The sequence below is a fragment of the Bifidobacterium favimelis genome (assembly GCF_037963085.1).
Lineage (GTDB): Bacteria > Actinomycetota > Actinomycetes > Actinomycetales > Bifidobacteriaceae > Bombiscardovia > Bombiscardovia favimelis.
Genome location: NZ_JBANDZ010000001.1, coordinates 782,060 through 960,976 on the forward strand (window position 1 = coordinate 782,060; position 178,917 = coordinate 960,976).

A 178,917-nucleotide genomic window follows, 5' to 3' on the forward strand; every position below is an offset into this window, starting at 1 on the left:
CCATGACATCAACGACATGCACGACCTGGTGGAGGGGGACGTGCGTTTCAGCCAGCAGTTCGAGATGGGGGAGTGATCCGGCCATGCCTATGGTAGATATCGATTGGCTCAAGGAACATGTCGAGGTCCCTGCTGACCTGACTTACCCCCAGCTGGCCAAGGACCTGGTCAGGGTCGGGCTGGAAGAGGAGGAGATCCACCGTTCCACGGTCACCGGCCCCATAGTGGTCGGCTACGTGGTCGATGCCACCCCCGAACCCCAGAAGAACGGCAAGGTCATCAACTGGTGCCACGTCGACGTCGGAGAGCGGTACAACGCCCTTGACGACCAGGGCAGGAAGGTCCCACGAGGCATCATCTGCGGGGCCCCAAACATGGCGGCCGGCGAAAAGGTGGTCGTCACCCTGCCCGGGGCCGTCCTTCCCGGCGACTTCCGCATCGAGCCCAGGAAGACCTACGGCCATGTCTCTGACGGTATGTGCGCCTCGGAAAGGGAGTTGGGCCTGGGTGGAGACCACAACGGCATCATCCTCCTGCGCCGGTACGGGTTCACTCCTGAGGAGTACGAGGCCATCAAGCCCGGTGACGATGCCATCTCCCTTCTGCACATGGACAATCCCGTGCTGGAGATCAACATCACCCCGGACAGGGGCTACGCCTTCTCATACCGCGGGGTGGCCAGGGAGTTCCATCATTCCACGGGGGCCGCATACACCGACCCCGTTTCGGAACTCGACCGGCGTCTGCCCGGCACCGGTCCCGACCAGGGGCAGCCCCCCATCCAGGTCAAGGTGGAGGATGACAACCCCATCCACGGGATGGTCGGTTGTGACCGCTACTACCTACGTGCGCTGACCGACTTCGATCCCTCCTCGGCAACCCCCAACTGGATGAGGCGGAGGTTGACCAGGGCGGGTATGCGTTCCATCTCCCTGCCGGTCGATGTGACCAATTACGTCATGCTGGACCTGGGCCAGCCCCTGCACGCCTACGACCTGGACAAGCTGGCGGGCCCCATCGTGGTCCGCCGGGCCCGCCAGGGGGAGCACCTGACGACCCTGGACGGCAAGGACCGTGAGTTGGACAGGGAGGACCTCCTTATCACGGATTCCCCGGATGGCAGGGAGGGATCCCGCATACTCGGCCTGGCCGGGGTGATGGGTGGCCTTTATGGGGAGGTGACCGCCGAGACCAGGAACATCCTGATAGAGTCGGCCCACTTCGACCCGGTCACCATCGCCAGGTCGGCCCGCCGGCACAAGCTCCCCTCCGAGGCCTCAAAGCGTTTCGAGCGCGGTGTGGACCCGCAGATGCAGCCTGCGGCCGCCCTGATGGCGGCGGACCTCCTGTCCGAACATGGTCATGCGACCCCCGTCGGCGCCCCGCTCGACCATGACAGGACCAGGCCCATGACCCCGATCGCTTTCAGGGCGGGCGAGGTTGCCAGGTTGACCGACCTGGATCTCGACCGTGAAAGGATCGTCTCCATCCTCGAGGACATCGGCTGCCAGGTGTCGCCGGGTGAGGGTGACCTTATGACGGTCACGCCCCCCTCCTGGAGACCTGACCTGGGCGAGCCCTGTGACCTTGTCGAAGAGGTGGCCCGTCTGGTTGGTTATGACGAGATCCCCGTCAACATACCCGCCGCCCAGGTCAGCGGCAGGGTGGGTCTGACCGACCGTCAGACGCGCAGGAGGTGGGTGGCTGACACCCTGGCCGAATATGGGCTGACCGAGGTCCTTGACTACCCCTTCGTCGGGGAGCAGGACTTCAAGGCCTTCGGCTACGACCCTGACGATGTGGAGCCGGTCAGCGTGGAACTGGCCAACCCCATGGCGGCCGACCGTCCCTACCTGCGCAGGTCCCTCCTCCTGCCCCTGGCCAACACGGTCGAACGCAACATCCGCAGGGGCAACAGGGACGTGCGTCTCTACGAGATAGGCTACGTCTTCGAGCGTGACCCCAAGGCCCCGCCCGTTCCCGCCCTGCCCGGCGGGGTGAAGCCGGATGAGGACCAGCTCAGGCAGCTGGACGCAGGCCTGCCCGCGCAGAAGCTCCATGTGGCCGGCCTCCTGACCGGCCTGGCCCAGGATGACGGCTGGCTCAATGACAGCCGGCCCGTGGACTGGACCGATGCCGTGGAATCCGCCCGACGGGTCCTCGACAGGCTCTCCTGCGAGTATGAGCTGGATCAGCCAGACCCCCGGGAGGCCCCCGACCAGTGGCATCCAGGCCGTTTCGCCCGTCTTATCCTGACTGACGGGACCGTCGTCGGAAGTGTGGGTGAACTGCACCCCCATGTGAACGAGGCCCTGGACCTGCCTGCTCATTCAGCCGCCTTCGAGGTGGATCTGGATGCGGTCTTCGACCGTCTGGACTACACCCCCCTGCAGGCCAAGCCCATCTCCACCTTCCCGCCGGTCAGGCAGGACCTTGCCTTCACCGTTCCCGACACGGTCAGCGCGGGCCGTCTTGCTTCCGCCATCAGAGAAGCGGCTGGGTCTAACCTTGAGTCGATTCGTCTTTTCGACGTGTTCACCGGGGACCAGATAGGCGAGCATGCCAAGTCGCTGGCATTCGCGGTCACCTTCCGGGCTCCCGACAGGACCCTGACCTCGGAGGATGCCGAGGCCCTCCGCGAGGCCATCGTCGAAAGGACCTCCCGATTGGGTGCGCAACTGCGCGCCTGAACCCACACACAGGACAGGGGAAGCATGACCGATCATCACGATGAGGTTTCACAGGCCGGGCAGGGCGGCCGTACCGGCGGTGATGAACCCGCCTACGGGCAGAGGGTGGAGCCTGAGTACGGGGCCAGGGCCAGCCAGTATCCGGGATGGGACCCCTATGTGTTCGGGCGGCCGGACGATGACGGGGGAGCGAACCGTCAGAAGGGGGAGACGGCTTCCCAGGCGGGAAGACCAAACCCCTTCTTCAGCCCGGCACGGGGCGGTGATGCCCCGCAGGCAAACGGTCCAGGGCAGATCCGACAGGGTGGGGGACGTCCGGGTCCGGGGCCGTCACCTGCCGGTCAGGGAGGAGGCCCGGCCGGCAGCGGGCAGGGCTGGCAGCCGCCTCTGAACGAGGCCGACCTGGCCGACCCCTCGAAGAACCCCTTCTATGGGCACTACGATCCCTTCGCCTTCGTCTCCCTCTTCATGGCGATCATCATCCCGGTTCCGCTGATCCCTGCAGTGCTCGGGGCCATCTCCATCTATCGGATCCACGTCCTGCACATGAAGGGGACGGGGGTGGCGGTGGCGGCGGTGGTCATCAACGTCCTGTGGACCCTCTTCCTCCTGTGGATGGTGTTCACGGGCAACACCCCTGCCATGTTCGGGGACATGAACCTGCCGAACGTGGGGGGCGACGGGGTGTCGGCCTGAGGCACCCCGCCCTTTCTGCAGGCAGGGCCTGCGTGGATTTCCGGTCCGGCGGGGCAGGTGGAACCGACAGGCGTCCTGTATACATATACAATTGCTGTAATCAATATCGGCAAGCATCCGAGGGAAAGGGGTGGAGCCCGTGAGACCGGCCACCAAGATAGCCCGCCTGGATGCCATCCGTCAGGCGCTGCTGCAGACGAGGGTGGGTTCCCAGCAGCAGCTGTCGGAAATACTGCGCGATCAGGGGATCGAGGTGACGCAGGCCACGCTGAGCCGGGACCTGGATGACCTCCATGCCATCAAGATGCGTTACCCGGATGGCACCCTGGCCTATTGGATACCTGACTCCAGCGACCAGACGGTCCTTGAGGCCGCCACGGTGATCGGGGGGGAGGCCGGCGAAGAGAGCAAGACCGAGCAGTACCTGTCCAAAATCCTCTCAGGCCTGATAACCTCCGTGGTGACCACGGGCAACCTCCTTGTCATGCGGACCCCGGCAGGGGCGGCCCAGTATGCGGCAAGCGCCCTCGACAGACAGTCCCTTGACGGCGTTCTGGGGACTATCGCGGGTGACGACACCGTCCTGGTCATCACCTCCGATGCCTCAGTGGCCCAGGAGAGGGCCCACTGGCTTATCGGCATGACCTCTGGCGATGAGTGACACGCCCAGGGGGCGAGGGGTCGCACGGCGCCACGCGCCGGGGACCGTGACGGTTCCCGCTGTTCCTGCAGGGTGATCCGGAGGGTGTCCACCTTGTCTCCGGGGCCATTACAATGCAGACTGTAAAACGATTGATGCATGGGCGCCGCTCCGGGCCATGGCCGGGGGCGTTCCGCGCCGGCAGGGAGGGTTCGGATCGTCATGGGGCCGGCTGTTGTCTTGGAAGCCTGGTGGGCCAAGCACCATTTCCACTTGGCGGGTGAACCGGCAGGCGAGCGTTCCGGGCTGGAATTGCCCTCCCCTGCATCACGTGATCCCTCGGGGGCGGTGACCCCAAGACCCTTGTCCATGGCCGTCTTCGGAGACTCCATGGCTGTGGGCTGCGGTGTGGACGACCAGTCCCTGGGCCTGGTCCCCGACATCGCACGGGACCTGGCCGAGGCGGTGGGACGTCCGGTCCAGTGGGAGACCCATGGCCGTCTGGGGGCGACCATCCGCAGGGTGCGGTACCGGCTGCTGCCGGCCTTCGCCCGCCACGCCGACCTGGTGGTCCTGTGCGCCGGCTCCAATGACATCATGGCAGGCCGGACCCTGACCTCCTGGGAGGATGACCTCGCCGCCTCCGTAACCCTGGCCGGCGAAAAGGGCGACAGGGTGGTGGTCCTCAGTTCCGGCCAGCTCTACCGGAACCGCCGCCTGGGCCGCGCCCTGCGCTCACAGGTGGAGACCATGATCGACAGGCAGACCGAGGTCAGCAAAAGGGTCTGCCAAGAGGCCGGCGTCTGCTATATAGATGCCACCCATGACGATGTCGGCACCGACCGGGAGGACTTCTGGGGGTCGGACGGCTTCCATCCCAGTGAGATCGGCTATCGCAAGCTTGCCGCCTGTGTGGTGGGTAAAATGCCGAAGCGCCTCCTGGCCGATCTGGCTGCGCTCGACTGAACGGCAGGGCCAGCCTGGCCGGCTGTCGGCTGGGGCAGGGCGACCGGAGCCGGCCGGGTGTGGAGGTCGTCCGGCTCTGTCAGCGGGTGGACTCCCTGATGGTCAGCCTGCAGTCCACCTTCAGATGGGCCGGCCCTCCCTCCCTGCCGAGTTGACCGTCCTGGCCGCCCTCCGGGCCCTTGCCCTGACCGGCCCGTCCTATCCTCTCCAGGAGGGTGTCGACGGCCATCCGGGCGCACTGTTCGATATCCAGGGTGACGGTGCTCAGGGCCGGCACGGAGCATTCGCCCTCACCGATGCCATCGAAACCGATCACACTGACCTGGCCAGGCACTTCAACCCCCCTGTCGCGCAGTCCCCTGAGGACTCCGAGGGCAATCGTATCGTTCATGCAGACCACACCGTCGAAGCTAGGGCCACGGTCGATGACCTCCCTGATGGTCCGCCGGGCGAAGGGGGTCTCCCACTTCTCCAGCTCGATGAAGCAGTCCGGGTCGGGATCGATCCCCCTGTCGGCCATGGCCCTTTCGAAACCGGCCACGCGCTGCAGGGCGGAATCACAGGTCTGCCTTTGACCGGTCCGGGCCCTGAACCCCCTGCCCATGAATATGGGCCGGTTGCAGCCGTGCGCCAAGAGGTATGAGGTGGCCTGGTAGCTCCCCTCGAAACCGGGGGTGTAAACGCTGTCATAGATGGTGGACCTGGTGGAGGGGGAGAGGAGGACGGCGGGTTTCCCGTTGAGCTGGTCTCTGATCTGCCCCTCGGTCAGCTTGCTAGGGGCAAGAATCACCCCATCGCAGATGGAACTGGTGACCAGCTCGAGTATGGACGTCTCGCTCTTGCGCCGGTAGAGGGTCTGCTGGATGATCGTCTGCACGCCCCTGTCCAAGGCATACCGGGATATGGTGTCGGCCAGGTGGGAGGAGTAGGGCTTGTCGAGTTCCTGCAGGACCAGGCCGATGGCCCCGCTCCGTCCGGATTTGAGGCTTCTGGCGGTGATGTTGGGAGAGTAGTTCAGCCTGCGGGCCACCTCCTTGACCTTCCGTGCCGTGGTCGTGGAGACCACTGGTTTGTCGTGGAGGGCGTACGAGACCGTCGCCTGTGATACCCCGGCCGCCGCGGCTATGTCCCTCATTGTGACCATGATGCCTCTCAAACGCGGGGATGCGGATGCGGCCGTCCCGATGCCCGTGACCGGACTGGTCCCGCCCCTCCCCGCTGTCGGGGCGGATAGGACATATCTTAGCTTTCGCCGTTGTCCTGTCTGTTGATGTCCGGGAGACGCAGGGACAGAAGATTTGACACGTATCAAAAAACGGTGCAATAATACGAAGTGCATTCACTTATACGTTTCAGTAACCCTGTGGAACGCCGATTGAATCACGACATTGCCGTCTGAGAAGAGACATACAAAGAAGGAGTATGTGACATGGAAATCGGAGTGAAAAAGATGATGCGCGCCTGCCTCTCGCTGGTGGCGGCAGGCGGGTTGGTGGCCTCGATGGCCGCCTGTGGGAACCCCTCCGCCTCCGATGAGCTCACTCTGACCTTCTGGGGAGGCGACATCGACAAGACCGTCATGAACGACCGTCTGGCCCTGGCCGCCAAGAAGTACCCGGACATCAAGGTCAAGGCCCAGTACATCGCCAAGGATTACGACACCAAGATCCAGACAATGTTCTCGGGCGGGACGGCCCCCGACATCCTAGAGATGGCCGAGAACATCAACGCCTACTCCAGCAGGGGGCAGCTGGAGAACCTGACCCCCCACTTCAAGAAGGCAGGGGTCGACCCCGCCCAGCGTTTCGGGGAGGCCAATGCAAAGGCCTACTCATACAAGGGCAATCTCTATGGGGCCCCCGACCGATCCGCCCCCGGTGTGGTCTATTACAACAAGGACATGTTCGATGCCGCCGGTCTCAAGTACCCCAGCGCCGACTGGTCCTGGCAGGACTTCCACAATGCCGCCGTCAAGCTGACCAAGCGCAGCGGTGACAAGACCGATGTCTGGGGCTACTGCGAGGGCGACTGGTGGGCATGGTACATGACCTGGATGTATCAGAACGGGGGAGGGGTGGTCGATTCGGCGGGCAAGCCCATCGCCAACGACCCGGCCAACGTCGAGGCGCTAACCTTCTACCACGACCTCATGTGGAAGGACAAGGTGGCCCCCACCCCCCAGCAGATCACGGACACGGGGGCCGACCCCCTCTTCGCCAAGGGGAAGCTGGCCATGGAGGTCACGGGCTTCTGGAACATAGCCGCCCTCAAGGACGCCAAGTTCAATTGGGGGATAGCCCCCATGTGGCACGGCAAGAAGAAAGCCGTCCCCATGTTCTCCAACGCCCTGGCCGTGTCCTCCAAGAGCAAGCACAAGGAGGAGGCCATCAAGCTGGTCCTCTTCCTCTCCTCCAAGGAGGGGCAGAGGCCGATCGCCCAGCACGCCCTGGACGTCCCCGCCAATGTCGAGGCGGCCAAGGACGACTCCTTCGTCAAGGCTTCCTGGAACAAGAACGATCTGGACCTGACGGTCTTCTCCAAGTCGATCGACATGGTCTACGCACCCCCCCTGGTCCCCCAGTGGAACCAGATCACCCAGGCCTTTACGGACGGCATGGCACAGACCTGGAATGGCAAGCAGTCGGTGAAAGACGGGCTGGACAAGGTGCAGAAGACCCTTCAAGGGGCCTTGGGCTGATTCAGGTCTAAGGGTCCCGGTTCGAAGATCCGGCCTGCCCTCCCCAGGCAGGCCGGGGCGGGCGGGTCCGGTTTCGGACCCGTGGGTGATGTGAAGACAGGAGGATGGCATGAACAGGATTCGATGGCCCTGGCAGGGCATGAAACGCAGGACGAGGGAGGCGATGGCCTTCTACCTATGTGTGTCGCCCTGGATCATCGGCTTCGTGGTCTTCACGGCCATACCCATGATCTCATCGCTCTTCCTCTCCTTCACGGACTGGGATTCCTTCCAGTCACCCCACCTTGTGGGGCTGGCCAATTACGTGCGGGCCTTCACCAAGGACCCCCTCTTCTGGAAGGTCCTTGGTCACACCTTCTACTATGCGGCCGTCTCCGTCCCCGTATCCCTCCTCCTGGCCCTCTACCTGTCCAATCTCCTGGCCAACGATTTCCGCGGGAAGAAGGCCTTCAGGACCATCATCTACCTGCCCTCCCTGGTCCCCCTGGTGGCGGCGGGCCTGATTTTCAAGTGGTTGCTCAAGCCCGAGGACGGCCCGATCAACGCCCTGCTGAGCATCTTCGGCATCAAAGGGCCCGCCTGGCTCCTCGACGCCAATTGGGTGATTCCGGCCATCATCCTCCTCTCCCTCTGGCAGGTGGGAGGGGGGACCATCCTCCTGATTTCCGCCATCAACGGGGTGCCGCGTGAGCTCTATGAGGCGGCCGAGCTCGACGGGGCCGACCATTACAGGCAGTTCTGGAACATCACCTTCCCCATGGTCACCCCCATCCTCTTCTTCAATCTGGTGACCGGGATCATCGGGGCCTTCCAGGTCTTCGACCAGGTCTACATCCTGACGGGGGGCGGCCCTGACAACGCCAGCCAGATGATGGTCCCCTACATATACAACACGGCCTTCAAGAACTTCCAGATGGGGTATGCCTCGGCCCTGGCATGGATCCTCTTCGTCATCATCATGATCCTGTCCGGTCTGGTCCTCAAGTCTTCGAGCGCCTGGGTCTTCTACGAGTCGGAGGTCAGAAAGTGAACGTGAAAACGATGGGCAACTGGGCCATGGCCAGGCGCTACGCCATCCTGACCGTCGTCTCCGCCCTCCTTTGCGCCCCCTTGATCTTCGTGGTATCCATCGCCCTTTCATCCGATCAGACCACCAACGCCATGGATTTCACCTTCCTGCCCACCGAGTGGCATCTGGAGAACTTCGCCAGGGTCTTCAACTCGGGTCTGCCCATAGGAAGGTTCATCCTCAACTCCCTTGTCATCGTCATACCCGACTGCATCTTCATGACCCTCTCCAGTGCACTGGTCTCTTACGGGTTCGCCAGGCTGAGGGCGCCGGGCAAGAACCTCCTCTTCCTGATCGTCCTGTCCACGATGATGATCCCCGGCCAGGTGCTTATGATCCCCCAGTTCATCCTCTTCAGGACCCTGGGCTGGGTGAACACCCTCCTGCCGCTGATCGTACCCAACCTCTTCGCCAACGCCTACAACGTCTTCCTGATGAGGCAGTTCATCACCCGCATACCTACGGAGCTGGATGAGGCCGCCGAGATCGACGGCCTTGGCTACTTCGGCATCTTCCGCAGGATCATCCTCCCGATGATGACCCCCGTTCTGGCCGCAGTGGCCGTCTTCACCTTCTCGGCCAACTGGGGCAGCTTCTTCGGACCCCTCCTCTACATCAACGACGAGGAGAAAATGCCTCTGGCCCTGGGCCTCCAGGTGCTGTCGGCCACCGGAAGCGGGGCCCAGACCCCGCCCTGGAACATGATCATGGTGGGGTCCCTGATACTGATCATCCCGGTCCTCCTGGTCTACTACTTCTCACAGAAGTACCTCTATGAGAGCGGGATGATGGGCGGCAGCGCTGGCATCAAATAGGCGCTTGCGGGCAGGCATCCCGATGACATCACCAGGCAAGGGTCCGCAAGGAGGGCTTTGTGAACATGGCTGAAGCGACAAGAGAGAGGGAGGCGGCAGGCCAAAGCCCCTGCAGGGTCCCACTGGCGGAGCCGAAGTGGGCGGGCCCTGCCGGTCGCGAGAGCCGGGCCAGGCCCGTCTCCTGCAATGACGGCCTCCTCCTCATCGACGGGGAGCCCCGGGTCGTCCTATGTGCATCCCTCTTCCCCTTCCGCCTGGCCCGCAGCCAGTGGAGGGGGAGGATGGAAGCCGTGAAGTCCCTGGGGTATCAGGCCATCGACGTCTATCTGCCCTGGAACGTCTACGAGACCGCTCCAGGGCGTTGGGACTTCTCGGAGGAGAACGACATCGGCGCCTTCCTCGACCTGGCGGCGGAGATCGGGCTCTTCGTCCTGGCCCGGCCCGGCCCTTACATCTGTTCTGAGCATGATGGGGGAGGGCTGCCGTCCTGGGTGGCCGCCGATCCCGACCTGCACCTGCGGCAGGACGACCCCGCCTTCCTGGAGGCCGTCTCCTCCTGGTTCGACAGGGTGGGCCCCATTCTGGCCACCCGCCAGTATGGGCAGGGGGGCACCGTCCTGCTGGTTCAGGTGGATAATGAACTGGACTTCTTCCCCTGCGCCGACCCCGATGCCTACCTGGGCGCCCTGGCCTCCATGCTCCGGCGGAGGGGGGTGTCCGTCCCGATCGTCGCCTGTGCCGGCCAGGGGGACTTGGCCCGGGCTGTCGGCCGGGATGGGGACATCCTGCCTGCCGTCAATCTTTACCCGGATGACGGCTCCACCGACGTCGAGGCTCAGGTGGCATATTACAGGCGGGCTTTCGAAAGGATGCGGTCCCCGTTCATAGTCACGGAGACCAACAGGAAACATCGGACCCTGAAGCGGTTGATCGGCGGGGGCGTCCGTTTCGCCGGGCCCTACCTGCAAGTGTCCGGGTGGAACTTCGGCGGCAGGGCCTCGGTCTTGAACTGGGGTGATCCGGAGGCCTTCATGAGCCCCGATTATGACTTCGGCGGTGTCATAGACACCGTGGGCAGGGTCAGGCAGGACGGTGTCCAGGCCCGCCGCCTGACCTCCATCATCAGGGCGCTGGGATGGCGCCTGGCTGCTGGACAGGCCGTGGAAGGCCAGGACCCGGGTCATCCACCTGACGATCATTGTTCCCTGGAGGGGCTCCGTCTGGCGGGGGGCGGCCGCCTGGTCACGGCCAGCAACCTGGGGGACCGGCCACACAGTTTTCCCGGCATCCAGCCGGAAGGCCTTCCTGAAACCATCCTGCCCCCGGGGCAGACGCAGATGCTGGTGAGGGACCTCCCCCTCGCGGTCGGGACCGGACCCGGGCAGGTGGGGCCGGACGGACCGTCTGCCGGGGTCACCCTGGCAGCCTCCTCGGGGGAGCTCACCGGCCTGACTTATTCGCAGGGGTGCGTCAGACTGGAACTGTCCTCCTGCCCTGGAGACGAGACCCCCCTCTGGTGCGCGCTGAAATTCGGACCAGGAGGGGAGCTTTTCGACCCTGCCATAGGTGCGGCCGGGCGGAAGGCATCCAAAACCAAGGACGGAATCCTCACCGGGAGGGTCGGTCCCTACCTCACCCTGACCAAGGGGAAGGCGGGGTCGGCCAGCCGTGTCTTCCTCCTGGGCCCTTCCGCTCCATCTTCGCCTCTGGAGGGCGATGGCGGCGGACCGGACCTCTTGGGGGGGCGGAAACCTCTGCACACCCTGGTCGTCACCTTGAAGGAGGCGGAAGAAACCAGGGGGAGTCAGGAGGGGGATTGCTTGGTCGGGGGCCGGCAGGGACGGCCCCTGGAGGACTTCGACGTGCTGCCCTCCCATATGCCCTGGTCTCCTGAGGAGGCATGTGACCGGAATGAGGGCGGGGTGTGGGCCACCTGCGCGACCAACCCGGGTTCGGTGTGCTGCATCTCCACCTCCCCCTGCCCTTCCGAGGAGGTGGATGGGATCCTGGTGAAAGGGGCTGCCGATCTCGTCTCAGTGACCTGTGGGGACAGGCGGACGGCCTGGAAGGTCTGCAGGGGCGGGTACGACTGGTTCCCCCTGGATTCCGTCCACGGGGCGGAAGGCAGCGCCCGGGACACTGTCCAGACCCCTGCGGAGGACCCCGGAAAGGGGGAGGGGGCCACCCGCGTGACAGTTACCGCCAGGGTCTGGGGGAGGGCCAACTTTGAAGACGGCCGCCTGCCCGTATTGACGCTCGACTCCATCGGAGGGCCCGTCGGCGGGATGGCCGTGACCTCCCGCAGGGACTTCGACCGGGGCTGGCTGGTCACCGGGGTCGAGTGCCCTGCCAGGGCCGATGGGGTGCGTCCATGGGTGGGGTCGCTTCCACAGCCGAGATGTCCCTTCGGTTCCTGGTCCCTGCCGGTCTGGCCGCAGACGGTGACCTATGCCAAGATATTCCACGCCGGGTGGGGGCGGTCCCTGTCCGGCTCGGAGGGGCAGAAGGGACAGACGGCCCTTGTGGCGGCCCTGCACATCCAGGATGGCGGTTGCCGGGTCGAGGTCCGCGTGAACGGCAGGCCTGTGGGGACCATGACCCCCCTTCAGCCCTACCTGGGCCTGGGCGGCCTTCACGATGGGGACAGACTGGAAGCCGCCGTCCACCGGGAATGGGGGGAGGCCACCGGGCGGATGCAACTCCTCACCGGCCACGAACTCTCCGGATGGACCATGCGCTCCTGCAGCCTGGACAGGCTGGGCGCCTCGCTTCCATCTGCATCCTATGCGTCCGCCAAACCACCTCTGAAGGTGGAAACGGGAGTGGGGGCATGTCTCCTGGTCCCCTCCCGCCGCATGGTGCACGGCCCCGGAGCGGACGGGACCGTGGTCCGGTTACAGGGCCAGGGGCTCATGGCCACCGCCTTCACGGACCACCTCTGCCTGGGCCGCCTGGTCATGCCCGGGGTGGAGGGATTCAGCACGGGCGGCGGCCGTGGGGATTACCTGGTCGTCCCGGACGGGCAGGGGGACCTCAGGCTCTATCTGGAGGCCACCGGGCCGGCCGGGGGAAGCCTGGACGCCATCCTTGTAGGCGGTCCCGTCGACCGGTGAGTTACAGGGTTTCAGTGTCGAGGTTGTCTGACAAAATATAAAGGTTAACCGTCCCACCGATATTACATGCAGGGAGTTGCCTTTCATGGCCAAGGTCACTGATTTCAAGGAAGCGGGCTTTGACTCGCTCTTCGACGAGCTCAAGTGGCGCGGTCTCATCGCACAAAGCACGGATGAGACCGAGCTGGAGAAGACATTGGACGGTGAACCGGTCACTTATTACTGCGGCTTCGACCCCACCGCCCCCTCACTCCACGTGGGCAACCTGGTCCAGTTGATCAGCATGAGGCACCTTCAGGCGGCAGGTCACCACCCCCTGGCCCTTGTCGGGGGGGCGACCGGCCTGATAGGTGACCCCAGGCAGTCGGGGGAGAGGACCTTGAACCCCCGGAACGTGGTGGAGGAGTGGACAAGCCGTCTGGCTGCGCAGATCGGCCGCTTCCTGCCGGCACAGGGCGGCAATCCGGTGCGTTTCATCAATAATTACGAGTGGACCGGGTCCATGACGGCCATCGACTTCCTGCGTGACGTGGGCAAGAACTTCCGCATGGGGACCATGCTTTCCAAGGACATCGTGGCCCGCAGGCTGAACTCGGAGGAGGGGATCTCCTTTGCCGAGTTCAGCTACCAGGTGCTCCAGGGCAATGACTTCCTCGAGCTCTTCGACCGTTATGACTGCCGCCTACAACTTGGCGGCAACGATCAGTGGGGGAACCTCACCAGCGGTCTGGATCTGATCCGCAAGGTGCGCGGGGTGAACGTCAATGTGATGACCAGCCCCCTGATCACGGACTCCCAGGGCAAGAAGTTCGGCAAGTCGGAGGGCAACGCCGTCTGGCTGGACCCGGCCATGTTCAGCCCCTACCGCTTCTACCAGTTCTGGTTCAACCAGCCTGACGACCAGGTGATCAAGCTTCTGAAGACCTTCACCTTCCTTCCCAAGGCCGAGGTGGAGCGTCTGGAGGAAGAGGTGAAGACCGATCCCGGCGCCCGCGAGGCCCAGAAGGCTCTGGCTTGGGAGGTCACGAGCTACGTCCATGGCGAGAGGGCCGCACAGGGGGCCATCGATGCTTCGGGGTCCCTCTTCGGCAGGGGGGGCAACCTGGACGACCTGGACGAGGACGTGCTGGAAGGGGCCCTGGAGGGGTTGAAGATCGATGACGGACAGGGGGGCATGACCTTCGCCGCCGCCGCAGCAGGAGACAGGGTGGTCGAGGCCGGCGTGAAGGCCGGGCTCTTCAAATCCGTCTCCGAGGCACGAAAGACCGTGAATTCCGGCGGGGTCTACCTGAACAACACGAGGGTGGCCGACCAGGAAGCGGTCCTGGCTGACAAGGACTTCCTGCATGGGCGGTTCGCCCTGCTGCGCAGGGGGAAGAAGGCATTGGGCGTTTTGGAACGTCGCGCGTAAGACCTGTCAGGATTGAGACGGCGCACCCACTCGGGGTGCAACCATGAGAACAAGGACGAAGATGGCAGAAGAACATAATCACGCTCAGGGTGCCCACAAGGGCCCTCATTCGGGATACCGCGGCAGGGGCGGTTCCCAGGGGCGGTCAGGTGGCAGGGGCGGCTTCAAGGGGCATGGCTCCCGTGAAGGCGGTCATGAAGGCGGGTTCCGTCACAACGGAGGCGGTCCGCGCCGGTCAGGCGGCTTCCATCGGTCCTATGACGACCACCGGCAGGGCCAGGAGGGCGAAGGCCGTCAGGGCGGTTACCGGTCGGACCACCGGCAGGGCCAGGGTGACGGATACCGCCACGATGACCACCGAGGGGGATTCCGCGGCAATGGCGGCAATCGCGCAGGCTTCCACAAGGGTTACGGTGACCGTGACGGGAGGTCGCAGGACAACCAGGGGGGCCGTCGATACTCGCGCCAGGATGACCGCCGGGGTGGATTCAGAGGCCGGCCTTCCGAGGACCGCGGGGGTCGTTCGGACCGGCGGTTCGGAGGCCACGGCGGTTTCAGACGTGACTCAGGCTCCGGTCCCTGGCATTCCGACCATGGAGACCGTCGTGACCGCTATGACGATCACTTCAATGGGCGGGGCACAGGTGAGGACCGCGGGCCCCGCCGCCGTGACCATGAAGACGGTCGCAGCCGGTACCAGGGCGATGACCGTCGCAACGGCTACAACCATGACGGCGGGCGCGGCGGCTACGGCCGCGATGACCGCAGGGGGGGCTACGGCCATGACGGCCGGCGATCCGGCGGCAGCGGCGGGTACCGCCGTGACCGCAACGAGGGTGGCGATCGCAGGGACAGGAATCGTCCGCCCTTCCGTCAGCAGGGCCAGGGGAGGGATGACCGTCATGACGGGAACCGCCCCTTCGGGCGTGAAACCGGCCGTGACGGCTCAGAAGAGCGCAGGGGCGGTTGGCAGGACCGCCGTGGCGGCGGGGAAGGATACCGTGGCCATTCCGGTTATCGGCACGATGACCGCAACCATTCCTATGGGGGCCAGCGGGACCGCTCGCAGGGCCATGACAGGGGCAACTACCACCGCGACCACACCAACACCTACTACGACAAGGCCCGTCGCAATTCCGACGGGACCATCTCCTACCCTTCACAGAACCCGTACACGGACCGCAGGCCCGGTGAGCCCAAGATGCCCAAGGGGTTGGACTGGTCCATGCTCTCCAAGGACGAGAAGGAACGCCTAAGGGGGCTGAGCAAGGAGCACGCTGAGAACATAGGCCTGCATGTCCTGGCCGCCTACGCCCTGGAGGAGAGCGACCCGCCGGCCGCCCTCGAACACGCCAAGTGGGCCGCCCGCCAGGCTTCCCGCATCGATCTGGCACGGGAGACCCTGGCCCTGGTGGCCTATAGGCAGGGGGACTACAAACTGGCCCTCAAGGAGTTCCGCACAGCGTATCGGATGAACGGGTATACGGACTATCTCCCCTTCATCGCGGACTGTGAGCGGGGCCTGGGCAACCCCCGGAAGGCCATCGAGGAGGCCACCAGTGATGAGGCGCGTCAGCTGACCGGAGAGTCCAAGGTCGAGATGTTCCTCGTCTACGCCGGGGCCCTGGGTGACCTGGGCTTGTGGGACAAGGCCATCGAGACCGTCGACGCCCTGGTCCACGCCCGGGGTCTGAGCGGGGACTACAGGATGCGGGCCGTCCAAGCCGAACAGAACTTCCTGGAGGAGGCGGGGCGCGGTGAGGAATCCGCCGACCTGGAACCCCTCCTCGACAAGCTGGAGGCGGAGTACGCCGACCAGGACGACGAGGATGAGGAGCCCCAGGAGGTCATCATCGACTACGACCTGGAGCACCTCGACAATGCCATGTTGGATCAGCTGTCGATTCCCGTCGATGCCGATGCCGATGCCGATGCCGATGCCGGTGACGATGCCGGTGACGATGACGGTGACGGTGACGGTGAAACCGGCGAAGAGCACCCCGGCGATGCCGGGGTGGAGGACCCGCAGGGGGACTCTTCCGAATCACATGACGGGTCTGACGGGTCGGATGATTCAAATGGGTCGGATGATTCGGAGGGGTCGGATGGTTCAGATGGGTCGGATGGGAGCGAAACCTCCGAGGTGACTGAATCCACCCAGACAGAGCAGACGGTCGACGATGGTCCTGACAAGCTCCGGCAGACCTCAGAGGGGCGTATCCAAGAAGGGCCCTCCGCCACGGGGCAGACGGCTCAGGTGCCAGTGGGCGAGGAGCCGGCTGACGGCGGTGAAGAGGGCAGGGTGCCCGATGGGCAGTCCTCCGCCAAGGAGGGGCCTTCCGAGGAGGAGGACAGCCGGGCATGACCCACTTCCTCAAGGGTTGCGAGGTACCCCTGGCCAGGCAATATGGTCTGGCCCTCCTGGACCTGGACGGGGTCGTCTACCGGGGGGCCGAACCGGTAGAAAACGCCGCCCGGGGGATATCCCTGGCGGAAGGCCAGGGCATGACCATGTCGTACACCACCAACAACGCCTCCCGTTATCCCAGTGAGGTGGCTGACCAGCTGCGTGGGTTCGGCCTGGATGTGGATGAGACTTCCATCATCACCTCGGCAATCGTCGCCGCCCGAATGGTCAGGGAGCACCTGGGGGAGGGGGCAAGAATCCTGGTCATCGGATCCTCCCACCTGGGCGACCAGGTGGAGGCCAATGGGATGAAGGTTGTAAGGCGAGCGGACGAGAAGCCCGATGCCGTCCTCCAGGCCTGGTATCCCGGTCTGTCCTGGGCGGACCTGGCTCAGGCCGCCTACGCCATAGAGGGGGGTGCCCGCTATTTCGTCACCAACCGTGACATGACCCTCCCCAGGGAGGGCGGCATGGCCCCCGGCAACGGATCCATGCTCCTTCCGGTCATCAAGGCCACGGGGAAGAACCCTGAGGACTCGGCCGGCAAGCCCGAGTCCGCCATGTACGATGAGGCCCGGCAGATACTGTCCAAGGGGCCGGACTCCATAAGCCGATCCGACTGCCTGCCGGTCGGGGACCGTTTGGACACCGACATCGAGGCGGCCAACAGGGGAGGTTACGATTCCCTTTTGGTCCTGACGGGTGTGGACACCCTCGAGACGGCAGCCAGGGCCATTCCCGTCCAGAGACCCACCTACATAGCCAGGGACCTGCTTGGCCTGACCGAACGGCAGCCTGCCGTCAACCGTCAGACTGATGGATCCTGGGTCTGCGGGGGTTGTCGGGCCTTGGTGAGTGATGGCGGGATCCGGACCTGGCCCTGCGCTCGCGAAGACTGCGAGGGCGATGGCCTGGATCAGGCCAGGGCCGTCATCTGCGCAGCCTGGGATTACGCCGACCAGGGCGGGAATGTCGGTAAGTTGGATCTTTCAGGACTTGATACGGACCTCAAATAGGGGTCTGTAGCATATAAGCGGCCGACCTAGGGAGGGGTGAAGGCAGATGCCGATTGAGAACCCAGATGGGGGAAGCCGGCTCGACCAGGCGGCTGATGATGACAAGGCAAGCCGGGATACGGCTATAGAGTCCCTTGTGAACTCTTACCCCCAGTTGGCGGACTTGGATGGCATGGAACCAGGAGAGCAGGTGGAGCTGTTCAAGCAGATCCTTCAGGACCTCAACCAGGAGCTCGACCGGTTCAAGGCATGAGTGGCAAGATGACTCAGAACCCGGCATCCACCCAGGCCGGCCGTGGTTGGGACGGGTCCTCCCATGACCTGTACGGGGTTTCCCGCTCCATGGCTCCCGGGACCTTCCGCCGTCTGGACCAGGAGCTGGTGGCAAGGGGGCTGGCCGCTACCCGGTCCCGGGCCCAGGCCCTGATAAAAGGGGGTTCCGTCAGTCTCCGCGGTCGTGTTTGCACAAAACCGTCGGCCCAGGTCGGACCTGATGATTCCCTGGCCGTCAGCCGGGGTGAAGACTATGCCTCCCGTGGGGCCCTCAAGCTCCTTGGTGCCCTGGAGGCCTTCACCGGCAGTGGATTGCCGGGTCCGATGGGGAGGTCCTGTCTGGATATCGGCGCCTCGACCGGCGGTTTCACCGACGTGCTCCTTCGTCGGGGGGCCAGCAGGGTCATAGCCCTGGATGTGGGCCACGGACAGCTGATTGACCGCCTGGCTGAGGACCCGAGGGTGGTCGAGATGAGCGGGGTGAACATCCGCCAGGTCGGGCCGGAAGATCTGCCCTATCGGCCGGACTATGTCGTTTCTGATGTCTCCTTCATCTCCCTGACCTATGTGATTCCTGTCCTGCCGGCTCTGATTGCCGCCGAGACCGAATGCCTCCTCCTGGTGAAACCCCAGTTCGAGGTAGGCAGGGAGCACCTTGGCCATCATGGCATCGTCAAGGATGAGAGGGAGCGAAGGCAGGCCCTGGACCGGGTCTGCGACTGTGCCATGGAATCAGGTTTCACCGTCCGAGGGGTCGCCGTCTCGCCCATCAAGGGGGTCCATGGGAACGTGGAATACCTCCTGTGGCTGGGCTTTCACCGCGTCTGACAGCCTTCCCGGCGGAATGCCGCCCCGGGTCCTTCGGGACTTCATGGACCGGTCCAGGCCCCCGGTGGTTCAAGAAGGGGCTATATGCCGCCGCTTGCAGCCGCCCTTGACGAGGACGGCGGCGGAGTGCCGATCGGTGGTCAATTGGGTCCTGCAGATCAGTTCCGTGATCAGGCTGTTCTCCATCAGGGTCACCTGGTCAGCCATGAGGGTCAGTCCTTCCAGACGTTCAGCCAGGAGGTCGGCGCACTGAATCAGTTCGACCCGGCTGTTCTGATTCATCCATATCACGTCGTGCGGAGCCACCCGTTTGGGGTGGAGGGCCCGTATGCGGATTGAGGTCCCAATGATCCTGTCCGCCTTCACCACACCGTGGATGTCGACCTGACGCGAACCGATGCTGTGGATGTGCTCCATAAGGCCGATGAAAAGGATCTCCTCCAAGGCGGTCAAGGAATGCGTCCCCCTGATCAACCCCTTGAAGTGCAGGGTTTCAAGTTGAATGGAGCAGGCTCCGATGATCCGCCCGCTTCCGCTGATCCGTGACAGCCTGAGCGTGCCCCGGGCGGCGTACAGATCCCCTTTCAAGCGGAGAGCCACTCCTTCAAGATCGGAGCAGACCACCCTGCCTTCTATGTCGAGTACCGAGAAGCGCACGCCCGGCAGTATCCTGGCATCGCCGCGTATGACGATGCTCCCATATGTCCCAGGCTCAACGATTCCCCCGTTGACGAGAGTGAGATTCACCATTGTGTTGTACGGAACCTTTTGTTAGTCGTTATCCCTTGTTGCCATCCCTCGATTCCCTATCCAGCTGCTGCTGTTCGTCTGTCCATGACTCACCTGGTCCGACCTTCCCCCGCTGCACTGCGGTCGGTGGACCCCGGCTTTGACTTTCGCATCAGGTCCTCCGGAACCCTTTGTGCCATCGTATATCGCCCTGGGGAGGCTGGGGAGGGGGCCACGGTATATGTGGAAAAGTGGATTGGGTGCGGGATGTGGACCTTCGACTGGTCTCCCGGAGTCGGCATCGGTGGATGCTGAACGACACACCGGAGTGGACACAGACGGATGATGAGATATCATAGATGAGTTGTCAAAACGTGGAAAACGTTGAGATGATGCGCGCCAGTAGCCCAATGGATTAGAGCAGCTGACTACGGATCAGCAGGTTGCAGGTTCGAATCCTGTCTGGCGCACCACACGAAAGCCCTACAGCCACAAAGGCTGCGGGGCTTTTCTTTTACCCAGCCGAGAGCCATCGCCTCCGGAAATGTATACTAAATATATATCTTATTGCAATCGGGATCCCCCCCCCGGCAAAAGAAAAGCCCCGCCGAAGCGGGGCCTTGATAAGAGACCACTCAGTACACGTTGAACCCAACCACTTGTGGCGCCTCGGTTGTCCCAGTGACCGTACATTCGTAGGTAAGGCCTTTCGCTTTGGCTCCATACTGGTTGGTCACGTCAGCGGTCGCCTTGTAGAACCATGTGTTGTCATCCTTGGGTGTGAAGTCCTGTATGACGCCGAGGATGTCGTGGGTCTTGAACCCGTAGGGGTATTGTCGCTTGCCGTATTGCCTGCATGCGCCCAATGCGGCCGCAGGGCTCAGCTTCTGTTCCAATGCGGATTTCCTCGGATCGGCTGGTGTCGCGGACGACGGTTGGGGAGTGCTGGTGTCGTGCCTCAAGGAGATGATCGGTTTGGGGTCGTCGCTGATTGCGGTGACGGTCCAGTTGCTTTTTGCAAACACCATTTTCCCGTCGTCGGTTTTGATGACGTAATCGGTTGGCATCCACTCGTTGGCGGTCAGTTTCGCGGAAGCGTCGGACCATTTCTGCCCGACCAGTGTCTTCAGGTCGAATTCCTTTTTATTCGGATTCTGCGGCGCTGTTTTATTTGGACTATGAACCACCGTAGGAGTTGAGGAAGATACAGGACTCGAACTCGTCGAGGAGCTTCCCCCGCAGGCCGACAACCCCACCGACAAGGCCGCCACGGCGACCAGAGCAGCGATGCCCCTCTTCATGCTTCAATCTCCTTTGTTCCGTAGGTCATCTATGACTCGCGCCACTTTATCAGGAGGACATGTCAACCGTTGAAGTGTCTGTGGAAGTCAGAAATGACGGTGATGTCTCGGTCTCTTCTTGTAGTTCTGCGGCTATGGGCAAGAAGGGTGACGGTGATGGCCGGAAGCCTGTGGTCGCTTTCACCCTGATATACGTCTTCGTAGCCTATCCGGTCGCAGATATCGTCTGCCTGGTGCTGCTTGCTGCCTTCTCGCTTCAGGGCCTGGGCCGGGCAGACATGCTGGTGAGCCCTGTCATCGATGCCTGGCCGGATGGCGAAAACGCGGGGTATCTGACGGTGCCGCAGCTCTCCCGTCACTGCAGGCAGGTTCTTCCTCAGGGCGGCTTCTCCTGTGCGCCTTTGCGGCTGACATCCTCCGCGGTCCATCTCGAAGAGCAGGTGGGTCGAGTGGGCTTTTGGTCCGACGGCAACGAGTGCGTCGTCAACGGTTCGATCAAGGCCAATGGTGCCGGAGTGTGGTGGGTACGCAGGGAAGTCAGTCCTCTCATGCGGACTGCATGGATTGACCTGGGTGAAAGCAAGCCGCACATGGTGTGTTCGAGTCGGGCTTGTGCTGTCCTGACGGGTGTTTGGCAGACCCGGCAGAAGGGAACGTGGAGAGCCTTTCCATATAAGTCAGGAATGGCCCCTGCCGACATCGACGAGCGTCCCGGATTGGTTACTTTCTGTAGAGCGTATCAAATCTGTTCGCTGAGAGATTTTTCATTGGAATGGAATCCGACTGCCGGCGGTGCTGCGGTATCTGTCATCAATAGAACGAGCTTATCAAGTGGCATAGGGTGAGTGTCATCCAGCCACTTTCTCACTATGCCGAGTTTGCCGGCGGCGTAGAACTCGGTGAGGTAGTCGAGGTCCATGGGGGAGAGGCTGCGATCGGTGGCGGTTGAGGTCAGGTAGAGGCGGATGGTGTCTTTGGCGAAGTCGTTCATACGGGAGACGAAGGCGGGGTCGCCGTGGGGGCCCAGAAGTACCCTGAAGTATTTGGCGTCGGCCTGGGTGCGGATCAGGAACGCCTCGGTTTCGTCGCGGAGGGTTTCGAGCGGGGGCTGACCGGTGAAGTGGATATCGACGAAGCGCTCGCGTTCGTTCAGCAGGGATTCCTCTATCTGGCCGCGTAGGTCGTAGAGGTTCTGGTAATAGAGGTAGAAGGTGGCTCGGTTGTAGTTCGCCAGGTCGGTGACCTGCTTGATGGTGATTTTTTCGATGGGGCGCTGCTCGTAAAGTTGCCAGAAGGCATCTTCCAGACGTCGGCGGGTCCGTCCTGTGACTTCCGGTTGCTTGGTGACCATGCGGACCTCTTCCCTGTTCATGCTTTACTTGGCAGGCTCTTGGTCGTCTCATTTGTTCTGTGCAGCCATTATTGAAGGCTACGAGCCAGTTTTCCTGTTATCACCCGACAATCGTCCCGCCATTGCTGATTGATGGCACCGCTTTTCTTAAATAGCCTACATTCTGAGACGACATGCTGTCTAGAGATGAGGCGGCGAACGATAAAGACAAGAGGGGTGACCAATGGCCTATATAGATTTCGAATCAGTCACCAAGACCTATGGCAGCGGCGAAAGCCTCATAAAGGCTCTGGACCAAGCCTCCTTCTCGGTTGAACAGGGACAGATGGCCGTGGTTCTCGGAGCCTCCGGTGCGGGCAAGTCCACCGCTTTGAACATTTTGGGTGGTATGGACCGGGCCACTGATGGCAGGGTCTTGGTCAAGGGGAGGGACATCACGTCCGCCTCAGATAAGGAGCTGACCGACTATCGGAGAACCGGAACCGGCTTCGTCTTCCAGTACTACAACCTGGTGCCCAACCTGACGGCCTTGGAGAACGTAGAGTTGGCCAGCCAGGTATCCAGCCATGCCCTGGATCCGGCGCAGATCTTGAAGGATGTGGGTCTGGGGGAACGGCTGGACAACTTCCCCTCCCAACTCTCCGGCGGTGAGCAGCAGCGTGTGGCGATAGCTCGTGCCCTGGCGAAGAATCCCGACCTTCTTCTATGTGACGAGCCGACTGGTGCCTTGGACTACCAGACCGGCAAGCAGATTCTGAGTCTTCTGCAAGGGACCTGCCGGACCAGGGGCATCACGGTCTTGGTCATCACCCACAACTCTGCCATCGCGCCCATGGCCGATCGGCTGATTCGCTTCCGGTCAGGCCGTGTCACGGAAGTCGCCGACAACATGACCCCCCAGCCGGTCGAGGACATCGAGTGGTGACCATTCGGCCCCTGCGCAGGAACATCCTATGGACGTTTGAAAGAGCAGAACCCATGAATACAGCAACCACATCAGAGACAAACCGGCATGGCCCCGCCCTCGGCCCCAAGGCAGGCCGCAATACCCGGCGCAAGACTGCCATGTGGGCGGATGTTCGGCGGGCCATCGTTCATGGCTGGAAGCGTTTCCTATCCATCCTGGTCATCAGCGCCCTGGGTGTGACCATCTTCCTGGGGTTGACGGCTCTGGCCGAGGATGTGGCCAAGAGCGCCGACCAGTACTACCGACAGCAGGGACTGTATGATCTGTCGGTCACCGCAGCAGGCGGTCTCGATCAGAGGGACGTGGACCGGCTGGGCGAGGTCGAGGGCGTCGGTGCCATCACGGGTGGTCTGGAGCAGAATCTGGATGTGACGGTGGCGGGCAGCCGTAAGCACCTGACGGTCTCCGCCCTCAATCCGCATAGCATCAACCGACCTTATCGGCTTTCCGGTGTCATGCCGGAAAACAGCGGCCAGGTAGCGGTCAATGAGTCCTATCTCAAGGATTCGGGCAAGAAGCTGGGTGACGCCGTCCGGCTCTCGGATATCACGACCCAACCCGCCGCCGGCCAAGGTCCGATGCTGTTCAAGGACCAGACATACACCATCGTCGCCCAGGTCAGCGATGCCAAGAACATCTACAACCCCGACTTTGCCACGGGCTCAACCTCCACCCAGGCGGACTACAGCTTCTTCGTTCCCAAGTCCGCCGCCGTGAAGGAGGACATGTACAGCTCGGCATACCTGAGACTCGCGGCTGAGAGCGGCCTGTCCTCCTATGGGAAAGACTACCGGGACCATCTATCCCAAACCAGAAAAGCGATAGAACGTACCGATGGGCCGGAAGGCAGGAGCGGTACACAGACCACAAGGACCTCCTCTGAAACGGACCCCAAGTGGATCGTCAGCGACCGTTCGGTCCTGCAAAGCTACAACCAGATTGACACCCAGGTCAGTTTCCTCAAACTTTTCGGCATTACCTTCCCCCTCCTCTTCCTCCTGGTCGCCGTACTCATCAGTCTGACCTCCATGACCCGCATGGTCGAGGAGGACCGGCAGCTGATCGGCACCTACAAGGCCCTGGGATACAGGAAAAGGGAGATTCTTGTCAAATACCTGGCCTTCGCCGGAATCTCCGCTTTGGTGGGATCTCTCCTGGGATTGTTGCTGGGTTTTGTCGGAATCCCCAGCCTGGCGTTCCCATTGCTTAAACAGATGTACGTCATCCCCTCGTATTCCCTATCTGCCAATTGGCTCTTGGCGGCAGTGGGCATGGCCATATTCCTGGTCACCATCGAGGGAGCCGCCTGGGGCACCTGCTCCCGAGAACTCGGGGAAGGTCCAGCGGCCCTCATGCGCCCCCAGGCTCCCAAGGCCGGCGGCAGAATCCTCTTGCAACGAGTGGGATTCATCTGGAGTCACTTCTCTTTCCTCAACAAGGTGACAGCCCGCAACCTCTTCCGTTACAAGACCCGCGCCTTCATGAGCATCTTCGGAGTATTGGGTTGCTCGGCCCTGATGATGGTCTCATTCACCCTGAAAGACACCATGCTGAGTCTGCCCGAACGGCAATACGGCAGCACCTATACCTACGATGCCATGGCCATCACCAGCCCAGCCCTCGGCCAGAAGGCAACCCAAGAGCTTGCTGGCAATGGCGACGTGATCAAAGTCCAGCCCATCATGGTCACAACCATGACCTTGAGGGCTCAGGACAGCTCCAAGTCGGACTCTTCCACGAACGATGGCGGGGCCGACCTGACCCAAGTGAGCCTGCAACTGATCGTCATCCCCGACTGGCAGAGCCTGGACGGATATATCCGCTTGGAAGAAACGCGGAAAGGCAAGTCCCCTCTGACCCTCCCTGATTCGGGGGCCCTGCTGACCGTCAACGCGGCCAAGCTCCTGAACCTGCAGCCGGGCTCAACAGGCTGGGCGGAGGACGACCTCCACCAGGGGCACAGCGTCACCATCGCCGACATCACCAACAACTACGCAGGCAACAGCCTCTACATGACCCAATCCGCCTACGAATCAACCTTCGACACCCAGGGCTCCGGCGATGGTCGGGGTTCCGACGGGCAACCATTCAAGACCAACGCCTTCCTGCTCAAACTCAAGGGCGATGACCAGAAGAAGATCGCCACCGCCAAAGACCTTGAACAGGACGAGACCTTCCTCTCCGTTGTCAGCAACCAGAAACTCAAGGAAGACTTCGCCACCAACTACGCCACCATCAACGACGTGGTCGGACTGCTGATCATCATGGCCGCCCTCCTCGCCTTCGTGGTCCTGTTCACCCTCTCAACGACCAACATTTCCGAGCGGGAACGCGAACTGGCCACCATCAAGGTCCTGGGATTCCGACGCGGCGAAGTCCACTCCTACGTCAACAAGGAGACCCTCATTCTGACCCTGCTCGGCATCGCCCTGGGACTGCCGGTAGGTTGGGGCCTGACCTACCCCATGGTCGGTATGATGAAGATGCCCGGCATCCACCTTGAAGTGCAGACATCCCCACTCAGCTGGCTGATTGTGTCGGTACTGGCCCTGGTCTTCGCGCTAGCGGTCATGCTCATTACCAACCGCAGTCTCGATCAAATAGACATGGTCGAATCACTGAAAAGCACTGAATGATGCTGTTCTTGTATTGGACAAACCAAGCGGGGAGGGTAACCTCTCCGCTTTCGGGTTTTCGGCACCGGACGTGGAAAACGTTGAGATGATGCGCGCCAGTAGCCCAATGGAGGAGCAGCTGACGACGGATAAGCGGGTTTCAGGTTCGAATCCTGTCTGGCGCATCACGTGTAAGCCCCGCAGTTACAAAGGCTGTGGGGCTTTTCCATTACCACCCAAGGCACCGACGCCGCTGAAACGTACACTGGATATATATCTTATTGAAATTCGAATGCTCATCGCCGCCGGCAAAGTGAGTGCCTTTGCTCAATCGTCGGCATTGCAACGAAGACGACGGTTTGGATCCCCCCCCCCAATGCACGTTTCGGCGCACATACGGAAGATCCCCGCCGGAGCGGGGCGGGTGTGGTTTTCTGCTTGTGCGGGCACTTGAGGTCGAGCGTGGTCTCTCTGTGGGTCATGTTGCAGGCTGTTTCCTTGCGTATCCGGCCCCTGCCTTCCCCTCCTGGCCGGGGATGAGGCCTTTCCTGGCTTTTTGTCCGTATTGTTCGGGGTGGGGTGTCGGCGGTGAGGGTTGGGCTGAGCGGTTTTTAGCGGGGTGACCGGGAATGACGGCGGGTCCGTGCCGGCTGGAGCACTTCGCGGGTCGTTGCACGGTGGTGCAGACGGTTGATATCTGAAAGCTGGTGTGTGGGCTCCGGCAGGGTTCATTTAATGGTATGAGCTGCTTTTTTCTTCCGGTTCCTCACCGAGTGGTATAAGCCGGCAACTCCTGCTCCGGCGAGGAACAGGAGGATGGAGGACAAGGCGAAATAGCATATTTGTTTGAATAGAATGGAATCAGTCTCGAACATTATGATAGCGACGATTCCGATTCCGTTGAAGATGCTGATGGTGTAATAGATGAAGTCTTGTGCTCTCCCGGCCCAACGGTTTGCCGTCCACAGGCCAAGCACGAACGAGAAAGGGATGACCACGAATAGGTGGAGGGCACCGATGAAAGCCAGGAATCTAAGGTCGTCGTTGGGCGACTCGATGAGGATGAATGGCCAGGCTGTGACAAGGAAGTAGTAGCTGAAGAGGAGGACGCTGACGGCCCCGACCCTTTGCTTGTGCTTATGATTGATGGTGGCGTGGTCGTCCTTGTCTGGTCCCATGGTTTCCACAGTAGCGACCGCAGTATGGGAGACCGCGGGAATCGGGTGAGTCTGCACCATAGTCGCCGATCGGCATGAGACGGCCCCGCCGGAGCGGGGCTTGAGAAGTGTTATTCGAACAGGTCCCGCAGGCTGGACGTGGTCTTCCGGTAGACCTTCTTACAGGCGGCCTTCCCGGGGTTCCCGATCCACCCCATGCCTTTCCTGCCGTAACCGTGGGAAAGGGCCTTCCCCTCCTGCCGCTTCCACCTGCCCGCCGACCGGGCGCTGACGGAACGCCTCACACCCGGCGTGCGGATACCGAACTTCATCTTCGTCTGCCCGTTCATTTCATCCAGCGGAGTCTTCCGTCGCGTGCCGTCCGGCAGGTCAGTATCCTGCCGCTGCGGTCCGATTGCCCGGTGGCTCCGGCCGGGGAGCAGAAAGCACCTCCATGGACGGTCGGGAGTCCTGCATTTTGTTCTGGTGCCGCCGGTGCCGGGGCCTCCCGTCGGACTTCTTGCCGTGGGGCTTGTTGAGGTTGCTGGGCGGCCCTCTGCTGAGCTTCTTTTTCTTGGGCGGCTTTATCGGCTGCGGCTTTTTCCTGGGCCGCCTTGTCGGCTGCTGCCTTCTCTTCGGCCGCCTTGTCGGCCGCCGCTTTTTCCTCTGCGGCCTTCTTGTCTGCGGCTTTCTTCTCTGCGGCCTTCTTCTCCTCCTGCTCCTTGTCCCACTTGTCCGCCTTCTCCTTGGCGTCCTTCAGATCATCCTTGGTCTGGTCGAGCTCCTCCTTGAGATTCCTGACCTCTTCTTCGGACTGCGAGTACTTCGCAGACAGATTCTTGGAATCATGGGATTCGTCGTGATCGCTGCCCCCGCAAGAGGTGATGCAGACTCCTAGGATGAAAGCCAAGAGAGCTGCAATGACAGACTTCCACGGCACCTTGACAGTGTTTTTGGGACCTGTGGCCGGGGGATATGGGGACCCCTGTTGCGGCATTGTCTGTCTGGGCTGGCCCTGTACCGGAGGAATGGGCTGGGTGTGTTTCGCATCTTGTGAATGGAACCGGTTGTACCAGTGACCCGTCGGCTTGGTCGTGTTGGCAATGCTGGTTGGCTGGGTGTCTTTCCTGTCCTGTGAATGGAACCGGTTGTACCAGTGGCCCGTCGGCTTGGTCGTGTTGGCAATGCTGGTTGGCTGGGTGTCTTTCCTGTCCTGTGAATGGAACCGGTTGTACCAGTGGCCCGTCGGCTTGGTCATTCTCTTCCCCCCTCAAATTGTCAACTGCGACATTTGACAGATTACTAAATGATATGTCCATCTGGAAATTGAGCGGAGTGTGACCTAAGGCATCAGTGCCCAGCTGCCATAGGGCAGTTTCGCGATTTTACGCAAGAAAGATGATGGATCCCATCTGGATGGTAAGGCAGATTGGCCATGCCGCGGTCGATGAGGTCGATCCTGGCGTTCACGCAATAGAAGCCTGATCTTTCCCTGGTAGGGGTGGCCGACGGGGGTGTGATGTTCAAAACGTCTATGCGATAAGCCCCCGCAACGAGGAGAATCGCCTAGTCCAATGGGGGTCCTCAGTCGGGATCGAATTCAGGCCAGGTACCCTTGGTCAGCAGAAAGTCGCCGTAGGATCGGGTCTCTGCGGTGACGATGATTCCCTGGGTCTTCCGCCCCTCATCATAGAAGGCCATCCGCTCCAGGCCACCGCCGTCGATTGTGCGCCCTTCCGCCTTCTCGGCCGCTTCCATGACCGCCCGGGCGGCCTCCCTCAGAGGTTCGCCAGGCTTGTCGACCATGTAGCGGACGGGATGTTCCACGAACCTGTCCAGGGGCATGACCGACGTGATCACTTCAACGGCTTGGGCTGCGTCCAGTCCGTCCATCCGAAGGACGGGAACCCCCATGGAATAGGCGGGATAGTTGGCATCGACCACGGCAACACTGTCCCCATGACCCATCCTCGCCAGGAGGTAGAGGACCTCCGGACTGAGCCTTGGATCCATTCCCTTGAGCATCTGATGTCCCCTTTCATGGTCTGCCTGCCCTTGCGTCAACTCTGCCGGTCCCGTCGTGGACCTCTCAAACGGGGTGCTGGTCGGCGGATTGCGACGCCTTTCACCGCATTCCATAGTATCCCATCGGGTGAAGGTGCTGGCCGCAGGGCATCGGAAGACAAATCGATGCGGGCTTCGGGGCTCCCCGCGATTTTGGTCCGTGCGGGTCCTCGTCCGAATCGTGCGATGCGTATTTTCGCACCGTCGGAATTCATGGAGGTCACAGGCCTTTGACACTGTCTTAGGGTGCGTAGGGATTTCGGAGTCCGTATGGGGGAGTCGGTGGTTTGGACGGTAGGTCTGGCCGGCATGTCAGACCCTTCCGGCTTTTGCCTTAGATGCGGCAGAGATGAGCAGACACAGATGACTCGGTATTTCATCCATGTTCCATCCGTGGCTTCAGGGGAGCATGGAGAGGTGCTGTCAAGGCGAAGGACATGAAGGCAGGTCCGGCATGGTCCGATGACGGCGTCCGGTGTCAGCCGTACGGCTGAGCGCGCGTGGAAATCACGGGCGGGCGTCTGATGGTTCCTGACAGGAAGGACGACCCCCGTCTCCGCTCCGGACTCGCAGGTGATGATGGGCCTGGTTGTTGTCCAGGATTGGTAAGGTCATGTTGAGGGCAGGCGTGAGTGCCTGTGCCGAAAAGCCATGAGAGGCGGGAGCGGGGAATCGTGGACGATGAAGCTGGCAGGTTGACGGAATCCGGTGACCGGAGGAATCAAGCGGACAGGACAATTCATGCAGTGGATGGCATGGACTCCTTCGACGGGGACGGTCCCTCCGGTCAAGGTGACCGGGCGGACGGGCAGGAGGGCCTGATGTCAGACAGCGCCTACGGTCCCGATGGGCCGACCTACCACCGGGGGCCGGTCATACTCAGGGGCCCGATGATTCCAACGGATAATTCCAACACAAATATATTCGCCTCGGGTGGGGATACGGACTGGCTCCATATGGATCCATGGAGGGTCTTGCGGATCCAGGCCGAGTTCGTGGACGGGTTCGGCGCCCTGGCCGAGTTGGGGCCTGCCGCCGCGGTCTTCGGCTCCGCCAGGACCAAGCCTGACGATCCCGACTATCAGGCGGCCGTCAGGATGGGGGCCGGCCTGGCCCGGAAGGGGATGGCCGTCATAACAGGCGGCGGCCCCGGAATCATGGAGGCCGCCAACCGCGGAGCCGCCCAGGTCGGAGGCAAGTCAGTGGGTCTGGGCATAGAATTGCCCAAAGAGCAGGGAATCAACGAGTGGGTCAACCTGGGAATCACCTTCCGCTACTTCTTCGTGCGCAAGATGATGTTCGTCAAATACTCCTCCGGCGTCATCATCTGCCCCGGCGGCTTCGGGACCATGGATGAGATGTTCGAACTTCTCACCCTGGTCCAGACCCACAAGGTGGCGACCATGCCCGTCGTCCTCTTTGACAACGCCTATTGGGATGGCCTCTTCGAGTGGATTTCGACAACGGTCAGGGGGAGGGGGATGATATCGGACCTGGACCCCCAGCTCTTCATCCGTACCGATGATCCCGACGAGGCTGTGGCCGCCGTCACCAGGCAGACGGAGGGCCTGGGCGACTGACCGCCGCCCCTTCCCTCAGATCCTCGTGACCAGGGCCATTCCGCTCCCGACCGGCAGGAGGCAGGCCTGGGTCTGGGCATCATCAGCCAGCGAATCCAAGAGCGTCCTCAGGGTGACGCTCTTTTCGGAGCGGTCGGCAGGATCCATCAGACCTCCCGCCTTTTCGTCTCCACACAGGCAGAAGGCATCTGTGAAGACGAGCTGCCCTTTCGGCCTTAGCAGGCGGCCTGCATGGTCGTAAGCATCACGGTAGTTTTTGCTCTCTCCTGCGATGACGATCATGTCGTAATCGGCTGGATTCAATCGCGTGAAATAGGTACCGGCCTGGGTGTTGACCGCCCTCAGGCGCAGGCCGGTTGAATCATCCACGCTCTGGAAGGCCTTTTTGATCAGGGATGCTCCCCGTTGGGAGGAATCGACGGCGGTGAACTGGCCGTGGCCGTGCAGCCCGGCGATGAGGCGGAGGGCCTGGACGACGGAGCCGGTGCCCACGGAGATGATCGACTCCGCTCCAGCCCCGGCTGCAAGATACTCCAAAAAGGCCCCTTCGGCCACGGAGCACTGTCCGAAACCCTCCTCCAGGGCCTGCCGGCGGCTGGCGCTTATCTGGTCCGGCTCCTGGTTGAGCGGATTTTCTTCGGCGAATTCCCAGCCCTTGGCACGGTTGCTGTACGAGGTTCTATCCATGGTGTCCACTCTAATGAGGGGGCCGCACAAGGTCACGGGTGGTGGTGTGCCAGTGCACCACGCTGACAGGCGACCATCCCCGGGGTCGCACATCCCGGGGTCGAATATCCCAGGGTCGAATATCCCAGGGTCGCACAAGGTAGGGGGAGAGGCATCGGCCCGGGTCCGAGCAAATTCATGGTGGTGGGGCGGGGCTGTAATGGCTTCTTGCAGGCGCACGCACGTGTCGGCTGCAGGTCTGCCGGCCAGCCGGATCTCTTCACCGACCAGGCGGCGGTAGGGGCCGGACAGGATGCAGTGCGTGCGGGCGGTCCCTTTTGATTGGTTTCCGGATTATCCCGCCCCTCAGGCTCAACGGTGCCGGGATGGCGAGCACCTCTGTGGGGAGGGGGTCAACGGTTGACGGCTTCGACCAGTCTCCACATCTCCTCACCCACGTCGATTCCCCTGGGGCAGGGCCTGGTGCAGGCGCGTACGGACTGGCAGGCCAGGATGCCGTCGGCCTGGTCGATGGCATCCAGGCGTTCCTGCCTCGATCCGTCCCTGGAGTCATTGATGAATCTGGCCGCCGCTATCATGGCGGCGGGTCCGGCGAAGGCCTCCCCTCCGGCATATATGGGGCAACTGGCCTCGCACAGGCCGCAGGTTATGCAGTTGCTCAATGTCTCATAGGCTCGCAACTGGTCGGGGGTCTGCAGGTATTCCCCTTCGATGTCAGCCTCCGGCCCTGTTTCGTTCAGTGGCCCGTCCGGAGAGGACTCCACCTGTCCGGACGGGTCGGCGTCGCCCCCTCCGGAGACCTTGCGGCCGTCCTGGCCTGCATGGTTCAGGTATGGGGTGTACTGGCGGATCTGCCGGTACATGGTGTCGGTGTCGACTATCAGGTCTTTCAAAACGGTGAAACCGGGCAGGGGGGCTATTTCTATCAGAGCATGCCGCCCGGTTACGGCTGTTTCCTTGGTCGGATTCTTCTGACCCTGCGCGGAGTCCGCCAGGTGGTCGCCCCCCGTTTCCTCCGGGATCCTGGCCTGTCCGGTCCTGCGGAAACCGGATGAAGCGGTCGCCTCAGGCCCGCCGGTCTCATGTCTGACGCTGGCCGCAACGGTCGCCGTGCATAGGAGGGTGGCCTCACCGTTGACCAGGACTCCGTCCGAACCGCACATCCCGTGGCCGCAGGAATATCTGAAGGCCAGGGTCGGGTCCTGTGAGCGCTTGATGTCGAGGAGGCAGTCGAGAAGGGTTCGGCCTGGATCCGTTTTAAGGACATAGTCCTGAATCCAACGTCTTCCCCTCACCCTCCTTCGGGCCATGGCCGGGGAGGGAGTGGAAAAGGGATTCCGCCTCTGCCTGGCCGGGCGGTCCGGTTTCGGCGCGAAGCGGGTTATCCGTATGGTGATTCTGGTCGGGTCCGGCCTTTCCTCGTCGGCACCGACCAGGATCTCCCCGTTCCGGGTGGTCGTGTTCGGGTTGGCTGCAGGGGACGTGTCCCTCCCGTCAACCCCCATCGACTGTCTCATCGCCTTCCCGCACCTTCCTCATGAGCCGACCAAGGGTCGTTTCCCGGCCCTGTCATCTGATATCTTTCATCACCGGCTCGACCTCGGCCTTCAATACCCCCTGCCCTGAGGCGGCAGGTCGACGATGTGCACCGGCTGCCAGCGGACATCGCCTTGGGCGTCCACCATCGAGTGGGCCAGGAAGCGGCTGTCGTCGCGCCGGGGATGGTCCTTACGGTAGAGGGATCCACGAGACTCCTCCCTCTCCAGGCTGGAAGTGAGCACGGCCCGGGCCAGGGTCAGGAGGTTCTTGACCTCCATGATTGCGGTGAGCTCCTGGTTGAAGGCGGGTTCATCCCCGTGGCAGGCAAGTGTGCGGGACTCCCGGTCCAATTCATCGATTCGGTCCAGGGCCCGTTCGATGCTGGACCGGTCGCATCTGACAGCGACCCCGTCCTCCATGACATGTCCGACCCGGGCCATGAGGTCGTAGGCGTTGGCATCGGTCTGGCCTCCCTCTGCCTGCTCCCCGTCGGCGGGGTGGTCTGCCTCGTCACGGGTCCGGAGACCGCTGACAGGCCCTCCCTGGCTGTGCTCGTGGTCTTCGGTGCGGGCCACGGCATCCGAACCGGCTTCTTCCGCTGCCTCCTGGACTCCCTCGTGGTCCGGCAGACCGTGCAGAAGGTCGTGGATGCAGGATTCGCGACCGGCAAGAGTCTCTTCCAGGAGGCCGTCATGGACTTCTTGGCCCCGTTCCCCACCTCCGTCTATTCTCTTTGCGACCGCCTGTCCCGCCCTGCTTCCGAAAAGGCAGGCATCCAGGAGGGAGTTCCCGCCCAGCCGGTTGGCCCCATGCACGCCGACACAGGAACATTCACCGGCTGCGTACAGACCGTGAACGGCCATTCGCCCGCCATTCGCCCACCGGTAGACCTGGCCCTTGGTGGTGGCTGGTATTCCCCCCATGGTGTAGTGGGCCGTGGGTTTGACCGGGACCAGGTCATGGGCCGGGTCGAGGCCGGAGTACCTGACGATGGTTTCGTAGACTTGGGGGAGGAGGGTCTTCATCCTCTCTTCGCCGACGCCTGTCATGTCCAGCCAGACGCAGTCCCTTGGCCCGTCCGGTTCCTTGGGATCGGCCACCCCTCGGCCGGCGTCCACTTCGCTGGCTATCGACCTGCTGACGACGTCACGGGGTGCCAGGTCACGGTGTTCGGGCGCATATCGGGCCATGAACGCCTCGCCCTCACTGTTGCGCAGGATGCCGCCCTCCCCGCGGGCTGCTTCGGACAGGAGGATGCCCGTGTGCCCCAGGCCGGTGGGGTGGAACTGTATGAATTCGAGGTCTTCAAGCTGGAGGCCGGCCCTGAGGGCCAGGGCCATGCCATCGCCCGTCAGGTCCCAGGAGTTCGAGGTCGTATGGAAGAGGTGGCCCGCTCCTCCCGTGCACAGGATCACGTTGTCGGCGGCGATCGCATGGGCTCGTCCATCGTGCGTGTCCAGGACCACCAGGCCCTCGATTCCCCCTTCCTCTGCGTCTGACAGGACCAAATCGGTCACATACCATTCCTCGGCGAATTCGACCCCGTATCGCACGCACTGCTGCCAGAGGGCGTACAGGATCTGGTGGCCGATCCTGTCGGCCGCGTAGGCCGCCCGCTTGACGGGTTTTCCTCCGAACCGCGCGGTGTGTCCTCCGAATCTGCGCTGGGCTATATGGCCGTCCTTCCCCCTGGAGAAGGCGACACCGTCGTGTTCCAGTTCGATTACGGTTTGCGGCCCCTGGCTGGCCAGGATTCTGGCGGCATCCTGGTCGACCAGCCAGTCGCCCCCCTTGACCGTGTCATAGTAGTGCCAACGCCAGTCGTCTTCCTCCTCGTTGCCCAGGCTGGCGGCTATCCCGCCCTCGGCCGATCCGGTATGGGAACGAAGGGCCTGGAGTTTGGAGATGACCAGGATCCCTCCCTCGCTCCCCTTGGAATGCTCGGTCCCCAGTGTTTTCACGAGGGAGAGGGCGGCTGACAACCCGGCCGCACCGGCGCCGACGACGACCGCATCGTAATGGCATTTGACCTGTTCAGGACTCATATCCCAGATGTTCTCACAACCCTTTGATTCCGCGCCCCCGGTCTTCCCACGCGCGGTTCGGCCGGTGCCCTGCCGCCGGTGGAGGACCCTGCCTGCCTGTCCGCCCCTGCAGACGGGAGCGATTCGATATCTCAGCCCTACCAGCGGACCTGTCGGATTGGAAGCGGACAATACGGGTATGGAAAAGCAATCGTTCTTCCGCCAGGTCTATCGGGTGGTCAGACGGATTCCTGCCGGCAAGGTCGCGACTTATGGGCAGGTGGCGGCTTTGACGGGGCATCCGCACCATGCGCGATTCGTCGGATTCGCCCTCCACGACAATCCCCAGCCAGGTGTCATCCCCTGTCACCGGGTGGTATTCAGGGACGGTTCCCTGGCTCCCGGATTCGCGTTCGGTGGCCCTGGAAGGCAGCGGGAGCTGCTCGAGGCCGAAGGGGTGATTTTCCGCCCGCCGAGCGGGAGAGAGCCCGCCGGGGCGCCGGGGTGGGTGGTCGACCTCGAACGTTGCCTGTGGCAGGCGTGAGACCTCCCTCGGAGTCGGACACAAGGGGAGGCCTCGGTCAGACATCGTCCCGGCCTCCCATTCGCCCCAACCCACCATCTGCCACGCCCCTGGTCAGATTGGGTGGCATCATCCTGCCGCTCCTCCGACGGGGCCGCCGCCTCCTGGGCAGTGAGCGGGCCCGTGCAGAGCCGGAGGGGGAAGGTCGGCGGCACCCATCAGGAGGGTGGCCCTGCCCTCATGGATCAATCGGTTGCAACCAGCGTTGTCGGGCATGTCGATCCTTCCGGGCGCAGCATAGACCATCCTTCCCAGTTCAGCCGCCCAGGTGGCCGTGTTGATTGCTCCTGAACGACAGCGGGCCTGGGCCACGACGACTGTTCCGGCCAGGGCGGCGATGATCCTGTTCCGCAGGAGGAAACGGCGGGCTTCCGGCACGGTGCCGGGAGGCATCTCGCTGACCAGTGCTCCACCTCCTTCCCTGATGGCCTTGAAGAGCCGCCCATTGCAGCGCGGACCCATCCTGTCCAGCCCGCCGGCGAATACGGCCACCGTCCCTCCAGGGTTGTCCGTCTCCGGCCCGGCTCCCGACTCCAGGGCCCCCCAGTGGGCGCTGGCATCGGCCCCCATGGCTCCGCCGGATATGACGATGTGCCCCAGCCTGGCTGCTTTGAAACCCATGGAATGGGCCACGAACCGGCCATAATCGTTGCAATTGCGGGAGCCGACCACGGCAATGGGGTGCCTGTCCCGGTTCAGGGCGGCCGCCTCGCCGGACCCCCACAGGCAGAGGGGAGGGGCCCAATCGGATCGGACGGCCAGATCGTCGAGCTGGCCGGGCCAGCATCCGTCACCGGGGGCGACAATCCACCATCTGCCGTCTTCGGTCAACCTTCTGCGCGCTTCTTCCGGCTGGATCCTCTCCCAGACGGACAGGCGGGACAGCCATCCCTGTTTCGCCCGTGCGAAGCGGCCCAGGTCCCCAGGGTCCGTCCTCCGACCCCACCGGGCCGCCCCCTTGAGGAACATCGCATCCAAGCTGGCATCATCCCCTGCCCATCTCGTCATCCATCCACAGGGTCTGGGCGACTCCATCTCCAAGGCTGCCAGGAGGCATGCGGCGTTCGGTGCCCCCATCAGGCTGGCGTGCATGAGCGCGTCGGGCCCGTCCGAGCAGGAGGTCAGGATGGCCCTGGCCAGCCGGTCCCTTCCGGCAGCCCCTTCGAACGGGTGCATCTGTTCGGTCGGCCGATGGCCTTCCTGCGGGGTCCTGCTCATGACAACCGCGTCCTAAGGAGGATGCCGGCTTCGATGTCGTCCCTGTCGGGGCTGTCCCTTCCGTCGAGATCGGCCAGGGTCCATGCCAGCCGCATGGCCCTGTCCGCCCCCCTCAGACTCAGCAGTTGGCTTTCCAGCGCCCTGTTGACCTGGTCCGAGGTCTTCCTTGAGGTATTCACGCGCAGCCATTCGCCACTGGCCTGTGCATTGCAGGTCCAACCCTCCCTTCGGTACCTGCTCCGGGCCACCTGACGTGCCTTGACCACCTGGGCCTTGATTGTGGCACTCGAAGCCTGTCTTCTCAGACCTGAAGTTGGAAGGTTCGATACAGGAGGGACGGTCGTCTGGATGTCGATGCGGTCCAGAATTGGTCCGGACAGGCGTGCCCAGTACCTGCGGCGCTCCCGGGACGTGCAGGTGCAACGTTCGCCGGTGCCGTATCCGAACCCGCAGGGGCAGGGGTTGGCTGCCATGACCAACTGGAACCTGGCCGGGTAGATTGCGCTTCCCCTGGACCGTGACAGGAGGATTCTGTGGGTCTCCAATGGCTCCCGTAGGGTCTGGAGGACGCGGGGGGAGAATTCCGTGGCTTCGTCCATGAAGAGGACACCGCAGTGGGCCCTTGTGATTGCGCCGGGCATGGCCAGCCCCGACCCCCCGCCCACCATGGAAGCGGTCGAGGCCGTATGATGCGGGGCCACGAAGGGTGGCAGGTCGCTGACCCCGTATGCTTTCAAGGTCCCGCACAGCGAACGGATGGAGGCCACTTCGAGCCGCTCCTTCTCATCAAGGGGCGGGAGTATGCCCGGCAGGCGGGAGGCCAGCATGGTCTTGCCGGCACCAGGTGGGCCGACCATGATCATGTGGTGGCCGCCGGCGGCTGCCACTGTCATGGCCCGCTTGGCCTCCTCCTGGCCTACGACCTCGGACATGTCCCCCTGTCCTTCGTGGGTCATGTCCGGACCGGCGGCTTCATCGGCCTCCAGATCCGGGCCGAAGCCGCCCTGCCCGGGAAGGTGGTAGACGGCCCTGCCGCCCATCGCCTCCACCAGTTGACCCAGATGCCGGATTCCTGTGACCTCCAACCCTCCTACCAGCTTGGCCTCCGCAAGGTTGTGGAGGGGGACGAAGGCCCTTCTTATTCCGTGCGCCGCGGCGTGGGTGAGGATCGGCAGGAGCCCGTTGACGGGCAGGACGGTCCCGTCCAGGTTGAGCTCCCCCAGGGTAACGGCATCATCGAACCCGTCCAGCGGTACGGTGCCTCCGGCACCCAGCACACTGGCTGCTATCGCCAGGTCATGGGATGAACCGTGCTTGGGTTTGGAAGCGGGGGAGAGGTTGACCGTCACCCTGGTCTGTGGCCAGCGGAACCCGGCGGCCGAACAGGCCGACCTGACCCGTTCGCGGGATTCCGACAGGGAGGCATCGGGCAGTCCGATGATGGAGAAGAAGGGGAGACCGGGCGATATGAAGGCCTGGGCGTGTATCACAAAGGCCTTGAGCCCGATGAGCCCCACGGATTTCGCCGAACCCAGACGCATCAGAAGGCCCCTTTGATCTGTCGTATGAAGAGGGCCTCAGTCGGCCATCCCCGCCCGGGCGCCCGGCCGTCTGCCAGGGGGATTCGTCCTGACAGCCCTTCCCGGTCGGGGCGGCCAACCATGAGGGTCACCACATCGAAGCGGGTCCCCTTGTGGCGGCATCCCGGGTCAAGGTTGCAGGCGATCAGCCAGCGGACGGCCGTCCTTCTCAGCCTGGTCCGTTTGGCGGGTCCCACGGCCTCCTCGGGCGGACCGAAGGTCGTGCTCCGTCTTGTCTTCACCTCCACGAAGGCCAGAACCTGGTCCGGGTCCAGGGCGACCAGGTCCAATTCTCCGAACCGGCACTGCCAATTGCGGGCCATGATCCGCCACCCCTGTGACTGCAGCCAGAGTGCGACATAGGACTCTCCCAGCCGTCCCAGCCGTGCCCGGCCCACATGCCCGCCGGTCATGGCACGTGCGACCCCCTCCATGGATTCGAAGGGATCGGACTCTTGCGTCCGCGCGTCATTCAGCGGACCCGGTGCTTCCAGCGTTCCTGATGTGTTCATGTGACCAGTGCACCACACCGGCGGTTGACCCAGGAAGTTTGCGAGGCATGTGGTCGAATGCGGTCTCCATCCACAATCCCTCGGGGTGGGGGAGGCGATTCCTTGGGGTCGGGCGGACCTGCCCTGTACGGCCTGTCGCTCAGTCCCGGGGTACCAGGTCCGTCAACAGGCCCAGATCCAGTTCGAAGCTGACCCCCCTCTCCTGGTAGTGGGGCTGATTGCGGGTCGACTTCATGGCCGACCTGACGAATTCGCCGGCGATCCTGGCTGATTCATCCAGGCCAAGACCTGCGAAAAGTGCCCCGCTCAGGGCGGAGGCGAAGGCGTCACCGGTCCCGTGGATCATGAAGGGGAGACGGTCGTGAACCAGCTCCACCTTCCCTTCCACCCCTCCGTGGGCTGCGGAGGCAACATAATTCCGCAGCTTGCCGTCGCCTCTGTCGATTCCCTTCACCACCACATTCTTGGCCCCCATACTCAAAAGGCGGTCGAGACGACGGTCCACCTGGTCATCATCCAGGCACTGGCCTTCATAGGGAATGCCGGTCAGAAGGCTGACCTCGGTCAGGTTGGGCATGAGCACATCGGCCCCGTCGACCAACCTGGTCATGGCATGGCACATCTCTTCGGTGTAGGTGGGGTACATGGAGCCGCCGTCGCCCATGACCGGGTCCACCAGCCGCAGGGCCGACGGGTACTCCCGGTACATGCGTTCGATGATGCCCACCTGCTCGGCGCTGCCCAGGAAGCCGTTGTATATCCCGTCCAGCTCGACCCCCTCCTTGCGCCAGGCGTCGAGATAGGACGGAAGCATCTCGGTCGTGTCGTGGAAGGTGTAATCCTTGTACATGGTGTGGGCGCTGAAGAGGGCGGTCGGCACCGGGCAGACGTCGCATCCGGCCGCCGACAGGATGGGGATGGCTGCGGTCAGGGAGCATTTCCCATAGCCGCACATGTCGTGAACTGCCGCCACGCGCGGTATGTACCGCCTGTCCCGTTGGTAGAGGGGGAATGACTGGTTCTGCATCATGTACTCCTTGTGCCCCCTGTCGACTGGCTGGAACCCCGTCCTGCATGGGGGAGCCCAGGGCGGCGGCTGGTGCGGGTCCCGGGGCCGCAGGAGCCGATCCGCATTCGGCGGCCTGGACGTTCACCATTGTCCATGACTCTACAACCGGGTACATCCCTAAACCTTGCCCGGGCAATCATCCTTCAGGATGACAGGGGCCGTCCCGTCCCTGCGGCAGGTCGGATATTTCAATCGCAGGCATGATGTCAGGCCCTTCGGACTCCTGATAACTTGCTGAAAGGACGCGGGGAAGGACCCCGCTACGGACAGTGAGGTTGCACGATGGACATGCAGCGGATGGAGCCGGTCGGACGATCGGAAGTGGGCGAAGAGAAGATCTCACCGGTCGGTGGGCCGGGGACGGCCATCAGGGCCGAGGACCTGACAAAGGATTACGGAGAGGGCGAGAGCGTGGTCCATGCCCTCAGGGGGGTCGATGTGAGCTTCGACCAGGGGATGTTCACGGCGATCATGGGTCCCTCTGGATCAGGGAAGTCCACCCTCATGCACACCCTGGCCGGTCTGGATTCCGTCACCAGGGGGCACGTCTATCTGAACATGGTCAACGCCACCGGGCTGAGCGAGGGCAGGAAGAAATTCAGGGGCCAGCGGGGGGAGGTGGATCTGACCACCCTGAACGACAACCAGCTCACCCTCCTGAGAAGAAGGAACCTGGGCTTCATCTTCCAAAGCTTCAACCTCCTGCCTATGTTCACCGCCCGGCAGAACATAGAAACCCCCCTGACCCTTGACGGCGGCAGGCCGGACAGGGAGTGGATGGATCTTCTGGTCAGGACCCTGGGACTGGAAGGGAGGCTGGACCACAGACCAAGCGAGCTGTCAGGCGGCCAGCAGCAGAGGGTGGCCATCGCCAGGGCTTTGATCACCAAACCCTCCATCGTCTTCGCGGACGAGCCGACGGGAAACCTGGACTCCCTTTCCAGCGCGGAGGTTCTGGGATTCCTGCGACGCTCGGTCAGGGAGCTGGGACAGACGGTCATCATGGTCACCCATGACCCCCTGGCCGCTTCCTATGCGGACCGGGCCTTGGTCTTCAGCGATGGACGGGTGGTGGCGGACCAGGAGAAGCCAACGGTCGAAATCATGAACGACCTCATGGCCAAGGACTCCCAGACCCTGCTTGACCCGCCCCGGGTCCCCCTACAGGCAGACGGTGCCCCCCGTGTACGCCGAGAGGGAGATGTCCCTGATGATGGCGGGGCCCTCAGGCCGTCAGGCCCTTCGATGAGCGAACGCTGAGGGGGGAAGTCATGTGGTCGATCACCAGAAAGTTGATGAAGCGGGACTCGAGGATGATGGTCCCCGCGGGTATCGCGATAGCGATCAGCGCCTTTTTCATAGCCGCCACCTTCCTTTTCGGGAACATGATGGATGCCTCGGTGCGCAAGTTCGTCATGATGGATGCAGGTGCGGCGAACTACGCCATTCTCTCCGAATCGGAGGATGACCGCAACGTCGCGTCTCTCAAGCTGGACGAATTCCACGTTGACAAGTTGACCGGGATCAAGGGGGTCAAGGGGGTGCGGGTCAATTTCTCCGTTCCCCTTGTCCTGAACACGCGGGAGAGGACGGAGACCCATATGGCCTCGGTGGTCGGTGACGACCCGGATCTGATGCCGGTCAAGCTGGCCTCGGGTCAGTGGCCTGCCGATGAGGATCAGATCGTCCTGTCCAAGCCGGATGCCAAGAAACTCGGGGTCAAGATCGGGGATCAGGTCAAGGTCAATGTGGACTCCCAGGAGTTGGAGCTGGCCATGGCCCAGGATGATTCGCAGGAGGCGCCAGGGGGCGGAACCGGTGACGAATCTTCCGGTGGCTCACAAGAGCCTGTCAAAGCGGACCCGGCCGTGCTGGAGGCCCAGCGCAAACCGGTCATGATGCGACTGGTGGGGATCAGCACGGCCGACTATGGTCAGTTCGCCTATACGGGGGGGTCCGCCGTGGTCACCTGGAAGGGCGCCAACTCCCTTTATGAGCACTTCAAACTGGGTGACATGAAGGAACTGGAGGTGACCGGTCCCGTCTACGTCTCCCTGGACGACAAGGCCGCCCAGGACCGTGCGGTCACGGACCAGGTCAAGGCCCTGGCCCCGGCCGGCTACACCCTGATGGACCGCAAGGCCATGGAGGACCAAGCCCTTCACCAACAGTTGGGGAACGATGCCGACATACCCACAATCTTCCTGCTCACCTTCGGGATCCTGGCCATGTTCATCTCCGCCCTGGTCATAGCCAACACCTTCCAGGTCATGGTGGCCAGGCAGCGAAAGACCCTGGCCCTCCTGCGGACCATAGGGGCCCGCAAGGGCCAGATCAGGGCCTCCGTCATCACGCAATCCGGCATCCTCGGTCTGATAGCCTCCCTGGTGGGCACGGCCCTGGCCGTCGGCGTCGTGGGGGTCCTCTCCCTCTTCCACCTGAAGCTGTCCGACGTTGAGGTCCTCCTGGACATCACCCCGAGGGCGGTTCTCTTGCCGGTCGTCTTCGGGACCCTGGTCACCATCTTGGCCTCCCTGGGATCTGCCCGCACCGCCACCAGGGTTTCCCCCGTTGAGGCCCTGCGTCCCGTGGATACGGTGACCGAGAAGAGGACAGGTCGGACCCGTCTGGTCTTCAGTTTCCTCCTCATCCTCCTCGGTGGCCTGCTGGCCGCCTACGCGGTCTGGCAGTGCATCCTCTTCCAGCAGAATCCCGGCGGCAAGGACAACCCGTCGATGATGGCCCAAAACGGGGGATCGTCCAGCAGCATCGTCCTCGGCCTGGCGGTCCTGGGCGCCATGCTGATCTTCCTGGGAGTCCTGACCAGTGCCAGGAGTTGGATTCCCCGTCTTCTGGGTGGCCTGGGCCGACTGGTCTCCCTGAGCGGCCCCTCGGCCAAGATCGCCACGGCCAACATCTCCAGGAACAAGTCCCGGGTGGCCGCCACAGGCACGGCCCTCCTCATCGGGGTCACCTTGGTTTCCTGCATGGCGGTCGGCGCGACCAGCGCCAAGGACACCTTGGGGAACACCATCAATCAGCACTACGCGCTGGATGTCGAGATATCCGGCCCGGACATCGACGTGACCGAAGCCACCATGCGCAAGGTCTCGAAGGTCAAGGGGGTGAAGGCCGTGGAGAAGGCCTCTGTGAACTACGGGGCCATGATCAAGGACGGGAAGGCCCGCAAGGATTCCCGAGGTGAGATCTGCGTCTACTCGATAGATCCCCAGGCGGCCTCCCGTGTGCTCAATGTGGACCTGTCCAAGCAGCTGGGCGCAGCGGGCAGGATCATCCTACCCGCCGGTCTGCTGGCGGAGCGGGGCGACATCAAGGACGGTGCCCGGATCGACATCCGCTTTGAGAGGGGGGACCATGCCGGAGACGGGGATGCGCCCGGCAAGGCCGACAGGGGCGAAAGCAAGTCGGTCGACAGGTCCTTCATCGGCACCGCGGCCGGGTACAGCGGCCTGTCAGGCCTGGCAGACGACCTGTACGCCCTGGCCCCGGCATCGGGGATGGAGGGGATCGCCGCCGACAACCGCGAGCTGTGGGTCAGGTCCGACGGGAGCGTGGGGCCTGCCGACCTGGTGGCCGACATCCGTCAGGTCCTGGGGGAGAAGAAGCAGCTCGCCTACCATGGAGGCCTGGTGATGAAGGCCACCTATGACCAGGAGATCAACATCATGCTCCTGGTCATGATGGCCCTTCTCGCCGTGGCCGTCATCATCGCCCTGATCGGTGTGGCCAACACCCTCTCCCTGTCGGTCATCGAACGCACCAGGGAGTCCGCCACCCTCCGGGCCATAGGGATGACCAAGACCCAGATCCGTCGCTCCCTGGCCGTAGAGGCCGCACTGATCGCACTGGGAAGCAGTCTGGCAGGCCTGGTCCTGGGGACCCTGGCCGGATGGCTGGGCTCCTATGTGGTCTTCTGCGTAATCGGAAAAGTGTCCCTGTCGGTTCCCTGGTCCATCTATGTGCCGATCCTGCTCGTGGCCTTGGTGGCGGCGGTCCTGGCCAGCATCCTCCCCGCCAGGAGGGCCACACGGACCTCGCCCGTAGCAGCCCTGGCCGAGGAGTAGTAGTGGAGGGGGGAAGGGCCAACCACATGGTTTGCGGAAAAGGGATGGTCGGCAGATAAAAGCAGCCCGCCGGGGCGGATTCCACCCCGGCGGGCTGCTTTCGCAATGTGAAGGCCGTCGATTGGTTTCCATCGATGGCCAGGCCCGGTGGTCAGGCGAAGCGCTCGCGGATCTGGGCGGATGACCCGTAGGAGGCCTGCGCCCCGTAGCCTGTGGCCGCATAGGCGGACACATAGGAGGCCAGCTGGGCCGAGTCGACCAGGGTCAGACCGGAGGAAAGGCCGGCCAGGATGGTGCCCATGAAGGCATCCCCGCAGCCGGTGGTATCCAGGGCATCCACCTTGACCGCATGGATCCGGTGGACTTCACCGTCCTCCATGACCATGGAACCCTCACCGCCCAGCGTGACGATGGCCTTGTTGAAGCCATAGCCTCTCATGGTCCCGTAGATGGAGTCCCAGTCGGTGCCGATCCAGTCCCCGTCCTCCGGCTCGGCGATGCCCAGGAGCTGGGCCATCTCATGTTCGTTGAGGAGGATGATGTCGGAGTATTCAATCAGTTCGGCGGGCAGGGGGGACCGGAAGGGGGAGTCGTTGAGCAGGACGGTCATGCCGGCCTGACGGGCCATGCGGGCGGTGGCGGTGACGGTTTCGATCGGACTCTCCAGGCACAGGCCCAGGACGGAGGCGGAAGTCAGCGCCTGACGTGACTTCATGGCATAGTCGACGTCCACCTTCCCGTTGGAACCGGGGGAGTAGACGATGGTGTTTTCGCCCTCGTCATCCACGGTGATGACCGTGGTCCCGCTGGGGCCGGGAACGGTGAGCACCTGAGAGACGTCGACGCCGGCATCGGCCAGTTTGTCCAGGAGGAAGTCGGCGTTGGCATCGGATCCGACGGCTCCGAAGAGCTGGACCTTGGCCCCGATGCGTGCGGCCGCAGATGCCTGGTTGGCGGACTTCCCTCCGGGCAGGATCTGCAGGGGCCCGCCGTTGACGGTCTCGCCCGGGCCGGGCAGCCGGTGGGTGGTCACCGTGTAGTCGGCGTTCATGGACCCTATCACCGCAATGGATCCACCGATCCTGTCGAGGTCGGCGAGTACCTCTTCTGCGCTGCGCCTGGTGTCGTCCATCATCTTGTCTCCATTTCTATATGCACCTTGCCCTGTCTGCCTGGCGGCGGGCCGCCGCTTCACGTTCAACTCTCCGAGCAGGCCCTTGGCGCCTGCAATGACCGTCGCTTCCTGTCCGGCACCCGGACACCGGCCGATCTTGCGAGCCTCCTAGGGGTCGTTTCCGGTCCCTCCCGGCTGCCCCTTGCAGACCCTGCGCCCGTTCGGAAGGACGGGGGTCCCCGGCGGGGCCGTCACACCTGCGGCCGATCCGGGGGAGGGACCTACCGACTGCCTGCGGATGTACCTGGTCTCCAGTCGGAGCGATCGGGCCTCCTCCCCCTTCATCAGGCGGAGAAGGGTGGCCACGCTCACCGCGCCCATCCTGTCCACCTGTTGGGAGATGACCGAAATGGACGGCGTCAGGAGGCTGAAAATGGGCAGATCGTCGAAGGAGACCAGGGAGAGGTCCCTTCCGATGACCCACCCGGCCCCCTGGAAGGTCCCGAGGGCCTCGATCGCGTCCTGAGAGCGGCTGAAGACGACGGCTGTTGTCCCCCTCTCCTTCAGCACAGCGGCCAGGCGGGCGTTGCGGGCGGTGGAGCCTGGCTCCCAGCCCAGTCTAATGCCGGGGTCCTGTGTCTGGGGGTCTGACATGTCGGGGAACCGTGACAGTTCCCTCTCGAAGACCCGACGGCGTTCTCGCAGGGTGTCCGAATCCTCCAGGGAGCCAGTTATCAGCGTGACGCGTCGGTGTCCCTGGGCGTGCAGGTCCGCTATGGCAGACCGCAGCCCGGACCGGGGATCGGCGTCCACGACCGGCACCCGTCCCGTCTGTCCATCGGGGCCGGCGGATGGGGTCCTGTCGATGTAGACCACAGGAATCCCCTGCCTCAGCAGTCGGTCGACTGCAGGTGAGGGGGAGGGGGATGGGACCACGATTGCCCCGTCTATGTGTTGTCCCAGAAGGTTGCCTACCAGGGTCCGCTCCTGGTCAGGCCGGTCGTCGGCCGTGCAGATCAGCGTCTGAAGATCGTGCCTGAGCAGCTCGTGCTGGACTGAGTAAGCCAGGTCGGCGAAGTAAGAGTTTCGGATGTCGGGGATGAGTAGGCCGACCGCCTGGGAATGCAAGGAGTGCATGGAGCGAGCCCTGGAATCGGGAACGTATTGCAGTTCTTCGATGACCTGCCGGACCCTGTCCCTGGTCTCCTGCGAAATCCGGCCTGAATCGTTGAGCGCACGCGAGACCGTGGACACGGAGACGCCGGCCCGTCTCGCCACATCACGAATCGTCGCGTACGCCATCTCTGCCTTTCGGTGGTTGTCCGTCCGGTGCCGGTACCAGGGCCTCCGGTGATGACCCCAGGGCCCATCGTCCTGGTGTAAGGATTTCGCATACAGTTATACCAGTGCGGTAACGATACCGCAAATCAAGCCGTCGCTGCTGGCAAATCTGTGTTACCAGGGTTTACATCGGTGAATCCGGAACCTGCCGCCGCCGATGGCGCACCCGGCCGCCAGCTCAGACCAGGTCGTTCTCGTAGGCGAAGACAACCGCCTGAACCCTGTCCCGGGCGTTGATCTTCTGCAGGATGTGAGCCACGTGGGTTTTCACCGTCGGCAGACTGATGAAGAGGCGGTCCGCTATCTCCTGGTTGCTCAGCCCGTGGGCCACCTCCACCAGGACTTCACGCTCCCTGGCGGTCAGCTCCTCCAATTCGGGGTCCTGATAGGGTGCCTGTCCGGATGACCCGGTCTGTGGGGTTCCGGGGTAGGGTCCGGTCTGTGCGCCATCCGACGGACCGGCTGCGTCCCCCTCTTCCGCTGAAGGGGCCCGGAGGGGTACCGGCTGGGTCTGGGCCATATGCTCGATCAACCGTTTGGTGGCCGATGGGGCGATGATGGCGTTGCCCCGGTAGACCGTCCGGATTGACGCCAGCAGGGTCTCCGGCTCGGTGTCCTTGAGGAGGAAGCCCGATGCCCCGGCACGGATGGCGGCCATGACGTACTCGTCCAGGTCGAAGGTCGTCAGGATGATCACACGGGTCACAGGATCGGACTTGGAGTCCTCCGCAATCCGTCTGGTCGCCTCGAGTCCGTCCATCCCCGGCATGCGCACGTCCATGAGGACCACGTCGGGATGAAGGCTGTCGACCAGGCGGACCGCCTCTTCCCCGTCCGCAGCCTGACCGACCACATCGATGTCCGGTTGGGTGCCGATGACCAGGGCGAATCCGGCCCTCACCAACTCCTGATCGTCCGCGATGACGACAGTGATCACATGTCCGGACCGGTCCTCCATATGCGCCCTTTCGTTCGTACGGTTCTCAATACTACCGTCCACCACCGTCATGGACCGGGGTCTCGCGTGGAGGGGAGTGCACGTCATCGAGCCGGGACGGGAGGGGATGCTGCCCTCCGGGGGTCTGTGACGGGGCAGTCCCCACGTGCACCGGGTGCAGGGCCGGGCCCGTCTTCCCGCCTCCCTGCCCCCGGTCGCTGTCACCGGTCTCCCTCAATATGGTCAGGAGCTGTCTCATCCGGGTCAGGGCCTGACGACCCTCGCGCCCGATGACGTCGAAGGCCTTTTCCACGTCGCCGGGGTCCGGATCCTCACCCCTGGCCCTGGCCTTCCCGAGCATGGCAAGGCCCTGGTCGGACAGGAAGATGACGCGCTTCAAGGTGGATGCCACATCCTCTTGCATGTTGGCCCCTATCCTGCTGCGTTCCTCATTGGCGGCCACCAGGCCGGCCTCCCTGGCCGCCAGCCTCAGCGCCTCCTCCTTCTGCTCCTGCAGAAGGAGGCTGGAACCCTGGGAACGCTTCCAGAAGGAGGCCAGGATGGCGGCCAGGCAGATGGCCGCACAGGCCAGGGTGAATCCGAAGAGGCTGAAATAGGAGCCTTCGGGATTGTTCCGGGCCTGTGTCAGGGGGCCGTCACCCATCCCCATGAGAAAACCGATCAAAGGGCCTGTCCCGTGGAATTCCTCCCCGTACAGCCGCAATTGAAGGATGAAGACCTCTGCAAGCACCGCCAGGGGGACCCACAGGCGGTCGCGGTCATTCCCGTATGTCATGGCCGAATAAACCGAAACGACCACCAGGATGTCGCCCACAGGGATCCAGGGCAGGAAGAGGATCTCCAAGGCACAGATGACGGCGATGACGGCCGCACTGCCCCTTGGGTGGCTTCGTCGCCAGACGAGCGGAACGAGGATGCACAGGGTGGTGAACCAGACCAGACTCGAATCGCTGGGTGTGTACCTCTTGTCGGACAGGTAGATGTTCTCAAGAGGGGAGCTCGGCATGGCCAAAGGAAGGAGGAGGAAGGCCAGGACAGCATCGGCTACCACATAGTGTCGCTGGAACCAGGACGACATCCGTTCGATCAGGTTGGGTCTGTATCCGCCTTCAGGCACCTGCCCGATCCCGTCATTGCTCCCGGCTGGCCCATCCGCTCCATCCGCGGCGCCTCCTGTCTCCGTCCCCGCCTCCGCCTCCGTCCCGTCGGTCAGGATGACCCGTCGGCCCAAAGTCCTGTCGGGGCCTGCCTCGAAGGGGATGAAGGCCCCCACCCTGAACCCGCCACCTGCCTGAGGGCCGGACCAGGTGCGGCCGCCGACGGAAGAGACCCGTTCCCGCATCCCCACCAGCCCATAGCCGCGGTGGTCCTCCTCCAAATGGGCTGCCTGGCCCCTCCCGTCATCCTCCACGTCCAACCGCAAACCATCGACCTGCCACTGTTCGCGCACGATGACGTGCACGTGTGGCCCTGCGTGTTTGCGCACATTGCTCAGGGCCTCCTGGACCACCCGATAGGCCACGTTCATCCGTCCGTCCGTCAACTCATCCGGTTCGGGCGTGCCGGTGACGATCCTCTCGAACCGGCACCCGGGGCTGGCTTGACGGGCCTCGTTCAGGAGCTCCTCAAGGCTGTGGTAGCCGACCCCCTGATTCCGGGGCCCGGCCTTCATGCCTTCTCCGTCTCCGCCGGCCATCCTGCCCATCGAACTGAAGAGGCCGTTGAGCTCGCCCAGGGCCCGTCTGCCCTCGCGATCGATGGTCTGCATGGTCTGCAGGGCGACGGCCGGGTCTCCAGGTCCGGCATAGCGGCCGGCATCCGACTGGACGATGATGATGGAGAGCGTGTGCGCCACCACGTCATGCATGTCACGGGCCAGGCGGGCCCGCTCGGCGCTGGCGGCCAGTTCCTCCTTCTCCCGGTTGCGGTATTCAAGTGCCTCGTTGCGTTGCCGGATCAATTCGAAGGAGCGCCGCCTGGCATGGTTCCAGTACCCCAGGAAGATGGCGCAGGTGACCAGGATGAGGTAGAAGACACCGACCTGCATGCTCTCGAAGAGGACGCCACGGAGGCAGAAAGCCAGATGGCCCTTGAAGGGGGTCGACGCGCATTCCTCCAGCCTTGGCCTGGTTTGGTGGACGAAGACGGCGCTGATTCCGTAGGACGCAGCCGCCAGGACCGCCATGGCATAAGCCGTGAATATGTATGCGAACCTGTGCCGTTCACCATAGACCAGGACCGAATAGATGATGATCAGGGCCGCAATGTCGGCTGGGACCAGGACGGGTCCCAGGATCAGCTGGCAGATGCTGATGACGAGGAAGGACCATGCGGACAGGTCGGGCGAGCACCTTCTGAGAGCCAGGGGGGCGGCCAGGAGGATCTGCCAGATCGCGTAGCCGGCACTGCCGACATCGACGAAGAGGCCCTGCCCGCCCTCCTGCATGACTGACAGGCCGGAGTCCGCAGGACGGATCATGAGGATGACGACGAGCATGAAGACCGCACCCAGGGCATCGATGACGAATTCCCGCCTGCTGACGAAGGCATGCGTCCTGGTGAGGAAGTGTCTGAACCGGCCCATGCCTGCCAGCCTATCCCAAGGGCTTCCGGCGCTGTATAGGTCCTGGGGATGATACGTCCCGCCGTCGCTCCGGGTTGGACGGCCTTCTTGGGGACGATTTGAGAGTGCCTGCCGGTGACGGGGCATCTGTGGACCTGGGGGCCCGGCTATCCTGGGAACAGACGGGGTGCGGCCGGGAGGTCGTCGGAATCCGGAAGGGTCAAGGAGGGTGTTCATGATGGCTGATGTGAACAAGCCGACAATCGGTTTCATAGGGTATGGGAACATGGCCCAGGCCATGGCCCGGGGCCTGGTTTCCTCAGGTGCGGTGGAGGCCGGTCGGATCGTTGCAACGGCCGCCCACTATGACAGGCTGGAAGGAAATGCGGCCGACCTGGGCATCCGCCCCCTGCGGACGGCAGGCCAGGTGGCGCAGGCCTCCGACCTGGTCGTCATAGCCGTCAAGCCCAAGCAGGTGGCCCAGGTCTGCGCCCCCATCGCCGGCAGGCTGGCGGGTGACGACCGCTTTGTGGTATCCGTTGTCGGAGGGTGGGGCATGGCCGACTATGAGGGGGTCCTGAAAGCGGGGACCCACCTGGTCTGCGCCATCCCCAACACACCGATAGCCGTAGGCAGGGGGATCATGGTGGTCCAGGCCGGCAACAGCCTGACACCCGGCCAGGAGGACCTCTTCAGGGGCATCTTCGGCCGGGTCGCCCTCCTTGAAACCTTGGATGAAGACCAGACATCGGTGGCCACCACCATCGCCGGCTGCGCCCCCGCCTACACGGCCATGTACATGGAGGCCCTGGCCGATGCCGGGGTCAAGCACGGCCTGCCCAGGCAGACCGCCTACCGGCTGGCCGCCCGGATGGTGGAAGGGACCGGAGCCCTCTATCTGGCCACGGGGACCAACCCCGGTGCCATGAAGGATGCCGTCTGCTCCCCGGGCGGGACCACCATCAAGGGTGTGGCCGCCTTGGAAAAAGACGGGTTCCGGGGGGCCGTCATCGATGCCATAGACGTGGTCGAGGGGGAGTGACGCAGGGCCGCCGGCGGCACGCCTGGTCATAGCGGGCAATAGACTGGTGGCATGTCTCTTACCATAGGAATCGTCGGCTTGCCAAACGTGGGCAAGTCCACACTCTTCAATGCACTGACCCGCAACAACGTCCTGGCGGAGAACTATCCCTTCGCCACGATAGAACCCAACACGGGCATCGTCCCCCTGCCCGACGACCGTCTCCCGGTCCTGGCCAAGCTGGTGCACACGGACAGGATCGTCCCCGCGACGGTCACCTTCGTCGACATCGCCGGCATCGTCAAGGGGGCCTCGGAGGGGGAGGGGCTGGGCAACCAGTTCCTGGCCAACATCCGAGAGGCCGATGCCATCTGCGAGGTGGTCAGGGCCTTCAAGGACGATGACATCGTCCACGTCAACGGGAAGGTCGACCCTGCCGACGACATCGACACGATCAACACCGAGCTGATCCTGGCCGACATGCAGACCATCGAGAAGGCCCTGCCCAAGCTGGAGAAGGACCTGCGCGGGGGCAAGGTGGAGTCCTCCTATCTGGACGCGGTCAAGAAGGCCCAGGAGATCCTGGGCCAGGGGGAGACCATCGACCACGCGGCCCAGGACGGCAAGATCGACGCCGACGACCTCTATGACCTCCACCTGATGACGGCCAAGCCTTTCATATACGTCTTCAACCTGGATGACGGCGAGCTCCAGGACCAGGAGCTCAAGCGACGCCTTTCCGACTCGGTGGCCCCGGCCCGGTCCATCTTCCTGAACGCCGAGTTCGAGGCGGAACTGACCGACCTGGACGAGGCCGACGCCCGGGAGATGCTGACCGACGCAGGGCTCAAGGAGTCCGGCCTGGACCAGCTTGCCCGTGTCGGCTTCGACGTCCTGGGCCTGCAGACCTTCCTGACCGCCGGGGTGAAGGAGGTCCGGGCCTGGCAGATCCACAAGGGTTGGACCGCCCCCCAGGCCGCAGGCGTGATCCACACCGACTTCGAGAAGGGATTCGTCAAGGCCGAGGTGGTCTCCTATGACGATTTCGTGGCCGCCGACGGGTCCTACGCCAAGGTCCGCGAGGAGGGCAAGATGCGCCTCGAGGGCAAGGACTACGTCATGCAGGACGGGGACATCGTCGAGTTCAAGACCGGCATACCTTCGGCCTCCAAGAAGTGAACGCAGGTGCCGGCCGGGACCTCCCCGACCGGCAGGCACCTGCAAGGCCCGGAGGATGGGGCCGTTCTCGCCCGGACATCGGACCGCTGAACCTGGCGATCCTTGGGTATGATGTTTGCCAGAACGGGAGCGTGGGGAGATGGTGCGAGGGGAGGTGGCATGCCGAAACCAGCAGGAAGGGTCGTCCAGGCCCTCAGGAGCGGCCTCCGTGCCCTGCTGGCTCCCAGGAACAGGACCCTGCTGGTCGTTCTTTCGGCTGCCCTGTCCACCCTGCTGGTCATCGTTCTGGTCAATGTCCTGCCGACGGACCGTCCCGGGCCGACCCCGTCAACCCATGCAGCCGCAGAGTCGGTCCGCGGCGGATCTGCGGCCCCGACCCCTGCACACTCCACCCCTTCCGATGGGGCGAATTCGCACAGGGGGACGAAGGGGACCGGAAAGGGCAAGGACAAGGGTGACAGGACCCCGGCCAGGGGGAAGCGGGTGGATTGGCGTTCGCCCTCCCAGTCCGTGCCCTATCCTGATCCCCTGGCCCATCCGGACCTTGAACTGGATGTCAGCATCGGCGACCAGCGCGTCTATGTGAGGGCTGGCGGGAAGACCCTCTACACCATGTATGCGTCCACGGGGATGGACGGATCCACGCCCAGGGGAACCTTCGAAATCGAAGCCGAGCGCGGGGATTATTTCTTCAATTCGCAGGAAGGCATGGGGGCCCGATACTACACAAGCTTCAACAGGCACGGTGTCTTCCTCTTCCACACGGTCCCGACCGATTCCAGGGGGAACTACATCGATTCGGAGGCCGACCTCCTGGGGAGGAGGCCGAGCTCACACGGGTGCGTCCGCCTGACCATCCCCGACGCCAAATGGATCATGGACAAGATTCCGACCGGGACCAAGGTCGTCATATCCTGAAGGAAATGCGGGCTTCCCGACCTCAAGAAGTGACCAGGAGGTTCCCTTCCCGGGCGACCGTCGGCCCCAGGAAAACTGTCGGCGCGAGGAGGACTGCCAGCGTCAGGTGGATTGCAGTCCGTCCACTTGCGGATTCCCCTGCCGGGGCGGGACCCCCATGCATCCGGCTGGGGAGGGGGCGCCCTGATCTGATGGACGGGCTCGATCGGCACAGACATGCCGGTCTGGAATGAACATGCTCAGCACTCCACCACGTTGACGGCCAGGCCCCCCTGGGATGTCTCCTTGTACTTGTCCATCATGTCCAGGCCGGTCTGCTTCATGGTGGCAATGGCCTGATCCAGGGAGACGATGTGTTCGCCGTTGCCGAGGAGGGCTATCCGGGCCGCGTTGATGGCCGTGTTGGCGGCCATCGCGTTCCGTTCTATGCAGGGTATCTGCACCAACCCGCCGATGGGATCGCAGGTCAAGCCCAGATTGTGCTCCATGCCGATCTCGGCGGCGTTCTCGATCTGTCGTGGGCTTCCTCCGAGGGCGGCGCACAGGCCTCCTGCGGCCATGGAGCAGGCTGAGCCGATCTCACCCTGGCAGCCCACCTCGGCGCCGGATATGGAGGCGTTGGACTTGAAGAGGACCCCGATGGCACCGGCGATCAGGAGAAGACGGCCGATTCCGGCCTGGTCGGACCCGGGGACCAGGAGGCGGTAGTATTCGATGACCGCAGGGAGGACGCCGGCGGATCCATTGGTCGGAGCGGTGACGATACGCCCGCCGCCAGCGTTCTCCTCACTGACAGCCAGGGCGAAGAGGTCGGTCCATTCGCTCTCGGAGGCCCTTGCCAGCAGGTCGGCAGGGGGCACCCCACCCGATAGGGGGTCGTGATCGATGCCGTTCGAGAACCACTTGAAGATCGCAGGCGCCCTTCTCGCGACCTTGAGACCGCCGGGCAACATACCCTCCTGGCTCACACAGCCCCGCCTGATGCAGTCCTCCATCACCTGCAGGCTATGCGCGAGTGTGGTTCTGACCCTGTCGGCCCCGCTTATGGCCGCTTCATTCTCCATGACCACCTGGTCCATCGGCAGTCCGGTCTCGGCGCACAGGGCCAGAAGGCCATCCATGGTCGTATAGGGATACGGCACGAGGTCCCCCTCCCCGCCCGCCACCGAGGCTGGGTCTTCGGCGGGGGAGGGGGTAGGCGGTATGACCGGTGGCGCTGTCCTGTCTGCTTCAGAATGCGGGCCCGCCCCTACGGCCCCTCGTGCTGCCTGCCGGGTTTCGGCGCGGCCGGGGTCCGTGGGGCGGAAGCCGTCGTCGATGATCTGGTCGTCAGGTGATCCGGGCCGTATGAAACCTCCGCCGATGGAATACCAGACCTGGCGGGCCAGGACTCCCGAGGCCCCGTCCAGAAGGGTGAAGACCATCCCATTGGCATGGCCCGACAACCTCTCGTGCATGTGGAACTCCACGTCACGTGCATAGTCGAAGCCGACCGGCGTGGAGCCGGCGATCAGGATGCTGTGGCTGGATTCACACCGCTCCCGCATCCGCAGAAGGACATCCGGATCGATGGTGTCAGGACGGAATCCCTCCAGGCCGGCCATGGCAGCCCTGTCGCTGCCGTGACCCAATCCGGTCATGGCCAGGGAGCCGTACAGGTCCACATGGATCCGTCGGGCCCGTCCCAGCTCACCCTGCCCGAGCGTCGAGACGAAGGCATTGGCGGCGCGCATGGGGCCCACCGTATGCGAGGAGGATGGTCCGACCCCCACACTGAACATGTCCAGGATGCTGATCATCGTTTTCTCCTTGTCCTTCCCGTCTTTCACGCCCGCCCGCCGGGCATGGGCAGGGCCCGGCACCCGGCCAGGCCGCAGGGCGACCGGACTGAGGTGCCGGGCCCCGGCGCCGTTCTGCCCTAGCGCGTCTCGAAGGACACCTCTACCTTGTCGCCGTTCACAGTGTAGGAGCCCTGGTAGGCGATGTATAACGTCTGGTCCTCCTTTTTCCACTGGTCGTCGAATGACTTGTCCTCGTACTGGGCCTTCAACCTGCCGCCGGTCGTAAAGAACTGGGGGTCATCGAGGCTGAGCCTGCTGATTTCAGGGTACTGGTCCACCGACCAGGTCAGGTTGCGCATGTCGCTGAAGGTGAAGATGTCGTTCTTGCTGAAGCCGCAGGCCTTCTCATCCGGATCCTTGCTGGACACGCAGGCATCCACCTTTTTCTTGATTTCGTCGTTGATCGCATTCTCCAGTGTGTCCTTCGGGGTCACCTTCAGGGTGTTGGGGATGACCTGGTCACCGGATTTGGAGCCGGTCGTGATTGTGAGTTCATTCCCCTGGAGGAACTTCGATTCGGGCAGCGACACCGTATATGACCCGGGGTAGACCTTGAGTTTTACATCCCTGTATGAGGAACTGGAGGAATCATCGGTCTGGTTGTCGCCAAGGTTGACCGGGATGCCGTTCACATTCACGATCGGCACCATTTGGGGCACCCGGAAGTCGACCTCCTTGAGGAGGGGGGTGCTGACCTTCCAGTCGTTGAAGACGAGGAACCGTTTGCCGCTGGGTATCACCGTGACCGAATCCCGCATCTCCTTGCCGGACATCGTATAGGTGTAGGTGAAGACGGTAGATCCGTCCTTGCGTGTGTCGGTGGAGGTCACACGTTGGTTGCCGATCATGCTCTTGCCTTTTGCGGCCGCCTTGTCGGAGACGAGGTCCTGTTGGTTCTGCGGGACCTGGGGGTCTGACATCCGCGAGGCCTGGTCGTATTGGCTCGTGGCGATGGCGTTGATGTACTCGTCGGCCACCTTCTGGGGATTGAACACGGTGGAGTTGAGAATCGCATAGGCGATGCCCAGCACGATGCAGAGGACGATCAGGGCGAGGATCGTGAAGATGGCGGTCTTCTGCTTTCCGCTCAGCGGTTTCCTGGGCTTGGCCTGCCCGAAGGGGACATCACCGGGGAAGTCCGGCTGGCCGGTCACCTGAACCTGGCCGGTCATGGCCTGGAAGGTCTGGGTCCCATTCGCCGTGGCTGGGGGGAAGGCCGGAAGGGGCGCCGTCGACGGGATGGAGGAGGTCCACCCGTCACCGCTGCCACTGCCGGCATTGCCTCCCTGGGCCATCTGGCTGGTCTGGGCGGTGGTCGCCTCGCGGTCTTCCGCAGGCATATGTCCGTCAGGGTGCTCCCCGTCGGATGTCGGCAGGTCAGGTCCGGCCTGCCCGGCGACGTTTACCGGCATTTCTGCGGTCGGGGCCGGTCCGCCTGGCGCCTGTGTGCCTGCGAACGCGGGATTGGCCCCTGCAGGGAAGGCGGAGTCGGGTGTCTGGCCGCCAGTGGCTTGACCGTTGGGGTTCGTGCCGGTCGCTCCCTGGCCTGAACCTGCTGCCGGTGCATTCGTCTCCCTGCTGTAGGCGAGGACGACCTGCGGGGTGGGAGTGACGCATCCGTTGCGCAGGAAGGGCCACAGGGACTTCATCGAGTAGATAAGTCCGGGACCGAAGGTCCTGGGGACGACCTCGACCAGGAAGGCCCAGATCATGGGCATGATGAAGTACCAGTATGCCGGGTGGAAGCTGGCGCTGAAAGAGCCTGCGTTCTTTCCCAGCACGTTTGTCAGTATGCCGGAAACACCGATTTTGGAATCAACGGTGAGGAAAAGCGGAACGGCCAGGAGCCAGAAGATGCCGAAGGCCGTCGGCGCCTTCCAGGAGTGTTTCCAATCGCTGTATGCCGGATCGTACATCTGACGTGCGGTGGCCCGCAGGGCGACATAGAGAAGGGTGGCGACAAAGGCGACCAGGGCAATGAGGGACATTATGGTTATCGTCGCTCCATGCAGGGAGTTGAACAGCCACATGAGCGAGTCCTTGCCGGAGGCGGCCGATTCGAAGACCCCCAACGATGAATATATGAAGAAAAACACCGGCAGGACGGGAAGGATGATGGGCAGGAGGAGGAGCCCGCTGGGCGACTTGCCGGTGAAGCACAGCACGATGAAGAAGATGATGGAGAGGACGAGGCTGACGGCGGTGAAGGCCATGACGGTTTCTCCGACCATCCTGGCGGTTCCCCGTGCCCTATGGAGCCAGATCCATGCGGCCTTGAAGACGTTGCCTCCGTCAGGTGTGTACCTGGCCAGGGCATAACCGATCAGGGAGCCCGTCCCGGCCAGCAGGAAGCTGACCAGGGCGGTCTTGAAGGTTGCCCCGTTCAGTGTCGCTTCCGTGCTGGTTTTGAGCATGGCCATCCCGACGGTCGAGGTCGTGGATATGGGGAAGATCGCTGCCAGGATCAGGAAGACGATGCAGGATCCCAGGCCGACCAAGGCCGCACTGACCACGCCGGTCCACTTGAAATGGATCCGGCTGGAGCGGCCAAGCAGATAAGCGCCGAAGGCCGCACCGAGGATCAGGCCCAGACCCGCCAACCCTATCGGCAATTGGAGGCTGCCTTCCACGCCGGCCTGGATGGGAAGGTCGGGCAGGCCCAACTTCATGGTTGCTGACCCGGAAACGCCCGAAATCAGCATGAAGCAAAGGCTCTGGAAGAATCCAGGGCTGGCCATCTCGCCGTTGCCCTGGGCAAGGTCGGAAGGCATGCCCTTCAGGATAGAGTCCTTCAGACCTGCGGAGAGGGCGAAATTGGTGAAGATGAGGCTGATCGCCGCGCCTACCAGCGCGAAGGCCAATCCGAGACCCAGGGAGGCACCCAGGGCCTTCAGGGAGGTCTTCGAGGAGAATTCCGTCATATTGGGTCCCCGCAGACTACGGGCATTCATGCCGAATGGCGGCTGGCTGGGGGGAAGGGGCCGATCGCCCTGCGGCCCCGTCGACGGCGGGACCGCAGGGGCGGGGGCTGCGGCGGGAGGCTGTTGCACCGGAGGCTGTTGCACCGGAGGCTGTTGCACCGGAGGCTGTTGCACCGGAGGCTGCTGCTCCTGGGCGAACCGAGGACCCGATACCCCCGGCTGCTGTGGGTTGGTTTGCTGTTCTCCGGTGGGTTGTGCCGGGAAGGGGAGGGACTGCTTCTCTTGCTGCGCCTGCCCGTTAAGGTTCCCCTGGGCCTGAGCCTGCCCCGCCTGGGCGAAACCATCGTCCTGGGATTGGGCCTCGGCCTGGATGGGTGCCGTCTGCCCGGCTTCCTGCGGGGTCCAGGGTGATTGTGACTGTGAATATGCTCCGCCGGCCTGTGCCTGAGGTTCGCCGGCGGCCACCTGCCCCGGAGTGGGTGGCCGCACGGTCTGTCCTGCAGGGGGTCGGTTGTTTTCGTCTTGGTTGCTAGGCATCAGCGGGGGGGCGCATTGTGGACAGTTCGACGCCTGTCCATCGGACACATACGCTCCGCATTTGGGGCAGTTCATCCGTTTCCCTTCTGTCAAGGCCGTCTGTTGCCATGACCGACGCCGGTCTTGCCAACAGACGGGTCAATGAGCGAAAGAACCTACACCCCACTCTGAAAGTGGCACTTATTTCCCCGGTTCGGATTCCCCCTGCTCTTGTTACGGGTCCCAGGATACGCCTGGGTATGTCAACCTGCTACAGGCCCACCGTTTTCCGAGTCGAGGGTCAGTCTGTCGTCGTCGGCATCGTAGTCGAAGAGCTCGCCGTACCTGCCCCAGGTTATGGCCGTCTCGAACTGCTGCATCGCTTCCTTGTCGGAGTGGTGGGCGCGCAGGAGGTCCAGGATCAGATTCCCGTGGAGGGTCTTGTCGTCACTGTTCTTAAGGGCCCGGTCTATCACCCTGATCAGGGGGACATGCTCCATCAGCATGTCGGAGAACATCTCCTTGCTTTCCAGGATGTCGGCGTCGTGCCACTTGCGCCCCAGGTCCGTGAGGGTTACATGGCCGTTGTCCGCCTGGAAGATGCCCAGCATGAGGCCGGCGTCGATCAGGGGGAAGAGGTCGTCCACCTCGAAGGAGAGGCGGGCCGCCAGGTCGGCCATGTCCATGCCTTCCGGCTGCTCGACCAGGATGTCGGCCAGGCCGGCCAGACCGCCGGGTGTCGCATCGGGCAGGACCCTCTCGTCCATGTCCTCGTCGCGCACGGAGTTGTCGACGGCCTCCTTGTTGCGGACCTTGGTCTGCAACCGGCGGCGGAACTCGTCCGAGTTGCTCTGCCCGGTAAGGATGGAGTAGAGGTAGTCCACGCAGGACTGGAAGAGGTCGCCCTGCTTGTCACGCGGGCGGGGGATGTCGATGGAGATGTCGGCGACTATATGGCCGGGGTGGGAGCCCAGGACCACCACGCGGTCGGCCATCTGCACGGCCTCCTCTATGTTATGTGTGATGATCAGGACCGATTTGATGCTTCCCCTGTCTTCGGACCAGACGTTGAGCACTTCCTGCCGGAGGTTTTCCGCCGTCAGGACGTCAAGGGCGGAGAAGGGCTCGTCCATGAAGAGGGCGTCTGGCCTGAGCACCAGGGCCCTGGCGATGCCCACCCTCTGCTTCATCCCGCCTGAGAGTTCCTTGGGGTAGGCGGTCTCGAAGCCGTCCAGGCCGATGGCGTCGATGGCCTGGAGGGCCAACTTCTCACGTTCGGCCCTCTTCATCCCCCTGGCTTGGAGGCCCAGCTCCACGTTGTCCTTGACGGTCAGCCAGGGCATGAGGGCGAAGTTCTGGAAGACCAACGCCACCCCCGGGTTGGGGCCGGTCAGTTCCTTCCCCCTGTAGGTGACGCTTCCGCTGGAAGCGGGCACAAGACCAGCCAGGATTCGCAGCAGAGTCGACTTCCCGGCACCCGACCGGCCCAGGATGGCTACGATCTCCCCCTCATGCAGGGTCAGTGAGATGTCGTCCAGCACCTTCAGGTCGCTGCCCGAGTCGGACTCATACTGCTTGGAAACATGGTCGGCCGCGATGATGGTTGCCCGCCCGTCCTGCGGAGGAGCGGCCCCGGTCAGGGTCTGCCCCCCGGCCTGAGTGGTCTGGTCTGTTGCCTTCTCATACGTCGTCATGGGTTCATCCCTTTCGGATCGTTCCTGCTGGTGAAGCCTTGCGTGTTTGTGACCACCGATCAGGTGGTTCAGGTGAGGGTGTAGCGTCTTCCTGCCAGGTTCTGCATGGGCATCCAGAAGAGCCAGTTGACCAGGACCACGAAGATGCTCATCACGGTCACCCCCAGGATGATCCGTGGGGTGTCACCCCTTGCGGTCACCTCGGCTATGTATGCCCCCAGTCCCCTGGCGGTAAGGGTGTGATCCCCGTAACTGACCACCTCGGAGACGATGGAGGCGTTCCAGGCCCCGCCGGCCGCCGTGATGCCGCCTGTGCACCAGGAACCGAAGACGGCCGGCAGGATCAGGGTCTTCCACCTCTGCCATCTGGGCTGGCGCAGGCTGCGCGACATCTCCAAGAGGTCATCGGGTATGGCCGAGGCCCCGGCGATGACATTGAAGACGATGTACCACTGGGTGCCCAGTGCCATGAGGAGGATGCTCCCCCAATTGATGTCGACGTGCCAGGCGATGAAGATAAGCGTGACGAAGGGGAAGACGAAGTTGGCCGGGAAGCTGGAGAATATCTGCACGACCGGCTGCAGGATCCGGGAAAGTTTGGGATTCATCCCTATCAACGCCCCGATCGGCACCCAGACCAGGGTGCAGACGACCATGAGGAGGGTGACCCTGAGGAAGGTGTAGAAGCCCAGAAGGAAGGTCCGGCCCACCTCGGACATCCCCACCGTGCTGATGACCAGGTCGTAGATCTGCCAAACCCCCCATAGGCACACCAGGGCTATGCAGGCGTACCAGACCAGGTCGCCGGCCTTGCTCCTGCTGGTGGGCCGTCCCCAACGAGATCCCGTCTTCCCCAGGGGACGGGTGATCGTGTCCAGGAAGGAGGCCACCGGCCTGCCCACGTGGGCCAAGATGTCATTGATGCCGGACAGGCGTATGACGGTCAGCACAAGGCTCTTCCTGGGTTCGGTCGAGACGCTCTGTGAAACGCGGAACTTCTCCGACCAGGCGGTCAAGGGCTTCCACAGGAGGAAATCGATGAGGAGGACCACGATGACCATGGTCAGTATGGCCCATCCGATCTTGCCGATGTCGCGCTGGGAGGCGGCTTCCTCCACGTAGGAGCCGATGCCGGGCAGGGCCAGGGTCCTGTTGTTCACCGATATCATCTCGGAGGCTGTCAGGAAGAACCAGCCCCCGCCCACGCTCATCATGCAGTTCCAGAGGAGGGGGATCATGGAGCCGGGTACGTCTAGCTTCCAGAAGCGCTCCCACTTGCTCAGACGCAGGATTCGGGCCGCCTCGTCCAGTTCGGCGGGCTCGCTGGTCAGTGATGTGTAGAAGGAAAATGCCATGTTCCAGGCCTGGCTGGTGAAGATGGCGAATATGGCCGCCGCTTCGACCCCCAGTATGGAACCGGGGAAGAGGACCAGCCAGATGGAGATCGTCGCCGAAAGGAAGCCCAGGACCGGAACCGACTGAAGGATGTCGAGCAGGGGGATGAGGACGGTCCGCAGCCGCCTGGACCGCGCCGCCGCCAGCCCGTATATGAAGGTGAAGATGAGGGAGAAGAAGAGGGCGATGAACATCCTGAAAACCGACCGGAGGGCATAGTAAGGCAGGTTGGAGGGGTCCGTCGAAATGTGCGAGGGTATACCCGAAGGTCCGATCGGGGCGCTGAAACCGGGAAGTATGTATGCGATGGCACCGAAGAGGACCACGGAACCCACGGCCACTGCGCCCCCGGTCAGGAGCTTGGCCCCCCGGGACGCCTGGCTGCGGTCGTCAGTCCTGATCAGGCTACGCCCGCCTATGGTGAACAGACTCATGGGGCCGCCTCCTCGTCCGGAATATGAACCGCGTCGGCGCGCATCCATGGACGGCATGAGCCATGGCATGACCATGGCATTCGTCACCGTTCAAGCTTCGGCTTCGCACGGTATTTGGGCTGCATTAGTCCCCGCCTTGATCCGACGGGGACTGTTGACCTGCGCGGGGTGTCTCCACCACTTTGCGGCAGCAGTCCGTGTCCGTGCGGTAGCTTCGCCTACCGACCTGACCCAATTTAAGAGCCCTCCCAACCTCCTGTCAAGCTTCTCCGAACGGTTTCTGCGTCCGGGTTGCATACTGCTCTGAAACGCCCTCCCCGGGCCTGACGGCACCTGGACGGCCGGGCGTGTCGCAGACCTTCCGTCCGCAGGCCCAATCACCCCTCAGGTCTTCGCCTGGCACAAGAATGGTGGAAGACGGCCGACCGTGCCGGGCCGGTACCGGCGGCGGTCCTGTCGTATGAGAGTTTTCGTCAGCGAAGGAGTGCAGAACAGATGAAGGTAGTGGCCGTAACCTCGAACCCGGAACCCGGCAGCCTCACCAACGCGGCCGGCAACGCCATACTCGACGGGGCCGCCGAAAGCGGGGCCATGACCGAGTTGATCGATTTGGCGGCAGAGGGTTTCAACCCGGTCTACAGCCGGGAGGACCGACTCCACTACCTGGGCAGGGGACCCGTCCCGGACGACGTGATGGCCATGCAGGCCCGGATTCGTGATGCCGATGTCCTGGCCCTGGTCTTCCCCGTCTACTGGTACACGATGCCCGCCCTCATGAAGGGTTTCCTCGATCGCGTCATCTGCCGGGGCTTTGCATACGATCCTTCAGGGGTTCCCGGCGTCCTGGCCGGCAAGGTCGTCCGCGTGGTCATGCTGACGGGGGCGGGGGAGGACTGGTACCAGTCCAGCGGCATCGGCAGGGCCCTCGAGGACCAGATATGCAAGCAGACCTTCCTCAAGTACTGCGGGGTCAAGGAGGCAGGAATCGTCTACGTGGACAACCTCACCTCCGGCGACGACAGCCCGGAAGCGAGGGCGGCGGCCGACAGGCACCTGGTCCGCCTGGCCCTGATGGGGCGCGAACTGGCCTGGTCGGGCCAGGGGGGACGATGAAGGGCCGGCCCGCCGGCCCCTGCAACCCGTCGGAGGGGAGATTGCGCATAGGCTTCGTCTTCGATGACAGCCTGGACGTCAACGACGGCGTCCAGCAGTACATCGTCACCCTGGGTCGGGAATTGTCCCGGAGGGGCCACGAAGTGCACTATCTGGTGGGCGAGACCAGACGCCATCCGGTGCCCGGCATCCACCCCCTGGCGCACAACGTCATGGTGGCCTTCAACGGGAACAGGATGAGGATCCCCCTCCCGGCCGGCCGGGGGAAAATCCGGCGGGTTCTGTCGGAGAACCCCTTCGATGTCCTCCATGTCCAGGCGCCCTACAGTCCCTTTTTGGCGGGCCGCGTCCTGGAGTCGGCAGACCCCCGGACAGGGGTGGTGGCCACATACCATATAGCCTCCACCGGCCGCCTGCAGTATGAGGCAGGCCGCCTTCTGGGTGTGGTCAACCGACGAAGCCACCGCAGGGTGGACCGCGTCATCGCGGTCTCCCCCGCTGCCGCGGCCTATGCCAGGGGAACGGCCGGGGCCGATGCCCTGGTCATACCAAACCCTGTGGATACCGCCCGGTTCAGGAGGGCCCTGGCGTATTACGGTCCTGAGCCCGTGGCCCGTCTGCGCTCGGGAGGGCCGCATGTCGTCTTCCTGGGGCGGTTCGTCGAGCGCAAGGGCCCCCAGGCGCTTCTTCGCGCCCTGGCCTGGGGGCGGCACGAGGGGGTCTTCCCACCGGGGATGCATGTGACGATGGGAGGCAGGGGTCCCCTCCTGGATGAGTGCCGTCGGATGGCCGAAGGGATCGACATGCGCGTGGACTTCCCCGGATTCATATCAGAGGCCGACAAGCCTGAACTCCTGGCCAGCGCCGATGTGGCCGTCTTCCCCTCCACCGTAGGCGAGACCTTCGGTATCGTCCTCCTGGAAGCGATGGCCTGCGGGGCCCTGATATTGGCCGGTGACAACCCGGGATACAGGTACACCCTCGAGGGTGACGACGATTCGCTCTTCCCGATCAGCGGTCCTGACGCCACAGCCGACCTGGCAAAGAAAATCGCCAGGGCCCTGGACGACCCTGCCTGGGCAGGGCGCGTCCGCGCCCGCCAGGCCGGCCTCCTGTCACACTACGAAGTGGCAAGCGTGGCGGACCGGACAGAATCCGTCTACCGGAAGGCCATCCAGGACCGGGCGACCATGTAAGCTGGGCCCATGTCCTTCTTTGATATATTCGGCGGCATGTTCGATCCCGGCGAAGACCCGGCCTCCGAAAGGCGACGCGCGGATGACGACGACCCCGTGATCATCGACGTCGAAGCCGACGAAAGTGACCGGCCCGGCAAGGCGGCGGGCGGGCCCGGACGCGCTTCCGGCCCTTCGGGCCGCCGAGGGGGCTTCACCGGTCCGGGTCTGCCCCGACTGACCAGGACGTCCGCAGGATCGGGTGGTCCCTCCCGCTGGTCCAGGATCCTCGCGGTGGCGGTCGCCGTAATCCTGGTGGTCCTGGCCCTCCTCTTCGGGCTCAGCCGGTTCATAACCGACCTCATGTGGTATTCGCAGCTCCATGCGGCCAAGGTCGTCTGGGTCCAGTTGGGCGTCAAGGTGGGACTGTGGGTTGCCTATGCCATCGTGGTGACGGCCGTAACCCTCCTCTCGGCCTTCCTGGCCATCCGTGCCAGACCCGACAACCCGGACGGTTCCACCATCCGCATCAGGGGGGATGTCATAGAGGTGGGCAAGGGGGTCACCTCCCGCAGGGCCATCCGCATCGCGGCCGTGGTCTCCCTGGCTGTGGGGATCTTCTTCGGGTCCCAGTTCAACATCGACTGGAAGCAGGTGCTCCTCCTGTTCAACGCCCAGCGGTTCGGGGTGAGCGACCCCCAGTTCGGCATCGACAACGGTTTTTACATCTTCATCCTCCCCGGCCTCAAACTCATGGCCGGCGCCCTCCTTGTCATCGTATTGGCTGCGGCCGTCTTCAGCGTGATCACGCACTTCCTCATGGGGGGCATCCGCCTGACCATGCCGGTGGGAGGCCGAGGGATCGTCGAGATGACCAAGAGGGCGCGCAGGCAGGTGGCCATCTGGCTCATCCTCCTCATGTTCGTCTGGGCCTGCAACATCGGCCTGGGTGTCTTCGACCGGCTCACGTCCGACGGCGAGAAGGTCACGGGGGCCACTTACACCTCCGTCAACGCATCCATCCCAATGACCCTGGTGGTGGCCTGTCTGGTGGCGGTCCTGGGTCTGGTCCTTGGCTTCTGGATGCTGAGCTCGCCCAGTCTGGGCGGGGGGAGGGGGCCGGCAGACGGGGTGGCCTCCTCCTTCGGACAGTGGAGGGTCCCCGTCATATCCATCGCGGCCACCGTCGTGGTCTCCATCCTGCTGGCAGGGGTCTGGCCTGCCGTCGTCCAGCGGTTCAGGGTGACCCCGAACGCCCAGGAGATGGAGTCCAAGTTCATCCAGCGCAGCATCGACTCCACGCTTAAGGCCTATGGTCTGGACAAGGTCAAGACCCAGACCTACAACGCCACCACCGAGGTCCAGGAGGGGGCCCTGGCCAACGACGCGGCGACCACGGCACAGATAAGGCTGCTTGACCCTGAAGTGGTCTCGCCCACCTTCCGCCAGCTGCAGCAGTCCAAACAGTATTACTCCTTCCAGGACACCCTGGCCGTGGACAAGTACGACATCGACGGGGTCAGCCAGGACACGGTCATCGGGGCCAGGGAGCTCGATCTGGGGGGCAACAGCCTGGACAACCGCAACTGGGTCAACGACCATACCGTATTCACCCACGGCTACGGGGTGGTGGCGGCTTACGGGAACAAGGTGACGCCGGACGGCCAGCCCGAGTTCTTCGAGCAGGACATACCCGTGCATGGCAAACTGACGGACAGCCAGCATTATGAGCCCCGCATCTACTTCTCGCCCAATGCCCCCGAGTATTCGATCGTCGGGGCCCCCAAGGGTTCCCAATCATGGGAATTCGACTATCCCACCGGTTCCAACGGGACCACGACAACCTTCAAGGGAGACGGGGGCCCCTCAGTGGGCAACTTCCTCTCGCGGGTCCTTTATGCCATCCGCTTCAGGTCCGACCAGATACTCTTCTCGGAACGGGTGACCCCCCAGTCGCAGATCCTGTACAACCGCAGTCCCAAGGACAGGGTCTCCCTTGTGGCCCCCTACCTGACCCTGGACGGCCGTGTCTACCCCGCCGTTGTGGACGGGCGGGTCAAATGGATCGTCGACGGGTACACCACCTCGGATCAGTACCCATACTCGCAGAAGGTCGATTTGGGAGAGGTCACCCAGGACACCACCACCCAGACCTCCTCTTCGGTCAAGGGGCTCAATTCCCAGGACGCCAACTACATCCGCAACTCGGTCAAGGCCACGGTCGATGCCTACGATGGTTCCGTCGACCTATATGCCTGGGATGAGAACGATCCTGTCCTCAAGGCCTGGCAGAAGGTCTTCCCGGGCAACTACAAGCCCCTCTCCTCCATGTCGGGCGATCTGATGAGCCACATGCGTTACCCCGAGAGCCTCTTCAAGGTCCAGAGGGAGCTCCTCTGCCGGTACCATGTGGATTCGGCCAGCCAGTTCTTCTCCGGTGAGGACTTCTGGCAGACCCCCACCGACCCGGCGGGAACGGCCAAGGAGAAGAACGACAAGGTGAAGCAGCCCCCTTACTATCTGACCCTGCAGACGCCGGGGACCGACCACCCGGCCTTCTCCCTCACCTCCACCTTCGTCCCGGCAGGGGAGACCACCAAGCGCGACATACTCACAGGTTTCCTGTCCGTGGATTCCGATGCGGGCGGCACCAAGGGGAAGGTGGGCCCGGATTACGGGACCATCAGGCTCATGGAACTGCCCAAGAATTCCAACATGCCCGGCCCCGGGCAGGCACAGAACAAGTTGAACTCCGATGCCGCCGTCTCCACGGAATTGAACCTCCTGCAGTCCGGGTCGACAAGCGTGAAGCGGGGCAACCTGCTGACCCTCCCCATAGGAGGCGGCCTTGTCTACATCCAGCCCGTCTACGTCCAGTCCAGCGAGAACACCAGCTTCCCCCTCCTCAAGAGGGTCCTGGTGGCCTTCGGCGACAAGGTCAGTTCGGCGGCCACGCTGGATGCCGCCCTGAACAAGACCTTCAAGGGGGATTCCGGAGCCACGGCCGGTGATGCGGCCAACAGCCGCCCAGGCCAGGGGTCCGGCGGCGACAGTGAAGGGCATCAGCCGCCGCAGGCCCCGCAGGCCGCCTCCGACTCGCTCAGGCAGGCCCTGGACAAGGCCAACAAGGCCATGCAGGATTCGGATGCCGCCCTGAAGAAGGGAGACTTCTCGGCCTACGGCCAGGCTCAGGACCGTTTGAAGGAGGCCCTCAAGGAGGCGACCGGCAGGGCACGCGGGCAGTGACCCGTCCGCCCGCCGGACCCTCCTGACCCCAGAGCGAACAGGCGCCCCCTTCCCCCCGCCCGGTCTCTCCGGGCGGATAGAATCTCAAAGGTTTGACCGACCTCAGGAGGGGTGAGCATGGCATCTGATTTCTGGCTGATCGCCGGATTGGGCAATCCCGGCGCGAAATACCAGGGGACCAGACACAACATGGGGTTCATGTGCGCGGACCTCCTCGCGCAGCGCTGGTCGGTCACCTTCGGCAACCACAAGGGGTTGGCCGAACTCGGCAAGGGGGTCATGGACCTGGGCCCGCGCAGGGAGCGGTTCTTCCTGGCCAAACCCCTCACCTTCATGAACGATTCCGGGGCCGCCGTCTCCTCCATAGTCGCCTACTATCGGATCCAACCAGAGCGTGTCGTCGTCATCCATGACGACATGGACCTGGATTTCGGCCGGATCAAGGTCAAACGTGGCGGCTCCTCCGGCGGGCACAACGGAATCCGTTCCATCGACCGCAGCCTGGGGACCAACGATTATGCACGTGTCCGTCTGGGTGTGGGTCATTCCCGCCGGGGTGCCGACGCACACCGCCAGACCGTCGACTGGGTCCTTGGGGGCTTCGGCGGGGACCAACGGCGTCAACTGCCCGACTTCCTGGCCAGGGGAGGGGATGCTGTCGAATCGGTCATCCTGGAGGGGCTGGACCGGGCCCAGGAGCGCTTCAATGCCCGCTGAGGAGCAGGAAAACAAACAGAACGTGATCGATTCAAAGGCACAAGACCCGCTTGAGGGGTCCCTCCAAGGCCTCCTGGCTGACCTCCGCGCTGATGGCGCCTTTTCCGCCCTGGTTGACGGCCGGGTGCAGGTGGCCGATTCCGCGGTGGACCCCTCCCTGGCCATCCAGGCACCCAAGGGTGTCCGCCCGGCCCTGGCCGCGGCCCTGGCCGTATCCAGGCCGGTCGTCCTCGTCGTCCCCTCGGAGCATGACGCCCAGTCCATGCTCCAGTCCATCCGTTCCTGGTATCCGGGCGATCCCGACGACCTCGCCCTCTTGCAGTCCTGGGAGACCCTGCCCCATGAGCGTCTTTCGCCCAGGGCGGATACCGTGGCCGGCAGGATGGCCGTCTTCCGCCGTCTGGCCCATCCGCAGGCCGGCGATGACCTCTTCGGCCCCATCCGTCTCCTGGTCATGCCCATCCGATCCCTCCTCCAGCCGGTGGTCGAGGGGCTGCAGGACGTGGAACCACTGGTGTTCACACAGGGAGAGGACATGCCCCTGGACCAGGCCGTGGAACGCCTGGTCCGAAATGCATACACCAGGGTCGATCTGGTCATGGAGCGAGGTCAGTTCGCAGTCAGGGGCGGCATCCTGGATGCCTTCGTGCCCACGGCCCCCCACCCGGTCCGCATCGAATTCTTCGGCGATCAGGTAGACACCATCCGCCGGTTCAACGCCTCGGACCAGCGCACCTACGGGGACCCCCTGGACAGGGTCTGGGCCACCCCCTGCCGTGAGCTCCAGCTGACCCCCGAGGTCAGGCAGAGGGCCAAGGCCCTCATCGGCAGCATCCCCAATGCAGACGACATGCTGGAGTCGATAGCCCAAGCCATACCGGTCGAAGGCATGGAGTCCCTCATGCCGGCCCTGGTGCCCCACCTGGTCCCGGTCCAGACAATGTTGCCTGAGGAGGCCATAATCCTCCTGTCGGACCCGGAGCTGCTCAGACGCTCCGCCGAGGACCTGTCCAAGACGGCCAACGAGTTTCTGGCCGCCAGCTGGCACGTGGCCGCATCCGGTCAGGGCTCCGGGGCACCTATCAGTTTCGACCAGGCCAGTTTCCTCGACTACGACGAGGTCATATCATCCCTGGAGTTCAGTCGGCACGAGGTGTGGAAACTGACCGACCTGTCGGTGGACACCGAGACCGGCGGGACGCGGATCGATGCCAGGTCGCCCGAGGAGTACAGGGGTGACGAGACCAGGGCCGCCACCGGGATCGCGGGCCTTATCGGCAGCGGGCACAGGGTGGTCGTCACGGCCCCGGCCCAGGGGACCCTCAGCAGGTTGCACAGGGCGGTGGACACGACGGGGGTCACCGGGGTGGAGTACATCCGTTCCCTGGCGGCCGACGGCTTCGTCGATGACCAGGCCCGCCTGGCCATCCTGACGGAACGGGACCTGACAGGTCATTCCGGGGTGGTAGCCGGTCAGAAGTCCTCCCGTCGCCGTCGCAAGGCCATCGATCTGACCGAGCTCAAGCCGGGCGACTACGTGGTTCATGACCAGCACGGCATCGGCCGCTATCTGGGCATGAAGCAGCGCAGCGTCGGTGTGGGTCCCAGCCGGGGCAACAGGGAGTACCTGGTCATCGAGTACGCCCCCGGCAAACGGAACGCCCCGCCGGACAAGCTCTTCGTACCGGCCGACCAGCTGGACCAGGTCAGCAAGTACATCGGTGCGGAGGTTCCCAAACTCAACAAGTTGGGCGGGTCGGACTGGTCGGCGACCAAGGCCAAGGCCCGCAAGCACGTCCACGAGATAGCCGAGGACCTGGTCAAGCTCTATTCGGCCCGTCAGCGGACCAAGGGATTCGCATTCAGCCCCGACACCCCCTGGCAGAAGGAGTTGGAAGACGCCTTCCCATACCAGGAGACCCCCGACCAGCTCACCGCCATCGACGAGGTCAAGGCCGACATGGAACGGCCGGTCCCCATGGACCGTCTCATATGCGGGGACGTCGGTTTCGGCAAGACCGAGGTGGCCATCAGGGCAGCCTTCAAGGCCGTTCAGGACGGCAAGCAGGTGGCCGTTCTGGTCCCCACGACCCTCCTGGTCCAGCAGCACTACCAGACCTTCACCGAGCGGTTCGAGGGCTTCCCCGTCGACGTGGCCGCGATGAGCCGTTTCCAGACGGCCAAGGAGAACCAGGCCACCATGGAGGGCCTGGCAACGGGACGGGTCGACGTGGTCATAGGGACCCACAAGCTGCTCAACCCCAAAATCAAGTTCAAGGACCTGGGGCTGATGATCATCGACGAGGAACAGCGCTTCGGGGTCGAGGACAAGGAGACCCTCAAGGCCGTGAGGACCAACGTGGATGTCCTCAGCCTGTCCGCAACCCCCATCCCCAGGACCCTGGAGATGGCGGTCACCGGCATCAGGGAGATGTCCACCCTGGCCACTCCCCCCGAGGACCGTCTGCCCATTCTCACCTATGTGGGCGCCTACGAGGATTCCCAAGTGACGGCGGCCATCCGCCGGGAGCTCCTCAGGGGGGGACAGGTCTTTTACATCCACAACAGGGTGGAAGACATAGCCAGGGTTGCGGCCAGGGTCCAGGAACTCGTCCCCGAGGCCCGGGTGGGTGTGGCCCACGGGAAGATGGGGGAGAGGCAACTGGACAGGATAATCCAGGACTTCTGGCATCTGGATGTGGACGTCCTGGTCTGCACCACCATCGTCGAGACCGGTCTGGATATCCCGAACGCCAACACCCTCATCGTCGACCGGGCCGACCGGTTCGGGCTCTCCCAGCTCCACCAGCTGCGCGGCAGGGTGGGGAGGGGTCGTGAACGTGCCTATGCCTACTTCCTCTATGACCCCTCCAAGCCCATGACAGAGACGGCCCACGAGCGCCTGGCCACGATCGCGCAGAACACGGCACTGGGCTCCGGATACGACGTGGCCATGAAGGACCTGGAGCTGAGGGGGACCGGAAACCTTCTGGGCGACGAACAGTCGGGACACATCGAAGGGGTCGGGTTCGACCTCTACGTGCGCATGGTGTCCGAGGCGGTCGAAGAGTACAAGGAGCCCGAGCGCAAGGAGCCCGTCACCGTCAGCATCGACCTCCCCCTGGAGGCATCGATCCCGGTCGATTACATCGACTCGGACAACCTCAGGTTGGAAGCCTACAGGAAGCTGGCTGCGGCCCGGAACGAAGAGGATCTCAAGGACCTGTACGAGGAGTTGTCGGACAGGTATGGCAGGCCCCCGGCCGAATTCGACACCCTCTTCGGCGTGGCCAGGCTCCGCTTCAAGGCCAGGGCCCTTGGAATCGCCGAAATGGCGTCACAGGGCGGCAGGGTCAGGGTCAGCCCCCTGGATATGCCCGAATCGCTGCAGGCGAGGATCTCGCGCATCTATAAGGGGAGCCGCTACCGCCCGGTCACGCACACCCTCCTGGTCCCGGCCCCCTTTGCCGGGTCCCTGGGTCAGGAGGCCATGGACTCGGGCCAGGTGCTCCAGTGGGCCGACCAGCTGCTGGATGACCTTTCCTGGAACCATTGACGGTTCCGCCGGCATCTGCCGGCACCTTCGAGCCGCATGGGCCTGGGTCCGCCTCGGGAGGGGCCCGGCCGCTCCCACTTAGGTCCGGAGGGCGGTCCGGAGGCGGCGGTGGCGGACGCGGATGCCTGCGGACGGGTTTGCCCATCGTCCAACAAAAGAACTATCCTTAAAGAGTCAACCAACAACAGTCTTAAGGAGCGGTTGTGGCAGCAATTGAAAGCGTGTTTGCACGCGAGATTCTTGATTCCAGGGGCAATCCTACCGTTGAGGTGGTCCTGCAGACCGACGACGGCGCAGAAGGCCGCGGCCTGGTGCCCTCCGGCGCTTCGACCGGTGAGGCCGAGGCCTGGGAGCGTCGCGATGGCGACAAGAAGCGTTACCAGGGCAAGGGTGTCCTCGACGCGGTCAAGGCCGTGAACGAGACCATCGCCCCCAACGTCATCGGCATGGACGCCACCGATCAGCGCGCCCTTGACGAGACCATGATCGACCTGGACGGCACCCCCAACAAGGGCAAGCTGGGCGCAAACGCCATCCTGGGCGTCTCCCTGGCGGCCCTGTACGCCGCCGCCGAGTCCGCAGACCTGCCCCTGTACAGGTACCTTGGCGGCACCAACGGGCATATCCTGCCCGTGCCCAACATGAACATCATGAACGGCGGAGCCCATGCCGATTTCGCCACCGACATCCAGGAGTACATGATCTCCCCCTACGGGTTCGACTCCTACAGGGAGGCCCTGCGCGCAGGCGTCGAGGTCTACCACACCCTCAAGGGCATCCTGAAGAAGGACGGCCATGAGACCGGCCTGGGCGACGAAGGCGGCTTCGCCCCCAAGATGAAGTCCAATGAGGACTCCCTCAAGTACATCATGGATGCCATCAGCCAGGCCGGATACGAGCCCGGCAAGCAGATCGGCCTCTGCCTGGATGTGGCCTCCTCGGAGTTCTACAACAAGGAGACCGACAGGTATCACTTCGATGGCGAGGACCGTGATGCCGACTACATGCTGGACTACTACCAGCGTCTGGTCGAGAAGTACCCCCTGGTCTCCATCGAGGACCCCTTCGCCGAGGAGGATTGGGGCGCCTGGCAGAAGATCACCGCAGCCATGGGCGACCGCCTGCAGTTCGTGGGCGACGACCTCCTGGTGACCAACCCCAAGAGGCTGCAGAAGGGCATCGACCTCAAGGCCGCCAACTCCCTCCTGGTCAAGCTCAACCAGATCGGCACCGTCACCGAGACCCTGGACGCCATCGAGCTGGCCACCGCCAACGGGTTCACCTCCATGGTCTCCCACCGTTCCGGTGAGACCTCCGACACCACGATCGCCGATCTGGCCGTGGCCAAGAACACCCGTCAGATCAAGACCGGTGCCCCGGCCCGTGGCGAGCGCATCGCCAAGTACAACCGCCTCCTGGAGATCGAGGAGGAGCTGGGCTCCACGGCCGAGTACGCCGGTTACAGCGCCTTCAAGGCCTGCAAGAAGTACACGAAGTGAGCTTCCACTTCGATTAGACGGGTCGGACCGGGCCTGTGAACGCCCGGTCCGACCGGTCTTGCCCGTGGCTGCCGCAGGGTCGGCTGCCACGGGTATTTTTATGGGTATGAGCAAGCGCAAGACAGACAGACAGGGCGGCACCAGGGCCCCGCAGGATTCCAAGCGGGCCGGAGGCGGAAGCTCGGCCGGTCCCATATCCTTCTTTTTGGCGGTGATCATCATGGTGCTCGGCCTGATCCAACTGGCCGCCACCTTCCACAATTACGCCATCAATCTCTCGCAGCTCAACGCCTTGAAGAATCAGCAGGCGGCCCTCATCGCCCAGAAGCAAGACCTGGAGAACCAGATCCAGCGATGGGATGACAAGGCCTACGTCACGGCTCAGGCCCGCGAGCGCCTGGGGTTCGTCTTTCCGGGCGAGCAGGCCATCAGGGTCCTCCACGCGGACGCCCTGGCTTCTGAAAGCAAGGACCAGGATGAGGGGAAGGGGGCCGACGCCCCCCACCAGAACGCCCTGCCCTGGTACCAGGAGCTGGCGTACTCCTTCAAGAAGGCCGACCAGAAGCCTGCTCGAGAACCCGCACAATCAGAGGGAAAGGCCCCCAAGGAGGGCGGGAAGGGCGACCAGGCGCCCGGTACCCAACAGGAGGACCAGGCGAAAGGCGACCCCAGTGGTTCCAAGGCCGGGTGAGATCTGAACCGGCCGGAGGGCGGTTTTGAACAGTCAATGTCATACGGGAAACGCGAAAGGAATCGCTGCAGTGGAGGAAGCAGGCGTGACGGGTGAACCCATGGGGTCCGAAGGTCGTCAGGAGGCTGAGGCTCCAGGCCCTAAAGGGACCGATTCCACCGTTTGGGTGGAAGGGTTGGTGGAAGACCTGCTGGCCCACCCGGCGACCGACCGCCAGGTGGAGGTCGTGGAGGCACAACTGGACAGGTTCCCCAGGGGGATGGTGGCCGTGGGGGCGCGGTGCGTCTGCGGCAACCCCCTGGCCGTGGTCACCCGTCCCCGCCTGCCTGATGGCACGCCCTTCCCCACAACCTGCTATCTGACTTCGCCGGAGGCCGTGAAGGCCGTTTCCCGCCTGGAGGCCGACGGGTCCATGGCCCGCTACACCCTCCTGATCGGGCAGGACGCTCGGATTGCACAGGAGTATGCCCGGGCGCATGCCGTCTATCTGGCCTTCCGCCATGCCCTGGCCGACCGCCTGGGGGACGAGGAGGGGAGGATAGCCGGTGTGAGTGCGGGCGGCATGCCGATCCGGGTCAAGTGCCTGCACGCCTTGGTGGCCCAATCATTGGTCATGGGGGAGGGGGTCAACCCCATCGGCGATATGGCCTTGGACCGGATCCGGACCGATTTCGACCCCTCCGTCTGCCGGTGTGCGGACCCCTGGCCGGGCCTGGCCGGCAGACAGTCCCATGAGGGAGGGGCCAGGCTGGGATGATGAACCGGCCGGACCTGAGAGCCGTCGTCAGCTCAGGCGGATGTGACATGGTGGAAGGGATGCAGAGGATGAATCAGGTAACGGTGGCCGGGGTGGACTGCGGCACCAATTCCATAAGACTCCTGGTGGCACAGGTGGATGGGAGGAGCATGCGGCCTGTCACCCCACGCCTGATGAGGGTGATCAGGCTGGGTCAGGGTGTGGACTCCACCCACCGTTTCAGCGAGGAGGCCCTGGACAGGGCCTATCAGGCGGCCGGGGAATTCGCCCGGGTCCTTGAGGAGCACCCTGTGGACGGCATCCGCTTCGTGGCCACATCGGCCACAAGGGATGCAAGCAACCGCGAGGAATTCGAAGAGGGAATCGACAGGATACTGGGTGTCCGCCCGGAGGTCATCAGTGGCCGCGAAGAGGCGGCCCTGAGCTTCCTCGGGGCGGTCAGCGTCTTGGAATCGAGCGGACAGGCCCTGCCGCCCGCCCCCTATATGGTGGTGGACCTGGGCGGGGGTTCCACCGAGCTGGTCGTAGGGGGCGACGGCCGTCAGGCCCCGGTCGACCGGGCCCAGACCGCCTACTCCATGGACATCGGATCGGTCAGGATGACGGAGCGGCACCTCCTGAGCGACCCTCCGACCGGTCAGGAGGTGGACCGGGCCCTCAAGGATGTGGATGACCATATAGACCAGGCCTTCTCCCGCCTGCCCATCAGCCAGGTACGGACCCTCATCGGGGTCTCGGGCACGGTGACCACGATGAGCTCCCTGGCCATGGGGGCCACCGAATACAATCCTTCGGGCGCCGACGGCCATCTCATTGCCGTGGACAAGGTAAAGCAGGAGGACGACAGGGTCCTGCACATGACCCGGCAGGAACGCTCCCGTCTCAAACCCATACACCCGGGCAGGGTGGATGTGATAGGCGGGGGGGCGCTCATCTGGACCCGCCTCCTGGAGCGGTTGGACCAGTCCAACCCCCGGGTCCTGGAAGGGAACACATACATAGCCAGCAGTCATGGTCTTTTGGACGGGATAGTCCTGGACTATGGGCGCCGTCTTCTGGCTGCGGCGTGACGCGGGGGAGGGAAGGATCCGTCCTTGACAGGGCCCTTGCAGGGCCCTTCTGCCCCCTCCCCGTGTAATATGGGCTGTATGCCCATCGGCCCCGGTGGCGAAATGGCAGACGCACCGGACTTAAAATCCGCCGCCCTTACGGGCATGTGGGTTCGATTCCCACCCGGGGCACCGATGAAGGGTGGATGTTGCGGCATCGTGCCCCAACGGAGGGGATGATTTGAGTCCGTTGGCAGGACAGGCTAATCTGGTAGCCTGATGGAATTACATGAAGGAGAATCGTCTATGAGTGCCCAGTCCATGCCCGAGGTGAACGCCGAGTTCGGGGCCCTGCCTCAGATCGTCTTCGGCGAAGATCAGGCCCCCCAGGGCTTGCGCACCGTTGAGCTCGTCGAGGGAGATGGCCCTGTGGTGCGTAGGGGAGACACCGTGACCGTCAACTACCACGGTGTCGTGTGGGGGTCGGGCAAGGCCTTCGATTCCAGCTTCGAGCGTCATCAGCCAGCCAGCTTCGGCATCGGGGTGGGTCAGGTCATCAAGGGGTGGGATCAGAGCGTGCCCGGGCATAACGTGGGTTCGCGCCTTGTCGTCTCCATTCCCCCAGAGTACGGGTATGGCAGCCGGGGGGTTCCCCAGGCCGGCATCGGCGGAGGCGACACCCTGGTGTTCGTCATCGACATCATATCGACGCGCTGACCGTACAGCGCCCGTGGCGCCGGTGAGGGCCGGCGCTTTTCTATATCCCGCACAACGGCCAGTCCGGGGTGGGACAGCAATCGGCAATGAAGGAGGAACAATGGCTGAGGAAAAGACAATCCTGCTGACACAAGCCGCCTATGACAGGATGCAGGAAGAGCTCGACCACCGTCAGGGGGAGTATCGTGACGAGATCACGGAGCGCATCGCAGCGGCCCGCGCAGAAGGTGATCTGAGTGAGAACGGGGGCTATCAGGCCGCCCGTGAGGAGCAGGGGAAGAACGAGGGCAGGATCAACGAGCTGATTGTGAAACTGCGCAACGCCAAGATCCTCAAGGCCCCCCGGGCTGGCAAGGTGGGCAACGGATCCCTGGTCACATTGGACCTGGCAGGCAATGAAATGGTCTGCGTCCTGGGGTCGCGTGACATCGCAATCGCCACGGACTACGACGTGATCAGCCCCGAATCGCCCATCGGAGCTGCCATCATGGGGGCCAAGAACGGTGACACCGTCTCCTACAAGGCGCCCAACGGGAAGGACATCTCCGTGACCATCAAGGATGCCCGTCCCCTCAAGTAGAAGTCTCGCTCCTGTAGAAGCACCCGGAAGAATCGATCTGACGGCGGCTCCCAGCGTCGGAAGCCGCCGTTTCGCCCCTTCGGATATGCAGGAGAAGTGATGACTGCATCCTGCCGGGAGGCCCCTGTGCGGGGAACCGGTCCGGGGGAGGATCATGAAGCCCGATCCCTACATCGGGAGGCTGGGGGACTCGGAAGAGGCGGCAGGGGGGAGACCCCCCGCCTATCTCAGGTTGCAGACCACCAGGAAGATGGCGACCACATGGCAGGCGTAACCTGCCACGGTCCCGCAGTGGAATATCTCGTGGAAACCGAATACGGTTGGCCAGGGGTCAGGACGGCGCAGCCCATAGACGATTGCCCCTGCGATATAGCAGAGACCGCCGGCCACTATCAGCCAGACCACAGGGGGGCCGGCCACGGGTGAGGTCCAGAACAGGCCGAGGAATCCCACTCCGGACACGCCGAAGATGACATAGACCAGGGTGTAGAGCCATCGGGGGGCATCGATCCAGACCACATGGACCAGCATCGCCACCAGGGTGCAGGACCACATTCCTATCAGGATCACCCTCCTCCAGAAGGTGTCCAGGGCGAAGGAGATGGGTGTGTAGGTACCCGCTATGAGCAGGAAGATGTTGACGTGGTCGAAACGACGGAGCACATCGGTGACGTGGGGTGACCAGTCACCCAGATGATAGAAGGCCGAGTTGCCGAAGAGGGCCAGGGAGCAGGCCATGAAGACCGCACAGGCCCATTTGAGCTGACTGCCCGGACTCAGGCAGATCAGGACAATGCCCGCCGCCAGGGCCAGGGGGGCGGCCACGGCGTGAATCCAACCGCGTAGGAGGGGCTTGGGTCTGCCATGGACGTCCAGTCTGACCTTCCGCTCGATTTCGTCGGTGGTCAGGCCCTCTATCTTGGAGGCCTTGGCTTCGGCCTTGGCCATTATCCTCGCCGCCTTGACCCTGGCCTTGGCCCTGACCGCATCCGCCCTGGCGCTCAGGTGGGCCTCCCTGGCCAATTCGGCATCCCGACGCAGGTAGAGGAGCTCCTGCCGGCGTTGTGCACGTCTGGTCTCCAGGTCGGCATCAGGGTTGGAGGGGCCGTCGGCAGGCCTGTCGCCGTCTGTGCCATCCCCTGCCGGGTCGGTACCGGTCTCGCTCGTCATGGCTCTCCTTTGCCGGACCCTTGCGGTCCACGTGGTCCTTCTGCCTGACGGCCCCGAACGGACCATCCGTTGACCCAGCGTACTCTTCCCAGATTTCACCTCAACGGCGACCTGCCGCCGTCCGGGCTTTCCTGAGGCCGTCTCGCCTCCGGCGGAGCCAGTCCTGTGGCTCCGTCCTGTCGGTATGATGGTGGCTATGGCAGATTTTTCAGAGATACTGGCTTCCTGTGACGGACTTGACGAGGGGGACCGGGAGTGGCTCCACCACCTGGTGGCGGATTGGCAGGTCATCGCCGATCTGAGCTTCGCCGACCTCCTTCTCCTTCTGCGGACCAAGGGGGGTGGATATGTCGTGGCCGACCAGTGCCGGCCCTCGACCGTTATGTCCCTGCGCAACGATGACGTGGTCGGGCGGACCCTTCCCCAGGAGGAGGTGGGCGAGCTGGAACGTGCCATGGCCTCCAAGGCCGTCCTGAGGTCCAACAGGTTGAAGATCATCGGCAAGGCGACGGTCTGCGATGTCTACGCCCCCATCCGTCATCAGGGCAAGACCCTGGGTCTGGTCGTCAGGGAGACCAACATGGCAACCAGGGAGTCCAACGGCCGATACGAGAGCGAGAGCATCAACGCCGGCAAGGAACTCTTCGGGATGATCACCCGGGGGCAGTTCCCTTACTCGGATTCCGTGCTCAACCAACGTCACAACGCCAGGGTGGCCGACGGTTTCTTCATTCTGACGGCCGGGGGGATCGTCCGCTATGCCTCGCCCAACGCCATAAGCTGCTTCCGTCGCCTGGGTTCCGTCCAGACCATGTCCGGGCAGTATCTGAGCGAGATAGGCACCTCCCTTTTGAGGAAGAACGACCCGGTCCCAGACTCCCTTCCCCTGGTGCTGACAGGCAAGGCGGCGGTCGATTCGGAGCTCGACGCCAACGGCTCGGCCGTATCCATGCGTTCCCTCCCCCTGTACGGCAAGGACGGACGGACCGGTGCCATCGTCCTGTGCAGGGACGTGACAGAGCTCAGACGACGTGAGAAGGAACTGCAGACAAAGGACGCGACCATCCTCGAAATCCACCACAGGGTCAAGAACAACCTTCAGGCCGTCTCCGCCCTGCTCAGGCTCCAGGCCAGGAGGACCAAGTCCGAGGAGGTCCGCAAGGAGCTCGAGGAGGCCCAGCGCAGGGTGCAGACCATAGCCGTCGTCCACGAGGGACTCAGCCAGACGGCGGACGAGATAGTCGACTTCGACAAGGTGATATCCAACCTGATCAAGATGAGCGTGGATCTGGCCACGACCGGGGACCAGCACATAACCATCTCCTACGTGGGCAAGTTCGGCATGATGCCGGCCCAGGATGCCACCCCCCTCTCCCTGGTCCTGACGGAGCTGGTCAACAACGCCGTGGAACACGGCTTCGAGGGGCGCAGCCGGGGGCATATCACGATATCCGTGGGGCGCGGAGGCAACAATCTCAACGTCGTGGTGGAGGATGACGGCAACGGCTACCACACCGAGTCGGACGACGGCAAGGCCCGTTCATATGGTTCCGGCCTGGGGTCGCAGATCATCAACACCTTCGTCACCAATGACTTCGGCGGCACGGTCAAGTGGGAACCCCGGCGGGATGGGGGGACCAGGGTGGTCATCAACATCAAACTGCGCGTGGCGCAGGAATCCTGACCTCAGGTCCCGTCCGGCAGGGACTTGATCAGAAAAGGCGGATGGACACCGTGACAGGCACGGCATCCATCCGCCTTTGCAGACATCTCAAACGCGCTCGCTCAGGACGGGACCGCCGCCCTGGCTTCAGGACTGCATTTGCATGGCCTGGGAGCGACGGGCACGCATGGCACGGCGCTTCAGCGCCCTGCGCTCATCCTCGCTCATGCCACCCCAGACCCCGTAATCCTGATTGGTATCCAGGGCGCACTTCAGGCAGGCGTCAATGACCTTGCAGGTGCGGCAGACGGCCTTGGCCTCCTCGATCTGTTGGTAGGCGGCACCTGTGTTTCCTACCGGGAAGAAAAGCTCCGGATCCTTGTCACGACACGCTGCCTTTGCCCGCCAGTCGAAAGCACTGCTCATTTGCCATTCCTCCCAAGCCTCAGGTTGACCTAGCTTCTCAATCTTGCTGTTAACAGAAAAGCACGATTGAGAGGTTTTTTCAAGACCCTTTTCAGATTATCCGCTGGGAAAACACTGAACAATCTGGGCGTGTCCATTCTGGATCAAGATGCAACGGCCGGGGATCCCCGCCTGGGCCAACCGGGAAGAACGAAGGTGGGAGGCGGGTATTCCGGCTGCCAGGTCGGCGCCTCGTTCACCATAGGGGAACACGATTTTCGTTCCGTACCTTTCCGCCCTCCTGAGGGCGGCAGGGGAGTCCAGGGCGATGACGACGGTCACATCCTGCCGGTTGAGGGCCTCTTCCAGCTTGATTGCCGTCGCTTCTCGGTTCATCGGGTCGAGCAGGTCGTCACCGTTATCCACCAGCCATATCAGACCTGAGACCAGTGGAGGAGGTCCCGCAGGCACCTCCACCCCTGAAGCTTCACGGCCTTCCGGCGGTGGGCCATCATATCCAGGTCGGCCTGCCGGGCGGCTGCCCCACCTCCTGCCCTCCTGCAGGGGTTCCGCCTTCCCCCTGTCACCTTCGAGGTTCCAGATCCTGGTTGAATGGCCTCCAGCATGAAGTTCTGTCACCGCCAGAGGAAGGCGCGGCGTTCCGCCGGCTTCGGGGGACCGATGGGCCCCCTTCAGAGCCTTACCCACCAGGGCGATGAGAGTGCTCTTGCCCCGCCCCTGCCCCCCGATCAGGGCCATGTTTCCGCGAAGGGTCAGGTGGCAGGGGCGCAAACGGATTCCGTCATCCTGCAATCCCAGTGTGACGGCGGGGGCCTGGTCAGCAGGCAGGCGGGGGAGGTCGGTCCACCCGCTGCAGGAAGCCGCAGGATAAGCCTGGAGGGTGGGCAGTTTGGAGGGCAGGGGGGCGGAAAAGAGTTTGGCAGGCCTGGGCAGACCCTCGAATCTCATGGCTCGGTCTATTTGGCGGATGAGGCAGGCCGGGTCTGAAGACCTGGCGCATCGGAAGAGTATGGGCCCCTCGCCCCTGTCGCAGAAGCCGACCCCAGGAATGGAGGGGCTGAGGAGGGCCGCACAGTCTGACCCCAGCAATTCCCGCGATTGCAGGGGGTCCCTGACCCGAAGGCAGAGGTTCAGATTCATGTTGGCCTTCATCTGGCTGCCGATCTGTCCCATGGGCTGCTGTGTGCAGGCTATCAGGTTCATCCCGAGCGATCGTCCCTGGGAGGCCAGCTGGACCAGATGTTCAAGATATTCGGGAAGTTGCCTGCGAAGGGACTGGAATTCATCGATGATGACGAAGAGGCGGGGAGGCGGCTCGTCCAGCTCTGACGCATCGGCCACACCGCCCGCAGCCACCAGGCCCTCCCGCCGTTTCAGCTCCTCTTCGATCCCCCTCAGGGCCCTGACGGCATGGTCCAGGTCCAGGTCGTTTACGCATCCGACAGTATGGGGGAGATCGGCCAGCCTGTTGAAACCTGACCCTCCCTTGAAGTCGAGGAGGACGAAATTGAGTTTGAGGGGGGACAACCTGCAGGCCAATGACAGGCACCAGGTCTGCAGGAGGATGGATTTGCCCGAGCCGGTCGTACCTGCCACGAGGGCATGAGGGCCGTCGACCGGAAGATCGATGGCGAAGGTCCCGCCCCCGGGTAGGGAGCCTATGGGGACCCCGTAGGAATCCGCACATAGGACCCCCTTCGGGCACTTCGGCCGGGACCGAAGGTCCGACAGGGACCAATTGCGGACCACCTGCTGCCAGGTGGGTGCCTCGCCCAAGGTCCGTTTGCGGCGGGTCTGCCGGCCGGCTCCCCATTGTGAGGTGCCTTCGGAATCCTCCCAATGCAAGAGGAGCGTTTCCAGACTGACCGCGGGGGGTTGACTCCCGCCTTCATCCCGCACCTGCCCCAGGTCTTCGTCCCCTGCCAGACGGCCGGTGCCCCGCCCGACAGATCCCAGGCCACCTGGTGGGCGGGGAGGGCCGCCCACCCTGCCGGCAGTGTGCAAGGCCAGGGCGGTCGCGCTGAGCATGCCGGGAAGTATGAAGGCCAAAGCCGTCCATTCCCCCTGTCTGACGAGGAGGATGGCGACGATCAGCTGGGCCAGGGGTGAGCCCCACCGGCTGATCGCGAGGAGACCGTCGGAGAAAGACCCCCGGCCATCGCTCCGGCCGGGGGGCCGCACTCCTGAGGGGGACCGCCCTTTCCCCTTGCGGGACCTGCCGGGTCCACTGGCCTGCGGGGCATGTCCGCGTCTTGTCAACTGGAAGAAGGTCATGCAGGCATCGTGTCATGCCCAGGTCGGACGCGGCCGCCTCTTTTCCGGATGTGGTCGAATGTCGTCCCTACCTGCCGGACTGTCCGCCGACCACACCGGGCTCATGGCTGCCCTGGTCCAACTGCTGGAAGAGCTCGGTGTTCTTTGCGGCGTCAAGGAGGACGGAGGAGCCCACATTGCCCGGCCGGTAGTCCGGGTTGGACCAGTAGACGCTTCCCGTCACGCCCTGCCCGCCAGATGCCTTGCGGAAGGCCAGGGCCATCCTCATCACCGTCCAGGGGTTTGCGGATTCATCCACGAGGACCGATTTGAGGGCAGTGGAGATCAACTTCGTGGCCCTGGAGGGACTGAGCAAGACCGAGGGGGTGAAGGCCTTCTTGGTTATGGCTCCTATGACCTGGCGCTGGCGTTCTGCCCTGCCGAAGTCCCCCTTCGGGTCGGAATACCGCATTCGCGAGAAGGCCAGGGCAGTGCCCCCGTCGGCGTCATGGCACCCGGCTGTCCAGTTCATCCCGCTCCTGACATCGTTGACTGTCCGGTCATAGCAGAGGTTGACGCCGCCGATGGCGTCTACCACCTGTTCCAATCCGCCGAACCGGATCATGACGACGTGATCGATCTTGTGTCCTGTGATGGCCTCCACCTGTTCGGTGAGGGCGGGATAGCCGGCCAGGTTGGCGGCGGCGTTGATTTTCATGTCGCTACCCTTGACCTTGACCAGGGAGTCGCGAGGGATGGAAATCAGGGAGCTCGCGCCGTGCTTGGGCTGTGTCAGCACCAGTATGGTGTCCGTGCGGAAGCCGGGAGCGTCGCCGACGTTGCCGGTCCCAGGGGTTCCGTCACGTTGGTCGGAGCCCAGGATCAACCATGTGGAGGCCGAGGAGGCCGGTGCGCCCGTGAGCATGTTCTCATGGTTGAGTTGCCTGCCGACCCACGTCCACATCCAACCGGCCAGTATGACGGCCGCGGCCAGGAGGACGACGAGAAGACCAACGAGGAAATGCCTTAGGGGGTGGCGGGACCTGACCTTGGCGGCAGAGCCGCCTGGGGAGGAAAAGCGACCGGGGGAGGCGGCCCTTTCACGTGGCAGCCCGGACGAGGCCCGTGGCCTGCCCGCAACCATCTGCCTGGAGCTGACGGGCGCCGTCCTGGAGGAGCCGGATGACCTCCTGGGAGCATGTGCGGGCCGGGCCTCCTGTGATGCCTGGGATACCCGTGGGCCTGAGGGGTGGTTGACCCCGTGGTGCGAACGGGCAGAGGGGGAGAAGCTGGGAAGGTCGCCGGTGCCAGTGCGGGATGGAATCCGACCCGTCTGGGAACGAGGCCGGCCAGTGGGCACAAAACTCGGCGGTTCCTGCTGGTCATGTCCTGGGTTGGATCCCTGACTCATGCTTGACTCCTCACCTTGTTCGCTCTGGTCCAGAGTTATCACGGGCTGCTCTTTTGAGGGCCGATCCGGTGGAATCCTGCGCGGGAAAGGCACACATTCGCGGGGTGGATGCAGGGGCCACCGGACTTGACCTTCAATCCTTGGAGGGGACCGCGCACACCGTGGCAAACAGATAACGGTCGGCCATGCCTATGTATTGGCCGGTGACGGCGTCACGGATGGTGCCGTCCTCAGGATTGACGACACCATGGGTCACCGGGTCGATCAGCCGGTTGTCCGCCGTCGTCACCAGACCGGTCTTGGGGTCAGGGGCCGGCAGTTGCGTTCCATCCGATGAGGGCGACCCTTCCGCCGGGGTCGACTGCCCGGGTCCCTGCTGGGAGGTCCCCCCCTGATCGGGTTGGGCTCCATCCGTCTGGACCTTGAGGGGTCTTTGCTCCTTCAACGTCTGCCAGACGGCGCCGGCATCCTTGCTCCATATCACGTGGTTCCTGTTCCACGGGGCTTCTTCGACGGGCAGCGTACGGGAATAGATGTGGGTGGTGTCGATGTTTTTCAGGCTGTTGGCCAGTCCGAGCAGGGTCTGGAGATTGCCCAGGCCCTCGCTCATCTGCAAGGAGGAAAGGGTGGCCTTGGTCAGCTGGTAGAGCCGCGGGAAGTCCGTATACACGTTCATGGATCTTGTTTCGTTCACTATGGTCTTGACCAGGTACTGCTGCCTGGTGGTGCGCATGATGTCCGAACCGTCGGTGCCGACCCCGTGCCGCATCCGGGCGTATTCCGTGGCCTGGATGCCGTCGAGATGGCGCAGCCCCTTCTGCAGGTCCAGACCGGTGATGTCGTCATGTGTGTACTGCGGTATGCAGACATCCACCCCGCCCAGGGCATCTATGATCGACTTGAGCCCGTTGAAGTCGGCCACGACGAACTGGTCCATGTTCAAGCCGGTCAAGGTGTTCACCGCCTTGACGGCGCAGCCCGCAGCCGTGGCGATGTCCCCGCCGATGTTGTAGCCGGTGGCGAAGATCGAATTGAAGAGGACCTGCTGCCTGCTGGCGATGGTGGCACCTGCGCTGGTGGTGCAGGCAGGCGCGTTCACCACGGAATCCCTGGGTATCGAGACCATGTTGATGTAGGACCGGTCCGCCGCGATCTGCACGACGATGGCCGTGTCCGACTGATGGCTGCCGACGAAATCCTTGGGATCGCCGCCGATGGTGGAGTTTCCGGCACCCTCGCGGGTATCCTGACCGAGGACGAGGACGTTGAGGGTCTTGCCCTTGTATATGTCGTCCGGCGCCGTCGCAGCCTTGCGGTTCCCGCCGATATTGAGCGGGGCCACGGCATGCAGACTTCCCCCGATGTCACGTGCGAATGAGATGCCCAAGGTGAGCGTGAAGGCCAGGACTGCAGCGACCGCCATGATGAAGACGTTGCGCAGGTGGTGGCTGGTGGTGAAGCCCAGGCTGTGCTGTGGCATGTCGCCATCCGAACCCTTGATGTTCGGCAACCTGGTGTTCTTGCTATGGGCCGTCAATGGGCACGCCTTTCCTAGCTTGTCATCTCCGCCCGCCACCTTTTCTGCGGCGGGCCGCGCCTGGTCGAGCTCAAACCGGGAGCTCCGGACCATCTGATTGTAGACCGAAAGCGTGGGAATCTCCCCTTATGGCCTTGGGATGCTCCCGTTTCCCTCACGATTGCCGCATTCCAGGTTCCCGGCTGTGAAAAGTGGCCGTCCTTGCCATATTCACGGACCCGACCTGTTCTGCGGCACTTCAGGGTTGACAAAAGTCCACATGTGCGTATGTAATAAAAGTGTGCATAATCGCACTGGGGACTGGGGGGTCGTCATGGGGGAGTTCGTAAATACTCGGTTGAGGGTTGCCGATCAGACACTTGACAAGCCGGTCAGGGGCAGGGATGTGAGAATCGCCCCTCTCATCGACTGGCTAGAGGCCAATGCCGGGATGTCCTGGCGCAACGATGCCCTTTGCGCACAGACTGACCCGGAGGCCTTCTTCCCGGGAAAAGGCGGGTCCACACAGGAGGCGAAGAGGGTCTGCGCCGACTGTTCGGTACGCAAGCAATGCCTGGACTGGGCCGTCGAACATGATGAGCGGTTCGGCATCTGGGGCGGCATGAGCGAGCGCGAACGCCGCCGGTACAAGAAGTCCTTGAGGAAGGGCTGAAGACGGAGCGCACTTCTGGGCGTCCGACCGGTCCGGTTGGCGGGTCTTGCGTACACTGAAGCCATGAGTTCCGTCCTTGCGCAATCACGAGACGTTCCACAGGTCGTGGCATCGGCCCTGGCCGCCCGGGCGGGGTCTGCCGACCAAAAGGTGGACGCCCGGGTGGCGGCGGTTGTGACCGTCGAAGGTGATCTGTCATATCTTCCGGCCACCCTGCAATCGTTGATGAGCCAACGGACCCTCCCGTCCACAATCGTGGTGGGTGACTGCACAGGGGCCACCTCGGAGCCGCTCTATCTGGATTTCCCCGTTCGCGCGGACCCCTCGGACGGGACTTCAGGGTGGACGTCCGTCGGAGACCGGCGGGCTGGTGGAGGGCCTGGCAGGGTGCAGGTGCAGTTGGTCCGCGCAGCCGGTGCCGCCTCATTCGCCGACGCTGTGGGCAAAGCCCTGGGCTATGCCCATCTGCCTGCGGATGTTCGGGCCCTCTGGCTCCTGCATGACGACTCCCGTCCCCTGGGTGAGGGATGCCTTGAAACCCTCGTCGAAGCCTGGAGGAGCACGCCGACGGCCTCCATCCTCGGAACCAAGCAGTGCGCCTGGTCGGGTGAGGGCCTGCACGATGTGGGCCGTTACGCATGGCAGCACCAGACCGTCAGTCTGGTCGTCGACGGAGAACCGGATCAAGAGCAATACGACACCCGGCGGGATGTCTTTTCCGTCTCGACGGCCGGCGCCCTCGTCCCCTTGGACACATTGAAGTCCCTGGGTGGTCTGGGGACCTGGTCCGGCACCTTCGGCCTGTCCGATGACCTCTGCCGCCGGGTATGTCTGTCGGGGGGGAGGGTGGTGGTGGTCCCCGGGGCGGCAGTGGGCCATGCCAGGGCCCGCTTCGAGGGTAAACGAGGCAGGACCGGCCTGGCCCTTCCGGAGGGCAGGGAGTCCGATTCATCCATGCAGGTCATCGATGCGGCCGAACGCTACCTCTTCACTGATTTTCCCCTTCCCGTCTGGCCCCTGGTCTGGCTGTGGAGGTTCCTGGCCTCCTTCTGGTATTTCGCCAGGGATCTGGCCACCAAACGCCCCTACGCCGCCGTATGCCGCCTATGCTCCCCCTTCAGGTTCCTGGTGCAGCTGCCCTCTTATGTGACCATGCGCAGGAGGTTGAAGTCGGTCTCCCGGATGGGCATGGCCCGATTGGAGACCTTGAGTGCGAGCAGGCAGCAGCTGGCCCGTTGGAGGGACAGGAGCCAGGCCTTCGGCGACCAGGCCGATCACCCACTGCTCAGCCATCTGGCCCAAGGCCACCTGCATCGGCAGAGGACCGTCAGACTGGCCTGGGCCTCGGTCATGTCCCTGACGGTCCTTGCCTGCCTGCTCGTATCTGAATGGCCTGTCTGGAAGGCCGTCTTCTCCATGGGAGCCATCCACTCCGACTACCTCCTGTCCTCAGCGGCCTCCTTCGACCAGTTGGTCGGGGCGGCGACGACATCCTGGACCAATGGCGGCGGTTTGGGGGCACCGGCCGCGGCCACGCCCTTCCTTCTCGTGCTCGTGGTCTTCTCGATCCTGACCTGGGGGCATGTCTGCCAGGCCATGGCCCTCATGCTGGTCCTCTGTGTTCTGGCAAGCGCCCTTTCCTTCTGGGCCCTGGCCGGAGTCTTCACCAGGTCGAATCCCGTCAGGATGGCGACCGGCCTGTTGTGGGCCGGGCTGGCCTTCGGTACCGGTGCCGTCGGGAGGGGGGATCTGCCGATTCTGACCCTCATGGCTTTCATGCCGGCGGCGTTCGCCTTCGTCTTCAAAGCCGTGGGGCTCTATCAGACGGAAGCCCCGGCCCATCCCCATGCCTCAGTGCAGAATGCGGCTTTGGCGAGTCTGTGCTTCATGCCGGTGATCCTGGCTGAACCCCAGCTTCTCATCGTTCTGGTCGCGGTCTTCATTTTGTTCGTCTGCCTGGTACCCAGGCACAAGGCCATGCTGGTGCTGATCCCCATCCCCTCGGCCGTGGCCCTGGCCCCGACCCTGGTCAATACCGTCCGCCACTTCAGGGAGGGCCTGTGGCGGCAGGTCTTCGGAGACGTCATGATTCCTTCATCGTCCCTGTCCGGTCGCCCCCGTTCCGCCAGCCTGGCGGACATGGTCGCCCACCTGCTGGGTCTGGACATCTCAGGGGGCTGGCAGGCATGGTTGCAGAGTGGGGACTGGAAGGGAATGGCCTTCCTGGCGGCTCTCCTCGTCATGGTTCTCCTGGCCTTTCTCGCCCTTTTCATCCCCGGTGCCATGAGGGCTTCAAGGGTCATGTGGGCCATGGCCATCATGGGCGTGATCCTGGCCATGGCTTCCTCCTGTGTCGCCATCGGCCTGGATTGGGAGGGACCGGTTGCCGGTTCCACCCTGCCTGGCCTCCTCCTCGCCCTCATGTCTTTCCTCGTCTGCATCTGCCTGGTCGCCGGCAGTGCCGTCAAGCCCTTCACCCCCCTTGAAATACATCGGGGTTCCTCCCTGTCCGCCATGGCCGCCGAGGAGATGTCCCGCAGGGAGAGGAGGAGGGTCAGGAGGGCGGCCGCCCTGGTGATGGCCTCCCACCTGGCCCGTGCCCTGCTCACGGCCCTGCTTGTCATCCTCATCGTCGTCACGGCCGGAAATGGCCTCTTCAAGCCCAGGGGCCACAGTCTGCGGGCCGATGGCAACGGTCTGCCCATGGTGGCGGCCGATTATCTGGCAGACGATCCCGGCCACAGGGTGTTGGCCCTGTCGGCCTCGGCTGGCAACAGGGTCGGATTCACGACGATGAGAACGGCCCGGGGGGACCTGATCGATTCCTCACCGGCGGCCAGGGCCCAGTCGGCATCCGGGCGCAGGGACCCCGTGGAGGAGAGGATAGGGGCCGCAGCGGCCGAGCTCCTGTCAAGTGCGGATTCCTCTGCGATCTCCACGATCTCCTCCCTCGGTTACGGCGGCATCTTCGTCCCGGCCGACATCGCCGTCGAGGGGCATCAGCAGGTCAGGCCGTCCACCCCCAACGAGAATCTGGCCACCAACATCACGGCCAGTGAGGGGACCCAGGTGATCGTCAGCGGGAGGTCCGGGACCTACTTCAGCCTGACCGGTCAGGAGCCGGACCGCCAGAGGGTGGATCAGAGTGGGCAGGAAAGGGCGGAATCCTTGATATGGCGCAAGATATGGCTCTGGTCACTGGTCCTGGTGACCCTGGCCTTCTGCCTGGTGGCCGTGCCCAGGTGGCATGATCGGGAATGGGAGAGGCCATGATGAGCAAGAGGTCAGGATTCGGTTCCACGGGTGGGTGGCGGTCCTTTGCATGGGGCCTGTTGTCCATCGTCCTGGTGGTCGCCTTCGCCGGGGCCGCCGTCCTTTTGGGCCCCCCACCCGCCTGGGTGGATGGGGCCTCGGGTTCCACGGCGCGGACCAACATCGTCAGCCGTCGGGATGTCCTGGCCTTCTGCCCGGCCAGGATGTCCCTGTCGGAATCGGACAAGATAGGGGACGAGCAGTTCCGCGCATCCGAGGGTGACCTGAAATCCGCCGCCCGCTACACCGCCTTCGGTCCGGTCTTCGCCTCCAAGGTGGATCCTCTGTCCGGGGGTAACCCCCTCGTGCTGGGCGACCAGGACCCATTGGACGGCGAGCAGGTCATGGTCGCCGGGGGGGATGTGGATCAGGGGGCCACGATACAGACCACCAGCCTGCTCAAGGCCGAACCGGGGGCTGGGTCCGCCGCCTCCATCGCGTCATGGGCGACCAAGGGGGACATGACGGGCGTCCAGGCCCTTACCTGTCCGGGGGCGGCCATGACCTCCTCCTTCCTCCTGCCGGCCACGAAGCGGGGGTGGACCCAGAAGCTCATGGCCTACAATCCGTCCTCCAAGCCGACAGTGGTCACGGTCACCCTCTGGGGGAGCAAGGAGGCCGGGCGGATAGCCTCGGGAACCCACAGCTCGGTCACCCTTGAGCCAGGGGGGCAGTCCCAGCTTGATGTCGCGGCGGCGGCCCCTGGGCAGGATGCCGTCTTCATGGTGGTCTCCAGTTCCCAGGCACCCGTGGCGACCGCAGTCTGCGCACAGGCCATGGACGGTCTCAAACCGTTGGGGTCCGACTATGTGTCCACGGCGTCCGAGCCCTCGAAGCAGGCGGTCATACCGGGGCTGAGGGCGACCGACAAGACGACGCTGATCGTTTACGGGAACAAGGCGTCCACGGTCAAGGCCTACTGGTTGGGAGACGATGGACGGCAGGAGGCTGCCGAGGCCAAGATCATGTCGGGACAGGTCACCCTGCCCGATCTCGGACAGGCTCCCAAGGGGACCAGGGCCCTGCAGGTGGAATCGGACGATCCGGTCCGTGTCGCCGCCTGGGTCCGTCGGGATGGGGAAGGCGGCCAGGCCGACTTCTCCGTCATACAGGCCCAGCCCCTCCTCCCCGTCACGCAGGGCCCCTCATCGGTCATACCCCTGCCAGGGGCCGTCTCCTCGGAGCTGACCCTCGTCAATGCTGAAGGGGGGGAGGCCGGAGCCAGGCTGACGGCTTTTGACGACCAGGGGAAAAAGCTGGCGCAGAAGGACCTTGAGGTGAAAGAGGGAACGGCCCTGGCGGTCTCGATGGACGACCTGTCCGACGGGGCGGCCGCCATCACCCTGGGTGTGACCCGGGGCAGGCTGGCCTGGAACGCCCGTCTGGGTTCCCGGGACGTGGACAGGGCATCGGCTGCCGGCCTGGCACATATCGCCCCTGGAAGCCTCAGACCTTCGACCTTGGCCGTCCTGTCAGGGCCTGTGGAGGGCATGATCCGCTGAGACCCGACGGGTCCCGCCTCCGCGATGCGGGATCGTGAAGCGCGGGCTGCCTAGAAAGCGCAGGAGGGATCTATGTCCTCGGGGGCCCTGCCGTAAAGGTCGGAGAGCCGGAGGGCGAGTTCCTCGCGTATGGCGTAGGTGACCTCGTAGTTGTTCCTGCAGCGCTCCTGTATGGGCATGCGGTAGAGGATGATCCTGGCGGGAATTCCCCGGGAGGGGGGGAAGGAGCGTGAGAACATCCCGTCGGCCTCGTCCCAGGGGGTGGGTTCCGAGACGGGGACGTCCTCCACGGCGAACTGCACGGGGCCTACCAACTCAGGCCAGGCAAGGTAGAGCCTGCGAATCTGCCTGGCGAACAGGTCGTCGAACGATCCGCAGCGTGTCCGGTAGCGGGGCAGTCTGCTGCCGAAGGTGGGCCTGCGCATCCCCCTGCCGTGGGTGTCACGGTAAATCTTCTGCTGCCAAGGCGCTTGCTGGGAATCCATGGCATCAACCTTAGCCCCTGAGGGCGGGGAGGGGGAGTGGGTATGTGTGGCATGTCCCCCTCGCCCGGGCTCGCCCTCACCGGCATCGGCCGGCACCTCCTTCTCCCCGGTGGTCTGTATCATGGCCCCTGTCGTCAGGCCCGCCATGGGATCCTCAGGGATGCATGGCCGGCCGATCTGTCGGCCTTTCCGGTTGGAAGGCCGAAGAAGGGATGGGGCGGACATGGTTTCAAGGGCGGTCAGGGTTCCCTCATGGCAGGAATGCGATCTGGCGGGACTGTGCTCCCGGGCGGGGGCCTTCGCCTTCGACCTGGACAACACCCTGGCACGGTCAAAATCGCGGATGGGAGATGACATGGCCTCATCCCTGGCCGCCCTGGCCCGTCACCGACCCGTGGCCATCATCTCGGGGGGCCGTTTCGAGCAGATAAGGGACCAGGTACTGGCCGTGCTCCCACCGGAAACCCCCAAGATGAGGATCCATGTCATGCCCACCAGCGGGACCCGCTACTACAGGTGGGAGGATGGCGATTGGCGTCAGGTATACGCCCACGATCTCACCGCAGACGAAAGGCGGGCGGCCATGGCCAGCCTCGAACGCCGTGCCCGCGAGCAAGGTGATTGGGAGGAGAATGTCTGGGGTCCCCGAATCGAGGACCGGGGCAGCCAGATCACCTTCTCCGCTCTGGGCCAACAGGCTCCCGTCGAGGCCAAGGAGGCTTGGGACCCGGACAATGAACGCAAGGACAGGCTGGCCAGGGCCGTGGCCGCCGACCTGCCCGACCTGCAGGTCAGGTCAGGGGGGTCCACCAGCGTCGACATTTCGGCCAGGGGGATGGACAAGGCCTACGCCGTCAGATCGCTGGCGGGGATCCTCGGCCTGGCAACGGACGAGATCCTTTTCGTCGGCGACCGGATGGACCCGGACGGCAACGACTATCCGGCTGCCACGGCAGGCGCGTTGGCCCTGCGTGTGCGTGACCCCGACGATGCCCTCCTCCTGGTCAGGGAACTCAACCGCTGCCTGGGCGGGGTCTGAATCCCGGCAGGCACCGCTTTCGGACCGGTTCCCGACATCCGACCACATGGGCCGACCGATGCCGGCAGCGGCGGCGGGCCTGGTTGGATGGCCGCATGCGATGGATGAACCAGGATCACGGCGGCCCCGACGCTGACCGCCCAAGCAGCGGGCGCCCGCAAGGAGGCCGGCCTTCCCCGCCGTCTGAGCCGACGGTGCGGGGGGCGGACGGCGCCCTGTCCGGCCTGACGGGCTGTCTGTTCTCGCTGGGGCGCTCCCTGGTGGATGTCTTCCTGCCCAGGGGCTGTGCAGGCTGTGACAGGCCCGACCAGGTCCTCTGCCCTTCCTGTTCTCTTCTCTTCGCCCAGGCCAGGGCCATCCCCGCCCCTTACCTGGAATTGGGCACCGCCCATGTCTGCGCTGACTATGCGGGGCCGGTCAGGCGGACCCTGCTCTCTTGGAAGGACCACGGCGACATCGAGGTGAACCGCCCCCTGGCCGCCGCCATCTCCTCCCTGGCCCGGACCATCCTCCCCCTCATCCTGTCCGCCTATTCCTCCCTGCCTGCACGAGGGCGTCTCCTGGTGGTCCCGGCACCCTCCTCGCCCTCCTCTCTCAGGCGAAGGGGGCGGTCACACCTGGCCCCCCTGGCCGCAGCCCTGGCGGAGACGCTGACCGGGTCGGGCCTGCCGGCCGAACCTGCCCCCTGCCTGGCCCTGCGGGGGGTCAGGAAGAAGGCTGTCCAGGCAGGTGGCCGAGCAGCCAGATCCCACCGGCTGACAGGCCACGTGGAGTGCGTCGGCCGCCCCTGCCCGGAGGGTCGGGCTGTCATCCTCCTGGACGACATCATCACCACGGGGGCGACCCTTCGGCAGTGCGCCTCCGTCCTGAATGAAACAGGCGCGCACCCGCTCACCGCCCTTGCCCTGGCCGGGGCAGGACCTCCTCAGCGGGCATAGGCCACGGCCATCTCGTCCCACCGGGTAGTGCACCTGGGGGAGAGGAGACGCCTGGTCATGGACCACTCGGCGCCGGCATCGTCGTTCATCCTCCCCTTCCCGCGAATCCCCCCATATCCGATTCCCACGCGGAAGGGGCCGTAGCGACGGGCGGCCTGCTCAATGACCGAACCCAGGTCATGCTCGTCCCGGCTGGGTCCCAGCCCTTCCAGGGTCTGGAATCCGTCGGCGTCCAGCAGGTCCAGCAGGACCACCCCGGCCCGTATGTAACGGGCATGGGGATCGATCCTCCCCCTCAAGGCCTGGCAGGCGGCCCGGGCGATGACGATGGGGTCGTCGCTGGGATCCTCCAGGGTGACGGTGTGGTTGGAAGCCGTGTAATCCTGCGGGCTGTAGGGGCTGGTCGAGCAGAAGGCCCTCACCCTGGTGCAGAGGCCGTTCTGCCGGCGGAGCCTGCGGCAGGCCTTCTGGGCGTATATGCTCAGGGCCTGGGCCAGGGTCTCGTACCCCTCGATCGGGGTGGAGAACATGCGGGAGCACAGGATCTGATCGGTGCGCACCCCCTGCGAGGCATCCTCCTCGCGCTCTATGCAGGGCACCCCCCTCAACTCCAGGACCGTGCGCTGCAGGAGGACCGAGAAGCGTCTTCTGATCAGGGTCGGATCGGCCTCACGCAGGTCCAATGCGTTGACGATACCCATCCCCATCAGCTTCCGGGTCAGGCGGTGGCCCACCCCCCAAACCTCACCGACCGGGACCGAGACCAGGGCCTGGTCGCCATGGGTGGCCTGAACCTCCTCCCACAGGGTCACGCCCCCCTCGGCCGGGTGGTCTTTGGCCCAGTGGTTGGCCACCTTGGCCAGGGTCTTGGTGGGGGCCACACCCACGCTGACAGGTATCCCCGTGCAGCGCAGGACGGTCTGGCGCAGGTCCCTGCAGATGGCCATGGTGCCCTCGTCATCCCATAAGGTGTTCATGAAGCACTCGTCGATCGAGTAGACCTCCTGGTTGGGCAGGAACCGGCTCATGATCGCCATCATCCTGTGGGAGAGGCTGGCATAGAGCTCGTAGTTGGAGCTGCGGGCCACGACACCGTCATGTTCGGCCTGTCCCCGGATCTTGAACCAGGGTGTGCCGTTCTTGATGCCCAACCTCTTGGCCTCCCGGTTGCGGGCCACCACGCAGCCGTCGTTGTTGGACAGGACGACGACCGGCCGGCAGGCCAGGGAGGGGTCGAATACGGCCTCGCAGGAGGCGAAGAATGAGTTGGCATCAGCCAGGACCACCTGAGGGACCAGCCGCTGGTGGAGATCACGGGGGTCCACGTGCCCATCCCGGTCACCGTCATCCTCCGGGCTCGGGTCCCTGCCTGTCTGGTCAGTCATGGTGGCCCCACTCCGCACTGGGGTAGACGGAGCCGAAGGAGGCCTTCCCGGTGGGCTGCATGGTCCGCCCGGGTCCGCCTCTCGCTCCCGCCTGCCCATCCGATCGTGCAGGAGGGCGCTGGCCGGGATAGGTGACGTGGGGGAGGGGCCGTCCCCCCCTGCTGGGGGCGGTCTGGGGACGCTGCCAGTGGTAGTTGCCCGTGACCACCCCCCAGATGACCAGGTCTTCGCCATCACCGGGGGTGAAGTCGGGATAGGCGGGGTTCTCGGCGTGGAGTATGGCCTTTCCCCGTCGGCAGACCAGACGTTTGACCAGCATTTCGTCATCCAGGATGGCGACGACTATGTCCCCCTCGTGAGGTTCCAGGGACCGGTCCACCACCAGGAGGTCCCCGTCGAATATGCCGGCCCCCGTCATGGAATCGCCTGCGACGTGGATGATGAAGGTGGAGTCCGGGTGGACGATGACGTTCTCGTCGAAGCTGAAGTCCCCGTTGAAGTAGTCCTGGGCCACGGAGGGGAATCCCGCATGGACGGACTCCAGGGCCTGGGGGATGGGGCGCGGGTCCCGTCCCGCCTTCGTAAGGGCATCCGCAAGGCAGGTCCCTGCCCTGGCCAGGACCCCTGTCTTGTCTTCGACCTGTCCAATCATGTCATCACCTCGGGCCTAGTCGTATTCGAACATATGTTCGAATACATTATGGGTCCTGGATGGGACAGGGGGTGGACCGGAGGTTCCCGAGGGAGGGTCCGTCCGGGGTCTGCGGCTACCGCCGCCTCCGCCAGGCCGGGGAGTTCCCGTCCCCGTCCGTGGCCATGTCTTCGTCCTCTTCGATGTGGTACTTGGGAAGGGTGATTTCGAAGTCCACCCCCCTCGGGTCGTCAACCACCTGGACCTGTCCTCCGTGCAGCTGGGCCGCCCACCTGGCAATGGACAGTCCCAGGCCGGTCCCGCCGGACTCCGTGCCCGGGCCGGCCTTGCCCTTGACGAAGCGGCGGAAGATGTCGGAACGGGCCTCGGGGGGGATCTGGGACCCGAAATTGATTACGTTGGTCACCACGGTCCCCGCAGCCTCATCCTCATGGGCCTGGATCAGGACCCGGGTCCCGTCCTGCGAATGCTTGAGGGCGTTGGAGATGATGTTGGTGAAGAGCTGACGGAGCCTGTCCTGGTCACCCTCCATGGTCAGCCCCTCCTGCAGGTCCACCTGGATGTCATGGGCGTGTCCGGCATCGGCTATCTCCAGGGGCTCGAGGGTCTCGTCTATGAAGTCCGAAAAGTCGAATTCCTCGATCCGCAGGCTGGCGGCCCCGGCTTCCATCCGCGAGAGGTCCAGGAGGAAGGCGATCAGGTCCGACAGGCGGTGGGTCTGATCCAGGATGCTCTCCAGGTTGGCGGGGGTGGGGTCGGTGACGCCGTCGGCCATGTTCTCGACCATGGCCTGGAGGGCGGATACGGGGGTGCGCAACTCATGGCTGACGTTGGCCACCATGTCCCTCCTCATCTGGTCGGCATGCTGGAGTTCGCCCGCCATTTCATTGAAGGAGCGGGCCAGGAGACCCACCTCGTCGTGGCTGGTGCTGGATTCGTGGACGCGCACGGAGTAATCGCCCTCGGCCATGGCTTCGGCCGCGTCCCGCATCTGCCTGAGGGGGGCCGTCAAGCCGCGGGAGAAGAAGTATGTGATTCCCAGGGAGACGACCAGGGTCAGGGGCATGGCAATCCAGCCGCTCCAACCCATCTTGAGGAGGAACCAGGCCATGACGAAGGAGATGGCGGTCGATATCGTGATCAGGACGCTCAGCTCCACCTTGAGCGAGGCGAAGGCGGAGATGGGCCGTTCCCTGTCCACCTTCGCGCTCAACGATGCACCCGTATGGCCGTTCCTCTTGGCTGCCATTCATCCTCCCAAGGTCCCCTGCCGGCCCATGGCCCGGCTCTGACCGATATTTCAACCGACCAGGACGGCGCTCGCGGGCCCCGGCCGTGCGGCGAACCCCCGAGGGCTCACCGGCGCCGATTCACTCCGCATCCTCCTGGGGGGGCTCGAAGGCGTATCCGACCCCGTGGACGGTCCTGATCATCTGCGAACCCAGCTTGTGGCGGAGGGCCTTGACGTGTGAGTCCACGGTCCTGGTGCCGGAGGCGTCCACCCAATCCCAGACCTCTTCAAGGAGCTTCTCGCGGGTCAGGACGGACTTGGGCTTGCGGGCCAGGGTGGCCAAAAGATCGAACTCGGTGGGGGTGAGATGGACCTGGCTGCCGTTGAGGGTCACGATGCGTTGGGCCGGGTCGATGACCAGGCTGCCGAAGTCCAGGACCTTCTCGTTCTCGGAGTTCTTGGCGATGACCTTGGCCCGCTCCACCCGGCGCAGGAGGGCCTTGCAGCGGGCGATCAGCTCTCGCATGGAGAAGGGCTTGGTCATGTAGTCGTCGGCCCCGGCGCCCAGGCCGGTCACCTTGTCGGCCTCATCGTCACGGGCGGTCAGGATAAGGACCGGGACCGGGCGTTCGGCCACGATCCGCTTGGTGGCCTCCAGCCCGTCCATCACCGGCAGCATGATGTCCATGATGACCAGGTCGGGTTTGAGCTGGGCGGCCGCCTGCACGGCGCTGGCCCCGTCCGAGGCCACCCGGGCCGTCCACCCCTCTGCCGTGATGCGCTGGGCGATGGCGGTGGCCAGGGTGGGTTCATCCTCGACCACCAGGATGGTGCTCGGTGTGCTGTAATGGCTGCTGTTCTTGATCATGCCGTCCTCTGCCTTCGTTCCTTGGATGATGGGTCTTGCGTTCTGCCTTGTGTCATGGCCGTCCTGATCGATCCGGACGCCCCTTGTGGAATCCTATGAGACCAGGATAGTCACTGCGCACCCCCATGGGGGCGTACCGGCCGTGCACCGACCCTTCCGGCCGCCCTGCGCGGACCCCCGTCATCCTCTGAGCTCCCAATCTGCAAGTCCATACCGAATGTGATTATTATAAGGAATTTCATACATTCACTCTGGAGGGTACATGGGTTACAAGGTCGGTGATATGGTGGTCTATCCGCGTCATGGTGCTGCCAGGGTGGATGCCATCACCGAGCGGACCGTCAAGGGTGTCACCCGGCAGTATCTCGAACTGTCCGTCCTCTCCTCCGATGGCCTGGTCATCAACGTCCCTGTGGAGAATGCCAAGAAGGTCGGCATCAGGGACATCGTGGATGCCAAGGCGGTGGCCAAGGTCTTCGAGATCCTGCGCACGCCGGTCATCGAGGAGAAGGAGATGAACTGGTCGCGACGCTACAAGCTGAACGTCGAGAAGATCGCCACCGGTGAGGTCAACAAGATCGCCGAGGTGGTCCGCGACCTCTCCCAGCGTGACGTGGACGAGCACGGCCTGTCGGCGGGGGAGAAGCGGATGCTCCTGAAAGCGCGCAGCATTCTGACATCCGAGATCGCCCTGTCCGAGAAGCTGGACGAGGATGAGGCCCAGCGGCTCCTGGACGTCAACCTCGGCTACGCCGAACCTCAGCCGGGCGATGAGAAGCATCACACCAAGTCTCCGAAGGAGCCTGCCTCCCAGACCCTGGCCCGTGTGGCCGAAGAGGCCCGGGCGGCCAAGGCCAAGTCCAAGAAGTGACCCGTCCGCGACGGGTGAGGACGCCCGTCGCGGACGCCGGTGCCGCAGGCCCGGCTCAACAGTGGTCAGGGGTGCCATCATGTCTCAAGATTCTCATTGCGATCGTCATGGTCCAGACGTTTCGGCGATATGCGGTACGCCGGCGGGAGGGACCGGTTTCAGCACCGGACTGGGTTTCGACGCCCACAGGTTTTCCCCGCGTCAGGACCGTCCCCTCTGGCTGGCCTGCCTGGAGTGGGATGGGGAGGGGCCTGGCCTCGATGGCGACTCCGATGGTGACGTGGCCGCTCATGCCCTGGTGGATGCCGTCCTGTCGGCAGCGGACTTGGGCGACATCGGGTCCCTGTTCGGCGTCGGCCGTGATTCCCGGGGGGCCGGGATGCATGGAGGGGACATGCTGAGGGAGGTCTGCGGCCTGATATCGGCCAGGGGATTCAGGCTGGGCAAGGCCTCGGTCGTCCTGGTGGCCAGCCGCCCCCATCTGGATTCACGCCGTGAAGAGGCCCGGAAGGCCATGTCCCTGGCGGTCGGCGGCCCGGTCTCCCTGACGGCCACGACCACTGATGGAATGGGCTTCACCGGCCGGGGTGAGGGGGTGGCAGCCATCGCCTCCGCCCTCCTGGTCACAACCTGAAGGACCCCATCCGAATCAGGCCATCAACCCGGCGGCCACCTATGCCTTCAGCGCCTGCCACCCCTTGGCCAGGGCCCAGAAGAGGGTGGAAAGCGTGACGATGACGAAGCTGGGCGGGGCGGGGAACATGGCGGAGATGATCAGGCCCCCCCAGATGGATATCAGGCAGATCAACGTGGATACCGCCATGGACTTGACCGGTGTGGCCGCCAGGATGTTGGCCGTGGCCGCCGGGGTGATGACCAAAGCGAAGATCAGTAGGGTTCCCACCGCCGGAACCGCTATCGTGATGACCCCGGCCATGATGGCCATGAATATCAGGTTCATGGCGGTGATGGGGACCCCGCGCGCCTGGGCCACCTGCTCATCCAGGGAGCTGAAGAGGAGGGGGCGGTAGACCAGGCTGACGACCGCCAGGAGGACCAGGTCGAAGATGATGAAGCCGACCACCTGACCCTGCGTGATGGTCAGGATCGATCCGAAGAGGATGGCCTGCATCTGCTGTGAGGCCGAACTGGACATCCGTGCGAAGAAGAGGCCCAGCCCCGTGGCGAAGGCCAGGACGGTCCCCGTGGCTATCTCCCTCTGCGAGGCTTTCTTGCCCAAGGCTCCGATGACCAGTGCCCCACCCAGCGCGAACAATCCCAGACCCAATGAGACAGGCAGGCCCAGAAGGACGGCCCCGGTGGCTCCCGGCAGGCCGATGTGGGCAAGGGCATGGGCGGCGAAGGTGGAATGGCGGGCTATGGTGAAGTAACCCATGACACCAGCAGCCAGGGCTATGCAGACCCCGGCCAGCATGGCGTGGACCATGAAGGGGGCCGACAGGGTCTCCAGCCAGCGCGGGTCGAATCTCAGCATGTCAGTCATGGTTCCTCCTCCTTTTCACCGCTTCCTTCCCCCTGGACATGGCCTCACCGGCGCCGGCCGTACGCCTCCGCCGGCCGATTATGCCGTGCCTGTGTGGTCTGCCGGGTTCGTGGCCAGGGCTCTCCTTGGCCGCGATACCCTCTCCGGCCGCCTCGGGCCTCATGCCGAGCACCTGCCTGTGTGCCAGCTCGGTCGGTTGGAAGCGGTCACGTTCCAGACCCTCCCTCTCATCCGGACTGGGGGCCACGAACATCTCCCCCTGGGGAGTGGTGACGACCTCCACGCTGGTCCCGTACAGGTGGGTGAGAAGGTCGGTGTCGAGCATGACGTCCATGTCGGCGTAGTGGGGGTGGCCGTCCAGGAGGTAGACGGCCCCGGTGAGTATGGGCAGGAGCATGTTCAGGTCGTGGGCCACCACCTGGATCGACATGCCCAGGTCCCGGTTGAGCCGTCCCAGCAGGTGGACCGTGGCCTGCTGGCTGGCCAGGTCCAGGTTGGCGAGGGGTTCGTCCAGCATGAGCAGACGGGGGCCGGAGACCAGCGCCTGGGCTATGGCCACGCGCTGGCGCAGGCCGCCTGACAGGCGGGAAAGACGGGTGTCCGCCCTGTCTCCCATCCCGACGAAGGCCAAGGCGTCATGGGCGCGGGCCCGGTCGGTGCCGGTGGTCAGGTGGATGCCGAAACGGGTCCCGGTCAGGCCCAGCAGGACGGATTGCTCCGCTGTCAGGTTGGCATCGACATTGGCCGTGTATCCCTGGGGCACATAGCCGACCAGGCCGTTGGCCTGACCCGCCGGACGGCCCAGCACCCGCACCTCCCCCGAGGAGAGGGGGAGCAGGCCCAGCTCGGTCTTCATCATCGTGGTCTTGCCTGCCCCGTTGGTCCCCACGATTGCGGTCACCGTACCGGCCGGGATGGAGAAGGTGCCCTCCGACCAGACCAGGTGGCCCGAGCGTGAAACGGCGGCGTGGTCGAATTCTATGCAGGGCCCTGCCGGGTGTCCGTCTTCAGTTTCGCCTGTCATGGCACTTCCCCTTTTGATGTTGTCATCGGCCGGTTCCGACTCCCGCCTTCGGTGATGACCGTCCTCCTGAACCTGACGGCGAGGGGGGTGGATCCGGCATGTGCACTATTGATTATGATTCTCATTACGGACAAGCGACCTGCCGGTCGGCACCCCCTGCGGCTATCCTTGCCCTAAGTCTGACGCCGGATGGAAAACGGCGGGTGAGGAGCAGGTTTGACGGCATTGAAACTGGACGGCAGGGCCACATCCGAGGAGATCAAGTCCCGGCTCAAACAAAGGGTCGACGCACTCAGGTCGCGTGGGGTCCGAGTCGGACTCGGGACGATTCTGGTGGGGGAGGATCCCGGATCCCTGCGTTACGTGGCCGGCAAGCACCGGGACTGTGCCCAGGTGGGCATCGACTCCATCCGCATCGACCTTCCGGCCGACTGCGGGCGTGAGCGCATCCTCCAGGCCGTGGACGAACTCAACCACAACCCTGACTGCACGGGCTACATCGTCCAACTCCCCCTGCCGGAGGGGGTCGATCCCACAGGGATCATCAAGAGGATCGATCCAGCCAAGGACGCGGATGGGATGCACCCCTACAACCTGGGCCAGCTGGTCCTGCACGTGGATGGGGATCTGGACACGCCGTTGCCCTGCACCCCGCGGGGGATCATGACCCTTCTCGATGCCTACGGCATAGACCTGGAGGGGAAGAACGTCTGTGTGCTGGGGAGGGGGCTCACCGTGGGCCGGACCGTCGGCCTCCTCCTCTCCCGCAAGGGGGTGAACGCCACCGTGACCCTGTGCCACCGCGGCACCGTCGACCCCTCCAGGTACATGAGGCAGGCCGACGTGATCATAGCCGCCGTGGGCCAGGCCGGTTTCGTGAAAGCCGAAGACGTCAAACAGGGGGCGGTCCTGGTGGATGTCGGGGTGACCAGGGTCTGGGACGGCGGGCGCGGCGTCTGGCGGATCAGGGGGGACATCGACCCCGATGCCAGGCGGAAGGCCTCGGCTTACACCCCCAATCCCGGCGGGGTCGGGCCCATGACCAGGGCCATGCTCCTTGCCAATGTCGTGGATGCGGCCGAGCATCTGTCCGACACGCCCGGAGTCGGGCGGTGGAAATGACCTTGGCCCCGTTTATGATAGATAACGTCCGTGCCGTGAGGCGGGGAAGAAACATAACTGAATACGGAAAAACATCAACCCATCTATACAAGAAAACAACTCATTAATGGCAGAGAACAACAAGGAAGTCCAGAAGGTCGCGATCAACGATATCGGATCTGAAGAGGACTTCATCAAGGCAGTCGATTCCACGATCAAGAACTTCGAAGACGGCGATCTGGTCGAGGGGACGGTCGTCAAGATCGACCACGACGAAGTGCTGCTGGACATCGGCTACAAGACCGAGGGTGTCATCCCCTCCCGTGAACTTTCCATCAAGAAGGACGTCGATCCCGACGATGTCGTCCAGGTGGGCGACACGGTCGAGGCCCTTGTCGTCACCAAGGAGGACAAGGAAGGCCGTCTGATCCTGTCCAAGAAGCGCGCACAGTATGAGCGCGCATGGGGCGACATCGAGAAGATCAAGGAAGCCGACGGCGTCGTGGAAGGCACCGTCATCGAAGCGGTCAAGGGCGGCCTCATCGTCGATATCGGCCTGCGTGGCTTCCTGCCTGCCTCCCTGGTCGAAATGCGCCGGGTGCGCGACCTTTCCCCCTACATCGGCCAGAAGATCAAGGCCAAGATCCTGGAGCTGGACAAGAACCGCAACAATGTGGTCCTCTCCCGCCGCCAGTACCTGGAGGAGACCCAGTCCGAGGTCCGTGAGACCTTCCTGGCCCAGCTCAAGAAGGGTCAGATCCGTGAGGGCACGGTCAGCTCCATCGTCAACTTCGGCGCCTTCGTCGACCTGGGCGGTGTTGACGGCCTGATCCACGTCTCCGAGCTCTCCTGGAAGCACATCGACCACCCGAGCGAGGTCGTCAAGGTGGGCGACAAGGTCACCGTCGAGGTCCTGGACGTCGACATGGACCGCGAGCGCATCTCCCTCTCCCTCAAGGCCACCCAGGAAGATCCCTGGCAGCGCTTCGCCCGCACCCATGTGCCCGGGCAGATCGTCAAGGGCAAGGTCACCAAGATCGTGCAGTTCGGCGTCTTCGTCTCTGTCGAGGACGGCATCGAGGGCCTGGTCCACATCTCCGAGCTGGCCAACCGCCACGTGGAGAACCCCGAGACCGTGGTCAAGCAGGGCGAGGAGATCTTCGTCAAGGTCATCGACGTCGACCTGGACCGTCGCCGCATCTCCCTCTCCCTCAAGCAGGCCGACGATTCCGTCGACCCGGCCTCCGAGGACTTCGATCCGGCCATCTACGGCATGCCGGCCGAGTACGACGAGGAGGGCAACTACAAGTACCCCGAGGGCTTCGATCCGGAGACCAACGAGTGGATCGCCGGCTACGAGAAGCAGCGCGAGGAGTGGGAGTCCCAGTATGCGGCCGCCCACGACCTCTGGGAGCAGCACAAGGCCTTCGTGGCCAAGGAGCTGGAGAACGCCGAGGCCTCCGCCGCGGAAGACAACCAGTCCTCTGCCGCCGCCCCCGCCTCCAACGGTGGCGGTCACCATCAGTCCAACGGCGGTTCCTCCACCAACTACAGCTCGGAGTCCGACTCCGAGGGCACCCTGGCCTCCGACGACCAGCTGGCCGCCCTGCGTGAGCAGCTGCTCAAGGAGAAGCAGTGAGTCCCATCGACTGACTGCAGCCTCCTATGTCAGAAGCCCGGCCCGTCCGGGCTTCTGCCGTATCTGGGCAGGTTGTCCAAGGGGCCGAAAAGGAGACAGGATTCCATGTTGCGTGTGGGGTTGACCGGTGGCATCGCCGCCGGCAAGAGCACGGTGGCGGCCAGATTGGTCGCGGACGGGGCCCGGTTGATTGACTATGACCTCCTGGCCCACCAGGTTCTGGCCCCGGGTGGCCAGGCCGTCGAGGCCGTGGTCGGGCGGTTCGGCCGCCAGGTCCTGGCCGCCGACGGGTCTGTGGACCGTCCCCTCTTGGCCGCCCTGGTCTTCGGCGGTGCAAGGGCCAACAGGGCCAGGGCGGACCTGGATGCCATCGTTCACCCGGCCGTCTACCGGCAGGCGGCCCGGCTGGAGGAGGAGTGGTCGGACCGTCCCCTGGTGGTCGTCCACGACGTCCCCCTCCTGGCCCAGGTGGGGGGGCATATCCCCTTTTCCTTCGACCGTGTGCTCGATGTGGAGGCACCGGCGGATGTACGCATTGCGCGAATGGTGAACGCCAGGCATATGACCAGGGACCAGGCTGTTGGGCGTATACGGAGCCAGGCTTCCGAAGAGGACAGGAGGCGGCTGGCCGACATCGTCATCGACGGGTCGCTTCCAATCGAACAGATGTTCGATTCCGTTGATAGGATATATCGGGGCCTCGCGTCCGAGGCGGAAGAGACGGACCGTCATTGCGAGGCATGAGGGGAGTCGCATGGGATTCAACATCGAGCGCACCGACAAGCCGTTCGTGGTCAAGTCACCCTACAAGCCTTCGGGTGACCAGCCGCAGGCCATAGAGGAGTTGGCCAGCAGGATAGAGAACGGGGAGAACGACGTGGTCCTCATGGGGGCCACGGGCACTGGCAAGACGGCCACTACGGCCTGGCTGATCGAGCGCCTTCAGCGGCCCACCCTGATCCTTGAGCCCAACAAGACACTGGCCGCACAGCTCTGTGCGGAGTTCCGCGAGCTCATGCCCGACAACGCCGTCTCCTACTTCGTCTCCTACTACGACTACTACCAGCCCGAGGCCTACATACCCCAGACGGACACTTACATCGAGAAGGACTCGAACATCAATGACGACGTGGAGCGTCTCCGTCACGCGGCCACGGCCAACCTCCTGACCAGGAGGGACTGCGTGGTCGTGGCCACGGTCTCCTGCATCTATGGCCTGGGCACCCCGGAGGAGTATGCGGGCAGGATGCTCTTCCTGCACGAAGGGGACCGGATCAACAGGGACGACCTCCTGCGCAAGTTCGTCGACATGCAATACAAGCGCAACGACATAGCCTTCACCCGCGGCACCTTCAGGGTGAGGGGGGACACCGTCGAGATCATCCCCGTCTACGAGGAGCTGGCCGTCCGCATCGAGTTCTTCGGTGACGAGATCGACAGGATATCGACCCTCCACCCCCTCACCGGGGACGAGATAGCCCACGAGACATCGGTGCACATCTTCCCTGCCTCTCACTATGTGGCCGGACCCGAGAGGATGGAGAGGGCCCTGAAGACCATCAAGGAGGAGCTGGACTGGAGGGTCGGCCAGCTGCGCAAGGAGGGCAAGGAGCTGGAGGCCCAACGTCTGACCATGCGCACGACCTACGATTTGGAGATGCTGACGCAGATCGGTACCTGCTCGGGGGTGGAGAACTACTCCAGGCACTTCGACGGCCGTGAGCCGGGCACGCCCCCGCACACCCTGCTCGACTTCTTCCCGGACGACTTCCTCCTGGTCATCGACGAGTCCCATGTGACCGTCCCCCAGATCGGGGCCATGTACGAAGGGGATGCCAGCCGCAAGCGGACCCTGGTGGAGCATGGGTTCCGCCTGCCTTCCGCCATGGACAACCGCCCCCTAAAGTGGCCCGAGTTCCTGCAGCATGTGGGGCAGACCGTCTACCTGTCCGCCACCCCCGGCGACTACGAGCTGGGCCTGTCCGACGGGGTTGTGGAACAGGTCATCAGGCCCACCGGCCTGCTCGATCCCAAGGTCGAGGTGAGGCCGGTCAAGGGCCAGGTGGATGACCTCCTTGCCGAGATAAAGGACCGGGTGGCCAAGCATGAGAGGGTCCTGGTGACCACCCTGACCAAGAAGATGGCGGAGGACCTGACCGACTACCTCCTGGAGCGTGGCATCAAGGTGGAATACCTCCACTCGGACGTGGACACCCTGCGCAGGGTGGAGCTGCTCAGGGAGCTGCGCGAGGGCAAGATCGACGTGATCGTGGGCATCAACCTCCTGCGTGAGGGGCTGGACCTGCCCGAGGTCTCCCTGGTGGCCATATTGGATGCCGACAAGGAGGGCTTCCTGCGCTCCTACCGGTCCCTGATCCAGACGATAGGACGTGCTGCCAGGAACGTGTCCGGCACGGTGATCATGTATGCCGACCAGAAGACGGATGCCATGGAGAAGGCCATCAGCGAGACGGACAGGCGCCGGGCCAAGCAGATCGCCTACAACAAGGAGCATGGGATCGACCCCAAGCCCCTGATCAAGAAGATCAGCGACGTCAACGACATGCTGGCCAAGGAGGACGTGGACACCCAGACCCTCCTGGAGGGGGGCTACAGGAACGCCAACAAGGCCGGCAACTCCCACCTGGGCGTACCCACCTATGACAAAGAGGAGGCGGACAAGCGGCACAGGGAGATCCTGGAGGCCGGCCTGCCCGCCCAGGACCTGGCCGATCTGATCAGGCAGCTCAGCGACCAGATGCACACGGCCGCCGAGCAGCTCCAGTTCGAGCTGGCCGCCCGTCTGCGCGACGAGATCAAGGACCTGAAGAAGGAGCTGCGTCAGATGACCCAGGCCGGGAAGTGATGCGACCCGGCTGGGTCGGGATTCCGGGCCTGTTAAGGAAGAGGGGGGCTGCATGTTACGGCCGGCCGATGATTGCCGGCCGGCCAGGTGTCACGTAACGTGGAGACGATACAATCTGGCCTCATGCCGACTATCCCAACAGCTTTCGTGGTCTCCACCCTCCTTGTCCTGGTCGTCTTCTTCGTCGTCGACCTCTTCATCATCGGCAGGAAGCCGCACATCCCCTCCACGAGGGAGTGCCTGACCCACATAGCCTTCTTCGTCCTGGCGGCCCTGGTCTTCGGCGGGCTCCTGTGGATGGTCGCGGGGTCCAGGTCGGCGGTCGAGTTCTATTCGGGCTGGTTGACCGAGTACTCCCTCAGCATCGACAACCTCTTCGTCTTCGTCATCATCATGTCCAATTTCGCCGTCCCCCGCGACCTGCAGAAGTACGTACTGGGAGTCGGCATAGCGGTGGCCCTGGTCCTGCGTGGGGCCTTCATCCTGGCGGGCGTGGCCCTGATCACAAGGTTCACCTGGATATTCTTCATCTTCGGCTTCTTCCTCCTCTACACCGCCTACAACATGGTCACCGGAAAGGACAAGGACGGGGAATACCATGAGAACGGCCTTATCAAAGCGCTCCGGAAGGTCATGAACATCACGGACGAGTACGACGGGGACCATCTGCGGCTGACCAGGGGAGGGGTGCGCTATTTCACCCCCCTCCTCGTCGTCTTCCTGGCCATCGGGACCACCGACGTCATGTTCGCCTTCGACTCGATCCCCGCCATCTTCGGGTTGACCAAGGACCCCTTCATCGTCTTCACCTCCAACGTCTTCGCCCTGTTGGGCCTCCAGCAGCTCTACTTCCTGCTGGGCGACCTCTTGGACAAGCTGGTCTACCTGCCCATCGGCCTGTCGGTCGTCCTGGCCTTCATCGGGGTCAAACTGATCATGGAGGCCCTGCATGGCAACACCCTGCCCTTCATCAACCATGGGAGGGGTATTGCCGCCGTGCCCGACATCCCCACATGGGTCTCGCTGATCGTCATTGTGGTCTGCATCGGCGGGTCCGCCCTGGCCAGCATGGTCAAGTCCCGCAGGAGCGGGGCAGTCAGGTCAGCCTGAGACTGGCGGACCTTTGGGAAAATAACAATGTTAGCGTTAACATAAATCGCTGGCTTCCGTCGCGATTCCCATGTACAGTGAAACCGGTAACAAATGGAGGCACAACCTCCGACGCCAATAGTCAAGAATAGGCAGGCACACATGCGCAAAGCCAAGATTGTAGATACCATCGGGCCGGCTTCGGAGTCCCTGGAGAACATCACCAAGCTCGTCGAGGCGGGCATGGATGTGGCCAGGCTCAACCGTTCGCACGGCACCCCGGAGGATCACCTCAAGGTTTACAACAACGTCCGCGAAGCCAGCCGCAAGACCGGTCGCAACGTGGCGGCGCTGGTCGACCTCCAGGGTCCGAAGATCCGGTGCGGTTGGTTCAAGAAGAACGCCGACGGCGAAGACAAGATCCTCCTCAAGGAGGGCCAGGAGTTCATCATCACCACCGACGAGGTGGAGGGTGACGAGCACATCACTTCAACCACCTTCAAGGGTCTGCCCGGCGATTGCCACGTCGGCGACCCCGTCCTGATCGACGACGGCAAGGTCCGTCTCGAGGTCACCAAGGTCGAGGGCAACAACGTCTACACCAAGGTCCTCGTGGCCGGTCCGGTCTCCTCCCACAAGGGCATCAACCTGCCCGGCGTGGCCGTGAGCCTTCCCGCCCTGACCGAAAAGGACGAGGATGACCTGCGTTGGGCCATCCGCACCGGCGCCGACATCATCGCCATGTCCTTCGTCCGTTTCGCAACCGACATCGACCGCGCCCATGAGATCATGGACGAGGAAGGCCGTCGCATCCCGATCGTCGCCAAGATCGAGAAGCCCCAGGCCGTCGAGAACCTGGAGGAGATCGTCAAGGCCTTCGACGGGATCATGGTCGCCCGTGGCGACATGGCCGTCGAGATGCCCTTCGAGCAGGTCCCGCTGGTGACCAAGCGTTGCATCGAGCTGGCCCGTCAGTATGCCAAGCCGGTCATCGTGGCCACCGAGGTCCTGGCCTCCATGGTCCACTCGCCGATCCCCACCCGTGCAGAGGCCTCCGACTGCGCCAACGCGGTCCTCGACGGGGCTGACGCCACCATGACATCCAACGAGACCGCCGTGGGCGATTACCCCGACACCACGGTCACCACCATGGCCAAGATCTCCGACTATGCCACCGCGCACGGTTTCGACCGCATCCCCACCCTGCACAACTTCGACATGTCCAACTCGGGTGCCGTCTCCTCGGCGGCCGTGGACCTGGCCGACAAGATCAACGCCAAGGCCATCGTGGCCTTCACCCAGACTGGCAACACGGTCCACCGGATTTCGCGCGAGCGTCCGGCGGCCCCGATCTACGGTCTGACCAACAATGAGCACACCTTCCATTGGCTGGCCCTGAGCTGGGGCACCGAGGGCTTCCTCTGCTCCGAGGACTACCATGACTTCAACCGTGAGGACCTCATGAAGTTCGTGGACAAGACCCTCAAGGATGCAGGCAAGGTCGCCGACGGCGACCAGCTGGTCGTCCTGAGCAGCGCCCAGGGTGAGCACGAGCCGGGCAACACCGACTGCATCTACGTCCACATCGTGGGTGAGGCCGACTGAGCCAGGCCGGCTGGTCAGCAGCCCGGCATAAGCCCGTGAAGTGACTTCGGCCCCGGCGACCTATCGTGGTCGCCGGGGCCGAATCGTATCTTGGGCTGCCGGGCCCGGACTGTCAAAGGCGAAGGAGGGGTGCGCCGCCTGCATGGGGGAGGGAGGACCCACCGAGTCAGTGAAGGTCGGACAGGCCGATTTTTGCGCGGAGGATGGCTATGACGGTCTTGGCGTCGAGTATGGTGCCTGCGATCACCATGGCATAGGCCTCGTCGACCGTGAAGAGGCGGACGTCCTGGTGGGGGGTCTCGGGTGCCAGGCTGACCGGGGTGGAAGGGGTCAGGCCCTCGGCATAGAAGAGCGAGGTGTGCTGGTTGGAGAAGCTGGGCGTATTGATGAAGCGGGCGAACTGGTTGAAGGAGGCCGCCTCGTATCCCGCCTCGTCACGCAGGCGGCGGGCTGCCACATCGATGGGGGCCTCCTTGTCGTTTCGGGGGTGGCCGGCCGGCAGCTCGAGGGTCCAGCGGTGCGTGGGAAGACGGTACTGCTCCACAAGGGGGATCCTCTTGTCGTCGGTGATGGCCAGGACGGCGATGGTGTCGCCGTTCTTCTCATTGACGATGCTCCTGTCGAAGGTCTCGTCGTCGACCGACTGGTAGGTCACCTTGTCCACGCTGAAGTAGTGGCTGTCCATTATCTGCCTGCGGGATTTCTCCTCCACGGGCGATGGACGCCACGGATCGAAGCGGCGATAAATCTGGCTGGTCATCATGCTCTCCTTTGACATTTGGTCACTACTCCTCATTGTATGACCACAACACGGTTGCGCCGGGTTCGTCTGCGAAGTATGCTACATTCGCTGGAGTACGTAAAGCCCCCGTATCCCAATTGGCAGAGGAAACGGCCTCAAAATCCGTGCAGTGTGAGTTCGAGTCTCACCGGGGGCACGACAACACGAACCCCGCCTTACCATAATCTGTGCTTGTACGGGAGTATGGTCAAGGTGAGATAGAGGAAACGAGGTTGGAAAAGTGGCTTCAGACAGCAAGAACCGCAGCGATTCACCCGAAGGGCGCACCGTGGTCGTGGCGGAGGACGAGGCTTTGATTAGACTCGACACCGTGGAGGCCCTTGAAGATGCCGGTTACGATGTGGTCGGCCAGGCCGCCAGCGGCCAGGAGGCCGTGGACCTCACACGTGAATTGCGTCCTGATGTCGTTGTCATGGATGTGAAGATGCCGGGCAAGGACGGCATCACCGCAGCCAAGGAGATCGGTGAGGAGAATCTTGCCCCCGTGGTCATGCTCACCGCCTTCTCCCAGCAGAGCCTGGTCGAGAAGGCCGCGGACGCGGGTGCCATGGCCTACGTGGTCAAGCCCTTCGCCCCCGAAAAGCTCCTCCCTGCCCTTGAGGTCGCCATGTCGCGCTTCGATCAGATCAATTCCCTCAAAGAAGAGGTGACTGACATGAAGCAGCGCTTCGAGGCCCGCAAGCGGGTTGACAGGGCCAAGGGCCTGCTCATGGAGAACATGGGCCTGACCGAGTCCGAGGCCTTCCGTTGGATCCAGAAGACCTCCATGGATCGCCGCCTGACCATGCAGGAGGTCGCGGACGCTGTGATATCACAGGTCCAGGGCACGGACGACTGACCGGAAGAACCATGGAAGACCGGACCAGGACTGACTCACAGGAGGGCAAGCTTCTGGTCGTTGACGGCCATTCGCTTGCCTTCCGAGCCTACTTCGCACTGCCGGTGGAGAGTTTCACGACCTCCACCGGCCACCCCACCAATGCGGTGTGGGGTTTCGCCACCATGCTGGCCGATGTGATAGCAGCCGAGAAGCCTACCCACATGGGGGTGGCTTTCGACGTGAAGGGGGGCACCTTCCGGAACAAGATGCTTCCCCAGTACAAGGGGACCAGGGAGGCCGCCCCCGAAGACCTCCTCTCCCAGTTGCCCGTCATCCAGCGCATGCTCAAGGCCCTGGGCATCGTTTACATCGAAAAGCCCGGGTTCGAAGGTGACGATGTGATCGGGACCCTGGCGACCATGGGTGAGAAGCAGGGGTTCAAGACCCTGGTCCTGTCCGGCGACCGGGATGCCTTCCAGTTGATAGACGACGACATAACCGTCCTCTACCCTGGCCACCACTTCAAGGACCTCAAGCACATGACCCCTCAGGCTGTCATGGACAAGTACAAGGTCCGGCCCGATCAGTACCCCGACCTGGCCGCCATGCGGGGGGAGACGGCCGACAACATCCCCGGGGTTCCCGGGGTCGGTGACGGTTTCGCCGCCAAATGGATCAACCAGTATGGAGACCTGGAAGGGGTCCTCGGCCACGCCGACGAAATCGGCGGGAAGAAGGGCGAGGCCCTGCGCGACAACATGGAGCAGGTCAGGCTCAACCGCAAGGTCAATGCCCTGGTCAGGGACCTGGATCTGGGTGTGACCATGGACGACCTCAAGTTCGGCACCATCCACACGGATGAGGCGGAAGGCATTTTCAAGGAGCTCCAATTCGGTGAGAGGTCCCAGCGCAAGATCCTCAAAGGGTTCAGCACCGTGGTCGGGTTTGACCCGTCATCCGGATCAGGCAGGGGTGGCTCCCGGGCCGACAAAAAAGCCGATGGGGGTGCGCCTGACGCAGATCAGGATGAACGTGAGGTCTTCACCCAGCCCATCGAGGATAGGGTGGACGATGCCCGGTCACTGGAGGAGTGGGCCGGCAGCCATCTGCCGGATCCTGACGATTCGGCGCGTTCGACCCGTGAGATCAACGAACAGGCCGGCCGCCTGAGCGGGGACGTGGACACCCGGCACTCGGTGGGTGACGATGAAGCCCTGACTGCCCGGTCCCTTGATGACATCTGGGTCCTTTACGCCGATGGCACGGCCAGACAGGGGGACTACGCCCTGCGCGACCTGGCCCTCCTCTCACGGGACGGCCACGGCCTGGTCATTCAGGGCGACAGCCTCGACCCAGCCATGGTCAGATCGCTCCAGCACCTCATCGACACGAGGATGGGCACCTGCGTCATCCACGGGTACAAGGAACACATCCATCTCCTGGAGAACGCCGGACTCAGTCTTCCCCTGCCCGTTTTCGACACCAAGCTGGCAGGTTACCTGGTCCAGCCGGATTTCCATGCGGACGACCTGGAACACGCCGTGGCGCACTTCCTCGACATCCCCGTGCGCAAGGCACCTGTGGCTTCCCAGGGCAGGCTCCCCCTCGATGCCGAGTCGGCCTCCGACAGGGAGGAGGAGGGGTCGCAGATCCTCCGTCAGGCCAGGTATGTGATGATGCTGACCTCGAAATTGGAGGGGCTGATCCAGGAGAGACGGCAGTTCAGCCTTCTGAGGACCATAGAGCTCCCCACCTCATACGTCTTGGCAGGTATGGAGAGCGAGGGTGCCAAGGTGGACGACGCCCGCCTGAAGAACATGCACGACCAGTTCTCGGCTGAAGCCAGGCAGGCCCAGGAAATCGCCTGGGACAGGGCGGGGGAAAGGGTCAACCTTCAGAGCCCCAAGCAGTTGCAGAAGGTCCTCTTCGACGACATGGGCCTCCAACCGACGCACAAGACCAAGACCGGTTCCTACTCGACCAACGTCGCCGTGCTTCAGGACCTTTACATCAAGTCGGTCGACAACCCCAGGGCCAACGATTTCTTGGGCGCCCTCCTGCGGCACCGGGAGACCAACAAGCTCAAGCAGATCGTCCAGAGCCTGCGCGAGGCGGTCAACCCCAGGGACGGCCGCATCCACACCACCTACGAGCAGACCGTGGCCGCCACCGGCCGTCTGAGTTCCGTCGACCCCAACCTGCAGAACATCCCCAACAGAAACGCCACGGGGCGTGAGATCCGTTCCGCCTTCGTGCCGGGTGAGGGGTATGAGGCCCTGCTCAGTTCTGACTACTCCCAGGTGGAGTTGCGCATCATGGCCGACCTGTCTGGGGACCAGGCCCTGATCGATGCCTTCAAGTCCGGTGCGGACTTCCACAGGTATGTGGCCAGCCTGGTCTACGACATCCCCATGGACGATGTGACCTCCGACCAGCGCAGCCACGTCAAGGCCATGAGCTACGGGCTGGCCTATGGGCTGAGCACTTACGGCCTGGCCCAACAGCTGAAGATAAGCCCGGCGGCGGCTGACGTGCTCAAATCAAAGTACTTCGCCACCTTCGGCAAGGTCCATGACTATCTCGAATCCTTGGTTTCCGATGCCAGGGAGAAGGGATACACCGAGACCATGTTCGGCAGGCGGCGCTACTTCCCCGGACTGAGGTCCACCCGCCGTCAGGTTCGGGACGCGGCCGAAAGGGCGGCCCTGAACGCCCCCATCCAGGGGTCTGCGGCCGACATCATGAAGATTGCCATGATCAAGGCCCGCCATGCACTGGATCAGGCCGGCCTCAAGAGCCGGATAAGCCTGCAGATCCATGACGAACTCCTGGTGGAGATTGCACCTGGGGAGGCCGACCGGGCGACCAGGCTGGTCAAGGATTCGATGGAGCATGCGGTCTCGCTGGCCGTTCCTCTCGATGTTTCCACCGGCATCGGGGCCGATTGGCAGCTGGCTGCGCATTGAGCCGGGCTCTTTCATAATCACAGGGGGGGGCAGGCTGCGGGCCCAGGGTCCGCAGCCGCAAACGCATTGCGCCCAGTGGGCAGGAAGGTGGCGACGACGATGGATGCAGGCAGGGCCACATCAGTGTCCTTGATGAGGACGGTCCAGGTCCTTGAGGGCCTCTACCCATTGGATTATGCAGAGGAGTGGGACCATCCCGGGCTGATTGTGGGCGACCCGACCTGGCCGGTCAGCCATATATATTGCGCGGTCGACCCCCGTCCCGACATCGTGGGCGAGGCCATCGACCAGGGTGCCGACCTTCTGATCACCCACCACCCGCTCTTCTTCCGTCCCGTTCACGAGGTGTCGGGCCTGGGCTTCAGGGGGTCGGTAGTCAATGACCTCGTCCGGGCGCGGTGTGGTCTTTGGGTGGGGCACACCAATGCGGACAGCGCCGTAAGGGGGGTGGCCCAGGCGGCGGCCGACCGGTTCGGACTCCAGGGGAGCAGCCCCCTCGTCCCCCTGCCCATGAGTCCCCATGACCTCCATGCGGGGTCCGATGGGACGCAAACCGGACAGGTGGGCATGGGACGGGTGGGCACCCTGCCTGTCCCCATGCGGCTGGATGATTTCGCCCGCCTGGTGGCCCGGGTTCTGCCGCACACCGAGCTGGGCATACAGGTGGCCGGTCACCCGGGCGACATGATTTCAAAGGTGGCCGTCCTGCCGGGATCGGGCGATTCCATGTTCGACCAGGTCAGGGCGTGTGGAGCAGATGTCTATGTGACCAGTGACCTCAGACATCACCCAGCGACCGATGCCTATCAGCAGGCTCTCTACGAGGCCAAGATCGACGCTTCCTGGCAGCCGGATCAGGAGCAGGCCCGCCCCGCCCTCATCAACACCCCCCATTCGGCCATCGAGAGCCTTTGGTTCGATTACGCACGCACGGGCATCCCCGGCGCTGTGGAGGCCGCAACCGGGTTCCGGCCCACCATATCGGTGTCGAGGACCAGGACCGATCCCTGGGACTTCGTGATCAGGTGACGGTCAAGACGGCGGGAAAGGAGAAGAGGATGCCTGAACTGACTGAAGAGCACGAAGATAACGAAGAGGCCGGTGAAGCGGGTCTGCATGAACGGCTGAACATGCGACTTGCCCGCAACGACCGGGATCTCCCCGGGGCCATCGACATGGATAGGCCCGCCAGGTTGCTTTCCGATCGGCGGGTTTTCCGCGGGCCCATATTCGATGTGGAAGAGAGGCGTATAGGCCTCTCTCTCGCCGATGGCGGGGAGGAGGTCATCAGCAGGCAGCTGATCCGACATGCTCCGGTTGTGGTCATGCTGGTCCACGATGTGGCCAACGACAAGTACCTGCTGACCAGGGAGTACCGTGTCGGCCAGGAGGGTTACGTATACGGTCTGCCGGCCGGCATGATGGACGAGGGAGAGGCCCCTCTGGGAGCGGCCCTGCGTGAGTTGCGGGAGGAGACGGGCGTCGTCCCCGGCCCTTGGGGTGAGGGGAGGAGGGAAAACCCGATGACGACACCGGACCTGCAAGAGGCCGGGTCGGGGGAGGCCACCGACCCGGATCTGTGGGTGGATCAGGCCCCTGATGCGTACTCGTCGGAAGGCTTCCTGGATGAACTGGCTCACCTCATGGTCATTCACCTGTATCGCTGGCACAGCGAAGAGACCGATTTCGACCCGGGTGAGCATGTCCAGTCAGCCTGGGTCAGCTGGGAGGAACTGACCGGGGCAGGCATCCGATCCGCCAAAGCCATCATCGTCATCCAGCATGAGGCCATGCGCAGACTGGTCGGGAGGGATGTACAGGGTCGCGTATGACAGTATCCAAGTTATTCCCCTGCTTTCCACCAAGCGGCAGACGACGATGACCGAATTCCCCAGTGGCATGCCCACCATGCTGTCGATGAGACAGCTTTCAGACAGGACGATGGCCTCTTGCCTTTAAGGGCGATGCGGATAATCAGGGTGTCCTCACAGGGGTCAAAGGCCGATATTGGGATATACAAAAGCTCGCTGACATGTATAATGAAATAGTAGGATAAAACAATTCACAAGAGTCTCCTCCAGTTTCCTTGGGGTTCTGATTCGCGATACAAAGGCGTTTGCGTACCATGGGGCTACTGAGAAGACAGCTGAAATCGGCTTTATTGAGTTGGAAGTGGTTGGTCGTCGCCGTGGTGACGGTGATTATTCTTGCCCTGCAGTATAGGACGGCCTTCTTCATGCCATGGGTCTTGCCGCAGCCGAACCCCAACTTCTTCAATTACATGCTCCTTTTCAATTATTTCGGGAGTGGAACCAAGTTGTATTTGTTGATGATTCCGATTCTGGCCTCATTCGTGGGAGGTGATCTGTATTCCAGGGAAAGGGTGAGCGGCCGCCTGAACTCGCTTCTGATGCGTGTGCCCCAGAGGCCCACTCTGCGTATCTCCCTCCTGTCAAGTTTCATCATTGGGGGACTGGCCGGTATTTTCCCCCTCTTTGTCAGCATGGTGATCGCCATCATTCACCGTCCGCACATGTGGTTCGTCGAAGGAGTCCTGAACAGCTACAATTACCCTCTCATTGACGCTGACTCTTGGGTGTATGGCCTGTACAAGTTCAACCAGCTGCTCCTCCTGGCCTTCGCCTATGCGTACATCTATGTCATGGCCGGCCTGATGTCCGCCATGGCCACGGGCGTGACATTCTTCACCCGTATCCCCTATGTCGAGATTCTGGCCCCCTTCGCTTTCGCCTATATACCCTGGACCTTGGTGGGCCTTGCCAGGTGGCCGATTCAAGGTTTGAGTTATTTGAACTTCCTTGATTTCAGAGTTGCAACCCGGCCCCCGAACGAACTCGGCGCCGCTATGACCATCCCTATCCTGTTCCTGATCACCGCTTTGCTGTACGGGAAAAAGGTGCATTCCTATGTCATCTGAACTATCGATAAGGTGGATCAAGACGAACTTCGCCCAGCGAGCGGTCTTCATCGTTTTTCTCGTGCTGTCGATTGCTGGTTCCCTTGTACTTTTCATGACAGGAAGACCGAACTTGTCTGACTCCATAGACCGCTTCCTCGGCGCGCAGGACTTACCTGTCCTGATAGCTCCGGTCCTCTTATGCATGATCTGGTTCGGAGCTTCCCGGCTCAACCATATGGAGTGGATAAGGACCTCCGCACAGGTGGAGTTTCGTTCGAATCTGAAATGGATAGCCCAGTGCACCTTGTTCGTGACACTTTATTACTTTGCCATATGGTTATTGGCCTTCTTCTGCATACCTGGATATGAGTGGCGGGCGAACGTCGTTCAGCTGCCGTCAGTGACCGTGCTCCTGGTCGTTTCAGCGTTTTGCCAGCTTTTCGTCTTCGGTCTTGCCCTCTATCTTCTGGTTAATCTGGGCATTCCCTGGGGCTGGGCGGTTCCACTCATGTTGGTATTCATGACCATGATATGCAACTCCATAGAAACATGGGCGAGACCCTTCGTCGAGGCGGTGTTTTATTTTCTCAAGATCGTTGAGCCTTCCTTCGGAGCAATCATGGTTCAAAAGGTCATTCCTTGCGTCTCAGCGGCGGTGATTCTGGTTGCTGGCAATTGGTGGTTTTATTCGCGTCGTGATCGGCTGGTGTAAGAAGATGCACAAGGGCAACCGCTGGTTATTCTACCTTCGTGATCGCTGGCCATTTCGTCTGGCCATCCTGGTGGTCTATCTGCCCGTCATCGGGCGTTACCTGTTCATGGAAGATCCTCAAACCCGCTTTTTGGGGATGATGCCCACACCCATGGAGAGATCCGTCTCTCCCGTCCCCTTTGACATGGTTTCATTTACTTTCCTGACGGTCGGTCTTCTCGCCGCCCTTGGACAGCCCACCGCTTATCTCCTTGAAGATGATTGGATGGCTTACATACGTAAGCCGAGGGGATGGAATCGATATTTGCGGTATCTTGGTTTTACGGTCGGCTACTGTCTCCTGTTCTCGTTGCCCCAGCTGATCCTTCAGCTGCTTGTCAAGGGTAATGGACATCTGCGGGTGGTCATCGAGGGGTTTGCCTGTGCGACCTGGACCGTCTTCCTGCTCATGCTGGTAGTCTGTATGGCCGCACTTGCGGGAAATGCAGTCGTAGGCTACATGGTCTGCCTGATATTTGCCTTCCTGTATTCCAGTCTTGCTCCGGTTCAAAGCCTTCTCATGAGCCGTGCACCTCTGTCCCTGCCCGTGTGGGCCATTCTGTATGCAATCGTGACCGTGGGTCTGTTCTTCGTTGATTATCGTATGTTCAAGCGTTGTGAAATCCTATAGGAGGTTGACATGTATGTGCAAGTTAGCGGTGTGACCAAGACCATCAAGCACAAACAGGTGCTGGATGAGGCATCCATGTCCTGCGAGAAAGGGAAGGTGTACGGGTTGGTGGGCCCCAATGGCTCAGGCAAGACCATGATGCTCAGGACCATATGCGGGTTCATACACCCAGATGCCGGTACGGTTGAGGTCGGGGGGAAGCCGGTGGTATTCAACGAGAACCTTCCGGTGAGGATGGGGGCCATCATCGAGACGCCGGGGTTCATCGGAAACAAGAGCGCCATGTGGAACCTGGAGTACTTGGCAGGCTTGGACAAGGGCTGGGACCTCAAGGAGACTCTACGGCTTCTGGATATTTTCAACCTCTACAAAAAACGTGAGGACAAGGTCAAGTCGTATTCGCTTGGAATGAGACAGAAGCTGGCTGTGGTGCAGGCGTTGATGGAGCATCAGGAATTGGTGCTTCTGGACGAACCGACCAATGGTCTGGATAAAGCCTCGGTGGGGGTCTTCTTGGATGAGATCGACCGGCAGCGAGAATCGGGGACCACGGTCATCATCGCATCTCATCATGATGATGAAATAACCCAGGTGGCTGATGCCGTCTATACGATCGGAGAGGGCAGAATCGTCGATTGCGTCGAGAGGTCATCCACCGTCAAGGCGTCGAACGGGGAAGATGCTGAAGGGGTCGGAGACTCTGCGGATTAGGTTCTTGAAGGATCAGAGTCAGCGTGACAACAAAGCCGGTGTCGCTCGGCCGGAGGTGATCTGCGGGGCAGCCACTCAGATTGGATGCAAGAACCTCATCCTCTGAGGAAATACAACACTATTCCAATCGGTACAATACACAATCTCATTATCGCCGCTGTGACAATCGCGTCCGCAGAGATGGTTTGCTTATCTGACCCCGTCATCACCTTTGACAACCCGTCATCATCTGGACGGGCAAGTACTCCATCAAGGTGGCATATCGCGATGAAGGGCAACGGTCGGGCTAGCCGGATTTGAACCGGCGACATCCTGCACCCAAAGCAGGCGCGCTACCAAGCTGCGCTATAGCCCGGAGTCCAGGGACCTCCCTGGACACAGAAATTCAATATAGCACAGTGCCTCCACCGCAATCGGACCGGCGGGATACCATGGTTGCATGACTGAAGCATTGTGGAAGGCCCCGACGGCAGTCGGCCCGCTCGACGCCCGGGTGAGGGTTCCCGGCAGCAAGTCCCTGTCCAACCGATATCTGATCCTGGCGGCCATGGGCAGACGGCCGGTCCGGATCGGCGGACTGCTCAGATCGAGGGATACGGACCTCATGATCGGCGCCCTGCGCGAGCTGGGAGTCACCTGCCATGAGGGAGAGGACCCGACCAGGGTGATGATCATCCCCCCTGCGGGTGGTGTCTTCCGAGGAGGCGGGACCGTCACCTGCGGCCTGGCCGGCACCGTCATGCGCTTCGTCCCGGCCCTGGCCATGCTTGCCGACGGGCCCACCCGCTTTGACGGGGACCTGCAGGCCTACGCCCGTCCCATGGCCCCCCTCCTGTCAGGATTGGAGCAGCTTGGGGCCCGGGTGGAATACCTCAGTCGGGAGGGGCGCCTTCCCTTTATCATCCACCCGCCTCAGCGGCTGGGTGGGGGAGAGGTCACGATAGACTCCTCCGCCTCCTCGCAGTTCATATCCGGTCTCCTCCTTCTGGCCTCCCGCCTGGGTGCACCGGTTACAATCCATCATCAGGGGGAGAACCTGCCCAGTCTGCCTCACATCAGGATGACCGTCCATGACCTCACCCTGGCTGGGGTACGGGTGGAGGTGGACGAGGAGGCCCACTCCTGGATGGTGGACGGGACCGGAGCCTCGGAGGACGTTGATGAACCGGACGGACGGCCCGATGGGGTCGGCCCCCAGCTGCCGGATACCGTCCAGGTGGAGCCGGACCTGTCGAACGCGGCCCCCTTCCTCGGTGCCGCGCTCATAGCGAGCGGAAGGGTCGGCATACCGGACTGGCCGGAGAGCACGACCCAACCCGGCGGCCTCCTGCCCTCCTATCTGACCAGGATGGGCGGAGAGGTCGCCTTCACCCGTGATGACCGGGGGCACACCTGCCTGACGGTCACCGGCAGTGGGAAAGTATGTCCACTGGGCGGGTTCGACCTGTCACAGGCAGGGGAGATAGTGCCTTCGATAGCCGCCATCCTGGTCTTCGCGGACGGGCCCAGCCGGTTGAGGGGGATAGGCCATCTGCGCGGACATGAGACCAACCGCCTGAAAGCCCTGGTCACGGAAATCAACAGGGTGGGCGGACGGGCCAGGGAAATGGCCGACGGCATAGAAATCGAGCCCGTCCCCCCAGATCGCCTACACCCCGCTGTAATGAAGACCTATGCAGACCACAGGATGGCCACCTTCGCCGCCATGCTGGGACTGGCCATCCCCGGCGTCCAGGTGGAGGACATCGGGACGACGGCCAAGACCCTGCCCGACTTCCCCGACATGTGGGCAGACATGGTCGCCACAGGCGACTGATCATATGGCAAGGCCCTGGTTCACACGAGTGGGTGTGAACCAGGGCCTTCATGGTGCAGCACGCTTTTCAGCGGCTGGCAACCGGGGCCGGTCTGTGGCCTATAGGGCTCAGGCCTTGAACTTGTTGCCGTAGGAGTCGCCCTGGCTGGCAACGACCTCGGACTGGCGGGCGATGGAGAGCTCCTCGTTGGTGGGGATGACGCAGACGGTCACGGAGCTGTCAGGGGTGGAGATGATCCGGGACTCTTTGGAGCGTTGGTCGTTCTTGGCCTCGTCCAACTTCACGCCGAAGGGTGCCAGCTGCTCGACCACCCGACGGCGGACGATTTCGTCGTTCTCGCCCACGCCGGCGGTGAAGGTGAGGACATCCAGGCCGCCCATCTGCGCGGTGTAGTTGCCGATGTAGCCGACGATCCGGTGGATGTAGATGTCCAGGGCCAGTTTGGCGTCCTCGTTGCCTTCGGCTATCAGGCGATGAACCTCGCGCATGTCGCCGAAGCCGGTCAGACCGGTCATGCCGGACCGCTTGTTGAAGAGGGTGTCCAGCTCGTCCACGCTCATGTGGGCGTTGCGGATCAAGTGGAAGACGACGGCCGGATCGATGTCACCGGTGCGTCCGCCCATGACCAGGCCCTCCAAGGGGGTCAGACCCATCGAGGTCTCGACCGGATGGCCGGAGATTTGGGCGGAGGCGGAGGCCCCGTTGCCGATATGGAGGACGATCTGCCTGAGACCTTCGGCGGGCTTGCCGACCACCTGGGGGACCAGCTGACCCACATACTGGTGGCTGGTTCCATGGGCGCCGTAACGGCGGATGTGGTACTTTTCGGCGATGTCCTTGTTGAGGGCGTAGGTGGAGGCCTTCTTGGGCAGCTCGAAGAAGAATGAGGAGTCGAAGACGAAGACCTGGGGGGTATCGGGCATGAGGTTGCGCATGACTTCGGCTCCCTCGGCCTCGGGACCGTTGTGGAGGGGGGCAAGAACGGCCAGGTTCTTCACCTGGGCCAGGGTCTTGTCGGTCACCAGGGCAGGCTTGGGGAAGATGGCCCCACCCTGGACCACACGGTGTCCGACGGCGATGATGTTGGCCTTGTCAAGGTCGGGGCCATACTCCTTGAAGAAGCCCAGAACCCTTTTCAGACCGGTCTCGTGGTCGTGGATGGGCTCTTCGAGCTCATGCTTCTCGCCCTGGTACTCGTGCTTGTAGTGGCCGTCGACGGGTTCGCCGATCTTCTCGACCAGGCCAGAGGCCAGGCTTTCGCTGGTCTCGAGGTCGACCAGCTGGTACTTGATGGAGCTGGAGCCCGAATTGATGACAAGGACGGTTTTCGCCATTGTGGCATCCTCCTGATATGTTGCCTGAAGCCAATGCTTCTATACCCAGCCAAGGTTACTCGCCGGCCTTTACAAGGTTCTTATTCGCGGCCATTTACCATGTGGTCAGGAGAATGACGGGCCCCGCCCCCTCCGGCGCCTGGGGCGGTTGCCGATGGGGGCGGGGTCTGCCCCCTCCGGTGTCAGGCGACACCGGTCAGGGGACGATTCCGCAGGAGGAAGATGCCGGTGTCAGGACTCTTGGGCCTCGACGGCGGTCAGGGCCACCGTGTTGATGATGTCTTCCACCAGGGCTCCGCGTGAGAGGTCGTTGACCGGCTTGTTCAGTCCCTGGAGGACAGGTCCGATGGCCAGGGCGCCGGAGGTCCTTTGGACGGCCTTGTAGCCGATGTTGCCTGCAGAGAGGTCGGGGAAGACGAACACGTTCACCTGTCCGGCCACCGGATCGCCCTGGGCCTTGGCGGCGGCCACGGTGGGAGACCAGGCGGCGTCGAACTGGACTGGGCCGACAACGGGCAGGTCGGGGTCCTTCTGCCTGACCAGCCCGGTGGCCTCTTCCACCAGGTCCACGTCAGGGCCCTTGCCTGAGCCCAAGGTGGAGTAGGAGAGCATGCCCACCTTGGGGTCGATGCCGAAGGAGCGGGCGGTCTGGGCGGACTGGATTGCTATGTCCGCCAGCTGTTCGGCGTTGGGGTTGAGGTTGATGGCACAGTCTGCGAAGACGGCCACATGGTCGCGGAAGCACATGAGGAAGGCGCCCGACACCAGTGAGGCTCCAGGCCTGGTCTTGATCACCTGGAGGGCGGGACGCACCGTGTTCGCCGTGGAGTTGACCGATCCCGAGACCAAGCCGTCGGCCTTCCCCAGGACGACCAGCATGGTGCCGAAGTATGAAGGGTCCTTGAGCTGCTGACGGGCCTGGTCGGGGGTCATGCCCTTCTTGGCTCGCAGCTGGCAGAGCCTGTCGACCATGGGGGCCAGGAGGGTCTCGTCATCCATGGCCTGGAAGGCGGCCCTGTCCAGGTGCTCCAGGCCCAGCTGGCGACCCCGTTCCAGTATGGCCCCCCTGTCTCCGACGATCAGCAGGTCCACGATACCGCGTTCCAAGAGGTAGTCCGCGGCCTTGATGATGCGGTCTTCGCCCCCCTCGGGAAGGACGATGGTCTTGCGCTCGGACCCGGCCTTAGCCAGGAGGTCGTTCTGGAAGGCGATCGGTGTGGTCACCTCGGGGGCGCCCCCCTGCAGGCAGGCGGCCAATTGGTCGGCATCTACATCACGCTTGAAGAGGCTGTAGGCCTCATCGTGCGACTGTGAGGCCTGCGGGTCGGGGTCGAAGTCGAACCTGGAGACCGTCCATACGGGCAGGTCGTACTCTTTGAAAGCCTCGTGGAGGGGGGCCTTCTGATCCTCCTCGCAGCCCGTGATGAAGACTCCGGCCACACGGCTGCCGCTTCTTTCGACGGACCTGCGGCAGGCCCTCACGGTCTTGACGACCTGTCCGGGCTGGCGGGAGATGGTGCAGACCGCCAGAAGGACCGGGGAGCGCAGATCGGCCGCCAGGTCGGCGTTGAAGGTGAAGATGTCCGGATCGCCGACATTCAGCCTGTCCGTTCCCACGATGACGACCATATCAGGATCGGCCCGCCCGACCAGGGAATCATAGGCGACCAGGGCATCCGCCCTGGCCTGGTCCTTGTCCTCGATGGCGTGGCAGGGACAGGTGGCCACACAGGCCGACCTGTCCAGGTGGGAGCCTGACGCCGCGATCAGGGTGTCCGTCATGGTCTCCTTCTTGCAGGCGGCCGGTCTGAATACGGCGGTCTTCATCCTCTCAGACAGGGACCGGACAACCCCGTAGGCTACGACATTGCGTCCCAGGGCCGCCTCCGGGCTGATGATCATGACATTGACTGCACGACTCACTGTGCTTCTCCTGTTCATAACGCTGCCGGTGACCGCTTCGTTCACCGATTCCGTCTCTCAGTATAGGGGGAGTGGGAGAACTAGGTGCGGGATATGGCTGGGGGGGGGGTGTTCTCATGCAACCCAAGGTTGGGGTGGTCGGGGTGAGGGATGAAAACGGCCCCCGACTTGATGTCGGGGGCCGTCGGACCTACCTGGGGTGATTCACCTCAGGACAGGTTCGCTCACTCGTTGTCGCCAGCGGTGGCCGCGGTGGCGGAGACGTTCTCCTGGCCGGCGCGGTTGGCATCGGGCCAGACCCAGTCGGTGTAGTCCGGGTGGTCGTAGCCGTTGTCCACGGCGAACTGGAAGGCCTCGTCGCGGAACTTGGTCCACTTGTCGATCTGGTCGGCGTACTTGTCGGCATCCACCAGCTTCAGGGCGGAGGCGGCCAGGCACCAACGATCCATGTCGTTGACACGGACCATGTCGTACGGGGTCGTCGTGGAACCCTGCTCCTCGTATCCGTGGACCGAGAAGTTGTCATGGTTCGGGCGGCCGTGGATCAGGCGGTAGATGGAGCCAGGGTAGGCGTGGAAGGCGAAGAGGACGGGCTTGTCCTTGCTGAAGAGCTCGCTGAACTCCTCGTCGGACAGGGCCTGGTCGTTCTCCTCGGCATCCTGGATCTTCAGCAGGTCGACGACGTTGACGAACTGGACCTTCAGGCCCAGCTTCTGCAGCATGTCGTCGGCGGCCAGAGCCTCCTGGGTGGGGATGTCGCCTGCGGTCGCGATCACGACATCGGCATCCTCGGCGTCCTTGGCGTTGGAAGCCCAGTCCCAACGTGCGGCGCCCTTCTCCAGTTCGGCCGCGGCCTCGTCGATGCTCTGATAGGTGGCGGCCGGCTGCTTGCCGGCGAAGATGGCGTTGATGCAGTTGGTGGACTTGTAGCAGCGCTCACCCACGTTCAGCAGCATGTTGGCGTCAGCAGGGAAGTAGATGTTGACGACATGGTCGTTGTTGAAGTTCTTGTTGAGCAGGATGTCGACGAAACCGGGATCCTGGTGGGAGAAGCCGTTGTGGTCCTGGCGCCAGACGTGCGAGGTGACCAGGAGGTTGAGGCCTGCGATGGGCTTGCGCCACGGAATCTCGCGGACCGTCGCCTCCAGCCACTTGGCGTGCTGGTTGATCATGGAGTCGATGACGTGCACGAAGGACTCGTAGGAGCTCCAGATGCCATGGCGGCCGGTGAGCAGGTAGCCCTCCAGGAAGCCTTCCATCTGGTGCTCGGACAGTTGCTCGATCACCTGGCCGGTGTGGGCCATGTGCTCATCCGTCAGCTCGGAGATGTAACCGGCGTCCCACTGCTTGTTGGTGACCTCATAGGCTGCCGCCAGTCGGTTGGAGGCGGTCTCGTCGGGCCCGAAGATGCGGAAGTCGGTGGGGTTCTTGGCCAGGACGTCGCGGGTGTAGTAGCCCAGCACGCGGGTGGCCTCGGTGGCCCCCCAGCCGTGTCCGTGCTTCTTCACGTCGATCTCGTAGTCGTGGATGTCCGGCAGGGCCAGCGGCTTGAGCAGGCGGCCGCCGTTGGCATTGGGGTTCTCGCCTATGCGCAGGTCTCCCTTGGGCATGAAGCTGACGACCTCGGGGCGGATGGAACCCTTCTCGTCGAAGAGCTCTTCCGGCTTGTAGGACTCCAGCCAATTCTTGAGGATCTGGAAGTGGGCCTCGGTGTCGCGGGCGGAAGCCAGCGGCACCTGGTGGGCGCGCCAGGAGCCCTCGGTCTTCTTGCCGTCGATGAACTTGGGGCAGGTCCAACCCTTGGGCGTGCGGAAGATGATCATCGGGTAGAAGGGGCGGGTCATGTCGTCCGTCTGGGCCAGGGCCTTGATCTCGCAGATCTTGGTGAAGACGGTTTCCAGCATGTCGCTGAAACGGCGATGGATGGACAGATGGTCCTCGTCATCGAAGCCGGCCACGAACTCGAAGGGCTCGTATCCCATGCCGTGGAAGAACTCATGGAGCTCTTCGTCGGAGATGCGCGACAGGATGGTCGGGTTGGCGATCTTGTACCCGTTCAGGTGCAGGATCGGCAGGACGATGCCGTCGGTGCGGGGGTTGACCAGCTTGTTGGACTGCCAGCCGGTGGCCAGGGGGCCGGTCTCGGCCTCGCCGTCGCCCACGATGCAGGGGACGAAGAGGCTGGGGTTGTTCATGATGGCGCCATAAGCATGGGAGAGGGCGTAACCCAGCTCGCCGCCCTCGTGGATGGACCCGGGGGTCTCAGGCGCGAAGTGGGAGGGGATGCCGCCCGGGTAGGAGAACTGGCGGAAGAACTTCTGCAGACCAGCCTCGTCGTTGGTGATCTTGGGATAGTACTCGCTGTAGGTGCCGTCCAGGTAGGACTGCGAGGTGCCGGCAGGACCGCCGTGGCCGGGTCCCATGATGATCACCGTGTTCTGCTGGTGGTCGCTGATGAGACGGTTGATGTGGCCGAGCAGGAAGTTCAGGCCAGGGGTGGTGCCCCAGTGGCCCACCAGACGGTGCTTGACATCCTCGCGAGTGAAGGGCTCCTTCATCAGCGGGTTGCTGCGAAGGTAAATCTGGCCGATGGAAAGGTAGTTGGCTGCACGCCAATACTTGTCGACGGCTTCCAGGGTCTCCTCTGAGACCGGAGCGTCGAGCTTGGTCCACGGGGTGCCGATAACGGGATTCGTCATGTGTGCTCCTGCACTGTAGTGCGTTTGTTATTCTATGGGGCAGCGATCCGCGAGGTTGGGCAATCGCGCGGGATCGCATTCCCAATCGCTCTATATGCTACTTTGTAGAGGCGACTTTCTGACCGTTTTCTTTGCCTGCGTGTTCACTCTTGTGAAGAATTGCTCGTGATTTTGTCAGATTCCGTTCCACTGGCCTCGATCCGGCCCCCTTGTCGGAATGAGTGGACATAATGTGTGGTGACATCCAGGCGAAGACCCGGCCTGTTGCGGTATCCCAGGAGACCATGGCAGGCGGGGCAGGGCAGGGGTGCACGTCGGAACTGCATGCATGTGAACATGCGACTACAGGCAACATTCGCATAGGTATATATATAAGGAGTCATATGGCCCAGGGTCCCGTCCTAGTCGTCGATTTCGGCGCGCAGTACGCCCAGCTCATAGCACGCCGTGTCCGTGAGGCGCACGTGTATTCGGAACTTGTCCCGCACTCCATGTCGGTGGACGACATGTTGGCCAAGGACCCCCAGGCCATCATCCTGTCCGGAGGACCCGCCTCGGTGTATGTGGACGGGGCCCCGACCATAGATGCCAGGATCTTCGAAGCCGGCGTGCCCGTGCTGGGTATCTGCTACGGGTTCCAGGTCATGGCGCACGAGCTAGGCGGCCGGGTGGACAAGGCCGCGCTGGGGGAGTACGGAAAGACCGAGGCGATCATCGACGATGCCCATGGCCTGCTGGAGGGTTCCCCCGCCACACAGAGCGTGTGGATGAGTCACGGGGTGGCCGTGATAGAAGCACCCGAGGGCTTCCAGGCGCTCGCCCACACCGAAGGGGCCCCCGTGGCGGCCATGCAGGACCCCGTCCGCAAGCTGTACGGCGTCCAATGGCACCCCGAGGTGACAAACACCCCACTGGGCCAAGAGCTCATCGACAACTTCCTTCACCGCTGCGCCGGCCTGCCCGCGTCGTGGACGGCCTCCGACATCATCGACCAGCAGGTCGAGGCCATCCGCAAGACCGTCGGCCCCCACCAGGTCATCTGCGGCCTGTCGGGAGGGGTGGACTCCGCCGTCGCCGCAGCCCTGGTCCACAGGGCCGTCGGAGACCAGCTGACCTGCGTCTTCGTCGACCACGGCCTCCTGCGCAAGGGGGAGGTCGAACAGGTCAAGCACGACTTCGTCCAGGCCACCGGCATCAAATTGATAGCGATCGACGCCTCACAGGACTTCCTCACCGCGCTCAAGGGGGTCACGGAGCCCGAACGCAAGAGGAAGATCATCGGCGAGAAGTTCATCCGCACATTCGAAAAGGCGGCCAGGCAGGTAGTGGCCCAGGCCGGCGAGAAGGGGGAGGAGGTCCGCTTCCTGGTGCAGGGCACCCTCTACCCGGATGTGGTCGAATCCGGCGGCGGAGACGGTGCTGCCAACATCAAGTCCCACCACAATGTGGGAGGTCTGCCGGCCGATTTGGGCTTCACACTGGTCGAACCCTTGCGAACCCTCTTCAAGGACGAGGTGCGGGCCATCGGCACCGAGTTGGGTCTGCCCGACGAGATCGTCTGGCGGCAGCCCTTCCCCGGCCCCGGCCTGGGAATCCGCATCATCGGGGAAATCACCCAGGCCAGGCTGGACCTCCTGCGCGAGGCAGATGCCATCGCCAGGGAGGAACTGACCAAGGCCGGTCTGGATCGCGACATCTGGCAGTGCCCGGTCGTCCTCCTGGCCGACGTCCACTCGGTCGGCGTCCAAGGGGACGAGAGGACCTACGGATCGCCCATCGTCCTCAGGCCTGTCAGCTCGGAGGACGCCATGACGGCCGACTGGTCCCGCCTGCCCTATGATGTCCTGTCCGCGATATCAACGAGGATCACGAACGAGTGCCGCGGGGTCAACCGGGTGGTCCTGGACGTGACCTCCAAGCCGCCGGCCACCATCGAGTGGGAGTGAGTCCGGCCGGGCGCCTGTATGTGAGCGTCTGACCCCCGGCACTGGTCGATGCGACGATTAGAATGACATGATGAATCCCACCGGGGTTTTCCCGGAGGGGGAGCGGTGCAAGAGTCCCGGAACCCGAAAGTTCCGGGACTCATTTCATACACGATGACTTGGGCGGCAACGTGATGGATGCCTGGCATGGCAAGGACCGCGTTGAGAAGCCAAGGGAACGCAATGGGTGCTGATGCCCGACCCTTGACGAAGGGTGCTTCATTGCATAATCCGTTTGCGAGCGCATTCAGGATGCTGTCTCCCTGGCTGTCTTGTCCGCATTGCCGCTTTCATGTGCTTATGACCTTCGTGCTGGTTATGAAGTGGTCTTCGACGATGTCGTCAAGCTGGTTGCGGATGACATGGAAGGGTTGCCCCAGGTCAAGGGTCTTCACGCTGATCTGGTTACCGCTCATCTGGTAGACACCATCGGGATGTGCCTCCTCGTCTGTCAAGGCGTAGAGGAGCATGCCCGAGACGACGTGAGGCTTACGCTCCCTCTCAAGTTCAGCTTCCTTGTTCTTCACGTAGGTGAAGATCTGATACAGGTTGGAGGAGTGCACACTGTGCCTGTCGAAGTGTACCTGCGTCGTGTGCGAGTAATACTTCGCGTCGATGATGAGGACGGTGCCGCCCCTCGTCAGTGTGATGTCGCTCCTCATGGAGGGCAGCATGTCCTCGAACCCGTCATCAAGCGCCCATTTGATGTTTGGAGCCCCGGCCTTCAGCTCGGGATGTTCTCGTTTGTAGTACCCGAGGATGAACTTCTCGTACAGGTGATACATTCGCTGGTCGTCGAAGAAGTCCATCATGCGGGTGGTCCCATCGGACTGCGTCTGCAGCAGGCCTTCAACCACAAGCCAACATACGTTCATCAGCATGCGATAGGTCTGGTTGTTGCGATCGAACCGCATGTGCCAGTCAACGGTTTCAATGTCGATGTCGCTCACGTCCGAAAAGTACACAAGCAGCTGCCTGAGCCCCTTTTTGCGGGCCTTGGCGATGTCCGAGCCTATGAGGACCTTGATGGTCGCTTTAAGGATTTGGTTCATGGGTGTGTCCACACTGAATTCGTCGTAGTCGCACACCAGCTGCCTTCGCAACAGCGCGCTCGTTTTGACCGATTCCGAGAGTTCGATTTTGCCTCGCGGGGAGGAGAGCGCCTCTGTACGGTCCACATAGGCCCGTCCCAGGCCGCGTTTGAGTTGTGTTTTCACTCCCTGTTCCAGTATCGCTGCACAAAGTTCGGCGGTATTTGTGAACTCTTCGGTGGCGACATCTCTGTAACCCTGTTCGCGCAGTACCTGGAAGGCATATGCGAGCATGTAGTAGATGTTCTGTATGCGGATCATTTGATGGACCTGCGCAACTTGTCGGCCCATTCATTCGACTTGGAAGGATTATCGAACCAGTACTCACGCAACATCGGGACCAGCTCATACTCCACGATGGAGGAGAGCTTGGCGTCGGTGACGTCCTCGGCGTCCATGCCGCAGAAGTAGCTGTGGCCGATGCAGAATCCCCTCCCCAAAGTTTCATCCTGTGCGATTGCCTCGTTCAGACTGACCACGCACTCGATAAGTCTGTTGAGTTTTGCGCTCTTCAGACCATTGCGGTAAGAGACGAATCCCGCAGAGTCAAAAGCCGGGAGCAGGTCGAAGAAGGCAAAACGACGGCGCAAGGCATAGTCGAGCATGGCGAGCGAACGGTCGGCAGTGTTCATCATCCCGATGATATACAGGTTGCTCGGTACATAAAAGAGCTCATGAGAATAGAGCAGCTGCAGCTTGTTCTTGGGTCCGCGCTTGTCGTTTTCGATGAGCATGAACAACTCTCCGAAGATCTTCGAGAGGTTGCCGCGGTTGATTTCATCGATGATGAAGAAGTAGTCCTTGTCCGAATCGTTTTGAGCCCTCTTGCAGAATGTGTAGAAGCTGCCCTTCACCAGTTTGAATCCGTCGGCAGAAGGCCGGAAACCCTCGATGAAGTCCTCGTAGCTGTAACTCTGATGGAATTGCACCATCGTCACGCGCTCTGGATCTTTCACCCCTGCCATCGAGTAGGCCAGCCTCTTGGCCGCGAACGTCTTACCTACGCCCGGGGCTCCCTGTAGGATGATGTTCTTCTTTGAGCGCAGAACGCCGGCGAGATCATCGTAGGTTGCTTCGTCCATGTATACCTCGGAGAGGAAATCTTCGGGACTGTACGGGGGGTAATCGACCGGTTGCTCCCCGGTCTCCGTTTCTCCACCTGCATCGTCGAAGAAGGCGCATAGCTCATTCACGAGGGTTGTATAGTCGGTCACTTCCGCAAGGACACTTTCGGCAGGCTTGTCATCGATATGCCAGTCGCCCTTGTGTGTCCACTTCACATGGCGGAGGTGAGGGTAGTATCCGCCCTTCTCGTCGTATTCGTAGTCGTCCTCGACGATGCCGCGGCCCAATAACTCGCCGCGTCCCCGCATTGCGAAGACCACATCTCCGGGCTTCACGTCATGGGCGAACTGCCACAGGGCGAGTGCAGGTTTCTTTTGTGATGTCTTGTCGCTGTATTGGGCAAGAAGGGCGCGCCGAATGTCATCCTTGCTGGCGTAGTCGTTCAGATTTTCAAGTTTGCCCCAGCCCAGACGCATCGTTCCACTTTCGAAGAATTCGTCCCATTTTTCCCCGCCTTCACCTGGAGAGTAGAGCCAGTAGTGCACGGTCTCAATGTCGGCATCACCGAGGGAGTTGTCCTGTGAGGCCTTCTCACGCTCCTTCTCCCGTTCCTTGTTCTGCTGATTGACCTTTTGCGATGTCAGCCAAGCACAGGCCGAAAGTTCCGGGAAAGTCCTGTACCTGTATGCCCCTGTGTTCATTGCTTCGAGTATTTGGCTGCAAAGAGCCAGGTACTCCGCCGCCTCGGGTACGGCTTTCAGCGATCTGATCTCGTTGTTTATGTTCTGGGGCATGTTCCCGGGCAACCCGAGGAACCAGCGGTTACGCGAATCAAGGTTGGCAAACACATTGGGGCGGATCCAGTACAGTCCCATGGTCATCTTCCAACTGATGCTGAACTGGTGGAGGACCGCATCATAGGCAGAGATGAATCCGGTCTCTGTCGCTTCGTGCGGATTGTCGGCATAGGCTAGGGCAGCCTCAAAGACGGTCCACAAGCGGTCGATGTCCCCCTCCTTTCGACGGGGATGGCCGGAGAAAGCATAGAAGGTTGCGTTGAGGTTGTTGAGCGTGGGTATGCCGACGAAGGCTTCCGGCAGGGGGGCTGCAAGATGGAACTCATTGGCAAGGCCGGCGGCCACCTTTTTCCTGTTGACGTCGCTGAGTCCCTTATTGAAGAGGCCGAAGACCGTAAAGGGGTCGATGTCTGCAGGCACCTCGTAGGTATCCAACTTAGGTAGCGTCAGGTTCTCAGCGGCGAAAACCTTCTGCAGACGATCGATCAATTCCTTCCTATCGTCTCTGAAATCCAGTAACCTGTCAGCCAGCTCCTCATAGAAGTCCATCCAAGTGCATCGGATATCGGTTATTGCAGTTTCCATGTTCGCACCTTTCTTAAGTACTCAAGACCGGTCACCTGAGGGTGGTCGTCAACTGTTGACGTCTCCCGGTTTCCCCTCGAGTCAAGATTATAATTGCCGTCATGCGACCACACACAAGGGGTTTCCGCTTCTCGGTCCCGTTCCTTTCGGGTTTCAGAGGGATGAACAGTTCATCGGGAGGTTTCATGTGGTGCGGAATGCAAGACAAGGGATAATGAACCCTGCGTCGGCAGAAGGCTCACAGGCGGGCGGTCCTTTCCGGCAGATTGGGGATTGACCGGATGACTGACGCCAGATCGGCCACCCATTGGTCGGAGGCGTGGACCATGAGCCAGTCGAAGGCCCTGTCCGGCAGAAGGGCATGGAGGGCGACCAGGGGTCTGGCTCCCATCCCCACCAGATAGCGGGTTTTGGGCCTTGCCGACCGGATCGCTTTGACCATGGTCCGGGCGATCAGGCCCGGGTCGGAGACCAGGGCGCTCCCGTAGAGTCTGCGCAGTCCTTCGGCCGCCTTTCGGGACTGGGCAGCGTAGGGGCCCCGTCCGGCCGACTCTTCCAGGTGCCTGGCCGCGATGGGCCCCCAGTCGGTCTTGATGCAACCGGGTTCCACCAGGACCACGTCGATGCCGAAAGGGGCCGTTTCCATCCTCAGGGCATCGCTGAAGGCCTCCAGGGCGTACTTGGTGGCGTGGTACCAGGCCCCCATGTAGGTGGTCATCCTGCCGGCCATGGAGGACACGTTGATGATCCTTCCCTTCCCCCTCCTCCTCATCGTGGGGAGGACCAGCTGGGTCAGCCGGGCCAGGCCGAAGAGATTGACCTCGAACTGATGCCTGACCTCCTCAAGGGGGACGTCCTCCACGGCCCCATAGGAACCGTAACCGGCATCGTTGATGAGGACGTCGATCCTGCCTTCACGGGCCAGGACGGAAGAAACGGCTTTCTGGAGCGTCCCCTCATCGGTCATGTCCATGACCAGGGGATGTACCCCGCACCCTGCCAGCTCTTCAAGCGCCGCCTTCCTGCGGCCGGCACCGTATACATGGTGGCCCATTCCGGCCAGGAGGCGGGCTGTCCTGCCTCCTATGCCGCCCGTGGCACCGGTGATCAGGACGACGGCCCCGGCCTGGCTCCGGCCCTTTTCCGCCAGGTGGTCGGTGCCGACGCGAGGGCCAGCCTTGAGATCATTCATGTCCGGGTCACTCATCTGAATCACTCCGTACCGTTTGGAATCTCGTCCCGCCCTGCCCGTCCGGGGCCGCCGAGAAGACGGATGCGGGGCGGTCCGGTTCTGCCAGGCAGAAGGTGAAGTCCACGTTGGTGGCCACGCCGAACCGGCCGACCGGGTCGATGGCGATCAGGGATATCTCGCCCACCTTCCCGTAACGCCTTCTGAGCGTCTCCACAAAGGGGTAGACGGCCCGGTCGCAGGCCTCCTGCGGATCGGCTCCCTCACGCATCCTGCGGACGATTTCGTAGGAGAGACAGCCCTTCATGATGTCCTCGCCAAGGCCCGTGGCGGCGGCGGCCCCTGCCTGGCTGTCGGCGTAAAAGCCTGACCCCGGCAGGGGAGAGTCGCCCACACGACCGGGATCCTTCATGAACAGGCCAGAGGTCGAAGTGGCGGCCGCCATTGAACCGGCTCCATCCAGGGCCAGGGCGCCGACCGTGTCATGCCCGTCATAGGGGGCCGCCGCACCTCCCTCGGTCCCTTTCAGACGATCCTGCCAGGTGTTACGGGCCCGGTCGGTCAGCATGTCCGCCATCTCGAAGCCGCCGTCCCGGGCGTACCTGCCGGCCCCATCACCGACCAGGAAACTGTTGGCATGCCTTGCGCTGAGGGACCTGGCCACACTGACGGGATGGCGGACCTGCCGTATGCCGGCGACTGCCCCCTGGGCCAGGGAGTCGCCGTCCATGTAAGCGGCATCCAACTCGACCACCCCCTCCCGGTTGGGCAGGCCCCCATAACCCACGGAGGTGTATTCGGGACAGGCTTCCACCTGTCTGATCAGGGCCTCCACGGCATCCCCGGCACCGCCGCCCCCGTTGAGGATCTCCCCGGCCTGAGCCGTGCCCGAAAGGGCCATCTGCCATGTCGCTATGACCCCCCAGGTCCTGGTGTCTTTCAGACCGGGATTTCCTGTCTCCATTGCCACGGCTCCGCCGCCCTTCGATTGGTCCCTGATTTCCCTCCCCATCAGTATCCCGCCTTGGGCAGGTGGTTGGCAAGCAGGTCGGCAGGTCTGGAGACGGTTCCTGTTACCATCTTCCTGTATGCGCTGACGCGAGGCAGTGGAGCCGATTGAAGGGGAGCAAAGATGACCGCAGGAAACGTCGAATGGTTCCGTCAGGCCAAATACGGGATGATGATTCATTGGGGGCTCTATTCGCTTTTGGCCGGTGAATACCGGGGGCGCCACTGCGACCCCTATGCCGAGTGGATCCAGTCGGCCATGCGCATACCGAACAGGGAGTACGAGAAGCTGGCCGGGGCCTTCAACCCCATCGCCTTCGACCCTGATGACCTGGTCGACCTGGCCAGGCGTTGCGGGATGCAGTATCTGGTGGTCACGGCCAAGCACCATGACGGATTCGCCATGTACCACTCTCAGGTGGACTCTTACAACGTCGTCGATGCCACCCCCTTCCACCGGGATGTGGTGGGGGAGCTCTCCCAGGCCTGCCGGAGGGCCGGTCTCAAGTTCGGCATCTATTACTCTCAGGATCTGGACTGGCACGAACCGGACGGGGGCGGCTATCTTTCCAATGATGTGGAGACGGCCGGAACCACCTGGGACAACAGCTGGGATTTCACAGGCAACAAGTCATATGACAGGGTCTTCGAGAGCAAGATCATCCCGCAAATCGAGGAGATCATGAGCGGTTACGGCGACATAGCCCTGGCCTGGTTCGACATGCCGATGACACTCAGTCAGAATCAGAGTCAGACCATCTACGAGACCGTCAAGCGGCTCCAGCCGGACTGCCTGATCAACTCCCGCCTGGGAAACGGACGGTACGACTATGTGAGTCTGGGTGACAATGAGATTCCCGCCGGGCAGGAGGTCCGGCAGGGAGAGCGTATGGGGGCTGACGAAGGGAAGGAATCCCGGGAGGTCGACTACAACGGCGTGAACGGTTTCAAGCCCTCACCCCTGGGTCTGTACGAGTCCGCGGGGACCATCAACGACAGTTGGGGGTTCTCCTACCATGACCAGGACTGGAAGAACCCGCAGACGATTCATGACTACAAGACCAGACTCAACGGCATGGGGATCAACTACCTGCTCAACATCGGTCCCGACCCCCTGGGCAGGGTCCCCGTGGCGGCGCGGGACATCCTGTTGGAGGCCAGGCGGCTGGAAGGCTGACTCCCGCCGATCAGCCCTCCCTGCTTCCGAAGGTGATTTCGCCGGTGCTGGCGTCCATGGCCTCGACGATGGCCAGGGACTGCACATCGTACCCCTCGGCCCTGAGAGTCCTGCCGCCCTCCTGGAACCCCTTCTCGACCGCGATGCCGATTCCCTCGATTACGGCCTGGGCGTGATGGCAGATGTCGATCAGGCCGTGCAGTGCGTTCCCCTTGGCCAGGAAGTCGTCTATCAGCAGGACATGGTCACCCTGGCTGAGGAAGCGTTTGGCCACGATTACCGGGTACTCCCTCTGCTTGGTGTAGGAGTAAATGCTCGAGACGTATTGGTCCCCGTCCAGGTTGATCGACTGGGTCTTCTTGGCAAAGACCACCGGGACATTGCCGAAGTGTCTCGCCGCAACACAGGCTATGCCGATGCCCGAGGCCTCGATGGTCAGAATCTTGTCGATCCGCTTGCCGGAGAAGAGCCTGGCCCACTCCTGTCCCATCCTGTCGAACAGGGCCACATCGCACTGGTGGTTGAGAAAGGCATCCACCTTGAGCACATTGCCGGGTTTGACCGTGCCGTCACGACGTATCCTGTCCTCGAGTTCCTTCATTGCCGTCCTTCGTATGGTGCCTGTGTGCGGCCGGCAGTGCAAGGGCCTGTCGGCGGTCAGCCCGTCGGCGACCTCATACGTTGCCGGATGTTGGCTACCAAGATACAGGCCCAGCATGACCTAACGGCCGTTCCGTTCCTTCTGCCCCTTGGCCGTCCCCGATGGCCTGGGCGTGTACAAGCTTCCAATGCCGGGATTTCATGTCCTGCCTTGTTACAGTGAAATTTGAGCCGAAAGGTGGGCGCATCACACTGTTGCGCCACGAATAAGGAGGATCATATGGGGATTTGGGATGATGCGAAGGATGCCATGAAGTCCGCAGGCGAGAAGATTTCCGATGCCGCCGGTGACATGAAGGATGCAGTCGTCGACAAGGCAGGTGACCTCAAGGACGCTGCCCAGGACAAGGCCAGCGATGCCAAGGACGCCGCCCAGGACAAGGCCAGCGATGCCAAGGATGCCGCCCAGGACAAGTTGGGCGATGCCAAGGACGCCGCTTCGGACAAGGTCGATCAGGCCAAGGCCGATGCCAACGTCGGAAAGGCCAAGGCGGAACAGGGCGCCACGGAAGCTTTCAACAACGCCAAGGATCAGATGCGCAACAACTGATCCGGACCCGTTCCGAATGGGACTTCGCTGGTCATGCCCCGGGCCGCCAATGGCGGATTTCCGGGGCATGACCATGTCAGCCCATCTGTTTGGCGCCCGGAGCGGATGCCCCTCGTCTGTGGTACAAATAGGTACTCGGTGTGTGGTCTCTCAGGGCCCCAGTGGATGACGTCAAGAGGTGGCAAGTGTACGAGGAAGCCGATCAGGTACAGCGCAGCGCGGATGAGTTGCTGGAAGGCCTCAACCCGCAACAGGCCAAGGCGGTCCAGTACCGGGGTCCCGCCCTGCTGATCGGCGCCGGGGCCGGCTCGGGCAAGACCAGGGTGCTCACACGCCGCATAGCCTGGATCCTCAGTCAGTTCGGGGCCTGGCCCAGTCAGATTCTGGCCATCACCTTCACCAACAAGGCGGCCTCGGAAATGCGCGAACGGCTGTCCTCCCTGATCGGACCGGTCGCCGAACGCATGTGGGTGTCCACCTTCCACTCGGCCTGTGTACGCATACTCAGGCGCGACGGGAAGGAAATCGGGCTCAAGTCCGGTTTCTCCATATACGACACGGCAGATTCCGAACGTCTGATCAAGCTGATCGGGGCGGACCTGAACATAGACCTCAAGCGCTATACCCCGCGCCGCATCCTCTCGCGCATATCCGACTACAAGAACAACCTCCAATCCTGGCAGACGCAGCTGGCCGAGTATGCCCCCGACTACCGGCCGGGCCTCAAGGGGCAGCAGGTGGTGGGCCGATTCGGCAATGAGGAGGAGCTCTATTCGGTGGTCTATGCGGAGTATGAGCACCGTCTCGCCATGGCCAACGCCGTCGACTTCGACGACCTGATCGTGCGCACGGTCGACCTCCTGCGCCAGGCCCCCATGGTGGCCGAGTATTATCATCACCGCTTCCGTTACATCCTGGTGGACGAGTACCAGGACACCAACCACGCCCAGTACGTCCTTTTGAGGGAATTGGCGGGTGCGGACGGAGCATCGCCTGAGAAAGCCCCCTCCCAGGCCGCTTCCACGGGTGGGGCCCGGCCCCTGGCGGCAGGCAGGACCGGTCAGGCATGGATCACGGTTGTGGGGGATTCCGACCAGTCCATCTACGCCTTCCGCGGCGCCGACATCAGCAACATCCAGGACTTCGAGAAGGACTTCCCCCAGGCCAGGACCATCATGTTGGAGCAGAACTACCGTTCCACCCAGACCATCCTGGATGCCGCCAACGCCATCATCTCCAAAAACACGGGGCGCAAACCGAAGAAACTGTGGACGGCTCTGGGCAAGGGGGAACCGATCGTCGGCTATGCCGCCGACAACGCCCAGCAGGAGGCGGCCTGGATCGCCACGGAAATAGCCAGGCTCCGCTCGGAGGAGGGCATCGCTTACTCCGACATGGCCATCATGTACCGGGCCAACGCCCAGTCCAGGGCCCTGGAGGAGGCGCTCATCAACGCGGGTCTGCCCTATCAGCTCGTAGGCGGGACCCGGTTCTACGAGCGCAAGGAAATCAAGGATGCCCTGGCCTATCTGCACGCCATTGCCAATCCGGATGACGACGTGAACATGAGGCGGATCCTGAACGTGCCGAAGCGGGGCTTGGGGCCCAGGGCGGAGGCTGTGGCCGCATCGTATGCAGACCTGCACAACAGCAGCTTCTGGTCGGGAGTGGTCCACGCCGACCAGGTGGAGGGGGTCTCGGGCCTGATCGCCAAGCGGTTGGCCTCCTTCCGGGAGACCATCGAGGACCTGACCGCCTTCGCCTCCGATCACGACTCCAATCCCTCGCAGATTGTGGCTGAAGTCCTGGACCGTTCGGGTATGTTGGAACAGTTGAAGAGGTCGGAGGATCCACAGGACGAATCCAGGGTGGAGAACCTCTCCCAACTGCAGTCGGTGGCGGCCGAGTTCGAGCAGAAGACACCGGACGCCTCCCTGGCGGCCTTCCTCGAAACCACGGCCCTGGTGGCCGATTCGGACCAGCTGCCCGGGGCAGGGGACGATTCCGGCAAGATCACCCTGATGACCCTGCACACGGCCAAGGGGCTTGAGTACCCGGTCGTCTTCCTCACGGGCATGGAGCAGGGGACATTCCCCCATTCCAGGAGCCTGGAGGACGAGTCGGAGTTGGAGGAGGAGCGCAGGTTGGCCTACGTCGGGGTGACCAGGGCCAAGCGCAGGCTCTACCTGACGCGGGCGGCCGTGAGGGCCCAATGGGGTCAGGCCAATGACATGCTCCCCAGCCAGTTCCTGGACGACATCCCCGACGATCTGATCGACTGGAAGAGGCGTGAGGCCGGAACCGAACGTATGCGCGCCGGTTGGGGCCTGGATGGGGGAGAGGACGAATTCGGAGGCTTTGAAGACGATGACTTCGGCTCGGCCTTCGGGGGATCGCCTTTTGCCGGTTCCTCCTCGGCCCGTTCCTCATACGGTTCCTCCTACGGCCGTTCTTCCGCCCGTGCCTTGGGGGGCTCCGGTTCCTTCGGTTCCTCCTCCGGTTCGGGGCGGCGTCCCGCATCCTCATCCTCAAGAGGGTCCGGGAACGGTCGCGTCTTCACCCGTCGTGCCCCGTCGGTCTTCAGGAAGAAGCAGTCCCCGGCGGCTGGTCCGTCCGTCGCTTCCGGTTCCGCTCCTGCCGGCAATGGCCTGGACATAACCGATTTCAAGGTAGGGGACCGGGTCGCACATGACAAGTACGGTCTGGGCAAGGTCATCGACCTTCAGGACAAGGGCCGCAATTCCGTGCTGACCGTGGATTTCGGCTCCGACGGGGTCAAGCGACTCATGCTCCGTCTGGCGCCCTTGGAAAAGCTCTGAGATCCTGAGAGCCAGGACCGGCTGCGGCCGATGACGGGGCTCCGAACGGCCCGTGACAAGTCGTCAGGCTCCCCGGTCCGGCAGATTCCGGCCAAGACAGGCTCGGCCCCGGCGCCAGACGGGTCGGCCGACATGCCGACCTCCCTCGATCGGGGCTTTCCCCGGTCTCGTCCCGGCTCAGGATCGAGCCACCTGGAACCTTCCCTCCTCGGGCAGGACCAGGTTGAGGACCACGGCCACCACGAAGGCCACGGCGATGCAGTTGTTGGCGAAGATCGACCGGAATAGGGCCGGGAAGGCCACGAAAATCTCCTTGACCTGGGTGAATCCTATGCCGATGGTCAGGGAGAGGGCGGCTATCGTGATGTTACGCTGGGTGAAACCTGCCTCGGCGATCATCTGGAAGCCGGAGAGCATGATGTTGCCGAACATCATGATCGTGCAACCTCCAAGGACGGCCTGGGGCAGCGAGTTGAAGGCGGCGGCGACGCCGGGGACGAAGGAGGCCAGGATCAGGATGCACCCGCCCGAGAGAATCACCTTACGGTTGACCACCTTGGTCATCGACACCAGGCCGATGTTCTGGGCGAAGGAAGTGAGGGGCAGGCAGCCGAAAACACCGGAGACAATGGAGATGAGACCGTCGCCGGCGATGGCGCCGCTCATCTCCCTGTCCGTCGGCCTGCGGTCCATCCCCACCTTGCACAGGGCGGTCGTGTCACCGATCACCTCCACCGAGGAGACAACGTACAGGAGGGCGAAGGAGATGATGGCACCGGCATCGAATTCCGGCTTGAAGGGGATGAACCTGGGCAGGGATACGGCCTGGAGATTGTGGAATCCCGTGAAATCGACCTTACCCATGGTCAGGGCGGCCAGGTAGCCGACCACCAGGCCGAAGAGGACGGACAGCTGCTTGGCCGTCCCCTTCATGATGAGTTGGAAGGCCAGGCAGGCTATCAGGGAGATCGTCGCCAGGGTCAGGTTCTGCCAGCTTCCGAAATCCCGGGCGCCGGCACCGCCGCCAAAGGACTGGGCCCCGACCTGCAGGAGGGAGAAGCCTATGGAGGTGACGACGACCGCCGAAACGATCGGGGGCACGAACCGCTTCCAGTGATCGGCCGTCAGCCCCAGTATGAGCTCCACCAGACCGCCGGCCAGGACCGCGCCGACCACGGCCCCGTAGCCCTGATGGGCGACGATGGCCACGGCCGCCGCCACGTAGGTGAAGGAGATGCCGGTCACCATCGGCAGGCGGGCTCCCACCCGCCACAAGGGGTAAAGCTGGAGGCAGGTGCCCAGCCCGGCCACCAGGAGGCCGTTCTGTATGACCATGGCGGACTGCGCCGGAGACATCTTCGCTGCGGCCGCCACCAGGAATATGGGTGCCAGGTTCGCCACGAACATGGCCATGACATGTTGGAGCCCAAAGGGCAGGCCCTTCCAGAAGGATATGGGAGCGTCCATATCGGTCAGTGGGTTGGTCCCCTCCGGCGATGTCGCCGGCCGCCCCGACCCCGGCTTGTGTCCGTCCTGCTCGGTCATGTGCGATCCCCTTTCACCCGGGCGTACCACCGGGTCAGATTCCTGTCGCTTCTTCTCTCGTCTACGGCCGTGGAAACAGTCATCGAAGGCCTTCCGCGCCGGTGTGGGCCGGAAGAAGGGCTCCGCCCCTCTCCCAGAGACCTGCACAGGGCCCGATAACAGAGGAAGGCCATGCATGTCGACATGCATGGCCTTCCTCATGATGACGTCCAGGGAGCCCGGGTTCCGTATGGCGGTCCGCACCGGCACCATCCGCGCTGTCCGCGTGGCAGATGTTGAAGCCGTAGCAGGAGCGCTGCACGCGGAAACCGATTAACATGCCGTGCTCCTTCCTGTGATATGTGTGCGGCGACGCGAATTCGGTCACCTGACGATAGTGGGCACCATACATCCAGGCTGGGAGCCCTGTGAGGCGGCGGCGTGTCGTTGCGGATGCGGCCGTGCGGACAGGCGGTATCGGCATCAGGAGGGAAGCCCCTGGAGCCGCCCCCTTCCCCGTCCGGCAATCCCCGGCCCCGTCCGGCCGGCAGGGGGGGGGGCGGGGGAGTGGTTGCATCTGTCCCTTGGGGGTGGTTTACTGGTCAAGGTTCGGCTGATGGAGTCGAACCTGTCTGGAGTCTCAGCCCGTCAATGGGTCGGCGGCGGCAACGCCGTTCGTGCATGGCACGATGAAGCATTGGAGAGGCCTGACTCGACGGCTACGGCCGTCTTCGTTCAGATAACGACAGAAAGATGAGGATAAACAAACATGACCAATATTCAGCGCGCGCGCCGTCAGGTCCGCCTGTCCCGCGCCCTGGGCATCGCCCTGACGCCGAAGGCCCAGCGCCTCTTCGAGAAGCGCCCTTACGCCCCCGGTGAGCATGGCCGCACCCGTCGCCGCACCGAGTCCGATTATGCGGTCCGTCTGCGCGAGAAGCAGCGTCTGCGGGCGCAGTACGGCGTCTCCGAGAAGCAGCTGAGGGCAGCCTACGAGCGGGGCACCCATGAGTCCGGCCAGACCGGTGCAGCCATGATGCGTGAGTTGGAGTGCCGTCTGGACAACCTGGTCCTGCGTGCCGGCATCGCCCGCACCACCGCCCAGGCCCGTCAGTACGTGGTCCACCGTCACATCCTGGTCGACGGCAACATCGTGGACCGCCCCTCTTACCGGGTCAAGCCCGGGCAGACCATTCAGGTCAAGCCCAAGAGCCAGACCATGGTTCCCTTCCAGATCGCGGCCGAAGGCGTCCACCGTGACGTCCTCCCGGCGGTCCCCGGTTATCTTGACGTGGACCTGGCCTCCCTGAAGGCCACCCTGGTGCGCAAGCCCGAGCAGGAGGAGATTCCCGTCCAGGTGAACATCCAGTACGTGGTGGAGTTCTACGCACGCTGATGCGTAGAGTCTGACCGAAAGGGCCTCCGGGTTCAACCCGGGGGCCCTTTCGTATATCCACCGAGGGAGGGGACGGTCTCATTCGGCCTGACCGTGTTGCGGGGCTGCCGGCGGATGAGGCCGATCCATGGCCGGAACGTTGGAGGTGAGGTCAGGAATGAGATAATGGGACCATGCTGCTTCATATTCACGCGGTCCGCCATGGGCAGACCTACTTCAACAGATACAACCGGTTGCAGGGTTGGACCAACGCACCCCTGACAGAGGACGGTCTGGACGACGCCGACAGGGCCGGCCGCAAGCTGGCCGGGGTGCCCTTCCGGGCCGCCTACTGCTCGGACACCACCCGGGCCCAGGAGACGGCCCGTCGTATCCTGTCCGCCAACCTGACCCCAGACAGGCCGGAATTGGTCAGCGACATGCACTTCCGGGAACAGTTCTACGGCTACTTCGAGGGGCAGGACATGTCCCTGGCCTGGTGGGCCGCGGGCGCCCCCCATGGTGCGAAGACCTACAACGAAATCGTCGAGCGTTTCGGCCTTGGGGCCACCAGGGACTTCCTGAAAGAGGCCGATCCCTTCTCCGATGCCGAATCCGATGCCGAGTACTGGGAGCGGATCGAGGGGGGCTTCGCCCTGATAGCGGGCGACGGCCGTCTGGCGGACGGGGACCATGTCCTTCTCATATCCCACGGAAACACCCTGCTCAGCCTCATGCACCGGTTCGCCGGCAAGGGGTATGACCTGAGCGTCAGGCCGGCCAACGGAAGCGTGACCGTGTTCGATATGGACACGGATCTTCCCTTCGAAAGGGCTCTTACAGTGGTCTCGTACAATCAGTGAGGCCAGGAGGCCGGCCTGTGGCGGGGCCGAATGCCACCCTGAGGACATGCCCGCCGGCATGGGGCCCTGAGGGGGCCCGGAACCGCTGAAGCGACCTCTGCAGGTGAGGTTGAAGGGTCGCATTGCGATACCCTCGTCGTGATACCCTGAACCCCGAGTGTTATTTTCGAGGGAAGAAGGTTGCAGATGGACATCGGGCAAATCGCCGGACTGATAGCCGCCATCGCTTTCGCAGTTCTGGCGGGGTTTCTCATCTACCCTTTGATCAGGCTGGGCAAGCTCTTCGACCAGCTTGCCGAGACGGTCAAGCAGACCGGTGACCATGCGGTTCCCACCCTGGACGAATCGGCCACGACCGTGAGTCAGCTGAACCAGTCCCTGTCCGATCTGAACAAGGTGTCAGCCGCCGCCTCGACGACGGCCGCCAACGTGGGGGCCCTCACGGACCTCTATGGGTCCATGCTGGGCAAGCCGGTCATCAAGGTGGCAGCCGCCTGCTACGCCCTGAAAAAGACCGTCGGATCCTTCTTCTCCGGAGGCAGGCGCCGGGCGGATGCCGCCCCTGGCGCTGCCGGCAAGACGGCGCCGGATGGGGTCCATCGGGCTGCCGGCACTCCAGACGAGGCAGGGACGGGCCCTGCCACGACCACCGAAACCAAGGGGGCCTGATGTTCAAACGACTGTTCTGGATCGGTGTCGGTGCTGCCGCCGGTGTGATTCTCGTATCCAAGGCGGAGGCCTATGTCAGGGCCAACACCCCCAAGCGGGCTCGGGAGTTCATCATGGGCGAGGACCAGGATCGGGTCCCTCAGAGGACCCTGGCGGGTCTCGTGGGGGAGTTCACCACTGCCATGCGGTATCGCGAGGACGAGCTGAACCGGCGTTACACCGACCGTTTCCACGGCTGAAGAGCCCTGACTGCGCCCCCATCTCCCCTGGCATAGTTGACTTTTCCCTGGGCTGGTCCAAGGGTAAGGTTGGCTTGTCGTTGCACGTGGGCGAGAACCTGTCCCGTGACGGGCGCGGTCATGAGAGAACGGTCGGACTGGGCGGATTTCACCGCTGTGTCGGGCATCGGTATGCAAGGGCGGATGGCTGCACGGACCTGTCCGCCCATCATGAAAGACGAGGTCGTGCCTGCCTGCACGATCCGAAGGAGTTACAGACAATATGCGCACTTCCGAGATAGCCAGTCGCTTCCTCGATTACTTCCAGAAGCAGGGGCACCTGGTGGCCCCCTCGGCGTCTTTGATTTCCCCCAACCCCACCACACTGTTCACCATTGCGGGCATGGTCCCCTTCATCCCCTACCTCCTGGGTGAGCAGACCCCGCCCCGCAGCCGCATGGCCAGCAATCAGAAGTGCGTCAGGACACTTGACATCGACGAGGTCGGCAAGACCACACGGCACGGCACCTTCTTCCAGATGCTGGGCAACTTCTCCTTCGGCGACTACTTCAAGGAGGAGGCCATCCATTACGCCTGGGACCTGCTGACCAAGTCCCGCGACCAGGGCGGTTACGGGTTCGACCCGGAGACGCTGTGGGTCACCACCTACACGGATGACGATGAGGCCCGTTCCATATGGAAGAACGAGGGGTTCGACCCCGATCACATGGAGATCCTGGGCATGGAGGACAACTTCTGGACCACGGGAGGCCCCGGTCCCGGCGGTCCCTGCTCCGAGATCTACGTGGACCGCGGACCCGAATACGGCAGGGAGGGAGGGCCCTCCTCCGACGAGAACCGCTACATAGAGATCTGGGATCTGGTCTTCGAGAACTACGAGGTCGACAACGTCAAGTCCAAGACCGACCTGCACATCGTGGGAGAGCTCGAGCACAAGAACATAGACACCGGCGCCGGCCTGGAGCGCCTGGCCTATCTCCTCCAAGGCAAACAGAACATCTACGAGACTGACGAGGTCTACCCGGTCATCGAGGAGGCCGAGCGCCTCTCGGGACGTCGCTACGGGGACGACAAGTCGGACGACGTCCGCTTCCGTGTGGTGGCCGACCACATCCGCAGCGCACTCATGATCATGAGCGACGGGGTCCGTCCCAGCAACGAGGGGCGTGGATACGTCCTCCGCCGCCTCCTGCGCCGGTCCATCCGCTCCATGAAGATGCTGGGGGTGAACGACGAGGTCCTGCCCAGCCTCTTCCCCGTCTCCAAGGATGCCATGGCACCCAGTTACCCGGAGCTCAACGACACATTCGCCGCGGTCTCCGAAGCCGCTTACGGTGAGGAGGCCTCCTTCAGGAGGACCCTGGGCAAGGGCACGACCATTCTCGATGCCGCCGTCGCCAGGGCCAAGGACGAGGCCAAGGGGACCTCCCGGTCAGATGAGGCCGGCCAGGAGGGACAGACGGCCACTCCGGAAGTCAGCGGCAAGGACGCATTCACCCTCCATGACACCTACGGGTTCCCGATCGAGCTGACCCTGGAAATGGCGGCCGAACAAGGCGTGAAGGTGGACGAGGCCAAATTCCGGGAGCTCATGGCCGAACAGAAGGCCAGGGCCCGGGCCGATGCCCTGAAGAAGCGTCACAATGTCGACCTCAGCGTCTATGACGACTTCCGCAAGACCCTCCAGGCCCCGATAGACTTCCTGGGTTACACGGACTATTCCAGCCGTTCCCGTGTGATCGGCATCATCCAGGAGGGCAAGGGCGAGGTACCCGCGGCCACGGCTCCCGCCACCCTCGAGGTCATCCTCGACAGGACACCCTTCTACGCGGAGGCCGGCGGACAGCTGGCCGACCAGGGGGAGATCCTTTCCGATGATGGTGCCGTGCTGGAGGTCGACGACGTTCAGAAGCCGATCAAGGGTCTGATCGTCCACCAGTGCCGTCTGGTCGAAGGGACGCTCTGCCTGGACGCCCAGGTCACCGCCACGATCGACAGGGACCGGAGGGGGGCCATAGCCCGCTCCCATACGGCCACCCACATGGTCCACAAGGCCCTTCGCGAGGAGTTGGGCCCACAGGCGACGCAACGTGGTTCCGAGGACGCCCCCAACCGTCTGCGCTTCGACTTCCAATGGTCGCAGGCCCCCAGCAGGAGTGCCATGGAGGCCGTCGAGGCCAGGGTCAACGACCGGTTGCGAGACAACCTGGCCGTGACCACCCAGGAGATGAAATACGACGATGCCATAGCCCTGGGCGCCATGCACCTCTTCGGCGAAAAATACGGCGACGTGGTCCGCGTGGTCTCCATCGGAGAGGACGGCTGGAGCCGAGAGCTCTGCGGGGGCACCCATGTGGATCACGTCGGCAAGATCGGGGCCGTCTCAATCATGTCGGAGGCCTCCGTCGGGACCGGGGTGCGCAGGGTCGATGCCGTGGTAGGCCAGGGTGCCTATGAGTACAACGCGCGTGAGCACGCCCTTGTCTCGCAGCTCTCCGACAAACTCAATGCACGGCCAGACGAACTGGCTGACAGGGTGGCCGCCCTCCTCGACAAGTTGAAGGAGTCCGACCGCAGGTTGGCGGCCTCCTACGAGCAGCAGCTGGCGGGCAGCATTCCCGATATCGTCTCCCAGGCCCGTCGGTCCCCCGCCCCCGTCAAAGTCGCGTCGCGCAATGTCGGGCATTTCGGTTCGATCGAAGCCCTGCGCAAGACGGTGACCGATGTCAGGGCCCAGCTGGGCGAGGAGGATCCGACGGTCGTCGCCCTGGCCGGGGTGAGCGATGAGGGCAAGCCCGTCATCCTGGTGGCCACCAATGAGAAGGCCCGCAAGCAGGGCATCAAGGCCGGCGACCTGGTGCGCGGGGCCTCCAAGATCCTCGGTGGCGGAGGCGGCGGCAAGCCTGACTTCGCCCAGGGCGGCGGTCAGGATGCCGGAAAGATAGACCAGGCCCTCTCGGCCCTGGACTCCCAGGTCCAGGCCGCTTGAGCCCGGCAGGCAACATGAGCGCATCCGTCTGGTTGGGCGTCGACCTGGGCGAGGCCCGTGTGGGCCTGGCACTTTCAGACCCGGAACTGACCCTTGCCTACCCCATCGGGAACATAGAAGTCGGCGGCGATTACTTCCGTGCCCTGGATCAGGTGGTGGACCTGGTCCATGAGCGCTTGGTAGAGGAGGTCGTCGTCGGCTACCCCCTCCTTCTGAGCGGACAGGAGGGCAAGAGCGCCAAGAAGGCATCCCGGTGGGCGAGGAACCTGGCCCGCCTTCTGGATGCACCCCCGGTGGCCGAAGGCCATGGGGTTCGTGTAACATTACGAGACGAACGGTTGACGACGGTGAGCGCGCACAGGCAGTTATCCGCTGCAAGCGTAGCCGGTCGCCAGCACAGACCCAGGGTCGATCAGCAGTCCGCTGTCGTGCTGCTCCAATCGGCCCTCGACGAGCGCGCAGGCGGCAAGGAGCTGTAATTGGTCGAAGACTTGGACGACTTCTTTGAGGACAGGGGCCAGTGGGAGGGTCCGTCCGGATCCGACATGGACCTGCCCCCGAGGCCGCCGCGATCACGCAGGGAGATAAGGCGGAACAGGAAGAGCAGGAAACGCAGGAACCTGCTCAAGGTCCTGCTCTCCGCCCTCCTGGCCATTGCCCTGATTCTCGGGGTGTCCTACCTGGTTTCCCGCATCCACCGACAGGGACCGATCATCGGTTCTTCGCGCGATGTCGCGGACGATTATCCCGGGCCGGGCGAGACACCCATCGAGTTTTCCGTGGACACGGGGCAGAGTGCACAACAGATAGGCGCCAACCTGGAGAAGGCCGGCATCGTCGCCTCCCAGAGGGCCTTTGTCCAGTCGGTCAACGGCCAGCAACTCGCCGACAAGCTCTTTCCGGGCACCTTCGAACTCAAGACCAGGATGAAGGCCTCCGACGTTGTGGCCATCCTCACCGACCCCTCCAAGGCCGGAGGGTTCCTGGAGGTACGTTCCGGCGACAGGGCCCGCGATGTCATCGCCAGGGCGGCCAGGCTCTCGGGAGTCGGACAGGGTGATTTCGACGCCATCGTCTCCTCCGGCGGCAGGGGCATCCTCCCATCAGAGGCCGGCGGCCATTTCGAGGGCTGGTTCGAACCCGGCAGGTATGACGTGAAGAAGTTGGGATCGGCCGACAAGATCCTGCGCTCCATGGTCGAGAGGAGGACGGCCAAACTCGACCTGCTCGGGGTTCCCGAGGGGGAGGACCGTCAAAGGATCCTCAACGTGGCTTCGATAACGGAGGCCGAGGTTAACAAGGCCGAGTACTACGCCAAGGTGGTCCGGGTCATCGACAACCGGTTGGGCAGGGGGATGCCCCTGGGCATGGACAGCACGGTGGCCTACAGCAACAACGTCACCGCCCTGAAATTGACCAACGCCATGCTCCAGAACTCCCAGGACCCCTATAACACCAGAATCCGCAAGGGGCTGCCCCCGACCCCCATAGGGAGTGCCGGCGACGACGCGATCCAGGCCGCGATGAATCCCGAGAGCGGGGACTGGCTCTACTTCGTCACTGTCAACATGGACACGGGGGAGACCAGGTTCAGCACGGACAAGGCTCAATTCGACGAAGATGTCAAGCTCTACAAGCAGTGGGAGTCGAATCACAGAGGTTGAAGGAGGGGGATCACCACTGGCAGGCCAGGCGGTCCGCAGGCCCTTCACCCCATGACGACAGCCGCCAGCCCCGCCAGGATGGCGGCCCCGACTATCACCGGTGCGAAGGGGATGGAAACGGGCCCCTTCTCCCTGCGCGCCAGGAGGGCGGCCACGCCTAGCGCCAGGGCGCCGATCAGCCCCATCAGGAGCCACCAGACCAGGGCCGTGACCCAACCCAGGGCTCCCAGACTCAGTCCGGTCAGACCGGTGCAGGTCACATCACCCATACCAAGGGCGCCTGGCCTGACCAGGGCCAGGCAGGCCTGGAGGCCGGCCGAGGCCGCTCCCAGGGCCAGTGCCAGGATGAGAACCTCCCAGCGGCCTGTCATGGCGGAGGAGAGGCAGAGGGCGGCCGTCTGGACCAGGAGTCCGGCCGCCACCCAGGTCCGGGGTATCGTACGGCTGCGTATGTCTTCAAGCGCCAGGGCCAGGGCGATGACCAAGCCGGGCAGGGTTGTCAGGTAGACCATCTCCTAAGATATAGATAAAACGGGCGGAAAACACAAAAGGAGCTGGAATGTTGCGCTGGCAGACCGCTGGAGAATCCCACGGGCAGGCCCTTGTCGCCATGATCGAGGGACTGCCTTCCGGCATCAGGATCGGTACGGCCGACATTTCGAGGGCCCTGGCCCGGAGGCGGTTGGGCTATGGGAGGGGGGCCCGCATGGGGTTCGAGCAGGACCAGGTCCGCCTGCTCACCGGGGTCCGTCACGGTCGGACCCTGGGATCCCCGGTGGCGATTGAGATAGGGAACACCGAGTGGCCCAAATGGGAGCGGATCATGGCGGTCGACAGCCTGCCGGAGGGGGAGGAGCCGGAGCCCGAAGGCCGCAACGCCCCCCTCTCCCGTCCCCGTCCCGGCCATGCCGATCTGACAGGCATGCGGAAGTACGGTTTCACCGATGCCAGGCCCGTCCTGGAACGCTCGAGCGCCCGTGAGACCGCCTCCCGTGTGGCCCTTGGCGCCGTGGCTGCCAGTCTGCTGGAGCAGGCCCTTGGAATCAGGACCGTCTCCCATGTGCTCTCCATAGGGGGGGTGGGGGTCGAGGGGGAGCCCATCCTGCCCGGTCCCGACGACGGCCCCCGTTTGGATGCCTCACCGGTCCGCACCCTGGACCCTCAGGCCGAGCGAAGGATGGTCGAGCGCATCGACCAGATCAAACGTGACGGAGACACGGCCGGCGGCGTCTTCGAAGTGATCGCCTACGGGGTCCCGGCCGGTCTGGGGACCTATGCGGAGGCGGACAGGAGGCTTGATGCGGCCCTGGCCGCAGCCTTCATGGGGATTCAGGCCATCAAGGGGGTCGAAATTGGCGACGGCTTCGATGAGGCCGCCAGGCCGGGATCCAAGGCCCACGACGAGATGGTCACCGACGGGTCCGGCCATATCGCCAGGCTGTCCAACCGTGCCGGAGGCCTGGAGGGAGGGATGTCCAACGGTGAACCCATCCGGGTCAGGGCCGCCATGAAGCCCATATCCACCGTGCCCAAGGCGCTCAGGACAGTGGACGTGCTCACGGGTGAGGCCGCCACCGCCATCCACCAACGTTCCGACGTCACGGCCGTCCCGGCCGCAGCCGTCATCGGCGAAGCCATGATGAACCTGACCCTGGCCCGATTCTCGCTTGAAAAATTCGGTGGGGACAGTGTCGATGAGCTGTCACGAAACGCCAGGTCCTACATGGACTCCTGGCCCGAACACCTGAGATGAAGCAGAGTCCGAGAAGGAGCATGGGATAGTATGCCCAAGCATTCACTAGGCAAGCAAAGGCATTCGTCAGGCATACCCCGCGCAGTGATCGTGGGCATGCCTGGAGCGGGGAAAACCAGGATTGGCAAGGAGGCGGCCGGCCTCATCGGCGTTCCTTTCAGGGATTCCGACAGGATGGTCGAACGCGAAGCCGCCCTGACCATCCCGGAGATATTCGAGCGCGAGGGGGAAGAGGCCTTCAGGGAGAGGGAACGCCAGGTCGTCCACCGGCTCCTGACCGACTTCCCCGACGGTCTGGTGGCCCTGGGGGGAGGGGCTCCCATGACCTCGGCCGTCTATGAGGACCTGATGGGATACCGGGATGCCGGCGGGGTGGTGATCTACCTGGACACCGACCCGGAGGAGGCCAAGGCCAGGGCCACCAGGGTCGAGAACCGTCCTCTTCTCAAGGGGGATGCCGGCGGGATTCAGGACGGGTCCAATCCCCAGGATCGCTGGATGGAGCTCTATGGCAAGCGCAGGCCGGTCTATGAGAGCCTGGCTGACGTGACCCTGTCCGCCCGGGGGGCCACGGCGGCCGTGACGGCCCGCCGCCTTTCCGATGCCCTCTCCCAGCGGGTGGTTCATGTGTCGGGCCATGAGCCCTACGACGTCTACATAGGGGCCGGGGTCTCCAACCACCTCAAAGAGCTATTGGGAGACGAGACGGTCAGGGTGGCCCTGATCCATACGGGTCCGGTCCAGCGCCACGCCGACCATGCACGCACCCTGCTCAGGCAGGCCGGATATCGGGTCAGCGACATCCTGATCCCCGATGCCGAGGCCGGCAAGACCCTGGGCGTGGCCCAGGGTGTCTGGACCCGTCTGGCCGAGGAGGGGTTCACCCGGTCCGATGCCGTGGTCGGCCTGGGTGGGGGGGCGGCCACCGACCTGGCCGGTTTCATCGCCTCCACCTGGATGAGGGGGATCCGCTACGTCAACTGCCCGACCTCCCTCCTGGCCATGGTCGATGCCTCCGTTGGGGGCAAAACGGGGGTCAACATCCCCCAGGGCAAGAACCTGGTGGGGAGCTTCCACACGCCTTCCGGGGTTCTGGCCGACCTGAGGACCCTACGCACACTGCCCAACGATATCTTCGTCGAGGGGTTGGGCGAGGTGGCCAAATGCGGGTTCATCATGGACGGGAAGATCCTGACCACCTTGGAAGAGGAGGCCGACACCTTGAGGGCCTTCCGGGGGGACGAACCGGAATCCTGGCTGGAGTCGATCGCCGAGGACCTGATCGAGCGGACCGTCGAGGTCAAGGCCCGCCACGTCTCCGTGGACCTGAAAGAGGCTGGGATCCGCGAATTCCTCAACTACGGCCACACCCTGGGACATGCCATAGAGCAGGTTGAGCACTTCCGCTGGAGGCATGGGCAGGCGGTCTCCGTCGGCATGGTCTTCGCCGCCGAGCTCTCCCGCTTGACCGGGCATATCGACGCAGACCTGGTCGACTACCACCGACGGCTCCTCTCCTCACTGGGTCTGAGGACGACCTGGGACGGAGGAACCTACGAGCAGGTCCTGGCCCTCATGCACCGGGACAAGAAGGCCCGGGGGGACAAGCTCCGTTTCGTCATCCTGGAGGGCATCGGCCGTCCGATCCACCTGGACGACCCGCCCGAAGAGGCAGTCCACGAAGCCTTCCGTCGCATCCGTTCCAAGGGGGAGGAGGACCGATGAGCGATTTCATACAATCCGCATCCCCGCATGTCGTGGCCGTGGTCAACGGACCCAACCTGGGCAGGCTGGGTGTCCGTGAGCCTGAAGTTTACGGCCACCTCGACCTGGAAGCCCTCCGGGGGGACTGCGAGGCCTGGGCCGGTCAGGTGGGGCTCAAGGCCGATGTCAGGCAGACCGACGATGAGGCCGAGATGATTCGGTGGATGCATCGCGCCGTGGATGAGGGCACCCCGGTGGTCATGAACCCGGCGGCCTTCACCCATTACAGCTATGGACTGGCCGATGCGGCCGCCCAGGTGACCGATGCGGGCTTGCCCCTGATGGAGGTCCACATATCCAACCCCTCAGCCCGGGAGTCCTTCCGACGCCATAGCGTCATATCACCGGTGGCCACCGGTACGATAACGGGCCTGGGCTTCTTCGGATACCATTTGGCCATCGAAGCCGTGGCACACCTGTTGGAGGGTTGAAGCGGCCTCTCGGCAGGCGGGTCCGTGGGGGGGGGGTCATCCGACGTGCCGGAAGCGCAGAGGGGGTCTGAGAGAATGAAGGCGGATACGCAAGGGGTCATCGGTCACAAAGGCAACGGAGGCGCGGATTCCGCTGACGGCCGTAGTAAGGCCCATGGCTCAGGGAGGGGGCCGGCCCCTACGGGTCACCAGCCGCCACGGGCCATACGGATCGAAGGGGCCAGGGTGCATAACCTGCAGAACCTCAGCCTGGACATCCCCCTCAACCGTCTGGTCGGCATCGCCGGGGTTTCGGGCTCCGGAAAGTCCTCCCTGGCCCTGGGCGTCCTCTACGCCGAAGGATCCCGCCGCTACCTTGAGTCCCTGTCCACCTACACCAGGAGGCGGATGACACAGGCCGAACGGCCCCAGGTCGACTCGGTCCGCTTCCTCCCCCCGGCCCTGGCCCTTAGGCAGAGACCGGGTGCGGGCGGGGTGCGGTCCACTTTCGGCACGTCGACCGAATTGCTCAACGTCCTTCGCCTCATGTTCTCCCGGCTGGCCTCCCATGTCTGCCCGCAGGGCCATAGGCAGGAACCCACCCTGAAGGTGGCCGCCGAAATGCCCATCATCTGTCCGGTCTGCGGGTCCAGGGTCCAACCCCCAAGCGCCGAGGAGCTGGCCTTCAACTCCCTGGGCGCCTGTCCGACCTGCCAGGGGACCGGGATCGTCAGGGAGGTGGACGACGCCACCCTCGTCCCCGATCAGGACCTGACCATAGACCAGGGGGCCGTAGTCCCTTGGAGGACCTTCGGTTTCAATGTCCAGCCCGACATCGTCAGGGAGTTCGGGGTACGCACGGACGTCCCCTGGAAGGACCTGACCCCAGCCGAGAAGGAGATCGTCTTCAACGGTCCATCCGAGAAGAAGCACATCACGATCACCTCGGTCAAGGGTGTCCATGAGCTGGATTTCACCTTCCGCAACGCCAGACTGACGGTGACCGAGGAGCTCAAGCGCGCCACGGACGACAAGAGGCTGGTCAAGGTGGCCAAGTTCCTCACGGAGAGGACCTGCCCGGACTGCGGGGGCACGAGGCTGAACGAGAGGGCCCGGGCGCCCAGGATCGGCGGCTACGGCCTGGATGGGGTGACCGCCATGTCCCTGGAGGAGGTCCTGGCCTGGTCCGGCACCGTGGCATCGACCCTGCCCGCCTCCATGCAGAAGATGGGGGCGGCCCTGGTCCGGACCCTGGATGACATGGGTCGCAGGCTGATCCAGCTGGGTCTGGGCTATCTGGGTCTGGACAGGTCCTCGGCCTCCCTGTCCACGGGGGAGCGGCAGAGGGCCCAGCTGGCCAGGGCCGTGCGCAATGAGACCACGGGTGTCCTCTATGTGCTGGACGAGCCCTCCACAGGCCTGCACCCGGCCAACATCGAGGGGTTGACAGGTGTCATGCAGGACCTCCTGGACACGGGCAATTCGGTGGTCTTCGTGGACCACGACGTGGCCGTCCTTTCGGCCGCCGACCATTTCATCGAGATGGGACCGGGTGCCGGCAGCAGGGGAGGACGGGTCATCGCCCAGGGCACCCCGGAGGAGATCGAGGAGAACCCCGACTCCCGCATAGGTCCCTTCCTGTCCGGGCGGGCCCCGGTCGTGGTGCGGGACAGGCGGCCCGTGGCCGGAGGCCGGGGGGCTTGGATACGTATGTCCGCAGGCGCAATCCACACGGTCCGCCCCCTAGAACTGGCCATACCCCGGGGAAGGATGACCGCCGTCACGGGCGTTTCGGGCTCAGGCAAGACGACCATGGTCCTGGAATCATTGATTCCGGCCATACAGGCAGACCTGGAAGGCCGGCCCCTGCCGGACCATGTACACGGCATCGACAGGTCCGGGATCGACCGGGTCCGCCTGGTCGATTCCTCACCCATCGGCATCAACGTGCGTTCCACGGTCGCCACCTACTCCGGAATCATGGACCGGTTGAGGAGGGTCTTCGCGGCCACCGGGGAGGCCAAGCGGCTCGGCTACGGGCTGGCGGACTTCTCCTACAACACCGGGTCCCTGCGCTGCCCCCAGTGCGACGGCACGGGACAGATCAACCTGGACGTTCAGTTCCTGCCGGACATTCCCATCACCTGCCCGGTCTGCCGGGGCAGCCGCTACCGGCCAGAGGCCGACAGGGTGAGACTGGCCACCGAAGCCCATCCGGACCCGATGAGCCTGCCCGAAATCCTGGCGATGGAGGTCTCACAGGCCAAGGAGGTCTTCGGGGCCGCGGATTCGGAGGGCCGCAGGCCGGGCCGTCAGGGCTCGATCTACCGGTCCTTGAAGACCCTGGACGACCTGGGGCTGGGCTATCTGACCCTGGGTGAGGACACCCCCTCCCTGTCCGGAGGGGAGGCGCAGCGTCTCAAGCTTTCCAACGAACTCGGCAAGAAGCAGGACTCCTCACTTTTCGTCCTGGACGAGCCCACCACCGGACTGCACCCCCTGGATGTCCGGACCCTGATAAGGGTCCTCCAGCGGCTGATGGAACGGGGGGCCACCATCATCTTCATCGAGCACGACCTGGACATGATCGCCAATGCGGACTACATGGTCGACATGGGCCCCGGCGGCGGAAGTGAGGGCGGCAGGATCGTGGCCACCGGCAGCCCGGACCAGGTCTGCCGGAACGGCGACTCCCTGACCGGACGCTACCTGGCCCGCCATCTTGGTCTTTGACCGGTTCCTCGGTTCACGTGCCCCGGTCCGGAGTCCCTCCGGGCTTCCCGGCGGTCGAGTTTCCAGTGGCGGGCCAGGGCCAATCGCTCCGGCACGCCGTCTCCATACAGGCCTGAGCCCCGATATGTCCTCCTGGTCTTCCATGGCTGATAGACTGAAGTTCCATGGTCATTCATCATGGTAATTCGCAAGAGCATATCACCAAGCACATCTTCGTGACCGGCGGCGTGGTCTCCTCCCTTGGCAAGGGACTGACCGCATCCTCACTGGGCAGATTGCTCAGGAGCCGCGGCATCCGGGTACTCCAACAGAAGCTGGATCCCTACATCAATGTGGATCCCGGCACCATGAACCCCTTCCAGCATGGAGAGGTCTATGTGACCGAGGACGGGGCCGAAACCGATCTGGACATCGGCCACTATGAACGATTCCTCGATGTCTTCCTCTCCCAGAAGGCCAATGTGACCACCGGCCAGATCTACCAGTCGGTCCTGCGCAAGGAGAGGGCGGGGGAATACCTGGGTGAATGCGTTCAGGTGATACCCCACATCACCAACGAGATCAAAAGCCGCATGCGGGCCCAGGCCGGCGACGATGTGGACGTGATCATCACAGAGATCGGCGGCACGGTCGGCGACATCGAGTCCCAGCCCTTCATGGAGGCAGCCCGGGAGGTCAGGCGGGAGATAGGCTCCGACAACTGCATGTTCGTGCACGTCTCCCTGGTCCCCTACATAGCGGCTGCCCACGAGCTCAAGACCAAGCCCACCCAGCACTCGGTCATGGCCCTGCGCCAGCTCGGCATCGCCCCCGACGCCCTGGTCCTGCGCTCGGACCGCCCCCTCAACCAGTCGATCAAGGACAAGATCTCCCTCATGTGCGACGTGGACGCAGAGGGTGTCGTCAACTGCGTGGATGCCCCCAGCATCTACGACGTCCCCAAGATCCTCTACTCCGAGGGGCTGGACGCCTATGTGGTGCGCAAGCTGGAGCTCCCCTTCCACGACGTGGACTGGAACGAGTGGGAGGACCTCCTCGACAGGGTCCACCACCCCAAGACCGAGGTGAACGTTGCCATCGTCGGCAAGTACATAGACCTGCCCGACGCCTACCTCTCCGTCATCGAGGCCCTCAAGGCCGGCGGCTTCGCCAACTGGGCCAAGGTGAACGTGAAGCTGGTCACGGCCGACACCTGCGAGACCATGGACGGGGCCTGCCAGGCCCTGGCCGGTGTTGACGGGATCGTCATCCCCGGCGGCTTCGGCATCCGCGGTATCGAAGGGAAGATCGGCGCCCTGCGTTACGCACGGGAGACCAAGCTGCCCGCCTTGGGACTCTGCCTGGGTCTGCAATCCATGGTGATCGAATACGCCCGCAACGTCCTGGGCCTGGAGGACGCGAACTCCTCTGAGTTCGAGCCCGAATGCGAGAACCCGGTCATCGCCACGATGGAGGAGCAGAAGGAGATAGTCGCCGGCAAGGGCGACATGGGCCACACGATGAGGCTGGGTGCCTACCCGGCCATACTCAGGCCCGATTCGCTTGTCTCCCGCCTCTACGGGAAGACCGAGATCAGCGAGCGCCACCGCCACCGTTATGAGGTCAACGTGGCCTATAAGGAACGCCTGGACAAGGCGGGACTCCATATAGCCGGGACCAGCCCGGACGGGGAACTGACCGAATTCGTCGAGCTCGACCAGTCCGTGCACCCCTTCTATGTGGGCACCCAGGCCCACCCTGAGTTCAAGTCCCGTCCGACCAAGCCGCACCCTCTCTTCGCGGGCCTGGTCAAAGCCAGCCTGGAGCATGCTGCGGCGGCCGCCTGACAGCATCGGTGCCGTCCCCTCCTTGTGGGGGGGGGGCGGCACCTTCCGCTGGGAGCCGGCCGGCCCGCCCCGCCTGGGTGAGGGAGCTCACAGATGAAAACCCTGGCGGTTTTCCCTTTTCCGCCCTTATTCTTATGTTCGTCAGAGGTCCATTCCCTGGGCCCGGACAGTTGACACATGATTAGGAGGTCGCCGCTCGTGGACGATGTCTCACAGCAGACGGATACCTCGCATGACGTCGAGATGAGCCAGTATGTGGCTGACCGCTCCCGCGTCAACGAGAAGAAAATACAGCAGGATGACCAGATCATCTCGCAGTTCGGGGAGTACAACTACGGCTGGCATGACTCCGACGTCGCCGGAGAAGCGGCCAAAAAGGGCATAGACGAAGACGTCGTCCGCGCCATCTCGGCCGACAAGGGCGAACCGCAATGGATGCTCGACATGCGGCTCAGAGGCTACCGGGAATTCGTCAAGAAGCCCATGCCCGACTGGGGGGTGGACCTTTCAGGCTTCCACGCAAACGACTTCAAGTACTACGTCAAGCCGCTCAAGGAGCAGGTCAAATCCTGGAAAGACCTGCCGGATGACATCCGCAACACATACGACCGGCTGGGCATACCCGAGGCCGAGAAGAAGCGCCTGGTCTCCGGTGTGGCCGCCCAGTACGAATCCGAGGTGATCTACAACTCCATACGGGAGGACCTGAAGAAGCAGGGTGTGATCTTCCTCGACACGGACACGGCCCTCAAGGAGCATCCGGACCTCTTCAGGAAGTACTTCGGAACGGTCATCCCCGCGGACGACAACAAGTTCGCTGCCCTGAACACGGCGGCCTGGTCGGGCGGCTCCTTCGTCTACGTCCCCAAGGGGGTCCATGTGGACATCCCCCTTCAGGCTTACTTCCGCATCAACACCCCCAACATGGGACAGTTCGAGCGCACCCTGATCGTCGCCGATGAGGGGTCCTACGTCCACTATGTCGAGGGGTGCACGGCCCCCATCTATTCGACCGACTCCCTTCATGCCGCCGTCGTCGAGATCGTCGTCGAGCCCCATGCCCGCGTTCGTTACACGACGGTCCAGAACTGGTCCAACAACGTGTACAACCTGGTCACCCAGAGGGCCTACGTCCGCGAGGGCGGGACCATGGAGTGGGTCGACGGGAACATCGGATCCAAGGCCACCATGAAGTACCCGGCCTGCATCCTGGCCGAGCCTTACGCCAAGGCGGAAACCATGTCGCTGGGCTTCGCCGGAAAGGGCCAGTACCAGGACACGGGCGCCAAGATGATCCACCTGGCCCCGCACACCTCGTCGACCATCGTTTCCAAGTCCATATCCCGCAACGGCGGACGTGCCGCCTACAGGGGCCTGGTCAAGATCGTCAAGGGGGCGGAGAAGTCCTCCTCCTCGGTCGTCTGCGACGCCCTCCTGGTGGATGACTATTCCAGGTCCGACACCTACCCCCATGTGGATGTGAGGGAGGACGACGTCTCAATGGCCCATGAGGCCACGGTCTCCAAGGTCTCCGAGGATCAGCTCTTCTACCTGATGAGCCGGGGTCTGGAGGAGAAGGAGGCCATGGGGATGATCGTGCGCGGCTTCGTAGAGCCCATCTCCCGTGAGCTCCCCATGGAATACGCCCTGGAGCTCAACCGCCTGGTCGAATTGCAGATGGAGGGTTCAGTAGGCTGATGACGAAACAAAGCGAGATAACGATTCCCAAGGCGAACCCGGAAGACCCGTATGCGATTCCGGCGACGATGCCGTCCAGCGCCGACAGGGAGCCAAGGTCCTTCGACCCCGACGACTTCATCCGTCCGACATCCAAACAGGACGACTGGCGCTACACCCCCCTGGAGCGTATGGACGAGTTCTTCGACGTCTTCACCCCATCAGGCCGGACGGCCTTCCAGGTCACGATGATGGACGGGAGCCCCGTGGACCCTGCCCATGTCTCCATCTCCACGGTTCCCCTGGGCCAGGAGCCCAGCGGGACCGTGCTCAAGCCCAGTGACAGGGCCGCTGCGGTGGAATGGGCCAGTGGGGACAAGGCCCGTGTCATCACAGTGAAGGGTCGTCTGGAGCAGCCCGTCCTGGTCAGGATCGAGGGCGGCGGGTTGGACCTGGACGCCCTCCACCTGGTAATCCGGGCCGAGGACGGGACCAGGGGCGACCTTGTCGTCGAGCACGGCGGTCATGCCCGACTGGCCGAGGGGGTGGAGATATGCACCGGCAGCGATGTCGAGCTATCCACCACCTTCATCCAGGAGTGGGAGCCGGACAGCAAGCATGTGGGCAACCAGCGCATCCACGTGGGGGCAGGTTCCACCCTCCGACACTCCATGGTCACCCTGGGAGGCGATCTGGTGCGCATCAGGATGGACCAGGACTTCGGTGGCGAAGAGGGCAACCTCAACATGCTGGGGATCTACTTCGTGGATCCCGGCCAGCACATCGAGCACCGGACCATGGTGGTCCACAACCACCCCTCCTGCAAGTCCCGCGTGGTCTACAAGGGGGCCTTGGACGGGATCAAGGCCCACTCCACATGGGTGGGCAACGCCCTGATCAAGCCCTCCGCACCGGGTACCGATTCCTACGAGCTCAACAGGAACCTGGTTCTGACCCCCGGTGCCATCGCCGACTCCGAACCGAATCTTGAAATCGAGAACGGCGACATCATCGGTGCCGGCCATGCCAGCTCGGTGGGCCGTTTCGACGATGAGGAGCTCTTCTATCTCCAGTCCAGGGGCATCCGTGAGCAGGAGGCCAGGAAACTGGTGGTCAGGGGATTCTTCGGAGAGCTGGTCGAGGAGATCGGCGTCCCGCAGATAACCGATCACCTGATGGCGGTCATAGACCGCCGCCTGTCGCGAGGAGAGAGCGAACAGATGAAGCACGTCTTGGAGGGAAACTGAAATGTCGACACTGGAAATCAAGGATCTTCGCGTCTCGGTCGAGACCAAGGAGGGGCGCAAGCAGATTCTCAAAGGGGCCAACCTGACCGTCCACTCCGGTGAGACCCATGCCATCATGGGCCCCAATGGGTCCGGCAAGTCCACCCTGGCCTACACCCTGGCCGGCCACCCCAAGTACGAGGTCGATTCCGGCCAAGCCCTCCTCGACGGTGAGGACCTGTTGAAGATGACCCCCGATGAGAGGGCCAAGAAGGGCCTCTTCCTTGCCATGCAGTACCCGGTGGAGGTGCCCGGGGTATCCATGACCAACTTCCTGCGCACGGCCAAGACGGAGATCGACGGGAAGGCGCCAGGTGTCCGTCAGTGGGCCAAGGACCTGAGCGAGGCCATGAAACGGTTGAAGATGGACCCCAAGTTCGCCCAGCGCTCTGTCAATGAGGGCTTTTCCGGCGGGGAGAAGAAGAGGGCCGAGGTCCTTCAGCTGGAACTGCTCAAGCCCAAGTTCGCCGTCATGGACGAGACAGACTCCGGCCTGGACGTCGACGCCCTGCGGATCGTGTCCGAAGGGGTGAACAGGGCCAAGGAGAACACGGGTCTGGGCATCCTCCTGGTCACCCATTACACCAGGATCCTCAAGTACATCAAGCCTGACATCGTCCACGTCTTCGCTGACGGCCGCTTCGTGAAGACCGGTGGGCCGGAACTGGCCGACTCCCTGGAGGAGACGGGGTACGACCGGTATCTGCCCGAGGGGTCCTCGGAGTCGGCCCTGGCCTGAGGAAGGGGTCGGAAATGGAGTTCTCATCGATTCGGGGGCAGTTCCCCATACTGGACCAGGAGGTCCACGGACATCCCCTGGTCTACCTGGACTCCGCCGCGACCGCCCAGAAGCCCACCTGCGTAATCGATGCGGTCAGTGACTTCTACCGTCGTGACAACGCCGGGGTCCACCGGGGGGCGCATGAGCTGGCCGCCCGCAGCACCCTGGCCTTTGAGGAGGCCAGGGCCAAGGTGGCCCGCCTGGTGGGTGCCGACAGCGGCGAGGGGAGGGACGAGGTGGTCGTCACCGGCGGGGCGACGGCCTCCCTCAACCTTCTGGCGACGGCCTTCGGCAACGCTTCCCAGGGCAGGGGCGGCAAGGCCGCCGAGCGGTTCGCCCTGGGGCCGGGAGATGAAATCGTAGTCAGCGAGGCCGAGCACCATTCAGTCCTCCTTCCCTTCCAGGAACTGGCCCTCAGGACGGGGGCCACCCTCAGGCATTTCGGTCTGGACGATGAGGGGAGGATCCTGTCGGCCGATGCTGGGCAGGTCATAGGGGACCGGACCAGGATCGTCGCCATCACCCATGTCAGCAATGTGACCGGTGCCATAACCGACCTGGCCCCAATCGTCGCCAGGGCACATGAGGTTGGCGCCCTGGTCGTGCTGGACGCCTGCCAATCAGTACCTCACATGCCGGTGGACTTTCACGCCCTGGATGTCGACTTCGCGGCCTGGAGCGCCCACAAGATGTACGGCCCGACAGGGGTGGGCTTCCTCTACGGCCGCCGGAACCTGCTTGAGGCCCTTCCTCCGGCCTCCTTCGGCGGGTCCATGGTGGAGCTGGCCTTTCTTGACAGGCCCGCCCGTTACATGGACCCCCCGGCCCGGTTCGAGGCCGGCACCCAACCGGTCGCCCAGCTGATCGGGGCCGGGGTGGCTGCAGACTGGCTCATGGACCTGGGCATGGAGAACGTGGCCGAACATGAGAGGAACATAACGGACCGCCTGCTCAGGCTGGGGGATATTGACGGGGTGCGCATCCTGGGGCCGACAAGCCCCGAGGGCAGGATCGGCACGGTCTCCTTCGACGTCGAGGGGGTGCACCCCCATGACGTGGGCCAGTTCGTGGACTCCCGTGGCATCGCCATCAGGGTGGGCCACCACTGCGCCCAACCGGTGCACCGTCACTTCGGCCTGTACGCCTCGAACCGGGCCTCCACCGGGGTCTACAACACGCCCCAGGAGGCTGACGCCCTGGTCGAGGCCGTCAGCCAGGTCAGGCACTTCTTCAAGGTTGACTGATTATCACCTGACCTGCCGGCGGCCAGTGCAGATGGGTGGACCCTGGGTTGCGCCTGGGGTAGGCTGATGGCGTCGGTCCCCCGGGTGGGATTGAAGGCGGTCCGCCCCGTTCACTGCGGGCGCATGGACCTTCATGGAAATATCGGATACGGGTAGGTTGTAGTGCATGGCTGATTACGGCATGAGTGACGAGGAACTAGAGCAGATGTACCAGGAGGTGATTCTGGATGCCGCCAAGAACCCCCATGGGCGCCTGGCCGGCGGCGGCCAAACCCCTGGTCTGCCCGGAAGCGAAGGTGACACCGCTGGAGGTCTTGACGGACAGGTGACCATGCAGGTGGAGCACGAGTACTGTGTGCCCGCCGAGTCCAGCCAGTTCAACCCCACCTGCGGCGATCACGCCACGATACACGTGGAGGTCAGCGACCCCGATGACGGATCCGCCCGCCGCATCGAGCGCATCGTCTGGCAGGGGGACGGTTGTTCCATCTCCCAGGCCAGCCTGTCCATCATGGTCGACCTGGTCGAAGGCAAGACGGTTGATGAGGCCCTGGCCCTCGAGGGGGATTTCCGGTCCCTGATGGAGTCCAGGGGGGCGGGCATCAACGACGAGAAGGCCGAGGAGGCCCTGGGCGATGCAGTGGTCTTCAGGGGGGTCTCCAAGTACCCTATGAGAATCAAGTGCGCCCTCCTGGGCTGGGAGGGGATGAAGGCCTGCCTGGCCGATGCCCTGACCAGGATTGACAAGGCGGGCGGTCAACTTAAGGCGAGGAGGGAACAATGAGTTCCACGGATGACGAGGAGAAGGCCCCCGGTACGGCCGCATCCGGGGCGGAGGGGCCCCGTTCCGGTCCTGCAGAAGCCAGTGGGGCGGGGGACCAGGCGGGGGCCATCCCACTGAAGGCCGTCGACGACATAGGTCGGGCGACGGCCCAGGATGTGCAGGAGGCCCTCCACCAGGTCATAGACCCCGAGCTGGGCATCGACGTGGTAGACCTGGGCCTGGTCTACGGGATAGAGATCGACGAGTTGGGCCGGGCCATCATCACGATGACCCTGACGACCCCGGCCTGCCCCCTGACTGATCTGATCGAGGACCAATGCGCCAGCTCCCTGGCCGGCCTGGTCGAGGAGTTCCGCATCGACTGGACATGGACCCCCCGCTGGACCCTGGACATGATCACCCCGGACGGGAAGGAACAGCTGGCCGCCATTGGTTTCAACTTCGCAGACATGCCCACATACGAGTGACCGCCTCTCCCTGTCTTGCCAGGGGGAGGGAGGGGCCCGCGCGGGGAGGTCCGTGGAGGCCGTGGGTGACTTTGTCCCGGCCGGGAAATAACATAAGGTTTCCGGTCCGCCGTGACCGGCACGGCGTGTGAGAGAAAGAGATGGCATGTCATTCTCCATGGGTTGGAAAATACACGGCGATGGTAAGACGTTGGCTCCCGGAGAGGTGGTGGAGCCGGACGAACGATTGACCTGGCCAAGGACGGCAGGCATCGGCGCCCAACACGTCATAGCGATGTTCGGTTCGACCTTCCTGGTGCCCATCCTAACGGGATTCGATCCGTCGACCACCCTCTTCTTCACGGCGATGTCGACGGCCCTCTTCCTGTTGATCAACAAAAACAAGCTACCCAGTTATCTGGGTAGCTCGTTTGGTTTTATAGCCCCTGTCATGGCCGTCACCACCGCCCATAAGGGTCTGGCCGTGGCCTCCTTCGGCATCATGGTCACCGGAGCCCTGCTCTTCCTGATCGGCCTGGTCGTCCACTTCGCCGGGTCCAGGTGGATCGACATTATCATGCCCCCCATGGTCACGGGCGCCATCGTCGCCATCATAGGCTTCAACCTTGCCCCCTCCGCCTGGAAGAACTTCAAGTCGGCCCCGGCCACGGCACTCGTCACCCTGGTCGCCGTCATGCTGATCGCCGTCCTCTTCAAGGGGCTTATCGGCCGCCTCAACATCCTCCTGGGCGTCATCGTGGGCTACATCTTCGCAGTGGCCAGGGGAGAGGTGGACTTCACGGCGGTGAGCAAGGCCGCCTGGTTCGGCCTTCCCCGCTTCCACCTTCCCCAGGCAGACGCGAGCGTCCTGGCCATGTTCATCCCGGTGGTCCTCGTCCTGGTCGCGGAGAACATCGGCCATGTCAAATCAGTGTCCCTGATGACCGGCCGCGACTACGACGACCAGATCGGCACGGCCCTCATGGCCGACGGCCTGGGCACCACCTTCGCCGGCCTGGGCGGGGGTTCCGGCACCACCACCTACGCGGAGAACATCGGGGTCATGGCCGCCACCAAGGTCTACTCCACCGCCGCCTACTGGTGCGCCGCCATCTTCGCCTTCCTCCTCAGCCTCTGCCCCAAGTTCGGCGCCATCATCAACACCATCCCCACCGGGGTGCTCGGCGGGGTCACCACCATGCTCTACGGGATGATCGGCATGCTGGGCGTCAGGATCTGGGTCGAGAACAAGGTCGATTTCGGCAAGTCCGTCAACATGACGGTGGGCGCGGTGGTGATGATCGTCGGCATCGCCGACTTCACCTTCGCGGTTGCCGGCATCAGTTTCAACGGCATCGCCATCGGCTCCGTGGCCACCCTGGTCATCTACCACGGCCTCAAGGCCTTGGGCAGGTGGCGGGGGACCATCGACAGCGACGACTACATCCACGAGGACCAGACCGGTCAGGCCTGAACAGGAGGCTGCCCCGCTTCCGCTCACCGGGGACGGGTCGCGTAGAACGCGACGGCGCTGGAGGCGGCCACGTTCAGGCTGTCCACCTGATGGCTCATGGGTATCCTGACGGTCAGGTCGGCCCGGGCGATGGTCTGCCTGGTCAGGCCGTCGCCCTCCGTGCCGAAGATGAGGGCCAGGCGGTCTATTCGGTCCGCCCGGTCCTGACCGTCCAGGCGCGCCGCCAGGTCATCCAGGCTGATCGAATCGTCACTCAGGGCCATGGCCGCAGTGGTGAAGCCAAGGTCATGCAGGTCCTTCATCCCCTGGGCCGGCCAGTAATGGACATCGTCCCCTCCGATCCGCGTCCAGGGGACCTGGAAGACCGTCCCCATGGAGACCCTGGCCGCCCTACGGTAGAGCGGGTCTGAGCAGGAGGGGGTCACCAGGACGGCATCCACTCCCAGGGCGGCGGCGGAACGCATCAGGGCCCCGATGTTGGTGTGGTCCACGATGTTCTCCATGACCGCCACCCGCCGTGCGCCCTCGCAGATTGCGGCCACGGATGGGAGTGGCCACCGTCTCATGGCGCTCAAAGCCCCCCGGTGGAGGCGGTAGCCGGTGATTCTCTTCAGCTGTTCGGGGCTGGCCACATAGACGGGGATGTCAGGTCCGAAGGCTTCGTCCACCTGGTCGAACATGGTCTGCATCCCCTCCAGCCAGGGTTCCTCAACAAGGAAGGACAGGGGCTCCACGCCGGCATCCAGGGCACGGGCTATCACTTTGGGGGATTCAGCGATGAAGAGCCCCCTGGAAGGTTCCAACCGGTTGCGCAGCTGGAGTTCGGTCAGGTGGGTGTAGGCCGCCAGCCTCTGGTCCTCGATGGAATCGACCACAACCCTGCGCATCCTGTCTCCTTCGTGTTCAAGTCCGCGGCCGGACCGGCACGGCTGCCTTTCCGACATGACAAGACGATAGACGGCATGGCCGAAAACCGGTCATGCCGTCCATCGTCACTCACTTGCTTGTCCACCCGCTTTTGGCCTGCACCGGGGCAGGATCGGCGCCTGGGCACCTACCTGCCGCAGCGGGCCTCACACGGATGGGGAGGGAGACTACTCTCAGGCCTCCTTGGCGGGCTGGGCCGCCTCCTTGTCCTCCTTGGCGATCTGCTGGGCGATCTTGCCTGCGGGACCCAGTTCGGGGATCAGGATGACGAAGAGGGCGGAGAGGAGGAAGATCAGGCTCTCCAGGCCAAGGTTGAGCACGTAGTTCTTCCCGCTGATCTGGGAGATGACCACGGGGATGATGTAGGCGCACAGGAGACCGACCGAGCTGATCAGGCCGCCGGCGCTGCCCGCATACTTGCCGCGGATTTCAGGCAGGGCGTATGGCATGGCCTGGACGATGGGCCCGTTCATGGCGCCGAAGGTCCCGGAAATGAACATGATGCAGACCAGGACGCCTACGGCCGGTGCCTTCTTCAGCATGAGGACCACGGCCCAGAAGTAGGTCATGAGGAGGGCGCCCACCAGGATGGTGCAGACCAGGTAGGTCTTCCACTTGCTCAGACGGGAGCTGATCGTGGGGCCGATGAGGGAGCCGGCGATGGAACCCAGTGCCGCTGCGGAGGCGACCAGGCCGGCCGAGGTCTTGTCGAAGCCGTTGTTGTTGATCAGGGTCTGGGGGATGAAGCCGGCGAAGGCGGTCGAGGCGGCCATGGAGAAGCCGTAGCAGAGGGCGATCAGCCAGACGTTGCGGCTCCTGGCCGCCACGTTGATGTACTTCATCGGGGACTCGGTTGCCGGGGGCAGGCTCACACCCTTTGGCGTGTCACGGATCAGGACGGCCCAGAGGACGGATGCGATGGTCAGGGCGATGGCGGCGATCAGATAGGAGCGGAAGACGCTGAAGCGTGGTGCCACCATCTGGGCCAGGATGACGCCGACGCCTGCGGACGCATAGAAGAGGCCCATGGCGATCTGGGTCTGATTGCCGAACCAGACGCTGAAGATCTTGATCAGATTGGCGTTGAGGGACGCGATGCCGGCGCCCAGCAGGAACATGGACAGCATCTGCATGGGGAAGTTCAGGCCGTAGGTCCTCACGAAAGCGCCGATGACGGCGATGGCCAGCCCGCCCAGGACCACCTTCTTGGGCCCGATGCGGTCGCCGACCGTCCCCATGGGGATGCTGAGGAAGACTGCCGTCAGCATGGGCATGAGCAGGAGCATGGAGAAGCCGCTGGGCTCGATGTGGAGCATGGGCATCAGGTAGACGGCCAGGGCCGAGATCTGATACTGCATGTAGTTCGACAGGATGCCGATCAGGCAGACGACCGCCGCGATGACCCAGCGGTAGTTCGATTGTTTCTTTTCGTTCATTTTCTCTCCCTCCACTGCACTCAGTGGAATCGGAATGTCACTTGCTTTCAGGGCCCTCGTCCAGGAGGCACTCCTCGAAGGCGGGCCGCAGGAGGTCCATGTTCTTCTTGTTGACGTCCCTCTCGAGCTTCCAACCCTCCTCGTTGATCACCATGGTGTCCGGGTGCTCGGGGCTGTAATCGGTCCACCGGTCACCCCTGCCGGAGACGGGCTCGCCGTTTGCCGCGAAGGAGCACCAGGCATCGTTCATCTCGTCGGCGAGATGCATCGGGGGAACCTCCCCGGTCATCGTCTTGGGCAGGTCGGGACGCTGGGTGTTGTGCAGGACGAAGGGGAGCTCGATGGCGTGGCAGGATCCCATGCCAGGAATCTTGGAGGCGTAGGTGAACAGGTACTGGTAGACCTTGTTGTACTTGGACTGGTACTCGCACATGAGGTTGGTGCCCACCCTGAAGCCGATCTGGTTGGTGTACTCCAGGTAGCGGGCGGCAGGGTCCTGGTCGGGATAGGTCTGCGCCCACAGCTTCTCGTACTTGTCCGAATCGAGCTTCCCGTCGAAGTGGAAGATGGCCTGGTGATGCCAGAAGTCCGGCATTTCGTTGGCGAAGTCCTTGAAGTAGAGCTTCCAGTAAGCGAATTCGTCGGCGTTGCAGCCCATCAGGATCTCCACGTCCTTGGCGGCGCCGTCCTTGAAGGCCTTCATGGGCTTGGCGGGCAGGTAGTCGCCGTCCGTGGTGGGGGCGAAGATCAGGGAGATCTCGTGGATGTGCTTGGCGAAGAAATCACCGGTGAACTTCATCATGATGTCACCGACGGGGACGGCGGCCAGTTCCTGTGCCGTCTTGCAGCCCATCATCTCCATGAACTCATGGGCGTAGGGCGCCGTGGACTCGGGGGTGTTGTAGAGCTGGATGGGGCCGGACTCGCCGATCGCCCTCTGGAAGAGGCCCTTGGCGGCAGGAGTCACCGACAGGAGCATGGTGGAACCCGACCCGCAGGATTCACCGAAGACCGTGACCCGGTCGGGGTCGCCGCCGAAGTAGGAGATGTTCTCCTTCACCCAGCGCAGGGCGGCCACCTGGTCCATGAGTCCCAGATACCCGGACTGGCGGTACTCCTCGCCCCCCGGCAGGGAGGCCAGGTTCATGTATCCGAAGAGGTTGACACGGTAGTTGATGGTCACCAGGACCACGTCGTTGCGGTCGGTGAAATTGGTCCCGTCATACATGGGGTCGGAGGAGCCGCCCTCCACGTAAGCGCCGCCATGGATGAAGACCATGACGGGGAGCTTGTCGGCCTTGGAGTTCTTCACCCAGACGTTCAGGGTCAGGCAGTCCTCGCTCTGCTGGCGGCGGGAGGCGTACATGACCGGGTCGTACTTCTGCAGGGCGGAGTTGCCGAACCTGGTGCAGTCCCTGACCCCCTCTTCGGGATCAAGGGGTTCCGGAGCCTTCCAACGCAGAGGACCGACCGGGGGCTTTGCATAGGGGATGCCCAGGTAGGCCTCTGTCCCCTTCTGCGTGGTCAGACCCACATAGGTCATACGGTCCGTTTTGACGGTAGGCATGTCTTCTTCCTTTCATCGTTCAGGGGGATGGAATCAGCGAACGCATCATCGCCATCCCTCGGGATGCGCCGGAAACAGCATATTGTCTGGACTTGCACCAGGGTCAAATCAGTCTCGGCCGTGGGTGCGGCCCTCGTCGACGGCCGCGCCTGCAACCCCGCCCCGCCTTGGAACCGCCGAGAAGACGATGATAAGATTTTCTCCGTGCGGGTCGTGGAGTGGTCTGCTGGGCGGCCGGACAACTCCTGTGCCGGACAAGACTTTGAATCGGGCATTCCAGCGAGGTGGCAATGACGGAGTTCAAGAGGTTGATTGAGAACGGATACACGATCAGGCAGACGGCGGACATCTATGGGGTCACCGTGGACACCCTCTACTACTACGAACGGCATGGTCTGGTCGTGCCCAAGCGGAACCCCGTCAACGGATACCGGCTCTACGGGCCCGAGGACTTCGCCCGCCTCAACGTCATCCGTGCCATGCGCTCGCTGGACTTCGACCTGGACCAGATAGGACGTTACCTGGAGAACCGCTCCTTCCGATCCACCGTGGGGATCATCGACGAGGAGATCACCCGGATAGACAGGCAGGCCGAGTACCTCTCGTCAGTAAAGAGGGGGCTCTTGGAGAGCCTGCAGAAGTACACCTGGGCCATGACCGCCGTCTCCCACCCCAGCACGGAAATCAGGAGGGAGCCTGTCCGCCACTGCGCCCTGGTCTCCGACGAGCTGGTCAAGTACGAGGACATCCCTTACGCCTTCGCCCGTTATACGGCGGATCACCATGAGAAGCTGCAGGTGCTGAACACCTTGAACTGCTACCGGGTGGACACCAGCAGGACCTTCAAGGGCTGCTTTTTGGCCAAGGCCATACTCCTGTACTGCCACGACCCCTCCTTCAAGGGGGATTACGACCTGCCCGCCGGCGACTACGCATGCTTCACCTTCTCGGGGAGCTTCTCGCGCTGCAAGGAGATATACGACCGGATGGTGGGGGACCTGTCACGCATGGGATACGAGGAGGCGGGCGACCCCCTGGAGTTCTGCCTGATTGGGGAGTATGAATCCGACGATTTCGACGAATACGTCAGCAGGATCGAGATTCCTGTCAGGCCGAAGAAGGGGCTGGAGGAGAATGGGAATCATCAGGCAGGAAAACCACGCGCAGGCCTGGCCGACCATGCCGGGTCAGACAGACCCTGATAAGTGTCCGGAACGGGAGTTGAACCCGTACGCCTGTATAAAATAGGCACTAGCACCTCAAGCTAGCGCGTCTACCATTCCGCCACCCGGACAGTGCTTGTGAGCACAAGCCTCACAACGAAAGTCACTATAGCATGTTCCGTGATTTCCCGCACCGGGGTGTCATCGCGTGTCGTGAAGGGGAGTAGCCTGAAGAGCATGACAGCACCGCTCTTCCTCTTCGACCCTGCCCACGACGACACCCCCCTGGCCAGCGACGAGCTTCATGCGGGCTGGCGGCTCTCCCTGCCGGAGCATGTCCGCCGGCATGCCATACAGGTCATGAGGATGGCTGAGGGAGACCGGCTCCGCTTGAGCGACGGGGAGGGCCTGCTCATCCAGGCCACCATCCGTGACGGTGCCAGCGGCCTGGTCGAAATAGACCAGGTGGGCAGGCAGGCCGGACCCAGGGTCCGTCTGGGACTGATCCAGGCCCTGGCCAAGGGAGGGCGTGACGAATCGGCGATAGAGGCGGCCACCCAGCTGGGTGTGGACAGGGTGACCCCCTGGCAGGCCGACAGGTCCATCGCACGCTGGAAGGCGGGCAGGACGGACCGGCGTTGGGAACAGGTCCTGGTTGCCGCCACCGAGCAGTCCCGCCGCACATGGAAGCCCCTTCTGACCCCCATGGTCACCAGCCGGGGGCTGGCCGATGACTGCCGTCAGGCAGCCGGCAGGGGGGACCTGACCGTCGTCCTCCATCAGGACGCGGCCGAAGGCTTCAACAGGATCGAGGAGATGGCCGCCGGAGTCGCAGAGGGGGGCACGGTGCGTGTCGTAGTGGGACCCGAAGGGGGGATCAGTGACGGCGAGGCCGAGGCCCTGACCGGGGCAGGGGCCGTGGCCTGCACCCTGGGGACCAACATTTTGAGGGCCTCCACCGCTGGCCCTGCGGCCCTGGCCCTCCTGGCCAGGATCCTGGGCAGGTTCGACCGGGCGGAAGGCCGGGGACCAAGGCCTGCTTCCGGTCTTGGCCTTCCGGCGTAATATCCGCCTGGGGCCCTAGAATGGTGGTCAGCCGGGCGGCCTGGACATCAGTGGGTCCGCCCTCAGGAAGGTCCGTCTATCGGGGAGGTATCGTGAGCGATTCTGATGAGGGCAGGGACTGCATCTTCTGCAAGATCATCCGGGGTGACATACCCAGCACCAAGGTCTATGAGGACGACCTCACCTATGCCTTCAACGACGCCCACCCCAAGGCCAGGGTCCATGTACTGGTAGTCCCCAAGAAGCATTACGCCGATGTGAACGAGCTGGCCCAGGCCGACCCCTCCCTCCTGGCCCATATGGTGTCTGTCGCCCAGGGAATCGCCGACAAGGTCTATCACGGCAATTTCCGCATGGTCTTCAACACCGGTGAGGATGCCGGCCAGTCCGTCTTCCATGTGCATGCCCACGTTCTGACCGGGGAGAAGATGGCTTGATCCCTGGGAACCGGCGCACTGGAGGGCGCCCCGGGACCTGTCGGCAGGAGGCGGGTCAGGGGGGCCCGACCCTTGAGGGGGCACCTGCACCTTTATCTGATCGGCCGGGCCGGGTGAGGGGGCCTGCCCGGGCATGGGGACACCGGCCCAGGATTGGGGAAGATCGTCAGGGAAGGAAAGCGTGGCAGTAACTACACGAGTGATCGTCATACCCGAGGACCTCGATCCCGTCAGCGTGTTGGGACCAGACGATGCAGTGATCAGGAAGGTCGAGCAGGCCTTCCCCTTGGTGCTCACCCTCATCAGGGGGAACAGGATCACCCTGCAGGCGACCAGTGGTGCCGCCAATTCCCAGGCGGCGCAGGCCCAGGACCTGATTGATTCCCTTATCGGAGCCGCCTACCAGGCCCCTCTGGATGCCGGCCAGGTCGAGGGGATTCTCGATCGTCGGCGCCTGTGGACGGGGGACGGGGCCGTCGAGGTCGGTTCCGGCAATTCCCAGGCCGCCGGTTCCCCGGAGGTGGAAGTGGACCCCGAATCACCCCGGAAGGGTGACGGGGGATGTCCCGCCCCTGGTGAAGGTCCGGCGGACCGTGGGCCGTCCCGCGATGGCCGGCGGGGTCTGGACGGGTCCCGCAGGGGCGGCGACGACATCGGCCATGGCCGGGACCATGGCCAGGCCGCCCATGCCCTGTCGGGGCAGATGACGGATGGGACTGCTGACACCCCGGGCGGCAGGGCCTCATCGGGTGGGCCCGCCTCCTCCATGCCCCCTTCTGACACCAGGCCCCATGCCGATTCGCCGGCGCGAAGCGGGCATGGGGGGGTCCTGCCCGTGCGGGGGGCCGCCCTGGCATATTCGGCCAAGGGGCCCATACGTCCGAAGACCGCAGGCCAGGTGTCCTACATCAACGCCATCACAACCCACACCATCACCTTCGGCATAGGGCCTGCCGGAACGGGCAAGACCTACCTGGCCGTGGCCAAGGCCGTGCAGTCCTTCCGGTCCAAGCAGGTCAGCCGGATCATACTCACCAGGCCGGCCGTCGAAGCGGGGGAAAGTCTCGGCTTCCTCCCCGGTTCCCTGACCGACAAGGTCGACCCTTACCTCCGCCCCCTCTACGACGCCCTTTCGGACATGTTGGGGCCGGAACATCTGCGCCGCCACCTGGCTGACGGGACCATCGAGGTGGCCCCCCTGGCCTACATGAGGGGGAGGACCCTGAACGACGCCTTCGTGATCCTGGACGAGGCGCAGAACACGACCCGGCAGCAGATGAAGATGTTCCTGACCAGACTGGGGTTCAACACCCGCATGGTGATAACCGGCGACGTGACCCAGGTGGACCTCGGCCTGCCTGTTTCGGGTCTGGCCACCATAGAGCCTGTCCTGGGGAGGATAGACGACATCGCCTTCGTCCACCTGGGCGCAGCCGACGTGGTCAGGCACAGGCTGGTGGGAGAGATAGTCCAGGCCTATGAGAGGGCGGACAGGGTGCGCCGGACCCGAAGGGGAGAGGCGGGCCGGACCCCTGCAGGGGACGCCGACGGGCCCGACGGACGCGAGCCCGCCCACATGGAGGGGGGAGAAGGGGCATGAGCATAGACGTCGCCAACGAGACTCCATGGAGAATCGACCTGAAGACCTTCTCGGACCTGGGTGTGTGGATCCTGGACCAGATGAAGGTCAGCACCCAGTCCGACATGAACATCATCTTCATCGACCCCCAATCCATGGCGGCCCTGCACGAGAGGTGGATGGACCTGAAGGGGCCGACCGATGTGATGAGCTTCCCCATGGACGAGCTGGAACCCGGCGACGGGGAGACCACGGTCGAAGGGATCCTGGGGGACATAGTGATCTGCCCCTGGGTGGCCTCACAGCAGGCCTTGGCGGCCGGGCATTCGACCATGGAGGAGATGCTCCTCCTGGCAATCCACGGTACCCTCCACCTCCTCGGCTACGACCATGCGGGCAGGGAGCAGGAGGCGCAGATGTTCGGCCTGCAGCGCCAACTCCTCCTGACCTTCCTGGCCCAGAGGCAGGGTCCCATGCAGGAGGTCCTGCCCCCCTCCGAGGGCCCCCGCGATTCAGGACCCGGGAAAGGAGCCAGATCATGACAACAGGCAAGATCGCCGTGGTCGCGGTCATGGCCGTGGTCATCCTCCTCCTGGTAGGCCTCTCCCTGGTGATGGCGGCCGCCGAGGGGGCCGTCACACGGGTGACCAGGTCCAGCCTCAACAACCTGATCCTGGGCCTGCAGACCGATTCGGAACTGACCCAGTTCACCAGGATGAAGCGGGTGGACAAGGTCCACAAGGCCCAACACCTGATTTCGGACCGTCATGCCACGGTCAGTGGGTGCGCCTACTTCAGGATCATCTGCGACATCCTGGTCGGTGTCCTGGTCGTCCTCATCGCCCAGGCCTGCGGACTGCTCTTCTGGGAGCAACTCCTCTGCGGGCTGGTGGCCTCCATCCTCATAGCCGTCCTCTCCGTCAGGGTCGGGCCCAGGACCAACGGCAGCCGCCAGCCCTTCGACATCCTCCTGCGGTACGTCAGGATCATATCCGTGGCCGTGGCCCTCACCCCCTTCAAGAGGATCCGGCCGATGGACAGGCCGATCAGGTCAGGCAGGGGGGGTGACCTGTCGGACGACGAAGAACTCGAGAAGATCCAGATCGAGCAGGGCAGGGCCATGGTGGACCAGCTGGTCGAGGCCGGAGCCTTCGATCCCGAGATATCCGAGATGCTCAAGAACGTCCTGACCCTGTCGACCACCCTGACCAGGGAGATCATGGTGCCCAGGACCGACATGATCTGCGTCAGTGCGGATGCCACCCTGCAGACGGCGCTCAAGCTCTTCTCCAGGTCAGGTTTCTCGCGCATACCCGTCATCGGCGAGGATGTGGACGACCTGATCGGGATCGCCTACCTCAAGGATGTGGTCCGGGCCGTCGCCTTCAACCGGGGGGCTGGCGGCCGGACAATCAGATCCGTCACCCGCAAGCCGGTCCTGGTCCCCGAGTCCAAGCCGGTGGACGACCTCTTCCACTACATGCAGAAGTCCCGCCACCACCTGGCGGTCGTCGTCGACGAGTACGGGGGGATAGCAGGCCTGGTAACCATAGAGGACGCCATCGAACAGATAGTCGGAGAGCTGGAGGATGAACACGACAGGGTCCAGCACGACGAGCCCAAGAAAATCGGAAAGTACCGCTGGAGTCTCCCCGCCCGCACCTCCATCGGCGACCTCGAGGAGCTCTTCGAGATAGACATAGACGAGGATGACGTGGACACGGTCTACGGCCTGCTCACCAAGCTCCTCGGCTCGGTGCCGGTGGTCGGGTCCACTGCCGTCACCAGGGGGATCAGACTGACCGCCGCAGGCACGGCCGGCCGGCGGAAGAAGATATCGACCATCATCGTCGAGCCGGCGGCCGATTCGGACATAGAGCTCGACGAAGACGGTTCGGCCTCCAACATGCTCCCCGACGGGGACGGGCAGGAGGGATCGGACAAGGACGACACGGAGGAGAAGCATGGAGACTGACGAAAGGACCGAACCGGGACAGGAGGCACCCTACCATTCCGGTTTCGTGGCCGTGGTCGGCCGCCCCAACGTCGGCAAGTCCACCCTGATGAACGCCCTGGTCGGCAGGAGGGTGGCCATAGCCTCCTCCCGCCCCGAGACCACCAGGAAGGCGATCAGGGGGATCATGACCGTGGATGGGGCCCAGGTGGTACTGGTCGACACACCCGGCATCCACCGGCCCCGTACCCTGCTCGGCCAGAGGTTGAACGATGTCGTGGAGGCATCCCTGGCCGACGTGGATGCCGTGGCCTTCCTCCTGCCCGCCGACCAGGACCTGGGCCCGGGGGACCGCAGGATCCTCAGCCGGCTGAGATCCGATTTCGCCGTCAAGCAGGGGGACGGGACCTGGAAGTGGAAGATTCCGCTGATCGCGGTCCTGACCAAGATAGACCGTCTGGACCGGGACCAGCTGGTGGACAAGCTGATCGCCGTCAACGAATTCGCGGACTTCAGCCAGATCGTCCCGGTCAGCGCCCTTCGGGAGGACAACGTGGAAGAGGTCAGGCAGGTCTTGATCGACGCCATGCCGGAGGGTCCACAGATGTACCCGGCAGAACAGGTGACCGAGGAGGGGAGGGAGGACACCATCGCCGAGCTGGTGCGAGGTGCCTTCCTCGAGGAGCTGGATGACGAGCTGCCCCACTCCCTGGCCGTGGTCGTCGACGAGATCGAACCGGGACACGACGGGCAAAAGGCCCTGGTCAGGGTTTCCATCTACGTGGAGAGGGACTCTCAGAAGCCCATCATCATCGGGCGGGGGGCGGAGCACCTGGTGGCCGTCAAGAAGAAGCTGAGGACGGCCGTCAACCGCGCCGTCGGCGAGAAGGCCAAGCTGGACCTCCACGTCAAGGTGGCCAAGAACTGGCAGGGCGATCCAAGGCTCCTGCAGAAGCTGGGCTTCTGACCCCTGACGCCTCCTGCGAAAAGGATGGCAATTGCAGGAGGGCCTGGCCGGGGGTCATTCCCGGCCAGGCCCTCCTATGCGTGAAGGCGCCCCCTGCAATCACCTCGGCAGGGCGGACTTCTTGGGCACGTACATCTGGGTGTCCAGGAGTTCGGCATAGCGCTTGATGACCGCCGGCCTCTTCACCTTCATCGAGGCCGTCATCAGCCCGTTCTCCTGGCTGAACTCCTCGGGGAGGATGATGAACTTGCGCACCGATTCGGCCCGGGACACCCCCTCATTGGCCTTGTCCACGTACTTCTGGACCTCTGCCCTGACCACGGCGTTGGTGGTGGCCTCGACCAGGGGCATGTTCTCGTCCAACCCCTTTGAGGCCAGCCAGGGCCTGAGGGCACCCTCGTCCAGGGTGACCAGGGCGGAGATGAAGGGGCGTTTGTCGCCCAGGACCAGTGCCTGGGAGACGATCTCGGAACGTTCGATGACCTCTTCTATGGGCCTGGGGGAGACGTTCTTGCCGCCGGCCGTGATGATCAGGTCCTTCTTGCGGCCCGTCAGGTAAAGGAAACCGTCGTCGGAGAGCCGTCCCAAATCGCCGGTGGCGTACCAGCCGTCCTGGGTGAAGGCGCTCCGGGTGGCCTCCTCGTTCTTGTGATACCGGTGGAAGACGCAGGTCCCCTTGATCTGGATCTCACCATCCTCCGCCACCCTGATGGTGAAGCCCGGGAAGGGAATCCCCACAGAACCCTTGTGGAAGGGGGTGCCCAGCGGGCTGAATGCGCAGGGGGCGGTGGTCTCGGTCAGGCCGTAACCCTCGTAGACCGGAACCCTGGCCCCGCGGAAGAAGCTCAGGAGCTGGGGGTCAAGGGGGGCCCCTCCGGACACGATCCACTTGGTCCTGCCTCCGAGCACCTGCCGGAGGGACTTGTAGACGATGGGGTCGTACACGGCCCTCAGGGCCGCATCCTTCCTGGTCGGCCACCCCTGCCGCGAAATGTCGTCCATGTAGCTGCGGGCGGCGCGGGCCGCACCTGCGAAAATCTCCCCCTTGGGCCCATGCCCGGCCTTCTGCGAGGCCGCATTGTAGACCTTTTCGAAAACCCTGGGTACGCCGATGATCACCGTGGGCTTGGATTCCTGAAGGTCAGGCAGGAGGGTCCTGAGCCCGGAGGAGAGGTAGACATGCATGGCCCCGTAGATGACCGCGTAACTGATCGCCCTGGCGAAGGTGTGGGCCTGGGGGAGGAAGAGGAGGATCGAGCTGTCGGGGTCCAGGGTCAGATTGGGTATGAAGGCGTTGAGGTTGCGGGCCAGCTGGCAGTAGTGCTCATGAGTCATTTCCACCCCCTTCGGGGCTGCGGTTGAACCCGAGGTGTAGACCACGGAGCACAGGTCGGTCTTCTTGACGGCGTCGATCCTGGCATCCAATTCGGCATCGCTGATGGATTCCCCGTAAGCCTGCAGCTCCTGGAGGGCGCCTGAGTCAAGGCAGGCCACCGTCTCCAGGGTGGGGCACTCCTCTTTGGCCCCCTCGGCCTTCTCCCTCATCTCTGTGGTCTGCACGATCAGGAAGCGGGCATCTGAGTTCTTGACGATCAGGCGGATCTGATCGGCCGAATCCGTGTCGTAGATGGTTGCGATGACCCCCCCGATGGACAGGACGGCCGCGTCCACGATGTCCCATTCATAACTGGTGCGGCACATGAAGGCGACCGCATCGCCCTTTTTCAGTCCGTAGTGGATGAACCCCTTGGCCGTGGTCCTGATGTCATGCATGATCTGCCGGCCGGTCCGGTAGGTCCATTCGCCATCCTCACAGAAATGGAGGACCGGCTCGTCCGGCGTCCTGCGGGCGCGGTCGGCATAGAGGTCGTAGACGGTCATGTCGTCGGGGACCGGCCCCACCCCCTCGGTCGTCGCGTTGATCAGGCCCGTGACCGGGTCGATGGAGGTGGTCGTGGGATAGTCGGGCGACCAGTAGTGCGTGTTGGGCAGGCCAGGGTGTGCGGACTGCCCAGCCGCCACCTGGTCGGCAGGGGGCTGGTCGGTCAGATCGGACCGGGCGTCGTCATGGATGCGAACCTGGCCATCGGCCTGGTCGAGTTTTTCCATGACATAGGACTTGACCGAGTTGAATAACGGCACCTTTACTCCTTACAAACAGACGATATCTTGTACATTAGCCTGATATGTGGAGAAGGACAGGGGGACCGGGCGGGGCGGTGCCGGCGGCCCGGGTATCCTGTCCGCCCTGCCCCCATGCGCGTTCTGACAGATCCCGCCAAGCCAGGTGTTTTCCATCCCCCGTGGTATATTCATTCCAGGCTTTGGCGAGGGAGACCTTTGGACGGTCTCCGTTATCGACTCGGCGTGATTCACCGGCCGTCCCTGACGGTCTCGATCCGACGCGGCGATGCGCCAATGACTCAAGACGAACACCAGTCAAGGAGTGAATCATGGCGAACACCATCAAGTTGAGCGGTCAGGTCCGCGACGAGTTCGGCAAGGGAGCGGCCCGCCGCATGAGGGTGGCGGGGGAGATTCCGGCCACCGTATACGCAGGAGGCGCTCAGCCCGATTACATCAAGCTCCCCATGAGGGAGACCACCCTGGCCCTGCGCCGCGCCAACGCCCTGTTCAGCATCAACTTCGGCGGCAAGACCAAGATGGCCGTGGTCAAGGATGTGCAGCGCAACCCGGTCAAGCGCCAGATCGAGCACATCGACTTCTACGAGGTCCGTGCGGGCGAGAAGATGACAGTCGAGGTGCCCGTCTTCATCAACGGGGAAACCAAGGGGGCCGCCGTCGCCTTCATCGACATGCAGAACCTGCAGATCCGCGCCGACGTCACCAACCTCCCCGAGCGCATCGACGTCAGTGTGGAGGGCCTGTCCGACGGAGACAAGATCCTGGCCAAGGACGTCAAGCTGCCTGAGGGCGCCGAGCTGGTCATCGACGACCCGGAGGATTCGGTCATCACGGTCGAGGTGCCCAAGGAAGAGGCCATCGAGGAACCTGCTGCGGCCACGGCCGAAGCCGAGGCCGCCCCGGCCGCCGAGTCGGCCGACACCCAGGAGTGAAGCCGGTCCTGAAAGTTCATCAGGGGCGGGGGGCCGGAGGGGG

General features: G+C 63.6%; 137 protein-coding genes, 5 tRNA genes, 1 pseudogene and 1 riboswitch (1 of these 144 running past the window's edge). Of the genes and pseudogenes, 91 read left to right on the forward strand and 52 right to left on the reverse strand.

Going from position 1 to position 178,917, the window contains the following annotated elements; genetic code table 11:
- The 5 genes from pheS to V6584_RS03210 all read left to right on the forward strand — a co-directional run.
- Positions 1-76, forward strand: partial view of a phenylalanine--tRNA ligase subunit alpha gene (gene pheS / locus V6584_RS03190; RefSeq protein WP_340468990.1) — the final stretch only. Its footprint begins 989 nt before the window's first position; 76 of the gene's 1,065 nt are visible here — the last part of the coding sequence; its start codon lies beyond the left edge, outside the window; the stop codon is at positions 74-76.
- A 7-nt stretch (positions 77-83) separates the two neighbouring features.
- Positions 84-2,690, forward strand: coding sequence for a phenylalanine--tRNA ligase subunit beta (gene pheT, locus V6584_RS03195; protein WP_340468991.1), 2,607 nt, complete (start codon positions 84-86; stop codon positions 2,688-2,690).
- A 24-nt stretch (positions 2,691-2,714) separates the two neighbouring features.
- Positions 2,715-3,386, forward strand: a complete 672-nt coding sequence (locus V6584_RS03200; protein ID WP_340468992.1) for a hypothetical protein — start codon at positions 2,715-2,717, stop codon at positions 3,384-3,386.
- Positions 3,387-3,525: 139 nt separating this feature from the next.
- On the forward strand, positions 3,526-4,047 hold the full coding sequence (locus V6584_RS03205) for an arginine repressor (protein WP_340468994.1): 522 nt from the start codon (positions 3,526-3,528) through the stop codon (positions 4,045-4,047).
- A 252-nt stretch (positions 4,048-4,299) separates the two neighbouring features.
- Positions 4,300-4,992 (forward strand): GDSL-type esterase/lipase family protein, encoded by a 693-nt coding sequence (locus tag V6584_RS03210; protein ID WP_340486182.1) that lies wholly within the window; start codon positions 4,300-4,302, stop codon positions 4,990-4,992.
- A 79-nt stretch (positions 4,993-5,071) separates the two neighbouring features.
- Here V6584_RS03210 and V6584_RS03215 read toward each other — a convergent pair whose 3' ends face one another.
- The gene (locus tag V6584_RS03215) at positions 5,072-6,127 is read right to left on the reverse strand and encodes a LacI family DNA-binding transcriptional regulator (RefSeq protein WP_340486184.1); all 1,056 of its coding nucleotides are present in this window, start codon (positions 6,125-6,127) and stop codon (positions 5,072-5,074) included.
- A 294-nt stretch (positions 6,128-6,421) separates the two neighbouring features.
- Between V6584_RS03215 and V6584_RS03220 the strand changes: the two genes are divergently transcribed.
- The 9 genes from V6584_RS03220 to V6584_RS03260 all read left to right on the forward strand — a co-directional run bounded on the left by V6584_RS03220 (position 6,422) and on the right by V6584_RS03260 (position 18,622).
- Positions 6,422-7,690: an ABC transporter substrate-binding protein gene (locus V6584_RS03220; protein WP_340468997.1), complete on the forward strand. Its 1,269-nt coding sequence runs from the start codon at positions 6,422-6,424 to the stop codon at positions 7,688-7,690.
- A gap of 109 nt (positions 7,691-7,799) precedes the next feature.
- Positions 7,800-8,720 carry a carbohydrate ABC transporter permease gene (locus V6584_RS03225; RefSeq protein WP_340468998.1) on the forward strand — a complete coding sequence of 307 codons (921 nt, stop codon included), beginning with the start codon at positions 7,800-7,802 and terminating at the stop codon, positions 8,718-8,720.
- The gene (locus V6584_RS03230) at positions 8,717-9,574 is read left to right on the forward strand and encodes a carbohydrate ABC transporter permease (protein ID WP_340468999.1); all 858 of its coding nucleotides are present in this window, start codon (positions 8,717-8,719) and stop codon (positions 9,572-9,574) included. The genes V6584_RS03225 and V6584_RS03230 overlap by 4 nt, the downstream gene beginning before the upstream one ends.
- Positions 9,575-9,639: 65 nt before the next feature.
- Positions 9,640-12,687, forward strand: a complete 3,048-nt coding sequence (locus tag V6584_RS03235; RefSeq protein ID WP_340469001.1) for a beta-galactosidase — start codon at positions 9,640-9,642, stop codon at positions 12,685-12,687.
- An 85-nt stretch (positions 12,688-12,772) separates the two neighbouring features.
- Entirely contained in the window at positions 12,773-14,098 is a 1,326-nt protein-coding gene (gene tyrS / locus V6584_RS03240; protein ID WP_340469003.1) for a tyrosine--tRNA ligase, read from the forward strand.
- Positions 14,099-14,159: 61 nt separating this feature from the next.
- Positions 14,160-16,463 (forward strand): helicase, encoded by a 2,304-nt coding sequence (locus V6584_RS03245; protein WP_340469004.1) that lies wholly within the window; start codon positions 14,160-14,162, stop codon positions 16,461-16,463.
- Positions 16,460-17,521 carry an HAD-IIA family hydrolase gene (locus V6584_RS03250; protein WP_340469005.1) on the forward strand — a complete coding sequence of 354 codons (1,062 nt, stop codon included), beginning with the start codon at positions 16,460-16,462 and terminating at the stop codon, positions 17,519-17,521. The genes V6584_RS03245 and V6584_RS03250 overlap by 4 nt, the downstream gene beginning before the upstream one ends.
- A 46-nt stretch (positions 17,522-17,567) precedes the next feature.
- Positions 17,568-17,774: a hypothetical protein gene (locus tag V6584_RS03255; protein WP_340469006.1), complete on the forward strand. Its 207-nt coding sequence runs from the start codon at positions 17,568-17,570 to the stop codon at positions 17,772-17,774.
- 89 nt (positions 17,775-17,863) lie between these two features.
- Positions 17,864-18,622 (forward strand): TlyA family RNA methyltransferase, encoded by a 759-nt coding sequence (locus tag V6584_RS03260; RefSeq protein WP_340469719.1) that lies wholly within the window; start codon positions 17,864-17,866, stop codon positions 18,620-18,622.
- A 69-nt stretch (positions 18,623-18,691) separates the two neighbouring features.
- Here V6584_RS03260 and V6584_RS03265 read toward each other — a convergent pair whose 3' ends face one another.
- Positions 18,692-19,372 carry a hypothetical protein gene (locus V6584_RS03265; protein ID WP_340469007.1) on the reverse strand — a complete coding sequence of 227 codons (681 nt, stop codon included), beginning with the start codon at positions 19,370-19,372 and terminating at the stop codon, positions 18,692-18,694.
- Between the two features lie 375 nt (positions 19,373-19,747).
- On the opposite strand from V6584_RS03265, the gene V6584_RS03270 reads away from it, so the two are divergent.
- Positions 19,748-19,824 (forward strand) — tRNA-Arg (locus tag V6584_RS03270).
- 162 nt (positions 19,825-19,986) lie between these two features.
- On the opposite strand, the gene V6584_RS03275 is transcribed toward V6584_RS03270, so the two are convergent.
- On the reverse strand, positions 19,987-20,652 hold the full coding sequence (locus V6584_RS03275; protein WP_340469008.1) for a YPYG domain-containing protein: 666 nt from the start codon (positions 20,650-20,652) through the stop codon (positions 19,987-19,989).
- 739 nt (positions 20,653-21,391) lie between these two features.
- Complete coding sequence (locus V6584_RS03280) at positions 21,392-22,024, reverse strand: TetR/AcrR family transcriptional regulator (RefSeq protein ID WP_340486187.1); 633 nt, start codon at positions 22,022-22,024, stop codon at positions 21,392-21,394.
- A gap of 202 nt (positions 22,025-22,226) precedes the next feature.
- Between V6584_RS03280 and V6584_RS03285 the strand changes: the two genes are divergently transcribed.
- On the forward strand, positions 22,227-22,928 hold the full coding sequence (locus V6584_RS03285; protein WP_340469012.1) for an ABC transporter ATP-binding protein: 702 nt from the start codon (positions 22,227-22,229) through the stop codon (positions 22,926-22,928).
- 140 nt (positions 22,929-23,068) lie between these two features.
- Entirely contained in the window at positions 23,069-25,606 is a 2,538-nt protein-coding gene (locus V6584_RS03290; protein ID WP_340469014.1) for an ABC transporter permease, read from the forward strand.
- A 707-nt stretch (positions 25,607-26,313) separates the two neighbouring features.
- Here V6584_RS03290 and V6584_RS03295 read toward each other — a convergent pair.
- From V6584_RS03295 to V6584_RS03310, 4 genes are all read right to left on the reverse strand, one after another.
- The gene (locus tag V6584_RS03295) at positions 26,314-26,763 is read right to left on the reverse strand and encodes a hypothetical protein (protein ID WP_340486190.1); all 450 of its coding nucleotides are present in this window, start codon (positions 26,761-26,763) and stop codon (positions 26,314-26,316) included.
- Positions 26,764-26,873: 110 nt separating this feature from the next.
- Entirely contained in the window at positions 26,874-27,074 is a 201-nt protein-coding gene (locus V6584_RS03300; protein WP_340469018.1) for a hypothetical protein, read from the reverse strand.
- A gap of 14 nt (positions 27,075-27,088) precedes the next feature.
- Positions 27,089-27,652, reverse strand: coding sequence for a hypothetical protein (locus V6584_RS03305; RefSeq protein WP_340469019.1), 564 nt, complete (start codon positions 27,650-27,652; stop codon positions 27,089-27,091).
- 674 nt (positions 27,653-28,326) lie between these two features.
- Entirely contained in the window at positions 28,327-28,767 is a 441-nt protein-coding gene (locus tag V6584_RS03310) for an RbsD/FucU family protein (protein WP_340469020.1), read from the reverse strand.
- Positions 28,768-29,627: 860 nt separating this feature from the next.
- Here V6584_RS03310 and V6584_RS03315 point away from each other — a divergent pair.
- A complete protein-coding gene (locus tag V6584_RS03315) occupies positions 29,628-30,386 on the forward strand; it encodes an LOG family protein (RefSeq protein WP_340469720.1) in 759 nt (252 codons plus the stop codon).
- A 15-nt stretch (positions 30,387-30,401) separates the two neighbouring features.
- Here V6584_RS03315 and V6584_RS03320 read toward each other — a convergent pair whose 3' ends face one another.
- The 3 genes from V6584_RS03320 to V6584_RS03330 form a co-directional block, all read right to left on the reverse strand.
- Positions 30,402-31,073, reverse strand: coding sequence for an O-methyltransferase (locus tag V6584_RS03320; protein ID WP_340469021.1), 672 nt, complete (start codon positions 31,071-31,073; stop codon positions 30,402-30,404).
- 392 nt (positions 31,074-31,465) lie between these two features.
- A complete protein-coding gene (locus V6584_RS03325; protein WP_340469022.1) occupies positions 31,466-32,590 on the reverse strand; it encodes a succinate dehydrogenase/fumarate reductase iron-sulfur subunit in 1,125 nt (374 codons plus the stop codon).
- Between the two features lie 90 nt (positions 32,591-32,680).
- Positions 32,681-34,657 (reverse strand): FAD-binding protein, encoded by a 1,977-nt coding sequence (locus V6584_RS03330; RefSeq protein ID WP_340469024.1) that lies wholly within the window; start codon positions 34,655-34,657, stop codon positions 32,681-32,683.
- Positions 34,658-34,835: 178 nt separating this feature from the next.
- Between V6584_RS03330 and V6584_RS03335 the strand changes: the two genes are divergently transcribed.
- Complete coding sequence (locus V6584_RS03335) at positions 34,836-35,180, forward strand: MGMT family protein (protein WP_340469025.1); 345 nt, start codon at positions 34,836-34,838, stop codon at positions 35,178-35,180.
- Between the two features lie 108 nt (positions 35,181-35,288).
- Here the strand turns inward: V6584_RS03335 and V6584_RS03340 are convergent, their stop codons facing one another.
- The 4 genes from V6584_RS03340 to V6584_RS03355 form a co-directional block, all read right to left on the reverse strand.
- Entirely contained in the window at positions 35,289-36,437 is a 1,149-nt protein-coding gene (locus V6584_RS03340) for a DNA-processing protein DprA (protein WP_340469026.1), read from the reverse strand.
- On the reverse strand, positions 36,434-37,978 hold the full coding sequence (locus tag V6584_RS03345) for a YifB family Mg chelatase-like AAA ATPase (protein ID WP_340469027.1): 1,545 nt from the start codon (positions 37,976-37,978) through the stop codon (positions 36,434-36,436). Before V6584_RS03345 ends, V6584_RS03340 begins: the two co-directional genes overlap by 4 nt.
- Positions 37,978-38,529, reverse strand: coding sequence for a YraN family protein (locus V6584_RS03350; RefSeq protein WP_340469028.1), 552 nt, complete (start codon positions 38,527-38,529; stop codon positions 37,978-37,980). The genes V6584_RS03345 and V6584_RS03350 overlap by 1 nt, the downstream gene beginning before the upstream one ends.
- A 139-nt stretch (positions 38,530-38,668) precedes the next feature.
- On the reverse strand, positions 38,669-39,556 hold the full coding sequence (locus tag V6584_RS03355) for a pyridoxamine kinase (RefSeq protein ID WP_340469721.1): 888 nt from the start codon (positions 39,554-39,556) through the stop codon (positions 38,669-38,671).
- Between the two features lie 339 nt (positions 39,557-39,895).
- On the opposite strand from V6584_RS03355, the gene V6584_RS03360 reads away from it, so the two are divergent.
- Together V6584_RS03360 and V6584_RS03365 are read left to right on the forward strand one after the other, a co-directional pair.
- Positions 39,896-40,858, forward strand: coding sequence for an ABC transporter ATP-binding protein (locus V6584_RS03360; protein WP_404802621.1), 963 nt, complete (start codon positions 39,896-39,898; stop codon positions 40,856-40,858).
- A gap of 11 nt (positions 40,859-40,869) precedes the next feature.
- Positions 40,870-43,683 (forward strand): FtsX-like permease family protein, encoded by a 2,814-nt coding sequence (locus tag V6584_RS03365; RefSeq protein ID WP_340469031.1) that lies wholly within the window; start codon positions 40,870-40,872, stop codon positions 43,681-43,683.
- Positions 43,684-43,834: 151 nt separating this feature from the next.
- Here V6584_RS03365 and V6584_RS03370 read toward each other — a convergent pair whose 3' ends face one another.
- The 4 genes from V6584_RS03370 to V6584_RS03385 form a co-directional block, all read right to left on the reverse strand.
- Positions 43,835-44,818 (reverse strand): ribokinase, encoded by a 984-nt coding sequence (locus tag V6584_RS03370; protein ID WP_340469032.1) that lies wholly within the window; start codon positions 44,816-44,818, stop codon positions 43,835-43,837.
- Between the two features lie 147 nt (positions 44,819-44,965).
- Positions 44,966-46,099 carry a LacI family DNA-binding transcriptional regulator gene (locus tag V6584_RS03375; protein WP_340469033.1) on the reverse strand — a complete coding sequence of 378 codons (1,134 nt, stop codon included), beginning with the start codon at positions 46,097-46,099 and terminating at the stop codon, positions 44,966-44,968.
- A 217-nt stretch (positions 46,100-46,316) separates the two neighbouring features.
- The gene (locus tag V6584_RS03380; RefSeq protein ID WP_340469034.1) at positions 46,317-47,096 is read right to left on the reverse strand and encodes a response regulator; all 780 of its coding nucleotides are present in this window, start codon (positions 47,094-47,096) and stop codon (positions 46,317-46,319) included.
- Positions 47,097-47,127: 31 nt separating this feature from the next.
- Positions 47,128-49,680, reverse strand: coding sequence for a sensor histidine kinase (locus V6584_RS03385; RefSeq protein ID WP_340469036.1), 2,553 nt, complete (start codon positions 49,678-49,680; stop codon positions 47,128-47,130).
- Between the two features lie 214 nt (positions 49,681-49,894).
- Between V6584_RS03385 and proC the strand changes: the two genes are divergently transcribed.
- The 3 genes from proC to V6584_RS03400 all read left to right on the forward strand — a co-directional run bounded on the left by proC (position 49,895) and on the right by V6584_RS03400 (position 52,777).
- Entirely contained in the window at positions 49,895-50,701 is an 807-nt protein-coding gene (gene proC / locus V6584_RS03390) for a pyrroline-5-carboxylate reductase (RefSeq protein WP_340469038.1), read from the forward strand.
- A gap of 51 nt (positions 50,702-50,752) precedes the next feature.
- A complete protein-coding gene (ychF, locus tag V6584_RS03395) occupies positions 50,753-51,859 on the forward strand; it encodes a redox-regulated ATPase YchF (RefSeq protein ID WP_340469040.1) in 1,107 nt (368 codons plus the stop codon).
- A 159-nt stretch (positions 51,860-52,018) separates the two neighbouring features.
- Positions 52,019-52,777, forward strand: coding sequence for a L,D-transpeptidase (locus V6584_RS03400; protein ID WP_340469041.1), 759 nt, complete (start codon positions 52,019-52,021; stop codon positions 52,775-52,777).
- Positions 52,778-53,016: 239 nt separating this feature from the next.
- Here the strand turns inward: V6584_RS03400 and V6584_RS03405 are convergent, their stop codons facing one another.
- The 4 genes from V6584_RS03405 to V6584_RS03420 all read right to left on the reverse strand — a co-directional run bounded on the left by V6584_RS03405 (position 53,017) and on the right by V6584_RS03420 (position 61,578).
- Complete coding sequence (locus tag V6584_RS03405; protein WP_340469722.1) at positions 53,017-54,576, reverse strand: L-serine ammonia-lyase; 1,560 nt, start codon at positions 54,574-54,576, stop codon at positions 53,017-53,019.
- Between the two features lie 119 nt (positions 54,577-54,695).
- Positions 54,696-57,539 carry a zinc ribbon domain-containing protein gene (locus V6584_RS03410; RefSeq protein WP_340469042.1) on the reverse strand — a complete coding sequence of 948 codons (2,844 nt, stop codon included), beginning with the start codon at positions 57,537-57,539 and terminating at the stop codon, positions 54,696-54,698.
- A gap of 779 nt (positions 57,540-58,318) precedes the next feature.
- Entirely contained in the window at positions 58,319-59,749 is a 1,431-nt protein-coding gene (locus V6584_RS03415; protein ID WP_340486193.1) for an ABC transporter ATP-binding protein, read from the reverse strand.
- A 68-nt stretch (positions 59,750-59,817) separates the two neighbouring features.
- Positions 59,818-61,578 carry an ABC transporter permease gene (locus tag V6584_RS03420; RefSeq protein WP_340469044.1) on the reverse strand — a complete coding sequence of 587 codons (1,761 nt, stop codon included), beginning with the start codon at positions 61,576-61,578 and terminating at the stop codon, positions 59,818-59,820.
- A gap of 78 nt (positions 61,579-61,656) precedes the next feature.
- Positions 61,657-61,808: riboswitch (M-box (ykoK) riboswitch) on the reverse strand.
- 265 nt (positions 61,809-62,073) lie between these two features.
- On the opposite strand from V6584_RS03420, the gene V6584_RS03425 reads away from it, so the two are divergent.
- The 12 genes from V6584_RS03425 (at position 62,074) to V6584_RS03480 (ending at position 76,678) form a co-directional block, all read left to right on the forward strand.
- On the forward strand, positions 62,074-62,691 hold the full coding sequence (locus V6584_RS03425) for an NAD(P)H-dependent oxidoreductase (RefSeq protein ID WP_340469045.1): 618 nt from the start codon (positions 62,074-62,076) through the stop codon (positions 62,689-62,691).
- A complete protein-coding gene (locus tag V6584_RS03430; protein WP_340469046.1) occupies positions 62,688-63,887 on the forward strand; it encodes a glycosyltransferase family 4 protein in 1,200 nt (399 codons plus the stop codon). The genes V6584_RS03425 and V6584_RS03430 overlap by 4 nt, the downstream gene beginning before the upstream one ends.
- 9 nt (positions 63,888-63,896) lie before the next feature.
- A complete protein-coding gene (locus tag V6584_RS03435; protein WP_340469048.1) occupies positions 63,897-67,112 on the forward strand; it encodes a UPF0182 family membrane protein in 3,216 nt (1,071 codons plus the stop codon).
- 117 nt (positions 67,113-67,229) lie between these two features.
- Complete coding sequence (gene pth / locus V6584_RS03440; protein ID WP_340469049.1) at positions 67,230-67,829, forward strand: aminoacyl-tRNA hydrolase; 600 nt, start codon at positions 67,230-67,232, stop codon at positions 67,827-67,829.
- Positions 67,819-71,385, forward strand: coding sequence for a transcription-repair coupling factor (mfd, locus tag V6584_RS03445; RefSeq protein ID WP_340469050.1), 3,567 nt, complete (start codon positions 67,819-67,821; stop codon positions 71,383-71,385). Before pth ends, mfd begins: the two co-directional genes overlap by 11 nt.
- A gap of 203 nt (positions 71,386-71,588) precedes the next feature.
- A complete protein-coding gene (gene eno, locus V6584_RS03450; protein WP_340469051.1) occupies positions 71,589-72,884 on the forward strand; it encodes a phosphopyruvate hydratase in 1,296 nt (431 codons plus the stop codon).
- 106 nt (positions 72,885-72,990) lie between these two features.
- Positions 72,991-73,575 carry an FtsB family cell division protein gene (locus V6584_RS03455; protein ID WP_340469052.1) on the forward strand — a complete coding sequence of 195 codons (585 nt, stop codon included), beginning with the start codon at positions 72,991-72,993 and terminating at the stop codon, positions 73,573-73,575.
- A gap of 70 nt (positions 73,576-73,645) precedes the next feature.
- The gene (locus V6584_RS03460; RefSeq protein ID WP_340486196.1) at positions 73,646-74,332 is read left to right on the forward strand and encodes a DUF501 domain-containing protein; all 687 of its coding nucleotides are present in this window, start codon (positions 73,646-73,648) and stop codon (positions 74,330-74,332) included.
- 68 nt (positions 74,333-74,400) lie between these two features.
- Positions 74,401-75,402 (forward strand): Ppx/GppA phosphatase family protein, encoded by a 1,002-nt coding sequence (locus V6584_RS03465; protein WP_340469054.1) that lies wholly within the window; start codon positions 74,401-74,403, stop codon positions 75,400-75,402.
- 88 nt (positions 75,403-75,490) lie between these two features.
- Positions 75,491-75,573: transfer RNA gene (locus V6584_RS03470), tRNA-Leu, on the forward strand.
- 114 nt (positions 75,574-75,687) lie between these two features.
- Positions 75,688-76,098, forward strand: a complete 411-nt coding sequence (locus V6584_RS03475) for an FKBP-type peptidyl-prolyl cis-trans isomerase (protein WP_340469055.1) — start codon at positions 75,688-75,690, stop codon at positions 76,096-76,098.
- A gap of 100 nt (positions 76,099-76,198) precedes the next feature.
- Positions 76,199-76,678: a GreA/GreB family elongation factor gene (locus V6584_RS03480; RefSeq protein WP_340469056.1), complete on the forward strand. Its 480-nt coding sequence runs from the start codon at positions 76,199-76,201 to the stop codon at positions 76,676-76,678.
- Positions 76,679-76,900: 222 nt separating this feature from the next.
- On the opposite strand, the gene trhA is transcribed toward V6584_RS03480, so the two are convergent.
- The gene (trhA, locus tag V6584_RS03485; protein WP_340469057.1) at positions 76,901-77,848 is read right to left on the reverse strand and encodes a PAQR family membrane homeostasis protein TrhA; all 948 of its coding nucleotides are present in this window, start codon (positions 77,846-77,848) and stop codon (positions 76,901-76,903) included.
- Between the two features lie 196 nt (positions 77,849-78,044).
- Between trhA and V6584_RS03490 the strand changes: the two genes are divergently transcribed.
- The gene (locus V6584_RS03490; protein ID WP_340469058.1) at positions 78,045-79,532 is read left to right on the forward strand and encodes a sensor histidine kinase; all 1,488 of its coding nucleotides are present in this window, start codon (positions 78,045-78,047) and stop codon (positions 79,530-79,532) included.
- A 126-nt stretch (positions 79,533-79,658) separates the two neighbouring features.
- Here V6584_RS03490 and V6584_RS03495 read toward each other — a convergent pair whose 3' ends face one another.
- The 4 genes from V6584_RS03495 to V6584_RS03510 form a co-directional block, all read right to left on the reverse strand.
- A complete protein-coding gene (locus tag V6584_RS03495) occupies positions 79,659-79,937 on the reverse strand; it encodes a WhiB family transcriptional regulator (RefSeq protein ID WP_340469060.1) in 279 nt (92 codons plus the stop codon).
- A gap of 96 nt (positions 79,938-80,033) precedes the next feature.
- Positions 80,034-82,211 carry an FtsK/SpoIIIE domain-containing protein gene (locus V6584_RS03500; RefSeq protein WP_340469061.1) on the reverse strand — a complete coding sequence of 726 codons (2,178 nt, stop codon included), beginning with the start codon at positions 82,209-82,211 and terminating at the stop codon, positions 80,034-80,036.
- Positions 82,212-82,278: 67 nt separating this feature from the next.
- Positions 82,279-83,115 carry an LCP family protein gene (locus tag V6584_RS03505; RefSeq protein ID WP_340486201.1) on the reverse strand — a complete coding sequence of 279 codons (837 nt, stop codon included), beginning with the start codon at positions 83,113-83,115 and terminating at the stop codon, positions 82,279-82,281.
- A gap of 619 nt (positions 83,116-83,734) precedes the next feature.
- Positions 83,735-85,081 (reverse strand): LCP family protein, encoded by a 1,347-nt coding sequence (locus V6584_RS03510; protein WP_340469065.1) that lies wholly within the window; start codon positions 85,079-85,081, stop codon positions 83,735-83,737.
- Positions 85,082-85,568: 487 nt separating this feature from the next.
- Between V6584_RS03510 and V6584_RS07940 the strand changes: the two genes are divergently transcribed.
- The 3 genes from V6584_RS07940 (at position 85,569) to V6584_RS03525 (ending at position 90,604) form a co-directional block, all read left to right on the forward strand.
- Entirely contained in the window at positions 85,569-85,790 is a 222-nt protein-coding gene (locus tag V6584_RS07940; protein ID WP_404802623.1) for a WhiB family transcriptional regulator, read from the forward strand.
- A 63-nt stretch (positions 85,791-85,853) separates the two neighbouring features.
- Complete coding sequence (locus tag V6584_RS03520; protein WP_340469068.1) at positions 85,854-89,063, forward strand: glycosyltransferase family 2 protein; 3,210 nt, start codon at positions 85,854-85,856, stop codon at positions 89,061-89,063.
- The gene (locus V6584_RS03525) at positions 89,063-90,604 is read left to right on the forward strand and encodes a DUF5719 family protein (RefSeq protein WP_340486204.1); all 1,542 of its coding nucleotides are present in this window, start codon (positions 89,063-89,065) and stop codon (positions 90,602-90,604) included. Before V6584_RS03520 ends, V6584_RS03525 begins: the two co-directional genes overlap by 1 nt.
- A 50-nt stretch (positions 90,605-90,654) precedes the next feature.
- Here V6584_RS03525 and V6584_RS03530 read toward each other — a convergent pair whose 3' ends face one another.
- Complete coding sequence (locus V6584_RS03530; protein ID WP_340486206.1) at positions 90,655-91,089, reverse strand: metallopeptidase family protein; 435 nt, start codon at positions 91,087-91,089, stop codon at positions 90,655-90,657.
- Positions 91,090-91,312: 223 nt separating this feature from the next.
- Here V6584_RS03530 and V6584_RS03535 point away from each other — a divergent pair, with 223 nt between their 5' ends.
- Together V6584_RS03535 and V6584_RS03540 are read left to right on the forward strand one after the other, a co-directional pair.
- On the forward strand, positions 91,313-92,128 hold the full coding sequence (locus V6584_RS03535) for an HAD-IIB family hydrolase (protein WP_340469071.1): 816 nt from the start codon (positions 91,313-91,315) through the stop codon (positions 92,126-92,128).
- A gap of 104 nt (positions 92,129-92,232) precedes the next feature.
- A complete protein-coding gene (locus V6584_RS03540) occupies positions 92,233-93,066 on the forward strand; it encodes a ComF family protein (RefSeq protein WP_340469072.1) in 834 nt (277 codons plus the stop codon).
- Here V6584_RS03540 and V6584_RS03545 read toward each other — a convergent pair.
- From V6584_RS03545 to V6584_RS03560, 4 genes are all read right to left on the reverse strand, one after another.
- On the reverse strand, positions 93,054-94,451 hold the full coding sequence (locus tag V6584_RS03545; protein ID WP_340469073.1) for a Y-family DNA polymerase: 1,398 nt from the start codon (positions 94,449-94,451) through the stop codon (positions 93,054-93,056). The genes V6584_RS03540 and V6584_RS03545 overlap by 13 nt on opposite strands.
- Positions 94,444-95,103 (reverse strand): LexA family protein, encoded by a 660-nt coding sequence (locus V6584_RS03550; protein ID WP_340469074.1) that lies wholly within the window; start codon positions 95,101-95,103, stop codon positions 94,444-94,446. The genes V6584_RS03545 and V6584_RS03550 overlap by 8 nt, the downstream gene beginning before the upstream one ends.
- A gap of 115 nt (positions 95,104-95,218) precedes the next feature.
- The gene (locus tag V6584_RS03555; RefSeq protein ID WP_340469075.1) at positions 95,219-96,352 is read right to left on the reverse strand and encodes a sensor histidine kinase; all 1,134 of its coding nucleotides are present in this window, start codon (positions 96,350-96,352) and stop codon (positions 95,219-95,221) included.
- Positions 96,353-96,473: 121 nt separating this feature from the next.
- Positions 96,474-97,202: a response regulator transcription factor gene (locus tag V6584_RS03560; RefSeq protein ID WP_340469076.1), complete on the reverse strand. Its 729-nt coding sequence runs from the start codon at positions 97,200-97,202 to the stop codon at positions 96,474-96,476.
- Between the two features lie 262 nt (positions 97,203-97,464).
- On the opposite strand from V6584_RS03560, the gene V6584_RS03565 reads away from it, so the two are divergent.
- Positions 97,465-98,073, forward strand: a complete 609-nt coding sequence (locus tag V6584_RS03565) for a CarD family transcriptional regulator (protein ID WP_340469077.1) — start codon at positions 97,465-97,467, stop codon at positions 98,071-98,073.
- Between the two features lie 79 nt (positions 98,074-98,152).
- Positions 98,153-98,707, forward strand: a complete 555-nt coding sequence (gene ispF, locus V6584_RS03570) for a 2-C-methyl-D-erythritol 2,4-cyclodiphosphate synthase (protein ID WP_340486208.1) — start codon at positions 98,153-98,155, stop codon at positions 98,705-98,707.
- Positions 98,708-98,746: 39 nt separating this feature from the next.
- On the opposite strand, the gene V6584_RS03575 is transcribed toward ispF, so the two are convergent.
- Together V6584_RS03575 and V6584_RS03580 are read right to left on the reverse strand one after the other, a co-directional pair.
- On the reverse strand, positions 98,747-99,577 hold the full coding sequence (locus tag V6584_RS03575) for a metal ABC transporter permease (protein WP_340469079.1): 831 nt from the start codon (positions 99,575-99,577) through the stop codon (positions 98,747-98,749).
- Positions 99,578-99,758: 181 nt separating this feature from the next.
- Positions 99,759-100,601, reverse strand: a pseudogene (locus tag V6584_RS03580) (metal ABC transporter ATP-binding protein); the annotation flags it as partial.
- Between the two features lie 216 nt (positions 100,602-100,817).
- Here V6584_RS03580 and V6584_RS03585 point away from each other — a divergent pair.
- The 6 genes from V6584_RS03585 to pyk all read left to right on the forward strand — a co-directional run bounded on the left by V6584_RS03585 (position 100,818) and on the right by pyk (position 108,901).
- Positions 100,818-101,723, forward strand: a complete 906-nt coding sequence (locus tag V6584_RS03585) for a bifunctional methylenetetrahydrofolate dehydrogenase/methenyltetrahydrofolate cyclohydrolase (protein WP_340469081.1) — start codon at positions 100,818-100,820, stop codon at positions 101,721-101,723.
- 106 nt (positions 101,724-101,829) lie between these two features.
- On the forward strand, positions 101,830-103,341 hold the full coding sequence (gene rpsA / locus V6584_RS03590) for a 30S ribosomal protein S1 (RefSeq protein WP_340469082.1): 1,512 nt from the start codon (positions 101,830-101,832) through the stop codon (positions 103,339-103,341).
- A gap of 105 nt (positions 103,342-103,446) precedes the next feature.
- Complete coding sequence (coaE, locus tag V6584_RS03595; protein ID WP_340469083.1) at positions 103,447-104,085, forward strand: dephospho-CoA kinase; 639 nt, start codon at positions 103,447-103,449, stop codon at positions 104,083-104,085.
- A 10-nt stretch (positions 104,086-104,095) separates the two neighbouring features.
- Positions 104,096-106,207 carry an excinuclease ABC subunit UvrB gene (gene uvrB / locus V6584_RS03600; RefSeq protein WP_340469084.1) on the forward strand — a complete coding sequence of 704 codons (2,112 nt, stop codon included), beginning with the start codon at positions 104,096-104,098 and terminating at the stop codon, positions 106,205-106,207.
- A gap of 123 nt (positions 106,208-106,330) precedes the next feature.
- The gene (locus V6584_RS03605) at positions 106,331-107,317 is read left to right on the forward strand and encodes a TerC/Alx family metal homeostasis membrane protein (protein WP_340469085.1); all 987 of its coding nucleotides are present in this window, start codon (positions 106,331-106,333) and stop codon (positions 107,315-107,317) included.
- A gap of 141 nt (positions 107,318-107,458) precedes the next feature.
- Complete coding sequence (gene pyk / locus V6584_RS03610) at positions 107,459-108,901, forward strand: pyruvate kinase (protein WP_340469086.1); 1,443 nt, start codon at positions 107,459-107,461, stop codon at positions 108,899-108,901.
- Positions 108,902-109,067: 166 nt separating this feature from the next.
- On the opposite strand, the gene V6584_RS03615 is transcribed toward pyk, so the two are convergent.
- Positions 109,068-109,661, reverse strand: coding sequence for an NUDIX domain-containing protein (locus V6584_RS03615; RefSeq protein ID WP_340469725.1), 594 nt, complete (start codon positions 109,659-109,661; stop codon positions 109,068-109,070).
- A gap of 104 nt (positions 109,662-109,765) precedes the next feature.
- On the opposite strand from V6584_RS03615, the gene V6584_RS03620 reads away from it, so the two are divergent.
- From V6584_RS03620 to V6584_RS03660, 9 genes are all read left to right on the forward strand, one after another.
- A tRNA-Leu gene (locus V6584_RS03620) sits at positions 109,766-109,839 on the forward strand.
- A gap of 84 nt (positions 109,840-109,923) precedes the next feature.
- Positions 109,924-110,541, forward strand: a complete 618-nt coding sequence (locus V6584_RS03625; protein ID WP_340469087.1) for an ANTAR domain-containing response regulator — start codon at positions 109,924-109,926, stop codon at positions 110,539-110,541.
- Between the two features lie 11 nt (positions 110,542-110,552).
- Positions 110,553-113,489, forward strand: coding sequence for a DNA polymerase I (polA, locus tag V6584_RS03630; protein ID WP_340469088.1), 2,937 nt, complete (start codon positions 110,553-110,555; stop codon positions 113,487-113,489).
- A 99-nt stretch (positions 113,490-113,588) separates the two neighbouring features.
- Entirely contained in the window at positions 113,589-114,518 is a 930-nt protein-coding gene (locus tag V6584_RS03635) for a Nif3-like dinuclear metal center hexameric protein (RefSeq protein WP_340469090.1), read from the forward strand.
- Between the two features lie 101 nt (positions 114,519-114,619).
- A complete protein-coding gene (locus V6584_RS03640) occupies positions 114,620-115,321 on the forward strand; it encodes an NUDIX hydrolase (protein ID WP_404802624.1) in 702 nt (233 codons plus the stop codon).
- Between the two features lie 293 nt (positions 115,322-115,614).
- Entirely contained in the window at positions 115,615-116,427 is an 813-nt protein-coding gene (locus V6584_RS03645; protein WP_340469092.1) for a hypothetical protein, read from the forward strand.
- Positions 116,417-117,121: a hypothetical protein gene (locus V6584_RS03650; RefSeq protein WP_340469093.1), complete on the forward strand. Its 705-nt coding sequence runs from the start codon at positions 116,417-116,419 to the stop codon at positions 117,119-117,121. The genes V6584_RS03645 and V6584_RS03650 overlap by 11 nt, the downstream gene beginning before the upstream one ends.
- Positions 117,075-117,791, forward strand: coding sequence for a hypothetical protein (locus V6584_RS03655; RefSeq protein WP_340469094.1), 717 nt, complete (start codon positions 117,075-117,077; stop codon positions 117,789-117,791). Before V6584_RS03650 ends, V6584_RS03655 begins: the two co-directional genes overlap by 47 nt.
- A 9-nt stretch (positions 117,792-117,800) precedes the next feature.
- Complete coding sequence (locus tag V6584_RS03660) at positions 117,801-118,502, forward strand: ATP-binding cassette domain-containing protein (protein ID WP_340469096.1); 702 nt, start codon at positions 117,801-117,803, stop codon at positions 118,500-118,502.
- 281 nt (positions 118,503-118,783) lie between these two features.
- On the opposite strand, the gene V6584_RS03665 is transcribed toward V6584_RS03660, so the two are convergent.
- Positions 118,784-118,857 (reverse strand) — tRNA-Pro (locus V6584_RS03665).
- Between the two features lie 84 nt (positions 118,858-118,941).
- Between V6584_RS03665 and aroA the strand changes: the two genes are divergently transcribed.
- The gene (gene aroA / locus V6584_RS03670) at positions 118,942-120,318 is read left to right on the forward strand and encodes a 3-phosphoshikimate 1-carboxyvinyltransferase (protein ID WP_340469098.1); all 1,377 of its coding nucleotides are present in this window, start codon (positions 118,942-118,944) and stop codon (positions 120,316-120,318) included.
- 108 nt (positions 120,319-120,426) lie between these two features.
- Here aroA and V6584_RS03675 read toward each other — a convergent pair whose 3' ends face one another.
- From V6584_RS03675 to V6584_RS03685, 3 genes are all read right to left on the reverse strand, one after another.
- Positions 120,427-121,653 (reverse strand): acetate/propionate family kinase, encoded by a 1,227-nt coding sequence (locus V6584_RS03675; RefSeq protein ID WP_340469099.1) that lies wholly within the window; start codon positions 121,651-121,653, stop codon positions 120,427-120,429.
- A gap of 231 nt (positions 121,654-121,884) precedes the next feature.
- Entirely contained in the window at positions 121,885-123,594 is a 1,710-nt protein-coding gene (gene pta / locus V6584_RS03680; RefSeq protein ID WP_340469726.1) for a phosphate acetyltransferase, read from the reverse strand.
- Between the two features lie 206 nt (positions 123,595-123,800).
- Positions 123,801-126,275: a phosphoketolase gene (locus tag V6584_RS03685; RefSeq protein ID WP_340469100.1), complete on the reverse strand. Its 2,475-nt coding sequence runs from the start codon at positions 126,273-126,275 to the stop codon at positions 123,801-123,803.
- Positions 126,276-126,658: 383 nt separating this feature from the next.
- Between V6584_RS03685 and guaA the strand changes: the two genes are divergently transcribed.
- The gene (guaA, locus tag V6584_RS03690; RefSeq protein WP_340469102.1) at positions 126,659-128,221 is read left to right on the forward strand and encodes a glutamine-hydrolyzing GMP synthase; all 1,563 of its coding nucleotides are present in this window, start codon (positions 126,659-126,661) and stop codon (positions 128,219-128,221) included.
- Between the two features lie 329 nt (positions 128,222-128,550).
- Here guaA and mcrC read toward each other — a convergent pair whose 3' ends face one another.
- The 4 genes from mcrC to V6584_RS03710 all read right to left on the reverse strand — a co-directional run bounded on the left by mcrC (position 128,551) and on the right by V6584_RS03710 (position 133,951).
- A complete protein-coding gene (mcrC, locus tag V6584_RS03695; RefSeq protein ID WP_340469103.1) occupies positions 128,551-129,642 on the reverse strand; it encodes a 5-methylcytosine-specific restriction endonuclease system specificity protein McrC in 1,092 nt (363 codons plus the stop codon).
- A complete protein-coding gene (locus V6584_RS03700; RefSeq protein ID WP_340469104.1) occupies positions 129,609-131,798 on the reverse strand; it encodes an AAA family ATPase in 2,190 nt (729 codons plus the stop codon). The genes mcrC and V6584_RS03700 overlap by 34 nt, the downstream gene beginning before the upstream one ends.
- Positions 131,799-132,036: 238 nt before the next feature.
- A complete protein-coding gene (locus V6584_RS03705) occupies positions 132,037-132,990 on the reverse strand; it encodes an oxidoreductase (RefSeq protein WP_340469105.1) in 954 nt (317 codons plus the stop codon).
- Between the two features lie 7 nt (positions 132,991-132,997).
- On the reverse strand, positions 132,998-133,951 hold the full coding sequence (locus V6584_RS03710) for a glycosylasparaginase (RefSeq protein WP_340469727.1): 954 nt from the start codon (positions 133,949-133,951) through the stop codon (positions 132,998-133,000).
- Between the two features lie 168 nt (positions 133,952-134,119).
- On the opposite strand from V6584_RS03710, the gene V6584_RS03715 reads away from it, so the two are divergent.
- Entirely contained in the window at positions 134,120-135,172 is a 1,053-nt protein-coding gene (locus V6584_RS03715) for an alpha-L-fucosidase (RefSeq protein WP_340469107.1), read from the forward strand.
- Between the two features lie 10 nt (positions 135,173-135,182).
- Here the strand turns inward: V6584_RS03715 and V6584_RS03720 are convergent, their stop codons facing one another.
- Complete coding sequence (locus V6584_RS03720; protein WP_340469109.1) at positions 135,183-135,773, reverse strand: xanthine phosphoribosyltransferase; 591 nt, start codon at positions 135,771-135,773, stop codon at positions 135,183-135,185.
- A gap of 279 nt (positions 135,774-136,052) precedes the next feature.
- On the opposite strand from V6584_RS03720, the gene V6584_RS03725 reads away from it, so the two are divergent.
- Positions 136,053-136,382, forward strand: a complete 330-nt coding sequence (locus tag V6584_RS03725) for a hypothetical protein (RefSeq protein WP_340469110.1) — start codon at positions 136,053-136,055, stop codon at positions 136,380-136,382.
- Between the two features lie 185 nt (positions 136,383-136,567).
- The gene (locus tag V6584_RS03730; RefSeq protein WP_340469111.1) at positions 136,568-139,201 is read left to right on the forward strand and encodes a UvrD-helicase domain-containing protein; all 2,634 of its coding nucleotides are present in this window, start codon (positions 136,568-136,570) and stop codon (positions 139,199-139,201) included.
- Positions 139,202-139,378: 177 nt separating this feature from the next.
- Here the strand turns inward: V6584_RS03730 and V6584_RS03735 are convergent, their stop codons facing one another.
- Positions 139,379-140,668 (reverse strand): nucleobase:cation symporter-2 family protein, encoded by a 1,290-nt coding sequence (locus V6584_RS03735; RefSeq protein ID WP_340469728.1) that lies wholly within the window; start codon positions 140,666-140,668, stop codon positions 139,379-139,381.
- Between the two features lie 826 nt (positions 140,669-141,494).
- On the opposite strand from V6584_RS03735, the gene rpsD reads away from it, so the two are divergent.
- The 7 genes from rpsD (at position 141,495) to mltG (ending at position 148,524) form a co-directional block, all read left to right on the forward strand.
- Positions 141,495-142,121 (forward strand): 30S ribosomal protein S4, encoded by a 627-nt coding sequence (gene rpsD / locus V6584_RS03740; protein WP_340469112.1) that lies wholly within the window; start codon positions 141,495-141,497, stop codon positions 142,119-142,121.
- Between the two features lie 173 nt (positions 142,122-142,294).
- Positions 142,295-142,963: a histidine phosphatase family protein gene (locus V6584_RS03745; RefSeq protein ID WP_340469113.1), complete on the forward strand. Its 669-nt coding sequence runs from the start codon at positions 142,295-142,297 to the stop codon at positions 142,961-142,963.
- Positions 142,964-143,149: 186 nt separating this feature from the next.
- Entirely contained in the window at positions 143,150-143,632 is a 483-nt protein-coding gene (locus tag V6584_RS03750; RefSeq protein ID WP_340469114.1) for a DUF948 domain-containing protein, read from the forward strand.
- Positions 143,632-143,871 (forward strand): hypothetical protein, encoded by a 240-nt coding sequence (locus V6584_RS03755; RefSeq protein ID WP_340469115.1) that lies wholly within the window; start codon positions 143,632-143,634, stop codon positions 143,869-143,871. Before V6584_RS03750 ends, V6584_RS03755 begins: the two co-directional genes overlap by 1 nt.
- Before the next feature lie 262 nt (positions 143,872-144,133).
- On the forward strand, positions 144,134-146,860 hold the full coding sequence (gene alaS, locus V6584_RS03760) for an alanine--tRNA ligase (RefSeq protein WP_340469116.1): 2,727 nt from the start codon (positions 144,134-144,136) through the stop codon (positions 146,858-146,860).
- A 14-nt stretch (positions 146,861-146,874) separates the two neighbouring features.
- On the forward strand, positions 146,875-147,339 hold the full coding sequence (gene ruvX / locus V6584_RS03765) for a Holliday junction resolvase RuvX (RefSeq protein WP_340469117.1): 465 nt from the start codon (positions 146,875-146,877) through the stop codon (positions 147,337-147,339).
- Positions 147,340-148,524, forward strand: a complete 1,185-nt coding sequence (gene mltG / locus V6584_RS03770; RefSeq protein WP_340469118.1) for an endolytic transglycosylase MltG — start codon at positions 147,340-147,342, stop codon at positions 148,522-148,524.
- 44 nt (positions 148,525-148,568) lie between these two features.
- Here mltG and V6584_RS03775 read toward each other — a convergent pair whose 3' ends face one another.
- Positions 148,569-149,036: a prepilin peptidase gene (locus tag V6584_RS03775; protein WP_340469119.1), complete on the reverse strand. Its 468-nt coding sequence runs from the start codon at positions 149,034-149,036 to the stop codon at positions 148,569-148,571.
- Positions 149,037-149,083: 47 nt separating this feature from the next.
- On the opposite strand from V6584_RS03775, the gene aroC reads away from it, so the two are divergent.
- The 12 genes from aroC (at position 149,084) to V6584_RS03835 (ending at position 164,702) form a co-directional block, all read left to right on the forward strand.
- Positions 149,084-150,277, forward strand: coding sequence for a chorismate synthase (gene aroC, locus V6584_RS03780; protein ID WP_340469121.1), 1,194 nt, complete (start codon positions 149,084-149,086; stop codon positions 150,275-150,277).
- Positions 150,278-150,307: 30 nt separating this feature from the next.
- Positions 150,308-152,002, forward strand: a complete 1,695-nt coding sequence (locus V6584_RS03785) for a bifunctional shikimate kinase/3-dehydroquinate synthase (protein ID WP_340469122.1) — start codon at positions 150,308-150,310, stop codon at positions 152,000-152,002.
- Complete coding sequence (locus V6584_RS03790) at positions 151,999-152,472, forward strand: type II 3-dehydroquinate dehydratase (RefSeq protein ID WP_340469123.1); 474 nt, start codon at positions 151,999-152,001, stop codon at positions 152,470-152,472. The genes V6584_RS03785 and V6584_RS03790 overlap by 4 nt, the downstream gene beginning before the upstream one ends.
- Before the next feature lie 225 nt (positions 152,473-152,697).
- Positions 152,698-155,184, forward strand: a complete 2,487-nt coding sequence (locus tag V6584_RS03795; protein ID WP_340469124.1) for an excinuclease ABC subunit UvrA — start codon at positions 152,698-152,700, stop codon at positions 155,182-155,184.
- Between the two features lie 164 nt (positions 155,185-155,348).
- Positions 155,349-157,010: a CTP synthase gene (locus tag V6584_RS03800; protein WP_340469125.1), complete on the forward strand. Its 1,662-nt coding sequence runs from the start codon at positions 155,349-155,351 to the stop codon at positions 157,008-157,010.
- Between the two features lie 177 nt (positions 157,011-157,187).
- A complete protein-coding gene (sufB, locus tag V6584_RS03805; protein WP_340469126.1) occupies positions 157,188-158,708 on the forward strand; it encodes a Fe-S cluster assembly protein SufB in 1,521 nt (506 codons plus the stop codon).
- On the forward strand, positions 158,708-159,934 hold the full coding sequence (gene sufD, locus V6584_RS03810; RefSeq protein ID WP_340469127.1) for a Fe-S cluster assembly protein SufD: 1,227 nt from the start codon (positions 158,708-158,710) through the stop codon (positions 159,932-159,934). The genes sufB and sufD overlap by 1 nt, the downstream gene beginning before the upstream one ends.
- Position 159,935: 1 nt before the next feature.
- Entirely contained in the window at positions 159,936-160,712 is a 777-nt protein-coding gene (sufC, locus tag V6584_RS03815; RefSeq protein WP_340469128.1) for a Fe-S cluster assembly ATPase SufC, read from the forward strand.
- Between the two features lie 14 nt (positions 160,713-160,726).
- A complete protein-coding gene (locus V6584_RS03820) occupies positions 160,727-161,998 on the forward strand; it encodes a SufS family cysteine desulfurase (protein ID WP_340469129.1) in 1,272 nt (423 codons plus the stop codon).
- Between the two features lie 166 nt (positions 161,999-162,164).
- Positions 162,165-162,782: a Fe-S cluster assembly sulfur transfer protein SufU gene (gene sufU / locus V6584_RS03825; RefSeq protein ID WP_340469130.1), complete on the forward strand. Its 618-nt coding sequence runs from the start codon at positions 162,165-162,167 to the stop codon at positions 162,780-162,782.
- Positions 162,779-163,249 (forward strand): metal-sulfur cluster assembly factor, encoded by a 471-nt coding sequence (locus V6584_RS03830; protein ID WP_404802586.1) that lies wholly within the window; start codon positions 162,779-162,781, stop codon positions 163,247-163,249. Before sufU ends, V6584_RS03830 begins: the two co-directional genes overlap by 4 nt.
- Before the next feature lie 145 nt (positions 163,250-163,394).
- Positions 163,395-164,702: a uracil-xanthine permease family protein gene (locus V6584_RS03835; RefSeq protein WP_340469131.1), complete on the forward strand. Its 1,308-nt coding sequence runs from the start codon at positions 163,395-163,397 to the stop codon at positions 164,700-164,702.
- A gap of 23 nt (positions 164,703-164,725) precedes the next feature.
- Here V6584_RS03835 and V6584_RS03840 read toward each other — a convergent pair whose 3' ends face one another.
- The 3 genes from V6584_RS03840 to V6584_RS03850 all read right to left on the reverse strand — a co-directional run bounded on the left by V6584_RS03840 (position 164,726) and on the right by V6584_RS03850 (position 168,632).
- The gene (locus V6584_RS03840) at positions 164,726-165,589 is read right to left on the reverse strand and encodes a TrmH family RNA methyltransferase (RefSeq protein ID WP_340469132.1); all 864 of its coding nucleotides are present in this window, start codon (positions 165,587-165,589) and stop codon (positions 164,726-164,728) included.
- A gap of 213 nt (positions 165,590-165,802) precedes the next feature.
- A complete protein-coding gene (locus tag V6584_RS03845; protein ID WP_340469133.1) occupies positions 165,803-167,065 on the reverse strand; it encodes an MFS transporter in 1,263 nt (420 codons plus the stop codon).
- 37 nt (positions 167,066-167,102) lie between these two features.
- On the reverse strand, positions 167,103-168,632 hold the full coding sequence (locus V6584_RS03850) for a carboxylesterase/lipase family protein (RefSeq protein ID WP_340469134.1): 1,530 nt from the start codon (positions 168,630-168,632) through the stop codon (positions 167,103-167,105).
- A 290-nt stretch (positions 168,633-168,922) separates the two neighbouring features.
- Here V6584_RS03850 and V6584_RS03855 point away from each other — a divergent pair, with 290 nt between their 5' ends.
- Positions 168,923-169,834: a MerR family transcriptional regulator gene (locus V6584_RS03855; protein ID WP_340469135.1), complete on the forward strand. Its 912-nt coding sequence runs from the start codon at positions 168,923-168,925 to the stop codon at positions 169,832-169,834.
- 4 nt (positions 169,835-169,838) lie between these two features.
- On the opposite strand, the gene V6584_RS03860 is transcribed toward V6584_RS03855, so the two are convergent.
- A tRNA-Leu gene (locus tag V6584_RS03860) sits at positions 169,839-169,926 on the reverse strand.
- Between the two features lie 106 nt (positions 169,927-170,032).
- Here V6584_RS03860 and V6584_RS03865 point away from each other — a divergent pair.
- The 6 genes from V6584_RS03865 to era all read left to right on the forward strand — a co-directional run bounded on the left by V6584_RS03865 (position 170,033) and on the right by era (position 175,797).
- Entirely contained in the window at positions 170,033-170,860 is an 828-nt protein-coding gene (locus V6584_RS03865) for a 16S rRNA (uracil(1498)-N(3))-methyltransferase (RefSeq protein ID WP_340469136.1), read from the forward strand.
- An 89-nt stretch (positions 170,861-170,949) separates the two neighbouring features.
- On the forward strand, positions 170,950-171,297 hold the full coding sequence (locus V6584_RS03870) for a histidine triad nucleotide-binding protein (protein WP_404802625.1): 348 nt from the start codon (positions 170,950-170,952) through the stop codon (positions 171,295-171,297).
- A 181-nt stretch (positions 171,298-171,478) separates the two neighbouring features.
- Positions 171,479-172,897, forward strand: a complete 1,419-nt coding sequence (locus V6584_RS03875) for a PhoH family protein (RefSeq protein ID WP_340469139.1) — start codon at positions 171,479-171,481, stop codon at positions 172,895-172,897.
- Positions 172,894-173,418 (forward strand): rRNA maturation RNase YbeY, encoded by a 525-nt coding sequence (gene ybeY, locus V6584_RS03880; RefSeq protein ID WP_404802587.1) that lies wholly within the window; start codon positions 172,894-172,896, stop codon positions 173,416-173,418. Before V6584_RS03875 ends, ybeY begins: the two co-directional genes overlap by 4 nt.
- Positions 173,415-174,851, forward strand: a complete 1,437-nt coding sequence (locus V6584_RS03885) for a hemolysin family protein (RefSeq protein WP_340469140.1) — start codon at positions 173,415-173,417, stop codon at positions 174,849-174,851. Before ybeY ends, V6584_RS03885 begins: the two co-directional genes overlap by 4 nt.
- Entirely contained in the window at positions 174,841-175,797 is a 957-nt protein-coding gene (gene era, locus V6584_RS03890) for a GTPase Era (protein ID WP_340469141.1), read from the forward strand. The genes V6584_RS03885 and era overlap by 11 nt, the downstream gene beginning before the upstream one ends.
- Positions 175,798-175,896: 99 nt before the next feature.
- Here the strand turns inward: era and V6584_RS03895 are convergent, their stop codons facing one another.
- Complete coding sequence (locus V6584_RS03895) at positions 175,897-177,906, reverse strand: AMP-dependent synthetase/ligase (protein ID WP_404802627.1); 2,010 nt, start codon at positions 177,904-177,906, stop codon at positions 175,897-175,899.
- 344 nt (positions 177,907-178,250) lie between these two features.
- Here V6584_RS03895 and V6584_RS03900 point away from each other — a divergent pair, with 344 nt between their 5' ends.
- Positions 178,251-178,874: a 50S ribosomal protein L25/general stress protein Ctc gene (locus tag V6584_RS03900; RefSeq protein ID WP_340469143.1), complete on the forward strand. Its 624-nt coding sequence runs from the start codon at positions 178,251-178,253 to the stop codon at positions 178,872-178,874.
- Positions 178,875-178,917: the final 43 nt, after the last annotated feature.

Coding starts and splice junctions, on each gene's coding strand:
- V6584_RS03425 (WP_340469045.1), top strand. CDS start 62,074: ATGAAGGTAGTGGCCGTAACCTCGAACCCGGAACCCGGCAGCCTCACC.
- V6584_RS03640 (WP_404802624.1), top strand. CDS start 114,620: ATGCGACTTGCCCGCAACGACCGGGATCTCCCCGGGGCCATCGACATG.
- V6584_RS03330 (WP_340469024.1), bottom strand. CDS start 34,657: ATGAGTCCTGAACAGGTCAAATGCCATTACGATGCGGTCGTCGTCGGC.
- uvrB (WP_340469084.1), top strand. CDS start 104,096: ATGGGATTCAACATCGAGCGCACCGACAAGCCGTTCGTGGTCAAGTCA.
- V6584_RS03615 (WP_340469725.1), bottom strand. CDS start 109,661: ATGACCAGCCAGATTTATCGCCGCTTCGATCCGTGGCGTCCATCGCCC.
- polA (WP_340469088.1), top strand. CDS start 110,553: ATGGAAGACCGGACCAGGACTGACTCACAGGAGGGCAAGCTTCTGGTC.
- V6584_RS03335 (WP_340469025.1), top strand. CDS start 34,836: ATGGAAAAGCAATCGTTCTTCCGCCAGGTCTATCGGGTGGTCAGACGG.
- V6584_RS03385 (WP_340469036.1), bottom strand. CDS start 49,680: ATGGGCCGGTTCAGACACTTCCTCACCAGGACGCATGCCTTCGTCAGC.
- V6584_RS03715 (WP_340469107.1), top strand. CDS start 134,120: ATGACCGCAGGAAACGTCGAATGGTTCCGTCAGGCCAAATACGGGATG.
- V6584_RS03850 (WP_340469134.1), bottom strand. CDS start 168,632: ATGCCTACCGTCAAAACGGACCGTATGACCTATGTGGGTCTGACCACG.
- V6584_RS03360 (WP_404802621.1), top strand. CDS start 39,896: ATGGAGCCGGTCGGACGATCGGAAGTGGGCGAAGAGAAGATCTCACCG.
- V6584_RS03260 (WP_340469719.1), top strand. CDS start 17,864: ATGGCTCCCGGGACCTTCCGCCGTCTGGACCAGGAGCTGGTGGCAAGG.
- V6584_RS03725 (WP_340469110.1), top strand. CDS start 136,053: ATGGGGATTTGGGATGATGCGAAGGATGCCATGAAGTCCGCAGGCGAG.
- trhA (WP_340469057.1), bottom strand. CDS start 77,848: ATGACGAGCGAGACCGGTACCGACCCGGCAGGGGATGGCACAGACGGC.
- V6584_RS03530 (WP_340486206.1), bottom strand. CDS start 91,089: ATGGATTCCCAGCAAGCGCCTTGGCAGCAGAAGATTTACCGTGACACC.
- V6584_RS03520 (WP_340469068.1), top strand. CDS start 85,854: ATGAGTTCCGTCCTTGCGCAATCACGAGACGTTCCACAGGTCGTGGCA.
- rpsD (WP_340469112.1), top strand. CDS start 141,495: ATGACCAATATTCAGCGCGCGCGCCGTCAGGTCCGCCTGTCCCGCGCC.
- V6584_RS03280 (WP_340486187.1), bottom strand. CDS start 22,024: ATGAACAGGGAAGAGGTCCGCATGGTCACCAAGCAACCGGAAGTCACA.
- mfd (WP_340469050.1), top strand. CDS start 67,819: ATGCCCGCTGAGGAGCAGGAAAACAAACAGAACGTGATCGATTCAAAG.
- V6584_RS03415 (WP_340486193.1), bottom strand. CDS start 59,749: ATGACGACGTATGAGAAGGCAACAGACCAGACCACTCAGGCCGGGGGG.
- V6584_RS03565 (WP_340469077.1), top strand. CDS start 97,465: ATGGGTTACAAGGTCGGTGATATGGTGGTCTATCCGCGTCATGGTGCT.
- V6584_RS03285 (WP_340469012.1), top strand. CDS start 22,227: ATGGCCTATATAGATTTCGAATCAGTCACCAAGACCTATGGCAGCGGC.
- V6584_RS03745 (WP_340469113.1), top strand. CDS start 142,295: ATGCTGCTTCATATTCACGCGGTCCGCCATGGGCAGACCTACTTCAAC.
- V6584_RS03635 (WP_340469090.1), top strand. CDS start 113,589: ATGGATGCAGGCAGGGCCACATCAGTGTCCTTGATGAGGACGGTCCAG.
- V6584_RS03405 (WP_340469722.1), bottom strand. CDS start 54,576: ATGATCAGCATCCTGGACATGTTCAGTGTGGGGGTCGGACCATCCTCC.
- V6584_RS03430 (WP_340469046.1), top strand. CDS start 62,688: ATGAAGGGCCGGCCCGCCGGCCCCTGCAACCCGTCGGAGGGGAGATTG.
- guaA (WP_340469102.1), top strand. CDS start 126,659: ATGGCCCAGGGTCCCGTCCTAGTCGTCGATTTCGGCGCGCAGTACGCC.
- V6584_RS03735 (WP_340469728.1), bottom strand. CDS start 140,668: ATGGACGCTCCCATATCCTTCTGGAAGGGCCTGCCCTTTGGGCTCCAA.
- V6584_RS03380 (WP_340469034.1), bottom strand. CDS start 47,096: ATGGAGGACCGGTCCGGACATGTGATCACTGTCGTCATCGCGGACGAT.
- V6584_RS03885 (WP_340469140.1), top strand. CDS start 173,415: ATGACAACAGGCAAGATCGCCGTGGTCGCGGTCATGGCCGTGGTCATC.
- V6584_RS03420 (WP_340469044.1), bottom strand. CDS start 61,578: ATGAGTCTGTTCACCATAGGCGGGCGTAGCCTGATCAGGACTGACGAC.
- proC (WP_340469038.1), top strand. CDS start 49,895: ATGATGGCTGATGTGAACAAGCCGACAATCGGTTTCATAGGGTATGGG.
- V6584_RS03845 (WP_340469133.1), bottom strand. CDS start 167,065: ATGAACGAAAAGAAACAATCGAACTACCGCTGGGTCATCGCGGCGGTC.
- V6584_RS03325 (WP_340469022.1), bottom strand. CDS start 32,590: ATGAGACAGTCGATGGGGGTTGACGGGAGGGACACGTCCCCTGCAGCC.
- V6584_RS03295 (WP_340486190.1), bottom strand. CDS start 26,763: ATGGGACCAGACAAGGACGACCACGCCACCATCAATCATAAGCACAAG.
- ychF (WP_340469040.1), top strand. CDS start 50,753: ATGTCTCTTACCATAGGAATCGTCGGCTTGCCAAACGTGGGCAAGTCC.
- V6584_RS03775 (WP_340469119.1), bottom strand. CDS start 149,036: ATGGTCTACCTGACAACCCTGCCCGGCTTGGTCATCGCCCTGGCCCTG.
- V6584_RS03660 (WP_340469096.1), top strand. CDS start 117,801: ATGTATGTGCAAGTTAGCGGTGTGACCAAGACCATCAAGCACAAACAG.
- V6584_RS03830 (WP_404802586.1), top strand. CDS start 162,779: ATGAGTTCCACGGATGACGAGGAGAAGGCCCCCGGTACGGCCGCATCC.
- V6584_RS03800 (WP_340469125.1), top strand. CDS start 155,349: ATGGTCATTCATCATGGTAATTCGCAAGAGCATATCACCAAGCACATC.
- V6584_RS03495 (WP_340469060.1), bottom strand. CDS start 79,937: ATGAGCAGTGCTTTCGACTGGCGGGCAAAGGCAGCGTGTCGTGACAAG.
- V6584_RS03555 (WP_340469075.1), bottom strand. CDS start 96,352: ATGGCAGCCAAGAGGAACGGCCATACGGGTGCATCGTTGAGCGCGAAG.
- aroA (WP_340469098.1), top strand. CDS start 118,942: ATGACTGAAGCATTGTGGAAGGCCCCGACGGCAGTCGGCCCGCTCGAC.
- V6584_RS03720 (WP_340469109.1), bottom strand. CDS start 135,773: ATGAAGGAACTCGAGGACAGGATACGTCGTGACGGCACGGTCAAACCC.
- V6584_RS03400 (WP_340469041.1), top strand. CDS start 52,019: ATGCCGAAACCAGCAGGAAGGGTCGTCCAGGCCCTCAGGAGCGGCCTC.
- V6584_RS03435 (WP_340469048.1), top strand. CDS start 63,897: ATGTCCTTCTTTGATATATTCGGCGGCATGTTCGATCCCGGCGAAGAC.
- V6584_RS03605 (WP_340469085.1), top strand. CDS start 106,331: ATGCCGACTATCCCAACAGCTTTCGTGGTCTCCACCCTCCTTGTCCTG.
- mcrC (WP_340469103.1), bottom strand. CDS start 129,642: ATGGGCCGACAAGTTGCGCAGGTCCATCAAATGATCCGCATACAGAAC.
- V6584_RS03290 (WP_340469014.1), top strand. CDS start 23,069: ATGTGGGCGGATGTTCGGCGGGCCATCGTTCATGGCTGGAAGCGTTTC.
- V6584_RS03475 (WP_340469055.1), top strand. CDS start 75,688: ATGAGTGCCCAGTCCATGCCCGAGGTGAACGCCGAGTTCGGGGCCCTG.
- V6584_RS03225 (WP_340468998.1), top strand. CDS start 7,800: ATGAACAGGATTCGATGGCCCTGGCAGGGCATGAAACGCAGGACGAGG.
- sufC (WP_340469128.1), top strand. CDS start 159,936: ATGTCGACACTGGAAATCAAGGATCTTCGCGTCTCGGTCGAGACCAAG.
- V6584_RS03255 (WP_340469006.1), top strand. CDS start 17,568: ATGCCGATTGAGAACCCAGATGGGGGAAGCCGGCTCGACCAGGCGGCT.
- V6584_RS03250 (WP_340469005.1), top strand. CDS start 16,460: ATGACCCACTTCCTCAAGGGTTGCGAGGTACCCCTGGCCAGGCAATAT.
- V6584_RS03750 (WP_340469114.1), top strand. CDS start 143,150: ATGGACATCGGGCAAATCGCCGGACTGATAGCCGCCATCGCTTTCGCA.
- V6584_RS03510 (WP_340469065.1), bottom strand. CDS start 85,081: ATGCCACAGCACAGCCTGGGCTTCACCACCAGCCACCACCTGCGCAAC.
- V6584_RS03500 (WP_340469061.1), bottom strand. CDS start 82,211: ATGACCTTCTTCCAGTTGACAAGACGCGGACATGCCCCGCAGGCCAGT.
- V6584_RS03650 (WP_340469093.1), top strand. CDS start 116,417: ATGTCATCTGAACTATCGATAAGGTGGATCAAGACGAACTTCGCCCAG.
- V6584_RS03245 (WP_340469004.1), top strand. CDS start 14,160: ATGGCAGAAGAACATAATCACGCTCAGGGTGCCCACAAGGGCCCTCAT.
- V6584_RS03855 (WP_340469135.1), top strand. CDS start 168,923: ATGACGGAGTTCAAGAGGTTGATTGAGAACGGATACACGATCAGGCAG.
- V6584_RS03535 (WP_340469071.1), top strand. CDS start 91,313: ATGGTTTCAAGGGCGGTCAGGGTTCCCTCATGGCAGGAATGCGATCTG.
- tyrS (WP_340469003.1), top strand. CDS start 12,773: ATGGCCAAGGTCACTGATTTCAAGGAAGCGGGCTTTGACTCGCTCTTC.
- sufD (WP_340469127.1), top strand. CDS start 158,708: ATGACGAAACAAAGCGAGATAACGATTCCCAAGGCGAACCCGGAAGAC.
- ispF (WP_340486208.1), top strand. CDS start 98,153: ATGTCTCAAGATTCTCATTGCGATCGTCATGGTCCAGACGTTTCGGCG.
- aroC (WP_340469121.1), top strand. CDS start 149,084: ATGTTGCGCTGGCAGACCGCTGGAGAATCCCACGGGCAGGCCCTTGTC.
- V6584_RS03340 (WP_340469026.1), bottom strand. CDS start 36,437: ATGAGCAGGACCCCGCAGGAAGGCCATCGGCCGACCGAACAGATGCAC.
- V6584_RS03375 (WP_340469033.1), bottom strand. CDS start 46,099: ATGGCGTACGCGACGATTCGTGATGTGGCGAGACGGGCCGGCGTCTCC.
- V6584_RS03365 (WP_340469031.1), top strand. CDS start 40,870: ATGTGGTCGATCACCAGAAAGTTGATGAAGCGGGACTCGAGGATGATG.
- ybeY (WP_404802587.1), top strand. CDS start 172,894: ATGAGCATAGACGTCGCCAACGAGACTCCATGGAGAATCGACCTGAAG.
- V6584_RS03790 (WP_340469123.1), top strand. CDS start 151,999: ATGAGCGATTTCATACAATCCGCATCCCCGCATGTCGTGGCCGTGGTC.
- V6584_RS03835 (WP_340469131.1), top strand. CDS start 163,395: ATGTCATTCTCCATGGGTTGGAAAATACACGGCGATGGTAAGACGTTG.
- V6584_RS03785 (WP_340469122.1), top strand. CDS start 150,308: ATGCCCAAGCATTCACTAGGCAAGCAAAGGCATTCGTCAGGCATACCC.
- sufB (WP_340469126.1), top strand. CDS start 157,188: ATGATTAGGAGGTCGCCGCTCGTGGACGATGTCTCACAGCAGACGGAT.
- alaS (WP_340469116.1), top strand. CDS start 144,134: ATGCGCACTTCCGAGATAGCCAGTCGCTTCCTCGATTACTTCCAGAAG.
- V6584_RS03345 (WP_340469027.1), bottom strand. CDS start 37,978: ATGCGTCTGGGTTCGGCGAAATCCGTGGGGCTCATCGGGCTCAAGGCC.
- V6584_RS03865 (WP_340469136.1), top strand. CDS start 170,033: ATGACAGCACCGCTCTTCCTCTTCGACCCTGCCCACGACGACACCCCC.
- V6584_RS03550 (WP_340469074.1), bottom strand. CDS start 95,103: ATGATTGGACAGGTCGAAGACAAGACAGGGGTCCTGGCCAGGGCAGGG.
- coaE (WP_340469083.1), top strand. CDS start 103,447: ATGTTGCGTGTGGGGTTGACCGGTGGCATCGCCGCCGGCAAGAGCACG.
- V6584_RS03410 (WP_340469042.1), bottom strand. CDS start 57,539: ATGACGGAATTCTCCTCGAAGACCTCCCTGAAGGCCCTGGGTGCCTCC.
- V6584_RS03710 (WP_340469727.1), bottom strand. CDS start 133,951: ATGGAGACAGGAAATCCCGGTCTGAAAGACACCAGGACCTGGGGGGTC.
- V6584_RS03480 (WP_340469056.1), top strand. CDS start 76,199: ATGGCTGAGGAAAAGACAATCCTGCTGACACAAGCCGCCTATGACAGG.
- V6584_RS03320 (WP_340469021.1), bottom strand. CDS start 31,073: ATGGATAGAACCTCGTACAGCAACCGTGCCAAGGGCTGGGAATTCGCC.
- V6584_RS03370 (WP_340469032.1), bottom strand. CDS start 44,818: ATGATGGACGACACCAGGCGCAGCGCAGAAGAGGTACTCGCCGACCTC.
- V6584_RS03755 (WP_340469115.1), top strand. CDS start 143,632: ATGTTCAAACGACTGTTCTGGATCGGTGTCGGTGCTGCCGCCGGTGTG.
- V6584_RS03200 (WP_340468992.1), top strand. CDS start 2,715: ATGACCGATCATCACGATGAGGTTTCACAGGCCGGGCAGGGCGGCCGT.
- V6584_RS03840 (WP_340469132.1), bottom strand. CDS start 165,589: ATGCGCAGGGTTGTGGTCGATTCCATCGAGGACCAGAGGCTGGCGGCC.
- V6584_RS03700 (WP_340469104.1), bottom strand. CDS start 131,798: ATGGAAACTGCAATAACCGATATCCGATGCACTTGGATGGACTTCTAT.
- V6584_RS03490 (WP_340469058.1), top strand. CDS start 78,045: ATGGCAGATTTTTCAGAGATACTGGCTTCCTGTGACGGACTTGACGAG.
- V6584_RS03315 (WP_340469720.1), top strand. CDS start 29,628: ATGTCAGACAGCGCCTACGGTCCCGATGGGCCGACCTACCACCGGGGG.
- V6584_RS03525 (WP_340486204.1), top strand. CDS start 89,063: ATGAGCAAGAGGTCAGGATTCGGTTCCACGGGTGGGTGGCGGTCCTTT.
- V6584_RS03645 (WP_340469092.1), top strand. CDS start 115,615: ATGGGGCTACTGAGAAGACAGCTGAAATCGGCTTTATTGAGTTGGAAG.
- V6584_RS03545 (WP_340469073.1), bottom strand. CDS start 94,451: ATGACTGACCAGACAGGCAGGGACCCGAGCCCGGAGGATGACGGTGAC.
- V6584_RS03275 (WP_340469008.1), bottom strand. CDS start 20,652: ATGAAGAGGGGCATCGCTGCTCTGGTCGCCGTGGCGGCCTTGTCGGTG.
- V6584_RS03355 (WP_340469721.1), bottom strand. CDS start 39,556: ATGCAGAACCAGTCATTCCCCCTCTACCAACGGGACAGGCGGTACATA.
- V6584_RS03505 (WP_340486201.1), bottom strand. CDS start 83,115: ATGCTCACGGGCGCACCGGCCTCCTCGGCCTCCACATGGTTGATCCTG.
- V6584_RS03350 (WP_340469028.1), bottom strand. CDS start 38,529: ATGAACACATCAGGAACGCTGGAAGCACCGGGTCCGCTGAATGACGCG.
- pta (WP_340469726.1), bottom strand. CDS start 123,594: ATGAACAGGAGAAGCACAGTGAGTCGTGCAGTCAATGTCATGATCATC.
- V6584_RS03300 (WP_340469018.1), bottom strand. CDS start 27,074: ATGAAGTTCGGTATCCGCACGCCGGGTGTGAGGCGTTCCGTCAGCGCC.
- V6584_RS03455 (WP_340469052.1), top strand. CDS start 72,991: ATGAGCAAGCGCAAGACAGACAGACAGGGCGGCACCAGGGCCCCGCAG.
- pheT (WP_340468991.1), top strand. CDS start 84: ATGCCTATGGTAGATATCGATTGGCTCAAGGAACATGTCGAGGTCCCT.
- V6584_RS03235 (WP_340469001.1), top strand. CDS start 9,640: ATGGCTGAAGCGACAAGAGAGAGGGAGGCGGCAGGCCAAAGCCCCTGC.
- era (WP_340469141.1), top strand. CDS start 174,841: ATGGAGACTGACGAAAGGACCGAACCGGGACAGGAGGCACCCTACCAT.
- V6584_RS03575 (WP_340469079.1), bottom strand. CDS start 99,577: ATGACTGACATGCTGAGATTCGACCCGCGCTGGCTGGAGACCCTGTCG.
- V6584_RS03310 (WP_340469020.1), bottom strand. CDS start 28,767: ATGCTCAAGGGAATGGATCCAAGGCTCAGTCCGGAGGTCCTCTACCTC.
- sufU (WP_340469130.1), top strand. CDS start 162,165: ATGGCTGATTACGGCATGAGTGACGAGGAACTAGAGCAGATGTACCAG.
- V6584_RS03820 (WP_340469129.1), top strand. CDS start 160,727: ATGGAGTTCTCATCGATTCGGGGGCAGTTCCCCATACTGGACCAGGAG.
- V6584_RS03220 (WP_340468997.1), top strand. CDS start 6,422: ATGGAAATCGGAGTGAAAAAGATGATGCGCGCCTGCCTCTCGCTGGTG.
- V6584_RS03560 (WP_340469076.1), bottom strand. CDS start 97,202: ATGATCAAGAACAGCAGCCATTACAGCACACCGAGCACCATCCTGGTG.
- pyk (WP_340469086.1), top strand. CDS start 107,459: ATGCGCAAAGCCAAGATTGTAGATACCATCGGGCCGGCTTCGGAGTCC.
- rpsA (WP_340469082.1), top strand. CDS start 101,830: ATGGCAGAGAACAACAAGGAAGTCCAGAAGGTCGCGATCAACGATATC.
- V6584_RS07940 (WP_404802623.1), top strand. CDS start 85,569: ATGTCCTGGCGCAACGATGCCCTTTGCGCACAGACTGACCCGGAGGCC.
- V6584_RS03705 (WP_340469105.1), bottom strand. CDS start 132,990: ATGAATGATCTCAAGGCTGGCCCTCGCGTCGGCACCGACCACCTGGCG.
- V6584_RS03900 (WP_340469143.1), top strand. CDS start 178,251: ATGGCGAACACCATCAAGTTGAGCGGTCAGGTCCGCGACGAGTTCGGC.
- V6584_RS03265 (WP_340469007.1), bottom strand. CDS start 19,372: ATGGTGAATCTCACTCTCGTCAACGGGGGAATCGTTGAGCCTGGGACA.
- V6584_RS03540 (WP_340469072.1), top strand. CDS start 92,233: ATGAACCAGGATCACGGCGGCCCCGACGCTGACCGCCCAAGCAGCGGG.
- V6584_RS03685 (WP_340469100.1), bottom strand. CDS start 126,275: ATGACGAATCCCGTTATCGGCACCCCGTGGACCAAGCTCGACGCTCCG.
- V6584_RS03675 (WP_340469099.1), bottom strand. CDS start 121,653: ATGGCGAAAACCGTCCTTGTCATCAATTCGGGCTCCAGCTCCATCAAG.
- ruvX (WP_340469117.1), top strand. CDS start 146,875: ATGAGCGCATCCGTCTGGTTGGGCGTCGACCTGGGCGAGGCCCGTGTG.
- V6584_RS03895 (WP_404802627.1), bottom strand. CDS start 177,906: ATGGAAAAACTCGACCAGGCCGATGGCCAGGTTCGCATCCATGACGAC.
- pth (WP_340469049.1), top strand. CDS start 67,230: ATGGCATCTGATTTCTGGCTGATCGCCGGATTGGGCAATCCCGGCGCG.
- V6584_RS03215 (WP_340486184.1), bottom strand. CDS start 6,127: ATGAGGGACATAGCCGCGGCGGCCGGGGTATCACAGGCGACGGTCTCG.
- V6584_RS03465 (WP_340469054.1), top strand. CDS start 74,401: ATGAATCAGGTAACGGTGGCCGGGGTGGACTGCGGCACCAATTCCATA.